227 protein-coding genes, 1 tRNA gene and 1 other annotated feature (2 of these 229 cut by a window edge) are annotated in these 230,686 nt (G+C 36.1%); of the genes, 49 read left to right on the forward strand and 179 right to left on the reverse strand.

Annotated elements, in window-relative coordinates; translation table 11 throughout:
- The 10 genes from ID741_RS00560 to ID741_RS00605 all read right to left on the reverse strand — a co-directional run.
- Positions 1-170, reverse strand: the start of a protein-coding gene (locus ID741_RS00560) for a PTS mannitol transporter subunit IICBA (RefSeq protein ID WP_438718726.1). It extends 1,603 nt beyond the left edge of the window; the window shows 170 of its 1,773 coding nt (coding positions 1-170); the start codon lies at positions 168-170; its stop codon lies beyond the left edge, outside the window.
- Positions 171-358: 188 nt separating this feature from the next.
- Entirely contained in the window at positions 359-2,140 is a 1,782-nt protein-coding gene (locus ID741_RS00565) for a hypothetical protein (RefSeq protein WP_438718727.1), read from the reverse strand.
- Positions 2,141-2,325: 185 nt separating this feature from the next.
- Positions 2,326-2,700, reverse strand: a complete 375-nt coding sequence (locus tag ID741_RS00570; protein ID WP_218324408.1) for a DUF956 family protein — start codon at positions 2,698-2,700, stop codon at positions 2,326-2,328.
- A 103-nt stretch (positions 2,701-2,803) separates the two neighbouring features.
- The gene (locus ID741_RS00575; protein WP_438718728.1) at positions 2,804-3,715 is read right to left on the reverse strand and encodes a PTS system mannose/fructose/sorbose family transporter subunit IID; all 912 of its coding nucleotides are present in this window, start codon (positions 3,713-3,715) and stop codon (positions 2,804-2,806) included.
- Between the two features lie 21 nt (positions 3,716-3,736).
- The gene (locus tag ID741_RS00580) at positions 3,737-4,543 is read right to left on the reverse strand and encodes a PTS mannose/fructose/sorbose transporter subunit IIC (RefSeq protein WP_218324406.1); all 807 of its coding nucleotides are present in this window, start codon (positions 4,541-4,543) and stop codon (positions 3,737-3,739) included.
- Between the two features lie 26 nt (positions 4,544-4,569).
- Positions 4,570-5,562 carry a mannose/fructose/sorbose PTS transporter subunit IIA gene (locus tag ID741_RS00585; RefSeq protein ID WP_438718729.1) on the reverse strand — a complete coding sequence of 331 codons (993 nt, stop codon included), beginning with the start codon at positions 5,560-5,562 and terminating at the stop codon, positions 4,570-4,572.
- 70 nt (positions 5,563-5,632) lie between these two features.
- Positions 5,633-6,133, reverse strand: coding sequence for a PTS system mannose/fructose/N-acetylgalactosamine-transporter subunit IIB (locus ID741_RS00590; protein WP_218324404.1), 501 nt, complete (start codon positions 6,131-6,133; stop codon positions 5,633-5,635).
- A 176-nt stretch (positions 6,134-6,309) separates the two neighbouring features.
- Complete coding sequence (locus ID741_RS00595) at positions 6,310-9,081, reverse strand: sigma 54-interacting transcriptional regulator (RefSeq protein ID WP_438718730.1); 2,772 nt, start codon at positions 9,079-9,081, stop codon at positions 6,310-6,312.
- 114 nt (positions 9,082-9,195) lie between these two features.
- Positions 9,196-9,873 carry a TVP38/TMEM64 family protein gene (locus ID741_RS00600; RefSeq protein ID WP_218324402.1) on the reverse strand — a complete coding sequence of 226 codons (678 nt, stop codon included), beginning with the start codon at positions 9,871-9,873 and terminating at the stop codon, positions 9,196-9,198.
- A gap of 77 nt (positions 9,874-9,950) precedes the next feature.
- Positions 9,951-10,706 (reverse strand): SDR family NAD(P)-dependent oxidoreductase, encoded by a 756-nt coding sequence (locus ID741_RS00605; RefSeq protein ID WP_438718731.1) that lies wholly within the window; start codon positions 10,704-10,706, stop codon positions 9,951-9,953.
- Between the two features lie 361 nt (positions 10,707-11,067).
- On the opposite strand from ID741_RS00605, the gene ID741_RS00610 reads away from it, so the two are divergent.
- Positions 11,068-12,120: a zinc-binding alcohol dehydrogenase family protein gene (locus ID741_RS00610; protein WP_438718732.1), complete on the forward strand. Its 1,053-nt coding sequence runs from the start codon at positions 11,068-11,070 to the stop codon at positions 12,118-12,120.
- 201 nt (positions 12,121-12,321) lie between these two features.
- On the opposite strand, the gene rpmA is transcribed toward ID741_RS00610, so the two are convergent.
- From rpmA to rplU, 3 genes are read right to left on the reverse strand one after another with little or no spacing between them, the layout of a single operon-like run.
- Positions 12,322-12,615 carry a 50S ribosomal protein L27 gene (gene rpmA, locus ID741_RS00615; RefSeq protein ID WP_218324399.1) on the reverse strand — a complete coding sequence of 98 codons (294 nt, stop codon included), beginning with the start codon at positions 12,613-12,615 and terminating at the stop codon, positions 12,322-12,324.
- 12 nt (positions 12,616-12,627) lie between these two features.
- The gene (locus tag ID741_RS00620) at positions 12,628-12,966 is read right to left on the reverse strand and encodes a ribosomal-processing cysteine protease Prp (protein ID WP_438718733.1); all 339 of its coding nucleotides are present in this window, start codon (positions 12,964-12,966) and stop codon (positions 12,628-12,630) included.
- A 20-nt stretch (positions 12,967-12,986) separates the two neighbouring features.
- Complete coding sequence (rplU, locus tag ID741_RS00625) at positions 12,987-13,295, reverse strand: 50S ribosomal protein L21 (protein ID WP_218324397.1); 309 nt, start codon at positions 13,293-13,295, stop codon at positions 12,987-12,989.
- A 19-nt stretch (positions 13,296-13,314) separates the two neighbouring features.
- Positions 13,315-13,385: a sequence feature (ribosomal protein L21 leader region), on the reverse strand.
- 143 nt (positions 13,386-13,528) lie between these two features.
- Here rplU and ID741_RS00630 point away from each other — a divergent pair.
- Both ID741_RS00630 and ID741_RS00635 read left to right on the forward strand, forming a co-directional pair.
- Complete coding sequence (locus ID741_RS00630) at positions 13,529-14,200, forward strand: O-methyltransferase (protein ID WP_218324396.1); 672 nt, start codon at positions 13,529-13,531, stop codon at positions 14,198-14,200.
- Between the two features lie 76 nt (positions 14,201-14,276).
- Positions 14,277-14,350, forward strand: a tRNA-Arg gene (locus tag ID741_RS00635).
- Between the two features lie 328 nt (positions 14,351-14,678).
- Here ID741_RS00635 and ID741_RS00640 read toward each other — a convergent pair.
- The 10 genes from ID741_RS00640 to ID741_RS00685 all read right to left on the reverse strand — a co-directional run bounded on the left by ID741_RS00640 (position 14,679) and on the right by ID741_RS00685 (position 23,785).
- Positions 14,679-15,035: a hypothetical protein gene (locus ID741_RS00640; RefSeq protein WP_438718734.1), complete on the reverse strand. Its 357-nt coding sequence runs from the start codon at positions 15,033-15,035 to the stop codon at positions 14,679-14,681.
- A gap of 194 nt (positions 15,036-15,229) precedes the next feature.
- Complete coding sequence (locus ID741_RS00645) at positions 15,230-16,366, reverse strand: RES family NAD+ phosphorylase (protein ID WP_438718735.1); 1,137 nt, start codon at positions 16,364-16,366, stop codon at positions 15,230-15,232.
- Positions 16,366-17,304: a sce7725 family protein gene (locus ID741_RS00650; protein ID WP_438718736.1), complete on the reverse strand. Its 939-nt coding sequence runs from the start codon at positions 17,302-17,304 to the stop codon at positions 16,366-16,368. Before ID741_RS00650 ends, ID741_RS00645 begins: the two co-directional genes overlap by 1 nt.
- A gap of 1 nt (position 17,305) precedes the next feature.
- On the reverse strand, positions 17,306-18,160 hold the full coding sequence (locus tag ID741_RS00655) for a sce7726 family protein (protein WP_438718737.1): 855 nt from the start codon (positions 18,158-18,160) through the stop codon (positions 17,306-17,308).
- Between the two features lie 1,132 nt (positions 18,161-19,292).
- On the reverse strand, positions 19,293-19,496 hold the full coding sequence (locus ID741_RS00660; protein ID WP_218324395.1) for a helix-turn-helix domain-containing protein: 204 nt from the start codon (positions 19,494-19,496) through the stop codon (positions 19,293-19,295).
- Positions 19,497-19,500: 4 nt separating this feature from the next.
- Complete coding sequence (locus tag ID741_RS00665) at positions 19,501-20,046, reverse strand: hypothetical protein (RefSeq protein WP_438718738.1); 546 nt, start codon at positions 20,044-20,046, stop codon at positions 19,501-19,503.
- A 125-nt stretch (positions 20,047-20,171) separates the two neighbouring features.
- On the reverse strand, positions 20,172-21,179 hold the full coding sequence (locus tag ID741_RS00670; protein WP_218324393.1) for a lipoate--protein ligase: 1,008 nt from the start codon (positions 21,177-21,179) through the stop codon (positions 20,172-20,174).
- 11 nt (positions 21,180-21,190) lie between these two features.
- Positions 21,191-21,928 (reverse strand): MBL fold metallo-hydrolase, encoded by a 738-nt coding sequence (locus tag ID741_RS00675; RefSeq protein WP_438718739.1) that lies wholly within the window; start codon positions 21,926-21,928, stop codon positions 21,191-21,193.
- Between the two features lie 12 nt (positions 21,929-21,940).
- Entirely contained in the window at positions 21,941-22,696 is a 756-nt protein-coding gene (locus ID741_RS00680) for a DUF975 family protein (protein WP_218324391.1), read from the reverse strand.
- Positions 22,697-22,708: 12 nt separating this feature from the next.
- Complete coding sequence (locus tag ID741_RS00685) at positions 22,709-23,785, reverse strand: M42 family metallopeptidase (protein WP_218324390.1); 1,077 nt, start codon at positions 23,783-23,785, stop codon at positions 22,709-22,711.
- Positions 23,786-23,888: 103 nt separating this feature from the next.
- Between ID741_RS00685 and ID741_RS00690 the strand changes: the two genes are divergently transcribed.
- Positions 23,889-24,302 (forward strand): NUDIX domain-containing protein, encoded by a 414-nt coding sequence (locus tag ID741_RS00690; RefSeq protein WP_438718740.1) that lies wholly within the window; start codon positions 23,889-23,891, stop codon positions 24,300-24,302.
- Positions 24,303-24,336: 34 nt separating this feature from the next.
- Here the strand turns inward: ID741_RS00690 and dltD are convergent, their stop codons facing one another.
- The 7 genes from dltD to ID741_RS00725 form a co-directional block, all read right to left on the reverse strand.
- Positions 24,337-25,593 (reverse strand): D-alanyl-lipoteichoic acid biosynthesis protein DltD, encoded by a 1,257-nt coding sequence (gene dltD, locus ID741_RS00695; RefSeq protein WP_438718741.1) that lies wholly within the window; start codon positions 25,591-25,593, stop codon positions 24,337-24,339.
- The gene (dltC, locus tag ID741_RS00700) at positions 25,593-25,832 is read right to left on the reverse strand and encodes a D-alanine--poly(phosphoribitol) ligase subunit DltC (protein WP_246601341.1); all 240 of its coding nucleotides are present in this window, start codon (positions 25,830-25,832) and stop codon (positions 25,593-25,595) included. The genes dltD and dltC overlap by 1 nt, the downstream gene beginning before the upstream one ends.
- A gap of 12 nt (positions 25,833-25,844) precedes the next feature.
- Positions 25,845-27,053 (reverse strand): D-alanyl-lipoteichoic acid biosynthesis protein DltB, encoded by a 1,209-nt coding sequence (gene dltB / locus ID741_RS00705; RefSeq protein ID WP_438718742.1) that lies wholly within the window; start codon positions 27,051-27,053, stop codon positions 25,845-25,847.
- Positions 27,050-28,564, reverse strand: a complete 1,515-nt coding sequence (dltA, locus tag ID741_RS00710; protein WP_438718743.1) for a D-alanine--poly(phosphoribitol) ligase subunit DltA — start codon at positions 28,562-28,564, stop codon at positions 27,050-27,052. Before dltA ends, dltB begins: the two co-directional genes overlap by 4 nt.
- 14 nt (positions 28,565-28,578) lie before the next feature.
- The gene (locus ID741_RS00715; RefSeq protein WP_218324384.1) at positions 28,579-28,728 is read right to left on the reverse strand and encodes a teichoic acid D-Ala incorporation-associated protein DltX; all 150 of its coding nucleotides are present in this window, start codon (positions 28,726-28,728) and stop codon (positions 28,579-28,581) included.
- A 148-nt stretch (positions 28,729-28,876) separates the two neighbouring features.
- Positions 28,877-30,877, reverse strand: coding sequence for an FtsX-like permease family protein (locus ID741_RS00720; protein WP_438718744.1), 2,001 nt, complete (start codon positions 30,875-30,877; stop codon positions 28,877-28,879).
- Positions 30,867-31,634 carry an ABC transporter ATP-binding protein gene (locus ID741_RS00725; protein WP_438718745.1) on the reverse strand — a complete coding sequence of 256 codons (768 nt, stop codon included), beginning with the start codon at positions 31,632-31,634 and terminating at the stop codon, positions 30,867-30,869. The genes ID741_RS00720 and ID741_RS00725 overlap by 11 nt, the downstream gene beginning before the upstream one ends.
- A 272-nt stretch (positions 31,635-31,906) precedes the next feature.
- Here ID741_RS00725 and nrdD point away from each other — a divergent pair, with 272 nt between their 5' ends.
- Together nrdD and nrdG are read left to right on the forward strand one after the other, a co-directional pair.
- Positions 31,907-34,096 (forward strand): anaerobic ribonucleoside-triphosphate reductase, encoded by a 2,190-nt coding sequence (gene nrdD / locus ID741_RS00730; RefSeq protein ID WP_438720429.1) that lies wholly within the window; start codon positions 31,907-31,909, stop codon positions 34,094-34,096.
- 60 nt (positions 34,097-34,156) lie between these two features.
- Positions 34,157-34,759: an anaerobic ribonucleoside-triphosphate reductase activating protein gene (gene nrdG / locus ID741_RS00735; RefSeq protein WP_438718746.1), complete on the forward strand. Its 603-nt coding sequence runs from the start codon at positions 34,157-34,159 to the stop codon at positions 34,757-34,759.
- Here nrdG and dinB read toward each other — a convergent pair.
- From dinB to ID741_RS00830, 19 genes are all read right to left on the reverse strand, one after another.
- Positions 34,756-35,883 (reverse strand): DNA polymerase IV, encoded by a 1,128-nt coding sequence (gene dinB, locus ID741_RS00740; RefSeq protein ID WP_218324379.1) that lies wholly within the window; start codon positions 35,881-35,883, stop codon positions 34,756-34,758. The two genes, nrdG and dinB, sit on opposite strands and share 4 nt — an antisense overlap.
- Before the next feature lie 86 nt (positions 35,884-35,969).
- Positions 35,970-36,497 (reverse strand): type II toxin-antitoxin system Phd/YefM family antitoxin, encoded by a 528-nt coding sequence (locus tag ID741_RS00745; protein ID WP_438718747.1) that lies wholly within the window; start codon positions 36,495-36,497, stop codon positions 35,970-35,972.
- Positions 36,498-36,545: 48 nt separating this feature from the next.
- Positions 36,546-37,607 carry a DeoR family transcriptional regulator gene (locus ID741_RS00750; protein WP_438718748.1) on the reverse strand — a complete coding sequence of 354 codons (1,062 nt, stop codon included), beginning with the start codon at positions 37,605-37,607 and terminating at the stop codon, positions 36,546-36,548.
- A 108-nt stretch (positions 37,608-37,715) separates the two neighbouring features.
- Positions 37,716-39,890 (reverse strand): heavy metal translocating P-type ATPase, encoded by a 2,175-nt coding sequence (locus ID741_RS00755; protein ID WP_438718749.1) that lies wholly within the window; start codon positions 39,888-39,890, stop codon positions 37,716-37,718.
- A complete protein-coding gene (gene copZ / locus ID741_RS00760) occupies positions 39,891-40,100 on the reverse strand; it encodes a copper chaperone CopZ (protein WP_218324375.1) in 210 nt (69 codons plus the stop codon). It lies immediately after the preceding gene.
- Between the two features lie 25 nt (positions 40,101-40,125).
- Complete coding sequence (locus ID741_RS00765; protein ID WP_438718750.1) at positions 40,126-40,569, reverse strand: CopY/TcrY family copper transport repressor; 444 nt, start codon at positions 40,567-40,569, stop codon at positions 40,126-40,128.
- Positions 40,570-40,680: 111 nt separating this feature from the next.
- A complete protein-coding gene (locus ID741_RS00770) occupies positions 40,681-41,004 on the reverse strand; it encodes a hypothetical protein (RefSeq protein WP_218324373.1) in 324 nt (107 codons plus the stop codon).
- Positions 41,001-41,207 carry a helix-turn-helix transcriptional regulator gene (locus tag ID741_RS00775; RefSeq protein WP_218324372.1) on the reverse strand — a complete coding sequence of 69 codons (207 nt, stop codon included), beginning with the start codon at positions 41,205-41,207 and terminating at the stop codon, positions 41,001-41,003. Before ID741_RS00775 ends, ID741_RS00770 begins: the two co-directional genes overlap by 4 nt.
- A gap of 163 nt (positions 41,208-41,370) precedes the next feature.
- Positions 41,371-43,083, reverse strand: a complete 1,713-nt coding sequence (locus ID741_RS00780; protein WP_438718751.1) for a PTS lactose transporter subunit IIBC — start codon at positions 43,081-43,083, stop codon at positions 41,371-41,373.
- Between the two features lie 23 nt (positions 43,084-43,106).
- A complete protein-coding gene (locus ID741_RS00785) occupies positions 43,107-43,424 on the reverse strand; it encodes a PTS lactose/cellobiose transporter subunit IIA (RefSeq protein ID WP_438718752.1) in 318 nt (105 codons plus the stop codon).
- 17 nt (positions 43,425-43,441) lie between these two features.
- The gene (gene lacG, locus ID741_RS00790; RefSeq protein ID WP_218324369.1) at positions 43,442-44,851 is read right to left on the reverse strand and encodes a 6-phospho-beta-galactosidase; all 1,410 of its coding nucleotides are present in this window, start codon (positions 44,849-44,851) and stop codon (positions 43,442-43,444) included.
- Positions 44,852-44,913: 62 nt separating this feature from the next.
- A complete protein-coding gene (locus ID741_RS00795) occupies positions 44,914-45,747 on the reverse strand; it encodes a PRD domain-containing protein (protein ID WP_438718753.1) in 834 nt (277 codons plus the stop codon).
- A 311-nt stretch (positions 45,748-46,058) separates the two neighbouring features.
- Positions 46,059-48,116: a heavy metal translocating P-type ATPase gene (locus ID741_RS00800; protein ID WP_438718754.1), complete on the reverse strand. Its 2,058-nt coding sequence runs from the start codon at positions 48,114-48,116 to the stop codon at positions 46,059-46,061.
- Positions 48,117-48,264: 148 nt separating this feature from the next.
- The gene (gene asnS, locus ID741_RS00805) at positions 48,265-49,563 is read right to left on the reverse strand and encodes an asparagine--tRNA ligase (protein ID WP_438718755.1); all 1,299 of its coding nucleotides are present in this window, start codon (positions 49,561-49,563) and stop codon (positions 48,265-48,267) included.
- A gap of 48 nt (positions 49,564-49,611) precedes the next feature.
- Positions 49,612-50,799, reverse strand: a complete 1,188-nt coding sequence (locus ID741_RS00810; RefSeq protein WP_438718756.1) for a pyridoxal phosphate-dependent aminotransferase — start codon at positions 50,797-50,799, stop codon at positions 49,612-49,614.
- A 20-nt stretch (positions 50,800-50,819) separates the two neighbouring features.
- Entirely contained in the window at positions 50,820-51,323 is a 504-nt protein-coding gene (locus ID741_RS00815; protein WP_438718757.1) for a cell wall elongation regulator TseB-like domain-containing protein, read from the reverse strand.
- 56 nt (positions 51,324-51,379) lie between these two features.
- Positions 51,380-54,124: a helicase C-terminal domain-containing protein gene (locus tag ID741_RS00820; protein WP_438718758.1), complete on the reverse strand. Its 2,745-nt coding sequence runs from the start codon at positions 54,122-54,124 to the stop codon at positions 51,380-51,382.
- An 88-nt stretch (positions 54,125-54,212) separates the two neighbouring features.
- Entirely contained in the window at positions 54,213-54,413 is a 201-nt protein-coding gene (locus ID741_RS00825; protein WP_218324362.1) for a cold-shock protein, read from the reverse strand.
- A 191-nt stretch (positions 54,414-54,604) separates the two neighbouring features.
- Complete coding sequence (locus tag ID741_RS00830) at positions 54,605-55,714, reverse strand: baeRF6 domain-containing protein (protein WP_218324361.1); 1,110 nt, start codon at positions 55,712-55,714, stop codon at positions 54,605-54,607.
- A gap of 315 nt (positions 55,715-56,029) precedes the next feature.
- Here ID741_RS00830 and ID741_RS00835 point away from each other — a divergent pair, with 315 nt between their 5' ends.
- Positions 56,030-56,572, forward strand: a complete 543-nt coding sequence (locus ID741_RS00835) for an SHOCT domain-containing protein (RefSeq protein ID WP_438718759.1) — start codon at positions 56,030-56,032, stop codon at positions 56,570-56,572.
- Positions 56,573-56,611: 39 nt separating this feature from the next.
- On the opposite strand, the gene ID741_RS00840 is transcribed toward ID741_RS00835, so the two are convergent.
- The 11 genes from ID741_RS00840 to dnaX all read right to left on the reverse strand — a co-directional run bounded on the left by ID741_RS00840 (position 56,612) and on the right by dnaX (position 65,127).
- On the reverse strand, positions 56,612-56,956 hold the full coding sequence (locus ID741_RS00840) for a P-II family nitrogen regulator (RefSeq protein WP_218324359.1): 345 nt from the start codon (positions 56,954-56,956) through the stop codon (positions 56,612-56,614).
- Between the two features lie 12 nt (positions 56,957-56,968).
- On the reverse strand, positions 56,969-58,183 hold the full coding sequence (locus tag ID741_RS00845) for an ammonium transporter (RefSeq protein WP_438718760.1): 1,215 nt from the start codon (positions 58,181-58,183) through the stop codon (positions 56,969-56,971).
- A 157-nt stretch (positions 58,184-58,340) separates the two neighbouring features.
- Positions 58,341-59,201 (reverse strand): 16S rRNA (cytidine(1402)-2'-O)-methyltransferase, encoded by an 861-nt coding sequence (gene rsmI, locus ID741_RS00850; RefSeq protein WP_438720430.1) that lies wholly within the window; start codon positions 59,199-59,201, stop codon positions 58,341-58,343.
- A 60-nt stretch (positions 59,202-59,261) separates the two neighbouring features.
- Positions 59,262-59,615, reverse strand: coding sequence for a DNA replication initiation control protein YabA (locus tag ID741_RS00855; RefSeq protein ID WP_218324357.1), 354 nt, complete (start codon positions 59,613-59,615; stop codon positions 59,262-59,264).
- Positions 59,608-60,426, reverse strand: coding sequence for a PSP1 domain-containing protein (locus ID741_RS00860; protein ID WP_438718761.1), 819 nt, complete (start codon positions 60,424-60,426; stop codon positions 59,608-59,610). Before ID741_RS00860 ends, ID741_RS00855 begins: the two co-directional genes overlap by 8 nt.
- A gap of 16 nt (positions 60,427-60,442) precedes the next feature.
- Complete coding sequence (gene holB, locus ID741_RS00865) at positions 60,443-61,384, reverse strand: DNA polymerase III subunit delta' (RefSeq protein ID WP_438720431.1); 942 nt, start codon at positions 61,382-61,384, stop codon at positions 60,443-60,445.
- A 1-nt stretch (position 61,385) separates the two neighbouring features.
- Positions 61,386-61,715: a cyclic-di-AMP receptor gene (locus tag ID741_RS00870; protein ID WP_218324355.1), complete on the reverse strand. Its 330-nt coding sequence runs from the start codon at positions 61,713-61,715 to the stop codon at positions 61,386-61,388.
- Between the two features lie 17 nt (positions 61,716-61,732).
- On the reverse strand, positions 61,733-62,374 hold the full coding sequence (gene tmk / locus ID741_RS00875; protein ID WP_218324354.1) for a dTMP kinase: 642 nt from the start codon (positions 62,372-62,374) through the stop codon (positions 61,733-61,735).
- A gap of 60 nt (positions 62,375-62,434) precedes the next feature.
- Positions 62,435-63,031 carry a recombination mediator RecR gene (gene recR, locus ID741_RS00880; protein WP_218324353.1) on the reverse strand — a complete coding sequence of 199 codons (597 nt, stop codon included), beginning with the start codon at positions 63,029-63,031 and terminating at the stop codon, positions 62,435-62,437.
- A 44-nt stretch (positions 63,032-63,075) separates the two neighbouring features.
- Positions 63,076-63,387 carry a YbaB/EbfC family nucleoid-associated protein gene (locus ID741_RS00885; RefSeq protein ID WP_218324352.1) on the reverse strand — a complete coding sequence of 104 codons (312 nt, stop codon included), beginning with the start codon at positions 63,385-63,387 and terminating at the stop codon, positions 63,076-63,078.
- A 12-nt stretch (positions 63,388-63,399) separates the two neighbouring features.
- On the reverse strand, positions 63,400-65,127 hold the full coding sequence (gene dnaX, locus ID741_RS00890) for a DNA polymerase III subunit gamma/tau (RefSeq protein WP_438718762.1): 1,728 nt from the start codon (positions 65,125-65,127) through the stop codon (positions 63,400-63,402).
- A 180-nt stretch (positions 65,128-65,307) separates the two neighbouring features.
- On the opposite strand from dnaX, the gene ID741_RS00895 reads away from it, so the two are divergent.
- From ID741_RS00895 to ID741_RS00910, 4 genes are all read left to right on the forward strand, one after another.
- Positions 65,308-66,525: an SPFH domain-containing protein gene (locus ID741_RS00895; RefSeq protein WP_438718763.1), complete on the forward strand. Its 1,218-nt coding sequence runs from the start codon at positions 65,308-65,310 to the stop codon at positions 66,523-66,525.
- A gap of 10 nt (positions 66,526-66,535) precedes the next feature.
- Positions 66,536-67,576, forward strand: a complete 1,041-nt coding sequence (locus ID741_RS00900) for a TFIIB-type zinc ribbon-containing protein (RefSeq protein ID WP_438718764.1) — start codon at positions 66,536-66,538, stop codon at positions 67,574-67,576.
- Positions 67,573-68,373: a TPM domain-containing protein gene (locus tag ID741_RS00905; RefSeq protein ID WP_438718765.1), complete on the forward strand. Its 801-nt coding sequence runs from the start codon at positions 67,573-67,575 to the stop codon at positions 68,371-68,373. The genes ID741_RS00900 and ID741_RS00905 overlap by 4 nt, the downstream gene beginning before the upstream one ends.
- Positions 68,374-68,613: 240 nt before the next feature.
- Positions 68,614-69,897, forward strand: coding sequence for a serine hydrolase (locus tag ID741_RS00910; protein ID WP_438718766.1), 1,284 nt, complete (start codon positions 68,614-68,616; stop codon positions 69,895-69,897).
- Between the two features lie 51 nt (positions 69,898-69,948).
- Here ID741_RS00910 and ID741_RS00915 read toward each other — a convergent pair whose 3' ends face one another.
- The gene (locus ID741_RS00915) at positions 69,949-70,431 is read right to left on the reverse strand and encodes a GyrI-like domain-containing protein (protein WP_343214698.1); all 483 of its coding nucleotides are present in this window, start codon (positions 70,429-70,431) and stop codon (positions 69,949-69,951) included.
- 110 nt (positions 70,432-70,541) lie between these two features.
- On the opposite strand from ID741_RS00915, the gene ID741_RS00920 reads away from it, so the two are divergent.
- A complete protein-coding gene (locus ID741_RS00920; protein WP_438718768.1) occupies positions 70,542-71,738 on the forward strand; it encodes a YdcF family protein in 1,197 nt (398 codons plus the stop codon).
- Positions 71,739-71,828: 90 nt separating this feature from the next.
- On the opposite strand, the gene ID741_RS00925 is transcribed toward ID741_RS00920, so the two are convergent.
- Entirely contained in the window at positions 71,829-72,659 is an 831-nt protein-coding gene (locus ID741_RS00925; RefSeq protein ID WP_438718769.1) for an aldo/keto reductase, read from the reverse strand.
- A 142-nt stretch (positions 72,660-72,801) separates the two neighbouring features.
- Here ID741_RS00925 and ID741_RS00930 point away from each other — a divergent pair, with 142 nt between their 5' ends.
- Complete coding sequence (locus ID741_RS00930; RefSeq protein ID WP_438718770.1) at positions 72,802-73,416, forward strand: PepSY domain-containing protein; 615 nt, start codon at positions 72,802-72,804, stop codon at positions 73,414-73,416.
- A 34-nt stretch (positions 73,417-73,450) separates the two neighbouring features.
- On the opposite strand, the gene ID741_RS00935 is transcribed toward ID741_RS00930, so the two are convergent.
- Entirely contained in the window at positions 73,451-75,805 is a 2,355-nt protein-coding gene (locus ID741_RS00935; protein ID WP_438718772.1) for an ABC transporter ATP-binding protein/permease, read from the reverse strand.
- A 328-nt stretch (positions 75,806-76,133) separates the two neighbouring features.
- The gene (locus tag ID741_RS00940; RefSeq protein WP_438718773.1) at positions 76,134-78,482 is read right to left on the reverse strand and encodes an ABC transporter ATP-binding protein/permease; all 2,349 of its coding nucleotides are present in this window, start codon (positions 78,480-78,482) and stop codon (positions 76,134-76,136) included.
- Between the two features lie 127 nt (positions 78,483-78,609).
- Between ID741_RS00940 and ID741_RS00945 the strand changes: the two genes are divergently transcribed.
- The 3 genes from ID741_RS00945 (at position 78,610) to ID741_RS00955 (ending at position 80,710) form a co-directional block, all read left to right on the forward strand.
- Entirely contained in the window at positions 78,610-79,284 is a 675-nt protein-coding gene (locus tag ID741_RS00945) for a response regulator transcription factor (protein ID WP_218324340.1), read from the forward strand.
- On the forward strand, positions 79,281-80,330 hold the full coding sequence (locus ID741_RS00950) for a sensor histidine kinase (RefSeq protein ID WP_438718774.1): 1,050 nt from the start codon (positions 79,281-79,283) through the stop codon (positions 80,328-80,330). The genes ID741_RS00945 and ID741_RS00950 overlap by 4 nt, the downstream gene beginning before the upstream one ends.
- An 89-nt stretch (positions 80,331-80,419) precedes the next feature.
- Entirely contained in the window at positions 80,420-80,710 is a 291-nt protein-coding gene (locus ID741_RS00955) for a hypothetical protein (RefSeq protein ID WP_218324338.1), read from the forward strand.
- 50 nt (positions 80,711-80,760) lie between these two features.
- Here ID741_RS00955 and ID741_RS00960 read toward each other — a convergent pair whose 3' ends face one another.
- Positions 80,761-81,075, reverse strand: coding sequence for an AzlD domain-containing protein (locus tag ID741_RS00960; RefSeq protein WP_218324337.1), 315 nt, complete (start codon positions 81,073-81,075; stop codon positions 80,761-80,763).
- Positions 81,072-81,788 carry an AzlC family ABC transporter permease gene (locus ID741_RS00965; RefSeq protein WP_218324336.1) on the reverse strand — a complete coding sequence of 239 codons (717 nt, stop codon included), beginning with the start codon at positions 81,786-81,788 and terminating at the stop codon, positions 81,072-81,074. The genes ID741_RS00960 and ID741_RS00965 overlap by 4 nt, the downstream gene beginning before the upstream one ends.
- Positions 81,789-81,983: 195 nt before the next feature.
- Here ID741_RS00965 and ID741_RS00970 point away from each other — a divergent pair, with 195 nt between their 5' ends.
- Complete coding sequence (locus ID741_RS00970; RefSeq protein WP_218324335.1) at positions 81,984-82,682, forward strand: YoaK family protein; 699 nt, start codon at positions 81,984-81,986, stop codon at positions 82,680-82,682.
- 14 nt (positions 82,683-82,696) lie between these two features.
- Here ID741_RS00970 and ID741_RS00975 read toward each other — a convergent pair whose 3' ends face one another.
- Positions 82,697-83,650, reverse strand: a complete 954-nt coding sequence (locus ID741_RS00975) for an aromatic acid exporter family protein (protein WP_438718775.1) — start codon at positions 83,648-83,650, stop codon at positions 82,697-82,699.
- A 68-nt stretch (positions 83,651-83,718) separates the two neighbouring features.
- Entirely contained in the window at positions 83,719-85,071 is a 1,353-nt protein-coding gene (locus ID741_RS00980) for an FAD-dependent oxidoreductase (RefSeq protein WP_438718776.1), read from the reverse strand.
- 328 nt (positions 85,072-85,399) lie between these two features.
- On the opposite strand from ID741_RS00980, the gene ID741_RS00985 reads away from it, so the two are divergent.
- Positions 85,400-85,861, forward strand: coding sequence for a DUF441 domain-containing protein (locus ID741_RS00985; RefSeq protein ID WP_218324331.1), 462 nt, complete (start codon positions 85,400-85,402; stop codon positions 85,859-85,861).
- 32 nt (positions 85,862-85,893) lie between these two features.
- Here ID741_RS00985 and ID741_RS00990 read toward each other — a convergent pair whose 3' ends face one another.
- The 4 genes from ID741_RS00990 to ID741_RS01005 all read right to left on the reverse strand — a co-directional run bounded on the left by ID741_RS00990 (position 85,894) and on the right by ID741_RS01005 (position 89,692).
- On the reverse strand, positions 85,894-86,841 hold the full coding sequence (locus ID741_RS00990; protein WP_438718777.1) for a P1 family peptidase: 948 nt from the start codon (positions 86,839-86,841) through the stop codon (positions 85,894-85,896).
- Between the two features lie 20 nt (positions 86,842-86,861).
- Positions 86,862-87,866, reverse strand: a complete 1,005-nt coding sequence (locus ID741_RS00995; protein WP_438718778.1) for a nucleoid-associated protein — start codon at positions 87,864-87,866, stop codon at positions 86,862-86,864.
- A 73-nt stretch (positions 87,867-87,939) separates the two neighbouring features.
- Positions 87,940-88,608 carry an ABC transporter ATP-binding protein gene (locus ID741_RS01000; protein ID WP_218324328.1) on the reverse strand — a complete coding sequence of 223 codons (669 nt, stop codon included), beginning with the start codon at positions 88,606-88,608 and terminating at the stop codon, positions 87,940-87,942.
- A 1-nt stretch (position 88,609) separates the two neighbouring features.
- A complete protein-coding gene (locus tag ID741_RS01005; RefSeq protein ID WP_438718779.1) occupies positions 88,610-89,692 on the reverse strand; it encodes an ABC transporter permease in 1,083 nt (360 codons plus the stop codon).
- Between the two features lie 171 nt (positions 89,693-89,863).
- Here ID741_RS01005 and ID741_RS01010 point away from each other — a divergent pair, with 171 nt between their 5' ends.
- Positions 89,864-90,466 carry a TetR/AcrR family transcriptional regulator gene (locus ID741_RS01010; RefSeq protein ID WP_218324326.1) on the forward strand — a complete coding sequence of 201 codons (603 nt, stop codon included), beginning with the start codon at positions 89,864-89,866 and terminating at the stop codon, positions 90,464-90,466.
- Between the two features lie 30 nt (positions 90,467-90,496).
- Here the strand turns inward: ID741_RS01010 and thrS are convergent, their stop codons facing one another.
- The 3 genes from thrS to ID741_RS01025 form a co-directional block, all read right to left on the reverse strand.
- Positions 90,497-92,410: a threonine--tRNA ligase gene (gene thrS / locus ID741_RS01015; protein WP_438718780.1), complete on the reverse strand. Its 1,914-nt coding sequence runs from the start codon at positions 92,408-92,410 to the stop codon at positions 90,497-90,499.
- Between the two features lie 574 nt (positions 92,411-92,984).
- A complete protein-coding gene (locus tag ID741_RS01020; protein WP_218324324.1) occupies positions 92,985-94,328 on the reverse strand; it encodes a PFL family protein in 1,344 nt (447 codons plus the stop codon).
- A 12-nt stretch (positions 94,329-94,340) separates the two neighbouring features.
- Positions 94,341-94,610: an ACT domain-containing protein gene (locus tag ID741_RS01025; protein ID WP_218324323.1), complete on the reverse strand. Its 270-nt coding sequence runs from the start codon at positions 94,608-94,610 to the stop codon at positions 94,341-94,343.
- A 153-nt stretch (positions 94,611-94,763) separates the two neighbouring features.
- Here ID741_RS01025 and ID741_RS01030 point away from each other — a divergent pair, with 153 nt between their 5' ends.
- A complete protein-coding gene (locus ID741_RS01030; RefSeq protein WP_438718781.1) occupies positions 94,764-95,492 on the forward strand; it encodes an NADPH-dependent oxidoreductase in 729 nt (242 codons plus the stop codon).
- Positions 95,493-95,528: 36 nt separating this feature from the next.
- On the opposite strand, the gene ID741_RS01035 is transcribed toward ID741_RS01030, so the two are convergent.
- The 8 genes from ID741_RS01035 to ID741_RS01070 all read right to left on the reverse strand — a co-directional run bounded on the left by ID741_RS01035 (position 95,529) and on the right by ID741_RS01070 (position 103,907).
- Positions 95,529-96,785, reverse strand: coding sequence for a PASTA domain-containing protein (locus tag ID741_RS01035; protein ID WP_438718782.1), 1,257 nt, complete (start codon positions 96,783-96,785; stop codon positions 95,529-95,531).
- A 73-nt stretch (positions 96,786-96,858) separates the two neighbouring features.
- The gene (locus tag ID741_RS01040; protein WP_218324320.1) at positions 96,859-97,533 is read right to left on the reverse strand and encodes an ABC transporter ATP-binding protein; all 675 of its coding nucleotides are present in this window, start codon (positions 97,531-97,533) and stop codon (positions 96,859-96,861) included.
- A 12-nt stretch (positions 97,534-97,545) separates the two neighbouring features.
- Complete coding sequence (locus ID741_RS01045) at positions 97,546-99,015, reverse strand: ABC transporter permease (protein ID WP_438718783.1); 1,470 nt, start codon at positions 99,013-99,015, stop codon at positions 97,546-97,548.
- A gap of 46 nt (positions 99,016-99,061) precedes the next feature.
- Positions 99,062-99,730: an ATP-binding cassette domain-containing protein gene (locus tag ID741_RS01050; protein WP_218324318.1), complete on the reverse strand. Its 669-nt coding sequence runs from the start codon at positions 99,728-99,730 to the stop codon at positions 99,062-99,064.
- Positions 99,727-101,016: an ABC transporter permease gene (locus tag ID741_RS01055; RefSeq protein WP_438718784.1), complete on the reverse strand. Its 1,290-nt coding sequence runs from the start codon at positions 101,014-101,016 to the stop codon at positions 99,727-99,729. Before ID741_RS01055 ends, ID741_RS01050 begins: the two co-directional genes overlap by 4 nt.
- Before the next feature lie 50 nt (positions 101,017-101,066).
- Complete coding sequence (locus ID741_RS01060; RefSeq protein ID WP_438718785.1) at positions 101,067-102,155, reverse strand: sensor histidine kinase; 1,089 nt, start codon at positions 102,153-102,155, stop codon at positions 101,067-101,069.
- A complete protein-coding gene (locus ID741_RS01065; protein ID WP_438718786.1) occupies positions 102,146-102,814 on the reverse strand; it encodes a response regulator transcription factor in 669 nt (222 codons plus the stop codon). The genes ID741_RS01060 and ID741_RS01065 overlap by 10 nt, the downstream gene beginning before the upstream one ends.
- 157 nt (positions 102,815-102,971) lie before the next feature.
- A complete protein-coding gene (locus ID741_RS01070; RefSeq protein ID WP_218324314.1) occupies positions 102,972-103,907 on the reverse strand; it encodes an NADP-dependent oxidoreductase in 936 nt (311 codons plus the stop codon).
- 132 nt (positions 103,908-104,039) lie between these two features.
- Here ID741_RS01070 and ID741_RS01075 point away from each other — a divergent pair, with 132 nt between their 5' ends.
- Complete coding sequence (locus ID741_RS01075) at positions 104,040-104,513, forward strand: YbaK/EbsC family protein (protein ID WP_218324313.1); 474 nt, start codon at positions 104,040-104,042, stop codon at positions 104,511-104,513.
- 41 nt (positions 104,514-104,554) lie between these two features.
- On the opposite strand, the gene ID741_RS01080 is transcribed toward ID741_RS01075, so the two are convergent.
- A complete protein-coding gene (locus ID741_RS01080; protein ID WP_218324312.1) occupies positions 104,555-105,205 on the reverse strand; it encodes a B3/B4 domain-containing protein in 651 nt (216 codons plus the stop codon).
- 81 nt (positions 105,206-105,286) lie between these two features.
- On the opposite strand from ID741_RS01080, the gene ID741_RS01085 reads away from it, so the two are divergent.
- Complete coding sequence (locus ID741_RS01085) at positions 105,287-105,970, forward strand: metal-dependent hydrolase (protein WP_218324311.1); 684 nt, start codon at positions 105,287-105,289, stop codon at positions 105,968-105,970.
- On the opposite strand, the gene ID741_RS01090 is transcribed toward ID741_RS01085, so the two are convergent.
- The gene (locus ID741_RS01090) at positions 105,965-106,498 is read right to left on the reverse strand and encodes a GNAT family N-acetyltransferase (protein WP_438718787.1); all 534 of its coding nucleotides are present in this window, start codon (positions 106,496-106,498) and stop codon (positions 105,965-105,967) included. The two genes, ID741_RS01085 and ID741_RS01090, sit on opposite strands and share 6 nt — an antisense overlap.
- Before the next feature lie 82 nt (positions 106,499-106,580).
- Here ID741_RS01090 and ID741_RS01095 point away from each other — a divergent pair, with 82 nt between their 5' ends.
- The 3 genes from ID741_RS01095 (at position 106,581) to ID741_RS01105 (ending at position 110,040) form a co-directional block, all read left to right on the forward strand.
- Positions 106,581-107,606, forward strand: coding sequence for a threonine aldolase family protein (locus ID741_RS01095; protein WP_438718788.1), 1,026 nt, complete (start codon positions 106,581-106,583; stop codon positions 107,604-107,606).
- A 185-nt stretch (positions 107,607-107,791) separates the two neighbouring features.
- Positions 107,792-109,228: an amino acid permease gene (locus ID741_RS01100; RefSeq protein ID WP_438718789.1), complete on the forward strand. Its 1,437-nt coding sequence runs from the start codon at positions 107,792-107,794 to the stop codon at positions 109,226-109,228.
- Positions 109,229-109,338: 110 nt separating this feature from the next.
- Positions 109,339-110,040: a DUF554 domain-containing protein gene (locus tag ID741_RS01105; protein ID WP_218324307.1), complete on the forward strand. Its 702-nt coding sequence runs from the start codon at positions 109,339-109,341 to the stop codon at positions 110,038-110,040.
- Here the strand turns inward: ID741_RS01105 and ID741_RS01110 are convergent.
- The gene (locus tag ID741_RS01110; RefSeq protein WP_438718790.1) at positions 110,037-110,450 is read right to left on the reverse strand and encodes a GNAT family N-acetyltransferase; all 414 of its coding nucleotides are present in this window, start codon (positions 110,448-110,450) and stop codon (positions 110,037-110,039) included. The genes ID741_RS01105 and ID741_RS01110 overlap by 4 nt on opposite strands.
- Positions 110,451-110,475: 25 nt before the next feature.
- Between ID741_RS01110 and ID741_RS01115 the strand changes: the two genes are divergently transcribed.
- On the forward strand, positions 110,476-111,177 hold the full coding sequence (locus ID741_RS01115; RefSeq protein WP_438718791.1) for a methyltransferase domain-containing protein: 702 nt from the start codon (positions 110,476-110,478) through the stop codon (positions 111,175-111,177).
- Here ID741_RS01115 and ID741_RS01120 read toward each other — a convergent pair.
- Together ID741_RS01120 and ID741_RS01125 are read right to left on the reverse strand one after the other, a co-directional pair.
- Positions 111,174-112,598, reverse strand: coding sequence for an MFS transporter (locus ID741_RS01120; protein ID WP_438718792.1), 1,425 nt, complete (start codon positions 112,596-112,598; stop codon positions 111,174-111,176). The genes ID741_RS01115 and ID741_RS01120 overlap by 4 nt on opposite strands.
- 91 nt (positions 112,599-112,689) lie before the next feature.
- Positions 112,690-113,361: a Pr6Pr family membrane protein gene (locus tag ID741_RS01125; protein WP_438718793.1), complete on the reverse strand. Its 672-nt coding sequence runs from the start codon at positions 113,359-113,361 to the stop codon at positions 112,690-112,692.
- 127 nt (positions 113,362-113,488) lie between these two features.
- Between ID741_RS01125 and pepA the strand changes: the two genes are divergently transcribed.
- A complete protein-coding gene (gene pepA, locus ID741_RS01130; protein WP_438718794.1) occupies positions 113,489-114,562 on the forward strand; it encodes a glutamyl aminopeptidase in 1,074 nt (357 codons plus the stop codon).
- A 225-nt stretch (positions 114,563-114,787) separates the two neighbouring features.
- Positions 114,788-117,454: a cation-translocating P-type ATPase gene (locus ID741_RS01135; protein ID WP_438718795.1), complete on the forward strand. Its 2,667-nt coding sequence runs from the start codon at positions 114,788-114,790 to the stop codon at positions 117,452-117,454.
- An 86-nt stretch (positions 117,455-117,540) separates the two neighbouring features.
- On the opposite strand, the gene mnmA is transcribed toward ID741_RS01135, so the two are convergent.
- The gene (gene mnmA / locus ID741_RS01140; RefSeq protein WP_438718796.1) at positions 117,541-118,659 is read right to left on the reverse strand and encodes a tRNA 2-thiouridine(34) synthase MnmA; all 1,119 of its coding nucleotides are present in this window, start codon (positions 118,657-118,659) and stop codon (positions 117,541-117,543) included.
- A gap of 165 nt (positions 118,660-118,824) precedes the next feature.
- Between mnmA and ID741_RS01145 the strand changes: the two genes are divergently transcribed.
- Together ID741_RS01145 and ID741_RS01150 are read left to right on the forward strand one after the other, a co-directional pair.
- Entirely contained in the window at positions 118,825-119,205 is a 381-nt protein-coding gene (locus ID741_RS01145; RefSeq protein WP_218324299.1) for a GntR family transcriptional regulator, read from the forward strand.
- Positions 119,202-120,578, forward strand: coding sequence for a PH domain-containing protein (locus tag ID741_RS01150; protein ID WP_438718797.1), 1,377 nt, complete (start codon positions 119,202-119,204; stop codon positions 120,576-120,578). The genes ID741_RS01145 and ID741_RS01150 overlap by 4 nt, the downstream gene beginning before the upstream one ends.
- Positions 120,579-120,609: 31 nt before the next feature.
- On the opposite strand, the gene ID741_RS01155 is transcribed toward ID741_RS01150, so the two are convergent.
- The 8 genes from ID741_RS01155 to ID741_RS01190 all read right to left on the reverse strand — a co-directional run bounded on the left by ID741_RS01155 (position 120,610) and on the right by ID741_RS01190 (position 126,898).
- Positions 120,610-121,224, reverse strand: coding sequence for a Vat family streptogramin A O-acetyltransferase (locus tag ID741_RS01155; protein ID WP_438718798.1), 615 nt, complete (start codon positions 121,222-121,224; stop codon positions 120,610-120,612).
- Between the two features lie 50 nt (positions 121,225-121,274).
- Positions 121,275-121,880: a metallophosphatase gene (locus ID741_RS01160; RefSeq protein ID WP_438718799.1), complete on the reverse strand. Its 606-nt coding sequence runs from the start codon at positions 121,878-121,880 to the stop codon at positions 121,275-121,277.
- 16 nt (positions 121,881-121,896) lie between these two features.
- Positions 121,897-122,550 carry a hypothetical protein gene (locus ID741_RS01165; RefSeq protein WP_218324295.1) on the reverse strand — a complete coding sequence of 218 codons (654 nt, stop codon included), beginning with the start codon at positions 122,548-122,550 and terminating at the stop codon, positions 121,897-121,899.
- A 153-nt stretch (positions 122,551-122,703) separates the two neighbouring features.
- Positions 122,704-123,051, reverse strand: coding sequence for a DUF1831 domain-containing protein (locus ID741_RS01170; protein ID WP_218324294.1), 348 nt, complete (start codon positions 123,049-123,051; stop codon positions 122,704-122,706).
- A gap of 61 nt (positions 123,052-123,112) precedes the next feature.
- Entirely contained in the window at positions 123,113-124,258 is a 1,146-nt protein-coding gene (locus ID741_RS01175) for a cysteine desulfurase family protein (protein ID WP_438718800.1), read from the reverse strand.
- A gap of 78 nt (positions 124,259-124,336) precedes the next feature.
- Positions 124,337-125,260, reverse strand: a complete 924-nt coding sequence (locus ID741_RS01180) for an alpha/beta fold hydrolase (protein WP_438718801.1) — start codon at positions 125,258-125,260, stop codon at positions 124,337-124,339.
- A 62-nt stretch (positions 125,261-125,322) separates the two neighbouring features.
- Complete coding sequence (locus tag ID741_RS01185) at positions 125,323-126,297, reverse strand: ribose-phosphate diphosphokinase (RefSeq protein ID WP_218324291.1); 975 nt, start codon at positions 126,295-126,297, stop codon at positions 125,323-125,325.
- A 52-nt stretch (positions 126,298-126,349) separates the two neighbouring features.
- A complete protein-coding gene (locus ID741_RS01190; protein ID WP_438718802.1) occupies positions 126,350-126,898 on the reverse strand; it encodes a hypothetical protein in 549 nt (182 codons plus the stop codon).
- Positions 126,899-126,989: 91 nt separating this feature from the next.
- Here ID741_RS01190 and ID741_RS01195 point away from each other — a divergent pair, with 91 nt between their 5' ends.
- Positions 126,990-128,897, forward strand: a complete 1,908-nt coding sequence (locus ID741_RS01195) for a M13 family metallopeptidase (RefSeq protein ID WP_438718803.1) — start codon at positions 126,990-126,992, stop codon at positions 128,895-128,897.
- Between the two features lie 309 nt (positions 128,898-129,206).
- On the opposite strand, the gene ID741_RS01200 is transcribed toward ID741_RS01195, so the two are convergent.
- The 15 genes from ID741_RS01200 to ID741_RS01270 all read right to left on the reverse strand — a co-directional run bounded on the left by ID741_RS01200 (position 129,207) and on the right by ID741_RS01270 (position 146,067).
- Entirely contained in the window at positions 129,207-130,016 is an 810-nt protein-coding gene (locus tag ID741_RS01200) for a PTS system mannose/fructose/sorbose family transporter subunit IID (protein WP_438718804.1), read from the reverse strand.
- Positions 130,000-130,773, reverse strand: a complete 774-nt coding sequence (locus ID741_RS01205; protein WP_438718805.1) for a PTS mannose/fructose/sorbose/N-acetylgalactosamine transporter subunit IIC — start codon at positions 130,771-130,773, stop codon at positions 130,000-130,002. The genes ID741_RS01200 and ID741_RS01205 overlap by 17 nt, the downstream gene beginning before the upstream one ends.
- A gap of 15 nt (positions 130,774-130,788) precedes the next feature.
- Positions 130,789-131,262: a PTS system mannose/fructose/N-acetylgalactosamine-transporter subunit IIB gene (locus ID741_RS01210; protein ID WP_438718806.1), complete on the reverse strand. Its 474-nt coding sequence runs from the start codon at positions 131,260-131,262 to the stop codon at positions 130,789-130,791.
- A complete protein-coding gene (locus ID741_RS01215; protein WP_438718807.1) occupies positions 131,259-132,008 on the reverse strand; it encodes a BtpA/SgcQ family protein in 750 nt (249 codons plus the stop codon). The genes ID741_RS01210 and ID741_RS01215 overlap by 4 nt, the downstream gene beginning before the upstream one ends.
- 15 nt (positions 132,009-132,023) lie before the next feature.
- On the reverse strand, positions 132,024-132,443 hold the full coding sequence (locus ID741_RS01220) for a PTS sugar transporter subunit IIA (RefSeq protein WP_438718808.1): 420 nt from the start codon (positions 132,441-132,443) through the stop codon (positions 132,024-132,026).
- A gap of 22 nt (positions 132,444-132,465) precedes the next feature.
- On the reverse strand, positions 132,466-133,188 hold the full coding sequence (locus tag ID741_RS01225) for a GntR family transcriptional regulator (RefSeq protein ID WP_438718810.1): 723 nt from the start codon (positions 133,186-133,188) through the stop codon (positions 132,466-132,468).
- A gap of 321 nt (positions 133,189-133,509) precedes the next feature.
- Complete coding sequence (locus tag ID741_RS01230; protein WP_438718811.1) at positions 133,510-136,485, reverse strand: hypothetical protein; 2,976 nt, start codon at positions 136,483-136,485, stop codon at positions 133,510-133,512.
- 211 nt (positions 136,486-136,696) lie between these two features.
- A complete protein-coding gene (locus ID741_RS01235; RefSeq protein WP_438718812.1) occupies positions 136,697-137,080 on the reverse strand; it encodes a hypothetical protein in 384 nt (127 codons plus the stop codon).
- A gap of 541 nt (positions 137,081-137,621) precedes the next feature.
- On the reverse strand, positions 137,622-138,458 hold the full coding sequence (locus ID741_RS01240; RefSeq protein WP_438718813.1) for an SDR family NAD(P)-dependent oxidoreductase: 837 nt from the start codon (positions 138,456-138,458) through the stop codon (positions 137,622-137,624).
- 108 nt (positions 138,459-138,566) lie between these two features.
- Positions 138,567-139,205: a hypothetical protein gene (locus tag ID741_RS01245; protein WP_438718814.1), complete on the reverse strand. Its 639-nt coding sequence runs from the start codon at positions 139,203-139,205 to the stop codon at positions 138,567-138,569.
- Positions 139,206-139,213: 8 nt separating this feature from the next.
- Positions 139,214-141,334 carry a hydantoinase/oxoprolinase family protein gene (locus ID741_RS01250; RefSeq protein WP_438718815.1) on the reverse strand — a complete coding sequence of 707 codons (2,121 nt, stop codon included), beginning with the start codon at positions 141,332-141,334 and terminating at the stop codon, positions 139,214-139,216.
- Positions 141,335-141,481: 147 nt separating this feature from the next.
- The gene (locus ID741_RS01255; RefSeq protein WP_218324285.1) at positions 141,482-142,810 is read right to left on the reverse strand and encodes a citrate transporter; all 1,329 of its coding nucleotides are present in this window, start codon (positions 142,808-142,810) and stop codon (positions 141,482-141,484) included.
- A 115-nt stretch (positions 142,811-142,925) separates the two neighbouring features.
- Entirely contained in the window at positions 142,926-144,212 is a 1,287-nt protein-coding gene (locus ID741_RS01260) for an MFS transporter (RefSeq protein WP_438718816.1), read from the reverse strand.
- Positions 144,213-144,277: 65 nt separating this feature from the next.
- Positions 144,278-145,129 (reverse strand): shikimate dehydrogenase, encoded by an 852-nt coding sequence (locus ID741_RS01265; RefSeq protein ID WP_218324283.1) that lies wholly within the window; start codon positions 145,127-145,129, stop codon positions 144,278-144,280.
- 86 nt (positions 145,130-145,215) lie between these two features.
- Positions 145,216-146,067, reverse strand: coding sequence for a sugar phosphate isomerase/epimerase family protein (locus tag ID741_RS01270; RefSeq protein ID WP_438718817.1), 852 nt, complete (start codon positions 146,065-146,067; stop codon positions 145,216-145,218).
- A 276-nt stretch (positions 146,068-146,343) separates the two neighbouring features.
- Between ID741_RS01270 and ID741_RS01275 the strand changes: the two genes are divergently transcribed.
- Complete coding sequence (locus ID741_RS01275; protein WP_438718818.1) at positions 146,344-147,246, forward strand: LysR family transcriptional regulator; 903 nt, start codon at positions 146,344-146,346, stop codon at positions 147,244-147,246.
- A gap of 49 nt (positions 147,247-147,295) precedes the next feature.
- Here ID741_RS01275 and ID741_RS01280 read toward each other — a convergent pair whose 3' ends face one another.
- From ID741_RS01280 to efp, 5 genes are all read right to left on the reverse strand, one after another.
- The gene (locus ID741_RS01280) at positions 147,296-147,670 is read right to left on the reverse strand and encodes a hypothetical protein (RefSeq protein WP_438718819.1); all 375 of its coding nucleotides are present in this window, start codon (positions 147,668-147,670) and stop codon (positions 147,296-147,298) included.
- Between the two features lie 71 nt (positions 147,671-147,741).
- Positions 147,742-148,359, reverse strand: a complete 618-nt coding sequence (locus tag ID741_RS01285; RefSeq protein ID WP_438718820.1) for a hypothetical protein — start codon at positions 148,357-148,359, stop codon at positions 147,742-147,744.
- A gap of 86 nt (positions 148,360-148,445) precedes the next feature.
- A complete protein-coding gene (locus ID741_RS01290; protein WP_438718821.1) occupies positions 148,446-149,210 on the reverse strand; it encodes a formate/nitrite transporter family protein in 765 nt (254 codons plus the stop codon).
- A 184-nt stretch (positions 149,211-149,394) separates the two neighbouring features.
- Positions 149,395-151,098, reverse strand: a complete 1,704-nt coding sequence (locus tag ID741_RS01295; RefSeq protein ID WP_438718822.1) for a hypothetical protein — start codon at positions 151,096-151,098, stop codon at positions 149,395-149,397.
- Positions 151,099-151,182: 84 nt separating this feature from the next.
- Positions 151,183-151,746, reverse strand: coding sequence for an elongation factor P (gene efp, locus ID741_RS01300; RefSeq protein ID WP_218324276.1), 564 nt, complete (start codon positions 151,744-151,746; stop codon positions 151,183-151,185).
- A gap of 151 nt (positions 151,747-151,897) precedes the next feature.
- Between efp and ID741_RS01305 the strand changes: the two genes are divergently transcribed.
- Complete coding sequence (locus ID741_RS01305) at positions 151,898-152,236, forward strand: hypothetical protein (protein WP_218324275.1); 339 nt, start codon at positions 151,898-151,900, stop codon at positions 152,234-152,236.
- A gap of 44 nt (positions 152,237-152,280) precedes the next feature.
- Here ID741_RS01305 and ID741_RS01310 read toward each other — a convergent pair whose 3' ends face one another.
- Both ID741_RS01310 and ID741_RS01315 read right to left on the reverse strand, forming a co-directional pair.
- Complete coding sequence (locus ID741_RS01310) at positions 152,281-152,772, reverse strand: HD domain-containing protein (protein ID WP_438718823.1); 492 nt, start codon at positions 152,770-152,772, stop codon at positions 152,281-152,283.
- Between the two features lie 109 nt (positions 152,773-152,881).
- Positions 152,882-153,646, reverse strand: a complete 765-nt coding sequence (locus ID741_RS01315) for a TrmH family RNA methyltransferase (protein ID WP_438718824.1) — start codon at positions 153,644-153,646, stop codon at positions 152,882-152,884.
- 94 nt (positions 153,647-153,740) lie between these two features.
- Between ID741_RS01315 and ID741_RS01320 the strand changes: the two genes are divergently transcribed.
- Both ID741_RS01320 and yidC read left to right on the forward strand, forming a co-directional pair.
- Positions 153,741-154,013 carry an acylphosphatase gene (locus ID741_RS01320; protein WP_438718825.1) on the forward strand — a complete coding sequence of 91 codons (273 nt, stop codon included), beginning with the start codon at positions 153,741-153,743 and terminating at the stop codon, positions 154,011-154,013.
- A gap of 102 nt (positions 154,014-154,115) precedes the next feature.
- A complete protein-coding gene (gene yidC, locus ID741_RS01325) occupies positions 154,116-155,039 on the forward strand; it encodes a membrane protein insertase YidC (protein ID WP_438718826.1) in 924 nt (307 codons plus the stop codon).
- A 231-nt stretch (positions 155,040-155,270) separates the two neighbouring features.
- Here yidC and ID741_RS01330 read toward each other — a convergent pair whose 3' ends face one another.
- From ID741_RS01330 to ID741_RS01340, 3 genes are all read right to left on the reverse strand, one after another.
- On the reverse strand, positions 155,271-156,827 hold the full coding sequence (locus ID741_RS01330) for a hypothetical protein (RefSeq protein WP_438718828.1): 1,557 nt from the start codon (positions 156,825-156,827) through the stop codon (positions 155,271-155,273).
- 332 nt (positions 156,828-157,159) lie between these two features.
- A complete protein-coding gene (locus ID741_RS01335; protein WP_438718829.1) occupies positions 157,160-158,617 on the reverse strand; it encodes a hypothetical protein in 1,458 nt (485 codons plus the stop codon).
- Positions 158,618-159,131: 514 nt separating this feature from the next.
- Positions 159,132-160,955, reverse strand: a complete 1,824-nt coding sequence (locus tag ID741_RS01340; protein WP_438718830.1) for a hypothetical protein — start codon at positions 160,953-160,955, stop codon at positions 159,132-159,134.
- A 477-nt stretch (positions 160,956-161,432) separates the two neighbouring features.
- Here ID741_RS01340 and ID741_RS01345 point away from each other — a divergent pair, with 477 nt between their 5' ends.
- From ID741_RS01345 to ID741_RS01360, 4 genes are all read left to right on the forward strand, one after another.
- Entirely contained in the window at positions 161,433-162,062 is a 630-nt protein-coding gene (locus tag ID741_RS01345) for a helix-turn-helix transcriptional regulator (protein WP_218324267.1), read from the forward strand.
- A gap of 11 nt (positions 162,063-162,073) precedes the next feature.
- Positions 162,074-162,889, forward strand: a complete 816-nt coding sequence (locus ID741_RS01350) for a pyruvate, water dikinase regulatory protein (protein WP_218324266.1) — start codon at positions 162,074-162,076, stop codon at positions 162,887-162,889.
- 76 nt (positions 162,890-162,965) lie between these two features.
- On the forward strand, positions 162,966-164,891 hold the full coding sequence (locus ID741_RS01355) for a fructose-1,6-bisphosphatase (RefSeq protein WP_438718831.1): 1,926 nt from the start codon (positions 162,966-162,968) through the stop codon (positions 164,889-164,891).
- A 73-nt stretch (positions 164,892-164,964) separates the two neighbouring features.
- The gene (locus tag ID741_RS01360; protein ID WP_438720432.1) at positions 164,965-165,906 is read left to right on the forward strand and encodes an AEC family transporter; all 942 of its coding nucleotides are present in this window, start codon (positions 164,965-164,967) and stop codon (positions 165,904-165,906) included.
- Positions 165,907-165,948: 42 nt separating this feature from the next.
- Here ID741_RS01360 and ID741_RS01365 read toward each other — a convergent pair whose 3' ends face one another.
- From ID741_RS01365 to ID741_RS01465, 21 genes are all read right to left on the reverse strand, one after another.
- A complete protein-coding gene (locus tag ID741_RS01365; protein ID WP_218324263.1) occupies positions 165,949-166,377 on the reverse strand; it encodes a helix-turn-helix domain-containing protein in 429 nt (142 codons plus the stop codon).
- Positions 166,378-166,526: 149 nt separating this feature from the next.
- On the reverse strand, positions 166,527-168,602 hold the full coding sequence (glyS, locus tag ID741_RS01370) for a glycine--tRNA ligase subunit beta (RefSeq protein WP_438718832.1): 2,076 nt from the start codon (positions 168,600-168,602) through the stop codon (positions 166,527-166,529).
- Position 168,603: 1 nt separating this feature from the next.
- The gene (gene glyQ / locus ID741_RS01375) at positions 168,604-169,494 is read right to left on the reverse strand and encodes a glycine--tRNA ligase subunit alpha (protein WP_218324261.1); all 891 of its coding nucleotides are present in this window, start codon (positions 169,492-169,494) and stop codon (positions 168,604-168,606) included.
- Positions 169,495-169,751: 257 nt separating this feature from the next.
- Positions 169,752-170,576 (reverse strand): histidinol-phosphatase HisJ family protein, encoded by an 825-nt coding sequence (locus ID741_RS01380; RefSeq protein ID WP_438718833.1) that lies wholly within the window; start codon positions 170,574-170,576, stop codon positions 169,752-169,754.
- A 17-nt stretch (positions 170,577-170,593) separates the two neighbouring features.
- Entirely contained in the window at positions 170,594-171,226 is a 633-nt protein-coding gene (gene hisIE / locus ID741_RS01385) for a bifunctional phosphoribosyl-AMP cyclohydrolase/phosphoribosyl-ATP diphosphatase HisIE (RefSeq protein WP_438718834.1), read from the reverse strand.
- Between the two features lie 12 nt (positions 171,227-171,238).
- Complete coding sequence (gene hisF, locus ID741_RS01390) at positions 171,239-171,997, reverse strand: imidazole glycerol phosphate synthase subunit HisF (protein WP_438718835.1); 759 nt, start codon at positions 171,995-171,997, stop codon at positions 171,239-171,241.
- Positions 171,994-172,716 carry a 1-(5-phosphoribosyl)-5-[(5-phosphoribosylamino)methylideneamino]imidazole-4-carboxamide isomerase gene (gene hisA, locus ID741_RS01395; RefSeq protein ID WP_438718836.1) on the reverse strand — a complete coding sequence of 241 codons (723 nt, stop codon included), beginning with the start codon at positions 172,714-172,716 and terminating at the stop codon, positions 171,994-171,996. The genes hisF and hisA overlap by 4 nt, the downstream gene beginning before the upstream one ends.
- On the reverse strand, positions 172,713-173,336 hold the full coding sequence (hisH, locus tag ID741_RS01400; RefSeq protein WP_438718837.1) for an imidazole glycerol phosphate synthase subunit HisH: 624 nt from the start codon (positions 173,334-173,336) through the stop codon (positions 172,713-172,715). Before hisH ends, hisA begins: the two co-directional genes overlap by 4 nt.
- 12 nt (positions 173,337-173,348) lie before the next feature.
- Complete coding sequence (gene hisB, locus ID741_RS01405; protein ID WP_218324255.1) at positions 173,349-173,942, reverse strand: imidazoleglycerol-phosphate dehydratase HisB; 594 nt, start codon at positions 173,940-173,942, stop codon at positions 173,349-173,351.
- Complete coding sequence (gene hisC, locus ID741_RS01410; RefSeq protein WP_438718838.1) at positions 173,942-174,997, reverse strand: histidinol-phosphate transaminase; 1,056 nt, start codon at positions 174,995-174,997, stop codon at positions 173,942-173,944. Before hisC ends, hisB begins: the two co-directional genes overlap by 1 nt.
- On the reverse strand, positions 174,998-176,275 hold the full coding sequence (gene hisD / locus ID741_RS01415) for a histidinol dehydrogenase (protein WP_438718840.1): 1,278 nt from the start codon (positions 176,273-176,275) through the stop codon (positions 174,998-175,000).
- A complete protein-coding gene (gene hisG / locus ID741_RS01420) occupies positions 176,272-177,834 on the reverse strand; it encodes an ATP phosphoribosyltransferase (RefSeq protein ID WP_218324252.1) in 1,563 nt (520 codons plus the stop codon). The genes hisD and hisG overlap by 4 nt, the downstream gene beginning before the upstream one ends.
- A gap of 117 nt (positions 177,835-177,951) precedes the next feature.
- The gene (recO, locus tag ID741_RS01425) at positions 177,952-178,737 is read right to left on the reverse strand and encodes a DNA repair protein RecO (RefSeq protein ID WP_438718841.1); all 786 of its coding nucleotides are present in this window, start codon (positions 178,735-178,737) and stop codon (positions 177,952-177,954) included.
- A gap of 43 nt (positions 178,738-178,780) precedes the next feature.
- Positions 178,781-179,680, reverse strand: a complete 900-nt coding sequence (gene era, locus ID741_RS01430; protein ID WP_218324250.1) for a GTPase Era — start codon at positions 179,678-179,680, stop codon at positions 178,781-178,783.
- Positions 179,681-179,694: 14 nt separating this feature from the next.
- Positions 179,695-180,090 (reverse strand): diacylglycerol kinase family protein, encoded by a 396-nt coding sequence (locus ID741_RS01435; RefSeq protein ID WP_218324809.1) that lies wholly within the window; start codon positions 180,088-180,090, stop codon positions 179,695-179,697.
- Complete coding sequence (ybeY, locus tag ID741_RS01440; RefSeq protein WP_218324249.1) at positions 180,074-180,553, reverse strand: rRNA maturation RNase YbeY; 480 nt, start codon at positions 180,551-180,553, stop codon at positions 180,074-180,076. The genes ID741_RS01435 and ybeY overlap by 17 nt, the downstream gene beginning before the upstream one ends.
- Entirely contained in the window at positions 180,553-182,748 is a 2,196-nt protein-coding gene (locus tag ID741_RS01445; RefSeq protein ID WP_218324248.1) for an HD family phosphohydrolase, read from the reverse strand. The genes ybeY and ID741_RS01445 overlap by 1 nt, the downstream gene beginning before the upstream one ends.
- 14 nt (positions 182,749-182,762) lie before the next feature.
- Positions 182,763-183,683, reverse strand: coding sequence for a PhoH family protein (locus tag ID741_RS01450; protein ID WP_218324808.1), 921 nt, complete (start codon positions 183,681-183,683; stop codon positions 182,763-182,765).
- Between the two features lie 202 nt (positions 183,684-183,885).
- Positions 183,886-184,329 carry a GatB/YqeY domain-containing protein gene (locus ID741_RS01455; RefSeq protein WP_438718842.1) on the reverse strand — a complete coding sequence of 148 codons (444 nt, stop codon included), beginning with the start codon at positions 184,327-184,329 and terminating at the stop codon, positions 183,886-183,888.
- Between the two features lie 21 nt (positions 184,330-184,350).
- Entirely contained in the window at positions 184,351-184,527 is a 177-nt protein-coding gene (rpsU, locus tag ID741_RS01460; RefSeq protein ID WP_002356740.1) for a 30S ribosomal protein S21, read from the reverse strand.
- A 129-nt stretch (positions 184,528-184,656) separates the two neighbouring features.
- Complete coding sequence (locus tag ID741_RS01465) at positions 184,657-185,088, reverse strand: Fur family transcriptional regulator (RefSeq protein ID WP_438720433.1); 432 nt, start codon at positions 185,086-185,088, stop codon at positions 184,657-184,659.
- A 77-nt stretch (positions 185,089-185,165) separates the two neighbouring features.
- Here ID741_RS01465 and ID741_RS01470 point away from each other — a divergent pair, with 77 nt between their 5' ends.
- Positions 185,166-186,020, forward strand: a complete 855-nt coding sequence (locus ID741_RS01470; RefSeq protein WP_218324246.1) for a pyruvate, water dikinase regulatory protein — start codon at positions 185,166-185,168, stop codon at positions 186,018-186,020.
- Between the two features lie 56 nt (positions 186,021-186,076).
- Here the strand turns inward: ID741_RS01470 and ID741_RS01475 are convergent, their stop codons facing one another.
- The 14 genes from ID741_RS01475 to tyrS all read right to left on the reverse strand — a co-directional run bounded on the left by ID741_RS01475 (position 186,077) and on the right by tyrS (position 202,538).
- Complete coding sequence (locus ID741_RS01475; RefSeq protein ID WP_438718843.1) at positions 186,077-187,222, reverse strand: DUF916 and DUF3324 domain-containing protein; 1,146 nt, start codon at positions 187,220-187,222, stop codon at positions 186,077-186,079.
- Positions 187,223-187,385: 163 nt separating this feature from the next.
- On the reverse strand, positions 187,386-188,033 hold the full coding sequence (locus ID741_RS01480) for a WxL domain-containing protein (RefSeq protein ID WP_438718844.1): 648 nt from the start codon (positions 188,031-188,033) through the stop codon (positions 187,386-187,388).
- A 12-nt stretch (positions 188,034-188,045) separates the two neighbouring features.
- The gene (locus ID741_RS01485) at positions 188,046-188,405 is read right to left on the reverse strand and encodes a hypothetical protein (RefSeq protein ID WP_438718845.1); all 360 of its coding nucleotides are present in this window, start codon (positions 188,403-188,405) and stop codon (positions 188,046-188,048) included.
- Positions 188,406-188,426: 21 nt separating this feature from the next.
- Positions 188,427-192,179, reverse strand: a complete 3,753-nt coding sequence (locus ID741_RS01490; RefSeq protein WP_438718846.1) for a WxL domain-containing protein — start codon at positions 192,177-192,179, stop codon at positions 188,427-188,429.
- A 402-nt stretch (positions 192,180-192,581) separates the two neighbouring features.
- The gene (gene thrB, locus ID741_RS01495) at positions 192,582-193,445 is read right to left on the reverse strand and encodes a homoserine kinase (protein WP_438718848.1); all 864 of its coding nucleotides are present in this window, start codon (positions 193,443-193,445) and stop codon (positions 192,582-192,584) included.
- Positions 193,442-194,500 carry a threonine synthase gene (gene thrC / locus ID741_RS01500; RefSeq protein WP_218324240.1) on the reverse strand — a complete coding sequence of 353 codons (1,059 nt, stop codon included), beginning with the start codon at positions 194,498-194,500 and terminating at the stop codon, positions 193,442-193,444. Before thrC ends, thrB begins: the two co-directional genes overlap by 4 nt.
- Positions 194,501-195,793 carry a homoserine dehydrogenase gene (locus ID741_RS01505; RefSeq protein ID WP_438718849.1) on the reverse strand — a complete coding sequence of 431 codons (1,293 nt, stop codon included), beginning with the start codon at positions 195,791-195,793 and terminating at the stop codon, positions 194,501-194,503.
- Between the two features lie 126 nt (positions 195,794-195,919).
- Positions 195,920-196,207, reverse strand: a complete 288-nt coding sequence (locus tag ID741_RS01510; protein ID WP_218324238.1) for an ArsR/SmtB family transcription factor — start codon at positions 196,205-196,207, stop codon at positions 195,920-195,922.
- A 12-nt stretch (positions 196,208-196,219) separates the two neighbouring features.
- Positions 196,220-197,944 carry a phospho-sugar mutase gene (locus ID741_RS01515; RefSeq protein ID WP_438718851.1) on the reverse strand — a complete coding sequence of 575 codons (1,725 nt, stop codon included), beginning with the start codon at positions 197,942-197,944 and terminating at the stop codon, positions 196,220-196,222.
- Between the two features lie 123 nt (positions 197,945-198,067).
- Positions 198,068-198,982 carry a thioredoxin-disulfide reductase gene (gene trxB / locus ID741_RS01520; RefSeq protein WP_218324236.1) on the reverse strand — a complete coding sequence of 305 codons (915 nt, stop codon included), beginning with the start codon at positions 198,980-198,982 and terminating at the stop codon, positions 198,068-198,070.
- A 125-nt stretch (positions 198,983-199,107) separates the two neighbouring features.
- Complete coding sequence (locus ID741_RS01525) at positions 199,108-199,323, reverse strand: YneF family protein (protein ID WP_218324235.1); 216 nt, start codon at positions 199,321-199,323, stop codon at positions 199,108-199,110.
- An 81-nt stretch (positions 199,324-199,404) separates the two neighbouring features.
- Positions 199,405-200,292 (reverse strand): deoxyribonuclease IV, encoded by an 888-nt coding sequence (locus tag ID741_RS01530; protein ID WP_218324234.1) that lies wholly within the window; start codon positions 200,290-200,292, stop codon positions 199,405-199,407.
- Between the two features lie 18 nt (positions 200,293-200,310).
- Entirely contained in the window at positions 200,311-201,219 is a 909-nt protein-coding gene (locus tag ID741_RS01535; RefSeq protein ID WP_218324233.1) for an AEC family transporter, read from the reverse strand.
- 56 nt (positions 201,220-201,275) lie between these two features.
- On the reverse strand, positions 201,276-202,538 hold the full coding sequence (tyrS, locus tag ID741_RS01540; protein ID WP_218324232.1) for a tyrosine--tRNA ligase: 1,263 nt from the start codon (positions 202,536-202,538) through the stop codon (positions 201,276-201,278).
- Between the two features lie 190 nt (positions 202,539-202,728).
- Between tyrS and ID741_RS01545 the strand changes: the two genes are divergently transcribed.
- A complete protein-coding gene (locus ID741_RS01545) occupies positions 202,729-205,077 on the forward strand; it encodes a transglycosylase domain-containing protein (RefSeq protein WP_438718853.1) in 2,349 nt (782 codons plus the stop codon).
- Positions 205,078-205,134: 57 nt separating this feature from the next.
- On the opposite strand, the gene ID741_RS01550 is transcribed toward ID741_RS01545, so the two are convergent.
- The 3 genes from ID741_RS01550 to ccpA form a co-directional block, all read right to left on the reverse strand.
- The gene (locus tag ID741_RS01550) at positions 205,135-206,388 is read right to left on the reverse strand and encodes a hypothetical protein (RefSeq protein WP_218324230.1); all 1,254 of its coding nucleotides are present in this window, start codon (positions 206,386-206,388) and stop codon (positions 205,135-205,137) included.
- A gap of 93 nt (positions 206,389-206,481) precedes the next feature.
- A complete protein-coding gene (locus tag ID741_RS01555; protein ID WP_218324229.1) occupies positions 206,482-206,865 on the reverse strand; it encodes an MmcQ/YjbR family DNA-binding protein in 384 nt (127 codons plus the stop codon).
- Positions 206,866-206,920: 55 nt separating this feature from the next.
- Positions 206,921-207,922, reverse strand: coding sequence for a catabolite control protein A (ccpA, locus tag ID741_RS01560; RefSeq protein WP_438718854.1), 1,002 nt, complete (start codon positions 207,920-207,922; stop codon positions 206,921-206,923).
- Between the two features lie 199 nt (positions 207,923-208,121).
- Here ccpA and ID741_RS01565 point away from each other — a divergent pair, with 199 nt between their 5' ends.
- Positions 208,122-209,222, forward strand: coding sequence for a M24 family metallopeptidase (locus tag ID741_RS01565; RefSeq protein ID WP_218324227.1), 1,101 nt, complete (start codon positions 208,122-208,124; stop codon positions 209,220-209,222).
- Between the two features lie 89 nt (positions 209,223-209,311).
- Here the strand turns inward: ID741_RS01565 and ID741_RS01570 are convergent, their stop codons facing one another.
- The 7 genes from ID741_RS01570 to ID741_RS01600 all read right to left on the reverse strand — a co-directional run bounded on the left by ID741_RS01570 (position 209,312) and on the right by ID741_RS01600 (position 215,003).
- Entirely contained in the window at positions 209,312-209,797 is a 486-nt protein-coding gene (locus tag ID741_RS01570; RefSeq protein WP_218324226.1) for a YtxH domain-containing protein, read from the reverse strand.
- Between the two features lie 18 nt (positions 209,798-209,815).
- A complete protein-coding gene (locus ID741_RS01575; RefSeq protein WP_218324225.1) occupies positions 209,816-210,244 on the reverse strand; it encodes a DUF948 domain-containing protein in 429 nt (142 codons plus the stop codon).
- A 101-nt stretch (positions 210,245-210,345) separates the two neighbouring features.
- Positions 210,346-211,242: a UTP--glucose-1-phosphate uridylyltransferase GalU gene (gene galU / locus ID741_RS01580; protein ID WP_218324224.1), complete on the reverse strand. Its 897-nt coding sequence runs from the start codon at positions 211,240-211,242 to the stop codon at positions 210,346-210,348.
- Positions 211,243-211,261: 19 nt separating this feature from the next.
- Positions 211,262-212,278, reverse strand: a complete 1,017-nt coding sequence (locus tag ID741_RS01585) for an NAD(P)H-dependent glycerol-3-phosphate dehydrogenase (protein WP_343214696.1) — start codon at positions 212,276-212,278, stop codon at positions 211,262-211,264.
- 56 nt (positions 212,279-212,334) lie between these two features.
- Positions 212,335-213,168: a prolipoprotein diacylglyceryl transferase gene (lgt, locus tag ID741_RS01590; RefSeq protein WP_218324222.1), complete on the reverse strand. Its 834-nt coding sequence runs from the start codon at positions 213,166-213,168 to the stop codon at positions 212,335-212,337.
- Entirely contained in the window at positions 213,168-214,106 is a 939-nt protein-coding gene (gene hprK, locus ID741_RS01595; RefSeq protein ID WP_438718855.1) for an HPr(Ser) kinase/phosphatase, read from the reverse strand. Before hprK ends, lgt begins: the two co-directional genes overlap by 1 nt.
- Positions 214,107-214,415: 309 nt before the next feature.
- Positions 214,416-215,003, reverse strand: a complete 588-nt coding sequence (locus ID741_RS01600; protein ID WP_438718856.1) for a TetR/AcrR family transcriptional regulator — start codon at positions 215,001-215,003, stop codon at positions 214,416-214,418.
- Between the two features lie 223 nt (positions 215,004-215,226).
- Here ID741_RS01600 and ID741_RS01605 point away from each other — a divergent pair, with 223 nt between their 5' ends.
- Genes ID741_RS01605 through ID741_RS01625 form a run of 5 tightly spaced genes read left to right on the forward strand, consistent with a single transcriptional unit; the run spans position 215,227 to position 219,988 of the window.
- Positions 215,227-216,468, forward strand: coding sequence for an MFS transporter (locus tag ID741_RS01605; RefSeq protein ID WP_438718857.1), 1,242 nt, complete (start codon positions 215,227-215,229; stop codon positions 216,466-216,468).
- Entirely contained in the window at positions 216,465-217,124 is a 660-nt protein-coding gene (locus ID741_RS01610) for a CoA transferase subunit A (protein ID WP_218324218.1), read from the forward strand. The genes ID741_RS01605 and ID741_RS01610 overlap by 4 nt, the downstream gene beginning before the upstream one ends.
- Positions 217,117-217,764 carry a 3-oxoacid CoA-transferase subunit B gene (locus tag ID741_RS01615; protein WP_218324217.1) on the forward strand — a complete coding sequence of 216 codons (648 nt, stop codon included), beginning with the start codon at positions 217,117-217,119 and terminating at the stop codon, positions 217,762-217,764. The genes ID741_RS01610 and ID741_RS01615 overlap by 8 nt, the downstream gene beginning before the upstream one ends.
- A gap of 12 nt (positions 217,765-217,776) precedes the next feature.
- The gene (locus ID741_RS01620) at positions 217,777-218,937 is read left to right on the forward strand and encodes a thiolase family protein (RefSeq protein ID WP_438718858.1); all 1,161 of its coding nucleotides are present in this window, start codon (positions 217,777-217,779) and stop codon (positions 218,935-218,937) included.
- Positions 218,938-218,956: 19 nt separating this feature from the next.
- Complete coding sequence (locus ID741_RS01625) at positions 218,957-219,988, forward strand: ketopantoate reductase family protein (protein WP_218324215.1); 1,032 nt, start codon at positions 218,957-218,959, stop codon at positions 219,986-219,988.
- Positions 219,989-220,088: 100 nt separating this feature from the next.
- On the opposite strand, the gene ID741_RS01630 is transcribed toward ID741_RS01625, so the two are convergent.
- From ID741_RS01630 to ID741_RS01665, 8 genes are all read right to left on the reverse strand, one after another.
- Positions 220,089-220,451, reverse strand: coding sequence for a phage holin family protein (locus tag ID741_RS01630; RefSeq protein ID WP_218324214.1), 363 nt, complete (start codon positions 220,449-220,451; stop codon positions 220,089-220,091).
- The gene (locus ID741_RS01635) at positions 220,451-220,753 is read right to left on the reverse strand and encodes a PspC domain-containing protein (RefSeq protein WP_438718859.1); all 303 of its coding nucleotides are present in this window, start codon (positions 220,751-220,753) and stop codon (positions 220,451-220,453) included. The genes ID741_RS01630 and ID741_RS01635 overlap by 1 nt, the downstream gene beginning before the upstream one ends.
- Positions 220,754-220,779: 26 nt before the next feature.
- Positions 220,780-222,291 carry a daptomycin-sensing surface protein LiaX gene (liaX, locus tag ID741_RS01640; protein ID WP_438718860.1) on the reverse strand — a complete coding sequence of 504 codons (1,512 nt, stop codon included), beginning with the start codon at positions 222,289-222,291 and terminating at the stop codon, positions 220,780-220,782.
- A 177-nt stretch (positions 222,292-222,468) separates the two neighbouring features.
- Positions 222,469-223,221: a class II aldolase/adducin family protein gene (locus tag ID741_RS01645; protein WP_438718861.1), complete on the reverse strand. Its 753-nt coding sequence runs from the start codon at positions 223,219-223,221 to the stop codon at positions 222,469-222,471.
- A gap of 14 nt (positions 223,222-223,235) precedes the next feature.
- The gene (locus tag ID741_RS01650; RefSeq protein ID WP_343214695.1) at positions 223,236-223,499 is read right to left on the reverse strand and encodes a hypothetical protein; all 264 of its coding nucleotides are present in this window, start codon (positions 223,497-223,499) and stop codon (positions 223,236-223,238) included.
- Between the two features lie 27 nt (positions 223,500-223,526).
- A complete protein-coding gene (locus ID741_RS01655) occupies positions 223,527-224,921 on the reverse strand; it encodes a PTS galactitol transporter subunit IIC (protein WP_218324210.1) in 1,395 nt (464 codons plus the stop codon).
- A 21-nt stretch (positions 224,922-224,942) separates the two neighbouring features.
- The gene (locus ID741_RS01660; protein WP_218324209.1) at positions 224,943-225,242 is read right to left on the reverse strand and encodes a PTS sugar transporter subunit IIB; all 300 of its coding nucleotides are present in this window, start codon (positions 225,240-225,242) and stop codon (positions 224,943-224,945) included.
- Positions 225,243-225,264: 22 nt separating this feature from the next.
- Positions 225,265-225,723 carry a PTS sugar transporter subunit IIA gene (locus tag ID741_RS01665; RefSeq protein WP_438718862.1) on the reverse strand — a complete coding sequence of 153 codons (459 nt, stop codon included), beginning with the start codon at positions 225,721-225,723 and terminating at the stop codon, positions 225,265-225,267.
- A gap of 247 nt (positions 225,724-225,970) precedes the next feature.
- On the opposite strand from ID741_RS01665, the gene ID741_RS01670 reads away from it, so the two are divergent.
- Together ID741_RS01670 and ID741_RS01675 are read left to right on the forward strand one after the other, a co-directional pair.
- A complete protein-coding gene (locus tag ID741_RS01670; RefSeq protein WP_218324207.1) occupies positions 225,971-226,732 on the forward strand; it encodes a DeoR/GlpR family DNA-binding transcription regulator in 762 nt (253 codons plus the stop codon).
- Positions 226,729-227,679: a 1-phosphofructokinase family hexose kinase gene (locus ID741_RS01675; protein ID WP_218324206.1), complete on the forward strand. Its 951-nt coding sequence runs from the start codon at positions 226,729-226,731 to the stop codon at positions 227,677-227,679. Before ID741_RS01670 ends, ID741_RS01675 begins: the two co-directional genes overlap by 4 nt.
- Positions 227,680-227,806: 127 nt before the next feature.
- Here ID741_RS01675 and phoU read toward each other — a convergent pair whose 3' ends face one another.
- From phoU to pstA, 4 genes are all read right to left on the reverse strand, one after another.
- Positions 227,807-228,484 (reverse strand): phosphate signaling complex protein PhoU, encoded by a 678-nt coding sequence (phoU, locus tag ID741_RS01680; protein WP_218324204.1) that lies wholly within the window; start codon positions 228,482-228,484, stop codon positions 227,807-227,809.
- Between the two features lie 36 nt (positions 228,485-228,520).
- Positions 228,521-229,279 (reverse strand): phosphate ABC transporter ATP-binding protein PstB, encoded by a 759-nt coding sequence (pstB, locus tag ID741_RS01685; protein WP_438718864.1) that lies wholly within the window; start codon positions 229,277-229,279, stop codon positions 228,521-228,523.
- Between the two features lie 149 nt (positions 229,280-229,428).
- Positions 229,429-230,229 carry a phosphate ABC transporter ATP-binding protein PstB gene (gene pstB / locus ID741_RS01690; RefSeq protein ID WP_438718865.1) on the reverse strand — a complete coding sequence of 267 codons (801 nt, stop codon included), beginning with the start codon at positions 230,227-230,229 and terminating at the stop codon, positions 229,429-229,431.
- Between the two features lie 11 nt (positions 230,230-230,240).
- Positions 230,241-230,686, reverse strand: the 3' portion of a protein-coding gene (gene pstA, locus ID741_RS01695; RefSeq protein ID WP_218324201.1) for a phosphate ABC transporter permease PstA. Its footprint extends 442 nt past the window's final position; the window shows 446 of its 888 coding nt (coding positions 443-888); its start codon lies off the right edge, out of view; it ends in the stop codon at positions 230,241-230,243.

Genomic DNA, 230,686 nt, shown 5'->3' on the forward strand with positions numbered 1-230,686 from the left:
ATCATCAATGCTAAATGTGCATTTGGTGTCCAACCAGTTTCCAAGAAGAAAGCTGTCAGTACCCCCCACGCGATAAATGCACCGATATTTGGCATGACCATACTTGAAAGACTACTACCTAACTTTTGGACTTTCGCTTTAATCCCCGTTTTCGGACGAGTATTTTCCATTTTCGTTTCCTCCTTCAAAAAAGTAATTTTTCTATACTTGTATTGTAATCGCCTCCAATTGTTTCAGCAATTAATAGTAGCTACAGCTTTGGCACAGAACTTTGTGCCATTATTTTTATTTATAAAAAAACCCTTCTCTTCAACTCTATAAATAAAGTCAGAAGAAAAGGATTCCTAATTTTGAGAAGTTATTTCTTGATTTTTTTACGATTAAATAATTTAACAAAATGAAGGCCACTAAAGACTGCTATAAATTGCATAATTGAAACACCTACACCTGTATAGACACGCATAAAATATTGTCGGATTTGAGCAGTTTCTCCAAAAGAACAAAACCAAGCAACCCCAAAAAGAAAAACGATATACGTCAAACCTAGACCAACCGTAATCAACAAGTGATCACGATAAAAAATTTGCTGCTTCTTTGAAAAAATACTACCCAATACCATCAAACCTAAGCCAAATATGGAAATTATTATAATAGGTATCTTAATGAGATTAGCCACTAGAATCAAACGATTTGCTACTCTACCCGTCAAAGCAATCGGTGGGCTGATAGGCTCACTTTCTGCTGATTGCCAACGACCTGAAAAAGAATGATCCAAGATTTTTTCAGCAATTTTTCGATCTTTCTTGGTGGAATATAGAATACTTCTACCCTGTTCATAGCTACCATAATCTAAATTTTCGCCAATCGCAACGCCCATTAAATTAAAAACACCTGGAAAATCCTTTAATATTTTCCCATCTCCGCTTTTAGTTAAATAAAATTCTTTTTTAGTCGTAATTTTTTGCTCTCGATAAGCTTCACTTAGTTCATGATTTATTTTCTTTAATAAATTATCGGTCTGCTCAGCGTTATTATTGTAATAGCCTCGTTGTTTTAGTGCCTCACGAAATCCCCAGAAGAAATAATCACCAGATACTTGCTTATCAGCAGTCGCCCAAACACTATCAGTAAAGATCCAATTGGTATTCACTTTCATCTTCTGTAAAGTTGGTGAAACTTGCTCTGCTTTTTTTACCGCCTGCCGCGTAATCCAAATCTTATTATCTTTTTGATTTAAATCTGTACCATCATCCAGTCGAATCAGATAACTCATCAAAGTCACAAATTCACCGTCACTGCGGTCATTAACCATTGCTACACCATAATGCTGGTCATTTATCGCCACCAATATTTTAGTTGTAACTAAAATCGAAATAAATGGCAGTGCGCAGACCAAAATTTTAGGTAGAATTTTCGTGATAAAAGATTTAGCTATTTTTCGTCTCATAACATCGATAACCGGTTGTTGTTTTTGTTGAGTCAATATCAACTGAACAATTGCAAAAAAAAGACCCCCGGCAACAAAAGGAAAAATCCAGATACTATCTTCTCGCAAATACCAAAAAAAAGGTAAAGCAACCACTAAACCACTCATCCAAAGAGCAAACTTTTTAATGCTCCCATCGCGTCTTAAATAAATACCGATCGTACAAGCTATAATAATGACGGCTACTGGCACCACCAAAGCATTTCGGTAAATTCGCGTACTATACTCATCCATAAAAGTAATTGGCGAATACAAGAAAAAAATAAATATGCCACTAAAAAATAATTGACTCTTAACAATAGGTTTGAAACATTGAGCTGCCAGAAAAGCAGCAAAAATCTGTAACAATCCAAAACTCAAACTGTATGGAAGATGAAGTTTATAACTGCCAGCTAAAAAAAGCGCGTAGGAAATACCTTTTGACAAGGTTGTCGTATTGTAATCACCCAGCCAATTACCGGAAATCAATTCATTTGCTAAATGAATATAATGACCATCATCATATGAACCGTAAAGATTCGCAAAATAATCAGCATTAAGATATAAGCCTAAGCGTAAAACTACCAGCAGTAGCACAACGATAAAGAAAAAAAGATTCTTTTTTGATTTAAATTTTTCAAAGCTTACCTTTTTTCCCCAATCAACTACATTCATGCTAGTACTCCTATCATTCAAATAATAAAATAAGTCATTAATCTTTCTTCTAAACCAAATATTTCATTTTCATTACAGAACTGTAACAAAATTTTACATCAAAGAATTACAAACTGCAAGATAATTTTAAAAAAAGGACTAGAGTTTCAGCAAAGATTGCTAAAGACTGTAGTCCTACTTAAACATTATTTTCTTTGAAATTTCCCTCTTAATCCTCGTGTAATTACTTGAGTAAAGCTAAGAGAGCGTACCATGTGACTTGGATCAACGTATTCACGAATTGCCCGTAAGGTCTTCTTAGGATCTTTAGATGAAAAACTATATGTACCATTTCGTTTTGTTTTTACTGCAAAACGCGGAATCCATTTTCCTTTAAACATTACTGATGCAATAATTTGATCGACTTCTTCCCACGGAATTTGGATAAATTTTTTGGCATCACGATCATTGAAAAATTCAAAACCTTTGTCACCGATCATGATTTTGCCATAATCAGACATTCCCAAATAAGAAGTACCATCAATTACTAAGTCAACTTTGGTGTTGATTGATTGAACCATTTTATGATCCTCCTTTGCTACTTCGTTCATTATACGAGTTTTTGTTTATTAATAAAAGAAGCTGGGACAAAAATTTGTCCCAGCTGACTAAGAATTTTTGTGATTACATAACACCTAAAACGTGTAAGCCAACACCTACTACGAATAATCCCAAGATAATGATAATTGGAGAAACTTTTTTCTTCAATAACCACATACATAAGAAAGTAAGTAGTAACGCAGCCAGACCAGGAATTAATTGATCTAAGTTATCTTGCAAAGTAGTGACTTTAGTAGCTGATAATGATAGACCTGAAGCTTGATCTTGTAATGCTTGTTGAATACCTTTTGCACCACTTGGTAAGCTATTCCAATCAATATAAGCGCCTTTATCAAGTTTTACTTCAGAAACAATTGGTGTGAACTTAACATTTACCCAACGTTGAACCAAAGCTCCTAGTACGAACATCCCAAGAATTGATGCACCTTTAGTTACATCTTGTAATAAACCACCAGATAAGTCATCAGTGATAGCAGACCCAGCACGATAGCCGAATTCTTGTGTGTACCACATAAATGCCCAACGAATAATATTCCAAGCAACGAAGAAAATAATTGGACCTAAAATGTTCCCTGTCAAAGCTAGAGAAGCTCCTAGGGCACCTAAAATTGGACGAACTGTAAACCAGAAGACTGGGTCACCAACACCGGCCAAAGGACCCATCATACCAACTTTTACCCCTTGAATAGTTACATCATCAACAGGAGCACCATTGGCACGCTCTTCTTCAAGGGCTAAAGTAACCCCTAAGATTGGTGAAGCGATATATGGGTGAGTATTGAAGAATTCTAAGTGACGTTTTAATGCCGCTGAGCGATCTTCTTTAGTTGTATATAATTTTTTAAGCGCTGGGATCATTGCAAATGCCCAACCACCATTTTGCATCCGTTCATAGTTCCAAGAACCTTGAAGGAACGTTGAGCGCCATGCAACAGATAAACGATCTTTTTTAGTTAATGAGATTTTTTCTGCCATTTTATTTCTCCTCCTTCAAGATTAATAGTCATTCAAGATATCGCCAAGTGGGTCACCAGTATTTGATGATCCGCCACCACCATTTGAACCGCCGCCTGATTTAGACAAGTTCAAGTAGATTAAAGCGAAAGCAACAGCGATAACACCTAGTGCGATCAAAGTTAATTGTGAAATAGCAGCCAATGCAAAACCAATTGCAAAGAATGGCCATACTTCACGAGTTGCCATCATGTTAATAACCATTGCATAACCAACGGCTACTACCATACCACCACCAATTGCCATACCATCTGTTAACCAAGCAGGCATTGATTCTAAGAAACCACGAACAGTGTCTGCAGGAATAACTAATAAGGCAGCTGCAGGGATAGCGATCCGTAAACCTTGCATACAGATAGCGATAATATGCCATAATTCAACTTTTCTAAAGTTTCCTTCTTCAGCGGCACCATCCATAATGTGAACGATTGGCACAGCTAAAGTACGAGCGATCATAGTTAAGAATAAACCAGCAACAGCTAAAGGAACCGCTACAGCAATCGCAGAAGAAACACCTTTAACGCCTTGTCCCCCTAAAACTAAAATAATTGCAGAAGCGATTGATGCCAATGCAGCATCGGGTGCTACGGCAGCTCCGATATTTGCCCAACCTAAAGCGATCATTTGTAAAGATCCACCTAGGATAATGCCGGCAGTTAAGTTACCAGTTACTAAACCAATTAATGTACATGCTACTAGCGGTTGATGGAATTGGAATTCATCCAAGATACCTTCCATACCAGCTAGAAAAGCTACAAGAACGACTAATATCATTGAGATAACAGACATTTTATAAACCCTCCTATTTTTTCTTTTTATTTAGCGTTTTTTAATTCATTTTTAGCTTTGTTAAGTAATTCATCAAAGTTAGCTCTTGAATCATTTGGCACTTTACGAACATCAAAAGTGATGCCGTCAGCTTTCAATTTTTCAAAAGTATCCACGTCATCTTGACCCATTGATAATACTTTACTTACAACAACTTTCCCAACAGAATGTGCCATTGAGCCAACATTGATTTCTTTAATGTCAACGCCGCCTTCAATTGCACGTAAAACATCTTGTGGATTTTCAAAAAGTAACAACGCTTTTGTATTTCCAAAACGAGGATCTTTTGAAATTTCAATCATTTTTTCTACTGGAATAACGTTAGCTTTAACTCCTGGAGGTGCAGCTTGTTCGATTAATTTTTTACGTAAATCATCTTTAGCCACAGCATCAGAGACCACGATGATCCGGTTTGGTCCAGTTGTTTTTGTCCATGCAGTCGCAACTTGTCCGTGTAACAAACGAGAGTCAACACGTGCTAATACGAATTTGATATGACCATCACCTAATACAGTTCCTTTTGGAATAGATCCAGCTGGTTGACTTGCTTCAGGCATTGCAGCTGCTGCTTCAACTGGTTGTAATTCTTCAGGTTTTACTCTCACGCCTTCTTTAGCTGTTTCAATAATGTGAGCTGCAATTTCTTGTGCAGACTCCATTGTGAAACGTGAAGAGAAAGCTTCAATCACCATTGGCAAGTTCATGCCGGCAACGATTGCCCATGTGTCTTTGTGTTCTTCAAACAAACTATTGGCTTGGTTGAACGGTGTACCACCCCAAAGATCGACTAGAAATAACACTTCATCTTGGTTTTCGAAAGAGGCTACAGCTTCTTCCATTTTTTGCTTAACGTCATCTGGACCTTCACTTGGCATCAATGTCACTGCTTTGACATTTTCTTGTTCTCCGAAAATCATCGTGCCGGACTGTAAAATACCGTTAGCGAATTCCCCATGACTAGCAAGGATAATTCCTACCATCTTTATACCTCCTACTTTTATTGTTACAGTGCAATAATATAAATAAGTTCTAAAAAACCTGTAACCAAAATTAATTCAGCATCTTTTCTTTTTGCATTAATGAAATTAAATTGTTCTTACGATCGTTAGGAACTTGTCTTATTTCTAATTCGATGCCCGACTGATGTAACTGTTCAAAATCTGCTACATCCTCTCCGTCAACTGAAATAAAGTTTGTAATCATTTTTTTACCTGGAGAAAAACGCATACCACCGATATTTACTGAATCTAATTTAACTCCAGCATTTACGATCGCTAAAACATCCTTCGGCGTAGCAAACAATAGCATGACTTTCATTCCATCAAACAATTGATCGTGATAAACCTCCACCAACTTTTTCTTAGTGACAACATTTGACTTAATTCCTGGCGGCGCTGCTTGTTTTAATAAAAATTTCCGCAACTCATCTTTAGCAACATCATCGCTCACAACTAAAATCCGTTCTATTCCAGTTGCCTTTGACCAAACTGTTGCTACCTGCCCATGAATTAGCCGGTCATCGATTCTGGCAAGTTTAATATCCATTACCATTCGATCACCTCCTACAAAAAACTACAAAAAGATACTAGAACACAGTATTATAGTGTTCATTTATATATAAGCAAGAAGCGTGCCAAAATACACTACTGATTTATCATTGATTTTAAAGCATTTATAAAAAGATACACAAAAAGGATACAGTATACTGTATCCTTTTTGTGTATCTTTTATTGTATTGTTTCTTGCTTATTTTGTAATAATTGATTAATATAGTACCTTTCTGAATTAGGAATTGTAATGTTTAATTGATTTTCTAAATCATTTAAAGCATTATTCATTTTTTGATTATTATTATTTGCTTCAAAATTAGCTAATTCTTGTTGATCAATCATTAAGGGTTCATTTAAAATACTTCGTTCGATTGTTCCTGACATATGCATAACAAAATTCACCATCAATGCATAGTCTTTTGATTCCTTTTGATTTCCGATAATTCTTTCAGCTAATTGCCAAAGTGGAGCCAACATTTTTTTTGGATTAATAAAAGTAAAACTTTCTTCCATAAATTTCAAGCATAAATCTTTGGCGCTTGTTGCAGTCAACACCACATCTTTTTGTTCTGATAGATCATTTTCCAAAAGGAGTTCGTCTAATACTTGGTTTGTTTCTTGGTTTAAAATTCTTTCCATTGGAATATAAGGTGCACTTATTTTGGGATCTAAAATCCCGGTTGTGGCAATAATTTGATATTTCTCTTGAAAATCAGCAATTTTCTCTTTCATATCTGTTACAGCTAATGTTTTAACTGAAATATGGTCTAATTTTCTTTGTTTTAATGGTCGCTCAATAATCTCTTTAAGCCGTTGCGCAGTGCCTTCACCTGATGCACATATAGCTAAAATAATTTTTTCTACCTGAGTTTTTGCGACTTTTTTCTTTTCTACTCGACCATAGCCTCTAAATTCACCTAACGATTGAAATAAATCCTCTAATCCTGAACCTAATACACTAGATTTTCGCGTTGCTTCCATCAATAAAGGTGTCGTTACCATGTCTAAAGTTTTAACTGAAATACCGGTGTCGGCTTTAATTTCTTCATTAAAAGTAGCTAACGATCCCATATCTACCATAATTAAAACACCGCTGCCTTCATTAACCGAAATAACTGCTTCGCGGATTTTTTCGTAAGCTACTCTTGGATGCATATCCAACGGCATATCGACCGCTTGGATATGATTTACCTCCAATAGTTCTTTTACTACATTCACCATTGAAGTAGCGGTACTGTTTCCGTGTGCGGCTACTACAACGCCGATTTTGCCATTTGGTTGATCGTCTCGTAAAGAAACTAGTAAGACAGTTAAATAATAATCTTCACTTTCTGGAATCACTACTTGAAATTCTTCTTCTACTAAATGGCGAATTTCTTGCGCCACAACAAATTCTTGAGGATAATCATTAGCCATTTCACGAATATTAACATTTGTTTCCCGTGTTTCACCTACATTTATTTTCTTTAAAAAAGAAGAAATGTGTAAACTCATAGCATAGATAAAATTCTGTTGAAAATAGGTTTGCAATCTCTCACTCACAAGACTAGCAATTCGGTTACTTAAATCAATAATTTGTTTATCAACGAATTCATTTAAACGGCTCTCTGTATCAAATGAAAAACCGTGATCTTTATAAAATGATTTTAAGTGAACATTGATATCTGTAGAGATAAAATGATTGATGGTTTCTTGATCTAGTCCTTCGGTTTTCAACAAAGCAGCTTTATCACCAATAATATCGTATAAATTATAAGGCAACTCATATGTATCTGTACGAATTAATTCATTCATTTCATCTGGAGTAACCACCATCTCTGGTTCTAGATACGGAGAAATATCAGAGGTTTTGACCCGATCCGCAGATAATTGAACCAAGCCGCTTTTTACTCCTTCAGTTAAATCATTGATTGTGATTTGAATAACCTCTTGAGACATATGATTCATAAAACCACGGGCACATATCAATTGAACATTTGATTTTAATTGTCCAACATTCCCATAAGAGACACTGCCTAACAGCGCCTTAATTACATCTTCTGTCAATGTAATCTTACGTTGAATCCGATTGGCCTCCATCGCCACCATCACTCGAACCAAATCTAATTGTTCTACGACTGGTCGATGATTAAATGATGGCATTTGAATATTGATAGGAATTCGCCGCACAAAAGTATCCAATAAAGCTGAATGTGGGTCTTCTGTCGTCGCACCCACAATCCGTACATCCGCAAAATGAGTTTTCCCCGTTTCTCCTAAACGATTATAGCTACCGTGATCCATGAAATAAAAAATCATTTCTTGACCCTCTGGTGGTAAACGATGAATCTCATCTAGAAACAGCATCCCGCCATCTGCTTGCTGAATCAATCCTTCACGATCAGTTTCCGCTCCAGTAAAAGCTCCTTTTACGTATCCAAAAAGATGACTCATTAAAAGCTCGGGATTGTTGGCATAGTCGGCACAGTTAAAAACAATTAGCTCTCGATCTTGATCGACAATCTGATTGGTCTGAGCAAACTGGAACATGGCATGAGCAAAAAAAGTTTTCCCTGAACCTGTCGGACCAGTAATCAAACAATTCAAGCCTTTAGGTGGATATAAAATTGCCGCTTTTGCTTGTTCTACCGCATTTTTCATACTGCCAGTTGTACCGATTATTCTAGCAAACACATCGGTTGCTTGATTGGGATAACTGATGTTTTCTTGTGACTTTGTTGGTGTTGATGGAGAAGTTAGCCTCTGTGCCAGGATTGTCTGGTTCCGATCAGTCGCAAAATATTGGACTGGTCGACCTTCACTTTTTTTTAGTTGACCATTTTTTACTAAAAGATTTAAATCCTTACTTGCATTAGATCGCTGAATATTTAATGTTTCAGCTATTTCAACTGTTGTTATCCCAGATTGTTGATAAACCAGTTGATAAATTCGCTCAATTCGTCTTTTCACTCTTCATCCCACCTTAGTGTATTGCTTTACCCTTAATTGTCTATATTTTTTAAAAAATGTCAAATAAATAACTTAAAAAAAGATACACTAAACTAATAAATAAACCAGCTAGTCTTATTTTTCTAGCTGGTGCTGATGTTTGTTTTTGATAAATCGGACAAGCAAAACTAATACGATAACACTTGCAACTAAGATTATTGCAGTTTTTGTATCTCCATGGAACAATGCTTCACCGCCAAATGCGTACAAAATAGAAGATGGTAAAACACCGATTAACACAGATAAAAAAATTTCTTTTAGTGGCAACCGCAATGTATCAGCGGTAACGTTGACAATAAATGATGGAATTACGGGGACCATATAAGCCAGCATGATTCCAATTTTAGGATGCTTCATTTGCGAAATACGTTTCACCCATTGATTGTCCTTATGTTCATGGGACATAATCTTTAAACGTTTCAATACAGTCATCGATAATAAATTGCCCCCCGCATTGCCAGCAATATTCATTAAGCTACCTATTAAAGGACCATAACAGACACCGATTAAAATCCCGATCACAGAAGTTGGCAGCCCTGGTAAAGCACACATCAAAACAGTTAAAGCGATTAACAATCCAGCTGTCCGTATTCCGTGAGAACGAACCTCTTTTAACAATAGCTCACGACTGGCTTTAGGATCTAACAACAAAGAAATATCTTTATGAAATTCTAAATACAATCGGTAGAGAACAATACCAATTAAAATGATTCCTAAAATAATTAAGATTTTCCGAAGTCTTGCTTTATCCATAATTCACCCGTTTATTTTTATTATAGCAAAAAAAGCCTTTTCAAGTCTGTTTGAAAAGGCTAATTAATTATTTTAGTTTAAACTGCTGTCCAACCGCCATCAACAAATAGGATATCTCCAGTAACATAAGAAGATTCATCTGCTGCTAAGAAAACAACTGCTGAATCTAATTCACCATTTTCCCCAGGACGTCCCATTGGAGTACGACGAGTAATGAATTCATCCATAGAATCCATCGCGGAATCATCATTCATTTCGGAAGCAAAAAATCCTGGACACAGCGCATTAACAGTAACACCTTTTTGGGCCCACTCAGCAGCCGCACCCCGAGTAAAATTAATTACGCCACCTTTTGAAGCATGGTAAGGAATCACTGGCAATTCAGGCAATCCACCTTGACCTAAAATTGAAGCAATATTAATGACCCGGCCGTAACCTTTTTCAATCATGGAAGCACCAAATGCTCGTGTCACATAAAAAACACTATCTAAATCAAGCTTCATTAGATTATTCCATGTTTCATCAGTCATTTCAGTTAAAGGCGCTACTGCACCGCCACCAGCATTGTTCACTAAAATATCTACTTTGCCAAACTCGGCCAACACTTTATCCCGTGCTTCATTGACAATTTCAGAATTCGTTACATCACAAGCCACCGGAAGACATTTCACACCTAATGACCGGATCTCTTTAGCAACTTCTTCTAATTTTTCCACTCGGCGAGCTAAAATGGCAATATCTGCACCTTGTTTAGCCAACGCTAAAGATAATTGACGGCCCAAACCTGCTGAAGCTCCTGTAATTACTGCCACACGTCCTGTTAAATCAAACATACTTATTCGCTCCTTTTATAATATTTTATTATATTATTTTAACAGATATTGTTCAATTTTTCACAATGCTTTTTAGGTTAATTATAAGTTTTTATTTTTATCACATCCAACATCAATAAATCTTTTACTTATTAAATAGCTGATACATAAATGATAAATTTTTAAAAAGGACGTAGTTTAGATTTTTTTCACTCCTATTTTTCAGCCAAACATTCTCGAAAAGCATAAGTCTACAAAAAAATGTTTAGTAGAATCAACTTCACAATTTATTTCTAACTCAATAGATTAAGCTAAATTTTTCCCAAACAGCTACTTTTGTCTCATAATAGAAAACGATACAGGGAAAAAAGGAGGAGCACATATGTCAGACAATAAATTTATGCATGCAGTTGGTTTTTTCGAAGGATTACCAATTGATGACCCACAAAGTTTTATCGATGAAAAAAAGGGAATTCCTGAACCTAATCCCACTGATGTATTAGTAAAAGTAAAGGCTGTATCTATTAATCCAGTCGATACAAAATTGCGACAAGATGCAGCAAAAAACAACGCATTGAAAGTTTTAGGCTTTGATGGTGTGGGAGAAGTTGTTGCCAAAGGTTCTCAAGCAACAAAATTCAAAGTTGGCGACCGCATTTTTTATGCTGGTACAACAACACGCGCAGGTAGTAATCAAGAGTTTCAATTAGTGGATGAAAAAATTGCCGCATTGGCTCCAAAACACCTCTCAGATGAAGAAGCAGCAGCATTGCCATTAACTTCTCTAACTGCTTTTGAATTACTATTTGAAAAATTTGGGTTGATTCCAAAAGAAAATGCCAACCAAGGAAAGAAAATTCTTGTTGTCAATGGTGCTGGCGGTGTGGGTTCCATTTTAAATCAATTAGCCAAATGGGCTGGACTTGAAGTTTTTGCGACTGCTAGTCCTAAAAACTTTGAATGGCTTGAATCAGTTGGTGTAGATCATCCCATCGATTACCACGAAGACTTGAAGCAAAGTCTGCACGATTTAGGTACCCATGAAGTAGATTACATTGCTGTCCTATTCGATATTACTCGTTATTTAGATCAAATTAAATATTTAATCAAACCATTTGGTCATGTGGGTACAATTGTTGGTGTGCATGAACCTTTAGATTTAAGCGCTTGGAAAAACTTATCTGTCAGCTTTGACTGGGAGTATATGTTTGCCAAAACGGATCACGATTACCTCATCGAAACCCAAGGTGAAATCTTAGCTTTAATTGCTGATTTAGCTGAAAAAGGTGTTTTAAAAACTACTTTAAGCAAAGTTTATTCTGATGGGATTAACGCTAAAAATCTGAAATTAGCTACGAAAGATGTAGAGGCTGGGCATATGTTAGGCAAAGTCGTTGTAAGTGGCGAATTTAACGGTGATATTGACACGTTCTAGATAAAAAAGAGCTAACAATCTCAATTTATGAGATTGTTAGCTCTTTTCGTTTTTCCACATTGCTATCAGTCTACCATCTTGTCGGATACATTCTCCTGTAATATGACCAGCCTGTTTTTCCTATTTTTGATTAAAAAACTATTTTGGATAAATAAAAAAGCTCTATTCCCTTATTGAAAAAGGAACAGAGCTTTTAATTAATTAAGCTTCTTGAGCTACCGGATAAACCGATACTTGTTTTTTGTCGCGACCTTTACGTTCGAAACGTACAACGCCGTCAACTTTAGCGTATAAAGTATCATCGCCACCGCGACCTACATTTGCGCCTGGATAAATTCTAGTACCACGTTGGCGGTAAAGAATAGATCCACCTGAAACTGTTTGACCGTCAGCACGTTTAGCACCTAAACGTTTTGATTCTGAATCACGACCGTTAGAAGTTGAACCGCCACCTTTTTTGTGGGCGAATAATTGTAAATTCATTTTCATCAACATAAGATTTACCTCCTATAAATTAGTTTGTAACTGAATGGCTTGTTCATTCTCTGCTTCAATTGCCTGTAAACCTAATAACAAATTTTCTAATAAAATTTGTGAGATGTTTACTTGTTCTTGGGTCAAACCAGAAAGGATTTCAACATAAAGGTAACCACCTTCATCTTCATCCACATCAACGATTGGCTCATAGCCAGCTAAGGCATCCAAACCATTGACTGCACTGATTGCTAAAGCGCTGACCGCCGCACAAACAATATCGTGACCATATTCACCCGATTGGGCGTGTCCGGACAATTCAAATGAAACAATGACTCCAGCTTGATTTCTTGTAAATGCACCTTTAATCATTTAGGCACCTGCTTTTTTAATTAAGCTTTGATTGCGTCAATAACAACTTTTGTGTAAGGTTGACGATGACCTTGTTTGCGGTGAGAATGTTTTTTAGGTTTGTATTTAAACGTAACAACTTTCTTTTGTTTGCCATGTTTTTCTACAGTTCCTTCAACACTTGCACCATCAACGATTGGCGCACCTACTTTAGTAGTTTCTCCGCCAACTAAAACAACTTCGTCAAAGACAACTTTTTCTCCAGCTTCAACATCTAATTTTTCGATGTAGATTGCTTGGCCTTCTTCAACTTTGATTTGTTTGCCGCCAGTTTTAATAATTGCGTACATGCTTGTGGCACCTCCTTAAATTTATACTTAGACTCGCCATCCCAAGTGGCCGTAGCACTTAATACTTGTTCTGCGCGGTTGTAGCTGTGGGTTCCACAATTACAACATTACAAGTTTACTAAATGTCGTCACGAAAGTCAATCATGAAAATTTCATTTTAATAGTCGGTAAAATTGACGGACGGACTTTTTTTTCTTACTATTAAAGAAATCTTGATTAAAAAGGAAGATATGATGTTAAACGAAATGATGCACCGCCCAATTATAAATCCTGATATTTTAAATTATTTAAGAGACAATCAGCGACAACTTGATGGAAAGCTAGCCGATTTAGAAAATTATGCCCATGAAAAAGGGGTGCCCGTTATTCCCCATGAAACTGTTGTCTTTTTAAAATTTTTATTGCAGCAAAAACAACCGAAAGATATTTTAGAGATTGGTACAGCTATCGGTTTTTCTGCCAGCTTAATGGCGGAAACTGTTCCCGAAGCTAAAGTTACCACTATTGATCGCTTTGAAATCATGATCAATCAAGCCAAAGAAACATTTGAAAAAATGAATTTGACTGATCGAGTGACCTTATTAGAAGGCGACGCAGCCGATGTATTAAAAACACTGGATGGTCCTTATGATTTTATTTTTATGGACAGCGCCAAAGCCAAATACATTACTTTTTTGCCAGAATGTTTGCGCTTATTAAGTGACACAGGCATTTTAATGGTAGACGATATTTTTCAAGCCGGCACTGTCTTACAACCGATTGAAGAAATTCCTCGAAAAAACCGTTCAATTCATCGGCACTTAAACGAATTTTTAAAAGAAGTCAATGAATCTCCAGAATTAAATGCTACCTTACTACCATTAGGTGATGGTGTTGCCTTGATTTCGAAAAATATAGCAAAATAACCCTTGCTCTATTTTTTACTATCTGATAAAATCAATGATGTTGAAATTTTCAATTTAATTGATTTTTTCCGATACTGTGCCAGTAGCTCAGCCGGATAGAGCATCCGCCTTCTAAGCGGACGGTCGGGGGTTCGAATCCCTCCTGGCACGTACTTGAAGATTTATCTATTTTAAAAAAAATGTTGGTTGATTGTGAAAATGACCAGCATTTTTTTTTGCTCTAATCAAATTAATCAGCTTTTCAGCTTGTCCATATTTTTCAAATTTGCAGAGATCTTGATCCAATGGGAAAATTGCTTAACACTTCTGACGTATCTGTTAAAGGAATCGAATCTTCCACACTCAATTCAATCGTTTTCCATTGAATTGAGGGCTGACATTATACTGATTCGCTTTTAACCATGACTTCAACCTTCTTTGCCGTATAGCTAGGTAATTGATTGAGAGTAATTGCCCCCTGCTCTTCCCAAATCATGAATTATGCCAAGGTATAGGTATCTAAATTGGGATTCACTTGATAGCCATAATAAGAAATCAAGGAAATTTTATCCTTTTCGGCAATGGTTAATTCTGAGGGTGCAAAGCCACCACCAGAACCTATATTCACGCCATGCTCGATACAACAAGCAGGTACCCCATCTGCTTGTTTCATGCCAACATATTTGTTTATCCAATGTAAACCACTAAATCGGCTCAGATACCAATTAGAAGCATAATTGGCGCCAGGCTGATCCGTTATAGTTGCATTTAACGACAAAATCGGATGAACATAAAAAGCAGCTACAATCGTCATCAGACAAAAAATTGTTGCTACTTTACGTGCTATACTATTCATATTTTTCTCCTTTTTGGTATTGTTTGAGATGTGTCTCCTTTATAGCGGGACTTCTTATGTTTGTTTTAATAGTTGCTTAGTTCTCTTTATAAAACACTCTTAAAATTATTGGTACCTACTTTTTTATTGTTCAATACCATAAAAAAAACCTGTCGAATTTATTATCAACAGGCAGAAATGATTATCACAGTATACTATCCAAAAATATATTTTACGTAACTAATTGATTTGGTTTCTTGATATATCAAATTTACTTCTGAGCTGTCAAACAGCATAAGGTTAAATCCAGTTTTACTAGCCGTGCTTCGATATTTTATTCCTTGATAGTACAATTTTTCTTCTCCAGTAATACTCCGTGCAAAATCACTAATATATTGAGTTGCCAGATAATCCGTAGCTTTATCTGAACTCCTTACAGGCCTTGCCAGTTCATCACTAATTTGTTTCAAAGCTTGTATATTTAGATAATATTTTAAAAATTCATCATAACCAAACGAAGATAAAGTATTAATTTGATCAAAATGAGTTAAATCTAATATACGGATTTTTTCACTAACTTCGAATTTTCCTATAGTTACTATATCATGTCTACTTGCTCTGATTTCACTGATAGCTGTTTCTTCTTCACTGCATAAGTATAATCTACTAATTCCTTCAGAATTTAACCTTCCAGCTGATGCTTTTCCGTCAGGTGGTGAACTTAAATCTTTTTCCCTAAACTTTTGTTGGCTATTGTTTATCCTACATCTAAAAAATATTTCACCTGATGCAACTGTTTCCTCAAAAAAAGACAGAAAAAACTCTAGATTCTTCAAGTTTATTTGTTGACTATGAAATCTATTTTTATATTTTATAGACCGAGTAAACTCATTCCAGTCATTATTATTTAACAAAAACAAACTGGGATCATGCATACTGGGTGATATTTCCTTAACACCCACTAAATCGTCAAATAATTGTGGTGAGGTTTCATACTTATCTGATAATAATGATATTAAAATATCTCTTACCAATGGCGGATTTAGTTTGTCTTTATTAAAAATATTCCATTTATAAAACAAAGAAACACTCAGAGGTTCTAACTCTCCCCTTGGGAAGTCTTCAGGTAAATTATCCTTATAAGAATAGATACTTAAAATTTCATTAAAGATATTTTTTATACCTTCAACTGTTTCTTTTTTCTCATAAAAACTATTTTCAGCAAGATAATTCGTATTGCATAAATAGACATCATTACTTTTACAAGTTGGACAATCTCCACGTTCATTTAGAGTTCGTATCATACCTTGAATTTCAGAATATTCACTAAAACAAAGTTCACAAAATAGCATCATTCAGGCTTCCCTTCAAGATACCAGTTAATTAACTCTAAATGATGCATTAAAGATAGTTTTTTTACAACACCTAGTCCAGGATAAGTTCCTAAATAAAAGTGATTAACCAGTTGACTTAAGCCCTCCGTTAACTTCATATTATCTTTGTTTTCCTCATACCATTCTACTAATTTTTCTAATGCCTCACCAAATTTTCCAGCAGGGTCATTTATGTCATCATTACTATCTGACACAAAATGTTTAATACGAAGTACATCTGCTTTATCAAAGTACACTATATGAATTGTTACAGCAACAGGAGCAAATCCAGAGTCTAGGTACTCTTCGCCAACAATAGAGTAGTCGGAAAAACCAACATATCCTTCAGCTTTATAATATAAATGATCATCAGAGAAGAATTCATCCGGAATTCCATTTTGATCTTTAGACACTTTTAAATAGTCCGCATTTCTTTTCTGTTTAACAAAGTTATCTCGTAAAATAACTCGATCAAATTCTAATAAAGTTCTTTTTATTCTGCTATCATCAGGAATTAAAGTAAATTTCGGTTTAATATTAAGCTTTTTCAAGGAATCTATATATCTTACTGAATCTGGTTTTTTTAAAATAGTGATTAGATTTTCTACTTTAACTTCAGAAAAAATATTATCACCAGTTACATTATCCATTAATATGGCATCCATATAAGTTTCTGTAGTGGGAAACAATGTTTTTTGATTTTCAATAGTTTTTTTGTAATTCCCTACCTCTGGATTCTTAATAACACCTAAAGAGTATCCTTTTAACGCATAGCTTTCAATTACTTTTGTAAACTGACTCGTTTCTTTCAACGGTTCAACAATCGGAATAAGCTTCCCCCCAATAAGACCATCTGTCAATAACTCTTTTAACGCAATCAATTCATATTGTTTACCTCTTAAATACGGAAAATACATTTTATTCCTCCTTTGGTATACTATAATCTAAAAATCTCAAAAGACTATCATATTCAAAATCATCATATTCAGAAAAATAAACTAATGACTTCAATTCATAGGGTATTTCGTTTAAAAATTTTTCTTGATTAGAAATCTTCACTCTTTTTTTTAAGAGAATCAATATCTGCTTATAAATGTCTTCTATTGGCATTTTTTCAAAAAGTTTAAAGCACTCCTTGTAATATATAAACTGGTTTGTCATTGGTAGGGCTTTATAATATCCCAGTAAAATTTCTTCAAACTCTTTTTTTCTTAACATTTTAAACATAGTAGAATAATCTAGGGATTCTTTGTTCTCAACTGCTTCTTTTACTGTGCTTATAGTTTCACGTTCTGTTAAAACACATATTCCAATTGTAGTATTTTCGTATTTTTCTAAAACTTTATCTAGATGTTTTTTACTGGTAACTACAGATACATGATCAAAAGCTTTGTAATAATCATTTATCTGATTGTCCAATCTATCCAGATTATCTAACTCCGTTTTTATCTCATAGACAACTGCCTTACCATTTATCAGTACAAAGTCAGCTTTCGAATTTCCAATTCCTAATTCAGTCAGAGCAGTAGTAGTGTTTAAACTATGCCTACCTATAAGCAATTTATTAAGCAAAGTATTCTTATAAAAGTATTCGTTCCTATACTCTTTTCCTGAAAATTTATATAAAGATGAAAGTGCTTCTTGATTATTCCGCCATTCAAAATTACCTTTGTACCTGTTAATACATTTAGTTAAAGTTGTACTTCTTTGATTGATAGCCATATCTTTTAATGTATTTTGCGAGAATAATCTATTAATAAGCAAATGATTCATCAACATTCACCTCACTATTTCATTGTTATTATAGCATAAAAAATACACACTTTTTGCCCCATACAATTCAATCTTTCGCATTCAAAATAAACTTATAAATTCCTAAGACTACTTCTACTTTAGCTGTTGACTAGTTTAATTTCTATTATTCAACACCTGTTAAATCCTAGATAATTTGAGTTTCCTATTCAAAAAATTAAAAAATAATTTCTTAATTTTTTTGTCTGTTTTAGTATCTCTGCTACTATATTATTGTATATTCACACAACTAATTTAAAAGTCTTTTAACAAGATCAAAGATTGTCTGAAAAAATATGACATTTTTTATTCTGGATATTTAATCTTCTAGATTCTACTACTAGGGTTTCGCTAAATATAAATTTCTTCCGATCTGATGAAATGAGAGTAAGATAAAAAAATCTCACTTTTCAACTGAGAATAATCATAACTATAATCAATTAACATAACTCCAAACAAAAAAGGTACGTTAAATATATCCTATTTCAAAATATTAAATTTTAGCTTTTTCTATTCATCCTTGCTAACTTAAAATAGTCTTCATTGCACTTTTTATATTCTCATAGTTAAATAGAGATAAAGAATTCTACAAACATATTTGATTACCATTTTGAAATCTAACTAACTAAAAAAGATACATCCATTTTTTGAATGTGCATAATCTACGTGTATTCAATCTTCTTTTGAGCTAACAGTTCTGCTAACGACTTGCTAACACTTTTTTTGATATTTTAGCTTATTTGCTATCACAAAATACCATTTGTAGGATTTGTAAAACGGTTGTAAGCATTGATTTAACAACTCTTAATTACATTTCAGACCACTAGAAGATAATTGGATGATTTTACTTCTAAGCGGACGGTCGGGGGTTCGAATCCCTCCTGGCACGTACTTGAAGATTTATCTATTTAAAAAAAATGTTGGTTGATTGTGAAATTGACCAACATTTTTTTATTTGCCCCACTCACCTATAACAAATTAAGATCCTTCTCCAGCAACTACTTTTTCAAATTGTAGCTTAATCCAAAGTTGAGATAAGTTAAACAATTGTAAAACGAAAAAAGCTATTTATCCCCGTAAAATACTGAAAATAAATAGCTTTATAAAAATAATTTTATTCTCTTATCCATTCAACAATTTCCCCAGGTTGACAATCCAAAACTTCGCATATTTTTTCCAATGTATTAAAACGAATTCCTTTAGCCTTTCCTGTTTTTAAAATAGACAAATTGGCTGGCGTAATACCGATTTTTTCTGCCAATTCTTTGGAAGTGACACCCTTTTCTAACATGATTCGATCTAAATTTATTTTAATCATAGGCTCACACAATCTCTTCGTTTTCTTGACGAATTCGAGAGCCTTCCTTAAAGACGATATATAAAGTGTAAATTCCTGCCAATTGGAAAACTGAATTAATCAGATTTTCCCAGAATGATGGAATACTAGCTGAAATTATTTGACCACCTAAAAAATGAAGCATCGTTTCAATTAAAAAGGTCATGACAATTAGCATAAGATATCGAAATAGAATACGCTTAATCGATAAAATACTATTATCTGAAAAAGGTTTGCCATCATTGATATTCTCTAACAAATGCCGGAAACTACCAGCTAAAAGAAATTGGGTTATACACAATAAAATAAAGGCTAGAACAAAAAATTCTGTTAGTATCAACCCATTCATTGGACTAAAATTTTTTTCTTCAAAGCTTAACCCTAATAAAACTATACCATCCCCTTGTGCTTCAGGAATCCCTTGAAAAGGAATCGTAAAAAGTTGAATTAAAAAATAAAAAACACCAAACCCAATAACCAATTGCATCACAAAGAACACCATCGCCAAAATAAAAATCGTCACCTTTTTCATTTTTGCCACTTCCTTATCCCTTTAATATAATTATTGTAAAACGATATCAAATTATTGTCAAACAATATTTCGATATTGTTTAAGAATAATAAAAAAAGTGGACAAAATATTGTCCACTCTAACTTTTAAGCAATTAATTCTAGTAAATCTTCTTTCGTAATATTCCCAAAGTAATGTCCAACATCGATTGTATCAATCACTTCTTTCAAAGCTTCTTTACTATATTTAGTGCCGACCAGTTTATCTTCGACGTCTTTGATTTCTCCTAAACCGAAAAAGTCACCAAAGATTTTAGCTTCTTTGATTTCACCATCGGCAACATTCAAACGAATTTCAACGGAGCCAATTGGGAAACGTTTTTGACGTTCTAAGTTAAATTCTGGTGAACGGCCATAATTCCAATCCCAGTTACGATAGTATTCGTCTGAAATTTGATTGATTTTTTTCCAATCATCCTTAGTTAATTCATAAGTGTTGATTTGGTCAACATGATCAACCCCAAAAATTTGTAACAGAATGGCTTGACGGAAATCTTCAGTCGACATATTTTGATTTTCTTCAGGTAAAAATGGTTTGACGTTAGTTACCCGAGAACGAATTGATTTAATTCCTTTAGATTCAATCTTATCTTTTTTTACTTTTAGCGCGTTAACGACTTCATTAATATCAGAATCAAACATGATTGTTCCGTGGGCAAACATGCGACCATTTGTTGAATACATCGCGTTACCTGAGAATTTTTGATCATCAATCACTAGATCATTACGGCCTTTTAAATGAGCCCCTTGAATTCCAAGATTGTGTAGTGCTTCCACGATAGGTTCTGTTAATTTTTTGAAGTCTCGGAAAGAATTGCCATCATCTGGCATAATAAAACTGAAATTCAAATTTCCATAGTCATGATAAACGGCGCCACCACCAGATAATCGACGGACAACAATAATGCCATTTTCATCCACATAATCTTGATTAATTTCTTCAATCGTATTTTGATTGCGACCAATAATAATCGACGGTTGATTGATATAAAATAATAAAATAGGTTCCGTCAAAGGCATATTTTTTAATAAATAAGTTTCAATCGCTAAGTTAACTCGTGGATCTCTTTCTTGATCATTTGGTACATAAAGCATCGTTTCATCTCCTAAATGATAAATTTTTTATGGGGTTGGGCCAAGACCACTGGAATCTCTCCACTAGCAACTTGCGCTTGTTGGCGAAGCTCCTCCAGATTACCAATTTGCGGTAAGTGAGTTAGCACTAATTTTTTCGCATGGGCATTTTTTGCAAACGTTCCAGCTTCTTGAGGTGTAAAATGCGCTTTATGGTGTTCATTGCCGTTAAATAAATAAGTGTCAGCTAAAAATAAATCGGCATCTTTTGCGAACTGATTAAAGCTCTCTAAGTAACCAGAATCACCGGTAAAGACAAAGATGGCGCCCGTTTTTATTTCTACAAACCGCATGGCATAACAAGGAACCGGATGAATAGTTTTCATAAAGGTAACAAGAAATGGGCCCAATTTCAATTCTTCTGATTCAAAGTAAGGACGACCTTCAGAAATACCCTCCATCGTCAAATCATTGAAATGAAATTCGTCTTCTGTATGACCATAAATCGGTAATATCGGTTTTGGCACTTCAGTTGGAAAAAGCTGCCAATAATATTGCAACACCCCTAAATCAGCAATATGATCGTGATGATAATGGCTCAAAATAACTGCATCTAAAGCTAATGGATCTAACTCTTTTTCTAATTCCACCAAAGTACTACTACCGGCATCAATTAATAAATTAAAGCCATCCGCTTGTAGTAAAAAACTAGTAGTTCCTTGACCATCATAAGGATAGGCACCAAGACATCCTAGAACTGTCAGTTCCATTAAAATTCCCCCTTACAGTAATTTTTCTTTGACGGCTTGATCATAAAAAGCCGCACTGGCTGTTTGCGCGTAAGCTGCTGCAAAAAAGACTCCCACAAAAAGAGCGATAAAACCTAAGATAAACCAACCGATAAATGACAGTTGCAATAAAATATATTTACCCCAGCGATCTTTCATTAAATACCATGCCCGCGCAAAGCACTCTTTTAGACTTAACTCTGGATAATCAAAACTCACCCATACCGCAAAATTAAATAATACGCTAATAACAACTCCAATAACTAAATACAACAGTAATAGTATCACTGCTAAACTTGCAAAACCTAAACTCATCACAGAGTCAACCGTATATTGAGTAACACGTGAACCGAAAAGCATATTAAGATAGACAGCCATACCGCTGCTTAATAAAATTGGTATGAAAATAACTAAACCGATAACATATTGAACGATTTGTGAAATCAAATGAACGAAAAGCATTTTTGAATAATATGGTTTTTGAAAAACAACAAACAGCATACTAATATCAGCTTTACCACCACGAGCCACGTATAAGCCTAGAAAATTTTGGGCATAAGAAAAGGCGAAACCAATCGTACAAAGTAAAATAAAAGCCGCCAACGACCGAGCCGATTCACTATTAAATACAGTCGATACTTGTTGAACAACAGTTGTTAAAATGGCGATTAAGAAAATAAAAGCTGCCATCTTCAGCCATTGTCCTTGCAATCTATTTTTTGCTGTTTCTTTAAAATTACTAATTGTCATTTTTTCTCTCCTCTAATAACTTTTTATTTTATTAACAACATCATTGTTTAAGCGAGCAACCACTTCTGTCACTAATTTTACCGTATTAAAATAATCATCTTCATGAATAATTGAAGTATGAGAATGCAAGTACCGCACTGGAACTGTAATTGCTAAAGAAGGGACGCCGTCACGAGTCAAGTGCATTTGACCAGCATCTGTCCCACCACCAGCAATAACGGTATATTGAAACGGAATATTTAATTCTTCTGCCACATCAATTACAAAATCCAATAATTTTTTATGAGGAATCATTGATGCATCAAAAATTAAAATTTGCGGTCCTTTTCCTAAAACAGAATCAGCTTCTTTTGGTGACATTCCTGGAGTATCTCCAGCAGTTCCCGTATCCAAAGCAAAAGCAATATCCGGGTTAACTAAATGAGTACTAGTTCGTGCTCCACGTAAGCCAACTTCTTCTTGCACATCACTGCCAGCAAATAAAACATTGCTGTGATCACGTTTAGATAGGTTTTCCAATACTCGTAAAGCAATCGCCGTACCAATTCGATTGTCCCAAGCTTTTGCCAATAAAAATTTGGAATGATTCATGCGTTTATACGAAATATATGGCGTAATCATATCTCCCGGACGAATACCCCATTCTTGCGCTTCTTCAAGACTACTTGCGCCAATATCAATAAACATATCTTTCACATCATATGGTTTTTTTCGAGCTTCCATAGACAACACATGAGGCGGTTTTGATCCAATAACTCCGTGGATATAATCACCTTGACGGGTTTTAATTTCAACTTCTTGTGCTAGCATGACTTGATTCCACCAGCCGCCAATTGTTTGAAATTCAATAAAACCTTTTTCAGTAATTTTTGTTACCATAAAACCAACTTCATCCATATGTCCTGATATAAAAATTTTCGGTCCACCAGCACCTTGTTTTGCAATCACACTACCTAAATTATCAAAAAAGATATCGTCAGCAAATGGCTGTGCGTAGGTTTTAAAAATTTCTCTGACTTCATCTTCGTTCCCAGCAATGCCACGAGCAGAAGTTAAATCAATCAATAATTGTTCTTCTTTCTCTTCCATTTTATCTCCTCCTTAGAAAACTTCTATTTAAAAAGTATACCATTGTCAAAAAATAATGCGTAGAATAAACTATGTGTAAAAAAATATACTGGGGGAGCTTATAATGACAAGAACTTTAGCAATCGAATTAACCATGATGTGCTTAATTAAAAACACTCAAGGACAATACTTAATCCAAAATAGAACAAAATCAGATTGGCCTGGTTGGACTTTTCCTGGTGGGCATGTTGAAAAAGATGAAAGTATCATGGCTGCAACAATCAGAGAAATAAAAGAAGAAACGGGTTTATCAGTACAACCGATACTAGCTGGTACCGCCGAATGGAATAATCTCACAAAAGAAACCCGTGAATTGGCTTTTTTATTTACAGCTGAAACCCATGAAACTATTAATCAATCAGCAGAATTATTTTGGATAACAAAAGAAGAATTATTGACCCATCAATTAGCAGGAACTTTGTCTGATTTATTACCAATATTTTTAGGGGAACTGGATACTATTTATTTTGAAGTTTAAAAAAGGAAATGGCTTTCGGACCATTTCCTCAATTTTATTTAATTGTCGCTGGATTTTGTTGTTGCCATTTTTTACTTAAGAAATATGCATTATTCATTTGATAATTTTGGGCTTCCTGTTTGTTCCCTTTTAAGAATGGTGCAATTTTTTGATCAGCTGCTAACCAACCTTGCCAACCTAAATGAATCGTATCTTGCATGAAATAGTTGGTATTGTTGTCGTTAGTGAAATCAGCAATATTGTTAAAGCCTTGTGATTGCAGCTGATATTTAATTTTAGTACTAAATTGTTGTAACATTTCTTGAGACAAGCCAGTGTATTTAGACCATTTACCGTTAACTGGCGGAATGATGAATAAGACATCCGCATGTTCTTTAGCCAATTGATCTAAAGCCAATTGAAAATCAGAAAATTCTTTTGAATAGCGATAATCCAATTTGTTTTGCTTATTCCGCAATTCTGGCAAATGTTTTCTTAACCCACGGAAAAATTTATTTTGAATCTGCAACGAATTATCAGAAGTTTGTTCGCTCCCAATTTTGTTGGCTAGTTTTTTCAAATCGGCTTCATTATATTGATCCGGTAACTGTTTGGCACTAGCATCAATTTGTTTTTGCTTGCTTCTTAAACCAATCGTTGAAAATAATTCATCTTCACGACTAAATAAGTTTAGTTTTAACTGGGAAATACTTTTATCAAAAGTACTAGGTAGTTTCCCCGCAGCAACATTTCTCAACATTTCATCAGTTCGGGCATCCTTTACTTTATACTGAACTAAACGTTTAGCTAAGTAGCGGTCACTTTCATCAATTTTTTTTAAATGTAACAGCCAATTTAAGGTTTGTTCCGGTGAATAATAAGCTTGAAAATATGCTTGTTTCAAACCGTCCCGCACAAACCATTGTGGAGAGATAACAAAAACTACTTTTCGATTTTTTAAATCATTGCCCAATGACTGCATCATCATAAATTGTGCCATTGACTGTGTACCTGGTGCACCTAATAAAAACGGTGTGTAACCTCGTTGATATTTTTCCGCTAAAACAGACGGATGAAAAGGACTGATTCGGCTCAATTCAGATGACCCAAAAAAAGGAACATATTGATCAGTACTAAGAGCCTGTTTTTTGACGTCGTCTCCTCTTAAAATATTTCCCGACATGGAACTAGCAGCCTCTTTTAATAAAGCCGGATCATGTTGGTTGATTTTAACCGGTGAAAAGAATAAAACGACAATCAAGACCGCAGCTAAAATGACTGGCCCAAAAATACTAAAAAGTTGCTTTTTCATTATTCTTGTAAAGCTTTCACTTGTTGAATAATTTTATTCGGTGTACTCCAGTTGTCGCGGTCAAACTCAGACACCGGTACGTTGACGCCTAACTGTCCTTCTAATTCTACTAATAATTGTACGGTAGCCAGTGAATCCATCAAACCTTCAGCAAAAACATCCACATCTGGATTGTCTCTTACTTCGTCACTACCTGTTAAATCTTCTAAAATTGCAAATACTGTTTCTTCCATGTTCAATCGCTCCCTATTTTAAAAATGGTGGAAAAATAATTTATCTAAAAAGCCTGAGAAAATCAAAAAGCTAAAAATCACTGCATGAAAAGTTAATACTACTGCAAAAGCATGGGTAAACTTGTTTGATGGCAGCTTTTTCTTGTGCTTTTTCTTGAATCGCAACCATGCATCTGTCACACAGATTAAAGTCGCATGGTAAAAACCATACAAAATGTAATACCAAGTTAAGCCGTGCCAGACACCCATAATTAAAAACAAAGCAAAGTAACCGACATTTGAAGCGACGATTCGACTTTTGAAAACTTTCTTCTTAATCAAGGTGAACATCAAGCGCATATAAATATAATCACGAAACCAAAAAGACAAAGTCATGTGCCAACGATTCCAAAATTCTTTAATATTCCAAGATAGGAAAGGTTTATTAAAGTTAATTGGCGTATCATACCCCATAAGCTTACTGGTCCCAATTGCAAAATAACTATAACCTGCAAAATCAAAGAACAAATACATACTATAAACGTACATATAAGCAACTAAATACCAAGAGACACCGCCTTCAGCTAAAGCTCTAAAAGAAACTACTGGCAGCAATACCTGTCCAAAAAAATACCCAATTAAAAACTTATAAAGAAAACCCATAAAAATATCATGAATCCCTCGTTGTAAAAAAGGCAGGTAATCTTCTCGGGTAGGTGGATTCTTTAAATCTTTTTCAAAACGACGATAACGATCAATTGGTCCTGACGAAATAGTAGGAAAGAACAACAGAAATTTTATATACGTCAAAGGACTATATTCTTTGATCACACCATCTCGCATTTCCATAATGATTTGAACCGACTTAAAGGTCAGATATGAAATCCCTAAAAATCCAAAAATCGAATTATTGCCTGCTTCAAATAATGGCGTCACTTTCACAAAAATCAGAGGGACAATACTTAATAAAACTGCCCCGTAAAAAACCCATTGATGATTGGCTTTTTGACGATAGCGAAAATATAGTTCCACCAAAATACTTTGAAAAATCACATAAAAAATTAAAGCCAAACCTTGCCGATAATCTTTTCCGCCAAATGAAACAAATAAGAAAAACAAGGTTATCAGTGATTGGTATATATTTAAACGTCGCCCATTTAATAAGGCAATCATTATTGGTAATAAGGCTACCAGTAACATCACAAAGTAAATCGGTGAAGCATAAGGCACCATATGTGGAATAATCATGGGCGATTCACCTCGTTGATTAAGCCTTTACGGTCAATTTTTCCGTTGGCTGTTCGGGGGATTTGATCTACATAAATAAATTTCTGGGGAATCATGTAGTCCATCACTCCTTGGCTTAATTCAGCTTTGATGGCTTTGGTCAATTGATAATCTTTAGCAAAATCATTTGAATTTGCTACGACAAAGGCAACTAACTGTTGCACTTTGTGATCTTGATATTTTGGTACCACCGTTGCCTGTTTCACATAAGAAACTTTTTCTAAATGATGATCAATATCTTCCAGTTCAATTCGAAAACCATGTAATTTGACTTGAAAATCAATTCGACCTTCATATTCTAGCAAGCCATCGACAGTTAATTTCCCGCTATCTCCTGTTTTATAAGCGGGCACCCCATCAATCGTTAGAAAAGCCGCAGCTGTTTTCTCGGGATTATTTAAATATCCTTTGGAAACACTAGGACCTTTAATCACGATTTCACCAATTTGATCGGCTAGTTGTAACTCGTCTTCATCAATAATTAATAACTCCGTATCTTCTTTCACATAACCGATGGGTACACGGTCATATTGTGTCAAAATTTCTGGTGTAATCAACACTTGCGAAATAGCTACAGTAGCCTCAGTAGGTCCGTAAGTATTAAAAATTTTCGCATTAGGGAACCGACGTAACAGTTCTTCTGCCGTTTTCCGTGTCAGTTCTTCGCCACAAAATTGAAAAATTTCAAGGGACGGTACATGTTCTCCATCAAAGTCTTTTTCCATTAAACAAATATCCATGAAAGACGGCGTCGACACCCAAATATTCAAATCTAGACTAGGTAGAAATGAAAATAATTTAGGAAAATCATTGATAATTGTTTTATCCATCGGTACCAAAGTACCACCACTAGTTAAAGCCGGATAAATACTCATTACTGACAAATCAAATGAGTATGGTGCCTGTGACAAAAATCGTTTTCCCGAAGCAATACCAAAATCTTGTAGATCCCAATTTAGGAAGCTGCTTAAATTATCATGACTAATCTGCACTCCTTTGGGCACACCAGTTGTACCGGAAGTGAAAATGATATAGTAATTTTCGTCACGAGTTACCGGTGTCGCTACAAAATTCTCTACTTTTGCTTGAAAAATTTGTTTCAAATCAAAGGGAGTCACGATAGTTAACTCTGTCTCTAATGCACTAGGCCAATCATCAACTGCGATAATCAATTGCGGTTGTGCCACATTCAAAATTAATTCAACTCGTTCTTGTGGTGTATTGGCTTCAATAGGAATATAGGCTACTCCTGTTTTTGAAACGGCTAAAAAGGCTGCTAACATTTCAAATTCTAATTCACCGTAGACGACCACTGGTGCTTTTGTTTTCAAATGATGCTGTAAAAAACTTGCCAAACTGTCCGAAGATTGTCGTAGGGTTTGATAAGTAAAACTTTCTGTCTCTGATTGATAAACTAAATTATCAGGAAATTCTTCCGCTAGGGCATCAATCGTTGCCACAATATTCTTCATAATAAACCCCTCCCCTAAAATTCGTTATAGATAAAATTCCCACCTTGAATACTCTTGTAATGATATAAATAAATCAAAACTAGGAAGATGGCAAAATAGAAAAGCGTACGACCAATAAAGCTCAGCCAATATTTCGTCTTGGGTTTATTTAGCCAGACTTTCATTTTATCTACCTCCTTATTGATACTTATTATAATCTCTTCAAAGAACAGCTCCATTGATTGTCCTTACACAATAAGCTGGTCAACGAACGTTTTTGTCACATCAAAAAAACGATCCGAAATAACTTCGAATCGCTTCAAAATATTTTTATTAAATAAGCCGTTTTTGATATTGGCAAATCCCCCAGTAAAATATGAAGTAAATAATTAACAAAACACCACAGAAAAGATAAACAAACCAATAGCTAGCATTAGCCACCAATTGTTGAAAAACTAGGATAGCAAAGCAACTATGCAGTAAACCAATCGCCGCAGTTGGGAAAAATACTACAAAATTTTCACGATAAATTTGTTTAACTAAATAATTGTTAGGAATACCCATCTGTTTTAATAGCTTAATCCGATCGCGTTTTTGCGGTAAGTCAGATAATTGTCGCATACTTGCCGTACTAGCCATCGTCACAATAAAAGTCACCACCACAAAAGTCATCATAAATAGCAATAATCCCACTTGATTTCTAGTTGAACGATAGATTTCTGATTTTGAGACGTAATTAATCCGGTAAGCCGCATTTTCTTGATTCTCTTCCGTTCTGGATACTTCACCGCTTAATTTATTATTATGCCATTCTAAATTTTCTTTAATTGGATCAATCCATTTTGAAGTCAGTTTTTGATCGATGATTTTTTGTAAAACCATCGTCTCATTATTAGCTACATTAACTGCAGCTAATTTGTACGAAACACCAGAAATAGCTTGGTAAGTTTCATCTGAAACAACAATAATCTCTTGCCCTAAGCGTAAACTCGTATCACCTAAGTAATTAGTCTCCACTCCTTTTACCTGCAATACCCGATCGGCTAAATGAATCTTACTACTATATTTTATATAATCCTTTAAAATTGATTGAACTGGTGTAAACATAATTGCTTGATTGCCAGACAAATCAACTTTTGCTAACTGTGGATTTATTTTTCTAAAACGAAGATAATTTGATTGACTGATTAAATCAAAAAGTTGTGGCTTTTCATCGGTTCCTTCACCAACAATCCGCAATGTTTGCTGACCACCCACTAGTTTAAGGCTTAAAATAGTCGCTTGATAGCCACTTAACTGGCTGACTTCATTTTTTATTGTTTGATAATTTTCTTGATCAATCATTAAAGACACTGGTGCAAATTCCCGAATATTATTCATTGATAAAGAAACTACTGCCGTCGTCGCGCCTAAAAATGCCAATGCTAAACCCAATAAAATCGTCATTGTTCCAGCTAAACGCCAATTTTTATAGTAATAGGCGAGGTTCTCACTGCGAGTCAATATTTTTAAATCACGATAAACACTGTCTACTTTTCGTTTTTGGTAATAGGGTAAAGTACAAGCAAAAAATAAATAGGTTCCAATAATACAAATAACAAAAATAATCAGCATGATTACTAAAATCGATTCCACTAAATAAAATTTTCCAACCGCTATTTGAACAATTCTTAAAAAGAAGATGGCGCTCCCCCAACCAACAGCCAAGAAAACAATCCCTAAAATTGCAGTGATTTTCTGAAATCTTTTTTTTCGATTTAATTGAGGAAAAGAAATTTTCTGATTTTCCCAAGAAAATTTAAAACTAGAAACTAACCACAACGTTTGAATTGCTACTAGCAGTAATAAGAAAATTAAAACTGTAGCTGTTGAGGTGATGGCTTCAAATGAAACAAAAAAATCAACTGCGATATTCAATCCCATTGCAAAAACTAAGATCATACTTAATAATTTTGAAAAAAGCATTCCTAAAGCAATCCCAATAATAAAGGAAATCCCCCCTAAGAGTAGCAATTCAAAGGCAAACCATAGATAGATTTGATAAAATTTCAAGCCAAACAAATGAAAGATTGAAATGTCTTTACGGCGATTTTCGATAAAAAAACGATTGGTCGTCAACATGAAATAAACTAAGATAAAGACAATTGCCACAATGCCCAAAGTTAAAACTGAAACTACCTGAGCATTGTTCCCAGCTGTTTGGATAATCGGCTGCTCTTTGGTAATCGTCACAAAAGAATAATAAAGCATCACGGCAAAAATCATACTAACTAAAAACAATAAATAGTTGCTTAACTGTCGAACAAAACCACGCCACATTAATTTAATCAGCATTGGCGCGCCCTCCTCCTCCAATCGTTGCTTGCATATCAATCACTTTTTCAAAAAATTCTTTACGAGAAGATCGTCGGACAATTTCAGAGAAAAAACGACCGTCTTTAATAAACAAAACCCGATTACAATAACTAGCGGTGTAAGGATCATGAGTCACCATTAATATAGTTGTGTTTTCCTGTAAGTTGATTTCGGCTAGGTAATTTAAAAACTCAGTAGCCATCTTAGAATCTAGCGCACCAGTAGGTTCATCCGCTAACAAGATTGGTTGTCGCGCCACTAAAGCTCGAGCCGCAGCAGTCCGCTGTCTTTGCCCCATCGAAACTTCTTCAGGATAATGATCTAAAATGTCATAAATTCCTAATATTTTCGCCAGTTCCTCAACTCTATTCATCATTTCATCCGTAGATAGTTTTGAAACTGTCAAAGGCAAAACAATATTGTCTCTTAGTGTCAGACTATCAATCAAATGAAATTCTTGAAATATAAAACCTAGATTCTCCCGCCGAAAATCGGTTAATTTGTTTTCTCGCATGCGAGTGATATCCTGCTGATTGATTCTCACTTGACCCATCGTTGGAGTGGCGATAGTGGCCAGTATATTCATTAAAGTAGTTTTACCGGCACCACTAGGACCCATGATGCCAACAAACTCACCTTTTTCAATTGAAAAATTCAAATCATCTAAAATAGTCATTTTATTTTTTCGATTACCAAAAGTTTTAGTAAGATGTTGCACTTCAATTAATTTTTCCATTGATTTATCCTTTAAATTTTTTCTTTATCGTATCACAGAATGGCATTAGTGGAATCTTTTTCGAATTTTAAAATAAAGATAGCAATAATTAATTAATCTTTCAAAAAAGCCTATGACTATCAGTTTTCATTGATTTTACAAGGAAATGCAAACACAATATATAGTGTTTTATTTGGTACAATTAAAATATACACCACTATATCTAGTTGAATCTTTCTGAAGATTATTATAAGATATATTATGAATTATTTAGAAACGGAGTGGTTGGTATGATGGAAATTCGCAACAATGATACTTTTGTCGCAACTTTTCAATCTTCTTTGGGAGAGATGAAAGTCATCAAACGCGATGGTCGCCAAACAATATTTGATGACCAAAAAATTTATGACGCATTAATTAAAGCACAGGCAAAAATTCAAGGGAGTCTTGATCCTTTATCTCATGTAAAAATTCAATCAATTGTTGAAAAAGTAGATGCAGAAATCGCCCAACGTTTTAATCGGGATATCAAAATTTATGAAATTCAAAATATTGTGGAGCACGTCTTGTTGGAAAACAATCAATATGACTTGGCGCAAGAATATATTAATTACCGCACCAATCGTGATTTCCAACGAAGTCAAGCCACTGATATTAACTTTACAATCAGCAAACTAATCAATAAAGATCAAACTGTCGTTAATGAAAATGCCAATAAAGACAGCGATGTTTTTAATACCCAACGAGATTTAACAGCTGGGATTGTCGGCAAATCAATCGGCTTAAAAATGTTGCCACCTCATGTTGCTAATGCCCATCAAAAAGGCGATATTCATTACCATGACTTAGACTATCATCCGTATACACCGATGACTAACTGCTGCTTGATTGACTTTAAAGGGATGTTAAATGACGGCTTTAAGATTGGGAATGCCGAAGTAGAAAGTCCAAAATCAATCCAGACAGCAACAGCGCAAATTTCGCAAATTATCGCTAACGTAGCTTCTAGTCAATACGGCGGTTGTTCTGCTGATCGCACCGATGAATTACTAGCACCGTTTGCTGAATTAAATTATCAAAAACATTTAAAAGATGCGGAAGAATGGATTGAAACACCTAGTCGTCGTGAAGAATATGCCAAAGCAAAAACTAAAAAAGACATTTACGATGCGATGCAAAGTCTAGAATATGAAATCAATACTTTATTTACTTCTAATGGTCAAACACCTTTCACTTCGTTAGGTTTTGGTCTAGGAACTTCTTGGTTTGAAAAAGAAATTCAAAAAGCCATTTTGCAAATTCGAATTGAAGGCTTAGGTAGTGAAAAGCGCACAGCTATTTTTCCTAAACTAATCTTTACTTTAAGAGACGGTGTCAATTTAAAACCGACAGATCCAAATTATGAAGTTAAAGAATTAGCATTAGAATGTGCCGCTAAACGGATGTATCCAGATATTTTAAATTACGATAAGATCGTTGAATTAACAGGCAGTTTTAAAGTACCAATGGGTTGTCGTTCTTTCCTACAAGGCTGGAAAGATGAAAGTGGCGAAGAAATTAATGTTGGGCGTATGAATTTAGGTGTTGTCACCTTGAACTTACCACGAATTGCCATGGAAGCTGGCGGCGATCAAGATAAGTTCTGGTCTTTATTAGAAGAACGCTTAGCTACAGTCAAAGATGCGATGGTTTTCCGTGTAGATCGGTGTAAAGAAGCAAGTCCAGCTAACGCGCCAATTCTTTATCAATACGGTGCTTTTGGTAAACGACTAAACCGCAATGAATCAGTTGATGAATTATTTAAAAATAAACGCGCAACTATTTCATTAGGGTATATCGGCTTATACGAAGCAGCTTCGGCTTTCTTTGGCGGTGAATGGGAAAATAATTCAGAAGCCAAAAAATTCACTTTGGATATCTTAAAAAATCTGAAATTGCATGCAGATGCTTGGGGTAACGAATATGGCTATCATTTTAGTGTTTATTCAACACCAAGTGAAAGTTTAACTGATCGTTTCTGTCGTTTAGATACCGAACGCTTTGGCGTTGTTGAAAATATTACCGATAAAGAATATTACACTAATAGCTTCCATTATGATGTACGGAAAAATCCAACACCATTTGAAAAGCTAGATTTTGAAAAAGATTATCCAAAATATTGTTCTGGTGGCTTCATTCATTATTGCGAATATCCCGTACTACAACAAAATCCAAAAGCATTAGAAGCAGTTTGGGATTATGCGTACGATAAAATTGGTTATTTAGGTACCAACACACCGATTGATCATTGCTATGAATGTGGATTTGAAGGAGATTTTACGCCAACTAAACGAGGATTTGAATGTCCATCATGCGGCAATCACGATCCTAAAACAGTCGATGTCGTGAAAAGAACTTGCGGCTACTTAGGAAATCCGCAAGCACGTCCAATGGTTCACGGCCGTCATCAAGAAATTGCCTCACGTGTCAAACATATGAAATAAATAAAAGACTGTGGGAGAAGCCAAATTTTCCCGCAGTTTTTTCAAGATAAGAGGGAAAATATGCGAAATCCAAAACCAAAAGAATGGCTAGCATCAGATTTAAGCCAAAATTATATTGCTGATTACAAATCATTCAATTTTGTCGATGGTGAAGGTGTCAGAAACAGTTTATACCTTTCTGGTTGTCCATTTGCTTGTGAAGGTTGTTTTAATGTTGCGGCGCAAAACTTTCGTTACGGCAAACCTTATACAAAAGAATTAGAGGATCAAATTATTGCAGATACGAGTCATGATTATGTGCAAGGAATTACTTTATTAGGCGGCGAACCTTTTTTGAATACTCAGGTGGCTTTGTCTTTAGTTAATCGGATGAAAGAAGAGTTCGGGGATGGTAAAGACATCTGGTCTTGGAGCGGCTATACCTTTGAAGAATTATTGCTAGACAGCGATGATAAATTAGAACTGCTAAATAAAATTGACGTTTTAGTTGATGGTCGTTTTATGGAAGATCAAAAGAATCTCATGCTCCAATTTCGTGGCAGTAGCAATCAACGGATTATTGACGTTAAAAAATCTTTAGCTGAAGGAAAAGTTGTTTTATGGGAAAAGCTGCATGATTCTAAAAAAGCTTTTGAACAAATCAAAAAGAGCGAGTTGATTTAATTCAACCGCTCTTTTTCTTGCCATAAAGGCAACACAATATTCTCATAGGCAATTGGATCGAGATTGGTGACTGTCACACCTAGTAAGCGAATCTGTTTTTCGATTCCACCGACCTCTTCCCAAATAATTCGTGCTTGAGAAAAAATCTCTTCTTTTTTTTGCAGGTATTCTGGTAATGTTATTCGCTTCGTGACAGTAGTAAAATCAGCATAGCGGATTTTAACAACTACCGTTTTGCCATGGCGTTGGACACGCTTTAAGGCACCCTCAACTTTTTCAGAAAGTTGTCGCAACTGACTTAAGACTTCTTCTTCAGTAGATAAAGGTCGACCATATGTATGTTCTTTCCCAACTGATTTCCGCTCTCGCGTAATATTTACAGGTGAATCATGAATGCCACGAACTTTCCGATACAGGGAATAACCCATCTTACCAAATTGCTGAATCAAAAACATTTCACTTTTTTGATACAAGTCTTCCCCAGTAAAAATGCCTAACTCATTCATTTTAGGAACTGTTTTTTTTCCGACACCATGAAATTTTTCAATCGGTAATTTTTTTAGAAATACTTCGGCTTCTTCTGGTGAAATTACAGTCAATCCCCGTGGCTTTTGATAATCAGAAGCCAATTTGGCCAAAAATTTATTGTAGCTAACCCCTGCCGAACAAGTTAGTTGAACTTCCCGCCAAATATCTTTTTGGATGGATGTGGCAATTTTGATCGCTGAAGTTTGATCAATCTTATTGTTGGTGACATCTAAATAGGCTTCATCAATTGACATCGGTTCAATCACATCAGTATAACGTAAAAAAACTTCCCGCACTTGTTTTGATACCCGTGAATATTTTTCATGATCACCTGGTTTAAAAATAGCTTCTGGGCAAAGTTCATAAGCTTTTTGAGCACTCATGGCTGAATGAATGCCATATTGTCTGGCTTTATAATTGGCAGTGGTAACAACTCCTTTGCCACCGGTATCAGAGGGGTGACGGGCAATAACCAATGGGTGCTTAGCCAATTCAGGATCATCACGTTCTTCAACCGACGCAAAAAAAGCGTCCATGTCGATATGTATAATTTTTCTTGATGTATCTTTTTTTAAAGGAAAATATAATTCCGCCACCTTTATTCACCTCACCTCCATTATAACCGAACATTTGTTTGCTGGCAAAAAGCCAATTCTGAATCTACTATCTTCAGAATTGGCTTTTATCTTTCAATCAAATTTACTTGTCCAATGGTAATCATATCGCTGCTACGGTGACTCTCATATGCTTCACCAAAAATTTCAGCATAAATAACTTTATTATTTTCTCTTCGCCGTAATTGGTAAATAATCTTCCCGGTTTCGGACAGTTCTCTTAATAACTCCGTAACGCCACCAAATCCAGTTTTTTTCGTAATGAAACCAGCTTGGACCATCCACTCATCTAAATATTTAACAGATAAGTTGGCACCTTTAACTAGAACTTTTCGTAAAGCGATAGCTAACTCTTCTAATTCTTCTGGCACTTGGTTTTCTTTTTCAACAGGTTTATATTGTTTATCTCTTAATTCAGACAACTCTTCTAAAAGCTCTTCATATTGTTCTTGGGTTAACATGATCCCAGCTACTTTTTCCCGGTTAAAGACATAGACTCCGGTACCAGCTTTACGGGCTTGGCCAAAGACATCCATCGGTGATTTTTTTACGTCAGTGATTGAAGATGTCGGCACATCAAGTTTTTTCAATTCCATCTTGGTCCCCCCTAGTCTTTTTCATTATAGCATATTACTAAGCAGAACTTAGGTTGCTAAAAACTTAGCCTCAATTTCTTTCATCACTTCTTCTTGCCAAAAATGATTATGAAAGTCATCATTACTAAAAGTTGAATAGCGCTCAACATAAAATGAGCACAAATAAGCATCACGGACTGTTTTTTCCAATGTATAAGCCAAGTCAGTCACCGGACAATTATCTAGTACAACAACGAGTTCTTTCATTTTTTTACTAATTCGCCAAAGTTTAGGGCTGCTAGAAAAATCGGCCAGTTGATTGATAAAACCAATCGGAAATCCTTGAGAAAGATCCAATAATAATCGAAATAATTTTAATTGAAGACGTGCTTGTACCCGTGGATCATCTATCTTTAAATATTTAATCAGCATATAACTACATAATCGTGCATCACGATATAAGGTGCTTTCAACTTCTTGATGCTGTAAATAAAAGCTCAAAAATAAATCATAATATCTTTTCTGCTCTTCAAAATAAAGTAAATATGCAACGGTTTCCGGCATTAGACTACGGGCTAAAAATTGATTAAAATGATCTGGACTAGCTACAAAATACTCCCATCCCAAAGCGAAATCTAAATGACCAGCATCTATAAATTGGTAAAAACGAAACATCTTTTCTTCAATTACATGCTTTTGATTTCCCACTTCAAAATCCAGTAAATATTGCCAACGCAATTGAAATAAAACAGCATCATTACCAATTAGTCCTTCCTTAGTTAAAGAAAGATTGAGTTTCAACAATTTTTCATTTAAATGACGATAGGTACTTCTTTTATAAGGAATTGGGTGCTTCCACAAAAAATGACGAAAAACATTAAAGGCTTCACTTTCTTGCAACAAATCAAAATACACTTGATGATATGCTTCAGCATTTTCCCAAACAATGACCCCTTTAGTAAAAAAATGTCCCTTTGTCTTTTCTAATTCCGCTAAATCTCGACGAACCGTTTTAGTACTGACACCAATTTCCTCTGCAAATTGTTTAACCCGCATTGGTTGTTGCTTCAAGCAATTCAGCAGCTTAATTTTGCGATTAATCTTAGCCTCAGTCAGTTGCTCCCAGATCATTTTGATCACCTTCTCTCAAGTAAAATATAGCATTTAATTTTTAAAAAAAATAAAATTTTTTGAACTTCTAGATAAAAACAAACGCCTGAAATATTCAGACGTTTATCATTATATTTTTTTTCGATTTAAACTTAGTGAATTCAACAAGACACTGACTGAACTAAAAGCCATTGCCGCGCCAGCAATAATTGGATTTAAGAACCCAAATGCCGCGAATGGAATACCAATGACATTGTATAAAAATGCCCAGAAAAGATTCTGTTTGATTTTATTTAGAGTAACTTTTGATAATTTAATGCTTTTGCTAACAGACACCAAATCACTATTCATTAAAGTGATATCTGCCGTTTCCATAGCAATATCAGCACCTGATCCCATAGCGATCCCGATATCAGCTAAAGCCAACGCAGGTGCATCATTGATGCCGTCGCCTACCATACCAACAGTCTCACCTTTTTGTTGAAGCTCGCGAACCACATCAGCTTTATCTTCTGGTAAAACTTCTGCAATAATATCTTGTTCAGTTAGACCAACTTGCTCACCAATATAATGAGCAGTTTGCAAATTATCACCCGTTAACATTTTAACAGTCAAACCTTGATTTTGTAAATTTGAGATTGCTTGTTTAGAGCTATCCTTGATTTGATCTGTCACTGAAATTGAAGCCAATATATTTTTCTCATCTGACAAGAACATCACGGTCTTACCTTCAGCTTCCAATTGCGTCACTTCTGCCAAATTATCTATCATCAGTCCACGTTCTGTAACACTACGTTTAGAACCGACATAATAAATGTTACCATCTACTTTACCAGTCACACCACGACCAGTTAAACTTTCAAAATCAGTAACTGGTTTTAAGTTGGTCCGTTCTTTGCCATAATTTACAATTGCTTTAGCCAAAGGATGTTCAGAATAATTTTCAATACTAGTTAAAATAGTCAATGCTTCTTCATTTTCTGTGAAAAAATCAGCGACTACTGGTTTACCTGCAGTAATAGTACCGGTTTTATCTAGCACAACAGTTGTCAGATGCGCCGTTTTTTCTAACGCTCCGCCACCTTTAATTAAAATACCATTCTTCGCACCTAAACCAGTTCCCACCATAATTGCAGTTGGTGTGGCCAAGCCTAATGCACAAGGACAAGCAATCACTAAGACTGAAACACTGTGAACAATCGCGGTTTCCCAATTACCTAAAGCAAAACCTGTCACAACAAATGTAATTGCAGCAATCACTAAAACAGTTGGCACAAAAATCCCTGAGATTCGATCAGCAATTTGTTGAATCGGCGCTTTTTCACCTTGGGCGTCTTCCACCATCCGAATAATTCTTGATAAAACAGTCATACTGCCGACCTGTGTTGCTAGTAATTGAATACTGCCAGTCGTATTTAAGGTTCCGCCAAAAACTTGGTCATCGACACTTTTATCAACAGGTAAGCTTTCACCTGTTAACATACTTTCATCCAGTGTTGTTTGCCCACTTTTGATAACTCCATCTACTGGAATTTGTTCACCTGGCCGTACCAATAATAAATCACCTACCAAAACATTTTCGATTGGGATTTTTAATTCTTCTCCTTCTCGCATTACAGTGGCTGTTTTAACTTGTAAGGCCATCAACTGTTTAATGGCATCGCTAGTTTTAGTTTTGGCTTTTTGTTCTAAATATTTCCCTAATAAAATTAAGGTAATAATCATGCCACTACTTTCAAAATACAAATCACTATTATGAGGATTGAAAAAGCCATTATAGACACTTAAAGCATAAGCCGCTGTCGTTCCCATCGCAACCAATACATCCATATTAGGGGCATTCGTTTTAATGGCATGATAAGCACCTAAATAAAAACGACGACCAATCCAGAACTGAACTGGCGTAGCTAAGATTAACTGCACCACTGGACGATGCAGTAAATGTACCCAAGCAGCTTGAGAACCTAAAAGCATGGCAATCATCGCTGCCATTAAAGGTAAGGTCAAAATCCCACTAATGATTAAATCTCTTTTCATTTTTGCTAAGTAACGTTGTTTTTCTTCAACAATCTTTTGTTTATGAGCTTCATCAAATAAAATTGCTCCATAACCAATATTTTCCACCCGTTTAATTAAATCATCCGCCGTAAGTCCTTGCTCAAAAGATACTGTGGCTTTTTCAGTCGCTAAGTTAACATTGGCTTCCACCACACCATCAGTCGCTTTTAATTCTTTTTCTACCCGAGCAGAACAATTGGCACAAGTCATCCCGGTAATGGCAAAAGTCTCCACCGTTTGGCTCATTTAGATCACCTCTGTTTGATAACCTGCATCCGTTACTTTTGTAGCGATTTCAGCTGCGGTAACTTGTGCTTCGTCGAATTTTACAACACCATTATTTTTTTTCAAATTTATTTTTACTTTATCAATTCCTGGTAATTCGTTAACTGCATTTTCTACATTTTTCACACAATGTTGACAAGTCATACCTTCAATATTAAATGTTTGTTTCATGATAATCTCTCCTTATAATTTAAATTTAAGCACTGTGATGTTTACATTCACATTGTCCTGGAATACAATTGCAGGCAACTTCTGCTACCGTCTCTTTTTTATTTAAAGTAGCCATAATTTTCGCCACATCTGCCTCGGTCAGTTCAGCTTCGTCAACTAATTCCGCGATTGTATTACCAATTTGCTTTGCACAAATATGGGAAAATAAATTTTCAGTAGCGCTTTTAACAGTTTTACTTTCACTGATTTTTGGATAATAAATATATTTTTTTCCAGCTTGTTTGGTGTAAACAGCATCTTTTTTTACTAGACGTCCCAACAAGGTTTTAATGGTTGCCGGCTTCCAATCCATTGTCTCGCCAAGTATCTCACTAATTTCTTGAGCTGTAGTTTCTTGCTTGGTCCAAATCACACGCATTATTTCCCATTCGGAATCACTAATTTTTATTGGTTCAGCTGTAATCGTCATCGTGCTTCTCCTTTCGTTTACATATGTAATTACAAATTAAGTTTACAATTGTAATCATAATAAGTCAAGTTTTTTCTACAAAAAAAGTCTTTAGCTTTTTCTGCTAAAGACTTACATATGTTTATCGTAATATTTTATCCCTAAAGTTTCGACAAATTGCTCCAGACATATCAGAAAAAAGCCAAACATTAACACCCGACTTAACGAAAGCTGAACATTCCATTCTGGTTTATATAATAAAATTGTCGTTATTATTGCAATTAAAACCACTAAAACTTGATAATATTTTAAGCCAATTTGGTTAGCACGGTTGGAAATTGCTTGCCAGCGCTCATCATTTTTGTATTGTACTCTTTTTTTGGCTTGATAAAATCCCGAATAAAAAAAGAGACCCAAAATAATTACTTGAATAATAAAAATTATCACTTGACTCATTCAATCTCCTCCTCAGGATCAAAAACTTGATTAATATCTACCTCAAATGCCTTTGCCAACTTAAAAGCTAATTCTAACGATGGCGTATATTTATATTTTTCAATCGAAATCACCGCTTGTCGAGAAATACCAACTTTTTTTGCTAGTTCTTCTTGGGTCCAATTTTTTTTTGCCCGGAGAACTTTTAAATGATTTTTAATCAAAGTAATCACAACTTTCCATAAAGTAACGACTTGTTTACATTAATAATTGTAATCAGTTGTTTACATTTTGTCAATATAAGGTAAGCAATATTCTCTGTATAAAAAAATGGAGTAGATTTCTCTACTCCAAAAAATCTTTTATATTGTCTGTGGTTAAATCTATTTATTTAAGCTGATCCATGACAAATTTAATTGCTCCGGCAGGGTTACGTGTAAGTTTAATATATTCTGCTCCTTTTGTGGCAATTAGTTTGATACCTAACTTATCTGTGTCTTCTTTAATATCATCATAATAGGAATTTACTTGCGGTGCCAAGACTACCATATCAAAATTCGGCATAATATCATAATGAGAACCATAAGCTCCAGCCTTAGCAATGACATGGGCCCCTGTTTCTTTAGCTCCTTCTTCTAGAGCATTGGCTAACATTGCACTTGTCCCCGCACCTGCACATAAAACTAAAACTTTTAACTCCTTTTCATCAGCCATAGTTGCTACACTAGAATGCTCTTCAACAACCACTGTTTCATTATTATCTACAATTGCCGTTGCACTTTCTGGTGATAATTGAGGAACTATTCCTTCGATTTCCTCAATTTCTTCAACTCTTTCTGCCTCTTGCGCTACCAATACTTTATCGTATGCCTTACAAAACGGGTAGTAAATAGCAAAATCGACTAATAGTAAAACTACTGACAGCAAAATTGAAATTGGCTGAAAGCCCGTATTCATCACTGTTCCAATCGGTCCCGGAGTCGCCCAGGGCAAGACATACATAAAGCCATTCATGCCTAATACACTGATAAAAAATTTACCAATTAATACATTCGCTACCGGTGCAATACAGAAAGGAATAAAGAAATACGGATTCAAAATAATTGGTGCTGCAAATAATAGTGGTTCATTTACGGCAAACATCACGGGAATGATTGATGCTTTCCCGACCGTTTTTAATTGCTTAGATCGCATAAAAAGAATAAAGATAATCGGTACTATAAATGTTGCACCCGTCCCACCTAACTCACCAATGAAATTCCCAAAATTTTCAGTTAGCGCATGAGTTGGATGACCACCTTCTGTAAAAACTCTTAAATTGGCTTCCGTATTTCCATACAAGGCAGCAGATAATCCAGGTTTTACAACTGATGGTCCATGAACCCCAACAAACCAGAATAATGGAATTAAGAACCAAATAATAGATAAACCAAAATAACTTTCAGCTCCAGCAAATAATGGTGACAACAGTTTGGAAAAAACTTCTCCAAAAGGAACATTAAGTACGGCTCTCGCTGCAATATCAATCAACGCACAAGCTAAAACAGAAAAAGAAAAAGGAAAAACATCTCTAAAATTTTGTGCGATGCTGCCAGGTACTTCTTTTGGCATTTTAATTGTGATGTCACGAATCACACAAAATTTATACATATTTACAGTGATAAAAGCTGAAATAAACGCTGATAAAATCCCTTTTGTTCCCATATAATCAGCTGCAAAAGAACCATCAGCTTTAGTAATTGCTAATAAAAGAAAACCACAAGTCGCTGCTAACATAACTGATGTCTCGTTAATTATTTTTCCATCGGGCATTTTTCGATTTATACTACCCGCCAAACAGCGAGCAGTCGTTCCAGCCACTAACATACCAACAACACCCATCGTGTAATCATAGATTTTCCATAACCATTCTTCTACCCCGCTTGGAATGGTTACGCCAAAAATCGGTGGAATTGCTGCACACAAAATGAAAATACTCGAAAACAAAATAACTGGCATGGCTGCTAAAAAACCATCTTTGATTGCCATTAAGTAAATATTCTTCGACACTTTTTGAAACAGAGCTTGTCTTTTTTCAATTTGTTGAATAATTACATTCATTTTTTTACCTCCTTCAATCCTTTTCAGCGATATTTTTCTTGGTATAGCTCAATAAAATCCTGGACTAAATCTCTTAATAATAAGGTTGTCATCAAATGATCTTGGCCATGAATGAAGATAAAACCTAATTCTAAGTCATCACCGCTAGCTTCATTGGCAAGAACCTGCGTTTGAGCATTATGAGCTAATTTTAAGTTCTCATCTGCATCTTGGAGTTTACTTTCAACATTAGAAAAATCTCCACTACGAATTTCTTTTAATAGGCCAAGTAATGAACTACGAGCGTCACCTGAATAAGCAACGATTTCAAAACCGAGCATTTGTAAGTCATTTTTATTCATTTCAAATCCTCCTTGTCTTAAATAATCGTTTTTGTTTCACTGACAAATTTATACCAATAGGCAGATTCTTTCGGGTAGCGCTTTTGCGTTTCAAAATCGACATAAAATAGTCCGTAACGTTTGTTATAACCATTAACCCAAGAAAAGACATCCATCAGAGACCAAATGAAGTAACCTTTAACATTAACACCAGCATCAATCGCCTTAGAAATATAATTAAAATAGCCTCTTAGATAATCAATTCGGTCATCATCTAAAATAACGCCGTCGTCAAACTTATCTTTATAACCTAAGCCATTTTCCGTAATATAGATTTTTTTATAATTTGGATAATCCTCTTTAATCCTAACCAATAAATCAAAGATTCCTTCAGGATAAATCAGCCAGTCCCAATCCGTTCGTGGTAAATCTGTCCGCTGAATACGTTCACCAATCCCTTTAATACGATAGACTTGCGTGCCTTTCTCACCAGTTGTGTTATAGAACATTTGGCTTTCGTCATTATAAGCTTTCACCCAATGGCTGACATAATTGTTAATCCCAAGATAGTCATTACGATTGGCAGCTTTTTTCATTTCAACAAAATCATTTTCATCAATGGTAATACTTGTATCATTTGCTGCTAAAATTTCATTAATACATTTCATAGTATGCTCAGAATAATAGCCTAAATAAGTCGCATCCATTAAAAATTTCACCGATAACGCGTCATCTAATTCGGCTGCATGAATATCTTCTGGTGTATCTGAAGCTGGATATTTAGGTTCTAATGAGTGAACTACACCAATCTCACCTTCATAATCGCCTTCTTTGAAGATATTGACTGCTTGTGCGTGAGCGTACATCATGTTATGCAATGCTGTAACTGTTTTTTGTAGATCGAAACGAATTTCAGGAGGAAAAGCACCCGTCAAATATTGATTTGTTGCAGCTGGGTAAATTTCATTAAAAGTACTCCAATAATAGACTTCTTTAAATTCATCAAAGCAGAATTTTGCGTAGTTCACGAAATGTTTGATATTCTCACGATTTAAAAAATCTCCGTCATCAAATAATGCTTTAGGTGTATCAAAATGATGAATTGTGACAAATGGTGTGATTCCTTGTTTTTTACATTCTGCAAAAACTTGATGATAATAATCGACACCTTTTTGATTAACTTCACCATAACCATTTGGAAAAATCCGACTCCAAGCAATCGACATCCGTAAGCTATCAATTTTAAATTTTTTACATAGTTCAATATCAACTGGATATTGATTATAAAAATCACTCGCTGGCTCAGCTGTATAACGTCCTTTTTCTACTAAAAATGTATCCCAGGCTACTGGCCCTTTACCATCTTTATCAATGGCCCCTTCGACTTGATAAGCTGCCGTTGCTCCTCCCATTAAAAAGTCCTCAGGTAGTTTTCTTAATTCAGTCATGATTATTTCTCCTTTTCTCTTTCAATATTTTCAAATACATTTTTCGTGAATACTTGATTGTTTTATAACAGGCGTTGAATGTGGATTGTAAAATAAATTCGTTCATTTTCATTTAGCGTTTTCCCTAAATGATCTTCAATCAATCTATAAATACGATTGCCGATTTGATAGGCTTCAGGATAATCTTTCTTTAACGTTTCTTCAAAATTTAGTGAAAAAGATTCAGGATCAGCTACACCACTCATGATTCGTTCTAGAAAGTAATTTAAATGAATCATCAGTCGGTCATAATAATTTTGATTTTTACTCGTCCTACTGATTCCTGAAATCGACAACTCATTTTGGACTAATTCAATCATTTTTTTCTCAATTCGGTCATCAGTAGATACCGCAGTTGAAGTCCCTTTAGCATTAATAAAATGTAATGCAATGCGACTAACTTCTTCTTCAGGAAAATCAATAGCTAGTTTTTCCTTGATTAATAAGACAGCTGCCTGACCAATCTTAAATTCAATTGGATAATTGGTTTTGATATTCGGTAGAACGGTACTTTCATATGTGCCTTTACTTAAATTTTGATAACTCAAATAAATATGATCAGTTAAAGTAACATATATATATTCTTGAACTGGGTATTGATACTGACTAATGGCTCGTTCAATAATCTCATAAGAAGTCGTGATAAAGTCCAGCGGGATATCCTTCAACAAAGTCGAAAAGTTATTTTGTGATTCTTCATTTCTTAAGGTAAAAATTCTTTCGACAACTTTTTCGCTTATCAGATCACCTTTCTTTTTTTGATAAGTTATTCCGGCTCCCATGACGACTGCTTGCTGACTGGACACATCTCTGACAATTGCAACATTATTATTTAAAACTTTAACGATTCGATACATTTCTATCCTCCTTTCAAACAAAAAGAGACTGCAAACAGTAGACAATCTCATAATGAAATTCTAATCTACTATTCGCAGTCTCGCCTAATCAAGTTAGTAACGATCCACTAAATATTCTGTTTTCGTTGACACAATAATAGCATACGCTTACATAAAAGTAAACACAAAATTTATGAAAAACAAACAATTTCAAACTAAAATAAATATTAATCAACAATTCTAGTCTTCTTAAACGCCGTCTAATCACTCTTTCTATCCTATTATAGTTAGCTAAAAAAAACGACTAATCTTTCAATTAGTCGTTTCAACATTTATTTCACTCGTAAACAACGCATCGCATTAATGACTGCCAATACAGTTACCCCAACATCGGCAAAAACAGCTACGGGCATCGAAACAATCCCAACTGCGCCTAAGGCTAGAACGATTATTTTGACTCCTAAAGCAAAAATGATATTTTCTTTAACGATTTTCATGGTTTTACGAGCAACTTTGACTGCCGTAACGATTTTTTCTGGCTGGTCATTCATAATTACTACGTCGGCAGCTTCAATCGCTGCATCGCTACCCAAACCACCCATGGCGATACCTAGGTCCGCTCGAGCTAAAACTGGCGCATCATTCATACCATCACCAACGAAAGCAACTTTATGATTCTCTTGCAACAATTCTTCTAAATGACTGACTTTATCTGCTGGTAATAATTCACTATAAACGTGATCGGCACCAATTTTTTTACCGATTGCGTCAGCAATTTTTCGATTGTCACCAGTTAACATTACTGTTTGTTTGATCCCTAAAGCTTTTAATTCTTTCATAGTCTCACTAACACCGGCTTTTAAATCATCGGCAATTACTAAGTAACCCAAAAATTTCCGTGATTTTGCCAAATAAATGATAGTTCCAATTGCGTGTACTTCAGGTATGACAATATTTTCAGCAGCCATCAATTTATCATTTCCAGCAAAGTAATTAACCTTGTCAATTTGTCCACTAATCCCATAACCAGCCTTTTCGACAACATTTTCCACGGATGATAAATCTTTTTGATTGGCTTTTAAAATAGACTTGGCAATTGGATGATTTGAACCTTGTTCCAAACTAGCCACTATTTGTAAGAAATCAGCTTGAGGTAATTGGGTTTCAATCTCTTGTACCTCAAAAACCCCTTTTGTAAGAGTACCAGTTTTATCGAAAACAATTGTTTGCGTTTTGGCTAATGTTTCAATATAGTTACTTCCTTTGATTAAGACTCCTGCTTTACTAGCTCCGCCAATTCCGCCAAAGAAACTCAACGGAACAGAAATCACCAATGCACATGGACAAGAAATGACTAAGAATGTTAAGGCCCGATAAATCCAAGGATAAAAGGCACTTGCCGTTACTAAAGGTGGCACAATAGCTAATAAAATTGCTAAGCCAACAACGATTGGCGTGTAATATCTAGCAAAGCTAGTGATAAATTTTTCAGCTGGTGCTTTTTTACTAGCTGCATTTTCTACTAAGTCGAGAATTTTGCTGACGGTTGATTCACCAAATACTGTAGTGACTTTGATAGTTAATTGTCCTTCTTGATTAATAAAACCTGATAAAATTTCTTCGCCAGCTTCAATACTACGAGGGACCGATTCTCCTGTTAAAGCAGAGGTATCTACAAATGAACGTCCTTCAGTAATCACACCATCTAATGGCACCTTTTCGCCAGGCTTAACAACAATATAGTCTCCCACATGAATTTCTTCTGGTTTAACTTCAGTTAATTGACCATCTAATAGTAAGTTGGCTTTATCCGGCCGACTAGCTACTAAAGATTTAATTGATTTACGCGAACGATTGACTGCATAATCTTGGAAAAATTCACCGATTTGATAAAATAGCATTACAGCCACAGCTTCTGGATATTCGCCAATTGCTAAAGCACCTATCGTGGCAACCGTCATCAAAAAGTTTTCATCAAAGATTTCTCCTTGAAAAATATTTAGGACCGCTGTTTTTAAAACATCAAAACCAATCCATAAATATAATGCACTATAGGCGATAAGTGAAAGCGGCATAGCGGGCTTAACTAATGCTAAGACCCCTAAAATAATTAAGGCACTTACAATTTGAATTACTTTAAAATGATTATTTTCTTCTTCTGATTCATCTTGCCAGTTTTTTATTTTTACATCTGGTTCAATTTTTTTAACAATTTGTTTGGCTTCGTTACAAACCTCACTTAAATCAGCATTTTCTGCTTCAATTGTTAATTTGGTTGTAGCAAAATCAACTTGTGCTCGTTCAACACCTTGAATTTCTTTAATTGATTTTTCAATTTTTGCAGCACAGTTTGCACAGTCTAAACCATCTAAACGATAAATTTTTTCCATGATGCATCCTTCTTTCTTGATTACACATGAATGTTTCCTCATGTATATTATATATGAATGAATCATCATGTGTCAATAAAAAAATGAACCGTTTGCAAAAATAAATAAAAAAACTGCCTTAGAAAATTTCTTCTAAGACAGTTACCTTTTATGGATAAATCCGGTTTAGCAAACGTGGGAACGGAATCGCTTCACGAACATGATCAATTCCGGCAATGAAAGTGATGGTTCTTTCTAAACCTAAACCAAAGCCAGCATGGGGTACAGCGCCATAACGGCTCAAATCTAAATACCATTCATAATCTTTTTCATCTTGACCAGCAGCTCTGATTTGTTCTACTAAATAGTCATAATCAGTTGCCCGTTCACTACCACCAATAATTTCACCATAGCCTTCTGGCGCGATTAAGTCGGCACAGATCACCACATCATCTCTTGTTGGATGAGGTTTCATATAGAAAGGTTTAATCGCTTTTGGATAGTTTAAGATGAAGACGGGGTGGTCGTATGAATTAGCGATAAAGGTTTCATGTGGAGAACCAAAATCATCTCCCCATGTAATATCATCAAAGCCATTTTTAATTAACAATTCAACAGCATCATCATAAGAAATCCGTGGGTAAGGTAGTTTTGTATATTTTTTCAAGATTTCTTTATCACGTCCTAAAACGTCTAGAGCATAATCACAGTTGTCTAAAACACTTTGCACTAAATAAGCGACATATTGTTCTTGAATTTCTAAGCTATCTTCTTGATGCATGAAGGCCATCTCTAATTCAATCATCCAAAACTCAATTAGATGACGACGTGTTTTAGATTTTTCAGCGCGGAAAGTTGGACCAAAAGAAAATACTTTACTGAAGGCCATCGCTGCAGCCTCTAGATATAATTGTCCACTTTGAGATAAATAAGCTGTTTGATCAAAATAATTTGTTTCAAATAAATCTGTCGTACCTTCAGGAGCTGAACCTGTCAAAATTGGCGGATCCATTTTCACAAAACCTTGTGCATTTAAAAATTCATAAGTCGCTCGAATGACTTCGTTACGAATGAGCATCAACGCATGTTGGTGAGATGAACGCAACCATAAATGACGATGATCCATTAAGAAATCAACCCCGTGTTCTTTTGGTGTAATTGGATAATCATGACTTTCTCCAACAACTTCGATTTCTTTCACACCTAGTTCATAACCAAATTTTGAGCGGGTATCTTCGCGGATTTCACCAACGACCCAAATAGATGTTTCTTGGGTTAATTCTTTAGCTAGTTGAAAAACTTCCTCAGGTACTTCACTTTTTACCACAACGGCTTGAAAATAAGCCGTTCCGTCTCTTAATTGTAAGAAAGAAATTTTTCCGCTTGAACGTTTATTAGCTACCCAAGCACCAATTTTAACGGTTTGTCCCACATAATCTTTTGCATCAATAATTGAAATTTGTTCCACTATCGTCTCTCCTAACTTATTTATCCCGAATTGCTTTTTCTTAATAAGTTACTTTTGATTCTTTTCAATAAAACGGCGAATCCGAACAACGGCCTCTTCTAAGTCTTCTAAACTAGCTGAATAACTGATCCGAACATTTTCAGGTGCGCCAAAACCTTCACCAGTTACTAGAGCAACTTGTTCTTGTTCCAATAAATCATTGACCCAAGTCGTTACATTTGTGTAGCCGCCTAAGTCCATAGCTTCTTTGATATTTGGAAACAGGTAAAAGGCTCCTTGCGGTTTGGTTAAATGAAATCCCGGTAAAGCTGCAACTTTTGGAAAAATCGTATTTAAACGTTCTTCAAAAGCTTGGCGCATTTCTTCAGCTGTATCTTGTTGTCCACTCAAAGCTTCAACGGCTGCTGCTTGGCTGACAGCTGCTGGATTACTTGTCGCTTGCGAGGCGATTTTAGTCATTCCAGCAATAATATCAGCTTCTCCTATTGCGTATCCAATACGCCAGCCTGTCATTGCATAAGTTTTAGAAACACCATTAATGATAACTGTGTTTTTTCGAATAGCCTCTGAAAGCTCAGCAATATGAACTGCCTTATTACCATTATAAACCAAATGATCATAAATATCGTCTGCAATAATCAACACGTCATTAGCAACTGCCCACTCACCGATTCCTCTTAACTCTTCTTCAGTGTAAATCATTCCTGTTGGATTTGAAGGGGAATTGATAATAATAGCTTTAGTTTTTGAAGTTTTTGCTGCTGCTAATTGCGCTACTGAAATTTTATAGTCATTTTCTTGTGTTGTGTTCACAAAGACTGGTTGCCCTTCAGCTAATTTGACTTGTTCTCCATAGCTGACCCAATAAGGAACCGGAATAATGACTTCATCAGCTGGATCCAAAATTGTTTGAAATAAAGTAGATAACGCAAATTTAGCACCACTTGTAACAATAATATTTTGGGGCTTAACTGTGAAACCATAATTTTCTTTAGTAAAGTGAATAATGGCTTCCTTTAGCGTTGGTGTCCCACCAGAAGCTGTATAAAAACTCACACTGCCACTTTTAATTGCTTCGATTGCTGCATCTTCAATATTTTTTGGCGTCGTGTAATCAGGTTCTCCAACTGTTAGACTAATGACATCTAGTCCTTGTGCTTTTAATGCTTTGGCTTTTGCAGTTGCTTCTAAGGTGACTGACGGTTCTAAGGTTTCCATGCGCTTTGCTAATTTCATCGTTATCACTCCTACCAAGATTAGATGTTATTCAATGTTTTTACTTTCTTCCCATCAGCAAAAGCAATCAAATAATAATTATAATTGCCTTCACTATTTTTTGCTGAAACTTCCCAAACTGTTTGCTTTTGATAGATGCCTAATTCGGCTTTTTCGACAGTCACATCTGGATAATCAGTTGAAATTTGTTTTTTTGCGGCTGCTTCCGTCAAGCCATCTCTTTGATCCAATACGCGAATTTTATTGCCTTTTTGTGGAACAATGACGACAATTTTTTTTCCAGAAGTATCTTCACCAGTGACAGTAAAATAAGTTTTTTTACGATTAAACCAATAAAATTTATCTACTGTATCTAAATCACCGTATCTTCTAGCGACTTGAATCGTTTCTTCGCGTGCCTGATGTAACGGCCGATTAGAGCGAATGAAAATAATAGTAACTGTCACAACAATTGTTAATAAAACAATAATTGCTGCAATTAACCAGAGATTGATTTTCTCGCCGATCGTCTTTCTTTTCGACAAAATAATTGGCTCCTTTCAGATAAGCTACATTATACCAAAACTCGCGCGCTTCCTCATTACTTCTCTGAATTTTTGTCAGAATTTAAAAAATCATGGGCATCTGCTAAATTATCTGCAAAGGAATGATTAATAATCGGTAAATCTTTAGGTAGGGCTTTTTGCAGACGTTTCCCATAGCTTGCTTTAATGAAGCGTTGATCTAACAAGAACATGACTCCCTTGTCTTCTTCCGATCGGATCAAACGACCTAAAGCTTGGCGCAACCGTAAAATCGTATGAGGAATTGCTTCTTCATAAAATGAATTCACCCCGAGACTAGTTAAATATTCATTTCTAGCTTTTACTAGCGGACGTTTAGGATTTTCAAAAGGTAAACGAGTAACAATCAAGACTTGCAGAATTTCTCCAGGTAAATCGATTCCTTCCCAAAAACTATCGGCTCCAAGCAAAATAGCATCCTCTGACAATAAAAAGCGTTTGAGTAATTTTTCACGGCTACCACCCGATCCTTGTGCTAAAATTTCTCTATTTTCTTGAAGCATCGGTAATCTCAAATAACGATAGACTCGATTCAAAATATCATGAGAAGTAAATAAAACCAATATTGGGCGAACTTCTTTTGCCGCAACTTGACCAATAATTTCTGCGATATATTGTCCGTACCTTTCAGGCGAGGCGGTTTGAATATCTAAACTGTCGTTTGGTACATAAAGTCTTGCTTGTTGGCTGTAATCATAAGGACTTGCAATCACTTTTAAATCCGCGTCAATTCCCCAACGTTTTGCAAAGTATCTACGATCACTTGTGATTTTTAACGTCCCACCTAAGTATAAAATTTGTTGATAGCGGCTATACCATCGCGTTTCTGGTAAAACTTGTGCTGCTAAATCTTCAACAGCAATTCGTTGGCTTTTTTCTTCTAACCAGTGGAGATAACGGGCCTCCCAGAAAGTCACAAATTGATCAAAAGTTTCCCCTTCAGAGTTTAACTTTTCTTTTAAAGCCAAAAAGTCATGGACATCACTTTGTTCTTCAATACCAAAGCTTGCTTGATGCAACTGAAAATAAGCTGCTATTTTTTCAGTCACGATCGAAATATCCCGGTATAAAATTTGGATACGACTAATCAAGTCTTGCCCATAGTTCGACACTTGATCAAATTGATCTTGGGACAACACCTTAATATCATCTTTCGTTAAGCGTATCATTTCTGGAAATAAATCCATTAAATCAGCCACTAACTCACCATAAATATCAAATAACATTTCAATTAGGTGACTGATCTGTTGATCATGATTAACTAAATTTTGCCATGTTAATATTTTATTGGTTTCCAGTAATTGTTGGTACCTTTTGCTAATGGCAGTCACACTCAATTGGTGACTACTAATACGGGTCAATGTTCGGCTCAAATGATGGGCTTCATCAATAATTAAGTAACTGCTGCTAGGTAATTGAGGCGTCTTTCGATAGCTTTCTTCCGCTAAAAAAGCATGATTAGTAATGACTAAATTACTTTGCTGCAATTTTTTATTACGCTGGACAAGAAAATCGACGGCGTAAAATGGATTACTAGGATTTAAACTTTCCAATCCTAAATGTCCAACCTCCTGCCAAAAAGTATGATTCAAACGAGTCATATTTAATTCATCAAAATCACCTGTCTCTGTCATAGTCAGCCATACCAAGACAGCCATTTGATAGAAAGTATATTGTTTTTGACCGATTTCTCCTTGTAAGGTTTGATAAAAACGAGCCAAATCAATGTAATGTCGACTACTTTTCATTACTACCGCTTGCAACTGCTGTTCTAACAATTCATTAAGTAAAGGTAAATCCTTATTCAACATCTGTTCTTGTAACAATAATGAAGCCGTACTGACCACTAAAGGATTTTCAGGGGTGGCCAAATAGCTCATGGGTAAAAGATAGCCTAAAGTTTTACCAATTCCAGTCGCTGCTTCAACAATTAAATCAGCTTTTTCTTGGCTATTGAAAAAATCATAGACCAAATTCATTAATCTTCCTTGCTCTTTACGGAAGCTCAATTTTTGACCATATAATTTTTCTTTGTTTTTTTTCATCCTAGGATAACTTCTTTGGTAGAGATTCTCTAAATAAAGTGGCGCCGTTTTTTTCTTTAAAGCCAGGCCAAAGATTATTTCAATCTCAGCTGAAGGTGTTTCTTGTTGCTGTTTTCGATCAGCTAATATTTCTGCTAGATAATCTTTCGTTTGAAAAGCCATATGATCGGCTAATTTGACAATTTGTTCTAAAGTAATTAACGGTAATTGGCGAATTCTCTTCTCTAAATTAATCAAAAGCTCCGCTGTTACTTCTGCATCACTGTCTGCTTGATGAGGGTTCTTATGACTAAATGCCAATTCTTCTGCTAAATCTTTCAAACGAAAACTTAAAGCAGTTGGCATAAAGATTTGTGCTAATTCTACCGTATCAATTCCTGGGCTAGTTAATTCTGGTAAGCCACAACGAACCAATTCATTTGATAGAAAAGTATAATCAAAATAGATATTGTGGGCCACAAATATTGTGTCCGATAAAAAATTGGCAATAGTAACTGCCACATCTTCAAAATAAGGGGCTTTGGCTACTCGTTGATTGGATATTCCCGTCAAATGTTGAATCTGGCTTGAAATTCTCTGGTCTGGATTAATATCTGTCGCAAAACGAGAAACAATTTCCCCATTCTCTACTAGTACACAACCGAATTGAATAATACGATCAGTTTTAGGATCAGTTCCAGTTGTTTCGATATCAACGATGGCATAAGTATTTTTCACAGTCCGCCTCCTTCCTTTGAAATTATAGCTTTTTTTCGCTACAAAAAAAAGCCAGATGCAAAAATTGCACCTGGCAGAAATTGTTTAATTAAGCTTTTTCAACATTTGTAGCTTGAGGGCCACGTTGACCTTCTTCTACGTCAAATGTTACTGCTTGGCCTTCTTCTAAAGTTTTGAAGCCGTCGCCTTGGATAGCTGAAAAGTGAACGAATAAGTCGCTGCCGTTTTCTGCTGTGATAAAGCCATAACCTTTTTCTGCGTTAAACCATTTTACTGTACCGTGTTCCATGTAAAAAACATCTCCTGTTTTTAAATATTTTTTGTAATTCTTGAACGATAAAAATAGGAAGATGTTTCAAAAAACACTTGCCAATGATTAGCCGACAACAACTACGGTTAATAGTATACCACAATCAATAACCAAACTAAAGAAGGAAGTAAGATTCCTCATATTTCTTTACCAATTGATAATGAAGACAATTAATAACGTAAAATCGCTAATAAACTCTTTTCATCTGGGATCGCTTTTTGATCCAATACAAAGACTTGCCCACCACCTGAAATAACAAGTTCTGCAATTTGATTCAATACTTGACGACGATCATATTCGGTATCTGGGTCATCACCAAAGCCAGGTATTAAATTACTGGTAGCAATGAATAGGTGAGAAATACGAGCATCTTTTGCTGCTAGATCAATATCAACTAATTGATCGTTGAATTTTTTATCAGTTAGTTTTTGATAGCTAGTTGTTTCCAGTTCGGCCAATTCATCAGATAATTTTAAAGCGCCTAATTCAATATCCTTGATACTCAAATTAGCTGGTGATGCTGAAATTGCTGCTTTATCAGAATAGTAATTAATTTTTGCCACTTTTTTAAATTGGCTTTGATTTTCTGGTAAGGCAAATAAATACAATGGTAGTTGTTCCGGGTTAGCTAAGCCTCGTAAGAAATTATCAACTGCTTGGTAATAATTCAACCAATCAACCTCAACTTCTTCATCTTTAGGACTCATTCCATGGAAGCTTAAACCATCTGCTGAGCCAGCGCCAGAAGTATTTACTCGGCTTTTATCAGCAAGCTCGTCACCTAATGCTTTAGTTGCGTCAGTTGGTGCTTCTTCAGGTAAGGTTACTTCACTTAATTGTTTATTCTTCATTTGATATAGCTTCATTGAATCGCGATTTAAAGCCAATAACAAATAGTTATAATTAAATTGTGCATTTTTAATAATCGCTAATAAATAAGGTAAGTCGGCCACATAATATTGATCATCGACTTCGATACTTAAGCGGTGAATATAAGTTTCATCTTTTGTTAAGATGATGGCAACACTGGCTGTTGGAGAACGCCAGAAAGATAAGTCAGTTAATAAACGATCGATTTTTTCTTGGAATGGTGCAAATTTTTCATCAGGATAGCGTTTCTCAAAACGTTTTTTCGCTTCTTTTGCAAAATTTTTCAACATCAACTGATCTTTCTCAACTTCTTGATGAGACACATGGGTATTCAACATAAATGTGACGAACGGTCCGACTGCTTCTTCTGAAGTTAATTGAGAAAGCAAATTTTTACTGATAGATGACATAAAACCCCTCCTATTTTAAAATCTACTTAATAAGTGTAACACAAAGACTTTTTTGTTAAAAACAAAAAGAAACGACTAGAAAAAAAGTTAATCATCGCTTTCTCATAGATTTCTTAGCATAAAAATAAAAATTATTCATGAAAAAATAAAGCGTTTCCTTTATTATAAGATTATACCAATTATCCCGAATTGGTTTTTTCATACTTACTCCTACCAAGAGTAAATAACAACCTTCATTTCCACCATAGTGACGGCTATGGTGGTTTTTTTGTGCTATACTTGATAAAATTATTTCGTTTTAAAAGGAGCAATACGATGAAAACTGCCCAAGAGATGTACCAATATTGCAACCAACAGCATTTTTTTGGAGGTACCGATCCTAGTTTTTCCCTAAAACATTTTGAAGTATTAACTAAAAACTTGAGAAATGATGAAACCGTACTTGTTTGCTTCTTAGGAATGCACAACCGTCAATCTGCCACTCGTAATGATGGTTTTTATGCCTACGCTTTAACAAATCAGCGCTTCATTATGGGACAAAAAAAGATGCTGGGAGAAACTTTCCGTGTTATCACTCGAAGTAACCTGCAAGAGTTTCGCTTAATGAAAGAACACAGTTTAGACTATCTGATGGTACTTACTTCAGAAGACACCATTCCGATTGTTTTAACTGAAGGTGAGTCACAAGCTATTTTAATCGCCTTAACAGATGCTTTCAAAAATCCTTCAGCTGACGAACAACCAAAAGATACCTCCTTAACTATTGCGGAACAATTAATCAAAATGAAAGAACTATTGGACGCAGGTATTTTAAGCCCAGCTGAATTCGAGAAAATAAAAAAAGACTTGCTTCAATAAAAAAACGTCAAAAACCTTTCGGTCTTTGACGTTTTTCGTTTATGAAATAGCTGCTTCTCCTCGTTCTCCTGTTCGAATTCGAATAGCTTCTTCAATTGGGTAAACAAATATTTTACCAGTACCAAAATCTTCTGACTGACAAATATTTAAAATCAAATCAATCACGTGATTGACATCCTCATCTGCCAGAACAAAGCTCACAGTCACTTTAGGCAATAAACTCGTTACAATTTCTTTACCCCGCACATGAGTTGTTTGTCCTTTTTGCAAACCAATTCCTAAAACTTGTGAAACTGTCATACCATTTACCTCAAAATCTTTATCGATTGCTGCTTTAATTTCTTCTAATTTTTCCTGCCGAATAATCGCTTCAACTTTTTTCATGCTACTTTCCTCCTAAGAATCTAATCCCATAAACGTTGGGTAGGCACTTTCTTCATGTTCTCCTAAATCTAAACCAAGTGCTTCTTCCTGATCTGTTACACGAATTGGCATGAATAATTTAATAATTGAAATAATAATAAAGCTTGCTGCTCCGGCAAAAAATAACGTGAAAATAATTGATTCAAGTTGAGCAACAAATAAATCTACACCACCATAAATCAAACCTGTACGGCCACCAACACTTGGATCTGCAAAAATACCCGTAACAATACCACCAAAAATCCCTCCGATACCATGACAACCAAAAGCATCCAATGCATCATCAAATCCTAGACGTTGTTTAATCACTGCAATAAAGAAATAGCAGAAAGGACTTACTAAAAGACCAATCAATATACTAGACCATAGTGAGACAAAACCAGCCCCGGGAGTAATTGCAACTAAACCAACCACAGCACCTGTACATGCACCTACAACTGTCGGTTTACCATTTAAAACTTTCTCAATAAGCATCCAAGAAAGCATCGCTGCAGCTGCTGCAGTATTTGTTACTAACCCAGCGTGAATAGCTAAACCATCAGCCGCTAAAGCTGAACCGGCATTAAAACCAAACCAACCAAACCACAATAGACCTGCACCTAATACTACAAACGGTACATTATGAGGACGATATTCTGCTAAGTGGTATTCGCGACGACGTCCTAAAACAACTGCTAGAACCAAACCAGAAATCCCTGAACTAATATGAACAACGTTCCCACCAGCAAAGTCAATTGAACCAATCTGGTCTAAGAAGCCTCCGCCCCAAACCATATGAGCCAACGGTGCATAAACAACAACTAACCAGATGGCGATGAATAAGAAAATTGCTGAAAATCTCATGCGTCCTGCTACCGAACCTGTTAAGATACCAGTGGTAATTAAAGCAAACATCATTTGGAAGAAAGCGAACAATCCATCAGGAATCCCGTCTCCTTCTGTCATTGACACTCCATTTAAAAAGACTTTATCGAGGTTTCCGATAAATGAACCTGATCCACTAAATGATAATGAATAGCCGACTGCAATCCAAACAATTGAAGCCAAACCCATTACACAAATTACCATCATCATTGTGTTTAAAATATTTTTTCTTCTTTCTAGACCACCATAGAAAAACGCCAATGCTGGAGTCATTAAAAATACCAACCCCGAACAAATTAAAATAAATGCAATATTTGCTGCCATATAACCACTCCCATTTTTTATTATGTAACATATCCTAACATTAAAAATGAGAATTTGCAGTATATTTTTACGTTTATTTTCATAAACTTCTAATTTCGTCACTATTCATGTGAGGTTTTTTTACATAAAAAGGACAGAGTGTATTCTCCGTCCTTTTTTAGCCTTCATGATAAGCTTTATAAACATCTTGTTTTTTCAAATTTTGTTGCTTAGCAACTAACTTAATAGCCTCTTTACTTGTTTCACCCGTCTGAATAATTTTTTCGACTTGTTCTTTTAGACTACCTTCAAAAACGGGTAATTCTTCGTCTACTTGATTATTACCAGCAATCATTAGACAAATTTCCCCTTTAAGCTGATGCTCAGTCAAATAAGTGATAATTTCACTTGCACTTCCACGTAAGTATTCTTCAAATAATTTAGTCAATTCACGACAAACCACAACTTGGCGATCACCAAAAACTTCTAATATATTCGTTAAGGTCGCCTTTAAGCGATAGGGTGACTCATAAAAAATCAGCGTCGCTGTTTGATCATTTAACGTAGTTAACGTTTCTTTCTGAATATTTTTTTTTCGTGGTAAAAATCCATGAAAATAAAAAGGTTGTGGCAATAATCCAGAAGCAATTAAAGCTGTCATACCCGCCGTCGCTCCCGGCAATGAAACCACTGTTAGATCTGCCGCAATACAAGCCTCCACTAGCTCATGACCGGGATCACTAATTGAAGGCATTCCAGCATCTGAAACCTGTGCAATTTTTTTGCCTTGCTCTAACAATGCAATTATTTCTGGAATACGTTCTTTATAATTATGCTCGTGTAAACTTTTTTGTGGTACTTTAATTTCAAAATGATTTAGTAATTTTTGGGTATTTCGAGTATCTTCACTAGCAATTAAATCAACTTCTTTTAAAGTTTCCACGCCGCGAAAAGTCATATCAGCTAAATTACCAATTGGTGTAGGTACTAAATAAAGAATCCCCTTTGGTTCTTTAGAAAAGCTTTTTTGGATTTTCATCATTATCAATCCTCTCAATTAAAAACGGAATTGAGCGATTACTCAATCCCGTCTGCTTACTTATTTACTTGGTTTACTTTCACTATAAATGACATCTAAACAAAAAGCACAAGGTTCATCATCTTCTCTTCTGGAACCATATAATAAATTGCAGACATGAAAACCATCTTCATATATTTTTTCCAAATTCATTTTTGATTGGGATAATCCTTGTTTTTCATCTGTGGTTTGAGGATGCGCTTTTTGATTCATCTCTAAAATACGCTCTCGTAATCGTTGGTTTTCAATTTCCAAGGTGGTATTTTTTTCGACTAATTCCAATAAAGTTTCTTTCATTGTTGTCAACTGTTCAAGATTTTCTTCCATCTTGAATTCTAATTGATTCAAACCATCATAAAGACTACGTCTATCCATGATCTTTGTCACCTGCTTTAACAAGTTCAGAAACATCATATTCTAGCGGTGTTTCACGACCTACTAAACGAACTTTTACAATCCGACTCAATAGATTCAGACCAACTACACGTCCTTTACCTTCTGGTGTAATGACTTCTTTGCCATAATCGGGCATTTCTTTTTTCGCTTGTTCGTATTCATCATTTTCATATTTTAAGCAGCACATCAAACGACCACACAAACCAGAAATTTTAGCTGGATTTAATGATAGACCTTGATCCTTTGCCATTTTAATCGAGACAGGAATAAAGTCACCTAGGAATGTTGAACAACATAATTGCCGGCCACAAGGTCCAATCCCCCCTAAAATCTTAGCTTCATCACGAACACCAATTTGACGCAACTCAATCCGAGTACGAAACACAGCTGCTAAATCTTTCACCAATTCACGAAAATCAATCCGTCCATCTGCAGTAAAATAAAAAACCATTTTACTGCGGTCAAATGTGTATTCGACATTGGTTAATTTCATTTCCAACTCATGTTCACGAATTTTTTCTTTAGCTATTTTAAAAGCAGCTTTAGTATCTTTTTGATTTTGCGCTAATTTGTGTAATTCTTTTTCACTCGCTTTATGTAAAACAGTTTTTAAATCCTCTGATAAATCTTCCTTTGCCATTTCAACTTTAGGAAGTGCCACGGTGGCAATTTGTTGCGCTTGTTGTGACTCAACCAAAACTTTATCGTTATAATGAAATGTATTTTTGCCAGGAGCATAATAATAGATGTGTCCGGCTTCTCTAAAACGAACACCCACTACTTCAACCATTGGTCCACCTACTTTTCTATTTGAATATTACGTGGAGGGTTATTTGTTCGGCAATACTTTGAAAAGCGACGTTGGCTTCTAATTTTTGAATGGCTTTCAAACTTTCAGCTAATAACCGATTGTACTTTTCAGTCATCGCTCTATCATCATTCAACACTTGATTGCGTTGACTTTTAGAAAAATAACCTAACATTTCAAAAGCTAAACGTTGCTGGTTTTTTTCTTTAAAAATTTTGACTAATTTTTTTTGCACATAAACAAAGCCTTGAGGATCGTCTTTTTCAAGATATCGGAACCATTGTATAACCGTCTCTTTAGCCTCATTAAACCATTCATCATTTGATAATTCAACTGCTTTTTGATAACTATTCGTCAAATCCACTAACAAACTAGCACTTTCAACAGAAAAATTTTCTTGTGTTTGTAGTTGCTGGATTAAATGTTTTTTGGCTAAACCTTGAAAATGAATAATCTGACTGCGAGATTGAATCGTCGGTAAGATCTTTCCTAATGCACTAGTCATTAAAATGATCATAAAATCTTTTGGTGGTTCCTCTAAAAATTTCAATAAACTATTGGCTGAATTGACGTTCATCTTTTCTGCTTGATGAATCAAGACAACCTTTTTATTTGATTCGAAACCACTTTTAGCTAGTTCTTTTTGCAATTCACGAATCTGGTCAACTTTGATTAGTTGCCCTTCTGGTAGTACCTCAATCACATCTGGGTGTTCCTTTTGACTGATTCGCAAGCAATTATTACATTTTTCACAAGGTTGATTATCCTTTAAATCTAGACAAAACAAATGTTTGATAAACCACAGGGCCATCATTTCTTTACCGGTGCCGCTATCCCCTTCAAAAAGGTAAGCATGGGCCAAACGCCCATGCTCAAAACTGTTTTGTAATTGTCTAAACACAATCGGTTGCAAATTTCTTAATGTATCTTTTTCGTTCATCTTAATATTGGAAGAAGCTTTCGACTGGTAATACAAAAACAGTTGCGCCACCAACTTCAACTTCTACTGGATACGGTACTTGTCCGTCCAAAGAAATATCCAAAGTTACCGGTGTTGTCACATATTGTGTTCTTGCCTTAGAGGTTTCTTGAATCAGTTGCAGTGTTTCCTCTACACGTTCATCTTCAATCCCAATAATAAAAGTAGAATTGCCTGCCTTTAAAAAACCACCTGTGGATGATAATTTTGTTGCACGAATGTTAGCGTCAATGAACTCATTAGCTAAACGATTAGAATCTTTGTCTTGGATAATTGCTAAGATTAATTTCATAATCTAACTCCTCTCTATTATTGAAAATATTGGGGATAACGGGAAACTAAGACTTCAAAACAGTCTTCTACTACATCTTCCAGTCGTTGTTTGGCATCAATTTTGATGATTCGTTCAGGATTTGCCTCATAGAGTTTCAAGTACTCATGACGAACTCGCTGATGGAATTGTAGTCCTTCAGAATCTAGACGGTCAATTTGATTGCGTCGTGACGCCATAATTCTTTGCAAACCGGTATCAGAATCAACATCCAAATACAAAGTCACATCTGGAATAGTTCCTTCAGTTGCAAATTGGTTAATGTCTGCCACTGGTTCAACGCCAATACGACGCCCTGCCCCTTGATAAGCCAACGAGCTATCAACAAAACGATCACATAAAACAATTTTACCACTTTCTAATGCCGGCCAAACTTTTTCAACTAAATGCTGACGTCTAGCAGCTGCATAAAGCAACGCTTCTGTCCGATCATCCATTCGATCATTTTGCGGATCTAAAATAACTTGTCGAATTTTTTCAGCGATGGGAATCCCACCAGGTTCTCTTGTTTTCATGATATCTGTTGCAGCGATCTGACGCAAACGCGGATACAAATATTCTACAACACTTGTTTTGCCAGCACCATCTGGACCTTCGATTGTAATAAATAAACCTTTCAATATCTTATCCTCCACTTAATATACTTTCAATTCTACACAAAAACGCTATGAAATGAAAATTTACAGTTCACGACGCCCTTCAACTGCTTTTAATAAAGTAATTTCATCTGCATATTCAATATCACTACCAACTGATAAACCATGGGCTAAGCGAGTAACCTTAATTCCAGCTGGCTTTATTAAGCGAGAAAGATACATCGCTGTTGCTTCGCCTTCAGTTGTTGCGTTAGTCGCAATTATTACTTCTTTCACTTCATCATCATGTAGCCGTTTAATCAACGGAGCGATATTGATATCTTCTGGTCCAGTACCTTCCATTGGTGACAATACGCCATGTAAAACATGATACAATCCATGATAATCTCTGACTTTTTCTAAAGCCATCACATCTTTTGGTTCTTCTACTACTAAAATTGTACTGCGATCTCGTGTCGTATCACTACAAATTTCACAAGGATCATCTTCCGTGATATTGCCGCAAATACTACAAAAATGTAAATCTCGCTTTACTGAAATCAGCGAACGCGCAAACTCATTTACACTTTCATCTTTCATATCAATCGTAAAAAAAGCTAAACGAGTCGCCGTTTTTTGCCCGATCCCCGGCAACTTCATATAACTTTCAATTAATTTAGCAATTGGTTCAGGATATTGCATTCATTTCTCCTTTGGTATCAAATTAACAACTACCAGCATTTACTTTAAAAGCCTGGTAATCCTTTAGTATATTTACCCATTGTGCTTTCAGTTACTTGGTTAATTTTACTCATGGCATCATTGACTGCTAAAACTAGCATGTCTTGCAACATTTCTGGATCTTCTGGATCAATTAGTTCAGGATTAATTTCAATGCCTTGCATCTTTTTATCACCAGTGAAGGTCACCTTTACTAAATCATTAGTTGAAGAACCAGTAAAAATTGACGCATTCAACTCATCTTGAGCTTTTGTCATATCTTTTTGCATCTTTTGCATTTGTTTCATCATACCTTGCATGTTTCCCATTCCGCGCATATTATCTACTCCTTAATCTTCTTTAATAGTTACTAAATTACCAAATAAACTTTTGGCTTGCTTTACAACCGCATTTTCTTCTTCCACTGGTAAAGAAATTTCTTCAGGTATTTCGTCAGTGTTTTCCTGCGGTTCATCTTGATGCTGACTTAAATAAGCTTGGCGCAATCGCGGCCAATTTTCCTTTGGAATATACACAAAATCCGGTGTGTAATCTTTCACCATCATACTTAAGCTATTTTGTAAATTCAACTGAAGCTCACTATCTGCTTCTGCCCGCTGACATAAAATTTCATAATCAAAAGCCAACAAGACTAAATTTGGTCCCGCCGCTTGAATTTCACTAGCTTTTAAAATTGCTCTTTGAGTAACTGGCAGAGCCATCAATAGATCTTCCCACACCCCTCTGACTTGTTGTAAGTCATTCTTAGTGGCTTCACTTAAGACTTGATAGACTTTTTCAGTTGGTAAGCGATAATTACTGCTCACTTTTTTATTAACAGTTTTTTCTTCTGTTGGTGGAGCCTGAGCTACTCCTTGATTCCTTAACTGCTGTAACTCATTTTTTAATTGCTGTACTTCTGTTTTTAATGCCGTTAGTTCTTGACTACTTACTGACGGCCCACTCTCTTTTTCGCCTTCAATATATGCTGATTGATTCTTCTCAGCAGTTGCTAGTTTTACAGTTGCCACTTCTAAATAGACATTGGCATGATTGGTAAAACGAATTTCATTTTGTGTTTCACTGAGGATTTTTATCATTTGATAAAGTCGGACAGACACCGTATTCTCAGCTAAATCCTTAAAGGCATCGGTTAATTGTTTGGTTTCGTCTAATAGTTCAGGTGCCTGTTGATACATTAATAAATCACGGCAATAAAGTAATAAATCTTCGGTTAAGCGCCGGGCTTCTTTACCTTCTGCCAAAATATTTTCTAAAGCCGACAACGCTCCAGACACATCTTCCGCTAAACAAGCCCCAATATATTCATCCATCATTTCGGTGGTTAAACTTCCCGTTACCGCCAAGGCATCTGATAATGTAATGGTTTCATTACTAAAGGAAATAGCCTGATCCAAAATACTTAAAGCATCTCGCATTCCGCCTTCTGCAGCTCTAGCTATGACTGGCAAAGCGGCTTCTTCATAAGAAATTTGACTTTCATCTAAAATAAAAGCCAAGCGCTTAATGATGACTTGGGTATCGATTCGTTTAAAATCAAATCGTTGCGTACGAGAAATAATTGTCGCCGGAATCTTGTGGGGTTCTGTCGTGGCTAAAATAAAAATGACATGTTCTTTCGGTTCTTCTAGCGTTTTTAACAAAGCATTGAAGGCACCGGTTGAAAGCATATGCACTTCATCAATAATATAAACTTTATAAGCAGCCGTGGTGGGGGCATAGTTGGCCCGATCACGAATAAAACGAATCTCTTCGACACCATTATTACTAGCGGCGTCGATTTCAATCACATCTTCTTGACGGCCTTCAGTAATAGCTTGGCACATCTCACAATGATTACAAGGTTCACCATCAACACTGTTAGGACAGTTAATTGCTTTAGCGAAAATTTTCGCCGCACTTGTTTTACCAGTTCCTCTCGGTCCCGTAAACAAATAGGCGTGAGATGTTTTGTGTTGAGCAATCGCATTTTTTAAAGTTCTAGTAATTGCCTCTTGTCCTACCAAATCATCAAAACGTTGAGAACGCCAGACCCGATACAGTGCTTGATACGCCATTTGTACTCCTCCTTGTAAAAAATCACTATCTATTATTATACGAAAATATTGTCAAAAAAGATAGTTGTTGCCTTAAAGCCGAAAAAAAATTAATCTCATTTTAAATAAGACTTGCGACGGATTCTTAAAAAAATTCTTTCCATGGTATAATGAAAAAAAAGTTTTTACGGAGGGATTTTAATGGGTCTAATTAAAGCAGCAACAAGTTCAATCGGTGGCGGCTTAGCTGATCAATGGCTAGAAATCATCGAACCAGATAATATGGGCGCAACGACGGTCATGACTAAAGGTGTAGCAGTTAGAAAAAATGACAAACGTGGTGCTAATAAAAAAGCCACCCGCGATGTTTTAACTGACGGCTCCGTTGTTCATGTTTATCCTAATATGATGATGCTTTTAGTGGATGGCGGAAAAATTATTGATTACACCGCTGAAGAAGGCTATTACACAATCAATAATGAATTAGCCCCTTCTATGTTCAACGGCCAATTAAAAGACGCTGTCAAAGAAACTTTTGATCGTTTTAAATTCGGTGGCGTGACACCACAATCACAACAAGTTTTTTATATTAATCTGCAAGAAATTAAAGGCATTAGATTTGGTACGCCAACGCCTTTAAATTATTTCGATAACTTTTATAATGCTGAATTATTTTTGCGAGCACATGGTACGTATTCTGTTCAAGTGACTGATCCTTTATTGTTCTTTGCCAATGGTATCCCACGGAATTTATCACAAGTTGATTTAAACGATATCAATGAACAATATTTGCAAGAATTTTTAACAGCTTTACAGACAGCCATCAACCAAATGTCACAAGCAGGTGAAAGAATTTCTTATGTGCCATCAAAAAGCATGGAACTAAGTAAATATATGGCCGATGTGTTAGACGAATCTTGGAGAAGTTTACGAGGAATTGAGATTGTTTCGGTTGCCGTAGCGAGTATTTCTTACACTGATGATTCAACTAAATTAATTAATATGCGTAATCAAGGAGCGATGTTAGGCGATCCAAGCATTCGTGAAGGTTACGTTCAAGGAGCTGTAGCTCACGGAATCGAAGAAGCTGGCAAAAATCCTGGCGGCGCCGGACAAGGATTCTTCGGTGTTGGAATGGGTATGAATGCTGGTGGTAATTTTATGGGTCAAGCCAGTGATAATAACCAAAAACAAATGGCGCAAGAACAAGCAAAAGCTGACTCTTGGACCTGTCCAAAATGTGGAACCGAAAATACTGGAAAATTTTGTAGTAATTGTGGCAAACCAAAACCACAAGCAACGGTCAATAAAATTGAAATGAAATGTAGCGAATGCGGGGAAATCGTTGATCTATCTAATGGTGTACCCAAATTCTGTCCCCATTGCGGCAAACCATTCAAAGGCATTCCGCTAGATTAGGAGGCAATTTATGAATGATACAATTACCCATCATTGTCCCAATTGTGGCGGACCTTTAACTTTTAATCCCGATGATCAAAAATTTCATTGTGATTATTGCTTAAGTATTTTTACAATCGAAGCCGTTGATGCGGAAGATGAAGCTAGCATCGTAGAAAAAAATATTGAAGAAACGAGTGAAAATGAACTCTTTTTGTGCCCTAGTTGTGGTGCCCAAATTGTTACAGACGCAACCACGGCTGCAACTTATTGCTATTTCTGTCATAATCCAGTTGTTTTGCAAGGGCGCCTAATTGGAGAATTTCTTCCCAATAAGGTTTTACCTTTTAAGATTGATCGCAAGAAAGCTGAAGCTGACTTTTTAGCTTGGGTGAAAAAGAAAAAATTTATTCCTAAAGATTTCTATGATACCCAGCAAATTGAAAAAATGACCGGTGTTTATTTTCCTTACTGGGTAGTAGATGCAAAAACACAGGGAGAATATCACGGTAAAGGAACCGCGGTTCGCGTTTGGATTGTTGGCGATTTGGAATATACCGAGACAAAAATTTACGATGTTTACCGCAAAGGAAAGGCAAAAATCAATGATTTAGTCAAAAATGCTTTGAGTAAAAATATCCAGCAAAAAATGGTTAATCAAGTGCAACCTTTTCCTATTAATAATGCTGTCAATTTTAAAACCGAATATTTGTCAGGTTTTCAAGCCGAAAAACGGGACATCGAAATGCAAGATTTATCAGCTGATGTCTCCCGAGAATTAAATGAATATACCGATAATCTAATGCGTGATACCATTACTAGTTACACCACCTTTAATAAAAAAAGTAGTAGCATTGCAATTGATGAACAAAACAATCACTATATGCTCTTGCCGGTCTGGTTGGTTACTTATCACGATAAAAATGGTAAAGTTTATTACTATGCCATGAATGGTCAGACTGGAAAAACCAATGGTATATTACCAATTAGTTATTCGAAACTAGGACTAACTTCAGCTGGAATTTTTGCGCTTGTGGCAGCCATTTTAATGATTGTGGGGTATTTCATATGAAAAAATATTTCTTACTTCTATTATTTTTCTGTGTTTTACTTCCTACGAAAGTTTTCGCTGCTGGTGATACGATCACCGATCAGGCCGGATTATTTAATGATTCAGAAATTCAAGAATTAAGCCAAAAAGCAGACGAATTGGATCAGCAGATCAAAGGGAGAGTCTTTATTTTAACCACCGATACAAATGAAGAAGAACCGCGAAAATTTGCCAATCAAAATTTGATGCAGCGCGTCGGAAAAGACAATAATGGCGCACTTTTATTAATTGATATGAATCAACGAGAAGTTTATCTAACTACCTCTGGTAATATGATTGATTATTTAACCGACAAACGTGTGGATGATATTTTAGATGACGTCCAAACAAATTTGCAAGACAGTGACTACTACAATGCCGGCAATGCCTTTTTAACAAAATCAGCTAAATTTGTTTCTGATGGCGTACCTCGGGGCAGTTATCGGATTGATGAAAAAACTGGAAAAATTACCTATTACAAATCAATTACACCGCTAGAAGCCATCATCAGTTTGGTGGTGGCCGCAATAGCTGGTATTGCCTTTTTTATTTTCGTAAGACTTCGTTACCAGCTAAAGAGTGGCAATTTTCGTTATCAATATCGGCAAAATGCCCAATTGGATTTAACTGAAAAAAGCGATACTTTAGTGAATTCTTTTGTGACAACTCGAATTATTCCTAAACCGAAAAACAACAGTGGCGGTTTTGGTGGCGGAGGTGGCAGCACCACAAATTCGAGCGGCGGCGGTACTTTTGGTGGTGGCGGTCGAGGCTTCTAGAACAAGGCTTTAAGAATTTGATAATCTGCTATATTTAATAATCAGCTTCCGTTAGAATAAAACAGGAAGCTGATTTTTCCTTGTCGTCACGAATAATTTTTGGTAGACTTGGATAATTCATGAAAAATTACTGTTTGCTTTCTTTATTATTAAACTTATTCAAATGATACCTTGCTTAATAATAAGTCAAACTTAATTTTCAAAACAATCTATTATTTTTATTTGAAAAAGGAGTCAAGCATGTCTATCAAGAAAAAAATATTGGCTTTACTGCCTATTGTTTTAGCGTTTTCATTTATTTTTGCGACACCTGCTCACGCCGATGATTTCTCTGTCGAAGCCAATGCAGGTTACGCAATTGATGCTGAATCAGGCAAAATTCTCTTTAACCAAAATGGTGACACACCCTTGGGAATTGCTTCAGTTACAAAAATTTTATCAGCTTACTTGGTTTTAGAAGCAGTTAAAAATAATCAAATCACTTGGGAAACACCTGTACCTATCTCAACCTACGCTGCTAATTTAAGTACAGTAGCTGGTCTTTCCAATGTGCCATTAAATACGACCGATACGTATACAGTAAAGGATTTATTCGATGGGATGTTGATAGAATCTGGCAATGCATGCGCCGTTGCCTTAGCTGAATTAATTAGCGGCAATGAACCACAATTTGTCAATCAGATGCGGGAACGATTAACGACTTGGGGCATCACCGATGCAAAAATTGTTACAGCTTCTGGCTTACCAGTATCTTTTTCTGGCGATAATCGTTATCCTGGAACCGCCGATGATGATGAAAACTTAATGTCTGCACGAGATGTGGCAATCGTCGCTCAAAAATTAGTGACTGATTATCCTGAAGTTTTACAAACTACTAGCATCACCGAAATGACTTTTGGTGCCAACACTTCTACCCCTACTGCAATCGAAACTTGGAATGAATTGTTGCCGGGACAAGATCATTATATGGAAGGTGTCGATGGCTTAAAAACCGGTACAACTGATTTGGCAGGCGCTTGTTTTGCTGGCACCATTACTCGTGATGGTCGTCGTGTGATTACGGTCATCTTAAATGCTACCAATGAAGAAAATGATTCCTCTGCTCGTTTTGTTGAAACAGCTAAATTAATGAACTATGCTCTTGATAATTGGCGAATTGAAACAATTGATACGAGCCAAATGAGTTTACCAGAAAATTCCCTTAATGTGATTGACGGCAAAGCTAAAGAAGTTAATTTAACATTGAGCGGTCAAGTCCAACTTTGGGTACGCAATGATATGGATATCAATGATTTAACAATTAATATGAATTACGATAATGAAAAACTAACAAACCAATCTTTAACTGCACCAGTTAGTAAAGATGAAACAATCGGGACAGCTGAAATTAGTTTGGCCCAAGATACTTTAGGTTACTTAGTTGAACCAGAAACGCCAACTGCTGAGATTCTAACTACTCAAGCGGTTGCCAAAGAGAACATTTTTATTTTAACTTGGAACAAGATTCTGGCTTTTTTTAAATAGCAAAAAGACTTTAGACCTCAGAATGTTTCTTCTGGTATCTAAAGTCTTTTTTTATTGAACTGGAAAATACAAGGCCACTTCGCCTTCTGCGAAATTTGGTAAATAATGTTCTTGAACTGCTCCTGCTAAAGTTACTTTTTCTAAAGGTAGCACTTGCTCCAGCATAATCTCTGTTGCTCGATCAATTTTTTCTCCATCGGTCTTTAGGGTTAAATATGTTTGTGCGGGCAATACCCAAACACTCCAACCTTCTGGTGCAATTGTCCCTGGCTTCACTTGTACGCCGGCCAAATAACGACCAGTTTCTCCCCAAGGCGCCAACCAATTTTGTTGGTCACTCATTAAACCCCATAAATGTAAGTTTTCAATTTCTGTAGCATCTATAAATGGAATAACTTCATCAAAATGCTGATTCATTTCATCCCATAGAGGCGCTACCCAAGAAGTTGCTGCGCTACTTAGACCAATACCTTCTTTACCTAGTACGGTTATTTCTGGTAAGACTACTTTGTCTACTCCTTTTATTTTTGTCACGATCATCCCTCCTCACAAATATTCTACCCATTCTATTTTTAAAAAGCCAATCGATTGTCCGGCTTTCACAGTTTCGCTAGTTTTTGTTATACTAAATTTGAGGTGATGTTATGGGAGTTATTGGTGAAATTACGATTGGCAGTATTTATCTGATCTTATTAATTTGTTATTTTATTTGGCTGAGAAAAAAAGACAAAAGCAGAAAATCTTTATGGCTTTTTAGCGGTGCTTATTTCTTATTGTATTTAATCTTAGTAGAAATCTTAAATCACAGTTTTTATTTGATTATCCCAGTTTTGTTTTTTGGTTTGTTTTATTATTTTTATCAGCGAGATAAACCTCGCTTGCGAAACGGCTGGTTGTTCACTTTATTTTTAGTGGTTTTTGCCACTTATCTAGTCGCCATTAGCTTTTTAGGCCAATCTTATATTACGATTGGTCTGTTAGGAATCTTAGGACTTATATTTTTATTCGTTCTACTTTTTGGTCTTTATGCACTAATTATTTTTCTGATTGGCAATAGCTACATTGTTTTAAAAAAAGAATCTCATTCGATTGCTAATTTACTGACTTTAATTTTAGCCGTTGCTTTAATTGCTTGGTTGGTTATTCAGCAAATCGGACCAGAAATTTTACCCCAGTGGGCCTTAATTCTGTTATCAATTCCCAGCACAATTCTGGTCTATTTCTTTTTAATTTTCTGGAACTTTTTGCTTATTTCACTTATCTATCAATTAAATCAGCCAAAATTCAATCAAGATTATCTGATTGTTTTGGGTGCCGGCCTAATTGATGGTGAAAAAGTTTCTCCTATTTTGGCGAGTCGTATCAATCGGGGCATTGCTTTTTACCATCAACAATTTGCAAAAGCAAAACGCACGCCCGTTTTACTAATGTCAGGTGGGAAAGGCAGTGATGAAAAAATCTCAGAAGCCGAAGCAATGAAAAACTATGCAGTAGAGCAAGGTATACCATCAGAGGATATTTTATTGGAAGCGACCTCCACTAATACGTACGAAAATATGCTATTTAGTAAAAAATTGATGGATCGTCTGACCCCTGCTGGTTACCAAGTAATTTTTACTTCAAATAATTTTCATATTTTTAGAGGTGCGATGTTTGCTGATCAAGTTGGTCTAAAAGCTGATGGTATTGGAGCCAAAACGGCAAAATACTATTTACCAAATGCTTTTTTACGAGAATTTGCTGCGATTATTTTAATGAACAAACGCCGACATTTGATAGTCTGTGCTGTCATTGTTTTACTATTTTTCTTAATTTCAATGCTTAATCTTATTTTTACTTAAAAAAGATACGCCCATATTGTAACGACCTCTAAAAAGTAGATTCTGATCTAATTTTTGGAGGTCGATTCATTTTGGACGCACCTTTTTCTTTTAAAATTCTTGATAGGTACTTGGATCTTGATTCTTTAAGCGCCCGTCTGGCTTACTTAATTGATTAATTTTTTCCATTTCTGCTTCAGTCAATGCAAAATCAAAAATATCAATATTTCCTAACTGACGAACTTTTGACGATGCTTTAGGAATTGGTGCTGTACCTAATTGTACTTCCCAGCGTAAAATAACTTGACCAACATTTTTAGCATATTTTTCTGCAATCTCGCTAATAATCGGATTATTTAAAATTTCACTAGCCCTTCCTAAAGGACTCCAGTCTTGCGTTAATATACCTTTGGACTGATTATAAGCCCGTTGTTCGGCCTGATTAAAATGGGGATGTAATTCCACTTGATTAATTACAGGTAACACACCAGTTTCTTTTTCTAAACGATCTAGATGCTCTGGTAAAAAGTTACAAACACCAATCGAGCGAATCAAACCAAATTTTTGTGCTTCAATCAAAGCTTGCCAAGCTTCCACATAATGATCTTCCAGTGGATTTGGCCAATGAATTAAGTATAAATCATAGTAATCTAATCCAGCCCGCAAAAGTGATTCTTGAATGGTCTGAATAGCCGCAACATGGGTTTGATGACGCCCTGGTAATTTTGAAGTGGCAATAATTTCGCTGCGGGGTACTTCTGAACGACGAATTGCTTCACCGACTGCACCTTCATTTTCATAATTAAAAGCAGAGTCTAATAAACGATAGCCATTACTTAAAGCTTGCACCATTGTGTTGACCCCACCTAAACCATTTAATTTGTAAGTGCCAAAGCCAACTTTTGGAATAATTAAACCATCTCGTAATTGATATGTTTCCAATATTTTTGCCCCCTTTTTCTATTTAAGTTAACTATACCTTTATTCTTATTTTTCTGCTAGTGAAAAGACTAAATGATAAAAACGATTTATTTTCATGTTAAATAGTGGTTAATTTGTTAAAATATGACAAAGGAGGGATTTTATGAAAAAAACACCCGTATTTTTGATTGCTTTAAGCAGTTTATTTTTCGTTGCTTGTTCGAATCAAAATAATAATGACAATGCGACACCAGCCAGCCCGTCAAGTAGTACAGTTGCTAGCTCTGGCGATAATACTAGTAGCACCGATAGTCAAGGAAATACCCCACTGTCAAATTTACCTATGACAACACAAGAAGCGATTGACCTGTATAATGAAAATTATCCTGACAGTGACATTACTCAAATCGAATTAGAAATGAGTCTGGGCAAACCGATTTATCAAGTATCTGGTCGAAATAATACTGAAGAATTTGAAATTCGTTTTGATGCAACTTCAAAAGAAATTATCTCACAACAAACAGAGCAGGTTGATCGGGATGAACAAAATGATTTAGATCGTCAACAAGATGCTATTGATGTTTCAAATATCATTACCGCTGACGAAGCAGCTAGCATTGCCAGTAATGCCGTAAGTGGAACTGTTGATGAAATTAAATTAGATAAAGACGATGGCGTTGTTTTTTGGGAAGTCAAACTTAAAGAAGGTCAGATGGAAAATGAAGTAAAAATTAATGCAGAATCTGGTGATGTTTTAACCACCGAACAAGATGATTAAAAAAAGGAAATCCGACTTGGATTTCCTTTTTTCTTCATTCTGCTCGCAACGCAATCGCCGCATCTTTTTTTGCAGCCAGTCTAGCTGGAATGTGACCGCCTAACATAGTTAAAATAGTCGATACTACAATTAAAATGACGGCATGAATTGGATTTAATTGGGCTACATCTTTCAAATCAGTTAAATTATAGAGTAAAATATTTACCGGCACAGTTGCCCCCCAAGCAAATAAAACCCCTAAAATACCAGAACTAAGACCTAAGATACAAGTTTCTGCGTCAAAAACACGAGTAATATCTTTTTTACGAGCTCCCAAAGCTTTCAAAACTCCGATTTCTTTCGTTCGTTCAATTACCGACGTATAGGTTATAATTCCAATCATAATCATACTAGTAACCAAAGAAATACCAGCAAAAGCGATTAACACATAAGTGATTGCTTTCATTAAGCCACCTGTTAATTCAGTCATCGTACCCGCCAAATCAGTATAAAGAATTTTATCTTCTTTAGATTTACCAGTGTTATAAGCATCTAAATAATTTAAAATTTCTTCTTTGTCTTGGTAGTTGTTAGGATAAACCATAATATTTGCTGGTAAACTATCCCCACCGAGTTGTGTTATCATCGTCTTTTTTTGTTCATCCGTTAAAGGTTGATTGCTAATAACACTACTCTCACTATTTTTTTGTGCTTCAACGATGGCTGAGTGCTGACTTTCATTTACAATTTCTGTAGTTAATTCGTTACTATATGCAATCCCCGGCGCTAATAAATTCATCACGGCATTTGGTTTAACTCTTAAAATACCTGAAATTGTCACTGTACGATTGTTCGGGTTATCATATAGTGCTTCATAATCATTATTAGGAACAAAATTACCTGCTGCGGTTTGCGTATAGTAGTCATTATTATGAATGAGTTTAAAAGTTGTTCCTACAATTTGATTGAAATCTAGTGCTTGATCTTCAACAATTTCAAAACCTATATTTTTCAATGAATTCAGATTCGTATTGTTATTCGCATCGACTATTAAAACAACATCCGTCGTCGCTTTCGGATAATTTCCACTTAATAATTGGTAATTATCTTTTAAAAAATTATCTCCAGTATTTTTAGTTAATTGAGTTGGAAAAGTAGATACGCCGACACCAGTCATATTAGAAATAAAACCATCTAAATCCATACTATTGGTATTTTGTTCATCGTTAATAGTTGTTGAAAAACTAACTGGTTCCACAGAATCATTTAGATTGCCTAATAAATTCATTTCTACCATTCTAGTGTACCCAATATTATTACTTAGTTTTGGATCGATATTTTTAATGTAATCAAGATAGTTTTGATCAATTTTGTTTGTATGTTGCACCCGATCTTGTTCACTGATTTTTGCAGTAATTTGCTTGCGTTTTGAAAAATCTCCTTTTTCACTCCCCAGTGCTTGTTGACTATTGTCACTTTGATCAGTCACCGTTTTTGAAATTGTGATTGGGAATTTCGCCAAAGTTTCTGTTTGGGTGCGATTAATTTGCACCTGAAAACCACTGGCAAGCGATAATACAATTCCAATGCTTATTATCCCGATACTAGAAGCAAAAGCTGTCAGAAATGTGCGACCTTTCTTCGTTTTTAAATTATGAAAAGAAAGCTTCAATGCTGTTGTAAAACGCATTTTAGTTCTCTTTAAAACAAACTGATGACCCTCTTCAACTTTTTTATGAGGATGAGAATCGTTTAAAATTTGTCCGTCTGAAAATTCAATGATACGGTCTGCATATTGATGGGCTAAATTAGGATTATGGGTCACCATGATGACTAATTTTTCTAGTGATAATTCTTGAATCAAGTTCATAATTTGAACGCTGGTTTCTGTATCTAATGCGCCAGTTGGTTCATCACATAGCAAAATATCCGGGTCATTGGCTAAAGCTCGTGCGATTGCTACCCGTTGCATTTGCCCACCAGAAAGTTGATTCGGTTTCTTGTGCATATGATCTGCTAAACCTACGCGTCTCAGAGCCTCTTCGGCCTTTTGACGTTTTTCTTCTTTCGCAACACCACTTAAAGTCATGCCTAATTCAACATTGTCAATAATCCCTAGATGATTAATTAAATTATAACTTTGGAAAACAAAACCAATCGAATTATTACGAAAAGCATCCCAATCATTTTCTTTAAAAGTTTTGGTGGATTTCCCGTCGATAATCATATCGCCAGAATCATAGTTATCCAACCCGCCAATTACGTTTAACATCGTGGTTTTTCCCGAACCTGAAGGCCCTAAAATGGCGACAAATTCTTGTCGCCGAAAAGATACTGAAATCCCATCTAATGCTTTTGTAGTCATTTCGCCTAAGTGATAATATTTTTTTATCGTTTGTAACTCTAACATTTTCTCATTCCTTTTCTCTTTTCAACAGCTTGAAAAAACAATTAATATAACTAACTATTATAAAAAACGCGAGCTATATAACTATCATTATTAGTAATAAAAAGCTTGTTGTCAACAAAATAAAGGGATTGATAATTTTATCAAAAATAAAATAAAATAACTATATAAAAATTTATATCAGATTGTTTCATTTTTTTATTGATATCTTTATAAAAAAAATAACACTCCTCCTTTTAAAGCTACTATTCTATAAACAAACACGTCAAAATTTACAATAAAAAAAGCAGACTAAATTCTCTAAAGAACCTAATCTGCTGCTTGAAAATAATTATTCTGCTCGCAATGCTATCGCTGCATCTTTTTTAGCTGCCATTTTGGCTGGAATATGGCCACCTAACATAGTTAAAACAGTCGATACCACAATTAAAATGATGGCATGAACAGGATTTAACTGGGCTACATCTTTCAAATCAGTTAAATTATAAAGTAAAATGTTTATTGGGAAGGTTGCACCCCAAGCAATTAATACTCCTAATATTCCTGAACCAACACCTAAAATACAAGTTTCCGCGTCGAAAACGCGAGTAATATCTTTTTTACGAGCGCCTAATGCTTTTAAGACTCCGATTTCCTTCGTCCGTTCAATCACTGAAGTATACGTGATGATTCCAATCATAATCATGCTGGTTACTAAAGAAATACCGGCGAACGCCACTAGCACATAAGTAATTGCATCCATTAAACCACCGGTTAATTCAGTCATGGTTCCGGCCAAATCAGTATAAAGAATTTTATCTGCTTTTTTCTTACCATCATTATAGTTATCTAGGTATGTCAAAATTTCTTCTTTGTTCTTAAAGTTATTAGGATAAATCATGATACTAGATGGAATACTGCTGCCGCCTAATTGTGCTAAAACAGCATCTTTTTGTTCACTAGTTAAGGTTTGATTCGTCATCACACTTGTATCACTATTTTTTTGCGCTTCAACAATGGCTGAATTTTGATTTTCTTCCACAATTTGCGATGTTAATTGATCACTATAAGCAATTCCTGGTGCCAATAAATTCATCGTAGAATCCGATTTGACACGTAAAATACCACTAATAGTCAAAGTATCATCATTTGCATTGTCATACATTGCTTGATAATCGTTATTTGGAATAAAGTTTCCAGTTGGCAATTCCGTATAGTAATCATTATTATGGATTAACTTGAAGTTCGTGCCAACAATTTGACTAAAGTCAATTTTTTCACCATCTTTTACATCAAAACCTAAATTTTTCAATGAGTTGATGTTGGTATTATTATTGGCATCCACAATTAATACCACATCAGTAGCATTTTTAGGATAACTACCATCTAGCAACCGATAGTTATCTTGTAAAAAATTCTCACCTGATTTGTTGTCTAATTGCGTTGGAAAAGTTGAAACACCTACTCCAGTCATACTTGAAACAGCACTACTCATGGCTGCCCCACTGTCTTCACTGCTAGCTGCTGCCGAAAAAGTGACGGGTTTTACTTCACCACCGACATTTCCTAATAAATTCATTCCGACTAAGCGAGTATAGCCAATATTATTACTTAATTTGGGGTCAATATTCTCAATGTAATCGATATAATTTTGATCAATTTTATTGGTATGTTGAGCACGATCTTGGTCACTAATTTTGGCAGTAACAGTCTGGCTTTTCGGGAACGTCCCCTTTTCACTCCCTAATGCTCGGTCACTGTTAGCATTAGCATCAGTAGCAATTTGAGAAATAGTGATAGGGAATTTTGCCATGGTTTCTGTTTGGGTCCGATCAATTTGTGCCTGAAAACCACTAGACAAAGATAATACAATCCCAATACTAATAATCCCGATACTTGAAGCAAACGCCGTCAGAAAGGTCCGCCCTTTTTTCGTTTTTAAATTATTGAAGGATAATTTCAAAGCCGTCACAAAACGCATCTTGGTTCTTTTTAAAATAAACTGATCGCTTTTTTCACTTTCTTTATGGGGATGAGAATCATTTAAAATCCGACCATCGGAAAATTCAATGATGCGATCTGCATATTGATTAGCTAAATTAGGATTATGAGTAACCATAATAACTAATTTTTCTTGCGATAATTCTTGAATTAAATTCATAATTTGGACGCTAGTTTCTGTATCTAACGCGCCAGTTGGCTCATCACATAATAAAATATCGGGATCATTGGCTAAAGCCCGTGCAATTGCTACCCGTTGCATTTGTCCACCGGAAAGCTGGTTTGGTTTCTTATGCATATGGTCAGCCAAGCCAACTCTAGTCAGAGCTTCTTCGGCTTTTTGGCGTTTTTCTTCTTTCGCGACACCACTTAGTGTCATTCCTAATTCAACATTATCAATAATTCCTAAATGACTAATTAAATTATAGCTTTGGAAAACAAAGCCAATTGAATTATTACGATAAGCATCCCAGTCACTTTCTTTGAAAGTTTTGGTGGATTTCCCATCGATAATCATGTCCCCTGAATCATAATTATCTAAACCACCGATAACATTCAACATCGTCGTTTTTCCTGAACCTGAAGCCCCTAAAATGGCAACAAATTCTTGCCTCCGAAAAGATACTGAAACGCCGTCTAACGCTTTTGTCGTCGTATCTCCCACATGGTAATATTTTTTGATATCCTTTAGTTCTAACATGCCTTCATCCCTTTTCTTTTGAAGTTTGCCAAAGATAGCACGCCTTTGTTAACTCAAGTTGAACAAACTTCATCTTTAATTCATAGTTACTATGTACTATTATTTAACAACAAGGAGGGATTGGCAAATGAACCGATTACTAATTGTCGAAGATGACGAAAATTTAGCCTTACTTTATCAATCAGCTTTAAAACGTGCGTATTTTTCTACTGAAATTGCTAGAAATGGTTTAGAAGCTTTAGATATTTTAGATAAACAACACATTGACCTAATTATTTCCGATATTATGATGCCTGATATGGATGGCTATGAATTGGCGGACAGTCTCCGTTCAGCCGGATTTGACCTACCAATTTTATTTATTACCGCTAAGGATCGTTTTGAAGACAAGAAAAGAGGGTTTGACTTGGGAGTAGATGATTATATGGTGAAACCCATTGATGTTAAAGAAATGATTTTGCGGGTAGAAGCTTTATTGAGACGGGCCCAAATTGTTCATGAACAAGAACTAACTGTCGGACAAACAACTTTGAGTCAGGCAACTTATCAAGTTGAAAGCCCCACTTTAACCGAAAATTTACCTCAAAAAGAATTTTTACTTTTATACAAATTACTTTCTTATCCCAATAAAATTTTTACTAGACAGCAATTAATGGATGAAATTTGGGGCATGGACAGTGATTCAGATGAACGAACGATTGACGTCCATATCAAACGTCTACGAAATCGTTTTGCTAATAATTCAGATTTTTCAATTGAAACCATTCGGGGCCTTGGTTACAAAGCAGTGGTTCAAGCATGAGAAAAAAACTCTACTCACAGCTATGGATTTATTTTGCCTGTATCATTTTTTTGATGATGTTACTTGTGTTAACAATTTTCATTTTCTTATTACTACTGATTAACCATTACGAATTTCTATCAGCTGAACGAAATAATCAATTCTTTCCTTTAGGTTTTATTTCTCTATTAAGCTTAGTGATTGGCGCTGGCGTTTCATTATTTGTAGGAAAACGGATTTTACAACCGATTGCTAATCTCCGAAAAGCCATGAATCAAGTTTCTCAAGGGGATTTTTCAATTGCTTTAGACGACCAACAAAAGGTCCATGAAGTTGCTCAACTCTACCATGACTTTAATTTAATGGTCCGGGGATTAAACAGTATCGAAATGCTACAGAATAATTTTGTTTCCGATGTTTCTCATGAGTTTAAGACACCGATAGCAACTATTCAAGGCTACGTACAATTACTTCAGGCAGAAGATTTAAGTGAAGTTGAACGGCAAGATTATTTACGACGGATTCAAGATGGTACCCGACAATTAAGCCAACTTACAGAGAATATCTTAAAATTAACCAAATTGGAAAATCAAGAATTAGGCTTAGAAAAGCAACATTTTCGTTTAGATGAACAATTACGACAAGTAATTTTATTTTTACAGCCTCGTTGGGAAAATCAAGGGATTAATTGGCAGCTTGATTTAATCAACACCGATTATTTTGGCAATGAAGAATTGCTGTATCAAGTTTGGTTAAACTTAATTGATAATGCTTTAAAATACAGTCAAGAAAATACCACAATCACAATTTCTATAAAAGTATTACCTGACACAGTAATTGTCGCAATTAGTGACCAAGGAGTTGGGATGGCTGAAAAAACAATCCCAAAAATTTTCGATAAATTTTATCAAAATGATACGAGTCGTCAATCAAAAGGCAATGGTCTTGGCCTAGCCCTTGTCCAAAAAATTGTGGCTTTACACGATGGAAAAGTCAAAGTCACTAGTCAACTGAATGTAGGCACCACATTTAAAGTTTATTTACCCTTAGACACAAAAAAGTCATAAATAAATGACAAAAGCTTCTCCTTTCACTTCACAATTAGTTAACAAAGTCAGGGTAAACTGATTGTATTAAGTAAAGGAGCTCAAAACTTATGGAAAAGAAAAGCGTTTATTTTATTGAAGAAACTCAAAAAATTGAAGGTTCTTACATTGAGATTGATACTCTAGGAATTTATGATAATCAAAATCAAGCAGAAGAAGCTTACGAAAATATGATAAAAGAACCAAAAAAATCTAGTGGGATCGTTTTAAACGAATATGTGATTCAAGCAGAAGATAATTTTTTCAAACGATTATTAAATTCTTGGAAAAAATTACCAGCCGAATTTTATCGCAAAATGACAATCTTGACCTTCCGTCCCTTAGCAGAATTTCAAGCCTAAAATAAAAGTGCCAGCAAAAAGTCTAACAGGACCTTTTTGTTGGCACTTTTTTAAATCAAGTTCAATAAAAAAATTGCTGCCAAACCTGTCAATACAGATATGGCCATCGAACGGCTTTTATAAGCAACCACAGCTACAATTAACATGGCAATAATTTTTACATTCCCAATCAGATCGATTGCATTATCAGTCAAAAAAACATCTTTAAAGACCAACGCGGCAAATAATGAAATCGGTACAAATTTCATCCATTCACTGAACCATTCCGGCACTTTATGTTTGGCAAAATACATCATTGGAAACAATCTTGGTAAATAAGATGCACCAAACAAACAAATGATAACTAGCAATAAATAATTACTCATAAAGAGGCTCCTTGCTGTTTTGTGGTTTTTCTTTTATGCTGACGTTCCAACAAATATCCCGCCAATGAAGCCAGCAAAGTAGCTACAATTAAGCCAAATGTATTTTGAAAAAGCAGCATCAATAAAACAGATAATACACCTGATAGTAAGCCGGAAAAAAGCAATAAGCGATCCTTCAATTGCATCATAAACATAAAAATAAACATTGCTGTCAAAGCAAAATGGACCAATTCTGTATTGATATGAATGACCGAACCAAAAATCGTTCCTGCTACCGTACTGATTGTCCAAGCACTCAATGATAGCCAATTAACTGATAGCGCTTTTTTATAATTCCAGTTGGAATCCGTCGAATATTTTAAATAATTTACTGCATAATTTTCATCGTTCATCGATTGGGCAAACAAACCAATTCTTCCCCGTGATTCATCTTTAAAAAATTGTGATAAACTCGCCCCCAATAAGGCATAGCGTAACTCCAAGAAGAAAACCATCAAAACTGTCGTTGCCAATGATGCATGAACGGCTAACATTGAAACAACTAAAAATTGGGCGCCGCCAGAAAAAACTAAGATCGATATTAATGCCGTTAAGAAAACGTTAAAACCAACTTTTTGTAAAAGCATTCCGCACGCTAAACCAACAGGAATATAGCTTAAACAAAGGGGTGCTGCCGCGGATAACGTTTCTATCCAGACTGGCCTTTTAGGCATGGTGCTTCTTTCCCTTCACAGTACACATGATAAAAAACATGTTTATTCTAACATAACTACGCAAAAAAGATAGTTACAACTTCATTTCTGTTGCTATAAACGAAAAATTTCAAGACAAAAATGTTGATAAAATGGAAATTATTTTTCAAGAAACTTTTCTTTGTGCTAAGATAAGACAGAAAAGAGATGATTTTTATGAAAAGCTTCCATGAAAATCCTTCAGTAGGACTGATGCTGACTTTTATTGGCGGCATGTTGGATAGCTATACTTATTTACGATACCAAGCTTTTGCTTCCGCTCAAACTGGTAATTTAGTCTTAGCCATTATTCAAGGATTTGACGGTCAATGGGCGTCCGTTGGTAAAAAGCTATTGTCGACTTTGTGTTTTTTTCTAGGAATCTTTTTGGCAAAATATTTAATTGACCTTGCCAATCAGAAAAAATGGTTCTTTTGGCGTTTAGGCGTGTTGTACTACGAAGCTGTAATTTTTCTTTTGTTAACGACACAATTTTTTCAACCGTTGCATACAATTGTGATTATGCTGATTGCTTTCACTGCAGCTATTCAATGGATTAGCTTTGACAAAATCAATGGCTTAACTTATACCAATTTGTTTACCACTGGTAATTTAAAAGGGATGGCCACCAATTTTTACGACTACCTTAAAAATCATGACCCGCTTGCTAAAAAAGGCTTTTTTCATTTTTCCAGTGTAGTTACCGCCTTTATTAGTGGTGTTGTTGTCGCGGTTTTTTGTTATCATTTGATTGGATACCAAACTACTTTTATCATTGCACTATGCTTTTTGGCATTAGCTTTAAGTCAAACTTTCTTCATTTGGAAATTTACCCGTGGAGCTAATTTATTCCATAAAAAAACAGGAAACGGCTAAAAACCGTTTCCTGTTTATTTTTGTTGTCGATGAAAACTAGCTTTGATTTCAATAAATTCTTGAAACAATTGAAAAAGCTGAAATAGCTGAGCTCGATTTTCAAACGCTTCCCGACTATCTGGTAAATCCTTTTGCCGATATTTTTGGTTTGTTTCGGCAATTTTTTCTTGAATCGCCTTACCATCATTGTCTTCAGCCAAAGTTTCACTAGTAAAGTTTAACAACTCCTGCAATTCGTGAGCCTCTTCTTCAGTCGCTGACAAATCTTGTAAAATAGTCAACATATTATTTAAAATACGTAACTGTAAACGCCGCATCGCAAAATATTCGAAATAATAATGATTGGCCCCTACAAAACGATTCTCTTCAAATTGGCGGGCATTATTTTGCGCTTCTTTAATAAAATCTGCTAAAGATTGGCACATTTGAAACAGCATGGCTTCTTTTGACGACTGATTCAAATAAGTCGCCATCTCTTGCAAAAGATCCCTCATAATGACTTCCACGACTAACTGATCTTCTTGAATTCTTTTTTCTGTATCAGGCATGTACAAATTAACGGCTAACGCACAGCCAACACCAATAATCATCAACAAATATTCATTGGCAATGGCCGGCCAGCTAAAGCGACCATCACTGAGAAAATGAGTGATCAAAACGGAACTGACAGCAATTCCTTCACTTAATTTAAATTTGACTGAAAAAGGAATAAAAATCAGCAAATACAAACCAAAAGCAATCGCGTGAAAACCTAATATAGAAAAACAAATCAATGCTACCGCTAAGGCCAAAGTCAGCGATAAAACTCTCCCTATGGCTGTTTTTGCGGTAGAGCGTTTCGTATTGGTGACGCTCAAAACGGTAATAATCGCCGCTGAGGTCGGATAAGCTAAACCAATCGCTTCAGCAATTAACAATGCAATTGCGGCACCAATGGCAGTTTTTATTGTTCTTAACCCTATTTTCATTTCAATCTCCTTAATTTATTCTCTAAAAAAAGACTACACCATAATGATGTAGTCTGAAAAGGATTATTTTATCTTTCTTGGTTTAAAGCTTTTTGACCTGCAACATTTAGTAAGTTCCAACGCATATCAAATTCTGGTTGGAAGAAGAAATCAGCATAAGCCAATTGTTCAATCGTGAAACCAGTTTGAATAGCGATCGACATAGCATTGATGTTTGCTGTCAAATCTTGTTTAGATAAAATTTGTGCGCCGACGATTTTTAAAGTTTCTGGATCGTAAGCTAATTTAAACAATACACGTTCTTTCATTTTTTCTGGTACGAAATCCATCAAAGTATCTTGTTCTACTAAGACAGATTTGATTTCAATCCCTAATTTACCAGCAGTTGCATCATTTAAACCGGTTGAAGCAAATTTATAATCAAAAACACGTAAGGCAGAAGAACCTTGAACCCCTGGGAATGGTTTTGTCGGTGCCATTAAGTTTTTCACAGCATAGCGACCTTGACGACTTGCATTAGTTGCAAGAGAAACATTCATCTCAGTTTGTCCTGGATTATATTGGATTAAAGTGGCATCACCGACTGCAAATACATCTGGTGCACTAGTTTGCATGAATTTGTCTGTTTTAATCATACCATTTGGTAATAATTCAACAGCGCCTTCTAACCATTTTGTATTTGGTCGAACACCGGCAGACATAACAACTAAGTCAGCTGAATATTCACCTTGATCAGTGATTGCTTTTTTGACTTTACCATCAACGCCCTCAAAAGCTTGCACTCGTTCGCCAGTGGCAAACCGAATATTGTTTGCTTCCATCGTTTCTTGTAAAACTTCAGTCAATTCTTTATCCAAATAAACGCCTAATGGACGATCAATCACATCGATGACTGTTACATTTTTACCAGCTACAGCAAAACTTTCTGCTGCTTCGATACCGATATAGCCGCTACCGATAATCACCACATTTTCAATCTCTGGATCAACAGCCAACATTCTTAAATCAATCGTGTCTTGACGACCCCGCATAGTTTTAATGTTTGCCAAATCATTACCAGGAACTGGCACGATAAATGGATTTGCTCCAGGACTTAAAATTAATTTGTCATAACTTTCGACGCGGCTTTCACCTGTCACATGGTTCAATACTTCTACCTGATGTTTGTCAGGTTCTACTTTTGTAATTTCAGTGTTATCAAAGACGTGGACCCCACGTTCTCTCATCTTTTCTGGTGTCATATAGCGAATTGAATTCACATCTTTTACGACCCCTTCAAGATACATTTGCGTGCCTCAACCCATGAATGAGATGAAGTCACCTTTTTCATACCACTGAATCTCTGCATCAGGATGCAACAGCAATAGTTCTTCTACAGCTTCATATCCACCATGAGAAGAGCCTAAAACGATAGCCTTCATGAAAAATTCCTCCTATATTCATTTTTTTCTTACTATTCCATTGTACTTTATAATCATTCAAAACTGTAGAAAAAAGCTTAATTTTTTATTTTATCTCATTTTTTTCTGTTATTAGAATGAAAAATGCCGATTTATCTGATGGTTTATGTAAGAAAAATCATGTAATAGCTATGTTTTGGACTTATTCGACAATGGATGAAGAAATGAGAAGCTAAATTCTATCAGAAAAAATAGATTTATCTATTTATCTGTTTTAGAATTATTTTTGGGTTTTCAATAAAAAAATGCTATTCTTATTGAGAATCAAATGACATTTAGGAGGAAGAAAATGGAAAGCTGGCTTTTTCTTGGCTTAATTGTAGCAATTGCTTTCTTTGCTAAAAATCAGAGTTTGTTAATTGCTGTTTTGGCTGTTTGTCTATTAAAAATCTTGCCTAACGCCGATAAAATATTAACCACCTTGAATCAAAAGGGGATTAATTGGGGCGTTACTTTAATTTCTGCAACTATTTTAGTACCAATCGCAACAGGCGATATTGCTTTTCGTGATTTATTTAATACTTTGAAATCACCTTTAGGCTGGGTAGCAACTTTATGTGGTATTTTAGTCGCTATTTTGTCTGCTCGTGGTGTAAATTTAATTGCCCAATCACCCGAAGTAACGGTAGCTTTAGTCTTTGGAACGATTGTCGGGGTCGTCTTTTTAAAAGGTGTCGCTGCTGGTCCTGTAATCGCAGCGGGGATTACGTATATGATTATGCAGGCTGTTCAACTATTTGTAGCAAAATAAAAAAATTCTGACGCATATTGCGCCAGAATTTTTTATTTAAAATCTTTTGCCGCCAAAAATGGTGCATAGCTTTCGGCCGCTTGAACACCCTCTAATATGGCTGCTCGCACTGCTCTCACTGTTAGAATTGACACAGCTTCAAAGCTTGCGGGAATTTCGTTAGCTGCCAAGATAAACATTGTATCGCCCTCGTAAGTAGTATGGGCTGGTCGAACTGCTCGAGCAATCCCATTATGACTTAAATCCGCTAATTTATTGGCTTTATTTTTTGGCATCATGGCATTGGTCATAACACAACCAATCACTGTATTACCAGAATATAGATCTGAATCTGTTAGATATTTTTCCAAAAGAATTTCTTCTGCATGACCCATCGTTGTTCCCCGGCGAGTACCAGCGATAAATTGATTTTTTTCTTCATCATAAATATCTCCAACAGCATTGACTGCAATAACTGCTGTCACAAATAATTCTCCGTAAGTTAGTGTATGAATTCCAATACCGCCTTTCATGGCATTTTCTGATCCATTAATCGTACCAACTGTCGCGCCAGTTCCCGCGCCAAAATTCCCTGATTGAAAAATTTCTTCGGAAAATGCCGCTTCACAAGCTAGACGGCCCGCCTCTGAATCTGGTCGCACCTCACTATTGGCAATTTTTAAATCAAATAAACTTGCGCCGCTAACATTAGGAACCACTGTGACACCAACATCACGACCAATTTTTTTCTTTTCCAAAAAGCCAACAACACCATCACTAGCTGACAAGCCAAAGCCGCTACCACCTGATAAGGTCACTGCATGAAGAAATTTCCGATTGTTTTCTGATTTCAAAGCGTCTGTGTCACGAGTATTGGGAGAACCTCCACGAACATAAACACCGCCCGTTGCACCATTTTCCGCAACAATTACGGTACAACCAGTCATATTTGTTTGGTCAGTATAATGACCAATTTTAAAAAATTTTTGCCATGGTTCCACTTTTTTCCCTCCTTGTAGCTTTAAATTCGATTAATGACTTCATCAACATTTTTAATCATTACCGAAATTGTGCCATCTGGTTGATTCACAAATTCGATTAAATCTGGATTACGATAAACTTCTAAGGGTACAATCAATTCGATTCCGTTGGAAAGCTTTAATTTTTGCTTGCCGTATTTTTTTTCTGTAATCGCTTTGGCTTCTTTCACTAAAGAAACTGAGCTCTCCACGCCCTTTTCAGCAACTTCAGCTTCAAAAGCCATCTGGGCCGAGATATTTTCTTTGAAAACTTTTTGGGAAACTTCTTTAGGATTGATTTGACCAGTTTCTTCCACCTGCTCATAAATGGCCTCTTTGACATCTGCTACTAAATCATGTTTGGGATTTTCAAATTTACTGCCGATTTTTTCAGCTGCTCGTTTGATAACTTTAACATTTTCTTCCAATGAAGGAACCGGCACGCTCTCAATCACTTTAGTCGAAAAATAAAATTGTTTTTCACCAGAAAAGACATATTTCTTTTCAATTAATTCATAGTTTAATTTTGCTAAGTTAACAGTGATGGCTTCATCAGCTTTTTGCGTCTTGTTTGATAACAAAGCTTGATGTAAAATCAATTCATTCTTCATACCTGTTTCGTCTGCCTCAACTAAATGAGTATAACCTTGATTGTAATTAATTTTTAGCAAAGCTAAATACATTTCAGTATCTTCTTCATATAAAGCCAATAAAATATCACAACTCGGTGCTTCTTCACTTTCTTTATATGCGTCATACCACAACTGCAATAATTTTTCACTATTAGCAACAAAATGATCCGCTGTCTCTTTGGCAATCATAGCAAATCTAGAATCCTCAGCTAAAACCCCAGTTTTTGTTTGTGGCGATGAAATTTTTAAGATTTTCCTAGTTAAATAATCTCGCACATATTCCTTACTCAAATCTAGTTCTTGTTGACTAATTAGTGGATCACCACTGCTACGGTCAACGATATGTAAAATTGCTTTCTTTAAATAAATATCCACAAGTCTGCTCCTTTTCAATTAAAAAGACAGCAGTTGGTCCGCTGTCTCTTTAATATCATATACTTGATTTAATTTATTGTAAAACTAATTTCCCGTCCGTCATACGATAAATTTTATCACTCCATTGGGTCATTCTTTCATCATGGGTGACCATCACGATGGCTTTTTTCCGTTCATGAGCTTCTTTAGCTAATAACTTCACCACATCAAAAGCATGATCAGAATCTAAACTGGCAGTTGGTTCATCAGCCAAAATCAAACTGGGATCATTAAATAATGAACGAGCAATTGCCACACGTTGCCGTTCACCACCAGATAAGGCTTTAGGATATTGGTTGCGTAAATCCCAAATATCTAAGGATTTTAGAAGTTCTTCCAATTTTGCTTGCTTGTTTTCATGTTCAATTTTTTCGACTAACTGAAATTGTTCCTGCACTTTTAAAAAAGGAATTAAATTGGAAGCTTGTAAAATAAAGCCAATTTCTTTAAAACGGGCTTTAGCTCGTTCTTTTTCTTTCAAATCAGTGAAATCAAAATTGTTAATCGTAATATTTCCACTAGTCGGACTTTGCAGACCGCCAGCAATGGTTAGAAAAGTGGTTTTCCCTGAACCAGAAGGCCCGATTACACTGACAAATTCTCCAGCTTCCACCGAGAAATCAATTCCTTTTAAAGCTGTGACCTCAGTATGTCCTTGACCAAATTTTTTTACAATATCTTTCATCACTAATATTTCTTCCATTTTATTCTCCTCCAATGGCGGTTATTGGATCAACTTTTGTCACGGTTCTGATTGAAAATAAACCGCCCAACATTGCTACAATGACTAATATCACACTATAAATTCCCCACTGCATCCAATTGACTGTAAAAGGCATCGCAGCTGGTAAGACTAAACTAGTCAGTCCACTTAAAACAATCGCAACTACCACACCAAAGACACCGACAATTAAGGCTTGAGCTAAAATCGAACGAACCAAATATTTAGTCCCAATTCCTTGCGCCTTCATCACACCAAAAATCGCTGTTTTTTGTAGAGTCATAACATACATGAAAATTCCGATAATGGCAGCAACAACTACAAATAAGAAGTAAATCATCGTATTTAAAGTTAAACTTTCAGCTGAAAAACCAGGTAAATTCTCGATAAAAGTCGCCAAGCTTAGTTTTTGTAATTTGGTAGCACCATTCACCTGTTGTAAACTGCTTTTTCCTTTAACCGCGATTAAATTAATCGGCTTAGTTGCATCACTAGCAAATGGTTGATTGCCATATTTTAAATTTGTAAAAGCATTTAAATTCATATAAACAACTGGAACAACTGAGTAGGTAGTCGCTTTACTTATGCCGACAATTTTAAAAATTTGACTGCTGCCAATGTTTATTTGATCACCGATTTTATAGCCATCATCAGCTAAATTTTGGGAAATGATAATTTGATTATCTTGTTGATATTTTTTTCCTTTAATTACATCTGGGACTACAAAACTATTTTTTTCCGCAGCAAAGATTGAAATATTTGTTTTTTTGCTACTGCCCTTTTCTTCAATCGCACCAGAGGTCATTCCCACCGCAGCTTTTTGATCGGCTGTGACCCGTTCCAAGTCTCCTTGGGTTAATTGGGAGGCACTGGCAATTTTGTTACTATCTTCTGATAAAATAATTGAAGTAGCATCCCAATCGACAATCGCTTTTTTGTGGCCATCAGCTAAACCATTCGCTAAGCCTGACAACATAAAAACCACGTAGCCCACCAAAATCATAATGCCAATAATTAAACTAAAGCGCAGTTTTGAATAGCGCATTTCTTTCCAAGCTAAAAACATAAATTTCCCTCCATTTTTAAAATGACAATTTGTCACTCGTGTTTCAAAAAAATATTTTTCTTTGATTACTTGTGCATCTTACACGCTTAGTAACAATTTGTCACCAATTCTGCCTCATCATTTTTTTCATATGTTATAATGATTTTGACAAAGCAAAACGAGGTGAAAATAATGCCCAAATCAACATTTAAAAATTTGCCAACAGAGCGACAAGAATACATTCGAGGAATTTTATTGGATATTTTTTATGCCAAACCTTTAGGCCAAGTAAAAGTTAGCGAAATTGTCTCAGCATTAAATATGTCACGGGGAATCTTTTATAAGTATTTTGAAGATTTGAATGAAGCATATGATTATTTAATCCATTATTATGCCGGGATTGTTCATGGCGAAATTATCGGTTATATTACCCACCAAAAAAGTGACTATTTTAAAGGAATTGAAAACTTTCTATTGTCTTATGTCGATTTAGAAGAGACGGAGCCAAAATATCGACAATTGGCTCTATTAACGCAAAATAGCTACTTGTTTTCTTATCGAAGTCCAATGGCTCACGGCATGGATGCTTGGACAGCTATCTTACAAGAAAATCACTTCAATATTCAAAGTGAAGCAGAAAGTGTCAGCTTTTTATATTTTTCCATGAAGCTAGTCATCGATTCTTTAACCGATATGCTAGCAAATGATTGGAGCAAAGAAGAACTAATTCACGATTATCGTTTTAAAGCCCGCTGGCTAACAGAAGGTTTACAACAAAAAAATTCCTTGAAATGATTTTATTCATCTCAAGGAATTTTTTTCCTGTTAATAGTTGCCGCTTTTTTCAGCTGCTTGTTTTTGAACCAATTGAATAAATTCCGCTTTCGACATTTCTTCTACATCGTTATTGGCATGTCCATGGCGACGTACAGCAAATTTATCACCTGAAACCTCTTTATCACCGATAACTAAACTGTAAGGAATTTTCTTCATTTCCGCATCGCGGATTTTCTTACCAAGTTTTTCATTCCGAACATCTATATCTACCCGAATACCTAATTCTTTAAATTCAGTATATAGTTTTTCAACATACTCCTGATGAGCTTCGGAAACAGAAATCAATTCCACTTGTTTTGGTGCTAACCAAACTGGGAAGGCACCGGCAAAATGTTCAATCAAGATTCCTAGGTAACGATCCAATGAACCGAACACTGCTCGGTGAATCATTACTGGACGAGCTTTTTCGTTGTTTTCATCCACATAATTCAAATCGAATTTTTCTGGCATTTGGAAATCCAATTGGACAGTTGCACATTGATGACTACGATTTAAGGCATCTTTGATATGAATATCAATCTTCGGACCATAAAATGCGCCATCGCCTTCATTAATTGTATATTTATAGTCTAAATCACTTAGTACTTTTCCTAGAGACGCTTCCGCTTCATTCCATAGTTCAATGTCACCCATGAAATCATCTGGACGAGTTGAAAGTTCTACCGCATATTCAAAGCCAAAGATTTTATAAACTTCATCAATAATTTTTAAAGCTAACGCAATTTCTTGTTCGATTTGATCACGACGAACAAAGATATGGGCATCATCTTGACAGAAAGTCCGAACCCGTAATAGTCCATTTAAAGCCCCGCTAAATTCATGACGGTGAACTTGACCAAATTCTGACATCCGAATTGGCAAATCACGATAAGATTTCGCACTATTTTTGAAAATTAAACAGTGTCCTGGGCAATTCATTGGTTTCAAAGCGTAATCTTGATCATCTACTTTTGTAAAGTACATATTGTCTTTATAATGATCCCAGTGACCTGATTGTTCCCATAACCGTTGATTCATAATCAATGGTGTTTTCACTTCACGATAATCATATTTGGCTTGCAGTTCCCGCAAGAAACGTTCAAGTTCGTTACGAATAATTTGACCATTTTCTAAATAAAATGGCATCCCTGGCGCTTCTTCTGAAAACATGAATAATTCTAATTCTTTTCCTAATTTTTGGTGGCTACGTTTTTCAGACTCATCTAGAAATACCAAATAATCCTCTAATGGTTGCGCATCAGCATAGACTGCAGCTGAGATTCTTTGCAACATTTCATTGTCTGCATTGCCTTGCCAATAAGCCCCAGAAACTTTTACCAAGACAAAGTTTTTAGCCGCTTGTAGGTTTAAAGCCAATGGTTTTAAACTAAATATCACTACGCCTGCTAAGTCATAAACAAATACCGGAATGTCATCGGCAAATTTTGCTAAATAAAATAATTGAAACTCATTATCTTTGAAGACTTCACGAGCTTCAGCGGCACTCATTTGATTGCTTTCAATTTTTCGATCACTTTTAATGATTTTTTTCATTTCTACTTCAATATCTTTTAAAGCCAAAACACTTAATGGTTGGGCTAAACGCATATCTAGATAAAAACCATTTTCCACTAATTCTTCTGGTGCAAATTGTACTTCAGGATATAGATTTTTAACTGCCCGGGCTAAGATTAAACTACTTAAACGACGAATCGCAGCCTCGCCTTCAGGACTATTTTTTTGATAAAAAGCCACTTCACTATTTTCAACGACTGGCTGAGCTAAGTCTACCAACTCACCATCGATGCTTCCAACAATTGCTTTTGCTTTTTGTTCACGATTTATCTCCATCAAGGTAGTATCATTCACCACCATTTGTTTTTTTCCATCTTGAAAGACGATTTCGATTTCTTTGTTTGACATACTACTCAACTCCAATCTGTTATTTGGTTTAAATTTATAAAAAAATACGCCCCTTTAAAAGTAAAAGGGACGTAGTTTCACACGTGTTACCACCCAAATTCCCAAAAATAAAAATTTCTGGCTCATGGTGATGTGTTAACGAACATCAAGCGGGATTTTTTAAACCCGATTCAAAGGGAGTAAGTTAAAAAATATGTTAGAAGCTTCCAGCCTTGGCTTCTTTCTCTTGCAACAGGGAATACTTTAACTCATGACCTTTTTCAACCATATCAATATAAACAAAAAACGCCCCTTAAAATATAAGGGACGTGACTAAACGTGTTACCACCCAAGTTTTCAAAGAAAAAAATTTCTTTGACTCTTGCAATACGTAGCGAGTATCAATCGGATAGTTTTCTATCAGCTCAAAGGGAGTAATCTTATTTATTCCAGAAGAAGCTTTCAGCCTTGGCTTCTCTCTCTTAGCAGTAAATAAAATAAAATCATGACCTTTTTCTTAGCAGGTTTATTTTATAAGTAAAGAATAGCCTTAAAAAAATTGAATGTCAACCACTCTTTTGAGAAATTTTTCCGTTTAATTTTTAAAAGAATGAATCGGTGCTGGAATTCTACCGCCTCGCATCACAAAATCTGCTGAACTATTTTGATTGGTTTTAATGACTGGAGCTCGTCCTAGAAGACCGCCAAATTCAACCATGTCACCAATTTTTTTGCCTTTCGCAGGAATAATTCTGACTGCTGTCGTTTTGTGATTAATGACACCAATAGCCGATTCATCAGCAATCATCGCTGCAATACTTTCAGCCGGTGTATCGCCAGCAATCGCAATCATATCTAATCCGACTGAACAAATTGCCGTCATAGCTTCTAGCTTTTCAATCGTCAAAGCACCTTTATTGACCGCGTCTATCATTCCAGCATCTTCAGAAACAGGAATAAATGCGCCTGACAAACCACCGACATGATTACAAGCCATCACGCCGCCTTTTTTGACTGCATCATTTAATAAAGCTAACGCCGCAGTAGTTCCATGAGTCCCGACTGTTTCTAGACCCATTTCTTCTAAGACATGAGCAACAGAATCGCCAACAGCTGGTGTAGGCGCTAGAGATAAATCAACAATTCCAAAGGGAACATTTAATCTTTCGGAAGCTACTTTTCCAACTAATTGACCCATACGGGTAATCTTAAAGGCTGTCTGTTTAATTGTTTCAGCAACGACATCAAAAGATTCTCCTTTGACTTTTTCCAGCGCGCGTTTAACCACTCCAGGTCCACTGACACCAACATTGATGACACAGTCAGCCTCACCAACACCATGAAATGCGCCAGCCATAAAAGGATTGTCTTCCACCGCATTGGCAAAAACAACCAATTTAGCACAGCCTAAATCAGATAATTCTGCCGTTTCTTTAATGATTTCACCCATTTGTCTAACAGCATCCATATTAATCCCAGCTTTTGTTGAACCAACATTGACCGAGCCACAAACAAAATCAGTTTCTGCTAACGCTTGAGGAATGGAACGAATTAAAATATCATCCCCATGTTGATAACCTTTTTCTACTAATGCTGAAAAACCACCGATGAAATCAATTCCTAAAGTTTTCGCAGCACGATCTAAAGCATGAGCATATTTTACATAGCTCGTTTCTTGTGAAGCTGCCGCAACAATCGCAATTGGCGTCACTGAGACCCGTTTATTAATAATCGGAATACCATATTCCGCTTCGATTGCCTCACCGACTTTAACCAAATCTTTCGCCTTAGTGACAATTTTTTGGTAGATTTTTTCGCAAGCTTTATCTCCATCACTGTCGATACAATCCAAAAGAGAAATCCCCATGGTAATTGTTCGAATATCAAGATTTTCTTCTTCAATCATACGAATTGTTTCTAATATTTGATTAGTTTCCAAAGTTCTTCCTCCTTATAATTTATGCATCGTGTCAAAAATTTCTTGGTTTTGAACACTAATTTTAACTCCTAAAGCTTTGCCTAATTCCCGTAACGTTTTAGCAGTTGTTTCAAAATCTTGTGCTGCATCTTTTAATTCCAACAACATCATCATGGTAAAATAATCTCCCATGATTGTTTGCGAAACATCTAAAATGTTTACATTTAATTCAGATAATTTTTGACTTACACCCGCAATGATACCCACTTTGTCTTTACCGATTACTGTTAAAACTGCTTGCATTGTCTTCACTCCTCTAAAAATGTTGTGAACAGTATAACATAAAGATTGCACTCAGATGAAAATAAGATGAAATTTTTCATATTATTTTTTTTGAGAGATTTCGCTAGCTAGATTATTCTATTTTATTTACACTAATTAAAAAGGAGTGATTCGATGGAATTATTTGAACAAATGATTCAACATACTTCTGTGCGGAATTTTCTTGCAAAAAAAATCCCAGAGGCCGTAAAAGAAAAATTAGTGACTGCAGCTAAAAGTGCCAGCAGTTCACATTTTATCCAAGCTTATTCATTAATTGAAGTTAAAGATCCAGAAAAGTTGATGGCAATTGAAAATATTTCAAACGCTCGAGGCTATACAGATACCGGTGCATATTATGTTTTTGTGACAGATTTAAATAAACATGCCCAAGTTTTAAATCAAGCCAAGCAAGATTTAACACCTTTAAGAACCGTTGAATCCCTCGTAGTAGCAATTGTTGATGCCACCATCTCCGCCCAAACCATGGCAACCTATGCGGAATCAATTGATTTAGGTATTTGTTACATCGGTGGCTTACGTAATGATTTATTTCGGGTCAAAGAATTATTAAACCTACCCGAATTGACGTACCCGATTTTTGGTCTAACCGTCGGTTATCCCGCGAAAAAAAATGAAGTGAAGCCAAGAATTCCTTTAGCAGGAACGCTTAATATCGACAGCTATCAAAAATTGACCCCAGAAACTTTGACAAAATACGATGAAATCATGGCATCTTATTATGCCAACCGCAGTTCTAATCAGCAAAATGGCAATTGGTCAGACACCATCTTGCAACATTTTCATCAAATTTTACGTCCTGATACAAGCGAGTTTTTGAAAGAACAAGGTTTTCGACTATAAAAATCAGCGTTTCCTATCAAACAGGAAACGCTGATTTTAATCTTCGGTAGGTTGTTCTTTCTGGTTATTAGGAATACTGGTAGAAGCCGACCCAAGGTTACCTAAGCTAATATCAATCGAGACAGTATAATTTAGGGGTAGAAAAATATTATGAACACTCATCCCCACAACCGTTCCTTTTGGTTGATCAGAATCTACTTGTCGAATTGTATAGTTAATATTGACACCTTTAGAGTTAAACTCATCATAAAAATACTTTTGCAAATCCCCTTCTACATAAGAACCTCTTAAATCTTTTAGATAGGGTTGACCAAGAGAGTACACAGCTTCAACCCTCAAATCATTTTTAGCATTTAAAACTGTACCTGCTGGAACACTCTGTGAAACTAACTGCCCATAAGGTAAATTATCTGTATAAATTCCTCTTGCCTGAACTTGCACTCCGTCTATTGCATTTGCAGCATCTTCCATACTAAAATCAGAAAAATTTGGTATCACATAGCCCTTACCTAAAGAAACTACCACTGTCATTTCATCTTTTTTAGCAATTTTTTCATCTTTAGCCAAACTTTGAGAAATAACACTATCTACAGGTAGATCATTGGAAGTTGTTTCTTCATAAGTCATATTAATCTCATTATTTTTTGCCCAAGTTTCTACTTCATTTCTAGTTTGTCTGACAAAATTCGGTACGGAGATATCTTTTTTATAAGTTTCTTTCCCCTTAGAATAAAACACTTTTGCTGCATCCTTACGCCGATATTTCTTTTCCGAAACGTCAGAGTTTGCAATTTCAAATTTGAGAAATTTTCCTTTTTCAGCTGTATCACTATATTCTTCAATTAACGAAAGGTTCGTTGCTTTGTTTTCCTCAATCCATTTTTCTGCCAACGGCTTACTTAATTTGGAAAAATCTGGTAATTCTAATTGTTGGTTTGGATTAGGGCCTTTACTAATGTTTAATCGAATAGTTGTGCCTTTCTTTACCCTTCTACCAGCTTGATTGGACTGAGACATAACTACGTTCGCTTCTTTTTTTAATGAAAATTCTTGTTTAGTAGAAACTTTCAATTTATTTTTTGTTGCCCATAAGCGCGCGTCTGACAAAGATTTATCTGTAAAATCAGGCATCTTCACATGACTCATCTGATAATAAATGACAAAACAACCTATCACAGCTAATAAGGCAGCAACAATTATTCTGCGTTTTTTTCTTTTTTGCTTATCTTGATAAGTATCGTCAATTTCAGTTATTTCATTTTTTGAACGTTTATTATCTTTTTTTTCTGGCACTTTTTTTTCTTCTATTTCCTTGGATTGTTCTTCGCTTTTTTTATAATTAGGGCCATTAAAATTTGAAAGGAAATCACTCATAATGAACCAACTCGCCTTGTTTTAAAAAGAAAGTTTTATCTGATTGCTGCGCGATTTCTTTCGAATGAGTTACTACGATTACGCATTTGTTATGAGTAACGGCCAAATCTTTAAAAATATTGACAATTTCTTGTTCCATTTCTTGATCTAAATTTCCAGTTGGTTCGTCAGCTAAAATAATGTCAACATTTGTTGATAAGGCTCGAGCAATTGCCACTCGTTGTTGCTCTCCCCCTGAAAGTTGTGTCACTACGCGATCAGCTTTATTTTTATTGATACCAATATAATCTAGTAAATTGTAAGCAACTTCTTGATGATTTTTTGGTAAGGAATTATCTGTAATCGTCATAGCTACTAACACATTTTCCAGCGCTGTTAAATAAGGAACTAAATTGTAATTTTGAAAAATTATGCTTACATCATCTCGTCGGTATTTTCCGTATCCAATTGTTTGAATATCAGTTCCTTGGTATAGAATTTCACCGGATTTTGGTTCATCTAAGGCACTTATCAATGACAGAAAAGTGGTCTTACCTGATCCAGAATCACCTAAAATTGTATAAAACTGGCCTTTTTCAAAGCTAACAGAAGTATCATTTAAAATAATTCGTTTTTGGTCACCATCTTGATAAAAATAATAAATATTTTTTGCTTTTAAGATTGTCATAAATTTCTCCTCCTACATCATAATTTTCTTAGGATTTAAGCGCATTACATAAGTCAACGGCAAAATCGCTGATAATAAGACCGTTGAAATTCCTGAAATTAAAAAAGTAACGATGTAAGACAACGAAAATTTGACTTGGTAGTTATTAATTACATCTTCTGTGCTAAGACTAGCACCTAGACTTGAACTCCCAGAAATGAATAATTGATTTCCTGCAGCTTGTTGTAATTCCGTTAATGCATCACTGGCGACTAATGACTCAGAAATTAATTTACCTAACATATTTCCGGTAATTAAAGACAAACACATGGCTACCAAACTAATGAATAAAAGCTCTAAAACAACCTGTTGCATGATGTGTTTTCTACGTTCCCCTAAGGATAAATAAATGCCCCATTCATGTTTTCGATCTCTCATAAAAAGTACAACGACTAAAGAAATAATCAATAAAGAAGCAATAATCGACAATATAACTACATAACCAGAAATTGTTGAAAGTTTTTGAACACTGCCACCAACCTTATCAAACTCATCAGTTGAAGCAGTTGCTTTATAGCCTTCTGGTAACAAAGTCGTCATTTCTTCTTTGAAAGCTTCAACGTCATCAGGCGATTTCAAATTATAGATTGGTGTGATCTGTTGCTGGACTTCCTCATCTTTATAAGCATCAGGATCAAGTTCTTTTCCCTTTTCAATTTCTTGTTGGTTAATTGAACGTACCAATTTATTAGACATATAAATTGTATTGAACTGATCCATTTCTAAAAACTGTTGCTGGATACCACCTTTTTTTTCATCACTTTTCTTTTTGTCTAAAGTGATTGGTTCAAACAAGCCTACAATTTCTATCGAATGTTTCAGCGCTTCTTGAGATTCACTTGTCCCGTCAGCATTCTGAGAAACCATTTTTGTATCAATCACCATTTGATCTCCGATACCCAAACCATTCTCATCAGCAACTTTTTTTGAAATAACCGCTACTGCTTTACCATTTTTGATTTCATCCTTAGACACTAACCGACCTTCAACTAACTTAATTTTTTTATTTTTGAAATCAGCAGCTTCACTTCTATTACTTCCTTTCAAGTTTAAAGAAGCAATATCGCCATTTACACTGACATTATCATTTTTCATTTGATATGTTTTAAATTTATCAACAGTTAAATAACCTGAATAACTATAATCATAGTCTTTCACATACGAAGAGGATCCAATTTGTTTGATTGTTTCTTCTTTCAAAGGAGCAGGACCAGTGAACGAAGCGGTACCATCACCTTCCTCCATTAATTTATCGATGTCCATTTCTGCACTCACTGTGGCTCCTAATTGTTGTTTCATTTTCTTTTCCACATTTCCAGTTGATTGTTGAATTGCAATTGCACCGGCAATGACATTTCCTAAGACAAAAACAACAGTAAATAGAATGAAAGATTTTCCTTTTCTGCGACTGACACTATACCATGCTCGTTTCAAATAGTTCATTTTTGATCCTTTCAATCAAAGAACAACGATTTTTCATCTCCCCGATTTATCTTGGCTGCTCTTTAATAAATAATAGTTTTCCCCCATTCAAGCCCCACAATTCATCGGCAAATTTTATTGCATTATTTGACTGACTAACTATCACCAGACATTTATCATTTCTTCGACAGAAATCTGCTATTTTACGCACTATCATTTCCTCGTCTAACTCTGAAAATAATTGGCTAGGATCATCTAATAAAATCAATTTAGCTCGACTGACTAAAATTTTGGCTAAATACACCATCTGCCGTTCTTTTTTTGTTAGCTTTTTAATGTTTGTTTTTATTTTTTTATCTGTTAATCCAGCAATTTGTAAACTATTGATTAATTCATCCGTTCGATTTGGTTGCTTGCTTAAGAGCATTTCAAGCTCTAAATTCGCTAACGCACTATCATTCACTAAGTTTCCGTTTTGAAAAAGACAACAAATTTTTTCTGCTCGAAAATCATCCTGATTAGTCAAACTAAGATCTTCTCCATCGACTAGAATTTTCCCTTCAGTGCAACGGACTAGTCCGGCTAGAATTGATAATAATGTCGTTTTACCTGTCTGTTTCTTTCCCAAAATAAAATAGATTTTTCCTGTCAAAAATTCACCGTTTATTTGATCTAAAATTTTTTCTGTTGAATTTTTAGGACAATAGCTTACATTTTCTAATACGAGTTGTTTCATGATTTCATCAGCCTCCTTGATTGATAAGAATAGCTGCTATATATATAACTTAAGCGTCCTGTTAAAGCTGAAGTAATTACCATGAAACCAATTAAATAAGGGACTAGAATAATTAAGCTTCCCACAAAAAGCTGTTGAACCACAGCTGAATTAAAAATCGGTTGTTTTAATGACAGCAAGGGCAGATAATCTCGGGTAGTTTGTTGTAAGCGACTAAACCAATCCTTTGTCACTTCAATCGTTAACAAATTGGTTAATATACACGCACTTAACCAGCAAATAATCACGATTAAAACAATCTCCAAAATATTGCTAAGGATCAAATAGCTTTGACGCAGCCCCATTAAATGTAGACTGAATAAATCGGATTGGCGCTTTTTAAAAAAGTAATAATAAAACAAACTAAGTAAAAATAAATTCAAAATACCGCTGGCAATCACACCATTTAGCAACATTTCTTTTTGATTCAGAAATACCTCGTAGACTTGAACAAAACTCTGATCCTTATATACCCGGTAATGATTAAACGAAGAAATTTTATGGAGCTCTTTTTTTAAAGCTCCTAGTTTCTTACTAGACGTTAGCTGGATGCTTATAGTACTAAAATTATTATCTTGAGGAACATTTAAAGACTGGTTGGTTATTGGGTTAATAAAAATTGAGCTATAAAATGCCTGTGTTGCGCTGTTTTTTTTCGGGTTAGCAATTCCAACAATTTTTAATTTTTGCCTTTGATTCGTTTCTCCAACACTTAGTTCATCAAATAATTTTAGTTGATTTTCTTCGGCAAACTGTTTAGTGACTAAACACGTTTTTACCTCTGAAGGTAGACCACCCTTGATTGACCAGTTCTGACTAAAATATTTTTTTAGTGCCTCATCAGATAAAATAGTTACTCCCATGGTAGGAAATTCAGAAGTTTCAAATAAATCAGTATCAGATACAATAGCTCCTTCTGTTTTTGTGATCTTTTCACTAGTCTGCAGTCCATCAATTTCTAAAGAAGTGTAACCAATCATATTGATTTCTTTCACATACGGAAGTGCTTTGATTGTTTGAAGATCTTCTGCCGTCAAATTTTCTACCTGCTCTTCTTTAAAACTGGGTTCTACAGTCACAACTGTTGCCGTTTGCTTTTGCATTTCGGATAAAGAATAATCAGCAACTTTATAGAGTTGCAATAAAAAACAAAACAAAAAAATTAAACAAAAAAATAGTGCAGCAATCATAGAATCATGCCATTTATTGCGCCTAAAATTCAATAACGCCTGTTTGATGATAATCATCATTTTTCCTCCTACAATAGGATAGTAGCAAATCAAATGTTAATTCTATGTTAACTCTCACTAGGGAATGTTAAATAAAAAACTGACCCTTGATTTTCTTCACTTTCTAGATAAACGAAGCCACGACATAAATTACAAACATGCATAACAACAGATAAACCAATGCCGTAACCGTCTTGTTTCAATCCCCGAACCCGATAATTATGAGAAAAAATTTCGGATTGTTTTCTCTCTGGAATACCGCAACCTTGGTCCTTAACTTTTACGATGATACTTTCTTTTAACTTTTCAACGACAACTTCGATTGGCTTACCTTGACCATACTTAATCGCATTATCAACTAAATTGGAAATAGCACGATAAATCCAACGGTCCTTACCATAAATCATCGTTGCAGCTTCTTCATCAAACCTAAAATATAATTGAGGGTAATGTTTTTGGTAAAGATCACACACTTCTGCACAAATTAATGCCACGTCTACTTTTTCCTCTGTTAAGTCTCCTTGATTATTTGACAGTGTTAAAATATCATCGATACTATCAGTTAAGCGGTCTAAAACCTGCAGATTCGTTTGTCCTGCACTTTCCAGTTCGATGTTATTCCTCAAAACAGCGATTGCATTTTTCTGTTCGTGAGTTAAATAGCTATTTAATCGTTTATAATCACTTAGATGACCGTCGAATTTTTGCTTTATTGTTCCAAATGCATTAGCTACGGCTTGATCTTTTATCGTTTCGATTGATAAGTCCTCAATGAAGTTCATGTCATGAGTAATTGCTAAAATTTGTTTATTATAGATTTTTCGCAAAACCGCCCACAAAAGAAAGGTCAAGAGTAAAATCACGCTACAAACCACTAAAGCAATCGATGGTAAATATTTAAAATACTCATTCATATAGATACTATCTAATCGATCACTGCTGACTGCAAATTGAGAAATATTTTGTCCTTCAGAAGCTGAAGTAATTTCAATTTTGGCATCTTGGATATTTTCTACAAAAAAATTGTCCCCTAAAGAATCAGCGACATTCATTTGTAAAATATTGGTTCGTACAAGAAAAAAACTGCTAATTAAAACAGCAGTAACTAACAACGAAAAAGTCACCATTACAACTGTCATTTTGAAATTTAGTCGCATATTTGATACCCCTTTGATCGAATATTTTTTAATAATTCTCTGTCAGCTGCATCTGCCAATTTTTTCTTCAAACGAGCCATGTGAACACGCAAAACTGATGAAGAAGGGTCGAAATCATCATCATAAACATGTTCAGCAATCTTTGCGATAGGGACAATCGCTGGATAGTTTTCAACAATGCACAATAAAATATCGTATTCTTTTGGTTTTAGTGAGATGACTTTTTGGTCATATATGACTTGGCGGCAGACTGGATTCACTACTAATTTTCCAATCGTAATTTGGGGTGTCGTTCGACCATAAAACCGACGAATAATTGCCCTTAATCTAGCATTCAATTCTAACAAATCAAATGGTTTTACTAAATAATCATCTGCCCCAAAATCTAAACCTTTCGCCCGTTCTTGAATTTCATCTCGTGCGGTAATAATTATTATTGGTGTTTCAACTTTTGATTGTCTTAAAAAAGACAAAATCTCCAAGCCATCCTTATCTGGCAAATTTAAATCTAATAAAATTGCATCATATGAATTAACAAAAGCTTTTTCTTCCCCAGCTATTCCAGTGTATGCAAGATCGACTGAGATTTTTTCCTGCTCCAATCCAGCTTTCATGCTAGTTGACAATTCTTGATTATCTTCAATTATTAACACTCGCATAACAATATCTCCTTTTTTCTTATTCCTTTCTAAGATAGTATAAAAACTTTGGCTTTGTCTACGGCTATTTTTTGAAGAAATTATGAAGCTGAGCAAGCGTTTATTTTTTAAAATAAAAAAAGCAACCTCTCAAAAAAAGAGAGAGGTTGCCTTTTTTCTACTTCACAATGACAATTTTTCCTTTAGCATGATGGCTTTCACTCATTAAATGGGCTTCTCGTATCCCAGCCGCAGTTAATGGAAATTTTGCACCAATTACACTGCGTACTTTGCCGGCAGTCATCAAATCAGCAATTTCTTGAAGTTGTTGTCCATTGGGATTCAACCAAATACTTTTTGCCAATAAAATGTCTTGCGCCAATGATAAATCCGGTTGACTGACGATTGAAATCAGACGTCCTGTTTGATTTAAAACTTTAAAACTTTTTTCTTGAATTTCGCCACCCATTGTATCGAAAACCAAATCAACATTCTGCAATTCTTCAGAAAAATCAGTAGTTCGATAATCAATTACTTCATCGGCGCCTAATTCTTTTAATAAATTGATGTTACTGGCACTAGCAGTTGTGATTACTTTTGCGCCAGCATTTTTCGCTAATTGAATTGCATAAGTACCCACACCACCAGCACCGGCGTGAATCAAAACAGTTTCACCAGCTTTTAGATGTCCATGAGTAAATAATGCTTGATAAGCAGTTAATCCTGCCAAAGGAACAGCTGCCGCCTCATCAAAACCAACATTTTCAGGTTTTTTAGCCAATAGATGATCGTCAACAATAACATCTTCTGCGTAAGTGCCGAAGCGAGTCGTTTCTGGTCTAGCAAAAACGGCATCACCAATTTTCCAATCGGTTACTTCACTACCAACTGCTTCGATAATTCCAGCAACGTCCCAACCTAAAATAATTGGAAATTCCCATTCAAACATTTGAGCCAAAAATCCTTCACGTAATTTCCAATCGATGGGGTTGATCGATGTAGCTTTCGTTTTAATTAAAACTTGATGTTCTTTTAAATCTGGTAAAAGGACTTTTCCTTCCACCAGTTGATCTGCATGTCCATATTGATTAATTATGATTCCTCGTGTTTCCATCAGGCATCCCTCCAGAAAAGTATTATAATATTTTTAGCAAAAAGTCGTTACGATTTTGTCTCTTTTTTATTAAAAAGACTTAAATTTCTCGTCAATTAATGCTATGCTTGCTAGAAAAAATGGAGGGATTTTATGTCATTAGAAAAAGTTCAATCATATTTTTCCGAATTTGGTCGCGAAGAAGATATTATTGTCTTAAATGAATCTTCAGCTACCGTCGCTTTAGCAGCACAGGCATTAGGAACCAAACCGGAGCAAATTGCTAAGACCTTATCTTTTAAGCGAAAGAATCAAGACCGAGTGATTTTATTGGTCACTGCTGGTGATGCAAAGATCGACAATCAAAAATTTAAAAGCATTTTTCAAGAGAAAGCTTTTATGTTGAAGCCTGACGAGGTGGATACAAGAGTTGGTCATCCGGTCGGTGGTGTCTGTCCTTTTGCGGTTAATCCAGAGGTAGATATTTATTTAGATGAATCGTTGAAACGCTTTGATTATGTTTATCCTGCTTGTGGTAGTGGCAATAGCGCCATTAAGCTAACAGTTCCTGAGTTAGAAGAATATACCGATTTTCAAACTTGGATTGATGTTTGTAAAAATTGGTAAAAAAATGCGAGCTGGGAGAAAAACTCTCCCGCTCGTATTTTTTAAACTATTCCTTGTTCAATCACATGACCCTCAGTTAAATAAGCTTCTAAAACTTCTTTGATTTCTTTTTGTATGGTAGCGAAGTCATCCGCTAAAAAATGATAACCGATCACGATCGCTTCCGATGTATCTTCACCAATCATTCCCCGCGTTGAATCTGCTGTTGGACTGCCAAACGGTCCCGATTCGTCGGTTAATACCATTAAATTTTCAATATTGACTGAAGCTTTACCGATTCCTGGATAAGTTTCACCAGCTTCACCCACCGTTAAAGTAATTGGTGATTGGATTTTTGTTACATCGTAAGAACCAAAAGGGATTCTATATTTCAGTGAAAAAAAATTATTTAAATCTACTAAATCATTGATTTGATACAAGCCCTTTTGCTGGGCTACGCGACGCCACAAACTATCTGAAGACGGTCGAAAACGTGCCGGATCTTTCCCTAATGCGCGATAAACCTTTTTAGTGGCGATGATTTGCGGATCCTCTTTAATCTGACCAACGCCCCCAGTCTCTAATTGTTGAAACAGAGGATTTAATAGTTCTTGCCACAATTTTTCTTGGTGATCTTGATTTTTAAAAGAAACTAAGTGATAACTTAAAGTGACACCTAATTCCTTTAATGTTGGACTGACGATTAATTCCATAAAACACCTCTTCTTTTTAAAGGGATCTTAATAGTTTATTTTCCTATCTAAAAGTATAATAAAAAAAAGGAGGTTTTTCTATTGAAAATTACCTATCACGGACATTCGGTTTTATCAGTGGTTACTGACGACGGCACAAAACTATTATTTGACCCTTTTATTAACGGTAATTCCCTCACTGATTTGGAAGCCAGTAAAGTAGAGACAGATTATATTTTGATTACTCATGGGCACAACGATCATATTGGTGACATGGTAGAAATTGCCAAAAATAATGATGCGACAATTATTGCTCAACCAGAAATTTTACATTTTGCAGCGACACAAGGTGCTGAAAAAGGTCATCCTATGAACCTTGGTGGGAAGTTCGATTTTCCTTTTGGTCGGGTGAAAATGATGCACGCTCAACATAGTTCTGGCTACGAATTTGAAGGTAAAATGCTTTATATGGGTGATCCAGCTGGTTTTATTTTGCAAAGTAATGGCAAAACGATTTATCATGCTGGCGATACTTCAAATTTTGGTGACATGGAATTATTTGGTAAAGCCTTTGAAATCGATGTAGCTTTCTTGCCAATCGGTGATAATTTCACGATGGGACCACAAGAAGCAGCTAGTGCAGCCAAACGACTAAAAGCTAAAAAAGTCGTCCCGATTCATTACAATACTTTTCCTTTAATCAAACAAGATCCCGACAAATTTGTAGAACTATTACCAGATGGTATTGGTCAAGTAATGGCGGTCGGTGAATCAATCCAACTATAAAGCTGAGGCATCTCTATTATGAGGTGTCTTTTTGTATCCAAACAAATAATGGGGCATTTCAATCCCACGATAATGTTTGACCATTCTTTTTTTAATGATAAAACCACAGCGAATCGCGACGTTCATGGAGGCAATGTTGGTATCTCTGGTAGTAATAATTAATTCCGTATAATTTGTTTCTAGCCACGTCCAATCTCGAACCGCTAGAGCGGCTTCTGTAGCGTAGCCTTGATGCCAAAATTCTTGTGCCAAATGATAACTAATTTCGGGGAAAAATTCTCCGTCAATTTCTTGTAAAATCAAACCGCATTCGCCAATAATTTCACCAGTTTCTTTCAATTCCAATGCCCATAAGCCAAAACCATTTTCAGCATAGGATTTTACATTCCAAGCTAACCAATTGGTGACTTCTTCATCAGAAAAAGCATGTTCATAAGCGGACATCACTTCAGCATCCTGTAAAAATTTATTCAAAAGGATTTGGTCTCCGTCACGCCACTCTCTAAATATTAATCGTTTTGTTTCCAAACTAAAAAACTCCCCTTGATAATAGATTTATTTATGGGATAATTTTATCAGAAAGATGCTTCATTAGACTAGGAGGAATTAGATGTTAAATTTTGAGAGCGATTACTTAGAAGGGGCACATGAAAAAATCTTGGCTAACTTGGTGGCAACTAACGAGGAAAAATTAACTGGTTATGGAAATGATATTTATTGTCAAAATGCCCGTCAAAAAATTCAAGCAGCTTGTGAAAAACCAGATGCTGATATTTATTTTATTTCTGGTGGTACGCAAACCAATGCTTTAGTGATTGCTTCGATGCTAAATAAAACAGAAGGTGTGCTAGCAGCTGAAACCGGACATATCACTACTCACGAAACTGGAGCGATTGAATTTACCGGTCACAAAGTATTGACTTTACCGCAAAAAGTTGGCAAAATCTCAGCCACTGACGTGAAGCAATATATGAAAAATTATTGGAATGATGGCAACCGTGATTTTGCGGTGCAACCTGGCATGGTTTATATTTCTCAACCAACTGAATATGGGACGATTTATTCTAAAAAAGAATTAACGGACATCAGCGCCGTTTGTGATGAATATAAAATTCCTTTGTTTGTTGACGGGGCTCGTTTAGGTTACGCCTTGGCAAGTTCAGAAAATGATGTAACTTTAGCAGAATTAGCTGATTTAGTAGATGTTTTTTACATTGGCGGTACAAAAGTTGGTGCCTTATTAGGAGAAGCCATCGTCTTCACTAAGAATAATACCCCAGCTCATTTTGTTCCAAATATGAAACAGCAAGGCGCCTTATTAGCTAAAGGACGTGTATTAGGGATTCAATTTGATACTTTATTTACCGATAATCTATATTTTGAAATCAGTAAAAATGCAATTGAGTTAGCCGATTTATTAAAAGCTGGCCTAAAAGAAAAAGGTTATCAATTTTATCTAGATTCCCCAACAAATCAACAATTCATTATTTTGGAAAACAAAAAAATGGAAAAATTAAAAGAACAAGTTGCTTTTGGTTTCTGGGAAATCTTCGACGATAGTCACACAGTAATTCGTTTTGCTACGAGCTGGGCAACTAAAAGAGCAGATATTGAAGCCTTATTGGCGATTATGTAAAGAGTTTTTTATAAATTGGAGCAGCCTAGTCTGCTTCAATTTTTTTATTTAACAGTTGACCTTACGATTGTTTTCATGGGAAGATAAAGCGATTCGAATGAGAGGATGTTTCGACTTTGTTACCACTAAATAAGCCCCCCTGTTTGCTGCTGAAAACCTAGATTAATAATTAAAGGAGCAGCTTCATGGAAGAGAAAAAAAGTTTTATTTCATGGCCAGTTTTAGCCATGATGTCTTTTGTTACAGTTATCGGATTTGATGATATTATTTATAATTTTGCCAATCAAGGAATGGGCGTAATTACTTCTTGGGTGATTTTGCTGTTACTTTATGTAATCCCTTATTCATTGATGGTAGGACAATTAGGCTCAGTTTTTAATCATGAAGGTGGCGGCTTAACTTCATGGGTCAGAGGAACTAGCGGCGATCGGTTAGGCTATTTTACTGCTTGGACTTATTGGGCGGCCTCAATTCCTTACGTAGTAGACACCGCCAATGCGGTAGTGGTTGGTTTTGGTTGGGTCATTAATGGGAATGATTCGTTAGAAGAGCAATTGTCTAACTCAATGTTTGCGTTGTTAACTTTTGTCATTTTTTTAATATTTATTTTTTTACAACGTCATTTCAAAAAGTCTTTGGAAGTGTTAAGCACACTAGGTGGTGGGGCAATGTTTATTATGGCTATTTTATTTGTCGTGATGACCTTCACTTCCCTATTTATGCCCAATGGTCATATTGAAACGCAACCAATGAATTTTCAAACCATTTTGCCAAAGTTTAATTTACATTATTTAACAACAATTGGATTATTGATTTATGCCATTAACGGTGCCGAATTGGTCGCCCCTTTTGTGACTCGGATGAAAAAACCAAAAAAAGATTTTCCTAAAGCAATGATTATGTTAACAGTGATGACGATTTTCTTAACGGTCTTTGGTTCATTCTCATTAGGAGTTTTCTTTAATGCCCATAACTTGCCAAATAATTTGAAAATGAACGGTTCTTACTATGCCTTTCAACGTTTGGGGGAATTTTATCATCTAGGAAATACCTTAATGTATATCTTTGCCATTACCCAAATTATTTATATGTGTGCTTTATTGGCAGTTTTATTGGATGCGATGACTCGGATGTTGATCTCTGATACCGGTAAAAAGTATATGCCGCAAGCCTTAACCAAGTTAAATGAGGATGGTTTACCAATCAATGGCTATATTTTAACGACTGCCTTGAGTGCCTTCATTTTATTACTAGGGGTTTTCCTGCCAGAGATGAATGATATTTTCAACTGGCTGTTGAACTTAAACGGAATTATTTCTCCCGGTGTCACTTGTTGGATTTTTTACGCCTTTATCAAAATTCGACAAGATACGCAAAAATTTCCTTCCGATTATGTCTTTATTAAAAATGATCGCTTCGCCGTATTTGTCGGTATGTGGTGTTTGATTATTACTGCAGTTGCAACAATTTTTGGAATTTTGCCACAAGATGCCCCTTATGGCTCTTCACTTTTCTGGCACGAATTAATTATTAATATTGTCGGAATTGTCGTTTTAATTGGATTAGGTTTTGTAATGCCGATCTTAGCAAAACGTGAACGTCTAAAAAAAGGTGAAATTTAAATGAGAAGTCCGAAAATTTTTCGGGCTTTTTTGCTATTGCTATGAGCGACAGCTTCATGTTAGTATTGATTTTAATTATTTTCTCATTTTAAAGAAATGAAGGTGTTGGGATGATTCTTTTGGGGTCTGTTGTAAATGGTTTAGCAATTATTGCCGGGAGTTTGTCAGGAGTGGTTTTACGAAATATTTCTGAACAGACGAAAGATACTGTAACAAAAGGAATTGCTTTAGGGGTGATTGCTTTAGCTGTCCAGATGGCGATTACCGCCAAGTCATTTATTCTAATTATTATTGCGATTTGCATTGGTGGCATGATTGGTGAAGGTTTAAAAATTGAAGATGCCATGACAAAATTGGGTCTGTTTTTAGAACGGCGTTTTGCTCGGGGAAATAGCAATTTTGCTGAAGGTTTTGTCACGGCTAGTTTGATTTATTTAATTGGTTCTATGGGGATTATCGGTGGGATTCAAAGTGGTGTGTCTAATGACCACACTACCCTATTTACCAAAGCAGTGATGGATGGTTTTATGTCGATTATGTTGACTGCTTCACTAGGGATTGGCGTATTATTCTCAGCTTTTCCGGTAATTATTTATCAAGGATTAATCGCAATTTTTGCCAGTATTATCGTGAAATATCTACCACCTGAATTACTGACTCTCTTAATGGATGAAATCAGTGCGATTGGCGGACTGATGATTATGGCAATTGGCTTTAATGTTATGAAATTAACCAAAATCAGAGTCTCAAATTTTTTACCGGCTATTTTAGTTTTAGTCGCTATTTTAACTGTTCAATATTATTATTTTTAAGATAGACGTTTTAATAAATAATATTTGGTGATACCGCGAACTGGCACATCTATTAGTTCTGCAAAAGATTGATAGCCTTGTTTCAAATAAAAATCTAGCGCCTGATAGCTTTTAGTTGTTAAAGTTATAGTGGTTAATTTTTCTGTGAGTGCAAAGGCTTCAACTTTTTCAATCAGCTTAGCCCCAATCCCTTGATTTTGTTGCTGCGGCGATACCGCCAACAAGGATATATGTAGGCTTTCTCCGGTAATTTTAGCAGTAATACCGCCGACAATTTGATCGGCTATTTCTGCTGAAAAAGCGATGGTCTGAATAGGCATAGCTGAGACCGCTTTGTTCTGCTGGTCAAGCGCTAATAAATCGGTCAAAATCGGTGTTAATTTTTGTGGGGAAATATTGTTTATAATCATTAGAACCTCCAAGAAAGGATAAAAAATGAACGAAAATTTTTGGGATGATTTCGCCGAAGAATACGACGAAATTCAAGCAGCTTCTTTTACAACAATTGAAAAAGATCTAACTGATTTTTTGCTCCAAGCAAAAATTTTACCTCAGTCTAGTATACTTGATTTAGCTGGTGGCAGTGGTAGATATATGGCATTTTTTCAATCTTTTACAGAAAGATATCTACTAGTGGATTTCTCAAAAAAAATGATTGAGCTTGCAAAAAAGAAGGCCAACTCAAAAGTTGCCTTCCTGCAAATGGCACAAACGGAATTCTTTCAACAGCCACAACATTTTGATCTCGTTTTTTCAGCGATGAATCCGGCTTTAAAAGCTACTGACTTGCCTACTTTTAATCGTCTCAGTAAAGATTGGTGTTGTTTATTACGGGTCATTGAAGATTCTGACAGCTTATTTAGCCCATTTGAAGCTAAGAATCCTGATTTAGCAATCAACCAAAGTTATAAAAAAAAGCTCGATCAATTACAGATTAGCTATCAAACCAAACAATTTACTTATCAACATAAAGAAATATACGAAAAATCTTTTTTCCATGATTATTATCAAGACGAACTTTCCTCAGAAGATTTGGCGAAACGACTAAACACCGTATTTGGCGATCAATTAACTAAAGAAAATATTCACCAGATTACTTTTGAAATCATCTATTATCAAGTCAAGGGCACGAGTTAATTCTTAAGTGCCCTTTCTTTTTCCCATTTCAATAAGTATAAAGATAAAATAGCCGCAATCAAAGATAATCCAGTCATTAATAAAAAGACATGGTGAAAAGCTGTCAAAAAGGTCGTCCCTAATTGAGGCGTGATATATCGTACACCTGGTAATTGAGCAAATAAAACCGTCGAAGCAATCGTAATCCCCAAACTCATTCCAATTGTTCTAAAAAAAGAAGTCAAAGAACCTGCCACACCTGTTAAACTTTTATCTACATAGGAAATGGCCAAAGAATTATTAGGCGCCAAAAACATTCCCATACCTACACCATTCAATAAAATTGGTAATAAAACTAGCGGCCAATTAAATTTAAGAGGAAACATTGTATAGCCTATTTGAGAGACGGCTAAGACTAACAAACCAGCAATAATTAATTTTCCTGATCCTATCCGATCAGCTAAACGTCCTGAGATTGGTGAAACAAATAACATCACACTAGATTGCATAATCATAATTAAACCAGCAATCAATGGTGATATACCATTGAAACTTTGTAAATAAAACGGCAATAAAATATTCGAGGCAACATTCACCAACATGGCCAAGAATAAAGCGAACATTGAAAAAACAAAAGGTTTATTCCGTAAAATGGTTGGAGAAATCCAAGGTGTTTGACTGTGATCATCTTGCATAAAGGAATAAATTGTTAAAACGGCTCCTAGAATAAAAGCTGCTATACCGATTAAATAGCTTAACTTTGGGTTTTGAAAAAATAAACTACTTACAGACAAAACAATAATTCCCACTGAAAAAACGATTTGCCCGAACCAATTGGCACCAGCTAAAGATTTTTTTACAGTCGCTACCGATATTTTAGGGAAGGTAAAAACCTTCAAACCAATTAAAATAAATAAAATTCCCAAAGGTACATTGATCAAATAAATCAAGCGCCATGAAGTAAAGGATAAAATCAACCCACCGATAGCCGGACCAGAGATGGCTCCTACTGAAATAAACATCGAGGTAATTGCTAATAGTTCGCCACGGTTTTTAGGTGTGGACAATTCTGTCGTAATGCCAATTGAGTTTGCCATTATCATTGCCGAACCAATCGCTTGCACGACCCTCCCCAACAATAAAATCGTTAATCCTGGTGCCAATCCATTCACTAATGATCCCAATGTAAAAAAAATGCCACCCATTAGGAAAACAAATTCCTTTGAAATCATATCTCCTAAATGACCAAAAGCAACTAGCAAGATGGTCGTTGTAATTAAGCCTACTTGAACAATCCAAGTAGCTTGGTTATTGGTTATTTGTAACGCTTGACTAATATTTGGTAAGGCCAAATTGGTACTTTCTCCTGATAAAGAAGAAAGAAATGAAAACAGACCCAAAACAATAATTGGGTCTGATAGTAATTTGCTTTTGCTGGCCATAATCGAATCCCCACAATCTTTGTTTCCATATTTGATAATCCAAAGTATAGAACCAATCAAGTTTTTTTTCGATTATTTTCGACCCGTCAAATTATACTATTTTTTTATTATTTTTTAACCAACAATTTAAAACTTGTAAATAGCACCCACTACCGATTTTTTTTAAAGCATAACCGATAATCAATAATAAAAGCAGTAAAGCAAACATATGTACAAAAACCGTCGGCCATCCGAGCAAATCTGCATCCAAATAACTGTATGGATAACACGAAAAACTATTTCTTAACGGTAAGTAAAATGTTGCTCGAACAACTATGAACAACCAATACAATAACGGAAAAACGATCCAAGTTAAAGGTTTCGTCTGCTTAATATCCGCCCTTGGTACAAAGATAAACCAATCCAGCAACATTAGCAGTGGTAAAAAATGATGCAATAGAAAAATAACTCTTGGATCCACTGTGCTAGGTGTGGTAAAAAAATTATCAGCGACCGAGGAAAGGACAGCAAGCAAAGTTAACTTACCTAATAGATTAGCAGAGACGTCTTTTGAAATAAATTTCCGTTGATATAAGCTTTGAAAAAAACTAGTAAGAACTAAAAAAAGATACGTTAAAAAAATTAAAAAATCACTTTGAATCGTATAAAAAATCAACTGAAAACTATCAAAATCCCCACTTAACATCCCCAGCTGCCAACTCAATCCTACACCACAAATAATTAGTATAAAAAAACGAAATGTATTTTTTATTATTTCTCTCATCAAATCCTCTTTCTTTTTCTTTATCCTTCTTATTATAACTAAATATTTAAAATAAGGAAGATTATCTAAGTCCTATCCAACCTTTAAAAAAAAGTTTATAATAATTTTGAAAGGGGCGTCATAAAAAATGGATGAAAAAGCATTTCAACGTATCAAAGAGTTAACTGAATTACAGGGAACCAGTGGATTTGAAGAAGACATTCGTAGCTATATGAGAAAAGCGCTGACACCTTTAGTTGATGAAGTCGCACAAGATGGCTTGGGAGGTATTTTTGGCTTAAAACATGCTGCTGCCGAAAAACCACGGGTCATGGTTGCTGCTCACATGGATGAAGTTGGTTTTATGCTAACAGAAATTACACCAAGAGGTTTGTTCAAAGTTACCCCATTAGGTGGCTGGAACCCTTATGTTGTTTCTGCTCAACGCTTTACGCTAAAAACAGCTAATGGAAATTATCCTTGTATCTCCTCTTCCGTTCCGCCGCATTTATTAAGAGGAACTAGCGGTCAAGGACAAATTAAAGTAGAGGATATTCTATTTGATGCTGGCTTTGAATCTCAAGCAGAAGCTGAAAATTATGGCGTGCGACCTGGGGACACCATCGTACCTCTAGTAGAAACCATTAAAACGGCCAATGGAAAAAATATCATCAGTAAAGCTTGGGACAATCGTTATGGCTGTACAGTCGTCTTAGAAGCGCTAGAAGCTTTAGCCCAAGAAAAACTAGATTATACCTTAGTCGCCGGCGCAAATGTCCAAGAAGAAGTTGGCTTGCGGGGAGCAAAACCAGCAGTCACAAAATTTCAACCAGATTTATTTTTTGCGGTGGATTGTTCAGCAGCCGATGACACTGTCACAACCAAAGGAACTTTCGGACACTTAGGTGAAGGGACACTCTTACGGATTCAAGATCCTGGAATGATCTTATTGCCTCGCTTAAAAGAATATTTATTAGATATTGCGGCAACTCATCATATTCCTTATCAATACTTTGTTTCAAAAGGCGGTACTGATGCTGGCGCTGCCCACACATCAAATCAAGGAATTCCAAGCACAGTGATTGGTGTTTGTGGTCGCTATATCCATACCCACCAAACGATGTTTAGCATTGCGGATTTTGATGCAGCTAGAGAAATGTTGATTCAAGTTTTAAAAGGCTTAGATCAAAGTACCATCGAAACCATCATCGCTGGAAAATAATTAAGAAGAAACAAAAACGTTGCGTTCTTAAAAAAATTCCTGTAGTATCCACTTTACAATAAAAGAAGATTCCTTAGGGGAGTAATCGACAACTCGAGTAGTTGTTATGATATCAACAGTAAGTTAACGCATCGCGTTCTCTGGTATCATATGAAATGGTGAGACCTAAGACAAGTAAACATCACTTGTCTTAGGTCTCTTTTTTTATTGAATTGGAGGAATATAATGGAAATTTATCAGAAAAATATCAAAGATTTACAACAGACACTGCAAACATCAGAAAATGGTTTGTCGGTTGCCGAAGCGACTAAAAGACTGGCAGAAAATGGTCCCAATCAGTTAAAAGAACAACCAAAAAAATCTAGTTGGCGACTATTTTTAGACACCTTTAAAGATGCCATGGTAGTAGTACTGTTAATTGTTGCGATTATTCAAATGGTGATGGGCGCTCACGTTGAATCCTTAGTAATTTTTGCAGTATTATTACTGAACTCGGTAGTGAGTGTGATTCAAACTAAAAAAGCAGAAGGTTCGCTAGATGCACTGAAAAAATTATCGGCTCCTGATGCCGCTGTAATACGTGATCAACAAGAAATTCAAATCCCAGCTAAAGATTTAGTCGTAGGTGATTTAGTTATTTTAGAAGCCGGTGACTATGTGCCAGCTGATGGGCGATTGGTTGAAGCCGGCTCTTTAAAAGTAGACGAAGGGATGCTAACTGGTGAATCGACGCCAGCAGAAAAAGACTTAGCCGTTTTAAATGGCACTTTACCGGTGGGTGATCGTGATAATATGGTTTTTAGTGGCACAATTGTTACCTATGGTCGTGGCAAATTTTTTGTTAGCGCAACTGGTAGCCAAACTGAAATTGGACAGGTTGCCAATCTATTAGAATCTACAACCGAAAGTAAAACCCCGTTGCAACGTGGCTTGGATCGTTTCAGTAAAAAATTAAGTTTGGCAATTTTAGCCTTATCAATCTTAATTTTGGTGGTTCAAATTTCGCGTTTATTTATTGGCGGTGCGCCTACTAACTTAACGGAAGAAGTTATCAACGCCTTTATGTTTGCGGTCGCGGTCGCAGTGGCGGCGATTCCTGAAGCTTTACAGTCAATTGTTACCATCGTCTTATCATTAGGAACGAAAAAAATGGCTAAACAACATGCGATTATTCGTAAGCTGCCAGCCGTTGAAACTTTAGGATCCACAAGTATTATTTGTACTGATAAGACTGGTACCTTAACCCAAAATAAAATGACTGTGGTTGATTTTTATCTAGCCAATGGTCAATCAGGCGAATTTTCTAACGAACCAAAAAATTGGTCTTTTGATGAAAAACGCTTGATCGACATCAGTGTCTTAGCCAATGATGCGTCAATAGCTGAGGATGGTACCAAACTAGGTGATCCAACCGAAATTGCTTTAATTGATTACAGTCAAAAAAATAATCAAGCTTATCGAGAAATTCAAAAAAAATATCCCCGTTTAGCTGAGTTACCATTTGATTCTGATCGTAAACTAATGTCTACCCTTCATGAAATAGATGGGCAAAAAATCATGGTGACAAAAGGTGGACCTGACATAGTCTTTCAAAGAGCTAGTAAAATTTTACTAGATGGTAAAGTAGTTCCATTTGATCAAGCTGCTCAGAAAAAAATGCAAGCGCAGAATGAAGCTTTTTCCAATCGGGCCTTAAGGGTATTGGCTTTTGCCTACAAAGAAATTAATCAAGACGAGCTGAACTTTGAAGCTGAAAATGATTTAATCTTAGTTGGTTTACTAGCCATGATTGATCCCCCTCGTAAAGAAGTTTTTGCTGCTGTCAAAGAAGCTCGAGCTGCCGGTATCAAAACAGTCATGATTACAGGTGATCACAAAACCACCGCCGTAGCAATCGCCAAAGAAATCGGGATTTTTACAAATGGTAATCAAGCTCTAACTGGTTCAGAATTAGATCAATTAACTGATGCTGAACTTACCGATCGTCTGGCTGATATTACTGTTTATGCGCGGGTTTCACCAGAAAATAAAATTCGGATTATTCGCGCTTGGCAAGCCCAAGGTCATATCTCTGCTATGACTGGTGACGGTGTCAATGATGCACCGGCTTTAAAACAAGCCGACATAGGGATTGCTATGGGAACTGGAACTGATGTGGCAAAAGATGCCGCTGCGATGGTTTTAACCGATGACAACTTTGCTTCAATTATTAGCGCTGTAGCTGTTGGTCGAAATGTTTTTGACAATATAAAAAAAGCAGTAGCCTATTTATTCGCAGGAAACTTAGGGGCGATTATCGCGATTGTTTTTGCCTTAATTATCGGTTGGGACAATCCTTTTACGGCACTACAATTGCTGTTCATTAATCTAGTCAACGACTCTTTACCAGCTATTGCTTTGGGAACTGAAAAAGCTGAACCAGATATTATGGCAAGAAATCCACGAGATCCTGATAAAGGAATTTTTACTGGCAAAACATTGATTTCAGTGACTTATCGTGGGATTTTGATTGCTGCAGCCGTCATCTTTTCACAATGGTTTGGTAACATGACCAGTCCAGAAATTGGTGTTGCAATGGCTTTTACCACTTTAATTTTTAGTCGTACATTGCAAACTTTTCCAGCACGCTCGAATACTGAGACAGCCATTCAAGCTGGCTTCTTTTCAAACAAAATTGTTTTAATTGCCGTACTAGTGAGTGGCTTATTATTTGGTTTGACATTATTGCCAGGAGTACGAGAAATTTTCGCTATTCCAGCTGATTTCTCCCTTGGAAATATTGGTCTTGCTCTAAGTCTAGCTTTATTAGCTGTTTTCTTAATGGAAATCACCAAGGTATTCTTGAATAAACGTCCGCAAAAAAATTATCAAGCGGCTAAAAATCAACAATAATAAAAAGAGTTGAGCAATGAAGCTGCCCCTGACAGTTAGCCAAAAAACTAACTTTCAGGGGCGCTACAAAATTCTCAACTCTTTTTTTAGATATATTGTAATTCTTTACTTTCTTTATAAGCGTGGTCAATTAAGCCGCCGCCTAAACATTCCATTCCATCGTAAAAAACAACTGCTTGTCCAGGTGTAATGGCACGAATAGGTTCGTCAAAAATAACTTCTGCCCGATTACCTTCCAATAAATGAACCGTCACAGGTAAATCTTCTTGGCGATAACGGAATTTTGCTGTACAACGGAATTCTTTTGGTTTTTCTTCATCCGTAGTAAAGTGAATTTCGCTAGCATCCAAGCTAGTCGCATACAAAGCTTCATTATGAAAGCCTTGCCCTACATATAATGTATTAGTGGTTAGATCTTTGCCGATTACAAACCATGGATCTTGCGTTTTTCCACCGCCGCCAATTCCTAAGCCTTGACGTTGACCAATCGTATAATACATTAAGCCATCATGTTGTCCTTTGACTTCTCCGTCTAAAGTAACCATGTTGCCTTTTTGAGCTGGCAAATAATGACTTAAAAATTGTTTGAAATTCTTTTCGCCAATAAAACAAACACCGGTAGAATCCTTCTTCTTAGCTGTAGCTAAATCAGCGCGTTCAGCGATTGCACGAACTTCTGATTTTTCCATTCCGCCTAAAGGAAACATTGTTTTAGCCAATTGTGCTTGAGATAATTGACTTAAGAAATAAGTTTGGTCTTTGTTATTGTCCACCCCGCGAAGCATGTGAACGACACCATTTTCATCAGTTTCTACTTGGGCATAGTGACCAGTAGCGACATAATCAGCGCCTAAATCCATTGCATAATCTAAAAATGCTTTGAATTTAATTTCTTTGTTACACATCACATCTGGATTTGGTGTGCGCCCAGCGCGATATTCTGCTAAGAAATATTCAAAAACCAGATCCCAATATTCCTTTTCAAAATTAACCGAATAATACGGTACACCAATTTGGGCAGCCACTTTAGCGACATCTTTGTAGTCTTCCGTTGCTGTACAGACACCATTTTCGTCAGTGTCATCCCAATTCTTCATAAAAATTCCCACCACGTCATAGCCTTGTTCTTTTAAAAGCAAAGCTGTCACGGATGAATCTACGCCGCCAGACATTCCTACGACGACGCGCGTGTTGCTGTTAGACACAGTATCACCATCATTTCATTTAAATTCCGAAAAAATTATCGATTTGAAGGTCGCAACTTTTCAGTAATCTGCATTATACAACAATTTAAAAATAAATTCGAGAGGAAAATTTTTTGACACTTTGTATCATTTGTATTAATATAAATAATACAAGGAGGCATGATTATGATTTTAGAAATCGATCCATTATCAGAAGAAGCGATTTATTCACAACTGAAGCGCCAAATCATTATCGGCATTGCAAAAGGCGAATTAAGTGTTGGCGAACAATTACCGACAGTTAGACAAATTGCTGATGAACTGGGCGTCAATACCATGACTGTTTCTAAAGGTTATCAGCAATTAAAAGAAGCGGGTTACCTAATTGCTGACCGCCGCAAAGGAACGGTTGTTGCACCATTACCAGTGATTACAAAAGAAAATCGTGACGAAAGCCTTACTTTGATTTTAGCGGAATTGGCGCTTTCCGGTATCACAGAAAAAGAATTGCTGGAAAAAGTTGCAACTATTCTATCCAGCTTTAAAAAAGGAGCTGATCAATCATGATGGGAACCATCATTTTTGTCATATTTGTTTTTTGTAGTTTTATCATGGCCTTTACCGGCGGTTTGGCAGCGAAACCTCACAATTATGTGGTGATTGAAAATACCTTTTCACCAGAACATGTAAATGATCCACAAGTCACTACCTTAGCAAAAAAATATCGGAAAAGATTATTTCAAGTGGCTACTATTTACTCATTGATTTCCTTAATCTTTTTTCTACCAATGAAAGACTCTATCTTTATGACCTTATTCTTTCTAGTATTTTATGCTTTAATTGCTAATTTTTACTTTTTGCAAATTCGCTACATTCGGAAGATGCACAATTTAATTGTTCAAAATCATTGGGAATTAACCGAGGCACCCGTGCAGATGAATACCCAAACGATTATCGAGAAAAATCGGAAAATAGTTTCAATCTGGTGGTTTGTTGCTGCTCTAATACTAATTATTGCCGGTAATGTTGTTTTGCTTTCCTTTAACCAAGGTTTAGGTATCATTATGTTAATCACTATGTTGGTGACTTGGTTATTATTAATCGTAGGCTGGTACTATATTAAACGTTTACCAGTACGAGCGCTGACTGATGATCAAAAAATTAATCAGCAATATAATGACTTAACCAAATTTTACTGGTCCAGTATGATGGCCGGTATGAGCATCGGCATTACGTTAATGATATTTATTCCTATGTTTAGCATCTATATGAAACCTAGTACCTTCATGATTTTTATGATTGTGGAATTTATATTGATGTTCCTTTTAATTGGTTTTACTCTCTACTGGTTATTACGTTTACGAAAAAAACAAGATGCATTACTGAGTCAAACACCGACATTTCGTTATCGTGGCGATGATTATTATTGGCGCTTCGGACTTTACTATAATCCAAACGATCATCGCTTAATGATTCCAGATCGAGTTGGAATGAATATAGGTGTCAACATTGGCCGTTTGGGAGGTAAAGTCTCGATGGCTATCGTAGGAATTATTTTGGTAGTGGCGATGGTGGGTACCATTGGACCGATGTATTTCTTAGATTATCATCCTAATCCCATGACTTACCAAGTTGAAACCAACGAAATCATTTTAGATGCGCCTTTTTATCCTTCAAAAGAAATTGCCTACAATAATATTGAAAATGTTCGTCTAGTGAAGCAATTACCTGACCACTTTATAAAAACAAACGGTTTGGCAACTGACCACTATGCTATCGGCAATTTTCAAGACAAACAAACAAAAATTTCCATGTTTGTCATTAATAATGATCAACCGATTTTAGAAATTCAAACCAAACAACGCACCTATTATTACACCAATAAACAAGCAAAAAAAACCAGAGATGCCTATCAAGCTATTTTGGCTCATCTGCCCTAATAAAAAAAGCGCTGCGGAAATCCCGCGGCGCTTACTTTATTATCTTGGTTAATTCAGTTAATTGGTTAAAAATTTTCTCCGCCGACCAATCCCACCATTTTAGTTCTTCTAGTTGACTAATTTTTTCTGCTGAAAAACGCGATTTAATTATTTTAGCCGGATTGCCACCTACAATGTGATAAGACGGTATATCCTTTGTAACGACAGAATTAGCAGCAACAATCGCGCCATTACCGATTTTGACACCTGGCATCACCGTCACGTTTTGTCCGATCCAGACATCATTACCGACAATGGTATCCCCTTTAAAAGGTAAATCACTCAGTTCTGGCGTAGCTTTTTCCCAACCATGTCCCATAATGTTAAAAGGATACGTCGTGATACTATTCATCCGATGGTTGGCGCCATTCATAACAAATTCAATCCCACTAGCGATTGCACAAAATTTACCGATAATTAATTGATCCCCTAAAAATTCATAGTGATGAGTCACGTGCTGTTCAAAATTTTCTGATCCATTCGCATCATCGTAATAAGTATAGTCACCCACAGTGATATTTTTTCGAGTAATCACATTTTTAATAAAGCAAACACTTTTAATCGCTTCATTAGGATAAATTGCTTTAGGATCTGGTCCGTAATTCATCAACTTCACTCCTTAAAAAAAGCACTGCAACCAACTTGCAATGCTTCAATTTATTTTAATTTTTTTATTTCTGCTTCTTTTTCAATAGCGATAACATCGATGAGATTTTCGGAAATTGGTGCCCCAAAAGGTAATTTTTCAGGTAATAAATCCCGCTCCGGTGCATCGACACCAACGTTGATATCTTCAGCAATCGGCATACTATAATGGTGAATGTGCCCATGCAAATTACGGATATTTACCGTTTTACCTAAAAGCATCGGATAATGGGTCAAATAATATTGATGGTGATTAAATTTTACAATCGCACCAACATCATGGAATTCAAATTTATTGGAGCCATCTGGCATTAATGGATCATTGGCAGCCAAAAAATTAAAGAAAGCCCGTGAATCGTGATTGCCTTTAATAAAAATAATCCGACCATTTAATTTTAATATTTCCGCTAAAATTTCATCATTTCCCCGTTCATACAACGGATGCATCGCCACGTCGCCTAAATGATAAACCACGTCTTTATCCTTGACTACTTGATTCCAGCCGTCTACCAATGCTTGATTCATTTCTTTCATGGTATCAAAAATACGTGGAGCAAAATCATTGTCCCCCAATAGATTTTCATGGAAAAAATGCGTATCGGAAATAAAGTACTTCATCTCTCTCACCTACATTTTATGACTTAGGTAAGTTATACCCTTGTTTTTTTAGTTTATCTTGGTATTTTAACTTCACAATTTCAATCAAGACCGCTACCTGCGATAAATCCTCGATATTATGTTCATCAAAGTCTGAAGTTCGTTGAAAGCCGCTACCAGTGTCTAACACGTGACTTTTTTTATTCCATTCTTCAAATTCCGCTAATGTGTTTAAATTACCAATCGGAAAAGCCATTCCATCCCAAATCTCAGACAATCTAAAGATAACAAATGCTGTATCAACAATCGGCTGCTTTTCATCGCTTGTTCCATGGTGAATTAATACTTTTTGAGGATGAAAAGTTAAATACCAATCCAATAAAACAAAAAAAGCTGGCCAACGATTTGGGTTATCAAACATTTTCTCTGTGTCTTTTGTACACCTAAATAACAAAGGAATCAAATATTTCTTCTTATATTGCCACATCGGTAAAAAATCAACGAAATAATCTAGGTAACGAGTTAAATAACTATTTCCTTGATATTTTCCAACTCGATAATCATCCACGCCATAGCTTTGCAGTTGTTTTGCTAAGCTGGCACAATCTTCTATTGAAATACTCAAGCCTGTTAACAGGCGATATTCAGAAATAATTTTATGATGGGGGACTGTCTTAATCTTATGTACCAAATTCTCACCTTCTCCTAAGATACAAAAGTACGTATCTAAATAACAACTTGAAAACGATTTTGTTATTAAGAGTGTACCATATTTATCTTGCCTTGCCTTCTGATAAACAAAAAGAAATAAATTTTATCCCCGTAAGAATAAAATTTATTTCTCTTATTTTTCGCTTTTAGTAAATAAACCCCGATCAATCATGCCATCCATTAAGAAATAAAATTTCTCTTGCACCAATTGATTTTTTTCATCTTTAAAAATATTGAAAGTTTTTAAACCGTTGGCAGTCGTCACTGACATTTTAAAGCCGTTTAATTCTTTGTCGACTGTGATTTTTAATTTGAATCCTTCTTTACTTTGGGGTGTTGCATTCAGCGGCATAACCAATTGAAAATTGCCAGCTTTGGTTTCTTTAAATCCATTGTCTCGCAAAGTATAGCGTTTGGCTTCAGGAGCCAACTTATATTCAAATTTTGCGCCTTCAACAGTATCCATTTGACTGTATCCCATCATTTCACCTCATTTATATTCTTTCATTCTTATTATAGAGATGTTTATCTGGCATTTCAATCTACTTTGCCAGCTCTTGCAAACTAGTCACCAAAATTTTGGAAAAATCGCTCATTTGCGCTTCTGTATTTCCTTGACCAAAACTAAAACGTACCGATTCTTTGATTTCAGGTGCATTTTTGCCATAGATTGCTTCTAATACGTGAGAAGGATCAACGGTTCCAGCTGTACAAGCAGAACCAGTGGAAACAGCGACTCCTTTTAAGTCCAGTTTCATCAACAATAAATCATTAACTACGCCTTTAAAACGCAGATTCAAGATTTGTGGTAATTTATGATCAAAATCGCCGTTAATCGCGTAAGGAATTTCAGCAGCATCTAAGGCAGATAAAATCATGTGGCTAAAGCTTTGGTACATTTCTGTCCGTTTCTCGCGTTCTTCTGGCGTCAAAATTTCCACTGCTTTGGCTAAACCAGCAATGCCGGCGATATTTTCTGTTCCAGCCCGGCGTTTTTCTTCTTGTTCACCACCTCGTAGTAAAGCTGGCAATTTGATGGCATCATTTTTAAATAAAAAGCCCACGCCTTTTGGTCCGTTAATTTTATGGGCTGAAATATTTAATAAATCGATCCCTAATTCATGAGGACGAATGTTTTCGATCCCATAAGCTTGAACTGCGTCACTGTGGAAATAAGCTGGATGATCCGCTAATATTTCGCCAATTTCTTTTATTGGCATCAGATTACCAATTTCATTATTGCCATACATGACAGAAACTAAAATCGTATCCTCTCGCAACGCAGCTTGAAATTCATCCAAAGAGATGCGGCCTTTTTTATCCACACCTAAATAAGTAACTTCAAAACCATTGTCTTCTAAATACTTCATAGTATTCATGACAGCTGGGTGCTCAATCGCAGTTGTGATAATGTGTTTACCTAACTCAGCTCGAGAAAAAGCCACACCTAAAATTGCCGTATTATCTCCTTCGGTACCACCACTATTAAAAATAATTTCATGAGGTTTCACCGCCAAACTTTTAGCTACAATATCTCGCGCAGCCATTAGTTTCTCAGCAGCTTCACGACCAATTCCGTGAATACTAGAAGGATTACCATAAATATTACTCATTACGTCAGTCATTTCTGCGATGACTTGTGGATTCATTGGGCTAGTCGCTGCATGATCTAAATAAATCTTTTCCAAAAAAATCGAACCTTTCTGCTATGTAAGTCGTTTTATTCTAACACACAAGAAAATAGACTGCCAAAAATTATGACAGCCTTAAATATAGCGTGGTAATAGCTGATTAAATTTCTCGGCTTCCTCCCATTGTGGGAAATGGCTGGAAACTTCAAGCCATTCAATGTCTTTAGCCGAAGAAATTCTTTGGTAATAGCAGGCCAATAAGTCTGCCGAGACATGTTGATCGTGGCGTCCCATAAAAAATACTACTGGCACTTCAAAGTGCGTGATTTCAGAAAAATCAACCGTCATCAATTCTGGCCATAAGGTTTGAATCGCTTGTAAAGAGCCTTTTTCCCGATTCAATAAATCCTTCAAAGAATATTCCCGAGAGAAAATAAAGTCTTTCACCAGTTGATTGTAATTGGATTTTCCATACAGAGACCGGCGATACTTCACAACTTTTTTCGTGACAAATAATAAATCTTTCAACCAATTTTCGTCATTTAACGCTTGATTGACTTGCAGAAGTTGGATAGTTGTTTTCTTATCTTGGCGTGCTTGGCTTTCGGTCAAAACAAATTGACACTGCCGCTGAAAATTTTCCTGCATATTCACTACTTGACCAATGCCAAAATATTTTTCAATTAATTCAGGATGTTGCTGGATAAATCTCAGACCTAAGACACTGCCCCATGAATGTCCTGCTAAATAAAGTTTTTCTCGTTTAAATGTGGTTAGCAGAATTTTTATCAAAGCCAATAAATCGGCTTCAAAAGTCGCCATATCAGGCAGCTGGTCATCAAAAGGATAATAGGATTTACCCGCCCCTCTTTGCTCCCAATTCACCACAATAAAATGCTTTTCTAATTGCTGATTATACTTTCTCATCAAGGGAAAAGCCGCATCCCCAGGCCCACCATGAAGATAGAGTAATAGTGGTAAATCTGGCTGTTTTCCTCTGATGGAAACAAACTGAGGTTGCCCATTTAATTCAATCATTTCTTCAATAATAATTGCCATAAAACACCTGCCAATCAATTAATAAAAAATGAGGTCTGCAATTAGACCTCATTTTGACATTCTTATTCGTAATTCTTCGGTTCCATCGTGAACAATGGACTCACACTTTGATTATTATAAATACGTTTGACCCCTAAACCTAACAATTCACCACAGCTGATGATAGAAAGTTTATCAGGATGACGCTCTTCTGGGACTGAGACTGAATCAGTCACACAAATATCTTTGATTTCAGTTTGATCTAACAATTCTTTTGCAGGTGTTGACAATAATCCATGAGAAGCGCAGGCGACTACTTCTTTAGCGCCTTCTTTCATTAATGTTTTTGAAGCTTCTACAAAAACGATACCGGTATTTAAAATATCGTCTACCATGATACAAGTTTTTCCTTTAACATCACCAATCACATAGCCTGTTTCGGGATTGTCGGCTTCTTCTTCATCAACAATAGCAATCGTGGTATCCAAATATTCTGCCAATGATCGGGCACGAGTCACACCACTATTTTTCGGTGAAACCACCACATAATCTTCTCCCACCATGCCACGTTTACGATAATAATGAGCAAAGAGCGGCATAGTAAATAAATTATCCACTGGAATATCAAAAAATCCTTGTACTTGCACTGTGTGTAAGTCTAACGTTAGTATCCGGTTGGCACCCGCATCCGTTAATAAATTGGCAATTAATTTTGCCGTGATTGGTTCATGGGGCTTAGCCGTACGATCTTGTCTTGCATAACCATAATAAGGTAACACTACATTGACCGTTTTCGCACTCGCTCGTTTCATGGCATCAATCATAATTAATAGTTCCATGTAGTTATCGTTGACTGGATCATTGGTTGATTGAACCAAGTAAACGTCATAACCACGGACAGTTTCTTCAATGTTGATCGCGATTTCACCATCGCTGAAGTGCTTAACTGTCGATTTCCCCAAACTCACGCCACATACTTCTGCAATCTTTTCAGCCAATGGTACATTGCCATTTAGACTGAAAATTTTAAACTTATTCTCAATAGATTCGTTAGACATGCTGTCCCTCCATTAATTTGTTACCACCAGTTTATCATATATTTTAAGATTTTCATTTAGTTTTTATTTCTTGTAATGAAATTGTCCCATTTCCCCAGCGGGCAGGAATAATTTTTTCAGTCGCGCCCCAGTTGTCGTGGATTTTGTAATAGCGCTGACCGTCATTACTTTCGTAAAAACCATGCACCACTACCCAATGATTGCCATAGGTTGAACCGAAATATTTCGCTAAACCGATCATCACCGGTTCCCCCGCCAAAATCCGTTTTGTTACCCGTTGCCAAGAACCAATGCCTGTGGATCGGGCTCGAAAAGGTAGCTGATATTTATGAAAATACCAATTTAAACCAAAGCTAATTTGAAGCGGTACTGTCGGCAGATCGATTGGCTGCAAAATTGGTTGCAAGATATCAATCAATTTTTTCTGATTTTCAAAAGGTTGACGAGTCGTCACTGGAATCGTTGGTTTTGTCAAAACATCCTGATAATAAGCCAATAAAACACTGCTGGCATAGGTTCCGCATAAGAAGCCACTAGGTGTCTGCCAGTTTTTATAAAAAGAAAAAGCGTTAAGCTCAATCCATTGATTTTTAGGATACAAATAAATTCCTCCTTAACTGAAACGGATAAAGTCTTTTGTATGGTGTATTTACATAATATATATCATAATATAGGAGAAAGGGGCAGATAAAATGGATAAAAATTTATTAAAAGATGATTTATATCAAGCAGTAAATGGTGAATGGTTAGAAACCGCTGAAATCCCTGCCGACAAACCAGCGACTGGCGGCTTTATTGATTTAGTCGATCAAATCGATGATTTATTAATCAATGACACGAAAGAAATGGTTGAAAAGCCAGAATCAGTTCAAGATGACTTGCTAAAAGAATATCTGGCTTATTACCAATTAACTAAGGACTTTGCAAAAAGAGATGCCGACGGAGCAACCCCTCTTTTGCCATTACTAAAAAGAGTAACCGACTTACGCAACTTCTCTGATTTAAATAAACAGATTGATTCCTGGGTACTAGATGGGATGCCTTTACCCTTTGGCTTAGAAATCGATGCCGATATGAAAAATACGCAAATCAATGCTTTGTTTGCAGCAACTACCGGTACCATTCTACCAGATAAAACGTATTACGAAAAAGATCATCCTCAAGCTGAACAACTGTTGCAAATGTTTAAAGAAATGACTTTACAGTTATTTGCATTAGCCGGCTATGATTCACAAACAGCTGAGAAAATAACTGATCAAGCCATTGCTTTTGATAAAGCGTTGGCACCTCATTTGAAAAGCTCGGAAGAAAATGCCGACTATAGTAAAATGTACAATCCGCAAACAGGAACTGAGTTTGTCAAACACTCTCATCACTTTGACTTAGAAAAATTAGTAACTGGTCTGATCGGTCAACTACCTGAAAAAATCATCGTGACTGAACCAGAATATTTTGAGGCACTAGATCAAATAGTCAACGAAGAAACTTTTGAAAAATTAAAAAGCTGGATGCTAGTCATGACTTTAAATGCTTTAACTGGCTATTTAAGTGAAGAATTTCGTCAAATCGGTGGCAGCTACAATCGTGCTTTATCCGGTGCTGAAGAAGCCCGCCCACAAGAAAAAGCCGCTTACTATTTAGCTTCCGGTCGTTTTGATCAAGTCGTTGGTAATTATTACGGTGAAAAATATTTTGGTGCCACAGCCAAAGCAGATGTCAAAAAAATGGTGACTACCATGATTGGTGTCTATCAAGACCGTTTAAACAACAATGCTTGGTTAAGTCCAGCAACTAAAGAAAAAGCCATCTTAAAACTAAGTACCCTCGGTGTGCATGTGGGTTATCCTGATAGTATTCCGGAAATTTATCAACAATTTCGCGTCACAACAGCAGAAGATGGCGGTACTTTATTAACCAATGCCCTCCATTTTGCAAAACTAGTTCGGCTTGATAATTTCAGCAAATGGAATCAACCAGTCGATCGCGACGAATGGGAAATGAGCGCTTCAACAGTGAATGCGTATTACCATCCTTTTAGAAATATCATTGTTTTTCCAGCGGCGATCTTACAGGCGCCTTTTTACAGCCTAGAACAATCTGCCAGTCAAAACTTTGGTGGTATCGGAGCCGTAATTGCCCATGAAATTTCTCATGCCTTTGATAACAATGGCGCACTATTTGATGAATACGGCAATATGAATAACTGGTGGACTGAAGACGATACGACCCATTTCCAACAATTAGCAGATGACATGATTGCCCAATTTGATGGTTTAGAAATTGCTGGTGGCAAAGTCAACGGTAAATTAACTGTCTCAGAAAATATTGCCGATGCCGGCGGTTTGAGTTGTGCCTTAGAAGCTACTAAAAAAGAAGCTGAGGTAGATTTAGCTGCCTTCTTTATCAACTGGGCAACCATTTGGCGGATGAAAGCTCGAGAAGAATATAGTCAATTATTATTGGCTGTCGATGTTCATGCACCAAATAAATTAAGAGCCAACGTCCAAGTGAAAAATCTCCCTGAATTTTATGATACTTTCCATGTGACAGAATCAGACAATATGTATTTAGCACCAGAAAAACGAGTGAGTATTTGGTAAATCACAATCATTGCTGATGATTTTTTTCGTAGACGATTTCACACAAAAAGGTACCAAAATTCGAGAAATTTGAATTTGGTACCTTCTTTTCTGTTTTATAACAAAATTAGCGAAAAAATAAAAGTCCCCTACTTTTTTCATAGCCATGTTCTAATTGTTTTAGACTCATTACAGCAAAAACTAGCATCCTAGTTATCGCCAATCCTCGAATGTAGTTTCATGATTCTATTTTAAAAAAAAACTGTAGATACATCCTTAAAATGGACTTTGTCTACAGTCTGTTATTCTAATCTTATAGAATATTTTTCCTTATGCTAATCCAACTAAAGCAACTAAGATTGAGAAAGCTATCACGCCTAATAACAATGTTGTTGTTTTAATTTTCTTTCCTAATAACCAATAGATAATTAAGAAAAAAGCAGCTGGGAAAAAGCCCAACATAATTTGATCCACATAAGTTTGCAAAGACTCTGCAATTTTGCCTCCTCCAACTTTCATCGTTAATTCAAAATTAACATTTGAAGCTGTCATAGCACCAATAACCATTAGTCCTAAAACGGACGCCGCTTCAGTAATTTTTTGGACCAGCCCACTACTACTCAAGTCGCCAAAAAACTTAGCACCGTATTTTAAACCTTGATCCATGCAGATATATCTTAAGATAAAGTGCGGTACATTAATGATCAATAAGAATGCAATTGGACCAAAAATATTACCTTCACTAGATAATGAAATCGCAATCCCCGTGGCAATTACTTTCAATGTTCCCCAGAAAAATGAATCTCCGACACCGGCAATAGGACCCATTAAACTTGATTTAACAGCACTGATTGAAGATGAATTGAAATCGTTATTCTTCGCATTCTCTTCCTCCATGGCACTTGTAATACCAAAAAGTAAGGTTGAAATATGAGGTGTAATAGACATAAACTCTAAATGACGTTGTAAAGCAAGAGACCTTTCTTCTTTTTCAGTGTAAAGTCTTCTAATTATTGGAGCCATTGCAAAAGCAAATCCCAAATTTTGCATACGTTCATAGTTCCACGATGAATCCAAAGTTAATGATCTAAAGAAAACCGACCAAAAATCTTTTCGAGTTATTTTAGAATTCGTTGTCATCAATTGCAGCCTCCTTCGTATTTACATTTTCACTTGAACTGATCGTCAACATGACTGCTACAATTCCGAATAAAGCCACACCTACTACCGTTACGCCCAAGTAGGCCGATAATAAGAATCCTACCAATAAAAATGGAATCATTTTTTTAGTCAACATCATTTTAGCTAACATTGCGAAACCTATTGCTGGGATGATCCCGGCAGCGATATCTAAACCATGAGTAACAAATTCAGGAACATATGATAAAATCATTTCAATTGCTGGCACACCCACAGCAAATCCAACAGCCACGATAACTGCTAATATTATTTTATTTAATATACCAAAAATTACTTGCGTGCGTTCTACTCCACGAATGTCACCTTCAAGTGCATACTTATCCGCTTTATGACTAGCGTAAGTTAGTAAAAACGTCATCTGTAAATTATCAATTAATAATACCAAAGTTGCGATTGGAACAGCTAACAAGACTGCACTAGCGATTGATTGACCGCTCATAATGACATATGCTGTAGCTATAATCGTCCCCGATACAAAATCTGGTGGATTACTTGCACCAACAGGAAAAGCACCCATAAATACTAATTCTAGTGTCGCCCCAAGTTTCAATCCTGATTCCACATCTCCCAATACGAGACCCACCAATGGTCCGACAACAATCGGTCTGTTCCACATTGTAGAGCCAGCGAAGCTATGCATATAAGCAAAAAAAGCAACTAAAAATATCAAGGCAATCTTTCCAATAGTTATATCCATATTTTTTCTCCTAGTTTAAATTAATTTTTTAATATCCACTGCTTGCTCATCTGGAACCATTTGAACAGTTAAAGTAATATCATTTGCTTCCATTTTTTTAATTAAAGCGATGTCATTTTCAGATAGATGAACCGATTTAGAAATTTGTTTACGATCATCTCCATCTTTCATGCCACCTAAGTTAATACTTTTTAAGGTTGGAACTTTCTGTGTCAATTCATACACATCATCTACCGATTCACATAAAATTAATAGGTTGTATTTATCCGTTACCCCTGAATTTAAAGCTGTTGCAGAGTCTTCGATATTTTTCATGACAAGTTTAACGCCATTAGGTGCAGCCATTCGCATAGCCGTCATTTTTAATGAATCTTCCACCAGTTCATCACTAGCAATTAGAATGCAATTCGCCTGTAAAAATTTTGTCCAAGTGAATCCTACTTGTCCATGAATCAATCTGTGGTCTACTCTTACTAATTTAATAGTCATTTTTCTAACTCCTCCCGATATTCATTAATCAACTTCATAAATTCTTTCACATTTTCCCGACTGACATCACCAGTATCTTTTCTAGTGTCTTTAAAGTTACTTCCCACAATAGCAGCATCACAATATTCCAATTGTTTTAGCACATTTTCAGTAGTAATCCCGGCAGCAACTACTAGTGGAAAATCACCTAAATAATCTCTAAACTCTTTAATTTTCTCAATCGAGGTTTCTTGTCCAGTCGCATTTTCAGTAACAGCAACAGCATCACAACGACCTTTTGCAATATGAATATCTTCTTCTAGAGATTTTTCTGATAAAACAGGTTGGTATTTAAATCTGACCCCACCAATTAAAGCCGCTTTAGTATTTTCTCTTTCCAATTCAAAGAAGGTTTGTAATGTCGCTTCATCTCTAGGTTTTACATGACCCACTACTGAATCAACTTGGATAATATCTAAATCATATTTATTTGCTAGGTAAAATCCCATAGAATCCACATTTAAACAGTTCACACCGATGGGGATTTCTAAATCTAGTGATACGATATATTGAATGGCTTTTTCTAATTCTCGATAATCTCCATAGTAATTTTCCATCATGATACAATCGACACCTTCATCAATATATATCCCGATCTCTTTTTTTGCTCGCGTTTGAATTTCTTCTGTACTTTCACCTTTTAAGTGAATCATCGCAATAATTGGCTTCTTTTTGCTAAAAAGTCCTAAAAAATCTTTCTGTATCATGTTTAGTTATCCTCTCTAAAACTCATTATTTTCATTGATTTCTTTGGGCAATACGATCCGTTGAATACCCATTTTTGATTCAGCGATAATCATTTCAACTTCTGAATCAGTTAAACTTTCTGAAACAGATAATAAGACCTGTAAAGCCATGCTCAAATTCACGCCAGAAAGTAACACCACATTTTCGTAGCCAGCAAGTTGTACCATTGAGTTAACAATACTTGCGCCATATAAATCACCTAAAATAATATATTGTGTCTCAGAATCTTCTTGAATATCTTCTTCAATCTGTCTAATAAAATCTTGAGGATTTTTCCCTGGAATTAAGGAATATGCTTCGATCTCCTTTGCAGAATCTCCAGCAATTAATTCTAAAGAATTTTTAATTCCCTCAGCCATTTCTCCATGGGTTGCTATATAAACTTTTTTCTTCAATTACTCTTCTCCTTAAATTAAATTAATATGATCTGATAGCCGCTTTATATATTTCAGAATTGATAAACTGTTCATTGAAGTAAATAAGCTTATCATTTGAATCCAGAACTTGCTGTTGAATGTGCAATACTGGCGTTCTGTTCTCTAGTTTCAACTTTTTTGAAATATCAATATTTGAAAAAGCAACATCGATCAAATTATCAAAGTGATTAATTTTAAAGTCGTGGTTTTTAAGAGTATCTATCAATGAATCTTGCTCGCCAAGGCTATCAATTATCTCTTTTAATGAAGCATCAAAAATATCTACTTCATAAATAACAGGTTGATTGTCAATATGTCTTAATCTAACTAGTTCAATAACCTCCGATGACGCAATACTAAGACCATAATCTTCAACGTCGTTGGTTGAAATTGTCCGTCGGCTGATGATTTCAGAAGTAGGTATATTATTCATCACTTTTCCCGATGAAGTAAAACTTCCGCCAGCGTTAAATGTCTCCTTGTATACTGGAAATTTAACAAAAACGCCTTTTCCTTGTTTTTTTTCAACAATTTCTTTGTCAGTTAGGTCTTGAATAGCTTTTCTTACAGTTACTCTACTTAAACTATAATCATTGACTAAAGTCAGCTCTGATGGGATTTTCTCTCCAAATTTGTATTCTCCAGAAAGAATTTTATTGTGAATAATATTGGACAATTGTATATATAATGGCTCCTTCTCATTTTCCAAAACATTCTCTTGCAAGATTCATCATCCTTTCAACTTGTATTAACACGTATTAACACAATTAACTTAAACCGTTTTCAAAGATTTGTCAACAACTAATTTTCAATAAAAAAAGAAAAACTTATGTATCAAGGCTGCTGAAAAGGTCTCAACAGTTATTAAACTGAAACCTGTGGGAAGAGATCTTGGTTTTACACGAAATCCTTCGTATAAACGAAAAGAGTCGATTCTCACAAAAAATATGAGAATCGACCCTTTTTTATTTAAGATACCATTTCGCTTTTTAGCTAGGTAAAAAGCGAGACTTTTTCAGCAACCTCAAAAACTGAATTTTTTTGTTTACTTCCCATAAAACCCAACTCCCTCAGATTTCCAACCTTCTTGAATCAACCAAGTGTTCTCATCGGTACTCAAAGTATAGAGATGGGAGCCAGCATCTTTCGAATTCGGATTGAATACTCGGTAAATCGGTATCTCAGTATCTTCTGCCGCGTAAAAGCTAATATCTTCTTTTTCCCAGCCAGCATTTGCGACACTATTGTATTCAGCTTTGTCTAAGGTGTAGAAATGTTCGCCGGAATTTTTATTGTACAGGCGATAAACAGGTTTGTTAGAAGTTTTCGCTCCGTACCAGCCGATACCCTCATCTTGCCAGCCTTTATTGACCAAGCCCTGTGCTTCTGATTGGGAACTAGTATATAAGTGTTCACCGTTGTTTTTGTTGTAGACACGATACAACGGTACGCGGTCTTCTTCTGGGTTTTCTAAAACTGTTAACGTTCCTGACTGGTAAGTAAGTTCGTAATTATCTGCCGCAGCTTTTTTTGTTCCTTTATTTATTTTGATGGCAGATTTGCCGACTTTTGAACTATCTCCTACATATTCTCCGGTTGGAAGTTCGCTAAAGATTGTATTTTCGTCTTCACCTTCTGCGAAATCAGTGTAATTGATAATGATTTCTGGTAATAAGTCATTTTTTTGGACTTCCACATCTTCGACAGAAATCGTTAATGGTTTTGCCGTAATCGTAAATTCACCTAACATAGTATCTGCGGCATTGTATTTATCTGAGCCAGTATTTCTTGCATAGACTTGATAAGTTCCAACATTTGAAGATTTTACTTCCACATCATTTTGTTTGAAGATTGGAGAGATTGTTCCTAGGTCTTCACCTTTACTGGAGATTGCGATTTCTGGCGCTTTCCCATCGTAAACATATGATGTCGGAATTGTTGCGCCATACATCGTTGCTTCTGGTTGCTTTTTCTCTGATTCCTTCACGATTACTTTGGCGTCTGAAAGAGTGAATGCGGCTGGCGTATTATAGTTAGAATTAGTATCGGTATTTATTTTAATTCGAATACTATAAGTGCCCGCTTCGGTCATTTCAGTTAATTCTTTATTGGACGGGTCGTCATCTTTGATATACCTGACGGAAAAATCAGTAATCACGGTAGGATTTTTTGCAGTAATTACCGCTTTTAATCCTGTACCTGTATAGGTTAGGTTTGTTTCCTTAGCATAATTAAAATGTTCTTGTGTCCACTTAGCTGGATTGATGGTGACGGTTCCCATATCCACTCCCGAACCATTTAGTAACTTAGTCGCTGGTTCTTCTGCTGTAGTGACACCTGCGGTAACATTATAGGTTCCTGCATTTAATAAACTTATTTCATTATTATTTGTTTGGTGCTGATAAGTTGGAACTATCTCTCGAGTGATTGCACTTGCTAAGTCAGTATCCTTATAAGTATCTGCCACTTCAAAACCAATACTTTGCTCTTTCCCTGTATAAGTCAAAGGCGACTTTGATAGTTCATTAAGCATCTCTTTTTTAAACTGAATCTGCGCATCACTAACTGGAATAAAGCTATCAACCGTACTACTTATTGAAGAACCGATACCAACTGCATCACCTTTGATCGTCCAATAAGGTTTTTCACTCAGAATACCTTGTCCAAATTCTTCATTTAAGTCTGTATCTGATCCCCATTCATAGGGTGAACTGTTCGATGTAGATTTAGCGATAACTGCACCGCTATCAGTGGGACCAGACCAGACTCCTGTGGAATAATAAACCAAATCCATGGCTGCATCTGCTACTCCGTAGATTAAGCCGCCGGTCATGGTTACTGTTCCTTGTCGAATGAAAACGCCGCCTCCATCACGAATTGCTGTATTGTTGCTGATGGTTCCGCCTTCTATGTTGACCGTACTGGTATTGGAAAAACTACTAAGATAAATGCCGCCTCCATTAGCAGTTGCTGTATTATTGCTGATAGTTCCGCTTTCTATAATGACCTCATTATGATTAGTGTTAGAACCACTAAAATAAATGCCACCTCCATTAGTAGATTTGTTTCCGCTGATGGTTCCGTTTCCACTTACTGTGACTGTTCCTTCTGCACCATAGATGCCGCCTCCATTACTAGTTGCTGTGTTATCACTGATAATTCCGTTTCCACTTACTATGACTGTTGTCTCAAAAAGAGCACAAATACCTCCACCATCAGCTGTTGTATTGTTACTGATGGTTCCACCACTTACTGTGACTGCCCCTCTATCAATAAAGATACCACCTCCAGAACGAGTTGCTGTATTATCGCTGATGGTTCCGCCATTTATATTGATTGTATTATTATTATCATTACGAAGGGTGCTTATTGCACCACCATCATTGGAAGAATTGCCATTCTTGATGGTTCCTGATTCTAATGTAAAGGTAGCAATGTTTAATGAAATTAATGAACTCCCTGCAGTTCCTTTATTATCTATATTTCCATCAACACTTACACCGTTTAGTGTGAGACTGCCTGAATTTGTTACATTGAACACGCTACCGAAGTAGTTAGTCACTCTTTTTAATGTGGCGTCATCTGTAGATATCAGAGTGATATCTTTTCCGCTGATATCAATTGTTTTGGCACTAATATCAATATTATTAGATAGAATAATTGTTCCAGAGCCATCAATTTCATCAATTTTTTTCTGCAATTCACCCTGTGTTGTGATGGTATCATTCTGTGGGCTTAAATTATTTCTAGTTGTTGCGCTATCCGTCGATGCCTGACTTTCTCCGCCAGTATTCCCATTAGAAATCTGGTTTTCCGCCGTAAATAACTCACTAGACATTCCAACATCCAGTTGATTTTCTGGATCAATATTTTTTGAACTACTTGGTAATGCACTATCTGTCGTCTCCGCTAAAACTTGGACTGGTCCTACTGTTAATTGACTGACTAATAATATTCCTGTAGCGACTGAGATTAATTGTTTGTTCCATTTGATTAATTTAAATTTCTGTCCTTCTTTCATTTTTTCGCTCCCCTTAGTTTTAAATTACATTCATCTAATTATAACAGAGAAATCGCTTTATCGCGGCATTTTTGTCATTTTAAAATTGAAAAATAATATATAATGAGAAATAATTATAATTAACAAATAATATTTAAAATCAAAATAAATTAATCTTTTAGCTAGTATAAATTAACAATTTCACTGCCGTTTTTCTTTGGCTTACTAATTATTAGCCACTCAAAAATAGTCTTCGCCTGCGTGCTTGCTTCAAGCACTCTCCAAGAATTCTCACCAGCACAAATAAACGCACCAGTTGTTTATACTTCTCCATTAACAAATGCCACTCTCTTTTTGTGAAGTATTCGCCAAATTGATAAATCTCAATAGCCATATCTGAAGTAGCCGGATTCTTTTGATAGATTTCTCGGACGATTTCCACTAGCGGTAATTCTAATTTCTCTGCCGCAAGGTTTCGACGGATCAATAGTGCTTGAATGATTTTCAGGCAAAGAACTAGATTCGTCGTATTTTTATAGTATTTCGTCACTTGCCGTTGGATTTTCTGGTAATCACGGTTTAATAGTTGACGGCAAGTAAAGGGATGTTTTTGCATAAAGACTCTCCTCATTTCTTCTTACTTCTAATAACGAAAGTTTTGGCGAAAAAGTCCAAATAATTTTAAAAAATATTTTTTTCACTCTCCCAGACGACACTCAACTGTTTTAAAAATCCACGACATAAGAAAAATCCTATTTTATTTTTCAGTTGAAAAACCTTGATTTAAAGCCTTAAAAAACAAATGTCGTAGATTTAAAAATCTGTTCAGTGTCATTGAATTTGATGGTTTTTTACAAAATAAAAAAATCCAGCAAGTTGCGCTGTAATTTTTGCTAGTTTTTAGTCTTTTGATGTTCATCTTATCTTTTTCATTATTTAACGGTTCTTCTGAAAAAATTTCATTTCAGTATATTGATTGGACTTTCCATATCAATTTATTTGGTCGATAATTCTTTTGCAGAATTCTTTTGCAGAAAAAAAGAAGGACACTTTACGCGTCCTCCTCACTTATTGATCTAGCGATTCATTTTAATTGTTATCTTTCTGACTTCAAATAAAAATTCACCAAATCATATTTTATGATATTAAAGAATTTTTTATGCTTTTGGTTTACGAGAATCAATTGCGTATTGACGACGTCCGCCTGGTTTTGGTACTAAATCACCTAGCATAATGCCAAAGCCACCTTCAACGCGTAATTCGTGACCATTTGTATAGTCAGAACGTTTGCTGGCTAAGAATAAAGCACTGTTTGCGATATCTTGTACATCACCGATACGACGAGAAGCGACCATCCGACGACGACCTTCTTCAACTTCAACATCTTCATAGAATTTAGTTGAAAGAGGTGTTTTAACAAAACAAGGTAAAATACAGTTACTGCGGACACCATATTGTCCCCATTCAGCTGCGATTTGTTTCGACATCATGTTTACACCAGCTTTAGATGGGCTATAAGCACCTGAATAAGTTTCTGGTGAGATTGAGGCAATAGTTGAGATATGAACCATTCTTCCGCCTTGTTGTTCGATCATGACTTGACCCACTCGTTGTGAGATTAAGAAGTAACCATTCAAGTTGACATCGATTACTTGTTTCCATTCATCAAATGGTAGGTCTTCTAATGGACTAAATTTCAAGATGGCTGCTGTATTCACTAATACATCAATCCGACCAAAGTCAGCTTTTACATCTTTAATTAATGCTTCCACTTGTTCTTCAACTGTTGAGTTACATGCATAACCTTCAGCTTTTACATTGTAAGTATTTGCCAATTCTTTTGCATATGCTGCAGTGGCTTCTTTATTTAAGTCGACTAACGCCATATTTGCGCCTTGTTCTGCGAAATCATTAGCAATTTTACGACCCATTCCACCTAATGCACCAGTAATTAAAACGACGTCGCCTGCTAAATCTAACCATGAATTTTCCATATTAATAAAAACGCTCCTTTTAAGTTTGTTATTACTATCACTATACTTTATCTATTCCCATGATACTAATTGGTATTTTCAATTAATCGATAGCTTGTGACAATAGTTTCAAAGTTGCTGGATTTGTCTGATAAATTGCCAGCTATAATCCTCATCGATTGGATATAACAACACCGGATTTAATAGTAAAACCGGATAATGCAACTGGAAAAAAACTTCTGCAAATCGATTAGCAGCAATCTCACTTAAAGCATGTATCCGCGCTTTTCGTTTGAAGGGTCCGGTTTTATAAGTCACATGCTTTTCTTTCGTGAATAACCGATCTTGTTCCTCTAGAAAATGAAAAAGTTCGTGGGCTTGTAAAATTTCAGTCAAACTGGCTTTTCCCGTTAAGAAAGCCAAATTAGTCTCTGCTTGAAGCAGTTCATTTCCCACATCAATTAAAGTTTGATTGACTCTGATGGTATCCGGCTGCTGAAACTCAGCTAAGACATGATTGAAGCTAACCTTAGTCGTATCTTCAAATGTTTCCAGCTGTAATTGATAGTCCGTCAACCATTCAGCTAATTTTTTCCCTCGTAACTTTTCAGCAATTCCTTCACCACAAGCCTCTGCCTGAGAAATTAACTCAGAGCGTTGCGCCAGCGGTATTTTGTTGTACAAATGGTCTTGTTGCAACAAATATGCTGCGAAAATATTTCGCGGTTCTTTGGCTAAAGTTAAGATAGTTGATGCAAATACTTCCATAATAGCTCCTAAATAAATCGGTTGGCAGCGATGATAATGACTTCTTCATCACCCATGATTTCACTCATTTCAATATCGATCAGCATCGTTAATTGTTGAAAATCGGTATTGGAAAAGTCTAATAAGCGTGGACCGACACAGAAGTAATAATCCGGCCGTAAAATAATATCACTTTGATAGTTGGCCATGCTGTCCCATAATTTGCTGACTTGTTCTAAATAGCTAGACATCGTCGTGTGGACCACTTGGGCGTGTTCTCTTTGTACTCGGATAAAGCCTTTTTTATCGATTACGCGAATGCCGTTTCCTTTATTATTAGAAGCGCCAAAGATAGTGAAGAAATCAGTCTTATCGATTAATTTCACTTCTTCCTTCGGCAAACGGAAATCTTGTACTGCTAAATCAAAAGCTTCTTCTTCATTTGGTGCGCCGTCTAGCTCAGCTGCTTGAGCGGCAGTCGCGCCACTAGCCCGAGCGGTAATTTTTTGTGTTTGCGGATCGATTTCGATATGGACTTCGATACTGGCTTCAGTCGCGCCACTTTCAATCGCTTTATTAGTTACTTCTTGTTTAATCGACTGGATATCTGCTTTAGTTGGACTAGGAACAATTCTTTCCACCACATCTTGCACCGCTGCCAAAGCCACCCCAATCGAGGATATTACTTCCGCATTTTCCGGAATTTTATAGCTTAGATCCATTTTTTGCGCTGCATACTTGATTAATGATGCGACACCGCCGCCAACTCCAACTAGGGTCATTTGATTTTTTTCAAGATGGTATTTTTTTGCTAGGTTTTCAATTTCAGGAACAATCTTTTCTACTGCTTTACCTAAGATCTGTTGCGCCACTTCTTCAACTGTTAAGTTTAAATATTCCGCTAAAGGCAACATCGCTTTTCTAGCCGAGTTTGGATAACCAAAAGAGAAATCTTCTTCAGTAACATAGCCTAGAACATTAGCGGCACAGGAATTGGTAATAGTTACTCGTTTGCCTGAGGCTAATTTGATTGCTACATAGTCAGCAGGATCGCCTTCTTTTGGTGCAAACAATTCTAATTCAGGATCAACAATTTCTTCCTCAGGAGTGTAAACAGCGTATTCTAACCCTGCAATGTGGGCACTTCGAGGTCCTACGTCTTTAACACCTGAATGACTGACCCGAATCATTGATCCGCCAGCGACTCCTAATACCCGGACATCTAAAGAATTAACATAGGTTTTGTGACCAGAAATTTCTGAATAATCGATTACTGGACGACCGTTTTTGATGACACCCAAGTTAGTCGATGTTCCACCAACTTCAAAGTAAATCCCATTCGAGGTACGCAAATACATCAAGGCACCCATCACGCTTGCAGCAGGTCCTGATAACATAGTTAAAACAGGGCGTTTTTTCATTTCCACCACGTCCATTAAACCGCCATCGCCTCGCATAATCATCAAAGGCACATCAACGCCAGATGAACGCACACTAGATTCAGTAGAATTAGCAGTCTCTAGCATTTTAGGCAAAATTGACGCATTGATTGTTGCTGTCCGGGTGCGGCGTGACAAGCCATAAAGCTTGGTCATTTCAGATGCCAGCGTAACTTGAACACCCTTTTCTTTAGCAATCTTAGCAATATGCTCTTCACAGCTTAAATCATCTACCCCAAAAGCAGAACTAGCAACGATTACTTCGACGCCTTCTGCCACCAATTCATCGATCATTTTGCCAATCGCTTCATCAGTTAATTGTTTCGCAGGTAAATAACGGGATAAGATATGAATACTTCTTCCCGTTCCTAAATCTATATCTTTTAAATTGGTTTGGAATTTGGCTAATAAGCCTTCCACCCCATTTTTCGCAGTCGAAATAATCCCAATTTTTGCCACATCACCTTCTAAAAGAGCATTAGTCGCTTGCGTCGTACTGTGGGCAACAAAAACTACTTCTTCAGGCTCAATCTTGTATTCAGCCAAAACTTTTAAAAAAGAATTGACGACCCCTTCAGCCACACCTTGCTCATGATCATGAGTGGTTTTCACTGAAGATTTCCCAATAATTTCTTGGCTATCATTATCAATTGCGACGGCTTTTGTATGGGTGCCTCCCACATCAATTCCAATTCGTACACGCCGACTCATAAAGCTTCTCCTCTTTCATACTAAAGTAATAATTTTTTCCAAAAATTAGTTCTATTTTCAAACCGTATACCATTCAACTAGTTTGACACTTGGTTAAGTTGAACTGGCATTCTCTTTCATATTAAGGTATTAATTTTTCCAAGCAACTTAAAGTGGATTATTCATCAGAAAGTTACAGATTTCTAAAATTAAGGCAATGACTGTTCCGGGAATCAGTGCAACTTTCATATAAGAAACTGTATTGATCCGATTAAAGCCTAAGCCCCAAGCATTCCAAGAAATCGTAATATCAAAATGGGCCATCCCGATTAAGACTGCAGCAAACAACGGATATAAAAATGTGGTCGGATAGCCAGTGGTATTGATTACCACCGCTAATAAAGCTGCACCGGAACCGATTAACGACAGCGGTCCTTTAAACCAGGTTAATGGTGCCAAAATCCCGAAGATAATACATAAAATCAATGGAGATGTTGGAATAATACCGCCAATAATTGTTTGGAAATATGGCGCTGCAAAAGCCGCCGACTGATTAAACATCGCTAAAGTAATCCAAAAAGCTACTAATGAAGACATGTCTTTCACACCTTCAGTAAATAAATAGGATATCGTCCGACAAGCTTCTCTAAAGCCATTATTCAATCGTCCACAGATAGCTAAGCCATAAATACTAGCTAGCACAAAACACAAGATGACTGGTAGTTGAAAAGCCACCACACCAACCACCGGAATGAATGGTGTAATCAAAGAAATACTTGGTGCATCTTTGACTTCAGCACTTTTGGTAGCTGCCCAAGAATAGGTCAAGTTCCCCATCTTTAAATAAATCATTGAAGCAATCGACACAATTGCTAACATAATCACAAAAGCCAGCAAACCAAAAGGCAAATAATCATTATATGTATACTCAGGGCCGCCAACTGCATTACCAAAAAATGCTTGGTACTGACCAAAATTAATTGGATTTAAAAATATCCCAGCCGCAACTGAACCTGAAAATGAGAAGAAGGCAATTACTTTTGGCACACCAATTGAAAATAAGATTGGTAAGATAATCATTGCGATGGCAATTACTGAACCACCACCGGTCATCGAAGTAAAGATCAATCCGGTAATCAAATTAATCACTAACAAAATAATCGCTAAATTATCGCCACCTAGTTCGACACTTTTTCGAATAATCGTTGCAGCAATACCTGTTTCTAATAAAATCCGTCCAAAAAAAGCCCCTAGAAATATATTCATTAAACTAGGTCCGTAGCGTTCTGGTCCGGTTTGATAGACAGAAATTAGCATTTCATTGACACTCATCCCGGCAAAAGCAGCATTTGGATTTAGTAAATTACCAATAATCGGCAGCACTGTCCAAATCGTTGCCATAATAATGAAGCCAACCATTAAGTTGTAGCCTTTTATACAATAGATAACCATTCCCACAAAGGAAAGAATTAAAATGATCCCAATAATAATATCCATGGGTACCCCCTCTAAATTACCTCGTTATGAACAAACTTTTCTCATCATAACTATTAAATCATAGAAAAACAAGGAGGGAACGATTATTAAACCGTTTTCCCTCCATGATTCTTAATTAATCATGTATCTTATCAAAAGCACTGTAACCAAAAATTCGTTTGTGTTGCACTACTAAGTAACCCATCATCAAAATGGCTAGAATTGCAAATACCAATAATAGTGCCATCATAATGTAGACTGCTTGGGTTTCACCAACTGAGCTAGTCATTGAAGCAACAATGAATGGTAAGAAAGTACTAGCTAATCCCATCCAAGTATAGTAAATCCCAGTATTTCGACCTTTTGGACCTGGAATAAACATTTGACGTAAGCTCAAACCAGCTTGTAAGGCACCACCAGCAGCAAAGAATCCTAAGCAAGCAATACTTACATAAACGATGGCTGGTGAACGGAAAACCAATACGATTGCCAAGGCAACAGCTGTGAAGATTGAATCGATTAATAATACTTTCAACGGATTCCATCTTAATTTACCCATCACTACTGCCCAGAAGATTACTGCAATAATTGAACCTAAAGTGTAAATTGAAGTTAAACCAGCGGCTTGTGTTTCTGATAAGCCGGCATTGTTTAAACCGAAAGCTTTTGTATATTGTTGTGCGCCATACATGATGAACATACAAACGAAACCGTAAAACATAGTAATGAAGTTTACTAAAAAGTTCGGTTTTACTAACATTTTTGCTTTTGCTTCGGCGATTTCTTTATTAATCACGTCTTTACTAGCGTTACTATTTTTATCTTTTTTGCTTTCTTTCATCTGATCGTCATACACGAATGGTGAAACGATCGCCATAATTAAACAAACCACCGACATTACTAACGGCAAGATAATGCTTAATTGTGGTTGACCACTAGCGGCAAAATTAACTACCAATAATGGATAAACGACACCTGAAATAGATACGAATAATTTAATTCCTAAAAGTGCTGAAGCTGAATATTTCGGTGCGCTTTCTTGAACTGCTGGATATAATGATGCATCCCAGAAACCTGATGTAGCAACCCCTGCGATAAAGGCACAAATACTGGCAATCACCATGCTGTTGGTAATTAGCAAGCCACTAAAGCATAGTACATATAAAATTGCGCCGCCGATCGCCATTTTTTTACGACCAACTTTATCAGAAATTTCTCCACCAATCCAAACAGAGATGAATTTACCAAAACCAGTTGCTGTAATAGCTAATGAAACTGCTGCAGCTCCGGCTGTTGCATCTACATAACCCCATTTTTCAGAAAAGTAGGGAATATTTTGACTTAAAATTAATGCTTGCATCCCATGTGTAAAATAGCACAAATACACTGTGATTAAAGAGGCAATATATTTTTTCGCTTTCATGTTGTTACTCCTTTTTAAAAGTAGCAGAGATGGCCATCTTTCATGCCATCTCGGCAATAATCAGATTATTTTGGTCGTACAGGTAATTCTTCCCCAGTAAAGATCTTAAAGGCAGCTTTTCCTTGTTCTAGTAACATGCCCGCACCAGTCACAGTTTTTAAGCCAGCTGCTTCTGCATCTTGGATTAATTGTGTTTTTGGCGGATTGTAGATGGCATCTGCCACTGTTAAGTTTTCATGGAAGACACTTGTGTCAGCAATCGGTGTTTTCGTGTTGCCTTCACCCATCCCAACAGTTGTGCCATTGACTAAAATGTCAGCAGCGGCAATTTTTGATTTCAACAAATCAGCATCTAATAAGTCATAGATGGCGATATCTAAATCAGGATATTGTGCTTTAACTTTTTCAACTGTTTCTTCACCTTTTGCAAAGAAATCATCTTTAATGTTAAAGATTGAAACTGAAGCGGCACCTTCAATTGCTACTTGTACTTGAATCGCTGTAGCCGCGCCACCAGTACCGATGATGACAAGATGTTTGCCTTCAACTTCTACGCCATTGTTTTTTAAGTTATTCACAAAACCCATACCATCTGTGATATGACCGATTAATTTACCATCTTTATTTTGGAAAGTATTAATGGCACCAACCATTTGTGCTGCTGGAGATAATTCATCCATGTATTTAGACATTTCAACTTTACAAGGCATAGTCACATTTCCGCCTGGCATGTCAAAAGTTTTAATAGCATCAATTGCGTTTGGTACGTGCTCTACATCCACATCATAGGCCAAGTAGACAGCATCGATTTTTAATTGTTCAAAGGCATAATTGTACATTGCAGGTGAGCCAGAATGACCGACTGGGCTGCCAACTAAACCATACATTTTTGTTTTTCCTGAAATACTTTCTAGCATCTTATTTACTTCCTTTTTCAACGAATTTTTATCTGCGAGACTTATTATACTATAATCTCACCTTCATGAGTTTATCAGATTACAAATTAGCCTAATAATTCAGGCCAAGCTTGTTTAATCACATCAATACTTGTTTCGTAATTCATATTTGCAGATTTTTGATAACCTAAAGCTAGGATTGGATCAGAAATTACTTCAGTACCAACAACCCGAGGTTTGATTCCGTGTTCCTTGATGGCTTTTAAGAAACCAACTGTATCGCCCCAACCAGTACCTGGGCAAAGACGATCATGCATACTTTCATCCCGTAAGATTGTATCTGGGTAGCGACGTTCTAATACGTCACAGATTTGAATAGAAACAACTTTTTCAGCTGGTACATCTTTCAAATCTTCTTTCATAGTATCAGCTCTTGCCCAATGCCAAGTATCTAAAATCAACATTCCGTTATCACAATCAGCTTTTTTCACAATGTTCCAAGCACTTTTCAAATCTGGTACACCAGAATATGGCATGAATTCTAAACCAATCACTAATTCTTTTGCCCGTTCACATAATTCTTGGAATGCTTTCACGTGGACTTCTTCAGGATGATGTTCCATTAAACCACAGTTGATATGACCAACTCCGAATAAACGAGCCATATGATAAACTGTTTGTTCTTTAAATTGTTGTAACAACGTTTCTGGTGTTTCAACTGTTTTATTTGGGTCGCACCATAAAGTAATATATTCTACTTCTGTTACTTTCATATCGTTTTCAGCTAAGATTTCTAACATTCTATCATCAGAATAACCTTGTTTCACTGCCAACATATAAGTTTCGGCACGTAAACCAATACCGTCAAAACCAGCTGCTTTAGCTGTTTTTACCCGTTCTTCAAAATCGATATCCACGCCTAATGTGTAAGAGCTGATAGTTAATGGTACTTTTGTCATGTTGATTTCCTCCTAAATTTTACGACTATCTGTCAATTTTTAATAAAGTTACTTGATTCACAAAAGAAAGTAAAAAAATCAGCGGGAGTGGAAATATTTTTCAAAAAAATTTTTTCCCTCATGCTTTAAATAATTGTAACTTTTTTCACAATCATTTCTTGGTTTCATTTTAACCGCTGAGGTTTTAAATTTCTAATTGGTTTTACCCAAAAAATCTATAGGTAAAAGATATAGATTTTTGTTATAATGATAAAAATGACTATTAGGAGCTTCATAATGAATTTACAACATTTAAAATACTTTGACGTTTTAGCAAACGAACAACATTATACCCGCTCTAGTAAAATCTTAAATGTTACCCAACCCAGCTTGAGTAATGCCATCTCTTCACTAGAAAGTGAGTTAGGTATTACGTTATTTGAAAAAAAAGGGCGCAACGTTGTTTTAACAAAACCAGGCATGATTTTTCATGATTATGTCAAAAAAACTTTGCAGACCTTAGATACTGGGATTGAAACAGTGGAAAAAATCAGTCGTGGTAGCGGCTTTATTAGTTTTGCCTTTTTACCAGTATTGGGGACAACTTATGTACCTAATTTAACCAGACTTTTTTTAGCAGCCAATCAAAATCAGCAAATTCAATTTGATTTTCATACATCAGACGGTGTTTCTAAGCGGATCGTGGAAGGCGTCCGTAATATGAAATATGATATCGGCATCTGTTCGTATATCCCAAATGAGCCATCGATTGAATTTCTACCAGTTGCTAGCCAAGAATTGGTCGTGATTGCCCCACTAGATCATCCGTTGGCTAAATTTGATGAGATTTATTTAGAGCAGACGCAGCCTTTTGGACAAATTGTCTTTAGTAAAAATAGCGGTTTGCGGGATATTGTTGATGAATTATTTCAAAAAAATAATAGCACTTACAAAATCGGCTATGAGGTCACTGTTGATCAAGTGATTGCCGGCTTAGTCAGCCAAGGATTTGGCATTGCAGTAGTACCAAATATGTATATTCTGAAGCATTTACCATTGAAGACCATCCATTTAAAAAATATTACCCGCTCTCGCAGTTTTTACTTAGTGACTAACAAAGAAGCTTATTTAACCCCTGCCGTCATAAATTTTAAAGAGTTTGTCTTGGCACATTCCTCACCTGATGAAATTGTCTATTAACAAAAAACCTCTTAGGACACAAAAAGCGTCCTAAGAGGTTTTTTTTGATCTAAATTAGATTTTTTTCTGTTGGATCAATCGCTGGTTGAAAGATTTTGATTTCTTCGATGATAGCTAACAATTCTTTGTGAGCCGTCATATAATCATCAATTTTATCTCCATAAGTTTCGTTGAAGCCTTCGATGTCACCTTTAACAAAGGCGTACTCGTAATTGTAAACTTCATTATATGCTGTTGCGAAACGCTTCAATAAATCCATTTTTTCAGCTAATTGTAGAGCCATTTGAATCGTGCGAAAATCACTATAACCTAGTTCAAACTGAACTGCCCAAATTCGAATAAAAGGATGTCCTGCTTTAATATGCAAAAAGTGATGTTCTGTATTCCAAGCTAAATTTTCTAACGAACCGCGTACATCTAACATAAAATCATCTTCTTTACTTTTTTTGTCACTTTACAGCTAATTTATTAAAATGCAAAGTGATAAGACTCAACTTATTCTGTTTCCATAATTTGAACAACCGTTTCATAAGGATAATACTTGCTTGCAAAATCTTTTTTGAAATTACCGGTTATATGATGGAAAATATCATAAGGAGATTCGTTTTCAGGATTTTCAATCACTGGCTTTAGCTTTGTTAATAATTCTTTTTTCTCTGCCAACTGTTGAATAGCAGAAATCTCCATCAGACTGGCAACATATTCTACTAAATAGTTTTCGTAATAAATTTTTTCCAAGCTAATTCCTTTGGCATGGTTGCTACTAATCGATTCAGTTAACAAGTCTACTAACCTGTCTTCATTTTCTGATTGTCCTATGACTTGATCTAGTTGCGCAATCAGATTTTCTTCGCTTAAAGCAGTGTAATCATTTTTTGCGACACCTTTAGCAAAGGTGTCCACAAAAAACAAAGAGCGGTCCATCATTTGTAATAATTTTTTGGCCATAAAAGTGATGGCTTCACTATCAACATCATTCAAGACGATTTCTTGTGCTTCTTTCGCAATTTTTTCAGCAACCGGTAAAATTCTTTGGGGTGTTTCTAAAGCGTTAGTTAAAAAAGTATTGGCTAAATTACTTAAGATCATTTCAAATTTTTCTTGTGTATCCATCGGGACACCTCCTATTACTTATTATAAATAAGTAAATGATTTAGTCAAAAAAAGCTCCTCCCCAGATATTGAGGAGGAGCTTTTTATTAATGTCCTTTTTGATAAGATAAATAGTAAGCTAGTGAGACAAAACAAACGCCACCAACCACATTACCTAAATAAACCGGGATGATATTGTAGAAGAAAGCACCAATCCCGATATGTCCTTCAATAATGGCATTCGACAAGACAAACATATTCGCAACACTATGCTGAAAACCTAATAAAACAAAGACCATGATCGGAAACCAAATTCCCAATATTTTTGATGTACCATCTTTTCCAGCATAAGACAGCCAAACACCTAGACCGACAAACCAGTTACAGCCAATCCCTGATATAAAAGCTTGTAAAGGCGTCGCCGCAACTTTTGCATCTGCGACAGAAGTTAATTCATGGAGAAAATCACCACTGCTCGTTAAGCCTACGATATGTCCAAAGAAATAAGCTACAAATATGGCCCCTAAAAAATTCGCAAAAGTAATAATTGCCCAATTATTCAAAACATCCACTGCTTTGATTTTTTTATTGATCCATGCGCTTGAGACAGCCACCATGTTCCCGGTAACTAATTCGCCACCGGCTAATAAAATGACGATTAAACCAATAGGGAAAACCGACGCACCTAATAAGTTTCCTAGAAAGATCAGTGTTTCAGGTGTTTGAGCGACAATTTTCATATAAGCCACGTAGCTCAACGAAATCATTGCCCCACCGATAAAGCCTAGAATCATTTTCGCAAGCAAATTTTTCTGTGTTTTTTCCAAACCTTTAGTCGCACAAATGTCCGCTGTTTCTTGCGGTGAATACATTTTTCCACATCCTCTATGATCATTTTTTCACATTTCAAGTTATTTTACACAATTTTCCCTAAGATAAAAAGGTGTTTTCGTGAAAAAATTCGCTAAAAAATAATAATCCGCTTAAATTTTAGAGTTATTTGATTGGGATAGCTATTTTGTTGTCTTAAATTCTAATAAAAAAGCACTAGAGGATTTATTTTGATCCTCTAGTGTTTCTGAATTTTAATATGATTGGTAATAAAATAAGAGTTGTTGCCGAGACAAAGAATGAGACTTTGTATAGTAAAGTCGCTTGATAAATCACTGTGACAAACTTATCTTTAGGAAACTTAGTTAGTCTTATTTTGCCATTTTTAGCTACTTTAAAGGACAAGTCTTTTCCATCAGAATCTTTTACCGTCACGCCTTTGTAGCCAGCTAGTGGCAGCTCTACAGCGCTATTTGCGACAATCTTTTCAGTATTTACTTTGGCCCGATTGCCTGTCATGGTGTAGTCGATGGTCGTTTTCTCTTGATTGATTTTCCCTTGTTTATTCAAATATTCATATGGATCAGCAATTTTTGGCAAATAATCAAACATACTGAGACTGACTTCATTATAATAGCCATCTTTTTGCAAATCAGTCGCTGTCGTGTATTTTTCCATAATCTTTTGACTGGTTAAATATTGAGAAACCAGCAGCGGCGTAGCTAAATATAATAGCAAACTAACTGTAATTAACAAGCCACTGTGTTTACTAAAGGCCGTCAACACTTCGGCAAAAAAGAGACTGCCACAGACTGCTCCTAGTAAAGTCGCCAATAAATTTAAACGAAATGGAAACTGGATAATCTGAATGAAGCTATCTTCCAAGTAATCCCACGGAAATACATTGGTCGTCATAAAAATCAACAAGCCAGTCATAATCAGTAGCAAAAAACCAAACTTATTGCGGAAAAGATTTTTCTTACCTGGTAAAAAGAAAAGCAACAAACTACCTAAGTAAGGAATCAATATAAAAATACCGACTGTATAATAACTGTATTTTTCCGGTGACACGAAAGAAAAGAGATACGCCAAGGAACCAGTCATCTGGGCGCCTTCAACTAAACTGGCTTGATAAGCACCGGTAATATCCAGATGCTGCATCTGTTCAAGCATCGGAACCAAACAAAAAGCACTGAGTAAAGCCGCCATCGCGCCACTGAAAATTAATTGTTTCCAGACAGTCACTGACCATTTTGGCATGAGTAATAATAAACAAATCACTAAAAATAAAACTACTAGCAATGAACTAACAAAGTGAGTATAAATTAAGCCTGCCATTCCAAAAATCAGCCAGCTTTTCTTCTTACCTTGATCAAAAAAGAGACTGAAAAATCCTGCCATAATTAATGGTAAGAAGACAAAAGCCGTGCCTTCACCAAGAGCCGTCCGCATAAAAATATTCACCAGGCGATACTGAGAAAAACTATAGACAACCGCAAAAATAAATGGCGCTATTTTCATCCCTTTATCTGACAATGGTAAAAGCTGTAGTTTTAAGAAATAGCGCATCCCATAATAAGCACTGAGTAAAGTCAGAAAAGTTAAGAGCAATACATATAAATAATAGCCTTTAAAAATATTTCCCACCGCCATGGTTAAAAGCGCCAATGGCAATACCGTCGTTTCATATGGATAAAATAAATTTACCCCATAGGCATATTGAAAAGGTGAAAAATTCCCTACTCCAGTCGGATAACCCATTTCCTTTAATTGATCAGTCATACTAAATGTACGCATGAAATGAAAGGCGAGGTCGTCTCCTTGCAACAATTGAAAATGTGGCGAAGTTAATCTTAACATCGGTAATGTATAAATAAAGCTGATAACTAGAAATAATCCTAGTAAGCTGATGGTTTTTTTGAACGTCATTTTATTTCCCCTAAAAATTTTTTCTTTCACCATTATACTAGAACAAATAAAAAAGAGTCAGCTTCTGCCAACTCTTTTAAAAATTTATTTACCAGCACGCTTTACATAAGTGCCTTCTTGAGTATTGATTTCTAATAATTCTTCTGCTTCTACAAAGTCTGGTACGTTAACTACTAAACCAGTTTCCATTGTTGCTGGTTTACCAGAACCAGTCACTGTTGCCCCTTTAATTGAAGGTTGAGTCTCAGTCACTCGTAGAACAACTGTTGTTGGTAATGTAACTCCGATAACTTCGTCGCCGAAGAATTGGATTTTTACTTCCATATTTTCTAGTAAATATTTCATTTCTTGTTCGATCGTATCTAATGGTAATTCATATTGTTCATAAGTTTCTAAATCCATGAAGACAGCCACATCATCTTGGCTATATAAATATTGAACACTTTTTGTTTCAATGATGGCTTGTTCAAATTTTTCTTCAGGGCGGAAAGTTGTGTCATAAGTTGAACCAGAGCGAACATCTCTCAGTTTCATCCGCATTACAGTATTTCCTTTACCTGGTTTGTGGTGGCTTGCTTCTAATACACGGATTAATTTGCCATCTTGGACAAAAGTCATACCGGCTTTTAAATCACTTGCTGAAATCATATATCTCTCTCCTTTAAGATTAGTCGACTCCTCATTTTAACAAATCCCATAGGCAGTGACTAGCTAAACTTACTAGAATCAAATAAACCTAAAATAAATCTCGCATTTGATTTGGATTTCCTCTAAAATAATAAGCAAAGGGGTGAGTTTTATGTTAGACACAATTGAGCTGGTCACAGACAAATGGTGGACTTTTACCAACCTAGAAGATCCAAAACACAAAACGGCTGAATTCACCAAACAATACGGCCTTGAAGGCGTCATCAATGAATTTATCAGTGATTTATACGGTATTATGAAACACACGATGGATCCACTAGAGGCTGAAATGATTTTTTCCGAAGTCAAATTTTGGGATGATTTTAAAAAGAGCAATCGTTTCTTTGAATTTGAAAATGAAGACAACGAGCATGAAATGTTGTTAGAGTTACTGCAACAAATTGCTCATCATTTAGATTTTGTACAAACAACCCTACGTTTAGCCAAATAAAAAAGCTTCGAAAAAATGACAGTCATTTTTTCGAAGCTTTATTTTTAAATACGTTTTAGACGTTCTTTGTAAGAATTCCAGCGCGCACTTAATGGTGCAGCCGCTTCTTTGATGGCACAATATTTATCTACCAAAGTAACGATGTAGCTCTCTTTATACTTAGGTGGTGTGATCGTTGCACCCCACATATGCTTAATAATAATGTCACGTTCAAGTGTTGATAATTCAGTAATTTTTTCGGCATTTTTCACGGCGATTCTTGGATGCATGTACGCATGAGAACCTTCGTCAAATTTCGTTGTATGCCAATCATAATAAAATAAATCATGTAATAAGCCAGCGCGAGCTGTTGCTTTTGCATCTCCGTTAAAACGTTTGGCTAATTTATAACTATTGTATGAAACGCTAATTGAATGTTCCAGACGAGTGGAATTCATATGTTGCGTATAGTTTGCTAATTTTTGTACTTCTTCAGTTGCTAATAAATCTTCTATGTAAGAAAGATATTCTGCATCCTCACGCCAATTTTCCATCATTGATTAAAAGCTCCTTTTCTGCTGCTACAAAAAAGTATAACACGGCTTTGGTAAGAGTAGGGCGCTGACAAAAAAAAGTTGTTTAATTTTAAATCTTTCTTTACACTTTTTAAGCTTGGTTTATTAAATGAAACATTAATATACCCCCAGCAATCGCTACATTTAATGACTCTGCTTGGCCTTTCATTTCAATGTAAGTTGTTACATCTACTTGCGCCAACACTTCCTCTGAAACACCTTGTCCTTCATTTCCTAGCACCAATGCGAAGTTTTCTGGTGGTGTCACTGTGCGATAATCCTTGGCTTGTTTGTCTAACGCCGTCCCGATAATTACACCAGTCTCTTTAAAATCAGCCATCACGGTCATTAAATTTTGGCTGACTACCGACAAATGATACAAACTGCCTTGGGTACTCCGCAAAGTTTTAGGATTATATAAGTCTGCTGAGCCGTCACCTAAAACCACACCTGAAAAACCTGCCGCATCAGCTGTTCGAATCAAGGTCCCAACATTTCCAGGATCTTGAACATTATCTAAAAGCAGCCAGGCACCACGATAATCAATAGTCGTTTCTTCAGTTGTTTTTGCCACCGCAATAATCCCTTGAGGCGTTGGCTGACTAGCCAAACTTTTCAAGATGTCATCAGAAATCAACGTCATCTCAGGCAATTCAGCAGTAAACCATTTGTCCCATTCCTGCAAGCCCCGTTGACTGACAAAGACGGCTGAAAAAGTAATTCCAGCCTTGTGAGCTTCCTGCACCAAGTGAAAGCCTTCCAATAAATAGCTCTCGGTTTTGTCACGATATTTTTTTTGCTGTAACTTTTTTATTTCTTTAATTAATGGATTTTTTAATGATCCTATTTCTTTCACGAAATCACCTCTTGGACATTATAGCATGAGATTTGTCAGCACTAAAAAAACTCGTTATGATAGATACAACTAGATTTTATTAGGAGGAATTCATATGAAAATGCGCATGAATGTCACTGGTCGCGTCCAAGGAGTTGGCTTTCGTTATACAACGCATCAAATTGCCAACGAAATCGGTTTGACTGGCACCGTTAAAAACGAAGCAGATGGCAGTGTCTCCATCCAAGCTGTCGGTAGCCAGACACAAATAACCAATTTTATTGATCAACTGAAAAATCCCAAAAATCCCTTTTCCAATGTAGAGCATATTCAACAAACAATCGACGATACACTGCCTGATTTTAAAACCTTTGATGTGATTTATTAAGAATCTCCTAACCTTAACTAAATTTTCTGATACAATTGAAATAGCCAAAAATCTTTAGTATAGTTATCTTTGTCTGATATTATTTAGTGAAGGAAGAAGTAAATGAATAAATTAAAAAACTGGCTATTAGGGTCAGGTATGTTAGGTCTCGTTATCTTTTTATCCGGCTGTGTCCGCACAACAAGTGACGGTTCACCCGATACTTCAGGAATTGTCTATCGCTTTTTAGTGGTTCCGCTAGAAACATTTTTAGATTGGATGGTTAATAGTTTTGGCTGGGGTTACGGACTAGCCATTATCATTTTAACTGTTATTGTTCGATTGATTATTTTGCCATTAGGTGTTTACCAATCAAAAAAATCACTGGTCCAATCAGAAAAAATGCAAGCCATCAAGCCACAGCTTGATGCCGCTCAAGCAAGACTAAAAGAAGCAACAACACAAGAAGAACAAATGCAAGCACAACAAGATTTACAAGCTGTCTACAAAGAAAATAATATGAGTATGATGGGCGGTATGGGTTGTCTACCATTATTAGTCCAAATGCCAATCTTCTCAGCTTTATATTTCACAGCTCGCTTTTCTGAAGGTATCCAAAGTTCACCATTCTTGTCTCAACGAAGTTATTTATTAGTTGCGATTGTCGCAGGAGCTTACTTCTTACAAAGTTTCATTTCATTAATTGGCATTCCAGAAGAACAGAAAAAAACCATGAAATCAATGATGATTGCCTCACCTTTGATGATCACGGTGATGTCCTTCACGTCTCCAGCTGGTGTGGCTTTATACTGGGTGGTCGGTGGTATCTTTAGTTGTATTCAAACCTTTATTACTAACGTGATTATGCGCCCAAGAATCAAAGCGCAAATCCAAGAAGAATTACGCAAAAACCCACCAAAACAAGTAATTTCTAAAAAACCAATCAAAAAAGCTGAGCCAATTAAGTCCCAAAAAAATGTACCAACCAACAAGAAAAATAACAAATCTGGCCAAGGTAGAAACGCCGGAAAACAACAAAAAAGATAATTTAATTATTGTATTTAGCACCTTTCCTTAAATGGGAAGGTGTTTTTTTCTGAAAATGAATAGTTTTTAGATACTTTATTCTCGATTTTTTTGCAATTCAGCCAGCTTTCAAAGAGTATTTTTCATATTCTTTTTGATTTCCGGTACATTTTTCATAACATGTAGACTCATTTTCAGCAATTATTAAAAAAAGACAACCATTTCTGGCTGTCTCCTTCTATAATCGTATTTTTATTTATTCCAGTCTATTGTTGGAGCAGTAACTAATTTACTTTCTAACTCAGAAGCATCTTTTAATAATGGGGCAGATACTGTAACTGATTCACCTTTGCCATCTGTAATAGTATAAGTTTCATTTTCAATGAAATTATTTTTTATAAAATCTTCTGCTTTAACAATGTCTGCTGGGCTAATATCAGACAGAAAAGCTGCAAAATCAACACCATCACCATTCGTTACGAAATATCCATTATAAGCTGATTGTACATAGTTTTGAACGTAAGCCAATACAGTGGTTTCCTTACCATTGTCATTGACTTCTTTTTTCATTTCATCACTAATCGCGCTGCTATTGATTGTTAACGATTTACCATAAGCAAACATGGTATTGAGGTTTTTAATGAATTGCAATTGATTAAATGCTGTTTGTAAATCAGTATTAACTTTTTCTGCAGAATCATTAGTAACGGCACCAGTTTTTGATGCGTTAATTAAATTTTGAGCTGCTGTTAAGGCTGCACTATATTTATTCCATGACGATACGGTATAACTAGAAGCAACAAAACTGCTATTTGGTTGATTGCTCAAATCAGTTAGTTTAGAAATGGTTGTATTCACAGGTACTACAGCAGGATCCAACGGTTTTTCTGCCAATTGATCAATCGCTGTTTGTAAAGCAGTGACTTGTTCATTCACTTCTGCTTGAGTCGCATCACTTTTATTTAAAATAGTTTCGCTAGCATCAATTTTAGCTTGTAATGCAGCATAACTTGCTTCTGTATAGTCATCACCTTTAATTGCTTTCGCAGCGGTAATTTTAGCCGCTAATTCAGCTTTATCAACGACAGCTACTTTTTCCAAATTGTTAAAAGTATTTTGTAAATTTGTGGTAGCTGCATCTACTTCTACTTGTGTTGCTTTCTCCTCAGCTGATACTTTTTTTGCTGCCGCTAAAGCTGTTTGAAAATCTGCAAAACTAGCAGCAGTATAATTTGATGATTCCGTATTTTCAACTTTTTTAATTAAAGTATTTAATATATCCTTGTTCACCACAGTTTCTGATGAACTATTGGATGCCGCATAAAAAGCCACCTCTTCATTTACCCAGCCTAATCTATCCAAACCATTATGTTCAGATAATGAAGTGGTATAAAAGTGGGCGCCACTTGTAGCATTGGGATTGTAATCACGATAAACAGGAACCTTCTTAACTGTATCACTCAAAAATGCTTGTCCTTCTTGTGTCCAACCTTGTTTGCCTAACCAGTTATACTCGCTTTCACTTTTGGTATAAAAGTGATCACCCGCATTTGAATTATACAAGCGATAGACTACATCACCTTTAACAGGCACTTGCCATGCGTCATTTTCATTTGTCCAGCCTTGTTTTACCAAATTGTCTCTTTCACTAGCACTTTCTGTATAAAAATGTTCACCACTATTTGGATTATAAACACGATATAACGTAGTATTGCTATCATTTGAAGCTGCTAAAACTTGTTGACCGCCATAAGCGACGATACTTAGACCAAATAAAACGCCTAAACTAACCAAAATTGTTCTTTTCATCTGACTCACTCCTATCATTTCAAACGCTAGATAACATTTGTGATGTCAGAATACTCTTGCTTAAAACTTTAGTCAAAATATTAATTATTAGAAATACAAATTAAACAAAGGCTACACAACTTAAAAATAACAAATAAATTATTTTTATGCATAATAACTAAAGATAAAGTATCTAACATTAGAAACACTAGTAAGATTGAGCTAAATTTCATTCTAAATCATTCAAATTAACTACTTAATAATGAGTGGAAACTCTAGGGGATTTTGAGCTTTTAGCAACAAAAAAGCCAAACGATTTTCATCGTTTGACTTTAAAATCATGTTAGTGATTATTATTCAGCAACTTTTAATGGAGTTTTACCAACAAATCCATCAAATAATGCTTTTACTGCTGCACGATCTGTGTTATCTCTTAAAATTTGAGAACCAGGCACAGTGATTGATCCACCAGCAGGAGCTTCATATGTTCCAGCAAAAACTTGTTCCCAATTTGCAATAGTTGCTGCGTTATTGTCATTTGACAACGTAACATCGTAATCAGCTACATCTGTTGCATAAGCCGTAAAGTACGCTAATGCGTTAGCATTAACAAATACTTCATCAGTTGCTTCAGTACTTAAACCTGCAACATAAGCTTTAAGAGCTGTTACATCTTTAGTATAAACTAAAGCGTTGTACATATCAGTTAAATTATTTACAGACCAATTAACATCTGTTTGAGTAATTTCAACATTATTTACATCAGCACGTTCTGTAGCAGTAGCTAAAGCTGTTTCGAAATCAGCCCAAGCTTCATCAGTTGCAAAATCAGCTGCTTGAGGATTAATTTCATCAATACGAGCAACTAATTCTTGTAAGCCTGCTTTATCAAATTTTTTACCTTCTAAAGCAGTATATGCATCATTCAAATTAGTTGTTAATTCAGTGATTTCAGCAGAACCAATTACTTCATTCAAACCATTTTTAACAGCTGTTAAAGCATCTTGATATGCTGTCCATAATTCACCTGGGTAGTCAGTGCTTACTAATTCTTTTTCAGCTTCAGCTTCTAAAGCTTCACGTAAAGGTGCTTTAATACTTGTATCTGTGCTTGCTAATAATAAGTAAGCAGCATCAACCGTTGCCTGATCAGAATTAGTATCAGCTAAAACTGCTGCAGCATTTGCTAATGCAGTTTGGAATGCTGTCCATTTTGATGGTTCTCTGAAATCTAAATTAGTATAATCTTTTACTAAATCATAACGTTCTTGTAATGCTGTTTTATCAACATCAGTTGATGGATCTTCTGGATCAGTAGTAGGGTTCACACCGTAGAATGCGATTCCTTCGTTTGTCCAACCGTTGTCTTGTACTAACCAGTTTTGTTCATCTGAAGACTTAGTAAAGTTATGAGAACCTACTACAGCATTCGGATTGTAAGCACGGTAGATAGCTACTTCTTCAGTAGTTGAAGAGTAGAAAGATGTGCCTTCTTTTGTCCAACCTTGAGCTGCTAACCAGTTATACTCGTCAACGCTCTTAGTATAGTGGTGGTCACCTGCATTTGAGTTATAAACACGGTATACAGTATCACCTGAAGTTGGTGTATTCCAACCAATTCCTTCGTCTGTCCAACCAGCCGCAACTAGTCCGTCTTTTTCGCTAGCACTTTCAGTATAAAAATGTTCTCCTGAGTTTGGGTTATACACGCGGTATAATTCGTTAGATGCAGCTGATGCATCAGTTCCTCCGTATACTGCTAAACCTAAACCAATTACTGCTCCAAGACTAAGTAATACAGTCTTCTTCATAAAATTTCTCCTCCTAAAAAATAAAAAGTTGTTTCGTTACAAGAACAACGATACCATAGTTAAAAAAAAAAGCAAAGTAAATTATTCATTTTTTCTATATTTTTTTCGCATTTATCACAAACAATAGTTATCTATTTAACACTTTATTTTGAAAAAGTTTTCATTTTTTCTTTTATTGTAATAAAAAACGGTAAAAATAATTATTTCGCAATCTCTAAAATAAGAATTGAAATCCAGTAATTCCGTATTAATAGCAGGTATATTCTTCACCTCAAATATTGAATTAAATCACTCTAAAATTCCCTCTTTATCAAAATAACTATTGGTATTTTTTGAAAATATTTTCAAAACCTTTTCACCAAAAATAGTTCAAATGTTTTTCTTCCAAAAAATTTCACAAACAAAAAAATTTACTTTTTTAGTAAAAATAATTAATAACAATTGTTCTATTTTTTCGCACAAAAAAAGTCAAACGATTTTCATCGTTTGACTTTAAAAATTAAGTTAATAATTATTAAGCTTCAACTAATGGAGTTTTACCAGTTAAAGAAGAGAAATCAGGTTCAGTAACACCATCTTTTAATTTGCCAGTAATTAATGATTTAATAGAATTTACAGCACCATCAATATTACCTTGAGTAGTTGATGCACTACCATCTTTCACTGCTGCAAGAGTATTAGTATACTCTGTGTACTTAGCATTGAATTCTTTAGCATCTGCATCTGATTTAAATGATGAAGCTGAAACTCCTGAAGTAAGATTTAAAACTGAATCTAAATCTTTAATATAAACTAAACTGTTGTATGCATTTGTTAAATCAGTTACTGACCAGCTTACATCACCTTGTCCATTTTCAAGATCAACTTTATTAACATCTGCACGTTCTGTAGCAGTAGCTAATGCAGTTTGGAAAGTTTTCCAAGCGTCTTTTGTTCCATCAGCATAGTTTGCAGCAAAATCAGCTTCTTGAGGATCAATTTCATTAACACGAGCAACTAGTGCTTGTAAAGCTGTTTTGTCAAATTTAGCACTTTCTAAGTTAGCTACAGCAGTATTCACTTTTCCTGCCTCAGCTGTTACTTCAGTGTCCTCCATTTGTTTGGTTAAGGAAGTTTTAGCATCTGAAATTGATTTTTGATAATCAGCCCATGCTTTTGCTGGGAAATCAGTTTCTACAAAACCTTTTTCTGCAGCTGTTTGTAACGCTTTACGTAATTCAGTTTTAACACTTACTGATTCTGCATTAGATAATAAAGCTAAAGCAGCATCAATTGTACCTTGTTCAGCATTTGCATCTGCTAACACACTTTGAGCGTGAGTTAATGCTGATGAGAAAGTATCGAAAGCAGCTTGGTCAGCAAAATCATAGGCAGTATAATCTTGTACTAAGTTAACTAAACGATTTAATTCCACTTTTCCATTTTCTTCTAAACCAGCAATCGCTGTGTCTAAAGCTGCTACTTGTGCATCTACTTGTACTTGAGTCGCATTAGCATTATTGAAAACAGTTTCTGCTGCTGTAATTGCATCTTGTAATGCTTGATAGCTTTCGGCAGTGTAATCAGTGCCTTCGATTGCTTTTGCTTCAGTGATTTTAGCTTCTAAAGCTGTTTTATCAGTTTCTGCTGGAGCTACTGCTTCTAAAGCTGAAACCGCAACTTGTACTGCAGATACTTGTGCATTTACTTCTGCTTGAGTTGCATCTGCATTTTCTAAAACAGCTTGTGCTTCATTTAGAACAATTACTAATTGTGAGTAGCTTTCTGCTGTGTAATCAGCTTCGTTTAACGCTAACGCTGAAGTAATTGCTGCTCTTAAAGCATCTTTGTTCACTTCTACTGTATCAGCATTCACGCCATAAAATGCAACACCTTCATTAGTCCAACCTTGTTCATTAACTAACCAATTTTGTTCTGATGAAGATTTTGTAAAGTTATGAGATCCTACAACAGCATTTGGATTATAAGCACGGTGAATCGCTACTTCTTCATTAGTTGATGAGAAGAATGATCTTCCTTCTCTAGTCCAACCTTGACTAGCTAACCAGTTATACTCATCAACACTCTTAGTATAGTGGTGATCACCTGCATTAGAATTATAAATCCGGTAAACAGTATCACCAGAAGTTGGTGTATTCCAACCAAGTCCTTCATCAGTCCAACCTTGGCTTATCAATCCATCTCTTTCGCTGGCACTTTCAGTATAAAAATGCTCACCAGAATTTGGATTATAGACACGATACAATTCATTTGATGCTGCTGAAGCATCAGTACCTCCGTATACAGCTAATCCAAGTCCGATGACTGCACTCAAACTTAATAAAATCGTCTTTTTCATAAAATTCTCCTTCCAATTTGAAAAAAATATCCCTTACAAAATATAGAATAACATATAAAATAATTATTTCAATGCTATTTTCATTCTTTTTCGATTTTATTTTTTTATTATATATTTATGCAAACACTGTCATATAAGCTTTAATGTCGGATTTTTCGAAAAGTAACGGTAAGCTGAAAAAAATTATAAAACAACATTAAATAACAAATAAAACGTATTCTGCAGATGCAATTATTCGTCATAAAAAAAGAAATAAAGATTTTTTTTGCTAAAAATCACCAATATACAGATAGTAAATGACATCTTCAGAAAAAATTTCCCTACGATATTTACTTTTTCTGAGATCTCATTTCCCCCCAAATAAAGGTTTTTTTGGATTCTCTCCTTATTATGCGTTTATATATTTTATTTATGTTGTTTATATGCGTATCCAGTGTATAATATGTATTGTATAAAATGATTTAATGGAGGACCTTTATGAATTTATCAGAACGGCAAGAGAAAATTATTGCTATCGTAAAAAAGGAACAGCCTTTAAGTGGTGAGAAAATTGCTGAGCATTTAGGTATTTCTCATGCAACTCTACGGACAGACCTTTCTTTTCTTACTATGGCAGGAATTTTAGAAGCTAGCCCAAAAGTTGGCTACACGTATACGGGAGTCGGAATTGAACAGTTTTTATTTGATAAGATTTTTTCAGTAAAAGTTGGTGAGATTATGTTGTCTCCTTTATTAACACCACAAGATACTTCGATTCACGATGCCATCACCAATATGTTTATGTATGATGTCGGCTCAATTTATGTGACCGACGAAAATAAAAAATTAGTGGGTTTACTTTCCCGCAAGGATTTATTACGGGCGGCATTAAATAGCAATTTACAAAGCACACCCGTGGCAGTTGTTATGACTCGGGCGCCACACGTCAGAACTTGCACCAAGGATTTCACTATTTTGGAAGCTGGTGCTGTTTTATTAGACTATCAAGTCGATTCTTTACCAGTAGTAGATGAAACAGATTCGAAACAAATTGTCGGAAAAATTACGAAATCACGAATTTTTAACTATATCATGCAACAAGCACGACAAACTGAAACCAACCGATAGGAGAGTAAACCATGAAAAAGAGCGTACCATTGTATATGATTTCAGATTCAGTAGGAGAAACATCTTTAAAACTAGTAAATGCCGTCATCGCCCAATTTCCTTCTGTCGATTTTGACACGACGTATCGTTTTCCTTTTACAAAAGACGAAGAAGAGTTACAGGGAATTTTACGAGATGCCTTAAAAGATGGCGCTATCGTCGTGACGACTTTAGTTAGCGATAATTTAACCAACATTGTGACTGCATTCGCTAAAAAAACCGGCCTACAACATATTGACTTCATGACACCTTTTATGGAAATTATTCATCAAAAAACCGGCGTCTCACCTTTACAAGAAGCTGGCGTTGTTCATAAATTAAATCAAGAATACTTTGATCGCGTAGCAGCGATTGAATTTGCTGTGAAATATGACGATGGAAAAGATGCCAAAGGATTCTTAGATGCTGACATCGTTTTATTAGGGATCTCCCGTACCTCTAAAACACCTCTAAGTATGTATTTGGCAAATCATCGCTTAAAAGTAGCCAACTTACCACTGATTCCGGAAGTTCCAATTCCTGAACAAATTCGCCAAGTACCGAAAGAAAAAATTATTGGCTTAATCATTGATCCTGAAGTACAACAAAAAATACGAACGAGTCGTTTACATTCTTTAGGATTGGCTGAAAATTCTCGTTATGCAGATTTAGGCCGGATCAAAGAAGAAGTTGACTATGCATTTTCAATTTATGACGAATTAGGTGCTTATGTATTGGACGTAACCACTAAATCAATCGAAGAAGCAGCGACTTTAATTAATGAACACATGGATAATTACATGGAATAATTTACTATATAGTAGAAGAACTTGATGACTAGACTGACGAATATGACGGAAATAATCTTTATTTAGGAGGAAGGAAATGCTATCCACTCGTGAAAAGTATTATCAGATGTTAGAAAAAGAGTTCCATTCAAAAGAAGATGTTGTGACTGAATTAATTAATTTAGAAGCCATTATGAATTTACCTAAAGGAACGGAACTTTATATTAGTGACATCCATGGAGAATTTGGCGCTTTTGACCATATCTTACGGACTGGTGCTGGTAATATTAAAGAAAAGATCAGTGATTTATTTCAAGATCGCTTAACTGAACGGGAAAAAGATCAATTGACTATTTTAGTTGCCTATCCTGTTGAATCTTTAGCTAGTGACTCGCTTTTCTCCCATAAAGATATTTCTTGGTATCGCACGAAAATTCGCCAATTGCTAGAACTTTTAACTTTTTCTTCTACTAAATACACCCGTTCAAAGGTGCGAAAAGCTTTACCAAAACAATTTGCTTATATTATTGAAGAGTTAATGTATACAAATACTGCCTATGTTGACAAAGCAGCTTACTATGACGAAATTCTGTCACATCTTTTAGAATTGGAACAAGGTGACGCTTTTATTTCAGCTTTATGTCAAAGTATTCAACGCTTAGTGGTGGATCATTTACATGTGGTTGGCGATATTTATGATCGTGGACCGGAAGCTGATAAAATTATGGACAAACTTTGCCAGCATCCTTCGATTGATGTGCAATGGGGTAACCATGATATTTTATGGATGGGGGCTTATGCTGGCTCTCGCGCTTGTTTGATGACTTTATTACGGATTGCTGCTCGTTATAATTATTTGTATGAAATCGAAAAAGCTTATGCCCTGAATTTACGTCCATTATTTATGTATGCTGAAGAACATTATCAAAAAAATCCTGTTTTTACACCGAAAGAAAAATGTAGCAATGCAAATTATTCGATTGAAAGCCTGGACACACTGGAAAAAGTGCACCAAGCTTTAGCTATCTTACAATTTAAATTAGAAGGTCAGTTGATTAAACGTCATCCAGAATTTGATATGACGGATCGTTTATTATTTGACCAAATTAATTTTGATCAAGACACAATTACTTTGAAAAATAAAACCTATCCGCTACAAGGTAGCTGTTTTCAGACGCTACAAAAGGATTTGTACGCCCTTACGGAGCAAGAAGAATATGTGGTGGATATGTTAATGGCTTCTTTCCAGCAATCTACTAAGATGCAAGAGCACATGAATCTTTTATTGGAAAAGGGCTCGATGTATTTAGTTTATAACCAACATTTATTATTCCATGGGTGTTTACCATTGACTGATAAAGGTGATTTCCTGCCACTTAAAGTCAATGGGATCAATTATCGGGGAAAAGATTTACTACGCTTTTTTGAAGATCAATTGCGGCAAGGCTGTGACTTGCAGACATCAGATAATCCTCATGCTGATTGGTCTTGGTATTGTTGGACAGGAAATATTTCTCCGCAATTTGGTAAGAGTGCCATGACGACTTTTGAGCGCTACTTTATTGCTGACAAGAAGACTCATGTGGAAATTAAAAATAGCTACTATAAATTCCGCGATACAAAGAAAACTTGTGAAATGATTTTACAGGAATTTGGTTTGTATTCACCTCATTCAAGAATTATCAATGGGCATACGCCAGTTAAAGTTAAAGGCGGCGAATCTCCCATTAAAGGTGAAGGCATGTTGTTTGTGATTGATGGCGGTTTATCAAAAGCCTATCAAAAAACAACTGGGATTGCTGGCTATTCCTTATTAAATAACTCTTATGGTTTTCAAATTGTGACCCATGATCCTTTTTATTCAATTGAAGACTTAATTGAAACACAAACTGATGATACTTCATTGAAACGGGTAATCGATCATGATATTTCCCGCACCATGATCCGTGACACCACGATTGGTGAAAGTATTGAGGAGCAAATTGAAACCTTAAAGGGCTTTTTACATTATCAAATGAACTAAACAAGCAAAAAAATTCCTGCTTCGACTTTATGAAGCAGGTTTTTTTGTGTATAGTATTTTTGAGGTGTATAACATGTTGTCTGCATATATAAATATTTTAATGATTTTTGCTTTAATGTTCTTAGGTTATTTCTTAACCTACAAACAATGGTTCTCTAATCAAATTGGTGATGTTTTTTCAAAATTGGTTTTAACGATTGCGTTGCCTACCAATATGTTTTTGACGATTACCCGTAATTTTACCCACGATCAATTTTTAGCTTTGATCCATGGCGCAATTATTCCTTTGATCTCGATGCTGATCACCTTTTTCATCAGTTGGATTTACATCAAGCTTTTTAAAATTACTCCTAGTCGACAAGGATCTTTTGCTACAATGTTTACTTGTTCCAACACAATTTTTATTGGCTTGCCGATTAACTTAGCGATCTTTGGAGAAAAAGCGGTACCGAATGTTTTAATTTATTATATTGTGAATACAACCATCTTTTGGACGATTGGCATTTATTGTATCGCCCGCGATAATCCCAACATCCAGCAGGCTAAAGTCAATTTTCATTTGCTGCCGGTATTAAAAAAGATTTTTTCTCCTGCGCTATTAGGCTTTGGGATCGGTTTGGTTTGGGTATTATTAAGCTGGCAAATACCTGCTTCAGCTGAAATTTTCTTGACTTATTTAGGGAATTTAACTACGCCTTTATCGATGTTTATCATTGGCATCATCGTTTATAATGTTGGTATTAAGAATTTAACCATTAATAAAGATATTATCGGCGTCTTGATCGGTCGCTTTATTCTTTCTCCTTTGATTGTTTGGGGACTGGGTCAGTTTATTGAAGTATCTACTTTAATGCTACAAGTTTTTATCGTACAATCGGCGATGCCAGTACAAAATTCGGTACCGATCCTGACTCGTTCTTATGGTGGCGATCAAGAATATGCTGCTTCGGCACTGGGTTATTCAGTGTTACTTTATCTTGCTTATATTCCACTATTATTGAAATTACTTTTATAAAAGATAAAGGTCCGGCAAAACTTAATTTGCCGGACCTTTCGTTTATTTATTTTTGGCTTTTTTTGCAATGATGCGAATCACCGCCATTGAAACTATTGCAGCGGCAGTCATACCATAACCCATGCCATTAACAAAATCAGCTAAATGGCTATTGTAATTACTACCGATTAAATAGTTTCCAATAATTAAGATGACCCCTAAAATACCAAATAATAAAAATTTCATCTGCGCCTTATTGCTACGTTTTTCTGTTTTAATACTGTTCATCACTTGAACGTCCCCCTTGATTAATTCATCTAAGGACAAGTCATAAACTTCGCTTAAAGTAACAAGGCTATAAATATCTGGCAGACTCTTTCCGGTTTCCCAGTTAGAAATAGTTTGACGGGAAACCTTTAATTTTTCAGCAATTGCTTCTTGGGTCAAGCCAATATTTTTTCGATGCTGCTTTAGTTTTTCATGAAGTTCCATGTCTTGCTCCTTACATATACTTTAATCAAGATTTTCAAACTATTCAGCCAAAAGTCTTGTACATCAAGCTTTGTCAAAGTTTTTTGACAGCTTAATAAGAATCTTTTTCAACTAAACAAGGGATTGTCAAAGCAGTTTGACAGTCAATTTTATTTAGTAATGATTTTTTCGATACTAGCTAGTGCTTTTGCCATATCAGCGATTTTGCTTAATTGTAACAAACGATTATTGCGGACTTTTTCATCTTCTACCATTACCATAGTGTCATTGAAATAACGTTCGATTACTGGTCGTAAACCAATCAAGGTCTGATAATTCTCAGCCATATTTTGGTTGCCAAATTCATCTTCCACTTCTTTGATCGCTGCGTACAACTCACGTTCACTATCATTTTCAAAGAGACTTGGATCAATTTTTCCTGTTAAAGGCTGATTAGTTTTCTTCGTTAAATTAATGACACGGGTCAAAGCTTCCATCGCTTCTTTAAAGAATTCATCTTTTGTGTGTTGACTAAAAATTTGGGCAATATCAAAAATTCGAGTGAAATCATCTTGATTTGAGTCTACTACGGCATCGATGACATCATGACGAATATTTTCCAATTGAAGACGCTGACGTAAACGACCTTTAAAGAAGTCGATCAATTCTTTTTGATCTTTGTTAAAATGAATACCGAATAAACCTTCATCTGCATTAATCGCATCCACCACAGCGCCTTGTAGTCGACCAAATGGAAAGGCCCAACTTTTATCTTCAATGATACGAACAATTCCGTAAGTTTGACGACGTAATGCGTAAGGATCGTTCGAACCGCTTGGAATCATCCCTACTGCAAAGAAGCTTAAAACTGAATCTAACTTATCAGCAATCGCTAAAACTGCACCAATATTTGATTCTGGTAAAGCCCCCTCAGCAGAAATTGGTAAATAATGTTCTCGAATAGCTTGTGCCACAGCAGGATTTTCACCTTGTAACAAAGCATATTTTTCTCCCATGATACCTTGCAATTCGGGAAATTCACCTACCATATTCGTCACTAAATCAAATTTGTAGATTCCAGATGCCCGTTTTAAGTCAGTTAATTCTGTTTCAGATAAGCCAACTTGTTTGCCAATAATTTGTGCAATTACAGTCACCCGTTGCATTTTTTCATAAATACTACCGATTTTTTCGTGGAAGGTCACATTTTTTAATTTTTCCACCAATTGATCAATTGTTAATTTCTTATCTTCTTGATAGAAAAACTCACCATCTTCTAAACGAGCAGTTAAGACTTTTTGATTACCTTTTATGACATTGTCTAATTTCACATTGTTACCGTTACGAACTGAAATAAAATGTGGTAATAGTTGACCGGCTTCATTACGAACTTCAAAATAGCGTTGGTGTTCCTTCATAGAAGTTACCAGCACTTCTTCGGGAATTGATAAGAAACGTTCTTCAAAATCTCCCACAAAAGCCGTTGGATACTCCACCAAATTGGTGACTTCTTCTAATAAACCAGCATCTAAATCCAATGTCCATTTATTTTCTGCAGCTAATTCTTCGATTTGTGCCACAATCACTGCTTGGCGTTTTTGTCCGTCAGCAATTACAAATTGTTCTGCTAATTTTTCTTCATATTCATTAGCATTAGCCAATTCCACGCTGTCACCTAAGAAACGATGGCCTTCAGTGGTGCGTCCAGATGTTACATCAAGTAACTCCATCTCAATCACTTCATCATTTAATAAAGCGACAATCCAGTGAATAGGACGAATATATTCAAATTCAGTAGTTCCCCAATGCATCATCGTTGGGAAAGTCAAACTTTTAATAACTTCGACCAAATCAGCCAAGACTTCTTTACTTTCTTTACCGTGAATATATTTGGTCACGTAAACATATTCTACCCCTTTGATTTCTCTAAAAGTAATCGCATCAGTCGTCAGACCTTGTCCGCGGACAAAACCTTCTGCTGCTTTACTCCAATTACCATCGGCATCTTGTGCAATTTTTTTAGCGGGACCTTTCACTTCTTCTTGTACATCTTCTTGCCGGTCAGGAATGTTCGTGACTCTGACAGCCAAACGACGAGGTGTCGAAAAAGTTTCAATCGTGTCATAAGTTAGACTGTGCTCTTCTAAAAATTTTGCCACTTTGGTTTGAAATTGCTTAATAGCAGGCCAAACAACGTGGGCCGGCATTTCTTCTAATCCAATTTCTAATAGTAAGTTTTTCGCCATTTTATTTGACCTCCTGATGATTTAATAATGGGAATCCTAGTTTTTCTCGTTCTGCAACGAAGATTTTAGCGACTGACTTCGCCATATTTCTGATACGCGCCAAGTAACCAGCTCGTTCAGTTACAGAAACAGCGCCACGTGCATCTAATAAGTTAAAAGTGTGGCTACATTTTAAAATATAATCATAAGCTGGATGAACCAAATCTTCATCGATACAACGTTTTGCTTCTTTTTCAAATTTATCAAAGTTTTCCAACAACATTTCTTGATTGCTTTCTTCAAAAGAATATTTTGAATGTTCATATTCAGGTTGTTTGAAGATTTCACCGTATTTCACATCATTTGACCAAATCAAATCATAAACACTTTCAACTTCTTGGATATATGAAGCCAAGCGTTCAATACCGTAAGTAATTTCTGAAGTTACTGGATGACAAGGTAGTCCACCAACTTGTTGGAAATAAGTAAATTGGGTAATTTCCATACCATCTAACCAAACTTCCCAACCAACACCGGCACAACCCATTGAAGGATTTTCCCAGTTGTCTTCAACAAAACGAATATCATGCTCTAAAGGATCAATCCCAAGTAAACGCAGGCTATCCAAATAAAGTTCTTGAATATTTTTTGGTGAAGGCTTCATCACCACTTGAAATTGATGATGTTGGTATAAACGATTGGGATTTTCACCGTAACGTCCATCTGCTGGACGACGAGATGGTTCTACGTAGGCGGCATTCCAAGGTTCTGGTCCAATTGCTCGTAAAAAAGTATAGGGACTCATGGTTCCCGCACCTTTTTCAGTGTCGTAAGCTTGCATCAATAGACAGCCATTGTCTGACCAAAATTTTTGCAAGGTTAAAATCATTTCTTGTACTGTTAATTTACTCATGTTTTTCCTCCTTCTAAAACAACAAAAAGTCCCTATGTCTCGACGACATAGGGACGTATCAACGCGGTTCCACCCTACTTCCAAGAAAAATCTTGGCAGCTTTTAAAGTTGTGCTCACAAATGCCTGCGACAAAAAGTTTTCTTATCTGGCTTCCACTTTTCCAGACTCGCTTAAAAGATTAAACTCTATTCTTTTTTTGCTCAACGCACGATTTAATTGTATTTATCATAGCGGTTTGGCTATTTTTTGTCAATCGCTAAAACGCAATCGGTTGGAAAATACCGTCTTTTAATTGATAGCTTTCTTTAAAGCCGATATCAGCTAAAATCTGCTTTGTTTCTGGAAAGAAACAAGTTAACGTATCAGTCGCATGAGAATCACTCGTAATGATAATTGGCACTTTGCGATCTAGCAAAATTTTCATTAGAAAATCTTGCGGATAAGGCCCACTACGCCAGTTACGAGAAATCGCACCAGTATTAATCTCTACCAAGCCATCATAGGTTTGAATCACATCAATCACTTGATTTAAAGCAGTACTGGCAATTTTTTGATACTGCTCAGAAGTTGCATCAAACCATGGATTCTTTTCGTTGAATTTAGTGATTAAATCAAAATGTCCCACAATTTTATTTTGATTTTTGCTAATGTGTTTTACTACATTGTTATAAAAATCTTGAATCATTTTGTAAGCATCACCCTGATAAAAAGTTTGCAAAGTTTCAGCCAAGCTTTCTGGTGATTCATCAACACTACGAAAAATACCATCTTGCGGTGGAAAATAATGAACTGAACCGATCGTATAATCATAATTTTGCAAAATCGCTGGACTATAATAATCTTGTTCAATCCCTGTGCTTAATCGAATCTGACCCGCAAATTTATCCTGGACTTCAGCGATGGCTTTTTGATAACCGAACTCATCTTCAACTCCTAGACAACTTGGATCAAAGGGAGCATTCGAGTGAGAAGTAAAACCTAAATCAGTAAAACCTAAGTCAATCGCTGCTTGGGTCATTTCAGTGAGGGTATTTTTTCCATCACACCAAGTACTGTGAGTATGGGCATTCGAAATAAACATCCGGCACCATCCTTTTTTTATTTCATGGTTTCTTGTTTGTTTTTTTTGTCAACAACATGACGATTCGCCAGTTCATCTTTGACTTGGTTTAATTCTATCCCAGTTTCCGCCAACAAAACAAGTAGATGATAAATTAAATCGGCACTTTCATAAATAGTTTCTTCAGTATCAGCTTTCATGGCACCAATCACCACTTCAGTTGACTCTTCACCGATTTTTTTGAGAATTTTTTCAATTCCTTTATCAAATAAATAAGTTGTGTAACTACCTTCTTTAGGATTTTCTTTGCGATCTTTTAATAAAGCAAATAAATCAGCTAATTGGTCACCGGATTTTTCTCCATATAAACTTTCATTGAAGCAACTTTCTGCACCAGTATGACAAGCCGGACCATCTTTTTTTACCTGTGCCACTAAAGCATCTTGATCACAGTCTAAAGTCAAAGAAACCAAATGTTGATAGTTACCGCTAGTTTCTCCTTTACGCCATAGTTCTTTTCTGGAACGAGAGTAATAAGTCATCAACTTGTCTTTTAGCGTTAACTGATAGCTTTTTTGATTCATATAAGCCAAAGTCAACACTTCATGGGTATAATAATCCTGTACAATCACGGGAATCAAACCGTGGTGATTAAATTTTAACTCTGCCATATTTGTCTCTCCTTAAATAATTCGTACGGGAATTTGTTTTTCAGCTAATTGTTCCTTCAAATCAGGAATCTTTACTTCACCAAAATGGAAAATCGAAGCTGCCAAGCCGGCTTCAATCTTGTCTAACTGAAACAATTCCACAAAATCTTCAGCATTGCCAGCACCACCAGAAGCTACAATTGGTAGACTAGAAATTTCACTAATCGCTTTTAGTAATGGCAAATCAAAACCACTCTTCGCACCATCAGTGTCAATACTATTGACTACTAGTTCACCGGCGCCTAAAGCTTCTCCCTTTTTAATCCATTCCAACGCATCCATTCCAGTGTCTTCACGACCACCTTTTGCAAAGACATGCCAGCTGTCGCCAACTCTCTTAATATCAATCGACAAAACGACACATTGGCTACCATAACGCTGAGCGCCTTCTTGTATTAATTCCGGTCGTTTAATCGCGCCAGAATTAACCGAAACTTTATCTGCACCGGAATTTAATACCCGTTCAAAATCAGCTAACGTATTAATCCCACCGCCAACAGTCAACGGAATAAAAACTTCCGAGGCAACGCCCTGTAAAATATCGGTAAATAATTCCCGTTCTTCAAATGACGCCGTAATATCATAAAAAACCAACTCATCTGCGCCTTGTTGATTGTAAAACTTTGCCAAAGTAACTGGATCATTCACATCTTTTAAGCCAGCAAAATTGACGCCTTTGACTACTCGACCGTCCCGCACATCTAAGCAAGGAATAATTCTTTTAGCAATCATTTTACGTCCTCCTTTGCAGCGTTTAACACATCGACTAAATCCAAAGTGCCACTATATAATGCTTTACCGACGATACAGCTGCTGACACCGATCTCTTTTAGCGCGGTAATATCAGCTAAGCTTGCTACACCACCAGATGCCACAATTTCACAATTTAATTGATTTAGTTTTTGATATAAAGGAATGTTCAAGCCTTCTCCGGTACCATCGCGGGAAATTTCCGTAAAGATAATTGTTTTCGTTCCCCAACTGACGACTTCTTCACAAAAAGCAAAAGCTTCTGCATCCGTTTTTTCCAGCCAACCTTCGACTGCAACTTGGCCGTCTTTGGCATCAACACCGATTGCAATTTTTTCTTGATACTTTTCCACCATTGCTTTGGCAAAATCAGGTTGTTTCTGAGCAATCGTACCTAAAATCACGCGATCCACGCCGGCTGCTAGACAATTTTTAATGGTTTCTTCATCCCGAATACCGCCGCCAACTTCAACAAATAAATTGGTTTGTTCAGCAATTTGTTGAGCAATGTCAAAGTAATGGAGATTTCCGGCCTTGGCACCATCTAAATCCACTAAATGTAAATACTCTGCGCCCTTTGCTTCAAACCCTTTGGCAAAAGCTACCGGATCATCGCCGAAAATTTCCTGTTGCTGGTAATCCCCTTGATATAAACGGACCACTTTTTTATCTAATAAATCAATCGCTGGGAAAATTTTCATGCTGACACCTCCGCAAAAGCTTTTAAAATATTTAGACCGACATCACCACTTTTTTCAGGATGAAATTGTGTGCCGTAAACATTATCCTTTTGAACCATTCCAGGAATCTCGATCCCATATTCGCTAGAAGCGACTAAAGAAGCTTGGCAATCTGCTGCATGAAAGCTGTGGACATAATAGACATGTTGACCTGGTTGAAAGTCTTTTAACAATGCAGATTCTTTTTGAATATCTAGTTGATTCCAACCAATATGCGGCACCTTCAAATCAATTTTCTCTTTGTTAAAAGCTTCTCGCATAGAAACAATTTTACCGGGAATCAACCCCAATCCTTGATGCTCACCAAATTCTTCGCTGGTTTCAAATAATAATTGCATGCCAAGACAAATTCCTAATAAGGGTTTGCCACTGGCAGCAAAATCTAAGATCGGTTGAACTAAATTTAATTCATCCAATTTATTTTTTGCATCGCCAAAAGCACCTACGCCTGGCAAAATCATCCGGTCTGCTTTTGCGAACTCAGCCACATCTCGTGTGATTTTATTTTCAATTCCTAAAAATTCTAACGAACGAGACAAACTAAATAAATTACCTACGCCATAATCAACAATTGCTAACATTTAGTGCCTCCTTTATACGATTGTTCCTTTAGTTGAAGGAATTTCATCTGGTGCTGCCTGATTGATAGCGACTGCTTCGCCTAACGCGCGACCAAAACCTTTAAAACACGCCTCTACAATATGATGGCTATTTTTTCCAGCAATTTGATGAAGATGCACACTCGCGCCTAATTCTCTAGCAAAAGCAATAAAGAATTCTTCCACCAATTCGGTATCAAACTGAGAACCAATTTTTTCACTAGGAATTTCTAGTTCGACTACCGCCATACCACGACCACTAATATCGATTGCCGTCATTACTAAAGCTTCATCCATCGGTAGTAACATACTGCCGTAGCGTTTAATCCCACGTCGTTCGCCTAAAGCATCTGAAAAAGCCCGAGCAATCGCAATTCCCACATCTTCAGTCGTGTGATGCGCATCTACTTCAGTATCGCCATTACAAATCAATTCCAAATCAAAGCGACCATGGCGGACAAACAATTCCAACATATGATTTAAAAAACCGACTCCAGTCTCAATCGATTGTTTTCCGCTGCCATCTAGATTTAAGCTTAATTGAATTTTTGTTTCGGTCGTATCTCGTTTGACTGTTGCTGTTCTCATCAGGCCACTTCCTTTAAAATGTCTTTACAAGCTGTTATTAACGCTGCCATTTGTTCGGTTGTTCCAATCGAAATTCTCAAATAATCTTTGGTTCTTGGCTGATTAAACCAACGGACAAATATTTTGCGGGCTTTTAATTGGTTTAATAAAACTTCGCCCGAAATATTTGGATGTTTAGCAAATAAGAAATTGCCATAGCTATCAGTTACTTCAAAGCCCAATTTTTCCAAAGCTGCTTTTGTTTCTGTACGATTATCAATAATTGTTTGAATTTTTTCTGCCACATAAGCCGGTTCACTTAAGACAGCCGCCGCCACTGCTTGAGTCATAGAATTGATATTATAGGGATTGGTAGAAAACTTTAATTTATTTAAATCTGCAATCAATTCCGAATTACCCACCGCATAACCAAGTCTTGCACCAGCCATTTGACGAGATTTAGAAAACGTACCAATCACCAACAAATTCGGCAATTGATCGACAAATTGAGTCATTGATTCTGCCCCAAAATCAACATAAGCTTCATCAACAATCAATAAGCGTTCTGGATTGCGCTGTGCAAAAGCTACTAATTCATCTGTGGCTAAAAAAATACCCGTCGGTGCATTGGGATTCGTAATAATCACTGTACCAGTTAAATCATCATAGGCTGTTAAATCAATCGAAAAATCCTCATTAAGAGGTATGATCGTTGCGGGCGTTTGATAATAGTTGGCATATATTTGATAAAAACCGTAAGTAATATCTGGAAATGCTACACCATCTTCAGTAAAGGCTTGAAAAAGATAAGCTAAAACTTCATCAGAACCATTACCTAAAAAAATCTGATTTTCTTTTACTTGAAAATGTTTAGCCAATGGTTTGATGACTGATTGACAACTGGTATCACAGTAACGATTCAAATTTACTGCTGCTGCTACCGCTGCTTGTTTAACTGCTGGCGCTGGCTCAAAAGGACTTTCGTTGGTGTTTAATTTGATAAATTCAGTATCATCGACTTGTTCTCCCGGTGTGTACGGCACTAAATCGGCATATTTTCGATTTAAAAATGACATCTAGTCCGCCTCCAATCGTAGCTGCATCGATCTAGCATGCCCCACTAAATCTTCTGTTTCAGCAAAATACGCCACCGCTGCGCCAACTTCTTTCAAAGCAGCTTCATCATAATACAAATAGCTACTTTTCTTCACAAAATCATCCACAGACAATGGCGAATAAAAGCGAGCAGTACCTTCTGTCGGTAAAGTATGATTCGGTCCTGCAAGATAATCTCCTAATACTTCTGGTGTATGGTGACCTAAAAAGACACTCCCGGCATTTTTCACTTGGCTTAATAATGCAAAAGGTTCTTTAACAGCTAATTCTAAATGCTCTGGTGCAACTAAATTAGCAATTTCCACGGCTTCTTTTAAATCCTTAACTAAAATAATTTTACCGTTTTGATTCAATGAAGCTTCAGCAATTTTTTGGCGGGGTAAAGCAGCCAATTGTTTACTGACCTCAGCTTCAACAGCCTCCGCTAAATCAGCATCGGTCGTCACTAAAATGGCTTGAGCCAACGTATCGTGTTCAGCTTGCGCAATCATATCTGCGGCTAACCAATTAGCTTTGCCACTTTCATCCGCTACGATTAAGACATCACTTGGTCCAGCGATCATATCAATATCGACCTTGCCATAAACCATTTTTTTAGCTGTCGCAACATAAATATTTCCCGGTCCGACTATTTTATCGACTTGCGGAATCGTTTCCGTTCCATAAGCCAAAGCTGCGACTGCTTGTGCACCACCAACTTTATAAACTTCATCAACACCAGCAATTTTTGCCGCTGCTAAAATAGCCGGTTCAACTTTTCCTGCTTGATTTGGTGGTGTCACCATCACAATTTTAGCTACACCAGCGATTTTTGCCGGAATAGTATCCATCAAAACAGTACTTGGATAGCTAGCTGTCCCACCAGGAACATAGACGCCAACTTTTTCTAAGGGTAAGATTCTTTGCCCCATCACGACACCTGGCTCGTCAGTCGCAACAAATCCTTGACGAACTTGTTTTTGATGGAATGAGGTAATTTTTTCTTTGGCCAATTTTAAAACGGTCAACAATTTCTCCGGTACTTTTTCTAACGCTTCTACCATCTCAGCTTCACTGACTTTTAGGGCAGTTAATTCAATTCCATCAATTTTCTTGGTTAATTGAAATAAGGCTTGATCCCCGTTTTTTTCAACATCTGCCAAAATATCCGTCACAACTTGGGAAACATCGGCGGTTTCGCTTGCTTGTCTTTGTAAAATTCGACTGTATTCATCTTTTTTTGTATCAAATTTTCTCATAGCTGTTTCCTCACATTTTCAATTACTTTTTGAATTCGTTCCTGTTTAAAACGCCAAGCAGCTTGATTGATAATTAATCGGGCAGATGATTGGGCAATATCAGCGGTCACTTCTAAATCATTTTCCTTCAAAGTCGTTCCTGTCTCTACAATATCGACAATCACATCTGATAAGTTTAGCAATGGCGCTAACTCGATTGATCCATGTAATTGAATCAGTTCTACTGAACGTCCGATGCTTTCAAAATATTTCCGGGTAATCTTAGGATATTTTGTGGACACTCTCAATGGTCGTGAAAAATCTTCTTGATAATCTTTATGTGCTGCCACCGCTAATTTACAAACACCCATTTTTAAATCTAAAAATTCAATCACATCGGCTTCTGATTCTAATAAGATATCTTTGCCTACCACACCAATGTCAGCAGCACCATGCTCTACATAGATCGCGACATCACTAGGTTTCACTAAAAAGAAGCGCAACTGATTCAACTGGTCTTCAAATATCAATTTACGATTGTCCTCAAAAATATTCTCTGCTGCAATTCCTGCTTGGGTCAGCAATTGATAAATAGCATCTCCCATTCGACCTTTTGGCAAAGCAATATTTAAAAACTCAGTTTGTTCGGTGGTCTCATGAGCTGTTTTTCCCACGTGATTTAGATTCATGCCATAACCAACAGCGCCTTGATTCTTATGTTCCTTTTCTAATAAGCGATCATAGCGACCCCCGTAAAGGATCGTTTCTTTTGCTTCTTTAATGAACCCTTGAAATAATAAACCACTATAATAATCCGCATCATTCACAACTGAAAAATCCAATCGCATCCGAATATTCGATGATAAGTCATCCATCTGACTTAAAGTGTCAAATAAATTTTTTAATTCTTTTAAACTAGCTAAGCTTTCAGGAAAGTTTGCCAACAATTCTTCGGCTCGACAAATTTTCTTTTCAAAATGACCAGCTACTCGCACGAGTTTCCCAAGATTTTCACTTTCTTCTTTTGTCAATCCATTCTTTTCAGCCAGTTCTGTCATGGCGTGGGAGCTCTTCATTCGCATGGCAACGACTACTTTTTCATGCTCAGACTCAGGAAATTTCTGACAAATGCCCGCTAAAATACCGATGTGAGAAACATCTAATGTCCCTTCGCCAACCAAAGATAGACTTTGCCAAGCCAATTTCAAAACTTCTACTTCGTCTTTTGGTTGGATTTTATCGATTAGTTCGATCCCGATTTGATTGATTTTTTGATATTCACCTGCTTGCGAGTCATGACGATAAACATCTTCCACATAATACACTCGCTGCGGTTGATTATTGGGTAAATTTTTAACGATGGATAAAGTGACATCCGGTTTTAAAGCCATTGTACGCCCATCATTTCCGGTAAAGGTAATTACACCAGTATTTCTTAGGAAATTCAGATTCCGTTGATATAGTTGATATTCTTCAAAATTATTTAAGTGATATGGACGAAACCCATGCTCTCGGTATAACTTTCTAAGCTGTAATTCAATTTTTTCTTTTGGAAGTAAAATATCCCACAATTGATCCATTTATTTCGCCCCTTAAATTAGAATATAATTAGTTTTTGTTTAAACTATATTAATCATTTATACAGAAAAGGTCAATCTTTTTCAGTAAAATAAGCATTTTTTCCAAAAAAAAGAAACCTAATTTTCAGGTTTCTCTGGTCGTTTTAAAACATCTTCCCATTCAGTCATTTGGTCGATAAATTTTTTACTCTTTAAATGCAATCCCACATACTCATCATATAATTGATCCAGTATCCTGCGAATTTCTTTTTTTGTTTCTGCTTTTAGTTTGATTTCACCAATTTTGTCATAAGATAAATTGGCAAACATCCGTAAAAAATAAATACCCCGAGGATCCGCATGATAACGATGAAGATCATGATCAAAATGCTGCTGACATAAGATGCCATGATATTTTGAAGAAAAATCAAAAATCCCTGTCGTCTTACCGCAAACACCACATGCCCGCCAATTCAAGCCAACACCAAAGCGAGCCATCATTTGAACCTCAAAAATATTAAGGATGGTTTCACCATCATAACCCTCATCTAATAATTTCAAAGCCGAATGAGTGAAATGATACAAAGCTGGATCATAGACATGGTCGTCGATTGCCGCATCCACCAAACCTAAGATATAAGTGCCATAAGCATTTAGAAAAATATCTGCTTGTAACTGACGAAACGGGTGTACCTCTTTCGCACTGTTTAAAAAAGACAAGCCTTCTTGTTTCAAGCTGCCAATATAAATAGCTTCCGTAAAAGGCTGAGTCGCACTTCTCAAAGGATTATTGGGTCGATGTAATCCTTTTGCATAAAACATCACCTTACCGGCCGATTCAGTAAATATTTTCACTAGCTGATCTTTTTCTTTATAATCGCGGGTAAATAAAATCATTCCCTTTGTTTCTGCTAGATTGGCCATCCTTTCACCTCCCCATCAAAAAAAGACAGAAATTCTCTGTCTTTTAATAGTCATCGTTGCGATAACCATAATCTTGTAAATAAGTTTTCTTATCACGCCAGTCTTTTTGTACCTTAACCCAAAGTTCTAAAAAGACTCTATCGCCTAAAAGATTCTCAATATCTTTACGGGCCTGCGTACCGATATTTTTCAGCATTTTACCGCCTTTTCCGATAATAATACCTTTTTGACTATCTCGTTCCACAATAATAGTCGCTTGAATATGAATTTTACCAGTATCAGCCCGTTTCATCGTATCGGTAACCACCGCTACTGAATGAGGCACTTCATCCCGTGTTAATTTTAAGACTTTTTCGCGAACCAATTCAGAGACAATAAAATATTCTGGATGATCAGTGATTTGATCATCAGGGAAATATTGCGGACCTTCTGGCATTTGGTCCACTAATACCGACAACATCCGATCGACATTGTTTCCTTCTGTCGCAGAAATAGGAATGACTTCTTTAAAATCCATTTGAGTTCGATAGTCGTCAATAATATGCAACAACTGGTCTGGATGAACCTTATCGATCTTATTAATGATCAAATAAACCGGCACGTTTTGATGGGACAATCTTTCTAAGATGAAATCATCTCCGCGACCTCTTTTTTGATCAGCGCTAATCATAAACATGATGGCATCCACTTCCCGTAACGCACTATAAGCAGCTTCCACCATATAATCACCTAAACGTGATTTAGGTTTATGAATCCCCGGTGTATCGATAAAAATAATTTGGGCATCGTCTGTTGTATAGACCCCTTGAATTTTATTTCTAGTTGTTTGCGCTTTGTCACTCATAATCGCAATTTTTTGACCAATTAAACGATTAAGTAAAGTTGATTTACCCACATTAGGACGACCAACAATCGCTACAAAGCCTGATTTATGTTCTGTCATAAATTGTTCCTTTCTTAACTAAATAATAGTGCCCAAATTTTGGGAATAAAGATCATCGCACCAATCAATGCGGCAAATAATGATGTAACTAACACAGCGCCTGCCGCCATATCCTTAATTTTCTTTCCAATGGGATGAAAATGAAAGTCAGTCACCATATCGACGACATTTTCAAAAATAGTATTGATGATTTCTACAATCCAAACAATGAAAACCGCTAATATAATCCAAAGCCATTCTTGATGGGATAAACGAAACAAGAAGCTGGCAATAAAAACCAAAACACCAAATAGGACATGTTTACGCATATTACGTTCTTCTTCAAACACAGTTCGAATACCGACTAGCGCAAACTCCAGTGAATTAATGAAGTGTTTATTTTTTTTTACGTTCTTATCTTTTGAGTCCATAGGCATCCAAAATCTCTTTCTGTAAACCAAACATTTCTTTTTCGTCTTCAGGTGTCATGTGGTCATATCCATTAATGTGTAGGAAGCCATGGAGCGCCAAAAAACCAATTTCACGATCAAAACTATGACCATATTCTTCCGCTTGCTCACGGGCTCTTTCTGTGGAAATCATGATATCGCCTAATTCTCGCGGCATCTCTGCCAACTCTTCATCATTCATGATGACGGCAATTTCCCCTTCGCCTTCTTCTTCCAAGGCAAAGCTTATGACATCAGTCGGCGCATCTTTTCCACGGTAGTCACGATTGATCACTTGAATCGCCGCATTATCCATAAAAGTTACTGACATTTCGGTATCTTTAGGCAATTTCAAAAAATCAGCAGCAAATTGCAACAATTCGTCGATTTCTTTGATTTTTTCAGGTGTCACTTCGCCTGTTTCATCAATAAAAGTAATCTCCATTATTCTGCTCCTTGTTCTTCTTTCATTTTCTCTGCTTCAGACTTCATCTTAGGATATTTAATCCGAGAATGGAAGGTTGAGCTCAAACTAGACACTAGCGACTTTTCAACAATCCGAATTTCTTGTAGTGTTAGTCCCGATTCATCTAATTGGCCATCTGAGATTCTTTCTTCAATTAAGTCATGAACAAAAATTTTAATTTTATCAAAGCTAGGCTGGTCCATCGCTCGAACGGCAGCCTCACAGCTATCGGCAATATTAACGACACCAGCTTCGCGAGTTTGCGGTTTTGGTCCCGGATAACGAAAATCAGCTTCTGTTATTTCTGGGTTACGTTCTTTAGCTTTCACATAAAAGTATTTCATTAACGTTGTACCATGATGTTGCCAGCAAATATCAATCACCATTTGTGGCATCTTATATTCTTCTAAAATTTCTGCACCTTCAGTTACATGACCAAATATAATTTGCTTACTGTCTTCTGGTAATAAGAAATTATGGGGATTTTCTGCACCTGGCGGCAGATTTTCCACGAAGAAATTAGCATGACGTATCTTACCAATATCATGGTAATAACAAGCCACTCGTGTTAACAAACTGCGGCCGCCAATTTCAGCAACGGCGTTGGCACTTAGATTCGCGACCATCATTGAATGATGATAAGTTCCCGGTGCCTCTTCTAACAATCTTTTTAATAAAGGATTGTTCGGATTACTTAACTCATTCAAGGTAATGACACTGCTATCTGTCACTAATAATTCAATATACGGCTGTAATCCCATGCCCAAAAGAATCGAAAACATTGAGCCGGCAAATGAACTAATTAATGTGGTCCATGTTCGACTGTCAAAAGCCGACAAGCCTTGATAAATATTCAACACAATTGTCCATAAAACCGGAAATAGCACAACCCAAAGCAATGCTTGTTTTGCTTGATCGGCAATGCGTTTTTGTTTCACCATAATCGCCAATGTTCCAGCAAATAGATAACTCATTAATATAATCGTTAAATTATTGGTTCCAATCGCGCTGTAAAAAACAAACAAGGCAAAGATAGTTTGAAAGACTGCTGCCAAGGCTCCTGCTCGTCGATTTACAAAGACTGTAAGAATCAATGGCACAAACGCTGCTGGGAAAAATAAAGACAGCGTACTGGTATTACTACTTTGGAAAATCTGTAGGAATTTCATCAGCAAAATACCGACACTCAAACTAGCTGCATAAAACAAGATAAAGCGAACTCGTTGAAAATTCCCTTCGATTTGATGAGAATAAAAATACAACAACAATAATTGTAATAATACAGCACAAATCATCGCTACTAACGGAAAGATTGAACCAGTTGAATTGGTCATTCCTAGTAAATCCAATTTATTTAAAGCAGTTGCATCAATCTGACTGCCCTCGCGGACAACTACTTCCCCTTGATAAATCATGACCGGTTGAACTGATTGTCGCGCCTGTCTTTTTAATTCTGCTGTTCTTGTTTCATTTAATACATCATTGATGACGATGCCATCTTCAATCAAATAACGAATGACTTGGACTTGGACTTCTGTGTGGTTGGTCATATCAATCTTATCCAACGCCAATTGTTTATCATCACTTAAATCCGTTTCACGAATCCTTTTTTCCATTTGTTCATCGATTAAAGCCAAACTCTCCGTTTTCACTGCTTCTAATTGACTTGATGACAATTGCACCGCATCACTATAAAAATCATTAGGCAGCTGTTGATAAAAATTTACAGTATCTTGATCTAGAGTTTCGAAGCTTTTTTTAACGGCGGCAACACGTTCATCCACAGTGGGCTGAGAAATGACTTCACCGCTATCTGCATCAGCAACCTTATCTTGATAGCTTTTATCAATTTCATTATTTGTTTTAACAATCAAATCGATCAGCTGACTGATTCTATCGTGCTGAGTATCCGCTGTATCTGCTTGGTAGGTATATTCAGGCGTAACTGCCTCAGCCGCTAATTTTCTACGCTGTTTTGTCTCAGTCGTGTTCTCAATCGTTTTATTTGCTCGAACACTTTCAGTCGCTACTTGACCCTCTTGGTAGTTTACGCCCTTTTGCTTCACACTACTAAAGAGCGTCAAAAATAAAATCAAACCAAAGACGAATAAAATCAATGGAATGAAGTATTTTCCTAGCTTTTTGCGTAATTGATTGATTGGCTGGTTAAACATAGATTTCCTCCAATCTATTCGTTGGTACGTTTCAAGCTTTCTTTTTCGTAAGCTTCAATAATTTCAGCAACTACAGGGTGCCGAACAACGTCGCTAGACTCAAAATTAACAAAGCGAATTTTTTTTATGCCTTTTAATGTTCTTTCTGCATGAATTAATCCACTCAATTGACCTTTAGGTAGATCGACTTGGCTAGTATCACCATTGACAATCATTTTAGAATTAAAACCTAGTCTAGTTAAAAACATTTTCATTTGCGCAATCGTTGTATTTTGTGCTTCGTCTAAAATTACAAAGGCATCATCTAAAGTTCGCCCCCGCATGTAAGCTAACGGTGCTATTTCAATCACACCGCGTTCCATCAAACGATTGGTATGTTCTAAACCAAAAATTTGGTGTAACGCATCGTACATTGGTCGTAAATATGGATCGACTTTTTCCTTTAAATCACCTGGTAAAAATCCCAAGCTTTCCCCGGCTTCCACCGCTGGACGAGTTAAAATAATTCTCTGGACTTCACCTTTTTTCAAAGCCGCAATCGCCATAACGATCGCTAAATAAGTTTTTCCTGTTCCGGCTGGTCCGACGCCAAAAACAACATCAGACTTGTTGACGGCTGCAATGTAACGACTCTGACCAATATTTTTTGGTCGGATTGGTTGACCATTGCGATCCTTTAAAATTTCTTGTTCATACATTTGAATAAATTCATCCAGATGTTGTTCTCTTGCCAATCGTAAGGCGGACATAATATCAGGTGTCGTAATCTTAATGCCACGATCAATCAAGACTTGCAACGCCCGAATAATTTCCACAACTAACTTGGCTTCTTCTGACTCTCCGATGACCTGGATCGTTTCTCCGCGAGTGTTAATCGTCGTTCCAGTATTTTCTTCTAAAAATTTAATATGTTTATCGTGAGCGCCTAACAGCATACTCACATCGTCTTTAGCATCTAATTTTATCTCTAACGACTCAAAATCGTTGTTTACCAAAAATCCTTCATCTCCTCGTTTTTTTGTTCATCTTATCATACCACATCACCCTTAAAAGCAAAATTTTCAGGGCTAATTTCTTATCTTGCGCTGCTATGTAAAGTAACAAAAAAGCCACCGACTAAACGATGGCTTACTAATCTTATTGTAACAGTTCTTTGACGATGGCGTTCACTGCATTACCATCAGCTTTGCCTTTGACTTGCGGCATCACCACACCCATCACCTTACCAAATTCTCTAGCTGATGTTGCGCCTGTTTTTGCAATTGCCGCCTTCACAATTTCTGTAATTTCTTCGTTAGAAAGTTGTGCTGGTGAATACTTTTCGACAATCACCATTTCTTTTTTTACCTTGTCAACTAAATCTTGACGGTCAGCTTTTTCAAATTCAGCTAAAGAATCACGACGTTGTTTCATCTCACGAGATAAAACCGTTAATTCTTCGTCTTCATTTAAATCACGACCTAGTTTGATTTGCTCATTTTGAACTGACGCTTTCAACATTCGAATCACTTGCAAAGACTCTTTATCTTTTGCTCGCATCGCTGTTTTCATGTCATCGTTCAAAGTCGTAAGTAGTGACATCTGAATCACTCCATTTGCTAACTAGAATTTTTTACGTTTTCTAGCTGCTTCTGATTTTTTCTTACGTTTCACGCTTGGTTTTTCATAAAACTCACGTTTACGAGATTCCTGCAAAGTCCCAGCTTTTGATACGGAACGTTTGAAGCGACGAAGAGCATCGTCAAGGGATTCATTTTTACGAACCACTGTTTTTGACATATTTAATTCCCTCCCTCCGAGCTTTAAAAGTAACCGTTTTTGTATTTGAAATTAAAATTCCAAAAACTAGACTGTCCATCTGATATTATAGCTAAAGGTCAAATAACAGTCAAGTTGTCTTGCGTTTTTTTATTTTCGTTGACAATCTGGACAGCGTCCATATAATTCAAAACGGTGCCCTTCAATCTCACAGCCATTTAATTGTTCTTTAAAGAAATCCATCGGACACATATGAATTTCTTCTGTTTTCCCACAAACGGTACAAATAAAATGATGATGATGGCCAAAATCTTCATTACAGCTAAAACGGAATTTCATTTCTCCATGAAGTTCGGTATCTTCAATAATTCCGATCTCACAAAACTCCCTTAAATTACGATAGACTGTATCATAACTTAAACCTGGAAATAAATCATTCATATAATCATAAAGTTCTTTAGCCGCCACATAACGATTATTTTTAATTAAAAAATCAATTAAAGTCTCTCTTTTTTTTGTATATTTAAAGCCATTATCTTTTACTGTCACCAATGCTTTTTCTAAAAGTGTTGCCACAGGTATCCCTCCATCAAAGTGTAATCATTCTGATTAAAAATATGGTATAATAAAATTACTATCAATGCAAGGAGTTATCAAACATGGAGAATCAAAACCCCGATTTAGTTTCAATTTTTATTCTGTCAGATTCAGCCGGCGAAACTGCTTCAAAATTGGCACAAGCGTCTATGGCGCAATTTCCAACGACTGAATTTTGTTTATTCCGCCGTACTTTTATTAATACCGAAGAAATGTTAAATAAAGCTTTAAATGATGCAAAAAGCGAAGATGGTATGGTTTTTCATACCATTATTGACCCACATCTTTCACAGCTTGCCCGTGATTTTTGTGAACGTGAAGGTATTTTCCAGCTAGATGTCCTTCATCCTGCGGTAGATGAGATTTCTCGCCGAGCACATGTTGATCCCACTGGTGAACGTGGTGCCTTACATCATTTGAATGAAAATTATTTCAAACGGATCAAGGCAATGGAATTTGCTGTAAAATATGACGATGGAAAAGATCCTAAAGGCTTTTTAGAGGCCGATGTCGTTTTACTTGGTGTTTCTCGTACATCAAAGACGCCTTTAAGTTTGTATTTAGCAAATAAAAACTTAAAAGTCGCAAATTTGCCGCTGATTCCACAAGCTCATATACCTAAACAACTTTGGGAAATTGATCCGAAAAAAATTGTCGGTTTAACAAATGATCCAGAAGTTTTAATCGGTATCCGCAAAGAACGGATGCGGGCCTACGGTTTAAACCCCGAGACAGCCTACTCAGACGCTTCTAAGATCCAAGCCGAACTAGACTTCGCTAATGACCTATATCAAAAGCTAGGTTGTGTCATCATCAATGTCGCGACTCTTTCAATCGAAGAAACCGCAGCAATGATCATGAGTGCCCTAGATTTAGAGGATCACAGTTATTTCTTTACCGAAGAAGAAAAAGCCTGATAAAAATAATGCCAGTGAATCTGAGATATTTTTCTCGATTCACTGGCTTTTTTTGTTTACTCTTTTTGCTCATCATCAGCTTTAGTTTCTTCGGACTTTTCACCTGACGAGGTATCAGCTACTTTATTTTCTACTTCATTGTTTTCATTACTTGTTTCGCTAGTTGATTTACTAGCTACTGATTGTTCTTCTGTGATTTGTTTCAGACTATCAGGAGTATTCTGACTTTCTTCTAAAGCTTTTAATTTGGCTTTTTGTTGTTTATTCTTACGGATTAAGAAAATTGCTGCTAAAGCAAAAATTGCTACTAAGACCCCTAAAATAATCACCATCGTGTAATCTTCTGGTTCCACATCTGGATCGGCCTCATTAAACTTATCCGCTTCCTCGCGAGTAATAGTAAAGCTTTCTTCGATGGGCCATTCATTCTCTCCTGATGTAATCGAACCAGTTAAAACATAATCTCCTGCTTCAAAACGTCGGCCATCCATCGGCAAGAACAAATCAAAAATAGTATTTGGCGCAAACTGCATATTTTCCTGATCCGTTTCAACGATCACTTCATCCGATCCTTCTCGCTTAAGTTCAGCTTTGTAATGAGCCTTATTAATGTATGTAGCTGAAGTATTCCGAACTTTTAAAGAAATCGCATTTCTTACATTTTGTTGGTTGGCTACAGCGCCGTCAAAAACAACTTCTGGCGTAACTGTTGTTTCATTATTTCGTAATAAGATGGCAATTTCATAGCCAAATAAATTTTTAATATTTGTTCCGGAAGCTTCTTCTTCATTAGTAGAATCATCTTGTTGACTTAAATAAATACCACCGGCGATTACACCATCATATTCTTCCGCAGGCATCGTAATCGTCATCGCTAATTCTCGCTCTTCTTCTGGCGCTAAAGTGACAGTCTCTTCATTTATTTTCACTATGTCTTCTATATTATATTTCAAGCTATCGTCGTAAATTCGTTCTTTATTTTCAAAATTAGAGTATTCAACTACCCCACCAGAATTGGTCATTGCAGAATTAATTTTAGGAACTACTGTAACATCACTGTCTGAAGTATTTCTTAAAGTAACGGTGATTTCCTGTGATTGACCTGGCGACATCATTAAATCATAATAAGTAACCTCTTTATTATGTTGATTATCTGGAATATTAGGTTTCACACTAAATCGTAGTCCACCTGCTGCTTCCACTTGCTCCACGAAAAAAAGGCACTAGTTATAAAAAAAAGACTACATAGTACAGTAACTAACTTTTTGAATTTCATCTTCTTCCCTCACTTCTCATTTAACTTTGCTATAAAAAAGCTCAAACATTAACTTTAAGAAAATGTTTGAGCTATTCTTTTAAATAATCTTATGGAGCTGGAGCTGCTGTAACTGTCCAATTGATAGTAGATTCATACTTTCCGACAGCTTTAGATGCTTCTTTAGGAACTTCCAAAGTAAACTGAGTTAGATCTAGTTCAGTTGTTCCTTTTGCACTATCAGAAGTCACTGCATTTAAAACTGTTCTATCTGATCCTGGTACTAATTCTAGTTTATTTTCAATTGGATCAAAATCATTGGAACCAGTGATATTAGTTAATGCTCCAGGATTACCGTAAGTTGATAATACTGCACCATTTAGCTCATCTGTTCCTAATTTAAATTGTTCAGCTTGTTGAACTTTTACAACCCAACCATTTGTTGCACTACTACGATTATCCGTTACAATAACTTTACCTGTCGTGATATTAGAAGCTGAACCATTCTCATTATCTGTGCCATCATCAGTGGCATAGTAAACTTTGTCTGCATCATATTGAATTTCATGAGAACCAAACAATAAATTATCTGGCAAAGCAGCATCACTATCATCCAAATCTAAGGTCCCGTCAGTGTAAGTAACTTCTCCTTTAGTAGTTTTTGTTTGAACCGCTTCTACACTCTGTAACCCCGCTGTAACACATACTGCTGATAAACCAATAATACTCAATACGTATCCTAATGCTTTTTTCTTCATAATCTTCTCTCCTTAATTTTTTTTATAATAAAACATTAAATGTTTTACTAGCTTTGTTAGGTAAATCATCATACAAAATATCACTACACCAATTCCCAAACCCACCAATGACCATTTAATCAACATACCGGTTTGAGGTAGACGACCATTAGGTTTAGTCCCACCGGTTGATGGTACAGTTGATCTGTTTTGTTCGGACGTGGAGCTTTCAGTAGGTGGGGGATCAGATTTTTCATAAAAACCAACTTGTGCATTTGAACCATTTCCCTCATTATCTATCGTTTGTGCCCCATACCCAGCAGAGGCCATGCTCAAAAGTATCAAGATACTTAAGAACAGACTGGAAAAAAATTTAATTAAACACTTTTTCATTGTTTTTCCCCTCTCCTCTGTCTATGGCACATTTGACAATAACCACTCTACTTCTGTGGTGCTTTGTCCTACATGTTTTGCACTCGTCTTCGGAATTTTTAACGTGAAGCGTTCGATTGGCAGTGTCACTGTTCCTTTTCCCTGTCCATTGGAAGCTCGCAATAATTCTGTTGCATTGCCGGGAATTAGAGTGATCTCTTCATCATCGACACCGCTCGGAATACCTCCTGTACTTTGACTTGTATCTAATGGTCCTACTTTAAAACCTAATTCAGCTGAAGATAATTCTTGATTAGTACTTGTCTTAAACTGAGCCAATTGCTTAACTGTTAAACTCCAGCCTTCCGTTCCCAATCGAGTATCTAGCATACCTATTTCACCGGTTGTCAAATTGTTGGCTGAACCATTTTCAGTATTTGTTCCATCATCTGTCGCATAAAAAGTTTTATCCGTGTCGTATTGAATCTCATGAGTGCCAAAGTTTAAATGACTCGGTATCTTTCCATCGATTAAAGATAACTCTTCGACAACACTATTCGAACGCCACTGTGCAGTGAACGTCACATCTGATTTTCCCATTTTATAAGTCGTCGGTGAGCTAGCAATTTGCGGATTTTGATAAACCTGACCATCGGCACTATTCAACCAGCCAACAAAGGTGTGATCCGTTAGCGTTAAGTTCCCTTGTGATGCGACATTTACTGAATCATTTTCAGAATAAAGATTACTATCAGTTGGAACATCTCCACCATCTGCACCGTTACCGTCATAAGTTACTTTATATTGTTCTTCACGGCGAACAATCATGTTGATTTGATGGAGGATTTTTTTATCATCTCCAGAAACATCCGCATTAAAGATTCTTTCGTCAGTAAGATATTTTTCACGACTTGCAGTTAATTTAGCTTCCGTATATGAAGTATCGTTAGTTGAAAGTTTATTATTTGCAATCTGACTTTCATCAATTACTACATCTCCACCTGTATCAGTTCTCGTTGCAGACCATTGATAGTTTCCATATTTTTCAACATTGAAAGGACTTACTGTTTTATATGGAGAACTCGGAGTAGTGTTAAAAGGTTGTGAGACGGCTGTTTGGTAGTTTTCAATAAATTGAACCCCTTCACTACCGCCCATATCAACATTATAGTTTTCAACATAAAGCGCTGGATAATCAGCTTTATCTGGTACTAAGTTACGCGAGGTCGCAATAAAAGAAAATGTATTTCCTAGAGAATTTCCTGTTTCTTCATGGTAACCTGGGTCGTTACTGATATTTACCACCTCACTAGTACTAATCCAAATTGGATATTGGTCTGCAGTAACTTTAATTTGACTATCCGTTGCTGTCGCGCCTCCTTCTACATAACTAGAAAAACTAATATTAGGCAGTTGATTTAATTTCCACCCATAAGTACCACTATCAATGTCCACGGTTGTATTGTCTATAGATCCATATCCATAACCACTTCCGCCTTCTTCATCAAATACTAGCCCATCCTCAGAACTATTAATCTTAATTGTAGAATCACGCAAACTATAATTTTCCTGTTTGATCGCAGAAAAACCCAAACGAGCATTGTCAATCACTAAACCAACATTTATAATATTAATCCCTGACTGATAATAGGAGGCACTTCCAGAAGCAGCAGGATCTGGTGCAGAAATCCCCGTATCAGTTGCTGTGATATTAACAGGTAAACGCCATTTTTGATCGTATGTCATTATATCCCACTGTAATCCATATGGTACGTTAATGCCGTTTCCTTCAGATGCTTCGATATTTATCTGCATGTCTTCGCTAGTGCTATTATATCCATTAAAAGAAATTATAAATCGGGGAGCATTGATACCCGCCGTACGACCATCTACATCAACCGAGAAAACTGGACTTGCATCACTTGTTTCATCGGAGCGTCCCATAGATAAAGCTCCGGTCTGCATACCGATATCACCAGCAATTACAATATTGGTATATTTTATTCCTTGGATGTTTACTCCCGATTCAGATCCTTCTGGACTGTACACACCATAAGAATTATCTTCATTAATTGGCGCAGTTGCAGTAAAATTAGTATCAAAGCCCATTCCCCCTTGAGAATCGACCTCCAATCCTTGAAGAGCAACTACTCCTACTGAACTTGGAAATTTATCAAGACTTATGCCAGACTCTTGACTTTGAGTTGCTAAAATTTTTTTTACCATTGACATTGTCGCTGTAGAACTACCATTTGAAGTAGCAGTAAAATCAAGTTTCGGTGCACCTGATTGTACTTGATTAGATAAAGTGAGTTGACTACCAATGATTCCTTGCCCTATTGTGGCCGTTCCAGAAACTTCAATATCAGCAAGATTAAATAACTGTCCGCTAATACTAGACATAATCCCTGTACCATCCTGTGTATGACCGTTAATTTTTCCACTTGTCACATTAATGCTTCCGATAGATAGACTATCACTATAAGAATCATAAGTTCGTGTCAAGATACCAAAACCAGTCCCCGTCATGCCGTTGACTTCAGGAGCATTCCCTGTCTCATTTTGATCCGTCATAGTAATATTATATGCCTCAATTCCTATTCCGTTAGTTGTTTTTCCAGTAACTATTCCCGCATCATTCCGAAAATCCATAAACGAAAAAAAGCCAATCCCATCAGTACTTGTTCCTGAAATATTGGAAATGTAAGTAGGAGATGGTGATGCGTACTCGTCATTTGCTGTATCTAAAACTGTTATACCACCATCAAAAAGACCGTATTTTTCTCCAGTGGCATTTAAAGTAGCACCTTTTAAATTCACAAATTTTAATAATGCACCTGTACTATCAGGATCAGTTGCTGTGGCAGTCATACTTGTATCAAAACGACCCTCATAAGATGGCTGCGCCTCGCCAAATGCACCCAAATCCATATTTTCTACAAATGTGTTAACTTCTACATATTCTTCCCGATCAGGCGCCAGTTCATCCACAACACTAATTCCTGCTTTAGTAGCCCTTGCTGTAGCACTCCCTGTATAATTCGTAATTCCTGCAGGTGTATATATACCAATCTGATTAGCATTAACGTTTAAAGTTACAGGCAATCTAACAAGTTCCGTTGGTTCACCAATATTTAAGTGGTCCACATAAATGCCATAATCTAAAGTTGTCGTTACATCTAGTGTTGAGTTTCGACAAATAGTTAAATTACTTTGTGTTCCTTCAGTTCTGATAATTTGTTGCACTTTATTATTTCCATCACCTGTTCGTGGCTCAGAATAAATCCTATTTTCTAAGTATGAGTTGCTATTCGTAAATTCGATAATTGTGTTTTCATCATATTCTCCCTCTCCTTTGATTTCTCCGGATATAGGAAATTGCGATGGATCTTCATAATACATTTCTGGCGAATCTGTTAGAATATATGTCCCATCATTTTTTAAAATTATCCCTGTATCAACAATCGTGATTTTACTCTCCGCCGCCTGAGTCAGATCAGCGGAACTATCAACTTTTTTTTCAGGTTCCACATTTTCTGGTACTAAAGAAGTGACTCCCCTTGCTGGTTCTTTTTCTTTGACTGTTTCATTTGATTTTGTAATGCTTGGTAATTCATTTTCTACAATGTTACTTCTGATTGTTTGCAGTAAAGATTCTCCGACAGCTGCTTTTGCCTCAATAAAAGTAAGTCCAGGAAAAATTGGTGCGAGTGTACTAGATATCAAACAAATCGTTACCAATAGTTTCAATTTTTTTGTGTGTTTTACTTTCCTTTTCCCAAAATGCCCCTTCAAAGATTACACACCCCCTTTTTCTTTTTCACTTGTTACTAACTAAAATCAAGTGTTAAAAATAACTTTATATAAATAAATATTTAAAAATATGTATATAAAAAACGCGTTATATTAAATGTTTATTCAAAAATAATTATAATATCCTTACAATCATTCTATTTAATTAACAATAAAAAGTCAATTTTTTTCCAAAAATAACTTATTTTATAATTATATTTGCTTTTTTATTTTTAAAAATGGATATTTTTTATTTATTCAAGTGATATTTATACCAGCTTTTTTATTTTATAATTATTTAATTTTATTTTATATCTAAAAAACGAATAATAAATATTTTTATCAAAAAAAGCTCTAATAATTAGTAGTCTCCCTACTAATTATTAGAGCTGAAATACATCTTATTTAAAAAACTTGTACGCCTTCTTGTTCAATCGCCAAAACTTCTATTTTACTAGTTGATTTTATTTTCATTAATTGTTTTACAATTTGTTTGGTTTTATCATAGGGACTTAAAATTAATACAGTTGGACCGGCACCACTTAAAAAACTACCATAGCCACCATTTATTTTGGCAGTTTTGCGAACTTCAGCAAAATTTGGAATTAAATCTTTACGATGAATTTCATGAAATAGATCTTTTTCCATCATTTTTCCCGCTAATGATAAATTGCCATTCAAAATTGCAGCAATCATGACATTACTGATAGCGCTGGCTTTTACTGCTTCACCATAAAGCATTTCTTCAGGTAGAACGCCGCGGCTGCTGCTAGTCAGCAATTGCGTTTCAGGAATCACCGCGATTATATCACAGTCAGGAAAATGATGCTTCACATAGCTGACTTTTTCATCAATATAGCTAGCAACCACAAATCCTCCGCAAATTGCTGGCGCAACATTGTCAGGATGGCCTTCGATTTTTGTTGCTATCTCTATTTTTCTTTCTTGTGTTAAACCTAAATTACCCAATCGATTCGCCAACTCAATTCCTGCAACAATCACCGAAGAACTGGAACCTAATCCTCTAGCAACTGGAATATTAGAAATCATTTTTATCTTATGAGGCGTTAAATTTGGTGCCAATCTTAATGCTGTTTGAATCAATAAATTTTTTTTATTAGTGGGAATTTCAGCTGTAAGATTATGTTCAATCTCCCAGTCCAAACTTTCTGCACCGACTTCAATCTCTAAATAAAGCGAGACTGCCAAGCCACAAGAATCGAAGCCTGGTCCTAAATTAGCACTAGTTGCAGGCACACGAATTCTCATAGCTTTGCCACGCCTTCCCGTAAATGATTACGCATATCTTCTAGATCACTCATTTTTGAAATATTCACATTTGATTCATTAATTGCAGTATCTGGATCTTTTAAGCCATTACCAGTGAAGATCGATACAACTGTTTCGCCTGGTTTAATACGTCCATTTTTAACATGTTGAATGACACCAGCTAAAGAAGCTGCTGAACCTGGTTCTACAAAGACACCATCTTGGGCAGCAATTTTTCGATAAGCATTTAAAATTTCTTCATCAGTTACCGCATCGATAAAACCATTTGATTCGTCGCGGGCTGCTTCTGCTAATTTCCAGCTGGCAGGATTTCCGATACGGATAGCTGTCGCGACTGTTTCTGGTTGTTCAATTACTTCATTGCGCACAATCGCAGCTGCACCTTCTGCTTCAAATCCATGCATTCTTGGTAGAGCTGTTCCTTTAACTTCATGCCATTCCTTAAAGCCTTTCCAGTAAGCTGAAATATTTCCAGCATTTCCCACCGGAATCGCTAAAACATCTGGTGCTTTTTCTAATTGTTCACATATTTCAAAGGCAGCAGTTTTTTGTCCCTCTAAACGATAAGGATTGACTGAGTTTACTAGTGCCACTGCTTCAGTTTTGGCGATGTCACGTACAGCTTTTAAAGCCTCATCAAAATTACCTGGAATCGAAATAATGTCAGCGCCATACATAATTGCTTGGGCTAATTTTCCCATGGCAATTTTTCCATCTGGAATCACCACATAGGCTTTAATTCCCGCTCTAGTCGCATAAGCCGCAGCTGCTGCCGAAGTATTTCCAGTAGAGGCACAAATAATTGCTTTGGCGCCATCTTCTACCGCTTTTGCCACTGCCATCACCATCCCACGATCTTTAAATGAGCCAGTTGGATTTAATCCTTCATACTTTCCATATAAGGTAATGCCTAATTCTTTGGATAAATTTGGTAAAGGAATCAGTGGTGTATTTCCTTCTGCTAGAGAAATCATTGGTGTGTTTTCAGTGATTGGTAGATACGCTTTATATTGTTCTAATAGGCCTTGATACATTTATTTTTCCTCCATAACTTTCATTGACGAGATAAATTTGAATTTGGTTTTTAATTGGATTTGATTTTGAATTTCGGCATACGTTGTTTCTGATATAGGATGAGTAATAATCACTACTCTAGCTTTTTCACCATCACCTTTAGCTTGAGAGACTTGTTCGAATCCAGCATCTAGTTTAGTAAAAATTTCAGCCAACTTTAAAAATTGACCTGAATGATCCGGCATTTCTAAAGAGAAGAAATAAGAATTAATGATTTGATCTTTCGGAGTCAATTTTAATTCTTGCTGATACGGACTAAATGGTCTTCCTGTAGTACCGTTTTCTATTTCTTGAGCAATTGCTGCAAGGTCCGCTACGATACTTGTGCCAGTCGGCCGTCCACCAGCTCCGGGACCATAATACATTGACTCACCGATACCGGAACTTTCTACAAAAACAGCATTATACTCGTTTTGAACAGCTGCCAGTGGATGATTTTTCGGTACTAAAACCGGTCCGACTTCAGTATGGATGCTGTCGTTAATTTTAATTGCTGAACCGATTAGTTTTACTGCATAGCCTAGTTTTCCAGCAACTGCAACATCTTCAGCCGATAATCCACGAATGCCACGAATCGTCATCTGATCCATCGTAATCGTCATGCCAAAAGCAAATTTACTTAAAATGACCATCTTGTAAGCCGCATCTATTCCATCAACATCATTAGTAGGATCACTTTCAGCAAAACCTAAAGCAGTTGCTTCATCCAATGTATCTTGATAGGTTCGTTGTTCTTGAACCATTTTCGTCAGCATAAAATTAGTGGTGCCATTGACGATTCCTAAAACTTTTGAAATATTGTCTCCAGCAAAACTAGTGGCTAAAGTACGTAAAATTGGAATCCCACCAGCAACACTAGCTTCATAATAAAGATTGACTTGATTTTCTGCTGCTAATTCAATTAATTCGGTGCCATGTGTCGCCAATAGATCTTTATTAGCAGTTACAACATGCTTGCCAGCTTTTAAACTAGCCGAAATGTAAGCTTTCGCAGGCTCAATGGTTCCCATCGTCTCAATGACAATAGCTATTTCCTTGTCTTGTAAAATTTCTTCAACCTCATAAACCAAAGTTAAATCAAATTTTTCAGCTAACTTCTCTTTTTCTTTGGAAGGGCGGACGAAAGCTTTCGTCACCGTTAAGGAGCGCCCGATTTGGTTGGTTAATTTCTCTTGGTTTTCAGCCAAATTCTCTAAGACGCCTGTGCCGACAACCCCCATACCTAGTAAGCCAATCTTGATTGGTTCTGCCATAATGTCCCTCCATCATTAAAATGTTAATTTTATTTCATCGTTTTCTAATGTTTAACTTTCAGTATAGCGAAATCCAACAAAAAAAACTAGTGATTTTCCAAATAAAATCGGAAATCACTAGTTGAATTATTGATGTAAAATATGTTGGAAAGTTTGATCTAAAATATCTAGGACATGATGATCATCTAGACTATACAGCATGGCTTTACCATCGCGGCGCGCTTTAACTAGTCGGTTATCCCGTAATAATTTTAGTTGATGAGAGACTGCACTTTGTTCCATGGCTAATTTTTCTGAAATAGAAGAAACATTGCGTTCGCCATCTTTCAAAAACATCAATATTTTTAGACGAGTGGGATCACTTAGTACTTTATAAAAGCGGCTGACGGTTAAAATTTCTTCATGTTCCTTCATCTTGTAGCTCCTTTATTCAGTCAATTGTTTAATAGCTGTTTCAAAAGTTTCAAGCTTATTGACTGCATCAGCTTGGCTTTCACCTTTCACGCCGATATAAAACTTAATTTTTGGTTCTGTCCCTGAAGGACGGATGGCGATCCAAGTTTCATCTGCTAAAACATATTTCAAAACATTTGATGGTGGCATTTCGATCGGACTTATTTTACCACTTTCGTCTGTTGTTTCTCTTTTTAAGAAATCTTCGGTTAAGACAACATTTATACCAGCAAAATCTTTAGGCGCTTCTTGGCGTAAATCACCTAAAATTTCTTCGATTTTTGCAGCTCCAGCTTCCCCATCCAAAGTAATAGAAATTGTTTTTTCAGCAAAATAACCATATTCAGCTAAGATATCTTGTAAACCATCATATAAAGTCTTACCAGCTTTTTTATAATAAGCTGCTACTTCTGCTAATAAAATCAATGCTTGAATCGCATCTTTATCCCGTACGAATGGTTTGATCAAATAGCCATAGCTTTCTTCAAAGCCAAACATAAAGGTATGAGAACCATCATCTTCATATTGTTGAATTTTTTCAGCGATAAATTTGAAACCAGTTAAGACACTAATCATTTCTGCGCCGTAGCTTTTAGCGATTGTAGTCGGTAGTTCACTAGAAACAATTGATTTTAAAACAGCGGCATTTTTAGGTAAGGTTCCTGCATCTTGATGAGCTTGTAATATATAGCGAATCAATAATGCGCCAATTTGATTTCCAGTTAACACTTGATAACTGCCATCTGGTAAACGAACTGCCGCACCTAATCGATCGGCATCTGGATCGGTGGCAATCAATAAATCAGCATCTTCTTTTTCGCCCAACTTCATAGCGTATTCAAAAGCGCCTGGCTCTTCTGGATTTGGTGACTTCACAGTCGAGAAATCTGGATCAGCAATCGCTTGTTCTGGCACTAGCATATAAGATTTAAAGCCAGCTTGTTGTAACGCTTTTTCACCTAACATGCCACCAGTACCGTGTAATGGCGTATAAACTAATTTTAGTTCTTCGCCCATTTCATTGATTAGCTCTTGATTGATCGTGACAGTTTTCATTTCTTTTAAATAAGCGGTGTCGATTTCTTCACCGATGATATGGATTAAATCAGCCTGTTTCGCTGCTTCTTCAGATAGAATTTCAACTTCCAAAGGATTTTCTACTTGGCGCACAAAAGCTGTTAAAGCATCCGCGTGCTCAGGTGGCATTTGACCACCATCTTCGCCGTAGATTTTGTAGCCGTTATAAGCGGCAGGGTTGTGGGATGCAGTAATCATAATCCCCGCAAAAGCTTCTTCAGAACGAACCGCGTATGACAATTCTGGTGTTGGCCGTAAGCTTTCAAAAACAAAAGATGGAATATCATGTTTAGCTAATGTTTTTGCTGCCTCCATTGCAAATTCTGGTGACATGTGACGAGAATCGTAGGCGATTGCTACCCCGCGTTTTTTAGTTGCCAAATCTTGTGTATCCATGAAACGTGCTAAGCCTTCTGTTGCTTGTCGTACCGTAAAAATATTCATCCGATTAATACCAGGTCCAATAATTCCCCGCATTCCGGCAGTTCCAAATTCTAAAGGTTTATAAAAAGCGTCTTTTTTCATTGCCTGATCGTTCGCTAAATCTGCCAATTGTTTTTTTAAGGTATCATCTAATTTATCAGAATCGGCCCATTGTTCGTAAACTTTTTCCCAAGACATATCTTGCACCTCTTTTTAATTTTTATTCTTAATAAGTATACCATTGTCGTTATTCTACGCAAAGCCAAAGTCCAGCAAAAAAAAGCAAGAAAAACTCAAAAAAGTTCATCTTGCTTTAGATTATTAGGCATTTTCTTCAATATATTTATAGACTTGTTGACCAGCAATACCGCCTTCACCAACAGCAGTTGTAATTTGACGCAAATCTTTGTTACGCACATCACCAATAGCAAAGACACCAGGAATACTTGTTTTCATTTCAGTATCGGTTTCTACCCAGCCTGCTGGATTGGTAATACCACTATTGATAAATGGTTCAGTTAATGGTTCTAAACCAACATAAATAAAGATTCCACCAGCTGCTTCTTCAGTCACTTCGCCAGTTTTTAGATTTTTAATTTGGACTCCTGTAACAGCCATATCATTACCATGAATTTCTTCAACAACACTATCCCAAATGAAAGACATTTTTTCATTGGCAAAAGCGCGGTCTTGAATAATTTTTTGCGCCCGTAATTGGTCACGACGATGAACAACAACTACTTCAGCAGCAAAATTAGTTAAATAAATCGCTTCTTCAACTGCAGAATCACCACCACCAACAACGATTAATCGTTTGTTACGGAAAAAGGCACCGTCACACACGGCACAATAAGAGACACCGCGACCAGCATATTCTTCTTCACCTGGCACACCTAGTTTACGATGGTTACATCCAGTTGCAATGACAACTGTTTTCGCTTCGAAGGTTTGGTCTTCAGTAATGACTTCTTTATGTGTGCCTAAATCTTTAATATCTTGCACAATGCCATAAGCATTTTCTGTCCCAAATTTTTCGACGCTGTCAAACATTTTTTGTGATAATTCTGGTCCCATGATTGATTCGAAACCAGGATAATTTTCCACTTCAGCTGTATTATTCATTTGTCCGCCAGGGGCACCACGTTCCAACAATAATACTTTCAAATTAGAACGGGAAGCATATAAGGCAGCGGTCATCCCTGCAGGACCGGCACCGATTACGATTACATCATACATTTGTTTTCCCTCCGTTTGTTCTTACAATACATCCATAATCATTTTCTGTCGATTAATTTGCTTACTAAAGATTAGTAAGTTAACGATAAAAAAGAGCAACCTCTTAAGATTGCTCTCATGAATCCTTATTGTTGATTTTTCATTTGTTGCATCATTTGACGAATCTTTTTCTCAGATGGTTTTTGGCCCATAGACATCATCATTTGACGTAGCATATCTTCGTTAATTGGTGGATTTTTTTTGAAATAATCCATCATATATTTACGAGCTAAGAAGAACCCGCCGACTGCCCCAATGGCAATTCCGATCACAATAAATAATACGATCATCCCGACACTCATGTTCACCGCTCCTTTCTGGTAACATTCCCATCATATTTTACTAGACTTCTCTGTAAAAGAAAAGTTTATTTTTTAAAACTTCTATGCTTCTAATTCAGGAAAAGCAGTTGGATCAAAAGTACCTGCTCTGAACATCGCAATCTCTTTGCCATATGGTGCATAAGCAGTCTTTTTATCTGGACCAACATAAGGTGTTTCCAAAATTTTTGAGACATGGCTAAAACGTTCATCATGGACAATTTTATTAAGTGCTTCAAAACCGATTGTGCCGTGACCAATATTGGCATGACGATCTTTGTGAGCACCAATCGGATTTTTTGAATCATTAATGTGTAAGACTTTTAAACGATCTAAACCGATAATTCGATCAAAATCCGCCATCACACCATCAAAGTCTTCCTTGACATTGTAGCCGGCATCATTGGTATGACAAGTGTCGAAAGTGACTGACAATTTTTCATTTAATGTCACGCCATCAATCATATAAGCCAATTCTTCAAAAGTTTTACCAACTTCGGTTCCTTTACCAGCCATTGTTTCTAAAGCGATTTGAGCCTTTTGATCTTTGGTTAGGACTTCATTTAACCCTTTTATAATTTGATCCATCGCAGCTTTTTCACCTGCACCTACGTGAGCACCAGGATGTAAAGTTATTTGAGTCGCACCTAAGGCTTCTGCACGCATAATTTCTTCTCTTAAAAATTGTACGGCAAAAGGAAACATTTCTGGTTTGGTCGTATTCCCTAAATTAATAATGTAGGGAGCGTGCATCACAATATTACTAAGACCGTGTTCCTTCATATAAGCTTCACCAGCAGGAATATTCATCTCTTCAACTGGTTTTCTTTTGGTATTTTGCGGCGCGCCACTATAAATCATAAATGTTGTGGCACCATAACTAGCCGCTTCTTTAGCAGAGCCCAACAACATTTCTTTGCCTTTCATTCCAACATGAGATCCTATTAACATAATTTCCTCCAATTTCTTTTATAACATAAATAGTAACATAGCTGTCATGAGGGGCAAACTAATTAAAAAACTTAAGCTAGAACTAAAACCAATTACTTCTTGTGGCATGCCGGCTTTCGCACTATTCACAACACCAAACATGGGAATGGGGCCAACAGAAACTAGACACAACACAACTTTTACTAAATTAGGCAAAGGTAATAAGAAAAAAATCACCGCAATAATAATTCCGAAAAAATATTTGATACTTAATAAACGAACAACGACCGAAAAATCTTTTTTTGGCAGACGTAATTCTAGATACAAGCCAATCACAAACATCGATAAAAAGGCATTGGCGTTAGCAATTGGTTGCATAATTTGAAAAAAGCTCGCCGGTAAATCAATGGAAAAACTCCGCAGAATGAACATCACCAAGTAACACATAAAAGGAACCGACGTCCCTAATCGCTTAACAATCGAAAATAAATTAGGTTTTTCTCTTTCATCGCCAACTAAATTATCAACAGCAACATTCGTACCTCCGGCTAGCATAATGGAATTACCAATATCAAAAAAAGAAAGAAACGGAATCGCTTGTGGCAAAAAACTTTGCAGAAAAGGCAAAGCAAAATTACCAATATTGTAACCTGAGCCGCAATACATGATAAATTCCCGTTCAGTAGTGGTTTGTTTTTTCGATAATAAATTGCCAACTACCACCATCAATAGATTTAGTAAAAAACCTGCCAATATCAAAAACAATAAATTGACATGGACGGTTAATTTTTGTAAGTTTACCAGCACAGCTGCGGGTAAGGTAACATTGATGATGATTCTGGATAAAGTATCTCCGTCTACTTTTGATAGCAGACCGACTCTTTTAACTAAAAAACCAAAAAAGATAATTACAAATAATCCAAAAGAATTAATTAAAATTGTACCCATTTTCTTCTCCTCGCTAAATCACACAAAAAAGGCGAGACTGTTGCCTCGCCCCATTTTTAAAATTCTAAAACAAAATACTTTTTCTTACCACGACGAACGACTGTATAGCCACCAGCTAATTTATCAGCATCAGATAATGTGTAAGCCGTATCTTGTATCCGTTCCCCATTCAGATAGATGGCACCATTAGTAATATCTTCACGGGCTTGACGTTTTGAGTTTTCAATGCCAGCTGTAATTAAGATTTCTACTAGATTCAAATCATCTTCGCCCTTAACTTGATAACTTGGCACGTCTTTAAAGGCTTGTTGGATTTCTTCAGCGGCTAGATTTTTCACATCGCCAGAAAACAATGCCTCTGAAATACGAACCGCTTGTTGGTAAGCTTCTTTTCCGTGAACGATCGTAACTACTTCCTCAGCTAAACGTTTCTGTGCCAAACGTTGTTCTGGTGCTTTAGCAAATTCAGCTTCAATCTCAGAAATTTCTGCTAAGCTTAAGAATGTGAAATATTTTAAGAATTTCACAGCATCACGGTCATCAGTATTAATCCAAAATTGGTAAAATTCATATGGAGAAGTTTTTTCTGGATCCAACCAGACTGCGTTTCCTTCTGTTTTACCAAATTTCGTGCCGTCTGCTTTAGTAATTAACGGCATCGTAATACCAAAAGCTTGAACACCTTTTTCACGGCGGATTAATTCTATTCCTGAAGTAATATTGCCCCACTGATCGCTACCACCTAGTTGTAATAGACAACCGTAACGTTCATATAATTGTTGGAAATCATAAGCTTGTAACAATTGGTAAGCAAATTCAGTATAAGAAATCCCCGTTTCAATCCGGCGCTTCACACTTTCTTTACTCATCATGTAATTAATCGTAAAGTTTTTACCAATATCCCGTAAAAAGTCAATCATTGAAAGTTCGCTCAACCAAGTATAGTTGTTCGCCACAATCGCGGGGTTTTCTTTATTTTCAAAATCAATAATGCCAGAAAGCTGGTTTTTAATACTTTCTGACCAATTTTTAACTGTGTCTAATGTGTTCAATTGACGTTCCGCATCTTTAAATGATGGATCACCAATCATGCCTGTCCCGCCACCAACTAAGGCAATTGGCACATGACCATTTTGTTGGAAACGACGCAACGTTAGAATTGGTAACAAATGTCCAATATGTAAACTGTCAGCCGTTGGGTCAAATCCGATATATAATTTGACAGACTCTTCATTTAATTGTTTTTCTAAAGCTTCTTCGTCTGTTACTTGGTAGACTAATCCGCGGTTTTTTAATTCTTGAAAAAAGTCCGAATGCATCTCATTTTCCTCCTAAAATATGGTATATCACCCATCTTAACTGAAAAAAAACGCAAATAAAAGCTTAAAATTTCATTTTGACTGGATTTATTTGAAGTTTGTGTTACAAAACTGTCAAGCGCTTGTGAAACATGTAAAGACTTTGCTATAATTCACTGGTGATTGAAATGAATTTAACGAGGTGAAATCTTTGGTTTCAAAGAAAAATCCAAAAAAGATAAAAAAGAAAAATCCGCAAAGATTAGGTGGCAGTTTTTTTCTTAACGTATCGATAAGCGTTGTGAAATCTTTGCTGCTAGGTTTTACTACCGTCCTTTTCTTAGCTGGCATGCTGGCTTTGGGAATTGGCGTCGGTTATTTCGCTAATTTAGTCGAAGGCACCTCCTCATTAACCAAGACCGATGTCCGACAAGACATCTCGAATGTAAATGAAGGCTCTCTTTTAAAATATGATGACGGTCAAAACATTGCTACCATAAATACTGATCCTATCCGGCAAAAAGTCGACGGAGACGAAATTTCTCCATGGGTCAAGAAAGCCATTGTAGCGACTGAAGATGAATACTTTTACAAGCATAAAGGAGTCGTTCCAAAAGCAGTTATTCGTGCACTATTAGGTGAAGTTACTGGTCTAGGCTCAGGGTCTGGTGGCTCAACTTTGACACAACAGTTAGTAAAACAGCAAGTGTTAACCAGCGAAACATCTTTTAAACGAAAAGCCAATGAAATTTTATTAGCCATGGATGTTGAAAAATATTTAAGCAAAGATGAAATCTTAACGGCTTACCTAAACATTTCTCCATTTGGTCGTAATAATAAAGGACAAAATATTGCTGGCGTAGAAGAGGCTGCCCAAGGAATTTTTGGTGTCGATGCCAAAGATTTATCGTTAGCCCAATCTGCTTTTATTGCTGGCCTGCCTCAAAGTCCAATCGTATACAGTCCCTACACCAATACCGGTGAACTAAAAGATGACTATTCATTGGGTATCGAGCGACAAAGAAATGTCTTATTCAATATGTATCGCGAAGGTGCGATTAGTAAAGACCGCTATGAAAAAGCTGTGAATTATGACATCTCCAATGATTTCTTGCCACAAGGAGAATTAACTGTTGATGAACATGGCTTCTTATATTACACCGTCTATAATGAAGCAATTAACTTATTGGCAAAAGAAGCAGCTAAAAAAGATGGCGTCAGTGATGCTGATTTTGAAAATGAATCTGTCAGCAATCGCTATGTTGAACAAGCAACTTTAAGTATTCAAAATCAAGGTTTAACCATTAATTCCACGATTAACCGAAATATTTATGATGCGATGCAACAAAGTGTTACTTCTTACGGTTCTTATTTAGATGATGGCTCAGGAGTCACTGTCGAGACTGGCTCAGTTTTGATGGATAATAAAACCGGAAAAATCTATGGCTTTATTGGCAGTCGGGATTATAGCACTAATCAACTAAATCATGCTTTCGATACTTCTCGTCAAGCTGCTTCTTCCATCAAACCTTTATTAGTTTACGGACCAGCAATTGATCAAGGCTTAATTGGTTCAGAAAGTCGTATTTCTGATTATCCAACGACTTATCAAGAAGGCAAAAACAATGGCAAGCGATTAAAAAATGCGACTAACAACGGGACAAGAACTTTCTTAACAGCCCGAGACGCTATTGTACAATCTTCAAATATTTCAGCCTATCATTTATATCAAGATATATTGACGCAAAAAGGTTCAACTAGCTACGTCTACGATACGTATTTATCTAAAATGAACTTCCCAGAAGCTAGCAGCTGGGGCTTAGAATCTGCGGCCCTAGGAACGACCGGTGTTTCTACTTTAACCGAGGTCAACGGCTTCCAAACCTTAGCCAATGAAGGGGTTTATCAAGAAGGTTACCTGATTGATTCGATTACCAATGCAAATGGTAAAACTTTATATGAACATGAATCAAAAGGAACCGAAGTATTTTCAAAAGCAACGGCTTCAATTATGAATGACATGATGCGTTCCGTTATTGATGAACAAGAAACAACACCATTTAAATCTATTTTATATAGTACAAATAATACTTTGGCTTCCGTCGATTGGGTGGGTAAAACCGGTACAGCAGATGATTCTGCGGATAATTGGCTAATTGTTTCATCTCCTTCATTAACTTTAGGTAGCTGGACAGGAAAAGATGATAACTCAGCGATGGCTGATGGTACTGGAAATAGAACAGCCACTTATATGGCTTATCTGGCTAACCAGATTTACTCTGTCGCGCCGTCATTATTTGATCCGAAGGAAAAATTTGAATTAGATGACAGTGTTAAAAAAGAGAAAGTCAGTGAATTTACTGGTTTGAAAGAAGGTAAAGTTGCCTTTGAAGGGAAAAATATTTCTGTTCCCGGCGGTGACACTACCTCCCTTTGGGCAACTGGTGGTCCCGCAGACAATACTTATAAATTTGGGATTGGCGGCACCAATGCCAATTATAAAAATTATTGGGACAATAAAGGTAACAATTCCTCTGACGATGAAGATGATGATGAATAAAAATAAGCAAAAAAACTGGGAAGTAAGGTCATTTCAAACCTTACTCCCCAGCTTTTTTTATTGTTTCTGCGCAACCATTGCTAAACCTGATAATGGATGTCCACCTGGCAATTGGAAAGAAGTATCCCAATCATAGCCTGGTGCGATATTGGCAGTTCCATGAATTCTGAAACTTGGTTTGTATAATTTTGCGTCATTTGTCGTAAAGGCGTCATTACTATTATGAACTGTCCCTTCTTTAATCAAATCAGCTCGTAAACCAAAGAAATTAAAATCATCATTGTTCCAGCCGTCTTTAGCTGCTTTGATAATACCTAAATGATTAACGTCATTCGGATTACCTGCCTTGACTGTGACATCTTTCAAATAGGCGTCAACACTTTCATCACGTTTTCTAACACTAGCTTCTGCACCAAAGGTAAATGGTCCAGTTAAATTGGCTTTAGTTTCAACTATTTGAACATCATTGACATAGCCTTTCAAAGTTTGATCTGGATACCATGACAAACGAACTTTAATATCTTGATTTAAAGCTGCTTGTTGAATAAATAAATATTCTTTTCCTACAGGACCGGCTTCAGCTGCATTACTTTTTATATTTTCCAACAAATAGGCTGGCTGATTGGGAAAACGAGCATTATCTGGATCAACTTGAATCCCAAATGAAGCTACTGTCCCGCCACCTTTTGAATTAATCATCACTTTAGAATGATAACCGCCGGTACCAGACAAATTCATAACCGCTTCAATGGAAACATATCCATCATCTTGTGTGATTGGTACAGAAGGTTCACTTCCTGTGGCACTGATTGCATACCAACCATGACCTTCATCTTTCCAACCAACCGAGACAATATGATTTTGTTCACTGCTGCTAGTTGTATAGTTATGAGATCCTGCTACTGCATTAGGATTATAAGCCCGATAAACGGGGGCTGTTTTCGCATCATCAGAATACCAATTGACTCCTTCAGCTTTCCAGCCTGCGTTAACTAAACCATCTCGTTCACTGGCGCTCAACGTATAATGATGATCCCCTGCATTCTGATTATACAAACGGTAAACCGGGGAATCACTTTTTTCTGGTGCTACCCAGCCGATTCCTTCATTATGCCAGCCCGCTCGAACTAATCCCCATCTTTCACTCGTGTTTGAAGTATAGAAATGTTCGCCACTGTTAGGATTGTACAAACGATAAATATTTTGTTGTCCACTACTGGCAGCATCTGCTTGATTCGTTAAACTAATCGCAAATATTCCTAAAAAAACCGGTAAAACCAACCATAATAACTTCTTAAAACCCTTGTTCATTCTCTCATCTCCTTTATAAATTTTAGATAAGCCGTAGCTGATTAAGCGCTACCATTATAATTATACAATATTTGTTTTAAAAAGATTAATTATTTATTCCAAAATCTCTGCTTGTTGTTTCTTTGTTAATTTCTTTAACACCAAATCATAAGAACGGGCGATCATTGCTTCGATTTCAGAATCGCTTATCTCTTCCACAGCTAACTTGATTGAATTCCAATGTTTTTTATTAGCGTAATAGCCAGGAATAATCATTCCAGGATAAAGTTCCCGCAATTCTTCATTTTTTTCAGGTAAGTTTTTTAAGGTAATCAATGCTTCAGGACTTGCTTCAGGACTCATCATACCAAACTGTTTTCCTAATAAATCAAAATAAATGGTACCCCAATCTTCTCGAAAATAAACCTTCGCTCCTTTTAGCTGATTGCCGTAAGCTTGAAAATGATCAATTCTTTTTTGAATAGATATGTTGTCCATCTTTATTCTCCTTATCTAAAAAAAGACCGATTCAAAAAGAACCGGTCTAAAATTTTTATTTTGTTGAACCTTTTTCATAAATACTGTGAGGTAAGATAATTGTTTTTTCTTCTAAATCTTCTTTATTCATCATTTTAGTTAATAAACGCATAGCAACCGCACCGATATCATAAAGTGGTTGAGTCACACTAGTTAAACGAGGGCGAGCCACGTCAGTTAATAATGAATCGTTCGAAGTCACAATTTCAAATTCTTCTGGGACTTTAATACCTTTGTCGATTAAACCATCTAATAAGCCAATCGCTAATTCATCATCGGTTAAATATGCCGCTGTTGCACCACTGTTTAAAATACGGTCTGTTAAAGCTAAACCTTCTTTAAAGCTGTATGGCGCTTCAAAAATTAAACCTTCGCTGTATTTTAATTTGTGGTTTTCTAAAGCTTCTTTATAGCCACTCATCCGGTCTTGTCCGTTAATTGGATCAATTAAAGCGCCACTGACAAAAGCGATTTTTTCATTGCCATGACTTGCTAAAAGATCAACGGCTTCTTTTGTCGCTCGACGATAATCAATATTAACACTACCTACTTGTACATCTGGATCAATCGAACCAGCTAAAACAATCGGTGTTTTTGAGCGAGAAAATTCAGCTCTGATTTCATCAGTGATACGGTGTCCCATGAAAATCACACCATCTACTTGTTTTGCTAATAAATTGTTTAATACATTGACTTCTTTTTGGGTTTCGCCATCTGAATTAGCTAAAATAATATTGTATTTGTACATGGTCGCAATATCATCGATTCCGCGTGCTAATGAAGCAAAGAACATGTTGCTCACATCAGGAATAATGACGCCGACTGTAGTTGTTTTTTTACTTGCTAAACCACGCGCAACGGCATTTGGTCGATAATCTAAACGATCAATCACCTCTAAAACTTTTTTTCTAGTGGTTGGTTTTACATTTGGGTTGCCATTTACGACCCGAGAGACGGTCGCCATTGAGACATTGGCTTCACGAGCAACGTCGTAAATTGTAATTGTTTGTTTTTCCATTTATATTTCTCCTGTTCTGTTTCGTGTTTTCTGAAAATATCATTTACATTTCTAAAAGATAATAGCACGCTGTCATGATTATTGCAACCGTTTTACACTAGAATCTTTTTAAAAATGTAAGCGTTTTATCATTTTTGTTTTTCAATAAAATGAACAAGTGATACAATAGCCTTAAGCTTAACAGAAAGAAGGATATGTAATGAATCAAGAAAAAGTTTCAGAATTACGCAAATGGATGGCCGCCAATCAAGTTGATTTAGCCTATATTTCAGATCCAGCCCATATTGGCTATTTCTCAGGATTTGAAAGCAATCCGATGGAACGGGTGCTTGCTCTTTTCATTCCGCTGGAAAAAGATCCTTTCTTATTTGCTCCGGGATTAGAAGTCGAAAGTGCTAAGGCAAGTAGCTGGCCCTTTGATGTAGTAGGATATTTAGACAGTGAAGACCCTTGGAAGATTATTATCGCAGAGATCAAAAAACGCTATGGCGATGTAAAAAAAGTGGCTTTGGAAAAAGGCCAACTAGTTTTAGATCGGTATTTAATTTTAGTTGAAGCTTTTGGCAATGCTGATTTTTCAGCTGATTTAACGCCGATGATTCAACAATTACAACTTTATAAAACTAAAGAAGAATGCGACAAATTAGTCGAAGCTGGTCGTAGTGCTGATTTGGCTTTTGAAATTGGTTTTAAGATGGTCAAGGCTGGTGCAACGGAAGAATCAATCGTAGCCGAAATCGAATACGAGTTGAAAAAACAAGGGATCAAGCAAATGTCCTTCCCAACTGAAGTTTTAGCGGGAGCAAATGCTGCAAATCCTCATGGTTCACCAGGTAAAAATACAGTGAAACAAAATGAATTAGTTTTATTTGATCTTGGAACTATCGTTAACGGTTATTGTAGCGATGCCACTAGAACAGTTGCTTGTGGCGAACCAACCGATCATATTAAGAAAATTTATGACCTTGTTTTAGAAGCACAATTAAAAGCGCAAGCTGCTGTAAAACCAGGGATTACTGCCGCACAATTAGATAAAATTGCCCGCGATGTGATTGAAGACGCTGGTTATGGCGAATACTTTAATCACCGTTTAGGTCATGGTATTGGTACAACGATTCATGAATTCCCATCAATTGTTGGCGGCAATGATATGGAAATCAAAGAAGGCATGTGCTTCTCTCTAGAACCAGGCATTTATTTACCTGATGATGTCGGCGTGCGGATTGAAGACTGCGTTTATGTTACTAAAGATGGTTGTATTCCATTTACCCAAACTTCTAAAGAATTAATCATTCTTTAAAAAAATTGGTAGACCTAGTTTGTTTACCAATCCAAGCACTAAAAAAGAGGTTGAGAAATTTTTTCTCGACCTCTTTTTCTTTAGAAAAATTATTCTGGATTGTTTTCTTCCAAATCTTCTTTTAATTCTTTTAAATCTTCTAATGGTGCTGGATCTTCATCACTTAATACTTCGTCTTCTTCAGCAACTTCTCGTTCCATTTCATCTGCATTAATCACAATATCGGCGGTATCTGCTGCTTCACTAGCCGCTTTGCGAAAACGATCTGACAAGTCTTCACTTTGTTGTTTCAAGCTGTCAGATAAGTCATCAGCTGCATCTTGCATGTCATCAGCAGTATCGCTTACTTTATCTTTTAAATTGCTGGCTTGTTCTTTTACGACTTCACCAAATTCATTTGTTTTCAAAACAAAATCATCTGTATAATCACTCGCTAAGTCCATAAAATCATCAGCTTTTTTCGCTAAATCATCTCTTAATTCACGCCCTGATTTTGGTGCTAATAAAAGAGCAACGGCTGCAGCGGCTGCACCACCAAGAATCGCACCTGCCCAAAAATGTCCTTTTTTTGCCATAGTAAATCCCTCCAATTTTTATTTAACTGTTTGATTACGTTTTTTGAAAAATTTTAAAGTCGCACTACCCACTTTTCCAGCAACAGTTGCCTTAGCAGTCGTTTTTCCTACATCTGCAAATTTATCTACTAAATGACGACTAGATAAATTCAAATCAGAAACGGTCTCACTTAAATCTGCGACTGCGGTAAATAATGGATCAATTGTTTCAACCTTACCGTTGATATCGTTTAACAACGTATTACTTTTCACCAAAAGCCCTTCAACTTGAACCATCAGCAAATCAACATCTTTTGTTAATACGTCGATCGTATTATTGGCTTCCTTGACGGTGTCGTCAACTTTAGACACGGTACCGGCTACTTGATTTAAAACCTTCACTAAATAAATCACCAATACGACAAACGCCAAAGCTGCGATGATTGCTGCAATTCCTCCTAGACTCATGACATCACCCCTTACTTATTATCCATTATTATACCATTTACTTTAAGATATAAACAAAAAAATCCCCCTTTCATTATTTAGAAAAGGAGACTTCAATTGTTTTACTCTGATTTTTTATTTTCGTTAGGCGCTAATTCTTGACCAAGTTCAATAATGTATTCTCTCAACTTGTCTTTGATTTCTGGATGTTTCAAACCATATTCGATACTAGTAGTCATGAAACCAAATTTATCACCCACATCAAAACGCTTGCCGGTAAATTCTCTAGCAAAAACCCGTTGTGTTTTATTCAAATTATCAATGGCATCAGTTAATTGAATTTCATCACCAGCACCAGGTGCTTGATTTTCTAAAACTTCAAAGATTTCTGGTGTTAACAGATAACGTCCGATTATCGCTAAGTTACTTGGTGCTTCATCAGCTTTTGGTTTTTCTACAAAATTCTTAACATTGTACAAGCCTTTTTCCACTTGTCCTTCAGGATTAATGATTCCATATTTTGAAGTCTCTTCTTGAGGAACCTGCATCACTGCAATTGTTGAAGCATGAGTTGTTTCATAATCATTCATCAACTGTTTGGTTAAAGGAACCTCACTTTCCATCAAGTCATCACCTAACATCACAACAAATGGTTCATTGCCGACAAAAGCTTTGGCTTGCAAGACTGCATGACCTAAACCTTTAGGATGAGATTGACGAATAAAATGTAGATTCACATCGGTAGTTTCTTCCACCAATTTTAAAAGATCTGTTTTGCCTTTTGATTTTAGATTGGTTTCCAATTCGATGTTGGCATCAAAATGATCCTCAATCGGACGTTTGGCTTTTCCTGTAACGATTAAAATGTCTTCAATTCCAGAGCTTAAAGCTTCTTCTACGATAAATTGAATCGTTGGTTTATCAACAATCGGCAACATTTCTTTAGCCATTGCTTTAGTTGCTGGTAAGAATCTTGTTCCTAAACCCGCAGCAGGGATAACTGCTTTTTTTACTTGCATAATGGGGCCTCCTGATAAATTATAGTGTAAATTCATTTTCGAAAGTGCCCTCCCGTGTCATTAAATCGTTACAAGCTTGGCGCACTTCTTTTCCATTGTATAAAACATCATAAATTGTTTCAGTGATAGGCATATCAACGCCTAAGCTTTCTGATAATTCCTTGGCAGCTTTCGTTGTCGAAACACCTTCAACCACCATACCCATATTTTCTAATACTTCATCCAATTTATGGCCTTTACCTAATAGATTACCAGCTCGCCAGTTTCTCGAGTGAACCGATGTTCCAGTCACAATCAAATCACCAACACCGCTTAAACCGATAAAAGTTAATGGATTGGCACCCATTGCCACGCCTAAACGACTGATTTCTGCTAAGCCACGAGTCATAATTGCGGCTTTGGCATTGTCGCCATAATTTAAACCAGCTAAAGCACCAGCACCGATGGCAATAATATTTTTTAATGCCGCGCCAGTTTCAACGCCAACCACATCTGTATTAGTATAAATTCGGAAATAATCATTCATAAATAATTTTTGGACGTATTTCGCTAAGTTTTCTTCGTCACTCGCAGCTGTAATTGTCGTAATATCATGAACCGCTACTTCTTCAGCGTGACTTGGTCCAGATAAAACAACTATTCCTTGACGATTTTCTGGAGCGATTTCTTCTGCTAAAACCTCTGAAATTCGTTTATGACTGCCTTGTTCCAAGCCTTTACTGGCATGGATAATCACTGGTTGATTTTTCACCACTTGATTAAATTCACGAGCAACAACACGAATGGCTTTAGTTGGTACTACAAATAAAACTGCATCCACATCTTTGACGGCATCAGCTAAACTCTTCTCAGCGACAATGCTGTCAGGAATTTTTAGATCTGGTAAATAATGACGGTTCGTGTGATACGTGTTAATCTCATCCATTTGTGCTTGGTTGTCACCCCAAATATGCACATCATGACCATTCTCAGCTAATACTTGCGCCAAGGCAGTCCCCCATGAACCAGGGCCTAAAACGGCAACTTTTTGTTTCACACAAGTTTCCTCCATTCATAATTTTTCTACCCTTATTTTAACATAATCAACTATTTTTATATGAAAGATTGATTAGTCCCTAAGTTTCTGAGATAGGTTTTAGGCTGCATTTTTTTCCTACGATAAATGACTAAAGCAATGCCACCAACAAATAAAACTAATGATAAAATTTGCGATACTCGTAGTTGTGTATCAAAGAAATACAGACTATCTGTGCGTAAACCTTCTACAAAGAAACGTTCAAAACTATACCAGATAACATAACTCAAAAAGATTTCCCCAACCTTAAAAATGTTGGTTTTCTTTCGGATAATAATGATTAAAATAAACCCTAAGAAACACCACAGTGATTCATAAAGAAAAGTTGGTTGACGATATGCACCATCAATGTACATATTATTAATGATAAATTCTGGCAGATGGAGACCTTCTAAGAAACTGCGGGTGGTCTCTCCACCATAAGCTTCATGGTTTAAAAAGTTTCCCCAGCGGCCAATCCCCTGTGCCAAAATCACACCAGGTGCCACCACATCTAAAAAGAGCCAAGAGTTAATAAAATGATGGCGCGTATAAAAGATTAAAAATATCCCAGCAGCCAGCAAACCACCATAAACCGCTAGTCCACCGCCACGGGTATTAAAAATCTGAATCGGGTCTGCCAAATACATCGGTAAATCAAACAACACATAATAAAGACGGGCACCAATAATCGCAATCGGTAACGCAAACAATAAAAAGTTTGAAAAATCATCTGATTTCAAACCGACCCGCGGTGCTTCTCTAGTAGATAACCATAAAGCAATCGCAATTCCCGAAACGATTAAGATTGCATACCAATAAATAGGTAAACCAAATATAGTAAACGCTGTCCGATTTAAATAGCCGTCCATTATTTCTCACCCGAATTTTCATCAATTAATCTTGATAAACGATCTTCAAAGGTTTTAGTTGCATCATAGCCCATATTTTTCGCCCGGAAATTCATCGCAGCTACTTCAATAATAATCGCCACATTTCGTCCAGTTTTTACCGGAATTTTAATCCGTGGTACTTTAACATCAGCAATCTCAACTTCGGTATTATCTGAGCCTAAGCGATCATAAGTTTTGTCTTTTGACCAATTTTCTAAATAAACCACTAATTGAACCGGCATTTCACCACGAACGGCACTTGCACCAAACAAATCCATCACATCAATAATGCCGATGCCACGAATTTCGATTAAATGCTGCAAAATTCCTGGTGGTTCACCGATTAAGTTTAATTCATCTTGTTGATAAACATCCACTCGATCATCAGCAATTAGACGGTGACCACGTTTGACTAATTCTAAGGCAGTTTCACTTTTTCCGATACCGCTATCCCCTTGAATTAATACACCTAGACCATAAACATCGACTAATACGCCGTGAACACTGGTTCTAGCAGCCAAGCGGCCACTTAAAAAACTAGCGATTTCTCCAAGAAGCCGAGAAGTGCCTATTTTTGATTTTAAAACGGGAATATTATGTTCATCGGCTGCTTGAATCATTTCTTTTGATGCTGTTAAATCCCGAGAAATAATAAATGCCGGTGTATCATCTGTACACAGACGACGCATCACCATCAAGCGTTCTTCAGGAATCATTCGCTCAGCGAAAGTAATTTCTTTATTTCCAAATAATTGCAGACGATCATGAGAATAATAACTAAAGTACCCTGTCAACTCCAGACCGGGTCGCGAAATATCACTATTGGTTACGATTCGTTCCAAACTAGCAGCATTACCGGTGACCACTTCTAATGACAAATTGTCTACTAATTCTTTTACTTTTACAGTTTCAGACATTGTTTACCTCTTTTCTACGACTTACTGCTATATTTTATCATTTTATCTTACTCCTTACTAGATTTTGACTGTTTCTAGTGAAAATCTCTAAGTAAATACTCTTTACTACTATTTTTTAATATTTTCCATTGAAGTTATACTACTATATTTTTCTTTTGGACAATTTTTATTTTAAAACAACAAAACATCCGAATTATCTAGAAAGAAGTGATACTTGTAAATTTAAGCACTTCGACCATAAATAATTCGGATATTCTGTTTTTAATTTTTATATTGTTAAACACTTAAAAAGCCCTAGTTAAAATTAAATTATTTAGTCACCATAAAATGTGGGACCATTAATGGCGAACTCCAAAAATCCGTCAACATTATGCCCATCACTTCTGGCGATTCTCGACAGCCTCTTTTAAGCCACTCTTCAAAAATGGTTACGTAAGCGTTAGCCAAAATTTTTCTACGGTAGACTTCCAAATCATCATAATTTGTCTCTACTCCCCAAGCACTGATAGTTCCTTGGCGAGTTTCATTAATTTTATTTGCTAAAAGTTCTTGAAAATTAGTTGCTGAGGTTCCCGGCAGTAAAGCAGTAAAATAAAACTTATGTTTATTCAAGTAAATAAAGTAATCAATATATGGCTCACAATAGTGATTAGTTATTTCTTCAAAAAAAACTCTTTCTCCACGTTTTCGTAGTCGCAACATGATATCAATAAAGCCCGCAATCAATTCATTCGAGATTGTCTCCAGCACATCAAATTTATCCTCAAAATGATTATAAAATGTTGACCGACTGATTTCAGCAATATCAATAATTTGTGGCACTCGAATCTCATAAAAATTTTTTTGATACAACAAACTAATAAAAGCGTCTTGAATCTTCTTTTTGGTTTTATTCATTTTTTGATCCCCCAAAATTTTCTCACTCTGGACAAAACGACAAAAATTGTGTACTTCTGGACACTTGCACGAAAAGTGTTCCAAGCAATTGGAAGCGCTTACGTTACTATTGAATAAAGAAAAAGAAAAGACCCTACAGTAATCATAGCACATTTTGTCCATTTTTTTTAATTTTTAAAAAAAGAAAGGAGATTTTTGACATTTTGGAAAGGAAGGAAAAATAATGAAAAAAAGCATTTATCATGGATGGTTCATCGTTTTAACTTGTATGGTTATCATGGCTTTTGTTTTTGCTCCAAGAATTAATTTAGTCGGCGTTTTTGTACAACCACTTTCAGAGAGTTTTGGTGTCAGTCGAACCGCTGTAACTTTAATGATGACAATTGGAACAATCGTCACTATGCTAGGCGCGTTATTTGTCGCAGGAAAACTATTTCAAAAAGTAAAAATTAAAAAAGTCATGACTGTCGCTATCGTCTTAGAAATTATCGCTTTTATCGGATACGCCTTAGCACCAAATATTTATGTAATTTATTTCTTTGCTGTAATTGGTGGTTTTAATGGTGTCTGTTTAACTAGTATCCCTATCTCAATTTTAATCAATAGTTGGTTTGGGCCAAAGTTACGAGGTCGTGCAATGGGAATTGCTATGTTAGGTAGTGGTTTGGGATCAATGATTTTAAATCCAGTCATGGGTTTCATCATTCAAGAATTTTCTTGGCGTTGGGGTTATGCATTAATTGCTGTTTTAAACTTAATCGTTACGCTACCGTTAATATTATTTACCATCGCTAACAGCCCAGCTGAAAAAAATCTTGAACAAATTGGACAAGTTGAAAATACAGGCACCTCAGCTGTAAATGGTTTAAGTTTCAAACAAGCTAGACATACCTCAATATTTTGGATTATGGCCTTTGCATTTATTCTTTATAGCGCTGTTTCTACTATCTTTAATGCAAATGGTGCGGCTTATTATACAGACATTGGTTTCACGCCAATTTTTGCAGCTTCGCTAATTTCTTTTTCTTCAGCTGCATTATTAGTCGGAAAACTTATCTTAGGCGAAATTTGCGACCGAACAAATGCTTTTACGGGTGCAGCCATTGCTTCAATGGTCATGTTTTTCGGGGTTGTCTTAATTTTGGTAACCTCCAATATTCCATCAATGGGTATTCCGTCAGCAATTGTGTTTGGCTTAGGAAATGCATTGCCAACTGTTACCATCCCTTTATTAACGGCTGAAATGTTTGGTAATCTCGATTACGGTCAAATTGTCAGCAAGTTAAATGTTGCTAGCTCATTTGGTGCTGCTCTGGGCCCTATCCTAGGTTCTTCATTTTATGACATGACTGGTAGCTATAGTTCTGCATGGTATATCGTATTATTTTTGATGGCTGGTATGACAATTATCACCTTAATTGGCAAAACAATGACACAACAAAATGAAAGGAGTCGAACGAATTGAGTAAGATTATGCGCGCAATAGATGCTGTTCAAGTTGTTAAAGATGGCGACACTGTTGCCATTGGAGGATTTGGTCCCTTAGGTTGTCCCGTTCAACTGATTAAATTTCTCTTTGCTAGAAGTGATGCTAAAGATTTACACATCGCTTTAAATGCCCCTAATGGAATGGTTTTACGTCATTTGGAGCGTCTAATCAAAGAAAGAAGCAAAAAACTGACTACTACCTTTATGAGAGGCAGCCAATCTGCGGAAATATTTTTTGATCATCAGCAATTAGACTTGGTCCCCCAAGGAACTTTTGCCGAAAGACTCCGTAGTGCTGGTGCTGGAATTCCAGCTTTTTATACTCCAGTTGGCGTAGGAACAATCGTTGCAGAAGGAAAAGAAACAAAAATATTTGATGGAAAAGAATATTTAATGGAGTATTCGCTACCGGTTGATGTTGGTTTTGTTCGAGCCACTAAAGTCGACCGAGACGGTAACTGCTTTTTAGAAGGCTCCACTAAAAATTTCACCCAGTTGATACCACCTGCGGCTAAATATACGATTGTTGAAGCTGAAAGTATTGTTGAAGTTGGTGAAATTGATCCTGAATTAGTTACTATTTCAGGTATTCATATTGATGCAATCGTAAAGGTAGGTGCTAGAAATGAATAGTAGAACGTTTATTGCATATCGTGTTGCTCAAGGTCTTAAAGATGGAGACATTGTGAACTTAGGCATCGGGATTCCAACCTTAGTACCAAAGTTTATCAGTCAAGATAAAAAAGTCGTTTTCCAAGCTGAAAATGGCATTATCGGCATTGCTGCTGCCACAAATCCACCAACACCCAATGTCTTCGATGCTGGCGGTTCCAGTGCTTCGGTAGCTCCTGGAGGACAACTGATTAATTCAGCAGAATCTTTCGGATTAATACGCTCAGGAAAAGTTGATGTGACCGTTTTAGGTGCTTTGCAAGTAGACTCAAAAGGAAACTTAGCCAATTGGCAGATTCCCGGAAAAATGGTGGTTGGCTATGGTGGAGCAATGGATCTAGTTACGTGTGCAAAAAAAGTAATCATTGCTATGGAACATACAGCGAAAGGGACACCAAAAATTTTAGAAGAATGTGAATTTCCTCTAACTGGTGTTGGCTGTGTCAGCGAAATTATTACAGAATTAGGTGTTTTTGAAGTCACACCAACCGGTCTTGTTTTGACAGAGATGTCCAGTACTACCACCTTGGATGAAATTAAAGAAAAAACTAAAGCAAATTATCAGGTCGCTGAAGATTTGAAGATTAATCAAATTAATTAGGAGGGTATAATAATGACAAGAGAAGCAGTAATCGTTGGATATGGACGTTCACCTGTGGGTAAAGCAGTAAGAGGAACACTCGCTGATGAGCATCCAGTTGAATATGCAGCAGAAGTTTTAAATGGTGTACTAAAAAAAGTTGAAAATTTAGATCCTAGTGAAATTGATGATATTATTGTTGGCTGTGCAATGCCACAAGAATCTCAAGGAATGAATATGGCCCGAGTAATTTCACAAAGAGCTGGTATTCCTGATAGCGTTTCCGCTCAAACAGTCAATCGTTTCTGTTCTTCAGGTCTACAAACAATTGCTACGGGAGCCAATGCTATCATTGCCAATCAGTCAGATATCATCGTGGCTGGTGGTGTAGAGTCTATGTCTTTAGTACCGATGGGCTTTGAATTTGCGGGTATTGATCCCTGGGTAATGGATAACAAACCTGGTGTGTACGCTTCTATGGGCTTAACCGCTGAAAATGTTGCCGTGAAAGATGATGTTAATCGCGAAGATATGGATCAGTTTGCTTTAGAAAGTCATCATAAAGCACAAAAAGCACAGGAAGCTGGTCTATTCAAAAAGGAAATTATTCCTGTTACTTATGGTGATATCGAAGGAAATCCACATATTTTCTCTGATGATGAGTCGATTCGGTATAATTTAACCTTGGATGACTTAGCTGGTTTGGGCCCTGCATTCCAAGAAGATGGTGGTACAGTGACTGCAGGTACTTCATCGCCGTTAAATGACGGTGCTGCATTTGTCATCTTAATGGAACGTTCGGTAGCAGAAGAAAAAGGAATTAAACCAATTGCTAAGTTCATTGGTTTTCAAGTTGCAGGATTAGATGCACTACTGATGGGTGAAGGACCAATCTATGCCATTCCTAAAGTAATGGAACGGACTGGCTTATCTCTAGATGATATGGATATTATTGAATTAAACGAAGCCTTTGGTTCACAATCTTTAGCCTGTATTCGTGAATTAGAATTAGATGTAAATAAAGTGAATCCTCGCGGTGGTGCAATTGCTTTAGGTCACCCGCTAGGAGCAACCGGCGCAATCCTGACCTGTAAAGCATTAAGTTATTTAGAAGACACTGATGGAAAATATGGACTGGTTTCTATGTGCATCGGTGGAGGCATGGGCGCTGCAGGTATTTTCGAAATGATTTAAAGAAGATGAGGTGAATAATGTGAAACGAATTGCAGTAATGGGTACTGGGTCATTAGGTACAATTTTAGGCGCCTTTATCTCTTTGCATAGACAAGTTGACTTAATTGATGTAAACGAAGCTCATGTTAAAGCTTTAAATGAGCATGGTGCAAAAATCACTGGAACGATGGAATTTACTGTTCCTGTCAAAGCTTTCTTACCAGAAGAGCTCACCGGTGAATATGACTTGATTATATTTTTAGTGAAACAAGTATACAATGATTCAGCAATTGCTTCTATTAAAAATCATATCAATGAAAATACGATTATTTTAACTTTACAAAATGGTTTTCCAGAGCCTGCGTTAATTGAAGTATTTGGTGAAAATAGAGTTATTGGGTGTACAGTTGGCTGGGGCGCGACTTGGATTGAACCAGGTGTTTCCGAATTAACTACACCAGAATCAGCTTTAAGCTTTTCGATGGGTCGTTTAAATGGCGAAGTTGATCAGAAAGTCTTAGACTGTAAAACAATTTTAGAAAATATGTGCGAAGTCCATTTGGAGGATAACTTTGCAGGCATGCGTTGGGCAAAATTGTTAGTTAATGCTACTTATAGCGGCTTATCCGCTGCTTTAGGTTGTACTTTTGGTGATGTACTAGATGATCCGATTGCCAGTGTTTATGCTATGTACGTTTGTAATGAATGTATTCGTGTGGGAGATGCCTGGGGAGTTACTAAATATTCAACTGCTCAAGGTGAAAACATGCGTGACACTTTAGGCTTTAAAGATAATCAGGAAAGGTTATTAAAAGCCAATACTTATGAGACTGGTTTCAGACCAGCACAGCTATTAAAAGCTAGCATGTTGCAGGACTTAGAAAAAGGCCGTCCAACTGAAATTCATGCAATCAATGGCATTGTGACATTCTTTGGTAAAAAAGAAAAAATAGCAACCCCTTTTAATGATGAAATCATTCGAATCGTCACTACCGCCGAAGCCAACAAAACAGTTCCAACTATGGAGAATCTTCCAGCTTTAGAAAAAATCTTAGCAAAATATCGCTATTAAAAGAAAAAACTGATGGATAACATAATGATCAATAACGTAAAGTTAATGATCATTATATCCGTCAGTTTTTATTTCTAGCTAAAAAAACGGATAGCTATTACTAGCCATCCGTATATTTATCGATATTTCGTTCTGAGACAATCGCATTGACAATCGCCATCACGACTGCGACTAAAATCGAGGCCCAGAAACTTGAGAAACCGAAGCGAGCTGCTCCTAAAATACTAGAAGTCAGTTGTAACATTCCAGCGCTAATCACAAAACTAAATAATCCAAGAGTTAAAATATTTAGTGGCAGTGATAATAAAACTAACACCGGCTTAACTAAGGCATTTAACAAGGATAGCACGAAACTCGCTATAAGTGCGGTGGTTAAACTAGCCACAAAAACGTGGCTAGGAAATAACACCGTCAGCGAAATAAAGATTAACGTGTTTACGATTAAGCGCTGCAAGTAGGTCATTAAAAGTCGCTCCAGTCATCATCATCAATTTTTTCTGCTTGTTTAGGTTGTTTTGGTTGTTTCTTTTGGTTTGCACCATAATATTGGTTTTGGTGACCATAAGATTGCCCACCGCGTGGTGCTGCTGGGATAATGATCGCCAATAAAATATATAATAAAATTGGTGAACCAATTAATACTAAACTTAAAAATACATAAATGACACGCACAATCGTAGGATCAATCCCGAAAAATTCAGCAATCCCAGCTAAAGTCCCGGTTAAAACTACATTATTACGAGATTTGCGTAATTTCTTATCCATAAAAATCTTCTCCTTCTATCAGTAAACTAAGCGTCATAATCTTTTAAGAAAATGCTCCCAGTTGTCGTTGTTAAATCAATTTGAGTCATCGCATCATCTAAGCGACGGAATTGGAATAGGCGGTTGGTTTTGTCTTTTTTCTCCCGCACAACTTCAACTTCACTTAAGCGTTGATTGATATTTCCAAAACTTGTTTTAGCGATTCCTTCTAAACCGATGTTTGTTGGTAAAGAAACTTTGATGGTTCCGTTCACCGCACTAGCTTTAACTTTGCGCAATGAATCATTTTTAGCGGTTAATTTAATATCGCCGTTGATTAATGAGATGCCGTAATTTTGTACATCTGCTTTCCCAACAATCGTACCATTTACTGTTTCAATAATCGAGTCTAAAATTTCACCATTTTGAATTTCAATGTTGCCGTTAACTCCTTCAATTTCCAACATCGTTGCATTGATTTGTTTGAAGGTGATGTTCCCGTTGGTTGATTTTGCGTAAACATCTTTTGCATTTAATTCCTCTACTGTGAAGTTCCCGTTTAATAGTTTGACTGCCACATGATCGTAAGTCCGATTTGGTAAATAGAAAGTTAATTCAGCATGGACCCGTTTGTTTGGTACTTGGAATGAAATGTGATCATTATCCACTTCAATCTGACTACGTTCCATGAATGATTGAATTGGTGATGCTTCATTCATCTTACCATATAGTTTAATTTTGGCATCAATTTTGATGTCATTATCGTCCCATGATTTAAAGATCACTTTACCGTTAGCTAACTTCACGTCAATCAAGGTTGGTTCAACCTCAGTATATAAAAATTGATGTTCAAATTTTGTTGAAGCGACACCTGGAACTTTGACATTGAAATCTTTCCAGTCAACATTATCTTCTACTGTGTCAGAAATCGTTTTGAAGGTTTTCTTCATTAAACGACCTAGTTGTAAACCAGCATCTCCCAGTTTTTCACCGACTTGAGTAAAGGTTTCAGTCGCTTGTTCTTTTAAGTCTTCTGGAATATCAAAATGACTACGACGAGAACGACGATTTTCTTGTTGGTCTTCGTGAATGCTGTTAAGCATTTCTTTTTGGGCCAGTTCTTGATTGTCCAAGAGAATTAATTGTTCTTCCAACTCTTTAATTTCAGCTTCCAATTCAGCCATCAAACCTTCATCACCTTCGATTAAAATTTCGAAGTCCTGTTTTGTGTGAAGTTCTGATAAAGCTTCCTGTTTGTCAGCTAATAATGATTTCACTTCGCCTTTTTCTTGATTGATTTCATCAATTTTGGCAGAAATTTGGTTGGCTTCAGTCGCTAACTCATCGTAGTATGCTTCTAAGTCTGCTTGAGTTTCCTCTTCAAATTCATCCATCAAATCATCGACTTGATCTTTATGATAAGAATCTACTTGATCGGCTTCTTTTTGAACTTGTGCTTCATCTTTGTCTTTTGCAATATTTTCTAATAATACTAAACCTTCTTCAGTTGTAATGATCCCTTTTTTAACTAAGTCTAAAATACGTTGTCTTTCATTCATAAAAATTGCCTCCTTCAGCAATGTTAAAGTCATTTTGTTTACATCCTTATTATGCAACGCTTCGCAAATTTTGTCATAGGACTTAAGGCCGAACTTTGACTAAGACTTTGATAAATTAAACAAAAAAAGAAACTCAAGATAATTATCTCAAGTTTCTTCTATTATATACTTAAAAAATTAGTCTCCTCCGGCAGCAATTTTTGCACGGTTATAAATCGCATCTTTTTCCTTTAAGTCGGCTAAATCTGCGATATCTTCGCCTTTAGAATGGAATTTATCAGTAATTCCCAATGCTTGAAATACTGCTTGTTTATAAGCAATTTCCGCATTCCACTCGACAGTGTCTAATATTGATAAAGCTTTATGAATTGCCATCATTCCAGTATCACCAGTCGCATTAATTAATACACCATGGCTGTCCAACAACAACATATGTGGAACTGGTAAATCATTTTCCTTGATATAAGAGCTAGTAATTTCAGCTAGTTCTTCCGAACAGTTGGGCGCAAACTTCATTACAGGAACTGGTCCCACCTTTTGAGTAGCTTCAGTCAGATTAGGCATAGGTAAGCCACTTGTCGCCCAAAACATTGCATTTGGTGCATGAGAATGTAAAACAGCTTTAATCTTTGGATTAGAATCGTAAACTGCCTGATGCATATTGATTTCTCTCGTCAAGCTACCAACACCATTGACTACTTCTCTTGTATCAGGATCCACAACTAAGATTTGAGCCGCTGATAATTCTCCTAAGTAAGCTTCTGACATCATTGTTGGTGTCATAATAATAAAATCTTTTCCATTATCATCTGTAGCTAAAAAAGAGAAATTTCCACCAGCCACATTTGTATTTTTTCTAGTAAAAATTAATTTAACGATTTTTGCCAAATCTTCTCTTTCTCTTTCAAACAACATACGTCCATCTGACATTTATAATTCCTCCATTATTTTTTTCTAAGTAGATTACCTGATTGAAGTGCTGTTTTTGCAGCTTCTCGCACAGCTTCAGATTCTTCCAATTTTTTCTTACGTTTTTCATCGTATTCTTTAAATAAAATCGGACTCCCATATTTATAGATATACACTGCTAGTCCAATCACAATAAGATTTAATAGCACTTGTTTAGTAGCCATTGCAGTAAGGAAAAGAACAACTGCTAAAAAAAGCAATCCATACCACTTCATTTTTTCTCTTTCAATTTGCTTCACAATTCTCTCTCCTTACTTCAATCCTGATTATTCTGTTGTGGTACTGACATTTAATTTGGTATCTTTTCCACTTTCTTCGTAGCGTTTACTTGGGATGGCAACTTTATTCATATATTTATAAAGCAGTACAAACAATCCTAGGAAGATGATTACACCCGCTATGGCAATTGGATTTAAATTAAATGCTTCGGCAAAAAAGATTCTAAACTCTGGACCTTCTATTGATGACCAAGTAATCGATTGTCCTTCACGGAATCCTTCTACCGCTCCAGTTGATTCAGCCAAACCAGTAAGAATTGGTGCAAGATAAGTCGCTGCATATAAATAGATCGGTAATGAAATAACGCCTAAAACCAACATCCGTAAAAGATTACCACCAGTTAGTAAAAGACCACCGACAGCAATTGCATAGTTAATAATACCTGCCAATGGCAATACTTCATTTCCAGGAAGAATGATGGCGTAACCGATAAATACAGGAACTAACAAGATTGCTGTTACCCAAATTTCAGAACGACCTGCCAAAATTGGCCAATCCAATCCGATATACACCTCTCTATCTTTAAATTTACGTTTCATAAATTCCGACATTGCATCTGCTAAAGGAGACAAAGATTGCATAAACATTTTTGAAATCATTGGAAATAGCGCCATTGCTGTAGCGACTTGAATCGCCAAATTTAATGAACCAGATACACCGTAAGCAGCCGCTAAACCAAGACCTAAACCAATGATGAATCCCATAACAGAGTTCTCAGAAAAAATACCCAACTTAGATTTTAAAGCATTGGTATCTGAACGTTTATTAAAGAAAGGAATCTTATCCATCAACATATTAAAAGGCAACAATAAGACTGCTGAAGAAGTCATAAAATGTGTCACTGTTACTAAAGGAATACCAGTTAAATCTTGAATATGACGTTGGAACATATCTCCTAACTTCAACTCTAAAACAACTTGAACAATCGCTGTAATAAATCCAGCTACTAAGTTTCCTGACACATAATAAACTAAATAAGCAGTTAAGGCTTTACCCCAAACGTTCCACATATCTACGTTCAAAGTTTTTGTAAGATTTAACACCAATAGTAAAAAATTTACACCAATCGTCACTGCAAAAAAGACAAAAGCATAAGTCCAAGACCAAGTAATACTTGCAGCTCCCGTCCAACCTAAGTCAAGTGCCGGTAGGCTAATACCAGTATTTGTAGCTAGTGCTTCTGATGCAGGACTTACCGCATTTGACATAAAAGCAATTACCATCGACATCCCAGTAAAAGCGATACCCAATGTAATAGCTGACATAAAGGCTTTTTTGATTTTCATTCCAGCCAGTAAACCTAATACTAAAATAATCAGTGGGACAAAAATTGCCGAACCTAATCCTAAAATGTAATTAATAATATCTTGAAATATCTGCACATTCGTTACCCCCTTATTTTTTTATTTAATTAGAGCTAGTATTTCATTGTAGACATCCGCATCACCCATACCTGTTAAGAAAGGAATACCAGGGAAAACTTTTACGCCTAATTCCTCTGCTTTTGTCAATACATCTTCATCTGGTTGGGCAACATACACATAAATCCCGGCAGAAGGTAGTTCATTTTGAATCGATTTGTAATCCACTGCTTCCACTGGGAAATCAATACCATCATCCTCAAATTTGCTAGCAATTTTACTAGCAATTGTTTGACTTGTTGCTACTCCACTACCACATGCTACGATTAATTTTCTCTTCATTGTTTCTTCCTCCTATATATTATTAAATATTTTCTACAAATAATTGATAAACCGATTCTGGACAATTTGCATTTTGGTAAGCTTCAACAAAAGTCTCATCCATAAATAAATTCATAAAGGCTTGAAGCAAGCCAACTTGATTTTTACCATCTTTGATACCTAAGAAAAATAAATTTTTGACCTTCATTTCTTGGCTGTCTCCCATTTGACGACATTGAACATCTTCATTTAATCGACAAATAAATACAAAAGGCTTTTTTACATACTCAGGATCAGCATGTGGTAAACCAATATTTAAATGCTGTGTAATTAAACCTGTTGGAAATTTTTGTTCACGTTTGGTAATGCCTGTTAAGTAATCATCATTAACCATTCCGTTTTCTTTAAGCAGATCTGCTACTTGACTAAAAGCTTCTTCTTCAGATGCTGCAGAAATCTCCAAATCAATGAGAGCCGGATCAAACATTTCTTTATAGTCCATTACAATACCTCCATTTTGAAATAATTTGAAAAACATTGTTAATCTTTTGTGACATAATGTTTAACTTTGTTTGCAAAACAATCATATTACAAAAAAATCTTCCTGTCAACGCTTTCTTAAAACAAAGTTTAACAAATTTACAAGTGTTAACGCTTGAAAATAATAATAATAGCGACTATAATGAACTTGAACATTAATGTTGAACAAACATGAACAACATAAAACAAATAAAGGAGGTACTTGTTCTATGCTAAAACAAGAACGACAAGAAAAACTCTTAGATCTAATTCAAAAACACACTTATCTTTCAATAGTTGAAATCGCTTCACGTTTAGATGTTTCCGAAATGACGATTCGTCGTGATATCACTGAATTGGCAAAACAGAAAAAACTGACTAAATTATATGGAGGTGCTCAAAAGCTAGATATTCTTGATAAAGAATTGTCTACTGATGAAAAAATCCAAACCAATGTAGCGCAAAAAAAATACATTGGAAAAATCATTAATAGTTTAATCCCAGATCATTCGATTATATTTGTTGGTGCTGGTACAACCATTTACTATGCCTTACCAGAAATTCAGCGAAAAGATTTATTCGTTATTACAAATAGCCTAATCGCCTTTACTTATTTGAAAGAAAATACAAATTATCGAATTTTGTTAACTGGAGGAGAATTTTCCCATACAACTGAGGAATTCATAGGTGAAGTAGCTGTCCGTTCCTTTGATAATTTAAATATTGACTTAGCTTTTGCTGCTACTAATGGTATCTTTGACAACAATGTCACAACCGCTCAATTTGATGAAGGAAATGTCCAAAATGCTGCGTTTAAAAAAGCAAAAACAACCTGTATTGTTGCTGACAGTTCAAAGCTAGGTGTGTCAGATATTTATACCTTCACACGTTTAAGTGATCACGACTACTTAATTACGGATGATGGTATTTCCGATGAATTAGTAGCGCATTATAGTGATTACACGAAAGTTTTGAAGGAGGAAATTCAATGATTTTAACTATTACCATGAATCCTTCAATGGATTTTGCTTATTTTATTGACCACTTTAATGTGGGTAAAATGAATCGTTTTGAATCCCCTACAAAATCAGTTGGCGGAAAAGGTGTTAATGCAGGGCGAACAGCAGCAATTTCAGGGTCAAAAGTTTTATTAACTGGTTTTTTAGGTGGCGATTTTGGCTCCTTAGTGAACAAATATTTACTTCAAGAAAATCTGTTTGAATTGGATATGCTGCAAGCTAAAGGAGAAACACGCAACGCCATAACAATCATGCATGATAACCATACCCACACAGAAATTGTCGAAAGTGGACCAAAAATTTCTGATGATGAAACTTCGATCTTAATGGAAAAAATTATGCAAAAAAATAAACAAAAAAAAATCAATCTAGTTTGTATTTCTGGGTCGGTCAATTCAGACAATCCACAACTTTACTTACAAATGCTAAACTATATCCGAGAAAATATTGATGCTGATATCCCAGTTTTTATGGATGTTTCAGGAGTTCAGCTAACGTCTTTATTGAAAAGTGAAAACTATAAGCCAAATTTTATCAAACCCAATGTTCATGAATTAAGTGAAATTTTAGATAAAAAAATCGAAACAAAAGAACAGGCACGAGGTGAATTAAACCACCCTTATTTTGCTGGTATTCAATACATTATGATTTCTTGTGGCAGTGAGGGTGCCCTTTGTAAAGTGAATAACGATTTTTATGATATTGAAATTCCTAAAATCGATATTACCAATACAACCGGATCAGGAGATGCTTCAGTTGGTGGTTTTGCTCACGCAATCGAGCAAAATTTTAAATTGGAGGATGCTTTAAAATATTCGATGGCTTGTGGCATGTCTAATGCACAACATGGCGAAGTTGGCGTAATCGATGTTAATGATGTTAAAAAGTTCATCAAAATGATTACAGTAAAAAAACTATAACTATTATTTTTTCAGTAAACATATAGCGACCCTCAAAAGTTAGACCAAAATGCTAACTTTTGAGGGTCGCTTTATCATGTTATCAAAAAAGATCCTTAGCTATATTTTAGCTAAGAATCCTAGATTATTAAAAATTTTCATTTCGATTCGAATTTAATTCAGTAATTTTACCGGTTGCTAAGTAAACAATCCACTCACAGATATTGGTCACATAGTCGCCAACCCGTTCCAAGTAACCAGCCACGTGTAAATAATCGGTTCCACTAATAATCGTTTCTGAATCTTTTTCCATTGTATTGGTGGTCATGTCATAGATTTTTTGGAAGTAATCATTGATAGTTTCGTCCATCTTCGCAATCATACGAGCATCTTTTTCGTCAGTTTTTACGTAAGCAACTAGCACGTTGTCTACCATTTTTTTCACGTAATCAGACATTTCGTTGATTTCTTTTTCGACTTCTAAAATTCGTGGCAAGCCTTTTAGTCGGATCGTTGATTTGGCGATTGACACCGCGTGATCAGCCATTCTTTCTAAGTCAGAACTCGCTTTCATAATCGTAATAATCGTTCTCAAATCCGTGGTAACCGGTTGTTGTAAGGCAATCATTTCGAAGCTTTTCTTTTCTAATTTGACTTCCATCTCATTGATTTCAATATCATGATCAATGACTTCTTGGGCCAATGCTTTGTTATGATCAATATAAGATCGCACCGATTTATGGACGGCACTAGAAACCATCATCCCCATCTCGTAAAATTGGTTATGCAAGTTTAATAAATCTTCTTCAAATTGTGTTCGTAACATTTTTTTCCCTCCACTAAGGTGCTCTCTGTCTCGTCTTTAGCCAAATTTACCAGAAATATAATCCTCTGTTTCTTGTTTTGCTGGATCTAAAAAGATTTTTTTCGTTTTATCAAATTCAATTAACTCACCTTGCAAGAAAAAGGCAGTCTTGTCAGAAATACGTGAAGCCTGACTCATATTGTGGGTCACAATAATAATTGTATAGTTTTCTTTTAATTCTAACAGCATATTTTCGATTTTCCCAGTCGAAACTGGATCTAGCGCACTAGTAGGTTCATCTAATAAAATGATTTCAGGATTTACTGCCAAAACACGGGCGATACATACCCGTTGTTGCTGCCCACCAGATAAAGACAAAGCACTCTCATGAAGTTTGTCTTTCACATCTTCCCAAACCGATGCTGCTCGCAAACTTTCTTCAACTTTTTGGTCTAAGACTTGTTTATCCTTTTCCCCTTTTAATTTCAATCCGTAAATAACATTTTCATAAATTGAGAAAGGAAATGGATTAGGCTGTTGGAAAACCATTCCGATTTCTTTTCGTAACTCGACAGTATCTGTCTTCGGACTGTAAATATCGCGGTTTTTATAATCAACGCTTCCTGTGATTGTCACACCCGGAATTAAATCATTCATCCGATTTAAACAACGTAGATAAGTTGATTTACCACAACCTGATGGACCAATCATAGCAGTAATTTCATTTTTATTAAAGGATAAATCAATGCCTTTCAAGGCTTCTTTTTCACCATAATAAAGATGCAAATCTTTTGAAGTAATAATTTTGTCAGCCATATTTTGTCGTCTACTCCATTTCAAGGTATTAAATTTCTTGCCAGAAATTTAGTTTTATTTTCCGTACGACTACCATTCTACTAAGGCTAAATTCGCCAAGTAGAACTGGCAACTCCATTTCAAGGTATTAAATTTCTCAGCACACTCTTCTAACCAAAATGGCCAGATACATAATCTTCGGTGGCTTGAATTTTTGGTCGGGTAAAGATTTTAGTCGTCTTGTCATACTCGATGGCATGTCCCAAGTAAAAGAAAGAAGTGTAGTCACTGATCCGTGCGGCTTGTTGCATATTGTGGGTCACGATAATGATGGTGTAGTCTTCTTTTAATTGTACCAAAGTTTCTTCCACTGTCCCGGTCGAGATCGGGTCTAAGGCCGAAGCCGGTTCATCTAGTAATAAGATGTCAGGTTTCATAGCAATTGCTCTGGCGATACATAATCTTTGCTGTTGTCCACCAGATAAGGCTAAGGCACTTTTATCCAAGTTATCTTTGACTTGGTCCCACAATGCTGCTTGTTTTAAGCTGGTTTCGACCATTTCTTCTAATTTATGCTTATCTTTTTCACCGTGTTGTTTCAAGGCAAAAGTAATGTTGTCACGGATCGATTTACTAAATGGATTTGGTCGTTGAAATACCATGCCGATTCTTTTGCGCATTTCGTAAACATCAATGTTATCGGCATTGATATTGACATCTTTGTACATAATTTTTCCAGTTACATGAGCTGCGGCAATGCCATCATTCATCCGATTTAAAGAGCGTAAATAAGTTGATTTACCACAACCGGAAGGACCGATTAGCGCGGTAATCTTATTTTTTTCAAATTCCAGATCAATTCCTTTAATCGCTTCGTTGTTACCGTAAAACACATGTAAATCTTCTGTATGCAAAGCAATTTCACCAGGCATGCTGATAATATTGCGTTCATCCCAATTATAATCTTTCATTATGTTGCTCCTTATGCTGAAGTCATCTTTTTGTGAAGTCGTTTGCCGATTGCGCGGGCACCAAAGTTGAATAATAAAACAGCGATAATCAATACGGCAGAAGCTCCGGCTGAAACAGCTGATCCATCTGGCATTGTACCTTCTGTATTAATTTTCCAAATGTGTACCGCCAATGTTTCCGCTTGACGGAAAATACTAATCGGACTTGAAACACTTAATGGGTTCCAGTTTGAAAAGTCTAAAGCTGGTGCACTTTGTCCAGCAGTATAAATCAAAGCCGCCGCTTCCCCAAATATCCGACCAGAACTTAAAATAATCCCAGTTAGAATCCCCGGTGAAGCATCAGGTACAACAATCTTTGTTACGGTTTCCCAACGTGACAAACCTAAAGCCAAACCTGCTTCTCGTTGAGTATAGTGAATCGCCCGCAAAGATTCTTCGATATTTCTAGTTAATA

This window comes from Enterococcus sp. AZ103 (assembly GCF_051714685.1).
In the GTDB taxonomy this organism is placed as follows: domain Bacteria; phylum Bacillota; class Bacilli; order Lactobacillales; family Enterococcaceae; genus Enterococcus_A; species Enterococcus_A alishanensis.

Excerpts from the sequence above, each read along its gene's own strand:
- ID741_RS00565 (WP_438718727.1), bottom strand. The coding sequence starts at position 2,140 with ATGAATGTAGTTGATTGGGGAAAAAAGGTAAGCTTTGAAAAATTTAAA.
- ID741_RS00570 (WP_218324408.1), bottom strand. The coding sequence starts at position 2,700 with ATGGTTCAATCAATCAACACCAAAGTTGACTTAGTAATTGATGGTACT.
- ID741_RS00575 (WP_438718728.1), bottom strand. The coding sequence starts at position 3,715 with ATGGCAGAAAAAATCTCATTAACTAAAAAAGATCGTTTATCTGTTGCA.
- ID741_RS00580 (WP_218324406.1), bottom strand. The coding sequence starts at position 4,543 with ATGTCTGTTATCTCAATGATATTAGTCGTTCTTGTAGCTTTTCTAGCT.
- ID741_RS00585 (WP_438718729.1), bottom strand. The coding sequence starts at position 5,562 with ATGGTAGGAATTATCCTTGCTAGTCATGGGGAATTCGCTAACGGTATT.
- ID741_RS00590 (WP_218324404.1), bottom strand. The coding sequence starts at position 6,133 with ATGGTAATGGATATTAAACTTGCCAGAATCGATGACCGGCTAATTCAT.
- ID741_RS00600 (WP_218324402.1), bottom strand. The coding sequence starts at position 9,873 with ATGGATAAAGCAAGACTTCGGAAAATCTTAATTATTTTAGGAATCATT.
- ID741_RS00605 (WP_438718731.1), bottom strand. The coding sequence starts at position 10,706 with ATGTTTGATTTAACAGGACGTGTGGCAGTAATTACAGGAGCTTCAGCA.
- ID741_RS00610 (WP_438718732.1), top strand. The coding sequence starts at position 11,068 with ATGTCAGACAATAAATTTATGCATGCAGTTGGTTTTTTCGAAGGATTA.
- rpmA (WP_218324399.1), bottom strand. The coding sequence starts at position 12,615 with ATGTTGATGAAAATGAATTTACAATTATTCGCCCACAAAAAAGGTGGC.
- ID741_RS00620 (WP_438718733.1), bottom strand. The coding sequence starts at position 12,966 with ATGATTAAAGGTGCATTTACAAGAAATCAAGCTGGAGTCATTGTTTCA.
- rplU (WP_218324397.1), bottom strand. The coding sequence starts at position 13,295 with ATGTACGCAATTATTAAAACTGGCGGCAAACAAATCAAAGTTGAAGAA.
- ID741_RS00630 (WP_218324396.1), top strand. The coding sequence starts at position 13,529 with ATGTTAAACGAAATGATGCACCGCCCAATTATAAATCCTGATATTTTA.
- ID741_RS00640 (WP_438718734.1), bottom strand. The coding sequence starts at position 15,035 with ATGAATAGTATAGCACGTAAAGTAGCAACAATTTTTTGTCTGATGACG.
- ID741_RS00645 (WP_438718735.1), bottom strand. The coding sequence starts at position 16,366 with ATGCTATTTTGTGAACTTTGTTTTAGTGAATATTCTGAAATTCAAGGT.
- ID741_RS00650 (WP_438718736.1), bottom strand. The coding sequence starts at position 17,304 with ATGTATTTTCCGTATTTAAGAGGTAAACAATATGAATTGATTGCGTTA.
- ID741_RS00655 (WP_438718737.1), bottom strand. The coding sequence starts at position 18,160 with ATGAATCATTTGCTTATTAATAGATTATTCTCGCAAAATACATTAAAA.
- ID741_RS00660 (WP_218324395.1), bottom strand. The coding sequence starts at position 19,496 with ATGATTAAAATAAATTTAGATCGAATCATGTTAGAAAAGGGTGTCACT.
- ID741_RS00665 (WP_438718738.1), bottom strand. The coding sequence starts at position 20,046 with ATGAAAAAGGTGACGATTTTTATTTTGGCGATGGTGTTCTTTGTGATG.
- ID741_RS00670 (WP_218324393.1), bottom strand. The coding sequence starts at position 21,179 with ATGCTTTATGTACCAAATGATCAAGAAAGAGATCCACGAGTTAACTTA.
- ID741_RS00675 (WP_438718739.1), bottom strand. The coding sequence starts at position 21,928 with ATGGAACTGACAGTTCTAGGATGTCTTGGTGCCTATCCTTATGATGGT.
- ID741_RS00680 (WP_218324391.1), bottom strand. The coding sequence starts at position 22,696 with ATGACAATTAGTAATTTTAAAGAAACAGCAAAAAATAGATTGCAAGGA.
- ID741_RS00685 (WP_218324390.1), bottom strand. The coding sequence starts at position 23,785 with ATGGAAGAGAAAGAAGAACAATTATTGATTGATTTAACTTCTGCTCGT.
- ID741_RS00690 (WP_438718740.1), top strand. The coding sequence starts at position 23,889 with ATGACAAGAACTTTAGCAATCGAATTAACCATGATGTGCTTAATTAAA.
- dltD (WP_438718741.1), bottom strand. The coding sequence starts at position 25,593 with ATGAAAAAGCAACTTTTTAGTATTTTTGGGCCAGTCATTTTAGCTGCG.
- dltB (WP_438718742.1), bottom strand. The coding sequence starts at position 27,053 with ATGATTATTCCACATATGGTGCCTTATGCTTCACCGATTTACTTTGTG.
- dltA (WP_438718743.1), bottom strand. The coding sequence starts at position 28,564 with ATGAAGAATATTGTGGCAACGATTGATGCCCTAGCGGAAGAATTTCCT.
- ID741_RS00715 (WP_218324384.1), bottom strand. The coding sequence starts at position 28,728 with ATGAAAGTCTGGCTAAATAAACCCAAGACGAAATATTGGCTGAGCTTT.
- ID741_RS00720 (WP_438718744.1), bottom strand. The coding sequence starts at position 30,877 with ATGCTGATTAAATTAATGTGGCGTGGTTTTGTTCGACAGTTAAGCAAC.
- ID741_RS00725 (WP_438718745.1), bottom strand. The coding sequence starts at position 31,634 with ATGGAAAAATTAATTGAAGTGCAACATCTTACTAAAACTTTTGGTAAT.
- nrdD (WP_438720429.1), top strand. The coding sequence starts at position 31,907 with ATGGAAATTCGCAACAATGATACTTTTGTCGCAACTTTTCAATCTTCT.
- nrdG (WP_438718746.1), top strand. The coding sequence starts at position 34,157 with ATGCGAAATCCAAAACCAAAAGAATGGCTAGCATCAGATTTAAGCCAA.
- ID741_RS00745 (WP_438718747.1), bottom strand. The coding sequence starts at position 36,497 with ATGGAATTGAAAAAACTTGATGTGCCGACATCTTCAATCACTGACGTA.
- ID741_RS00750 (WP_438718748.1), bottom strand. The coding sequence starts at position 37,607 with ATGATCTGGGAGCAACTGACTGAGGCTAAGATTAATCGCAAAATTAAG.
- ID741_RS00755 (WP_438718749.1), bottom strand. The coding sequence starts at position 39,890 with ATGAGCCAAACGGTGGAGACTTTTGCCATTACCGGGATGACTTGTGCC.
- copZ (WP_218324375.1), bottom strand. The coding sequence starts at position 40,100 with ATGAAACAAACATTTAATATTGAAGGTATGACTTGTCAACATTGTGTG.
- ID741_RS00765 (WP_438718750.1), bottom strand. The coding sequence starts at position 40,569 with ATGACGATTACAGCTGAACCAATAAAAATTAGTGATTCCGAATGGGAA.
- ID741_RS00770 (WP_218324373.1), bottom strand. The coding sequence starts at position 41,004 with ATGAGTCAAGTGATAATTTTTATTATTCAAGTAATTATTTTGGGTCTC.
- ID741_RS00780 (WP_438718751.1), bottom strand. The coding sequence starts at position 43,083 with ATGAATGTAATTATTCAACAAATTGAAAAAAGACAAGCTCTGTTTCAA.
- ID741_RS00785 (WP_438718752.1), bottom strand. The coding sequence starts at position 43,424 with ATGAATAAAAATGACTTACAAATGCTCGGTTTTGAAATCGTTGCTTAT.
- lacG (WP_218324369.1), bottom strand. The coding sequence starts at position 44,851 with ATGACTGAATTAAGAAAACTACCTGAGGACTTTTTAATGGGAGGAGCA.
- ID741_RS00795 (WP_438718753.1), bottom strand. The coding sequence starts at position 45,747 with ATGTATCGAATCGTTAAAGTTTTAAATAATAATGTTGCAATTGTCAGA.
- ID741_RS00800 (WP_438718754.1), bottom strand. The coding sequence starts at position 48,116 with ATGGAAAAAATTTATCGTTTAGATGGTTTAGACTGTGCAAACTGTGCT.
- ID741_RS00810 (WP_438718756.1), bottom strand. The coding sequence starts at position 50,799 with ATGAAATTAGCAAAGCGCATGGAAACCTTAGAACCGTCAGTCACCTTA.
- ID741_RS00825 (WP_218324362.1), bottom strand. The coding sequence starts at position 54,413 with ATGGAACACGGTACAGTAAAATGGTTTAACGCAGAAAAAGGTTATGGC.
- ID741_RS00830 (WP_218324361.1), bottom strand. The coding sequence starts at position 55,714 with ATGTCATCTATCAGTAAAAATTTGCTTTCTCAATTAACTTCAGAAGAA.
- ID741_RS00835 (WP_438718759.1), top strand. The coding sequence starts at position 56,030 with ATGAAAACTGCCCAAGAGATGTACCAATATTGCAACCAACAGCATTTT.
- ID741_RS00840 (WP_218324359.1), bottom strand. The coding sequence starts at position 56,956 with ATGAAAAAAGTTGAAGCGATTATTCGGCAGGAAAAATTAGAAGAAATT.
- ID741_RS00845 (WP_438718760.1), bottom strand. The coding sequence starts at position 58,183 with ATGGCAGCAAATATTGCATTTATTTTAATTTGTTCGGGGTTGGTATTT.
- rsmI (WP_438720430.1), bottom strand. The coding sequence starts at position 59,201 with ATGAAAATCCAAAAAAGCTTTTCTAAAGAACCAAAGGGGATTCTTTAT.
- ID741_RS00855 (WP_218324357.1), bottom strand. The coding sequence starts at position 59,615 with ATGGATAGACGTAGTCTTTATGATGGTTTGAATCAATTAGAATTCAAG.
- ID741_RS00860 (WP_438718761.1), bottom strand. The coding sequence starts at position 60,426 with ATGGTTGAAGTAGTGGGTGTTCGTTTTAGAGAAGCCGGACACATCTAT.
- holB (WP_438720431.1), bottom strand. The coding sequence starts at position 61,384 with ATGAACGAAAAAGATACATTAAGAAATTTGCAACCGATTGTGTTTAGA.
- ID741_RS00870 (WP_218324355.1), bottom strand. The coding sequence starts at position 61,715 with ATGAAATTAATCTTAGCAATTATCCAAGACAAAGATTCTAATCGTTTA.
- recR (WP_218324353.1), bottom strand. The coding sequence starts at position 63,031 with ATGCAATATCCTGAACCAATTGCTAAATTAATTGAAAGTTATATGAAG.
- ID741_RS00885 (WP_218324352.1), bottom strand. The coding sequence starts at position 63,387 with ATGCGCGGAATGGGAAACATGCAAGGTATGATGAAACAAATGCAAAAG.
- dnaX (WP_438718762.1), bottom strand. The coding sequence starts at position 65,127 with ATGGCGTATCAAGCACTGTATCGGGTCTGGCGTTCTCAACGTTTTGAT.
- ID741_RS00895 (WP_438718763.1), top strand. The coding sequence starts at position 65,308 with ATGGGTCTAATTAAAGCAGCAACAAGTTCAATCGGTGGCGGCTTAGCT.
- ID741_RS00900 (WP_438718764.1), top strand. The coding sequence starts at position 66,536 with ATGAATGATACAATTACCCATCATTGTCCCAATTGTGGCGGACCTTTA.
- ID741_RS00905 (WP_438718765.1), top strand. The coding sequence starts at position 67,573 with ATGAAAAAATATTTCTTACTTCTATTATTTTTCTGTGTTTTACTTCCT.
- ID741_RS00910 (WP_438718766.1), top strand. The coding sequence starts at position 68,614 with ATGTCTATCAAGAAAAAAATATTGGCTTTACTGCCTATTGTTTTAGCG.
- ID741_RS00920 (WP_438718768.1), top strand. The coding sequence starts at position 70,542 with ATGGGAGTTATTGGTGAAATTACGATTGGCAGTATTTATCTGATCTTA.
- ID741_RS00930 (WP_438718770.1), top strand. The coding sequence starts at position 72,802 with ATGAAAAAAACACCCGTATTTTTGATTGCTTTAAGCAGTTTATTTTTC.
- ID741_RS00935 (WP_438718772.1), bottom strand. The coding sequence starts at position 75,805 with ATGTTAGAGTTACAAACGATAAAAAAATATTATCACTTAGGCGAAATG.
- ID741_RS00940 (WP_438718773.1), bottom strand. The coding sequence starts at position 78,482 with ATGTTAGAACTAAAGGATATCAAAAAATATTACCATGTGGGAGATACG.
- ID741_RS00945 (WP_218324340.1), top strand. The coding sequence starts at position 78,610 with ATGAACCGATTACTAATTGTCGAAGATGACGAAAATTTAGCCTTACTT.
- ID741_RS00950 (WP_438718774.1), top strand. The coding sequence starts at position 79,281 with ATGAGAAAAAAACTCTACTCACAGCTATGGATTTATTTTGCCTGTATC.
- ID741_RS00955 (WP_218324338.1), top strand. The coding sequence starts at position 80,420 with ATGGAAAAGAAAAGCGTTTATTTTATTGAAGAAACTCAAAAAATTGAA.
- ID741_RS00960 (WP_218324337.1), bottom strand. The coding sequence starts at position 81,075 with ATGAGTAATTATTTATTGCTAGTTATCATTTGTTTGTTTGGTGCATCT.
- ID741_RS00965 (WP_218324336.1), bottom strand. The coding sequence starts at position 81,788 with ATGCCTAAAAGGCCAGTCTGGATAGAAACGTTATCCGCGGCAGCACCC.
- ID741_RS00970 (WP_218324335.1), top strand. The coding sequence starts at position 81,984 with ATGAAAAGCTTCCATGAAAATCCTTCAGTAGGACTGATGCTGACTTTT.
- ID741_RS00975 (WP_438718775.1), bottom strand. The coding sequence starts at position 83,650 with ATGAAAATAGGGTTAAGAACAATAAAAACTGCCATTGGTGCCGCAATT.
- ID741_RS00985 (WP_218324331.1), top strand. The coding sequence starts at position 85,400 with ATGGAAAGCTGGCTTTTTCTTGGCTTAATTGTAGCAATTGCTTTCTTT.
- ID741_RS01000 (WP_218324328.1), bottom strand. The coding sequence starts at position 88,608 with ATGGAAGAAATATTAGTGATGAAAGATATTGTAAAAAAATTTGGTCAA.
- ID741_RS01005 (WP_438718779.1), bottom strand. The coding sequence starts at position 89,692 with ATGTTTTTAGCTTGGAAAGAAATGCGCTATTCAAAACTGCGCTTTAGT.
- ID741_RS01010 (WP_218324326.1), top strand. The coding sequence starts at position 89,864 with ATGCCCAAATCAACATTTAAAAATTTGCCAACAGAGCGACAAGAATAC.
- thrS (WP_438718780.1), bottom strand. The coding sequence starts at position 92,410 with ATGTCAAACAAAGAAATCGAAATCGTCTTTCAAGATGGAAAAAAACAA.
- ID741_RS01025 (WP_218324323.1), bottom strand. The coding sequence starts at position 94,610 with ATGCAAGCAGTTTTAACAGTAATCGGTAAAGACAAAGTGGGTATCATT.
- ID741_RS01030 (WP_438718781.1), top strand. The coding sequence starts at position 94,764 with ATGGAATTATTTGAACAAATGATTCAACATACTTCTGTGCGGAATTTT.
- ID741_RS01040 (WP_218324320.1), bottom strand. The coding sequence starts at position 97,533 with ATGACAATCTTAAAAGCAAAAAATATTTATTATTTTTATCAAGATGGT.
- ID741_RS01045 (WP_438718783.1), bottom strand. The coding sequence starts at position 99,015 with ATGAACTATTTGAAACGAGCATGGTATAGTGTCAGTCGCAGAAAAGGA.
- ID741_RS01050 (WP_218324318.1), bottom strand. The coding sequence starts at position 99,730 with ATGAAACAACTCGTATTAGAAAATGTAAGCTATTGTCCTAAAAATTCA.
- ID741_RS01055 (WP_438718784.1), bottom strand. The coding sequence starts at position 101,016 with ATGATTATCATCAAACAGGCGTTATTGAATTTTAGGCGCAATAAATGG.
- ID741_RS01060 (WP_438718785.1), bottom strand. The coding sequence starts at position 102,155 with ATGCGACTAAATTTCAAAATGACAGTTGTAATGGTGACTTTTTCGTTG.
- ID741_RS01065 (WP_438718786.1), bottom strand. The coding sequence starts at position 102,814 with ATGCGAGTGTTAATAATTGAAGATAATCAAGAATTGTCAACTAGCATG.
- ID741_RS01070 (WP_218324314.1), bottom strand. The coding sequence starts at position 103,907 with ATGGAAACACGAGGAATCATAATTAATCAATATGGACATGCAGATCAA.
- ID741_RS01075 (WP_218324313.1), top strand. The coding sequence starts at position 104,040 with ATGTCATTAGAAAAAGTTCAATCATATTTTTCCGAATTTGGTCGCGAA.
- ID741_RS01080 (WP_218324312.1), bottom strand. The coding sequence starts at position 105,205 with ATGGAATTAATCGTCAGTCCAACATTAAAGGAATTAGGTGTCACTTTA.
- ID741_RS01095 (WP_438718788.1), top strand. The coding sequence starts at position 106,581 with ATGTTAAATTTTGAGAGCGATTACTTAGAAGGGGCACATGAAAAAATC.
- ID741_RS01100 (WP_438718789.1), top strand. The coding sequence starts at position 107,792 with ATGGAAGAGAAAAAAAGTTTTATTTCATGGCCAGTTTTAGCCATGATG.
- ID741_RS01105 (WP_218324307.1), top strand. The coding sequence starts at position 109,339 with ATGATTCTTTTGGGGTCTGTTGTAAATGGTTTAGCAATTATTGCCGGG.
- ID741_RS01110 (WP_438718790.1), bottom strand. The coding sequence starts at position 110,450 with ATGATTATAAACAATATTTCCCCACAAAAATTAACACCGATTTTGACC.
- ID741_RS01115 (WP_438718791.1), top strand. The coding sequence starts at position 110,476 with ATGAACGAAAATTTTTGGGATGATTTCGCCGAAGAATACGACGAAATT.
- ID741_RS01120 (WP_438718792.1), bottom strand. The coding sequence starts at position 112,598 with ATGGCCAGCAAAAGCAAATTACTATCAGACCCAATTATTGTTTTGGGT.
- ID741_RS01125 (WP_438718793.1), bottom strand. The coding sequence starts at position 113,361 with ATGAGAGAAATAATAAAAAATACATTTCGTTTTTTTATACTAATTATT.
- pepA (WP_438718794.1), top strand. The coding sequence starts at position 113,489 with ATGGATGAAAAAGCATTTCAACGTATCAAAGAGTTAACTGAATTACAG.
- ID741_RS01135 (WP_438718795.1), top strand. The coding sequence starts at position 114,788 with ATGGAAATTTATCAGAAAAATATCAAAGATTTACAACAGACACTGCAA.
- ID741_RS01145 (WP_218324299.1), top strand. The coding sequence starts at position 118,825 with ATGATTTTAGAAATCGATCCATTATCAGAAGAAGCGATTTATTCACAA.
- ID741_RS01150 (WP_438718797.1), top strand. The coding sequence starts at position 119,202 with ATGATGGGAACCATCATTTTTGTCATATTTGTTTTTTGTAGTTTTATC.
- ID741_RS01155 (WP_438718798.1), bottom strand. The coding sequence starts at position 121,224 with ATGAATTACGGACCAGATCCTAAAGCAATTTATCCTAATGAAGCGATT.
- ID741_RS01160 (WP_438718799.1), bottom strand. The coding sequence starts at position 121,880 with ATGAAGTACTTTATTTCCGATACGCATTTTTTCCATGAAAATCTATTG.
- ID741_RS01170 (WP_218324294.1), bottom strand. The coding sequence starts at position 123,051 with ATGGGATACAGTCAAATGGATACTGTTGAAGGCGCAAAATTTGAATAT.
- ID741_RS01180 (WP_438718801.1), bottom strand. The coding sequence starts at position 125,260 with ATGGCAATTATTATTGAAGAAATGATTGAATTAAATGGGCAACCTCAG.
- ID741_RS01185 (WP_218324291.1), bottom strand. The coding sequence starts at position 126,297 with ATGTCTAACGAATCTATTGAGAATAAGTTTAAAATTTTCAGTCTAAAT.
- ID741_RS01195 (WP_438718803.1), top strand. The coding sequence starts at position 126,990 with ATGGATAAAAATTTATTAAAAGATGATTTATATCAAGCAGTAAATGGT.
- ID741_RS01200 (WP_438718804.1), bottom strand. The coding sequence starts at position 130,016 with ATGACAACGAATTCTAAAATAACTCGAAAAGATTTTTGGTCGGTTTTC.
- ID741_RS01205 (WP_438718805.1), bottom strand. The coding sequence starts at position 130,773 with ATGGATATAACTATTGGAAAGATTGCCTTGATATTTTTAGTTGCTTTT.
- ID741_RS01210 (WP_438718806.1), bottom strand. The coding sequence starts at position 131,262 with ATGACTATTAAATTAGTAAGAGTAGACCACAGATTGATTCATGGACAA.
- ID741_RS01215 (WP_438718807.1), bottom strand. The coding sequence starts at position 132,008 with ATGATACAGAAAGATTTTTTAGGACTTTTTAGCAAAAAGAAGCCAATT.
- ID741_RS01230 (WP_438718811.1), bottom strand. The coding sequence starts at position 136,485 with ATGAAAGAAGGACAGAAATTTAAATTAATCAAATGGAACAAACAATTA.
- ID741_RS01235 (WP_438718812.1), bottom strand. The coding sequence starts at position 137,080 with ATGCAAAAACATCCCTTTACTTGCCGTCAACTATTAAACCGTGATTAC.
- ID741_RS01240 (WP_438718813.1), bottom strand. The coding sequence starts at position 138,458 with ATGGAAAATTCATGGTTAGATTTAGCAGGCGACGTCGTTTTAATTACT.
- ID741_RS01245 (WP_438718814.1), bottom strand. The coding sequence starts at position 139,205 with ATGGAAGTATTTGCATCAACTATCTTAACTTTAGCCAAAGAACCGCGA.
- ID741_RS01250 (WP_438718815.1), bottom strand. The coding sequence starts at position 141,334 with ATGAGTCGGCGTGTACGAATTGGAATTGATGTGGGAGGCACCCATACA.
- ID741_RS01255 (WP_218324285.1), bottom strand. The coding sequence starts at position 142,810 with ATGGATATTATTATTGGGATCATTTTAATTCTTTCCTTTGTGGGAATG.
- ID741_RS01260 (WP_438718816.1), bottom strand. The coding sequence starts at position 144,212 with ATGAAAGCGAAAAAATATATTGCCTCTTTAATCACAGTGTATTTGTGC.
- ID741_RS01265 (WP_218324283.1), bottom strand. The coding sequence starts at position 145,129 with ATGCTAGAAAGTATTTCAGGAAAAACAAAAATGTATGGTTTAGTTGGC.
- ID741_RS01270 (WP_438718817.1), bottom strand. The coding sequence starts at position 146,067 with ATGACAAAAGTACCATTAACTATCAGCTCTTACACATTAGGCGTGGAT.
- ID741_RS01275 (WP_438718818.1), top strand. The coding sequence starts at position 146,344 with ATGAATTTACAACATTTAAAATACTTTGACGTTTTAGCAAACGAACAA.
- ID741_RS01280 (WP_438718819.1), bottom strand. The coding sequence starts at position 147,670 with ATGTTAGATGTACGCGGTTCGTTAGAAAATTTAGCTTGGAATACAGAA.
- ID741_RS01285 (WP_438718820.1), bottom strand. The coding sequence starts at position 148,359 with ATGGATACACAAGAAAAATTTGAAATGATCTTAAGTAATTTAGCCAAT.
- ID741_RS01290 (WP_438718821.1), bottom strand. The coding sequence starts at position 149,210 with ATGTATTCACCGCAAGAAACAGCGGACATTTGTGCGACTAAAGGTTTG.
- ID741_RS01295 (WP_438718822.1), bottom strand. The coding sequence starts at position 151,098 with ATGACGTTCAAAAAAACCATCAGCTTACTAGGATTATTTCTAGTTATC.
- efp (WP_218324276.1), bottom strand. The coding sequence starts at position 151,746 with ATGATTTCAGCAAGTGATTTAAAAGCCGGTATGACTTTTGTCCAAGAT.
- ID741_RS01305 (WP_218324275.1), top strand. The coding sequence starts at position 151,898 with ATGTTAGACACAATTGAGCTGGTCACAGACAAATGGTGGACTTTTACC.
- ID741_RS01310 (WP_438718823.1), bottom strand. The coding sequence starts at position 152,772 with ATGATGGAAAATTGGCGTGAGGATGCAGAATATCTTTCTTACATAGAA.
- ID741_RS01320 (WP_438718825.1), top strand. The coding sequence starts at position 153,741 with ATGAAAATGCGCATGAATGTCACTGGTCGCGTCCAAGGAGTTGGCTTT.
- yidC (WP_438718826.1), top strand. The coding sequence starts at position 154,116 with ATGAATAAATTAAAAAACTGGCTATTAGGGTCAGGTATGTTAGGTCTC.
- ID741_RS01330 (WP_438718828.1), bottom strand. The coding sequence starts at position 156,827 with ATGAAAAGAACAATTTTGGTTAGTTTAGGCGTTTTATTTGGTCTAAGT.
- ID741_RS01335 (WP_438718829.1), bottom strand. The coding sequence starts at position 158,617 with ATGAAGAAGACTGTATTACTTAGTCTTGGAGCAGTAATTGGTTTAGGT.
- ID741_RS01340 (WP_438718830.1), bottom strand. The coding sequence starts at position 160,955 with ATGAAAAAGACGATTTTATTAAGTTTGAGTGCAGTCATCGGACTTGGA.
- ID741_RS01345 (WP_218324267.1), top strand. The coding sequence starts at position 161,433 with ATGAATTTATCAGAACGGCAAGAGAAAATTATTGCTATCGTAAAAAAG.
- ID741_RS01350 (WP_218324266.1), top strand. The coding sequence starts at position 162,074 with ATGAAAAAGAGCGTACCATTGTATATGATTTCAGATTCAGTAGGAGAA.
- ID741_RS01355 (WP_438718831.1), top strand. The coding sequence starts at position 162,966 with ATGCTATCCACTCGTGAAAAGTATTATCAGATGTTAGAAAAAGAGTTC.
- ID741_RS01360 (WP_438720432.1), top strand. The coding sequence starts at position 164,965 with ATGTTGTCTGCATATATAAATATTTTAATGATTTTTGCTTTAATGTTC.
- ID741_RS01365 (WP_218324263.1), bottom strand. The coding sequence starts at position 166,377 with ATGGAACTTCATGAAAAACTAAAGCAGCATCGAAAAAATATTGGCTTG.
- glyS (WP_438718832.1), bottom strand. The coding sequence starts at position 168,602 with ATGGCGAAAAACTTACTATTAGAAATTGGATTAGAAGAAATGCCGGCC.
- glyQ (WP_218324261.1), bottom strand. The coding sequence starts at position 169,494 with ATGAGTAAATTAACAGTACAAGAAATGATTTTAACCTTGCAAAAATTT.
- ID741_RS01380 (WP_438718833.1), bottom strand. The coding sequence starts at position 170,576 with ATGTTTATTTCGAATGCCCATACTCACAGTACTTGGTGTGATGGAAAA.
- hisIE (WP_438718834.1), bottom strand. The coding sequence starts at position 171,226 with ATGGCAGAGTTAAAATTTAATCACCACGGTTTGATTCCCGTGATTGTA.
- hisF (WP_438718835.1), bottom strand. The coding sequence starts at position 171,997 with ATGATTGCTAAAAGAATTATTCCTTGCTTAGATGTGCGGGACGGTCGA.
- hisA (WP_438718836.1), bottom strand. The coding sequence starts at position 172,716 with ATGAAAATTTTCCCAGCGATTGATTTATTAGATAAAAAAGTGGTCCGT.
- hisH (WP_438718837.1), bottom strand. The coding sequence starts at position 173,336 with ATGTTAGCAATTGTTGATTATGGCGTAGGTAATTTATTTAGTTTGTCT.
- hisB (WP_218324255.1), bottom strand. The coding sequence starts at position 173,942 with ATGAGAACAGCAACAGTCAAACGAGATACGACCGAAACAAAAATTCAA.
- hisC (WP_438718838.1), bottom strand. The coding sequence starts at position 174,997 with ATGTCATTTTTAAATCGAAAATATGCCGATTTAGTGCCGTACACACCG.
- hisD (WP_438718840.1), bottom strand. The coding sequence starts at position 176,275 with ATGAGAAAATTTGATACAAAAAAAGATGAATACAGTCGAATTTTACAA.
- hisG (WP_218324252.1), bottom strand. The coding sequence starts at position 177,834 with ATGGATCAATTGTGGGATATTTTACTTCCAAAAGAAAAAATTGAATTA.
- recO (WP_438718841.1), bottom strand. The coding sequence starts at position 178,737 with ATGGCCAATCTAGCAGAAACAAAGGGAATGATTTTATTTACCCGCGAT.
- era (WP_218324250.1), bottom strand. The coding sequence starts at position 179,680 with ATGACAGAACATAAATCAGGCTTTGTAGCGATTGTTGGTCGTCCTAAT.
- ID741_RS01435 (WP_218324809.1), bottom strand. The coding sequence starts at position 180,090 with ATGGACTCAAAAGATAAGAACGTAAAAAAAAATAAACACTTCATTAAT.
- ybeY (WP_218324249.1), bottom strand. The coding sequence starts at position 180,553 with ATGGAGATTACTTTTATTGATGAAACAGGCGAAGTGACACCTGAAAAA.
- ID741_RS01445 (WP_218324248.1), bottom strand. The coding sequence starts at position 182,748 with ATGTTTAACCAGCCAATCAATCAATTACGCAAAAAGCTAGGAAAATAC.
- ID741_RS01450 (WP_218324808.1), bottom strand. The coding sequence starts at position 183,683 with ATGCTGTTAGGCGCTCACGATAAACATATTAAATTTTTAGAAGAAAAT.
- ID741_RS01455 (WP_438718842.1), bottom strand. The coding sequence starts at position 184,329 with ATGTCACTACTTACGACTTTGAACGATGACATGAAAACAGCGATGCGA.
- rpsU (WP_002356740.1), bottom strand. The coding sequence starts at position 184,527 with ATGTCAAAAACAGTGGTTCGTAAAAATGAATCCCTTGACGATGCTCTT.
- ID741_RS01470 (WP_218324246.1), top strand. The coding sequence starts at position 185,166 with ATGGAGAATCAAAACCCCGATTTAGTTTCAATTTTTATTCTGTCAGAT.
- ID741_RS01480 (WP_438718844.1), bottom strand. The coding sequence starts at position 188,033 with ATGAAGAAAAAAGCATTAGGATACGTATTGAGTATTATTGGTTTATCA.
- ID741_RS01485 (WP_438718845.1), bottom strand. The coding sequence starts at position 188,405 with ATGAAAAAGTGTTTAATTAAATTTTTTTCCAGTCTGTTCTTAAGTATC.
- thrB (WP_438718848.1), bottom strand. The coding sequence starts at position 193,445 with ATGAGAATTCGTGTGCCTGCAACTAGTGCTAATTTAGGACCAGGCTTC.
- thrC (WP_218324240.1), bottom strand. The coding sequence starts at position 194,500 with ATGTATCAAGGCCTATTAGAACAATATAAAGCGTATCTACCAATCACT.
- ID741_RS01505 (WP_438718849.1), bottom strand. The coding sequence starts at position 195,793 with ATGGCAGAACCAATCAAGATTGGCTTACTAGGTATGGGGGTTGTCGGC.
- ID741_RS01510 (WP_218324238.1), bottom strand. The coding sequence starts at position 196,207 with ATGAAGGAACATGAAGAAATTTTAACCGTCAGCCGCTTTTATAAAGTA.
- ID741_RS01515 (WP_438718851.1), bottom strand. The coding sequence starts at position 197,944 with ATGTCTTGGGAAAAAGTTTACGAACAATGGGCCGATTCTGATAAATTA.
- trxB (WP_218324236.1), bottom strand. The coding sequence starts at position 198,982 with ATGTATGATGTAATCGTAATCGGTGCCGGTCCTGCAGGGATGACCGCT.
- ID741_RS01525 (WP_218324235.1), bottom strand. The coding sequence starts at position 199,323 with ATGAGTGTCGGGATGATCGTATTATTTATTGTGATCGGAATTGCCATT.
- ID741_RS01530 (WP_218324234.1), bottom strand. The coding sequence starts at position 200,292 with ATGTTAATAGGATCTCATGTTGGAATGAAAGGCAAAGAAATGTTGTTG.
- ID741_RS01535 (WP_218324233.1), bottom strand. The coding sequence starts at position 201,219 with ATGGGTACAATTTTAATTAATTCTTTTGGATTATTTGTAATTATCTTT.
- tyrS (WP_218324232.1), bottom strand. The coding sequence starts at position 202,538 with ATGCATTCGGACTTTTTTCAAGAATTAAAAAACCGCGGATTAGTCTAC.
- ID741_RS01550 (WP_218324230.1), bottom strand. The coding sequence starts at position 206,388 with ATGAACAAGGGTTTTAAGAAGTTATTATGGTTGGTTTTACCGGTTTTT.
- ID741_RS01555 (WP_218324229.1), bottom strand. The coding sequence starts at position 206,865 with ATGGACAACATATCTATTCAAAAAAGAATTGATCATTTTCAAGCTTAC.
- ccpA (WP_438718854.1), bottom strand. The coding sequence starts at position 207,922 with ATGGAAAAACAAACAATTACAATTTACGACGTTGCTCGTGAAGCCAAT.
- ID741_RS01565 (WP_218324227.1), top strand. The coding sequence starts at position 208,122 with ATGAATCAAGAAAAAGTTTCAGAATTACGCAAATGGATGGCCGCCAAT.
- ID741_RS01570 (WP_218324226.1), bottom strand. The coding sequence starts at position 209,797 with ATGGCAAAAAAAGGACATTTTTGGGCAGGTGCGATTCTTGGTGGTGCA.
- ID741_RS01575 (WP_218324225.1), bottom strand. The coding sequence starts at position 210,244 with ATGAGTCTAGGAGGAATTGCAGCAATCATCGCAGCTTTGGCGTTTGTC.
- galU (WP_218324224.1), bottom strand. The coding sequence starts at position 211,242 with ATGCAAGTAAAAAAAGCAGTTATCCCTGCTGCGGGTTTAGGAACAAGA.
- lgt (WP_218324222.1), bottom strand. The coding sequence starts at position 213,168 with ATGGACGGCTATTTAAATCGGACAGCGTTTACTATATTTGGTTTACCT.
- hprK (WP_438718855.1), bottom strand. The coding sequence starts at position 214,106 with ATGTCTGAAACTGTAAAAGTAAAAGAATTAGTAGACAATTTGTCATTA.
- ID741_RS01600 (WP_438718856.1), bottom strand. The coding sequence starts at position 215,003 with ATGAATAAAACCAAAAAGAAGATTCAAGACGCTTTTATTAGTTTGTTG.
- ID741_RS01605 (WP_438718857.1), top strand. The coding sequence starts at position 215,227 with ATGAAAAAAAGCATTTATCATGGATGGTTCATCGTTTTAACTTGTATG.
- ID741_RS01615 (WP_218324217.1), top strand. The coding sequence starts at position 217,117 with ATGAATAGTAGAACGTTTATTGCATATCGTGTTGCTCAAGGTCTTAAA.
- ID741_RS01620 (WP_438718858.1), top strand. The coding sequence starts at position 217,777 with ATGACAAGAGAAGCAGTAATCGTTGGATATGGACGTTCACCTGTGGGT.
- ID741_RS01630 (WP_218324214.1), bottom strand. The coding sequence starts at position 220,451 with ATGACCTACTTGCAGCGCTTAATCGTAAACACGTTAATCTTTATTTCG.
- ID741_RS01635 (WP_438718859.1), bottom strand. The coding sequence starts at position 220,753 with ATGGATAAGAAATTACGCAAATCTCGTAATAATGTAGTTTTAACCGGG.
- liaX (WP_438718860.1), bottom strand. The coding sequence starts at position 222,291 with ATGAATGAAAGACAACGTATTTTAGACTTAGTTAAAAAAGGGATCATT.
- ID741_RS01645 (WP_438718861.1), bottom strand. The coding sequence starts at position 223,221 with ATGTCAGATGGACGTATGTTGTTTGAAAGAGAAAGAGAAGATTTGGCA.
- ID741_RS01660 (WP_218324209.1), bottom strand. The coding sequence starts at position 225,242 with ATGAAGAGAAAATTAATCGTAGCATGTGGTAGTGGAGTAGCAACAAGT.
- ID741_RS01665 (WP_438718862.1), bottom strand. The coding sequence starts at position 225,723 with ATGGACTATAAAGAAATGTTTGATCCGGCTCTCATTGATTTGGAGATT.
- ID741_RS01670 (WP_218324207.1), top strand. The coding sequence starts at position 225,971 with ATGCTAAAACAAGAACGACAAGAAAAACTCTTAGATCTAATTCAAAAA.
- ID741_RS01675 (WP_218324206.1), top strand. The coding sequence starts at position 226,729 with ATGATTTTAACTATTACCATGAATCCTTCAATGGATTTTGCTTATTTT.
- phoU (WP_218324204.1), bottom strand. The coding sequence starts at position 228,484 with ATGTTACGAACACAATTTGAAGAAGATTTATTAAACTTGCATAACCAA.
- pstB (WP_438718864.1), bottom strand. The coding sequence starts at position 229,279 with ATGGCTGACAAAATTATTACTTCAAAAGATTTGCATCTTTATTATGGT.
- pstB (WP_438718865.1), bottom strand. The coding sequence starts at position 230,229 with ATGAAAGATTATAATTGGGATGAACGCAATATTATCAGCATGCCTGGT.